The organism is Haloarcula nitratireducens, from assembly GCF_019599505.1.
The window spans coordinates 1-221,766 of the sequence record NZ_RKLT01000001.1 but is presented as its reverse complement, the minus strand read 5'-3'; the positions used below and the strand labels follow the sequence as shown (position 1 = coordinate 221,766).

The window sequence follows — 221,766 nt, the reverse complement described above, 5'->3', positions numbered from 1 at the left end:
TCTCGTCCTGGGTGTCGTTCAGTTCGCTCTCCAGCCCGTTCAGGCGCTCGTGGAGGTCGCGGTCCTCTTTCGTCTGGATCTGTTCGTCCAGTTGCGAGAGACGGCTCTGCTTGTCCTCGCGGACGCGCTTGACGCCGACGCGGGCGTCGCTGGCCCGTTCGCGGTAGGTCTCCAGTTTGCCCAGTTGCAGGAGGTCGTCGAGCATGTCCTGTCGCTCGCCCGGCGAGGCGTTGATGAGCTTGTTGACCTCGCCCTGCCGGACGTACGCGCAGTTGACGAACGACTCGCTGTCCATCCGCAGGAGTTCGGTGACTCGCCGTCGGACGGCGCGAGCGCCCTCGAACGTCTCCTCGGGCGTTTCGAGGACGCACTTGGCGGTCGTCGCCCGCTCGCCGGTGTTGCGCACGCGGCGCGTGAGGTGGTAGTCGCCGCCGGCGTGGGAGAACCACAGGTCGACGGTGCAGTCGTCCGCGCCGATGGTGACCACCTCGTCTAAGTTCTCGTCGATGGCCTTCGACCCGTAGAGGGCGAAGAAACAGGCCTCGAGCAGCGACGACTTCCCGCTGCCGTTCAGGCCGTGGATGACGGTGACGCCGGGAGAGAGCGTGAGGTCGGCGTCGTCGTAGCACTTGAAGTTCTCCAGTGCGACGCGCTGGAACCGCATCAGCGGCCCCCCCTCACAGGAACTCCCCCATGCTGGATTGGTCCTCGGCGTCGCGCTCGTCGGCGCTCGTCGTCTCTGCGCTCGCGTCGCTCGCGGGTCGCCCGTCGGCCGTCGTCTGTCCCCCGTCGGCCTCCGCCGCCTTCGGTTCGCCGTCCGTCGATTCGTCGCCCGTCGACTCGTCGTCGATAGATTCGTCGTCCGTCGACTCTACGGCGGTCAGCGCGTCGGGGTCGTCTTCGACGAGCTCCTGCACCCGATTTTCGACCGTGTCCGCGACGTTGGCGTCCGCGACTTTCGAGGCGCGGACCGTCTCGTCGATGTCCCGTGCGGCCCCGCTGAGACCGAGTTCGCGGACGCGCTCGGCGACGGCGTCGTCCGGGTCGGCGAAACTGACGCTCGTCTCTCGCTCGTCGGCGGCGAGTTCGCGGTGGTCGGTGACGCGGGCGACGAGCGCCCCCGCGTCCAGCGCGTACTCCTCGACGCTCGCGGGAGCGATCGGGTCGCCGTCGCCGTCGATGCTGACGATGACGACGGCGTCTTCCACGTCGTGTTCGCCGACGCGGCTCCGAACCCGTTCGACCCCCTCCTCGGGACCGAGTTCCACGTCGACGAAGACGAACTCGCGGGTGTCGATGCCGCGGCGGGTGATGCGCGTCTCGCCGTCGAACGTGACGATGTTGTAGCCGCGGTCCTCGCGCTCGCTGGCGCTCGCCCGCTCGGTCGACCCGCAGTAGGTGACCCACGATCCCTCGATCTGTTGCTTACCGGGGTCGTGATTGTCGCCCAGCAGCATGGCGTCGAACTCCACGGAGGACTCATCGAGGATCTCCGCGGCGTCCCAGTCGCCGTAGTCGAACGGCTGAAAGAGGCCGTGCGTGACGAGGGCGGCGTGGTCGGCGTCGTGGGCGGCGAAGTCGTATTCTAAGTCCTCACGCTGGGAGCGGGGGACGAAGTCGAGCCCGTAGAAGGCCGTATTGCCCACGACGGTCGGCTCCGCGTCGAGGCGCGTCGCCAGCCCAAGCGACTCGTAGAGGTCGAGCCACTGCGCGTCGCGCTTCGCCTCGTGGTTGCCCACGACGGCGAGAAACGGAACGTCGGCCTCAGCGAGTTCCTCCAAGACGGAGAGCGTCCCCATGATGTCGGAGAGCGTCGGTCGGCGGTCGTGGAACAGGTCCCCCGCGTGGACGACGGCGGCGACGTCGCCCTCGATCGCGTCACGGACGACCCGACGGAAGGCGTCGAGGAAGTCCTGCCGGCGCTCGGGTACGTGGTACTGCTGGTACCCGACGTGCGTGTCGCCGGTGTGTATCACCCGTGTCATCTGTCGGATCGTATGCCAGCGGTTCCTAAAGAGGTGTCGTGACCGCGGTGAAAGTAGTTCGGCGACCGCGAGACCGCGAGGTCGCCGCCGCGCCTATAACGCCCTCCATCGAAGGCGAGGGCATGGCGACGCAGCTCCCGGCGTCCGAGTACCGCGGCCGCATCGAGATCGTCCGTCAGTACCTGGCCGAGACGGCCGCCGACGCCGCCGTCTGGTTCGACGCGACGGCCATCGAGTACGTCACCGGGTTCGCGCACATCCAGACCGAACGGCCCGTGGCGCTCGCGCTCACGCGGGACCGCATCGAGATCACGGTGCCGCGACTGGAGGTCGAACGCGTCGAATCCAACGAGCGCATCGACGCCGTCCACCACTACTTCGACTATCCGGGGGGTCGACCCATCGAGACGGCCGCCGAGATGCTCGATACCCTCGGCGTCGAAGGCGTCGTCGCCGATTCGGACGGCGCGCCGGGCGTGATGGGCTACGACGGTCCCGCCCTCTCGGAGTTCGTCGACGTCGAGACCCAGTCGTGGGTCGACCGGATGCTCTGGGAGAAGACCGACGCCGAGATCGACTGCATCCGCGAGTCCGCGCGCTGGGCCAACCTCGGCCACCGCTACCTCGCGGACTACACCGAGGTCGGCGCGCATCCGGCGACGGTCTCCCAGCGGGCCTCGACGGACGCCTCGCGGGCGATGCTGGACACGCTGGGCGAGAGCTACGTCGAGCGAGTCCGCGGGAGCGGCCCGGTCCACGCCGGCTACATCTCCGGCGAGGAGACGGCGCTCCCCCACGGCCACACGCCCAACGAATGGCTCTCGGAGGGCGACGTGCTCGTCACCGGCGCGTCGGCCAACGTCGACGGCTACCACTCCGAACTGGAGCGGACGATGTTCGTCGGCGAGCCGAGCGACGAACAGGCCCACTACTTCGAGCTGATGAAGGAAGCACAGGACACCGCCATCGACGCGCTCGGCCCCGGCGTCGAGATCGCGTACGTGGACGAGCAGGTGCAGGATTTCTTCCGGGAACAGGGCATCGTCGATCTGGCGCGCCACCACGTCGGCCACAACATCGGTTTGGACGGACACGAGCCGCCGTACGTCGACCGCGGCTGGGCCGACGCCGACCACGTCACCGACGACGACGCCGAGATGCAACCGGGGCAGGTCTACACCATCGAACCGGGCGTCTACACGGAGGACGCCGGCTATCGCCACTCGGACACGATCGCCATCACCGAGGACGGCATCGAATGGCTGACGTTCTTTCCCCGCGACATCGAGGCGAACACCATCCGAACGTAGGCCGAGACATCGGCCTCCGGCGGTTCCGTTCAGCGCTCCTCGGACCGGCCGTCGGCGACCGACCGGAACCGCTCGAACGCCGCCAGCGCCGCGCGGCCCTCGGTCGCCAGTTCGCTCACCTCGCGCTCGGCCCGTTCGACGGCCGATTCGAGCGCGGCGAGGCCGACGTCCTCGACGAACTGTGCGGCCGCCTCGACGTCTTTCGTCGCCGTCGCTGCCCGCTCGATGACCGCGCGATAGTCTTCGGACTCATCCCCGTCGTTCGCACCCGCCTCTCGCTCGGAAGTCGCCCGGACGAGCGAGCGTCGGTCTCCCGCGTCCGACTCGGCCGCCGTCTCACCCTCGCCGCCGGCGAGCGCCGCGAGCGCCGCTCTCACCTGTTCGTCGTCGGTCACGGGCCGTCTGGGCCCGTCATCACGTAAGAAGGCTCGCACTGTGACCCGAGGCGAGAGTTCAAATACCAACGTGAGACCACGCACGGCTATGACCGACACAGAGACCCTCGAAGAGCGCGTTCGAACCGTCGAGCGCGCCGTCACCGACGGTGACCGCGAGTTCCCCGAAGCGACCGACCTCGCCGACCTGCAGGCGCGCGTCGAAGCTGTCGAACAGCGACTCGGAGAGTTAGATGACCGAGCGAGCGAACTCGAAGCCGCGACGCAGGCCCTCCGCGGATACGTCGGGAACGTCCGCTCGGTCAACCAGGACGTCGAACGGCGTGCCGACGCCGCGCTCGCTGCTGTCGAAGAACTGGAGCGGCGATTCGACGGCCGACAGCCGCCCGCCACCGAAGCCGCGACCGCCGAACGGGGCTCGGCCGAGAAACCCGCCCGAGCCGAGACGGCCGCGTCAGCCGACGCGACGACGCCGGCGGAGACTCCCGCAGGGGCGACCTATGGCACGGGTGACGCTTCGGCAGCCGAGACCGACGCGCTGCGACGCCGCTCGTCCGGCACCGACGCGGCCGACCTCGCCGCCTCGACTCGCGCCGACGATCGCGCCGACTCCCGGCAGGACCCCGGCGTCATCGAACGGATTCGGTCGGTACTGTGATACTCCGGCTCGCTCTCGGCGTCGCGCTCACCGCGGCGCTGCTGTCGGTCAGCGCGCCGGCTCTCTCGACGGCGCGGGCCGACGCGGCCGACGCCACCGTCGAGCGGCAACTGTCGGCGCTCGCGGAACGCCTCGGGACGATGGTCGCTATCGACTCCCCGACGCGGGGACCCGGCGCGCGCCGCGTCGTAACCGTGAACCTCCCCGCGGACGGTCCGGCGAGCGCCGCCGTCGCCGAGCTTCGCTTTCACACTCGCCGGGGCGTCGGGTTCGCTAGTTGGCGAGTGCGCGACGCATCGCACACGCGACGCCTCGTCGACGTTCCGATTCGACCGGTCGACGGACCGTTCTCGATCAGCGACTCGGGCGGCCACCGCCTCGTATTCGCGCTGGAACTGCGGGACGGACGGCGGGTCGTGACGGTCCGCCGACTGAATGCTCTGGAAGGCGAAGGCAGTATGGAAGGTAGTGCCGGAGGGAGCGTCGATGCGTAGCTGGTTCACGACCGACAGCGGCGACGGGGACGCCGACTGTCGCTGTTCGGCGGCCTTCGAAGGGGACCGACTCGTCGTCTCGGCCGAGGACTGTCCGGAAAGTGGGCATCTCGGCGAATCGCCGGCCTGTCGAGCGACGGTGATCGCGGCGCTCGGCGACGCCGACGTGGACGCCGTCGTCGCGACCAGCGACGGCGTGGAGCGCGCGTATCTCGACGATTCGCCCGCGCTCCTCGTCGCGGCCGGTCGGTTCGCGACTCGCGTCGAACCGATCGACGAGCGATTGGCGATGCGGGCTCGCCGCGAACCGCTGTCCGCGGCGACGGAAGCCGCCGGTCGTGCCGGACCGGTCGCGGACCTCGTGGCAGAGACCGGTCTCTCGCTACTCGCCGAGCGAGCGACGGCCGAGAGCGGGCTCGACCCGTACGTCGGACCGACGGTGAGCGACGCCCGCGTCGCCACCGCGCCGCCGGCGAACGCCTCGCTCCGCGACCGGCGAACGGTCGAGACCGGCGCGGTCGTTCGTCGATACGAATCGCCCGACGCGCTCGACACCTACCACGTCCGACCGACGGAACACGAGTTCGATCCCGAGACGACGCGACTGCTCGCCGAAGCCGTGGACCGACTCGCGTCCGCTGCCGGCGAGCGCGTGACGGCGCACGAAGCGGCCGACGCCGTCACTGAGGACGGGACGACGGCGGCGGCGGTTGCGGCCGTGCTCCGGAAACACACTCGGGGACTCGGTATCCTCGAAGACCTGTTCGCGGATACCCGCGTCTCGGACGCGTTCGCCACCGCTCCCGTCGCCGACACGCGACTGCGCGTCGAAGTCGAGGGCGAGACGATGCGGACGAACGTGCGGCTGACGAGCGAGGGGGCGCGGGCGCTCGCGTCGACCTTCCGACGGACGAGCGGCCGAGCGTTCTCGCGGGCGAGTCCGACGCTGGACGCGACGGCCACCGTCGCCGGGAGACGGGTTCGCGTCGCCGGCGTCGGCGAACCGGTCAGTGACGGGCTGGCGTTCGCCTTCCGCGCACACGACGGGACTCGCTGGCGGCTGTCGGAGTTCGTCGGGAACGGCACCCTCTCGCCGGCGGTCGCCGGGTTACTCTCGGTGGCCGTCGAGCGCGGTGCGGCCTGTCTGGTCGCCGGCCCGCGCGGGGCGGGGAAGACGACGACGCTCGGCGCGCTCCTCTGGGAACTCCCGCCGGCGGTCAGAGCTATCGTCCTCGAGGACACGCCGGAGCTCCCGGTCTCGGACCTCCAGAGCGAGGGCCGAGACGTTCAACCGCTGCGGACGGCGAGCGGAGATGGCCCGTCTATCGACGCCGCCGAGGCGCTTCGAACCGCGCTCCGACTCGGCGACGGCGCGCTCGTCGTCGGCGAAGTGCGCGGTGAAGAGGCGAGCGTTCTCTACGAGGCGATGCGGGTCGGCAGCGGCGACAGCGCGGTCCTGGGGACGATTCACGGTTCCGGCGGCGCGGCCGTCCGCGAACGCCTCGTCGCCGACCTCGGCGTCCCCGAAAGCGCGTTCGCCGCGACCGACCTCGTCGTGACGCTCGCGCCGCCGACGGACGAGGCCGGGCGAGGCGTCGCGGCCGTCGAGGAGGTGATCGACCGCGGCGACGGCGTCGGCTTCGAGCCGCTGTTCGAGCGGGACGGGTCGGGGCGGGCGACGGCGACCGGCCGACTCGCCCGGGGGACGAGTCACCTCGTCGAATCGCTCGCTCACGCCGGCGAGTCCTACGAGCGCGTCCTGGAGGTGATTCGAACGCGGATGGAATCGTTCGCGGACGGTGCGCCGACACCGGTCGGGTCGGTGACTACGGTCGCCGCGACCGACGCGGCCGAGGACGGACGATGACGGAGCGAGCCGCGTCCGAGGGACTGCGACCGGCGTGGGACGACTTCCTCACCGTCCCGACAGAATACGAGCGAGCGTGCCGATTCTTGGGCGTCGACCGCGACCCGGCACGGCTCCTCGGCGCGAGCTACGCGCTCGCGGTCGGGTTCTGGCTGGCTGGACTCGCCGTCCTGTCGGTCGGGACCGGCGGCCTCGCAGTGCTAGGGGGTGGTACCTGTCTCCTCGCGGCGGTCGGCGTCGCGCTCGCGGGGCGCTACGGGGTTCCGCTGGCCGCACGGGCGCGACGCGTCCGAGCGCTCGGGGCCGCCCCCTCGCTGGTCGTCACGCTCGTCCTCGGCGTGACGCTGTGGCCCAGCGCGGAGCGAGCGACGGTCTTCGCTACGGCGGCCAGCGACGGACTGCTGGCCGACCGACTACGGCGACACCGGCTTCGGGCGCGCGGGACGGCGCGGAGCGGGGTACGCGCGTTCGCGGCGGCGTGGGACGATCAGTTTCCGGCGCTCGGGCGAGCGGTGAGGTGCGTCGAACGAGCGGCCGTCGTCCCCGCAGCCGAGCGCGCGGCAGTGCGCTCGACGGCTCGACGGTACGTCCTCGACGGGACGCGCGAGGAGATGGCGCGCTTCGCCGCCGACCTCCGCGCGCCGGCGACCGGGCTGTACGCTTTCGGCGTCCTCCTCCCGCTGGCGTTCGTTTCGCTCCTCCCGGCGGCCGCCGCGGCGGGCGTCGCCGTCACGCCGACGTTGCTCGCCCTGACGTACGGTGTCGGCCTCCCGAGCGGGCTGGTCGTCGCCAGCGGGTGGCTACTGGCCCGGCGCCCGGTCGCCTTCCCGCCGGCGACCGTGCCGCGGAGTCACCCGGACGTCCCGTCGACGCCGACGCCAGCGCTCCTCGGTGGCGGCCTCGCGGCCGTTTTCGGCTGGCTAGTCGGACATAGCGTCGTTCCGGGATGGGGGACACCTATCACCGCGCTCGGCGCGGGCGCGGGGACGGCACTGGTCGTCCACTACCGACCGGTGAGGCAGGTACGCGAGCGCGTTACGGCCGTCGAGGAGACCCTGCCGGACGCGCTGTCGGCCATCGGACGGCGCGTCGACCGTGGCCTATCGGTGGAGGCAGCGATCGCCGAGACGGCCGAGGTGACGGCCGACCCGCTCGCTGCTCTGCTCGACGCGACGCTCGCCCGCCAGCAGCGGCTCGGTTGCAGCGTCGAGTCGGCGTTCCGCGGGGATCACGGCGCTCTCGACGAGTTGCCGAGTCCGCGACTCCGACAGGCTGCGACGCTGCTGGACGCGGCCGCATCCATCGGGCCACCGGCGGGCGACAGCGTCGCCACGATGGGCGACCACCTCGACGAACTCGCGGCGGTCGAACGGGAGACGCGCCGGGACCTCGCACAGATCACCGGGACGCTCTCGAACACCGGCGCGCTGTTCGGGCCGCTGGTCGGCGGCGCGACGGTGGCGCTGGCGGAGTCCATGCGGAGCGGCGGCCCGATCGAAGCCGTCTCGGCCGGTCACCTCGGCCCGGTCGTCGGCTGGTACTGCCTCGTCCTCGCAGCGGTCCTGACCGCGCTCTCGACGGGGCTCCACCGGGGGCTGGACCGCGCGCTCGTCGGCTACCGCGTCGGACTGGCGCTCTGTTCGGCGACGGCGGTGTACCTCGTCGCCGTCGTCGCCACCCGTCTGCTCGTCTGACCACGAGTTTAAATCGGAGAACGGGGCCACCCAGTCGCATGCTCGAGACACACGCGGAGACGCCGTTCGTCTGGGTGGCGCTGGCCGCTGTCAGCGTCGCCGTTCTCGGCGTCGTTGTTGAATCGCCTTCGACAGCACCACCAGACGCCGCCGCGACCGCGGCGACAGTCGACGAGATCGCTACCAGTCCGCCGGGGTCGGTCGCCACCCGCGACCTGACTGCTACCGAGTGGACGCTGACGAGTCGGCAGGTCGGGTTACGGGCTGACGGCGGCACCGCTCACGCGACGTTTCTCAGGTCCGTCGTCCCGGCCGTCGAGGGACGACTCGCGGCCGCGCTGGACGGTCGCCGTCCGTCGGAGCTGTTCGGGTCACCGGCGGGGTTTCGTCGAGCGGTCGAGCGCGCCGAGACCGGAACTGCCGCCGGCGAGTGGCGACCGGCACCCGAGCGAGTGACCGTCAGGCGAGTCGCCTGGGGAGGCGTCGATGTCACGCTCGTCGGCTAGGGGCGCGACCGAACCGCTCGCGGCGCTGGTGGCAGTCTTCGCCGTCTCAGCGGGACTGGCGCTGTACGCGGGCGTCCTCGACGACGCGCTGGCGGCGACGAGCGGCGAGCGGAACGTCGCGGCCCCGACCGCCGACGCCGTCGAGCGACACCTGACCACCGCCGGCGTCGTGGACCCGGAACGACTCGATGGGGCGCTCTCGGCGGTTCCGACCGGTTACGAAGCGAACGTCACGCTTCGGGCCGAACGTCGCTGGAGCGTCGGTCCCACGCCGCAGACCGACGCGTCCCGCGACCACCGGACGGTGAGCGTCGCGCTCGGCCCGGCGACCGTTCGCCGCGGCACGCTCAGGGTGTGTGTCTGGCGATGAGTCGCGCGACGAGCACCGTCCTCGACGTGACGCTGTTTCTGCTGTTGCTCGGTGCCGCGGCGGCGGCCGTCCTCGGCGGCGTCGCGGACGACCCGACGGCGAGGAGCAACCCGGCCGCCGATCAGGCGGAACTGCTCGGTACCAGCACCGCTCACGTCAGCTACGCGCTGGAACCGCCGGGGTCGCCGCCCGACTGGACCGCGAACGCGACGGCGCGCCACCGGCGCACCGCTCACGGCACCGTCGCCCAACTGCTCGCCGACGCCGCGATGAGCAACGTCGCGGTCGAGAAGCGACGGCTATCGACGGCCGGGACCGACTTCGAGCGGGCGGTCGCCGAGACGACGCGCTCACGCCTCACCGAACGACGCGAGCCGGGCCGAGTCAGCGCGGTTCGCGTCCGCTGGGAACCGTACCGCGGCGCACCGATGGCGGCGACGACGCGCGTCGGCGAGCGACCCCCGCCCACCGCGGACGCGCGGGCCGCGACGCTGACGGTACCGAGCCCGATGGCCGACATGCGCGAGCGTGCGACCCGCACCGCCCGGACGAGTGGGTTTCGCGGGGTCGCCGCCGTCGTCGCCCGCGCCGTCGTCGACGGCCTGTTCCCGCCCTCGCAGGTCCAACTGGCCCTGCGCGGCGACTACCCCGCCGATACGCTGATGGCGACTCGATACCGGCGGATGGCAGCGCTTACCGACGCCGGGCGGCTGCCTGTTCGGACGGAGAACGCGACGCGACTCAACGACCGGCTGACGGCGTCGCTCACCGATACCTTCGAACGGGACATGCGCGCCCGGTTCGGCTCGCCGCGGGCCGCGGCCGGTACCGTCGAGACCGGCACCGTCCGAATCACGGTCAGGACGTGGTCGCCGTGAGAGACGACACGCGGGGCCGCGTTCCCTTTGCTCTGCTGGGCGTCCTCCTGCTCGTGAGCAGCCTCACGCTCGCGCCGACGCTCACCCCCGACCCGGTACCTAGCGACACTGCTGTCGAGCGCACGCTCGACCGGGCATCGGCGGCGACGCAGACCGCAATTCGAGACGGGGTGGCGACCGCCGGTCGCCGAGCCGCCGCGAGTCCGGTACTCGAACCGGCCGATACGCCCGCCGGACGGGCGCTGAACGACAGTCAACCCTTCCGGGATGCGTTGCGGTTGCGGGTGTATCTGCAGGTCCGCGACCGCCTCCGGCGCGTCGAAGCGACGAGCGAGGGCGTCGAGGCCACGGCGAGTCTCCCGGCTATCGAGACGACCGAGGGCTATCGAAACGCTATCGACCGAATCACTGTCGAGCGCGCGGGGGAGAACGACACAGCCCTGCGAGCGACCGTCGAGAACGTCACGCTGACCGCTCGGCGCGGCGACCGGGTGCTGACTCGCCGGGATATCTCCCCGACGGTGACGGTCACGACGCCGGTGCTCATGCTCCACGACCAGATGGAGACCTACGAGACGCGACTGTATGCACCGATAGATCACCCTGGGCTGAGTCAGCGCCTGACCGCGCGGCTGTATCCGATGGTGTGGGCGCGCGGCTACGCCCAGTTCGGCGGCGTGCCGATCGAGAACGTCCTCGCTAACCGGCACGTCAGCCTCGCGGCCAACGGCGCGCTACTGGGCGTCCAGCGGTCGACGTTCGGCCGGAGCGATCCGAACGGCCGCCAGGCGCTCACCGAGGCGACGGCGATGACCGGCCTCGAGGACCTTGTCACTGGCTCCGGGTTCGGCTGTCGGGGACGGTAAACGACGCGCTGAAACGTCCTATCGCACGGCCCCGAGAGCCGGTCGTGAATCGAACCGCCTCGGCGACGCGAACAGTGGCGCGCGAGGCGCTCCACGTTACCGTCGCTAACGCGACAGAACACCGGGCGAAGCAACTGGCGAAGAAGCGGTTCGGCGAGGAGGTCCTGCCCGCGGGACTGCCGATCGCACCGTGGCTCGGCCCCGTCTCGTGGTACGCGACGACGAACCTCTGGTGGGTCTCCGTCGAGGGCGAGTACGCCCGCTTCGCGGTCGCCGCGAACCACGGGACACCGACGACGCCGGGCGCGACCACGACCTACGTCCGCGACGGCGCGACCGTTCGACTAGACGTGGACGACGACGACGAGCGCGAGGTACTCGGGCGGAACGAACGACTCCGGTTCCGCGCGGAGACGGGCGTCGTGGTCGTCGTCGGTCCCAAACCGCGCGGCGTCGGCGACAAGGACGGACAGGCCGTCGAGACGTCGGCTGGGTGGCCAAACGCCGGGAAGTGAGGTCACCGGTCGGACGCCGAGAGTGACACCGACAAGTACCCCCCGGCCGTACCGACGCCCATGCTCAGAGCGGAGTTTCCCGAGGCGGGCGAGCGGTCGCCCGACGAGTTACTCGCGGCCTACGAGTCGATGCTCGCGGCCGCGGTCGAATCGGTCGGCGTCGAGAGAGTCGTCGAAGAGACTGATCTGGACGAGACGACGGTGCGACGCGTCGCGGACGGCGACGCCGCCGACCTCCCCTTAGAAGAGGCCGCCGCGATCCTCGGGACCGGCCCCGAGTATCCCGACGCCGACGCCGTGCAGGCGGAGGCACAGGACATCCTCCTCATGGGGATGACGACGGCCGTGATGGACGTCGAGTCGCTGGCCTCGGGTATCGACGACGAGATGGAACCCAAAGAGATCCAACAGAAGATAGAGGGTCGTTACCCGATGACGCTCGCAGAGTACGCCGTGCTTCACAGTTACATCGAGGGCGAACAGCGGTAACCATGCGGATCGCCATCCTCGGCTGTGGCTACGTCGGAATAGAACTGGGTCGACAGTTGCGAGCCGACCACGACGTCGTCGGCGTCCGGCGCTCGGACGACGGCGTCGCGGCTATCGAAGAGGCCGGCTTCGACGCGGTACGGGCCGACGTGACCGACGCCGACGCGCTGTCGGCCGTCCCGGACGCCGACTGGGTGGTCTTCGCGGCCAGCTCCGGCGGCCGCGGGGCCGAGGCCGCCCGCGAGGTGTACGTCGAGGGCCTGCGAACGGCTATCGACCATTTCTGGTCGCGCGACGACCCGCCGGAGCGACTCGTCTATACCTCCAGTACGGGCGTCTACGGCGACCACGACGGCGACTGGGTGGACGAGGAGACGCCGCTCGACCCGCAGACCGAGAAGACCGAGGTGCTGGCCGAAGCCGAGCGCATCGCCCGCGAACGCCCGGTCGAACGCGGCGGCCACGGATCGGTCGCTCGCTTCGCGGGGCTGTACGGTCCCGACCGGTATCGGCTGGACCGGTATCTGGAGGGGCCGGTCACCGCGGGCTATCTCAACATGGTCCACCGGGACGACGCCGCCGGAGCGGTGCGGTTCCTGCTGGAAGGAGGCCACCGCGAGGAGGTCGTGCTGGTCGTGGACGACGAACCCGTCGAGAAGTGGGCCTTCGCCGACTGGCTCGCAGAGCAGTGTGACGTGCCGTTCCCCGAGAAACAGACCAAAGACGAGCGGCTGGCCGAAGATGACCTCTCGGAGACGGCGAGTCGACGCGTCCGGACGAGCAAGCGCTGTTCCAACGAACTCCTCCGATCGCTCGGCTACGACTTTCACTATCCGACGTTTCGAGAGGGCTACTGGCCCGCAATCGAGGCGTATCTGGCAGCCTAAACCCGGGGGAACCTTCTTATCGCATCCGGAACCATCTACCTACATGTTACTGGTGGCCGCCGGAGAGCTGGCCGCGCTGGCGGAGGGGGCAGCCGCGTACGCCAGCGACAACCCGTTCCAGGTCGCCGGGATCGTCGTCGCGCTCCTCGTCGTCGTCGGTGCGGTGGCGTTCGGATACCGGTATCTCACGCGGACACCGGCCGAACGGCTCCAGTCGGTCCTATCGGGGTACGAGGAGATCGCGGTTCTGATGCATCCGAATCCGGACCCGGACGCGATGTCGTCTGCGCTGGCGGTCCGACAGCTCGCGTCGGCCGTCGACACGAACGCGGCGCTCTACTACCCCGGCGAGATCCGGCGACCGGAGAACCGCGCGTTCGAGACGGTACTCGACCTCGATTTCGACCGGGTCGAGACGGTCGAGGACATCGCCCCGTCCAACGTCGTGCTGGTCGATCACAACGAGCCGCGGGGGTTCCCGGGGGCCGGCGACCTCGACCCCGTCGCCGTCGTCGACCACCATCCCGGTGACGGGACAGGTGAGCGGTTCACCGACGTCCGAACCGACACCGGGGCCTGTGCGACCATTTTCGCGGAGTACTTCGAATCGCTGAACTGGAACTTCTACGACGTCGACACGGCGCTCACCGACGGCGGCGTCGATACGGCCGGCGTTCCGGACCACGCCGTTCCGAGCCACGTCGCGACCGGGATGGTGTACGGCATCCAGTCGGACACCCGGTCGCTGACGAACGGCTGTTCCTCCTCGGACTTCGCCGCCGCGGCGTACCTCTACGAGGGGATGGACGGCGACCTGTTGAACCGCATCGCCAACCCGCAGATAGACGCCGAAGTGTTGGACGTGAAGGCGCGAGCGATCACCTCCCGCGTGGTCCGAGCGCCGTTCGCGTACAGCGACGTCGGCAAGGTGTCGAACACCGACGCGATCCCCCAAGCCGCCGACGAACTGGAGCGGTTAGAGGGCGTCTCGGCCGTCGTCGTCGTCGGCGAGAGCAACGGAACGCTCCGCATCGCCGGCCGCTCGCGCGACGACCGGGTCCACATCGGACGGGCCATCGAGGCCGCCGTCGAGAACATCCCGATGGCCGAGGGCGGCGGCCACGCGCGGATGGGCGGCGGACAGATCCCCGTCGAGTATCTGGAGGGGCTCGGCCCGAGCGACGGCGTCTCCCGGAGCGACCTACAGAAGCGCGTCTTCGATTCGATGTCCGGCGAGCGCTGAGCCCGGCGGTCGTCGCCCCGTCGGAATCTCGCCCCTTTTGCCTCGTCGTCTCGAAGCGGTGGTATGGCAACACGCGAGGGGACCTGGGCGTACCGGGACGACCACGACGAGTTCGCACGCACCTTCTATCGCCGCTTCGGAGACGGTATCGTCTCCAGCATCGGCGTCGGCACGTATCTGGGCGACCCGACCGACGAGCGAGACGACGCCTATCACGACGCCATCGTGACCGCGCTGGAGTCGGGGGTCAACGTCGTCGACACCGCGATCAACTACCGCCATCAGCGCTCCGAGCGCGTCGTCGGTCGAGCGCTCTCCGACGCCGACGTGGACCGAGAGAGCGTCGTCGTCGCCACCAAGGGCGGGTTCGTCCCGTTCGACGGCGAACGGCCCGACGACCCGGGCGAGTTCATTAGGTCGGAGTATCTCGATACCGGCATCGTCGACCGCGATGACCTCGTCAGCGGCCAGCACTGCATCGCTCCGGACTTTCTCGACGACCAGTTGGACCGCTCGCTCGACAACCTCGGCGTGGACGCGGTCGACCTCTACTACGTCCACAACCCCGAGACGCAACTGGCCGAGAACAGCCGCGAGGACGTGTACGATCAGTTAGAAGCGGCGTTCGAGCGACTGGAGGAGCGGGCGGCCGACGGCGACCTGAACCACTACGGCGTAGCGACGTGGGAGGCCTTCCGCGTCCCGCAGTCCCACGACAGCTACCTCTCGCTGCCCGAGGTCGCCGAGCGGGCCAGAGCGGCGGCGAAGACGGTCGGCAACACGGCGACGCACTTCCGGGCCATCCAGTGCCCGTTCAACGTGTTCATGGCCGACGCGTTCAGCGTCGAGGCGCACGAGGGGGCCGACGGTGCCCAATCGGCGCTGTGGTTCGCGCAGGACGCCGGCCTGAACGTGTTCACGAGCGCCTCCATCATGCAGGGCCGACTCGCGGAGGAGATGCCGGAGAGCGTCGAGGCGAAACTCGACGGCGAGACCCGCGCCCAGCGCGCGCTCAACTTCTCGCGGAGCGCCCCCGGCGTGACCTGCTCGCTGGTCGGAATGGGGAGCGTCGAACACGCGCGAGAGAACGTCGACGCCGGCCGGTACGAACCGCTCGGTGCGGACGCCTTCGACGCCGTCTTCGAGTGAGGAGACGACCGCTCGTAGAGCCGACTCTCAACCCAGCTCCTTCCACTCGCTCCCGCAGTCGGGACAGACGCGCACCTTACCGACCTCCGCGGGGTCGTTGTTCGTCGCCAGCGACTCCTCGCAGGTGGTACAGGAGAGTCGCCCGTAGTTGTCTTTCTCGATGTCGCCGGCCCGCAGTCCCTTCCTGACCGAGTCCATGTGCCTCCCTGTGACACCCGCGGGTAAAAAGACCGCGGCGTTCCGGAACCTTGTTCGGGGCTTAGCGACGAACCGCGTACGTGTCCCGGCGAACAGTGTTCGGCTCGCTACTCGGGTTCGTCTTCCTCATGAACCTCTCCCGGGTAGTGTTCGCGCCGCTCATCGAACCCATCCGAGCGGCGACCGGTGCCAGCGACGCCACGCTGGGGCTGCTGGCGACGCTCGTCTGGGTCGGCAGCGCGGTCCCGCGTCTCCCGACGGGGTACCTGCTGACGCGGCTGACGCGAGCGCAGGTCATCTTCGGGTCCGGCGTCCTGCTGACCGGGGGGACGGCGTTCGTCGCGCTGAACACCGACCCGACGCTGTTGCTCGTCGGCGGGTTCGTGATGGGGACCGCCAGCGGCGTCTACCTCATCGCGGCCAACACGCTCGTCAGTGAACTCTTCCCCTCCGCGCCGGGGCGGGCGCTCGGCGGCCACGGCGTCGCCAGCCAGGTCGCCGCCGTCGCCGCCCCCACGCTGGTCTCGGCGGCGCTCGTCGTCGGCGACTGGCAGACCACGCTACGGGCGATCGCCGTCGCCGCCGCGGTGACGACCGTCGCCTTCACTCTCGTCGCCAGGCGGACCGACTTCCCGGAGGCCGGAACGGCCGACCGCGACCTCCTCGCGGCGGTGCGCTCACAGTGGCGCATCGTTCTCACCGCCGTCGTCACCATCGGCCTGACCTCGATGGTGTGGAACGGCCTGTTCAACTTCTACGTCACCTACCTCACGACGATCGGCTTCACCGAGGCGACGGGCCGCACCCTGTTACAGGTCACCTTCGGCGCGGGCGTCCCGGCCTTCTACGTCAGCGGCCGCCTCTCGGACCGCCTGCCCGCGGTCCCGTACATGCTCGTCATCCTCGCGATCTTCGCCGGCTGCGTCCTCCTCCTGCCGACGCTCGGCGGCTTCTGGCCGCTCGCAGCGCTCGGCGCGGTGATGGGGTACGCCATCCACAGCATCTTCCCCGCGGTCGACACCTACCTGCTGGGGTCGCTTCCCGACCGCCATCGCGCCAGCGCCTACGCCGCCTACGGGGCCGGGATGATGCTGCTGCAGGCCCCCGGGAGCGTCGTCGTCGGCGGCCTGCGCGGCATGCGGGTTCCCTTCCCGATTATCTTCGAAGGGCTCGGTGCCGGGCTGGTCGCCCTCTTGTTCGTCTTGCTGGCGCTCCACCTCGACGGCCGGCTGCCCGAGACCGCCGAGGCTTGAATCGGTATGCGGTCAGAGAGGGTCCCAACGAACAGCCAGAAATCCTCCGGTCGGTCCTGCCCCGTTGAGACACCGACCGGGTGGGGCTTTCTGGCTGTTCTGAACCGCTATCCTATCTCTGGGAACAGACGGCTCGACTGCCTCTAGCAGGGCTTTCTAACTCTTCAGAGTCCACCCTGCGACGGTGAAGCGTGCCAGTGCTAGTCCGGAAACGCTGAAGCCCCTTCGGACCGGCCACTCGGTATGAACCCGACAGGAGACGACTTCGCCGGCGTCGTCGACGTCTTCGGCGCGCTCACCCGGGCGGAGCTCGGGGAGGCCTGCGTCGAGCTCGCGTTCAAGCGCGGCGAGGACGCAGCGGCGGAGGCGTTCGACGACGGAATCGACGACGCGCTGGCGGACTATCACCTCGTCCGCGTCGCCGACCACGACGCGGACGCCGACGGCCCCCTCCTCGTGGTCGGGCCGGCGGCGTTCCCGCGGTTACCCGAGGGCGCGGAGGACCTCCCACACATCATGGACGTCCCCGACCGGAGCCTCTCGGACGAGGCGGTCGCGAGGGCCGCCGAGGAGCGCTTCCGCGAGGACGCGGTCGTCGCGGTCGAAGCCGGCGACGACGAGCGCATCGCCGACCTGCTAGACGTGAGCTACGACCTCGAAGCGTGGGGACCGGTCGAACTGGGCGAGGCTCGCGCCCGTCTGGACGACGCCGGATAGGGGGCAGACAGCGCCGCGACGGCCGACCGGCCAGCCGGCTGACCGCCCGAGGGCGGCGAACCCACCCGAGTTAAGGACGTCGGTCCCGTGGCTCCCGTATGGACTTCGACCGGCTGGCCGCCCACGACCCCGTCGAGGTTACTGACGAGGAGCGCGAGGCGGCCGTCGTCGTCCCGGTCGTCAGCCGGTCGGACGGCGAGGGGATCCTCTTCACCAAGCGCGCCGATCACCTGCCGGACCACCCCGGGCAGATGTCGTTTCCGGGCGGCGGGCGCGAACCCGAGGACGACGACCTGCTGGGGACCGCGCTGCGAGAGGCCAACGAGGAGATCGGCTTAGATCCGCAGGCGGCCCACGTCGTCGGCCGCTTAGACGACATCCGGACGATAACGCACTACTCGGTTCGGCCCTTCGTCGCGCGCATCCCCGACCGGGAGTACCTCCCCGGCGACGGGGAGGTCGCGGAGATCGTCGTGCTCCCGCTCTCGGAGCTGACGGATCTGGACAACTACGAGTCCGAGCATCGCGACCACCCCCACTACGGCGAGATCCGACTCCACTTCTTCTACGTGAACGGCTACACGGTCTGGGGGGCGACGGCGCGGATGTTCGTCCAGTTGCTCGAACTGGCGACCGACTGGGAGATGCCGCCGGAGCCCGACCGCTACGCCGGTCCCGACGACGACCTCCCGGAGAGCGTCCGCGACGAAGTGAGTTAAACGCGGACCGAGAACGGCTGAGGGGCGAGCGAGAACGACAGGGCTTTGCGCTCCGAGACGAAGGCACACAACCGATGACAGCGCTCTCGACAGTGACGCTCGCCGACGTGGGTATCGACGCGGTCGCGCTCAAACCCGCCGAGGTCGACCCGCGAGCGGCCGCCGACCTCGCCGTCGAGACGCTGGCGATAGACTACGAGGGGCACACGCACGTCCCCGGCCGCGAGACGCTCTCCGCGCTCTCCGAGGACGCGACCGTTCGCGTGACGACGCCGGTCCGCGCCGACGGCTACGACCCGCTCGGCGACGACGGCGCGCTCGCCGCGCTTCCGGACGCCGTCGAGCGGGTTCTGGTGGCCGGCCACAGCGCCTATCTCACCGACGCGGAGGCCGACCGAGCGGTCGCGCCGCGCCTCCGAGCGGCCGCGGCCGACGCCGCCGATCCGTGGGTCGGCACCGAGGGCATCGAACGCCTCGCGCTGGCCGTCGGCGGGACGCAGTACGAACTGCTCTCGCGTTCGACCGCGCGCGACGTCCGGGCGCTCCGCGCCGCCGGGTTCGACGGCGGCGTCGCGGTGTACGCGCCGTTCGTCCTCACCCCCGACACCGACGTTATCCTCGACGCCGTGGGAGCCTACGCCGCCCGCCGTCGCCCCGTCCGTCGAGCGCTGCCGGACGGCGCACCGACCGACAGCGCCGCGAGCGGCCGAGCGCGCGAGGTGCTCGAATCGGGGGTTCGGGACTACGCGCTCGTCGGCGCGCCCGACGCCATCGCCGACCGGACCGACCGACTCCGCGAGGCCGGGGTCGACACCGTCGTCGGCTACCCGGCCCGCGGGCTGGGACCGCTGCTCGGGTAGATGCGCGTCGCAGTCGTCGGCGGTGGCGCGGTCGGACTCGTCGCGGCCGCCGACCTCGCAGAACGCGACGTCGACGTGACGCTCTACGAACGCGACGAGTTGGGCAGCGGCGCGACCGGCCGGGCCGCGGGCATCTGCTACGACGCCTTCGCCGGGGAACTGGACGCCGCCGTCGCCGACCGCGCGCTCGCCCGGTACCGCGAGTGGGACCTGCTGGAGCCGTGCCCGTACGTCTGGGCCGCCCGCGAGCGCGGCGACGAGACGGCCGTCCGCGGACAGGTGGCGGAGATGCAGTCGCACGGCAGAGCCGTCGAGCGGATCTCCCCCGACGAACTCGGCGAGCGGTATCCGTCGTTGCGTACCGGGGGTATCGAAGCGGCCGGCATCGCCACCGCCGCCGGGTTACTCGACCCGGACGCAGTCGTTGCCCGACTCGCTGACCGTGCCCGACAGCGCGGCGTCACCGTCGAGACGAACGCGCCCGTCTCGCTGGTCGGACCGACCGCCGTCGAGACACCGTCCGGTAGGCGGGACTTCGATGCCGTCGTCGCGGCCGCCGGGCCGGCGACGAAGCCGCTGGTCGCCGACGCGGGCGTCTCGCTCGCACTCAAGGCCTTCCGGACGCAGGCGCTCGTGACCGACCCCTTCGAGGAGACGCTGCCTTCGTTTTACGACGCGACCGAGGAGTTCTACTGGCGTCCCCGCGGCGACGCCCTGCTCGTCGGCGGCGGCGCGCACGCGGCCGACCCGACCGACTGGGACGCCGAGGCGGACCCGGCGTTCGTCGAGACGGCCCTCGGAAACGTCCGGTCGGCGACGACGCTCGATCCGACTCCCGACCGCGCGTGGGCGGGCCTGTGCACGGCGACGCCGGACCGCGATCCGCTGGTCGGCCGCGTCGCCGACGGCCTCTGGGTAGCGACCGGGTGGCAGGGTCACGGGCTCATGCGGGCACCGGCGATGGGGGAGTTCGTCGCCGAGCGGATCTGCGGAACGTCACCGCGAATCGACGCGCCGCTCTCCGACCGCTTCGACCCGACGCGGTTCGACGGCGAGGAGTCGTTCGACCCGCTCGGCGACCCGACCGCCGACTGGTGACGTGTGCGTCGTAGAACAGCGTAAACGAATCGGGAGGCCGCGCTACTCGTCGGCGTCGTCGGTATCCGGGTCCCGTTCCTCGAAGTCGTCGGTCTCGGCGTCGTACTCGGAGACGCCGTACTCGTCGGTCTCCGCGTCGGGTTCGCTCGCGTCGTCGTCGCCGACGGTGGATTCCACGTCGATCTCCTCGCTCGCATCGGTTCCCGCGACCTTGGGGATACGGACCTGTAGCGTGCCGTTATCCTTGAGCGTCGCCGAGGCTTCGGCGGCGTCTACGTCGGCGTCCTCCGGCAGCGTCACCGAGCCGTCGAGCGCCAGACCGCGGCCGGGATAGCGCATCTCGAACCCGTCGTGGAAGTCCCGGAAGCGGTCCACGCGGACCTCGACGCGGTCCTCGACGTAGCGGACCTGCAGGTCGCTGGCGGTCGCCCCGGGGGCGTCGAAGACGACGAGGTAGGCGTCGTCGGACTCCAGCAGGTCCGCCGGTAGCGGTTTCTTCTCCTGGACGCGACCCGCCGCCCGACCGAGGTTCTCGAATATCTTGTTGCTGACCGACTCGCCGACGTCCCGGATCATAGCTCGACGGCCTCCAGGCAGTCGGTGCCGCCGCAGTACGGACAGGAGAAGTCGGCGACGCCGACGTCCTCGGGCATGTCGTACGTGTAGTGTAGCTCGAACATATCGAGCGTACAGTCGTCGTCGGTACAGACGACCTCCAGGGTGGCTGGCATACCGTCACGTTGGCCCGTGAGAGACAAACCGCTTTCGGAGACGGCACCGTTCCGCGGGACGGTCGCAGCCGTGCGTAGTCCAAGCCCGGCATACTTCAGTGCGGACCCGATAGACGGTCTATGACCGACGAGCACGGCGGGTTCGAGGGGGTCCGTGAGAACGTCGACGGCCACCCGATGGTGAACCTCGTCTCCTATGCGACGCCGTACTGGGTCCGCCTCCTCGTCGGCATCCTCGCGGCCTTCCTGACTCGCTTCGCGCGGCTCGTCCCGCCCATCGTCGTCGCTGCCGCCATCGACCGCGTCGTCCTCAACAGCGGCGAGCCGGGGCTGCTCTCGGCCGCTGGGCTGCTCCCGACGACCGCTATCGCCGGCGAAGCCGCGAAGCTCGCCTTCCTCCGTCGGCTGGTCGTCATCGCCGCTCTCGCGTACCTGCTCCGCTCGGTGACCCGGTTCGTCTCCCGCTACCTGCTCCAGTCGAGCGCACAGAAGATACAGCGCGACCTCCGGAACGACACCTACGACCACCTGCAACACCTCTCGATGGACTTCTTCACGGGCCACCAGACCGGCGGGATGATGTCCATTCTCAACAGCGACATCAACCGGCTGGAGTCGTTTCTCAACACCGAGTTCCGACAGCTGATCCGCGTGGTCGCTACCGTCGGCGGCATCGCCGCCGTCCTCTACTGGCACTCGCCGACGCTGGCGCTCATCGCGCTCGCGCCGGTCCCGATAATCGGTATCGCCAGCGGCTACTTCCTCTCGTGGATAGAACCCCGTTACCGCTCGATCCGGCGCACCGTCTCGCGGCTCAACACCCGACTGGAGAACAACCTGAGCGGCGCGCCGGTCATCAAGGCCTTCGACCGCTACGAGTTCGAGAACGAGCGCGTGACGGCCCAGAGCCAGACCTATCACGACGAGAAGGTGGCGGCGCTCCGCATCCGTCGGGCCTTCTTCGCCGGGTTGCGGCTCCTGACCGGCGTCGTCTTCGTCGCGATTCTCTACGTCGCCGGGCGGGACTTCGTCACCAGTCCCGACGGCGCGGCGGCGCTGCAGACGGGGACGTTCGCGCTCTTCTTCCTCTACCTGCGTCGCCTCTACTCCCCGATGCGCCGGGTCGGGAAGTCCGCGAACAAGTACCAGCTCGCCAAGTCCAGCGCCGAGCGCGTCTTCGGCCTGCTGGGACGGGAGCCGACGATCACCGACCCGGCGGACCCGTACGCGCCCGACGACGTCGACGGAGAGGTCTCCTTCGATGACGTGACCTTCGGCTACGAGGCGGACCGCCCGGTCCTGCGGAACGTCTCGCTGGACGTGCCCGCCGGCGCGACGGTGGGACTCGCCGGGCCGACCGGCGCGGGGAAGTCGACCCTGCTGAAACTCGTCCCCAGATTCCACGACGTGGACTCGGGCGCAGTTCGCGTGGACGGCGTCGACGTCCGCGAGTACGGATTACAGGCGCTCCGAGGGGAAGTCGCCGTCGTCGAGCAACAGCCCTACCTCTTCTCGGGTACCGTCGCCGAGAACGTGGCCTACGGCGACCGGGAGGTGCTCGACGGGGAACGCGGGGGGAGCGAGGAGGCCCGCGAGCGGGTCCGTGAGGCGGCTCGGGCCGCACAGGCCGACGAGTTCATCGCGGCGCTGCCCGAGGGCTACGACACGCAGATCGGCGAGCGCGGCGTCAAGCTCTCCGGCGGCCAGCGCCAGCGCGTCGCCATCGCCCGGGCGCTGTTGAACGACCCCGAGATCATCATCTTCGACGAGGCGACCAGCGACGTGGACACGGAGACCGAAGAGCGCATCCAGGCGAGCATCGAGCGCCTCGTCGAGGACCGGACCGCCTTCGTCATCGCCCACCGCCTCTCGACGATCCAAGACGCCGACCGAATCATCGTCATGGACGACGGCGAGATCGTCGAGCGCGGGAGCCACGACGACCTGCTCGCGTCGGAGGGGGACTACGCCGACCTCTGGCGGGCCCAGGCCGACGAAGGGCCGCTCGAAGCGGACGACTGAGCGGGGCGGAGAAGCGGACCGGGTCCGACCAGACACCGTTTTACGCGTCGGCCGACAACTCGCGACCATGACCGCAGACCCCGAGACGCTCGACGTGACCATCGTGGACGGCTACGTCGACGAACCGGCGCACTTCGGGGTCCCGCCCTACATCTCGACGTACCCGCGCTACGCCGCCGGCGCGATGGTCGAGGCGGGCGTGCCCCGAGAGCAGATTACGTACCACACGATCGACGAACTCCGCGAGGAGCGCCGCCTGTGGCGCGACGTCGAGGAGGCCGACCTGCTGCTGTACGTCGGCGGGATGACCGTTCCCGGGAAGTACGTCGGCGGGACGCCGGCCGAACCCGACGAGGTGCGCGAACTGGCGTGGACCGCCGACGGCACGTCCGTGATGGGCGGCCCCGTCCGCTTCGGCGTCGGCGAGTCCAACGAGGGGGCCAGCGAGACGGCCCGCGACGACCTCGACTTCGACTTCCTGGCGATGGCCGACGTGGAGGCGGCCGTCCACGACCTCGTCGAGTCCGGCCTCGAGGGGTTCGAGGACCGCTATCGCTCCGTCGAAGAGGAGACCCGGTGGGCGCGAGCGGGCGCGTTCGTCGTCGAACAGCACCCCAACCACCCGGAGTACCTCATCTGCGAGATGGAGACCTCCCGGGGCTGTCCATACCGCTGTTCGTTCTGCACGGAGCCGATGTACGGCGATCCGGACTTCCGGCCGCCCGAGAGCGTCGTGGACGAGGTCGACGCCCTCTCCGACCGCGGCGTCGCTCACTTCCGCCTGGGCCGACAGGCCGACATCCTCGCCTACGGCGGCGACGGCGAAGCCCCGAACCCGGACGCGCTCCGCCGTCTCTACGGCGGCATCCGCGAGGTGGCCCCCGACCTGGAGACGCTCCACCTCGACAACATGAACCCCATTACCGTCGTCGAGTGGCCCGAGAAGGCCCGCGAGGGGATCCGCGTCATCGCCGAGCACAACACGCCCGGCGACACCGCCGCGTTCGGCCTGGAATCGGCGGACCCGCTGGTTCAGGAGGAGAACGACCTCAACGTCACCGCCGAGGAGTGTTTCGAGGCCGTGAAGATCGTGAACGAGGAGGCCGGGTGGCGGCCTAGCGAGGCGCGGAGCGCCTCGGAAAGCCGAGCGGCGAAGCCGCGAGGCCCGGAGGTCGGCGAGGACGCGCCGCGTCGCCTCCCGAAGCTCCTGCCCGGCATCAACCTCCTGCACGGGCTGAAAGGCGAGCGCCGCGAGACGTTCGAGCACAACAAGGAGTTCCTCCGGCGGGTCTACGACGAGGGGTACATGCTCCGCCGAGTGAACATCCGGCAGGTGATGGCCTTCGAGGGGACCGACATGGCCGACACCGGCGCGCAGATCGCCAAGGACCACAAGCAACTGTTCAAGCGGTACAAGCAGGAGGTCCGCGAAGAGATCGATAATCCGATGCTCAAGCGGGTCGCCCCGCCGGGTACGGTGCTTCCCGACGTGCATCTGGAGTACCACCAGGACGGCAAGACGTTCGGCCGCCAGCTGGGGACCTACCCGCTGCTGGTCGGGCTTCCGGGCGAGCGGGAGCTCGGACGAACCATCGACGTGGCCGTCACCGGCCACGGCTACCGCTCGGTGACGGGCGTGCCACACCCGCTCGACGTGAACAGCGCCTCGATGGACGAACTGACGACAATTCCCGGTATCGGGAAGAGCCGCGCCGGCGACATCGTCGTCGGCCGTCCCTACGAGTCGGCCGCCGAGGTCGGCGAGGACCTGATGGAGTTCGTCACCGCGCGGTCGCCCGAGCGAGCTGACTGACGGGCTACCGGGCATGGGCCAGAAGGTACTTCTGATTCGCCATCCCACTCCGAACCAATGACTGCTGTAGAGGTGAGCGTCGTCCTTCCGGCGTACAACGAGGCGGACACCATCGAGGAGACCGTCTCGGTGACGCTGGAGACCCTCGCCTCCTTCCTTCCCGAAGGGTCGTTCGAAGTTATCGTCGCCGAAGACGGCTGCGCCGACCGGACGCCGGAGATAGCTACCCGCCTCGCGAACGAGGACGACCGCGTCCGCCACATCCACTCGGAGACGCGCCTCGGTCGCGGCGGCGCACTGGAGTACGCCTTCGAGCGGGCCGAGGGCGAGACGCTGGTGTACTTCGACACCGACCTCGCCACTGACATGCGCCACTTGGAGGAACTCGTCGAGAGCGTCCGATCGGACGAGTACGACGTGGCGACCGGCTCGCGCTGGATGGCCGAGAACCGCGCCGACCGACCGGTCAAGCGCGGCGTCCCGAGTTACGGCTACAACACGCTGGTCCGAGGGGTCTTGCGCTCCGACCTCAAGGACCACCAGTGCGGCTTCAAGGCGTTCGACCGGCAGGCGTTCGAAGCGCTCGCGCCGACCGTCCAGGACGAACACTGGTTCTGGGACACCGAGATGCTCGTCAAAGCCCAGCGCCGGGGCTTCCGCGTCAAGGAGTTCCCCGTCGACTGGACGCCGAAGGGCGACTCGAAGGTCGACATCGTCCGGGACGTCTTCGGCATGGGGAGCCAGATCCTCCGGACCGGCTGGGAGCTCTCGGTCAGCCCCCGAATCACCCCTCGCGTCTCGTTGGGCGCGGGGACGATGCTCGTCGTCGTCGCGCTCCTGTTGATGACGCAGTACCTCAACCCGCAGACGGTGCTCGACGAGATGGCTGGCGCGGACCCCGCGCTGATCGCCGTCAGCGCCGCCATCTACGCCGTCTCGTGGCCGCTTCGCGGCGCGCGCTACCGCGACATCCTCGATACGATGGGGTACCACGAGCGCTGGGACTTCCTCACCGGCGCGGTGTTCATCAGCCAGACGGGGAACCTCGTGTTCCCGGCGCGGCTCGGCGACGGCGTGCGCGCCTACGTCGTGAAGGCGCGCCGCGCCATCCCGTACCCCACCGGGTTCGCGTCGCTGGCCGTCGAGCGCGTCTTCGACCTGCTGACGATCACGGCGCTGGCCGGCACCGTCATGCTGGGGCTGGCCGCCACCGGGTCGGCCGGCGAGCTACTGGCCGCGCTGACCGGCGGGGCCAGCGGCGACACCGCACGGAGCGGCCAGACCGCCGTCATCGTCGCCGCCGCCGTGGGCGTCGCGGCCATCGGGGCCGTCGGCGTCATCGTCGCCAGCGCCCGCACCGACCGCAACTTCGTGCGGTCGGCCGTCGGCCGGCTGAGCGACGACTCCTACGCCGACTACGTCGCCGGCGTCGTCGAGACGTTCGTCGCCGACATCCAGACGGTGACCGCCGACGGGTCGGCCTTCGCTCGCGTGGGCCTCAGCAGCCTCCTCATCTGGACGCTGGACGTGGTGACCGCGCTGGCCGTCTTCGCGGCCTTCGGCTACCAGCTCGACCCCTCGCTCGTCGCCGTCAGCTTCTTCGCGGTCAGCGTCGGGAACCTCGCGAAGGTGCTCCCGCTCACGCCCGGCGGCGTGGGGCTGTACGAGGGCGCGTTCACCATCATCGTCGCGCCGCTGACCCCCGCCGCTATCGGCGTGACGGTCGCTCTCAGCGTCGCGATCGTGGATCACGCGGTGAAAAACGCCGTCACTATCCTCGGCGGCGTCAGCTCGATGGCGTGGCTCAACGTCTCGCTGACGACCGCCGTCGAGGAGTCCCGGAGCGCGGGCGACATCGAACCCGAGACGACCGACTGAACGCACCGATTCGGACGATTCTCTTCGGTTGGTCGCCGATTACGGCGCCAATCGGACGTGAGATCCACCGATAGTTTATGTATATTGTCAACGTATCGCAAGGTAGTGTCTCGACAATGTACCGAAACGTCGGCGGGTACGACCGCATCGGCCGGGCCGTCTTCGGACCGCTCCTCGTCGTCATCGGCGCGGCGATACTGCTGGGGAGTGTGAGCCTCGACCCGGGACCGCCCGGCACCGCCGTCGGCGTCCTCGCGCTCGCCGTCGGCGTCGTGTTCCTGCTGACCGCAGCGACGCAGTGGTGCCCGCTCAACGCGCTCACCGACATCGACACGACCGAGGGCAAGCGGACGATCGGCCGCCCGAGAGACGAGGTCGAACCCGGGAACCGAACCGAGTGACGGCCCGACACCGCGACGCACCGGGACAGACAGTCTCGAACGGTATCGCTCGCGCGTAGCGCACTCGTCTCATCGCTGTCGGTCGGGAGCGGTCCGAACGCGCTCGACGGCGACCTCCGCGGGATTCTGGCTCCCGACGGCGACGCACGTAGTGGCCGGAACTCCCGGATGAATCATTACGGTTGTTATTTGAATGGTTGTGCGTTGCTCACACAGACGAGCGTCTCGTGGCGTGAGCCGCCCATCCGCGGATCGATACCACAAACACTAAATGACTTTCGGACGGATTCGTTCTTACCGATTGCCGCCGGGTTCTACGGTTGGCCCCATCACCCGGTGAGCCTCGCTTTCGCAACCAATGAGCGAACACACACGAACGCGACGACGAACCGACGAAGAGGAACAGACTACGGAATCGACGGCGACCGCCTGCCCGGAGTGTTCCGGGTCGCTCGTCATGGACGACGAACACGGCGAGACGGTCTGTGAAGACTGCGGGCTGGTCGTCGAGTCCGACGAGATCGACCGCGGCCCGGAGTGGCGCGCGTTCGACTCCAGCGAGAAGGACGAGAAGTCCCGCGTCGGCGCGCCGACGACGAACATGATGCACGACAAGGGCCTCTCGACCAACATCGACTGGCGAGACAAGGACGCCTACGGCAACTCCCTCTCGGGCAAGCAGCGCCAGAAGATGCAGCGCCTGCGCAAGTGGAACGAGCGGTTCCGCACCCGCGACTCCAAGGAGCGCAACCTCAAGCAGGCCCTCGGCGAGATCGACCGCATGGCCTCCGCACTGGGCCTTCCGGAGAACGTCCGCGAGACGGCCAGCGTCATCTACCGCCGGGCGCTCGACGAGAACCTGCTCCCCGGTCGCTCCATCGAGGGCGTCTCGACGGCGTCGGTGTACGCCGCCGCCCGGCAGGCCGGCGTCCCCCGCTCGCTCGACGAGATCACCGAGGTGTCCCGCGTCGAGAAGAGCGAGATCGCCCGCACGTACCGCTACGTCGTCCGCGAGCTCGGACTGGAAGTGAAACCCGCGGACCCCGAGAGCTACGTCCCCCGATTCGCCTCCTCGCTCGAACTCTCCGACGAGGCCGAACACCGCGCCCGCCAACTCCTCCAGAACGCCAAGGAGCAGGGCGTTCACTCCGGGAAGTCGCCGGTCGGCCTCGCCGCCGCCGCGGTGTACGCCGCCGCGCTCCTGACCAACGAGAAGACGACGCAGGCGGCCGTCAGCGAAGTCGCCGACATCTCCGAGGTCACCATCCGCAACCGCTACCACGAACTGCTCGAGGCCGAGCAGGGATTGACCGTCGCGTAGTCGCTCTCAGTCACAGAGGCGAAGCCGCCCGCTACCCGTCAGCGCGTCTTTTTACACGCTCGAACGACCGTCGAAGAATCACACCTGATAACCACGGAGGTACGTTTAATCTACTGGGCTGTCGGATTGCGGACATGGCTTCAGAAATCGGTCAGACCGACCAACGCTCGGTCGGTTCGGGTGGGACGGGAGACGAACTCGGCAGTGCTATCGACGAGCTGCTCCGCGCGTCCGAGAACGTCTCCGGGAGTTCTCAGGAGATCAGCGACCTCGCGAACGAACAGTCCGACAACATGCGGGAGGTCGCCGGCGAGGTGTCGAACCTCTCCGCGACCGTCGAGGAGGTCGCCTCCAGCGCCAGCCAAGTACGACAGGTCAGCGAACGCGCCCGCGGGCTCGCCGACGAGGGCCGAGACGTGGCCGACGACGCCATCGACGCGATGGAGTCCGTCGACGAGGCCAACGAGAACGTCTCCGAGGACGTCGAGCAGCTGCGCGACCGCATCGACGAGATCGACGCCATCGTCGACGTCATCAACGACATCGCCGATCAGACGAACATGCTCGCGCTGAACGCCTCCATCGAGGCCGCTCGCGCCGGGGAAGCCGGCGAGGGCTTCGCCGTCGTCGCCGACGAGGTGAAGTCCCTGGCCGAGGAGTCCCAGCAGAACGCCACCGAGATCGAACAGCTCGTCTCGAACATCAAGGCCGACACCGAGGACACCGTCGGCAGCATCGACGACGCCAACGCACAGGTCGAGGAGGGCATCGAGCAGGTGAGCCGGACCGTCGAGATCCTGCGCGACATCGACGAGGCCGTCGAGGAGGCCGCCCGCGGTGCCGAGGAGGTCGCCTCCGCGACCGACGAGCAGGCCGCCTCGACCGAGGAGGTCGCCAGCATGGTCGACATGACCGCCGAGAACGCCGAGGAGGTCGCGACCGAGATCGAGCAGATCGCCGCCGCCAACGAACAGCAGACCGCGAAGATAAACGAGATTCAGAGCCTCGTCGAGCGGAACTGAGGGCGGTCCTCGCTCGCGGGCGTGAGTATCGTTTCGGTCGGCGGCGCGACGGAACCAAAACACACCTAACCGGGTCACTTCTACTGCCGGCACATGGAGACGAGACACCGGGTCGTCACCGGCGACGCCCGCGAGTTGCCCCTCGAAGCCGACAGCGTCGAACTCGTCGTCACCTCGCCGCCGTACCCGATGATAGAGATGTGGGACGACATCTTCGCCGCCCTCGACCCCGCCATCGGCGACGCGCTGGACGACGGCGACGGCGACGAGGCCTTCCGGTTGATGCACGACGCCCTCGATACCGTCTGGGCCGAACTCGAACGCGTCCTCGTCCCGGGCGGCATCGCCTGCATCAACGTCGGCGACGCCACCCGGTCGCTGTCCGACGGCTTTCGCTCGTATCCGAACCACGCCGAGGTGACCGACCGACTGACCGACCGCGGCCTCCGGGCGCTCCCGGACATCCTCTGGCGGAAACCGACCAACAGCGGCGCGAAGTTCATGGGATCGGGGATGGTCCCGCCCAACGCCTACCCGACGCTCGAACACGAGCACATCCTCGTCTTCCGCAACGGCGAGCGCCGCCGGCTCGAACCCGGCGCGGACCGCCGCTATCGGAGCGCGTACTTCTGGGAGGAGCGCAACGAGTGGTTCTCGGACCTCTGGGAGCTCCCCGGCGAGAGCCAGACGCTCGACGACGGCCTGCGAGATCGCTCGGGCGCGTTCCCGCTGACCGTCCCGCACCGGCTCGTCTCGATGTTCTCGGTGTACGGCGACACCGTCCTCGACCCCTTCCTCGGTACCGGCACGACGACGCTCGCCGCGATGGTCGACGCCCGCAACTCCGTCGGCGTCGAGCGCGACCCGGACCTCGTGGCGGCGCTCGACGACCGCGTGGCAAGTGTCGCGGATCGTTCCGAGCGGCTGGCCCGCGAGCGACTCGCCGCCCACCGCGAGTGGGCCGCCGAGAACGACCCGAACTACGACGCCGAACACTACGACTTCGCGGTCAACACCAAACAGGAGCGCCGCGTCCGCCTCTACGCCGTCGACTCGGTCGAGCGGACCGACGACGGCTACCGCGTCTCGCACGCGCCCGTCGAGTAAAGGGACGTTTTTGTGCGGTTCGAGCGAAACGCCGGCATGGACTTCACCTCCTTCACGCTGCTCGCGGCCGGATCGGACCTCGCTATCGAACCGTCGGCCCGCGAGGCCGCCGACGGCGTCGAACTGCGGATGGACCTCGCCGACGCGCCGCTCTCGCAGCTCGATGCCTACGACGGCGATCTCCCGATACTCGTGACCAACCGCGCCGAGTGGGAGGGCGGCGAGGCCGCCGACACCGCAGAGCGCCTCGACGCGCTGGAACGGGCCGTCGAGTACGACGCCGTGACGGCCGTCGACCTCGAACTCGCCGCGCTCTCCGGAGCGGGCGACCACGACGCCGGCCGGGTCGCCGACCGCGCCCGGGACCACGGCGCGTCGGTGGTCGTCTCGACGCACGACTTCGAGGCGACGCCCGACCGGGACGCCATCGTCGACCGACTGGAAGAAGCGTGTGCCCACGGCGACGTGGGCAAGATGGCGTCGACCGCACACTCGCCCGACGACGTGCTGGCGATGCTCGGGGCGACCCGCGAGCTATCGGCCGCCGGCGAGCGGGTGGCGACGATGTGCATGGGCGAGGCCGGGCGACACTCCCGGGCGGTCGCGCCGCTGTACGGCTCCCGAATCGGTTACGCGCCGGTCGACCCCGCTGAGGCGACCGCGCCGGGCCAGTACGACCTCGCGACGCTCCGGTCGCTGGTCGAGCGGCTGTCGAGCGACGCCTGACCGGCCCTACTGTGCGAGGTTTCGGAGTTCTTCGCCCGATTCCAGTCGCTCGACGTTCTCGGCGACGATGTCGGCCATCCGCTCCCAGTACTCCGGCGTGTGGCCGGCGTTGTGCGGCGTGACCAGACAGTTATCGAGGTTCCACAGCGGGTGGCCGTCCGGGAGCGGTTCGGGATCAGTCACGTCCAGCGCCGCTCCCCGGAGTTCGTTGGTCTTCAGCGCCGAGACCAGCGCGTCCGTCTCGACGACCTCGCCGCGGGCGATGTTGACGAGGACGCTGTCCGGATCGAGTAAGTCGAAGGCCGACGCGTCGACCAGTCTCTCGGTCTTCTCCGTGAGCGGACAGGCCAAGACGAGGTAGTCCGTCTCCGGCAGTCGCTCCTCGAACTCGTCGAAGCCGATGATCTCGTCGGCGGGGCCGCCCTTCGAGGGGCTGTTTCGGACGCCGATGGTCTCGACGCCGAAGGGGTCCAGTCGATCGAGGATGGCACTGCCGATGGCACCGGTCCCGACGACGGTGACCGTCGAGCCCTGCAACTCGTCGGCTCGATAGTGACTCCACGTCCCGTCGCGGCTCCGGTCCCATCCCGTATCGAGGTGGCGGGCGAAGGAGAGGACGTACGCCATCACCTGCTCGGCGGCGGGCGGGCCGTGGACGCCCGAGGCGTTGGTGACGCGGACGTCGTTGGCCGCGAACGCGTCGGTCGGAAGGTGGTCCGTGCCGGCGAAGGTGCAGGCGAACAGTTCGAGGTCGTCGGCCGACTCGACGGCGTCCGCGTCGATCTCGAATCCCGTGACGATGCGCGACTCGGCGACGAGTTCGTCGTACTCGCTGGGTTTCGAGGCGAGTTCGACCCGTTGCTCGGGGAGCCGATTCGCGAGGACCGATTGGTACTCTCGAGGCGACATCCCGTGGATGGGCTGATTCAACACGAGAACGTCTATCTCTGCCATTGCACGGAAGTCACCCAGACGGGACAAAAAGGTAGCGTCCGCCCTATCGGCCGTAGGTCAACCGCGTCGCCGCGTCGTCGAGGCGGTCCTTGAGGCCCGCGAGCCACGCGGCCGGCGAGACGGCCCGCGCCTCGCCGTCGTCGACCTCGATACGCGCGGTCCCGAACGGGTCCGATCCCTGCCCGTCCGTCGTGTCCACGACGGTGCTCATGCTACACCGACCGCAGGACTCGGTCTCTTTGCTCATACTCTACCGTGATAGTTCGGTCCCGCGTCGAATAAAAGTTCCCTCGCCGAGTCGCGACCGGTAGCGTGAGCGGTCGCGGCCGAAATCGCCCGCTACGCGACCGGGTAGCGGAGGAGGGCTCCGACGCCCTCGAACCCATCGTCGAACCGTTCGCCGCGGTCGTAGCCGGTCGGAACGGTGACGGTGTCGGCTCCCGTCTCCGAGGCCCGCTTCGAGAGCTCCTGTGCCTCGGCCGGGTCGAGGGAGTCAGAGACCAGCAGCGTCTCGACGGCTCCCTCTTCGAGCGCTTCCTCGGTGTCGTCCGGGCCGTAGACGGCCTCGTCGCCGTCGTCCAGCTCGCCGAAGAACCGCTCGACCGTATCGCGGGCGTCGGTCACGTCGAGCGCCTCCGCGTTCTCCGCGGCGTCGACCAGCTCTCGGAGGCCCTGCTCGGAGGCGTAGGACACCTCGAACGGGCCGACGACGCGCTCTTCGAGCCGCTCGTGGAGGTGATCGCCGTCGTGGAACTGCTCGGCCATGACCTCGCTCCCGCCGACGACGAGTCGGTCGATGTCGGGGTCGGGCGTCTCGCCGGCGACGTCGGCCTCGGGCAGGAACACCCGCTGGGCGGCGTCGCCGACCGCGTCGAAGAATTCGCCGGCGCGCTCCTCGCTGCGGTCCTGGAAGCTCTCCTCCGACCGGCCGGTGGCGGACTGCTTGCTCGGGACGTCGCTCTCGATCTCGTCGACGAGTTCGACCGACTCGGCGTCGTACCGGCCGAAGACGGCCGACTCTCGCGCGACGACGAGCAGTCCGTGCGTGCCGGCGTCGGCCGCTTCGGCGACCGTCGCGTCGAGCGGCGACGCGTCGAACTCGTTCGAGCGCTCGTACACCGACTCGGTCACCGACTCCGGCGGGTCGTCGAAGACGTACGTCCGTAAGTCGCCGTCGACGACGCCGGCGTAGACGACGAGACCGTTCGTCGGCGTCTCGTCGTAGTCGTTGAGGATGCGCTTGATCTCGTCCAGCGCCTCGCGGACGTGCGTCTGCGTGGTCTCGTCGGTGTCGAGATACGACGCCTCCGCGTGGTCTTCCTCGATATCTTCCAGGGTCTCGCCGAGCGGCTCCGTCGCGGGAACGGCGACCGACAGGAGCCGGTCCGTATCCGCCGACGCTGTCTCGACTGCCTCGATGCGGTTCCGCAGGTCGTCTGCATGGGTGCTCTCAGTCATCGAATGTAATATGAAGTCACGGTCAGTTCAGTGGCCCTGTACGCCGCTACGACGCGGTGGGCTGTCGCGGTCGTACTCGATCCGTAGCCGTCGCTCTCCGGTAAGGAGCGTGCTTGCAAACGCAACCCGACTCGTCGATTCGGGCCGAAGTTTTAGATGGACGACCGCCAGTGTACTGATATGGGATATCATCACATCTCGGTCGGCGACGTCTCACCGACCCCCGACCGGCCGAGCACACAGCGGTCTATCGACGCCGCCGCCTCGCTCGAACAGTTGGGAGCGAACGTCTACGAGGCCGACCCCGGTGAGCCGCTCCCGCTGGCCTATCACGTCCACGACGAGCAAGAAGAGGTGTTCTACGTGCTCTCGGGGACGCTCCACGTCGAGACGCCCGAGCGGACCTACGAGGTGGGGGCCGACGAGGTGTTCGTCGTCGAACCGGGCAGTCCGCAGCGAGCCTACAACCCCGAATCGGCGACGGAGCCGGTCCGCGTGTTCGCCGTCGGCGCACCTGCCACCGACGACGTTCACGCCTACGACCCGGACGCATGAGCGAGCGAGACGACACCGAGAGCGCGGTCGAGCCGACTGAACCGCCCGAGCAGGACCTGCCCGCGTGGGACGACGACTACCTCCAGTGGGTCGCTGGCCGCCTCCGGTACAACTACGACCTCGAACGGGACTACGCCGCCGACGGCGAGCGCTTCGACCTGTACGGCCGCCTGTTCGTCGAGAGTCAGAAGCAGTTCCTCCACCGCTCCATCAACTGGGCGAACTACGAGACCAGCGAACACCTCTTCGCCCGGCGCGCCGACGGCGTCTCCACTGCCGACCTCGACGCGCTGGTGACGCTCGGCCACGACCTCGCCGACGAGTGGATAGACGCGAGCGAGGAACACCACGGGACGGAGTTCACGTTCGTCCTCGTCGTCCCCTCGGTCCCGGACGAGGTGCGCTCGTACGTCTCGGGGTTCCGCGACCGGACGCTGCTGAAGTACGGCTACTACGGGAGCTACGAGGTGAACCTCGCCGTCGTCGCGCCCGCCCGGGAGGAGGCCGTCGCCAGCAGCGAGGCGGACGTGACGGCCGCGTTCGAACTGTGGCGGGACTTAGACGCGGAGCCGTCGGGACTGCTGGGACGGCTGCGAGCGCTGCTCGGGTGAGCGCTCGGCGTCGCCATCGCGGGGCACTCGAACGCGGAAAACGACGAAAAGAAGGGAGGGCTCGTCGCGTCGTCGTTCAGTCGTCGGCCGGGGCCGCACCGGGGCGTTCGCGCACCGACCGGATGTTCTTGTAGCCGATCCAGACCAGCGAGAGCGCCAGTCCAACGAGCACCAGCGCGAGGACGATCTGCGCCGCGACGGAGATGCGGGCGACGATGCCCGCCTCCGGCGCGAACCCGCCCAGCACGAACTGCTGATAGAGGTTCTGATAGAGCGCGAGGTACAGCAGCGCGATAATCGTGATGAGCGTCATCAGCGCCATCGGGACGCCGGTGCTGATGAGCTGTTTGTCCTCGTCCCAGTTCGCCAGCCACACCGTCGCGGTCAACAGCGCGAGCGCGGCCAGCAGCTGGTTCGCGCCGCCGAACAGCGGCCAGAGGCTCGCCCACGACCCGCTGGCGACCAGCGCGTACGCGATGAGGCATTGGATGGCGGCGTTCGAGTAGCGGTTGGTCCCGACCTCCTGCATCTGTCGCATGTAGACGGTGTCGGCGTCGGGCGTGCCGACGATCTCCTCGGCCATGTAGCGACCGAGGCGAACCGCCGTGTCGGTCGAGGTCAACAGGAAGCTCACGAGCACGAGCGCCATGAACACCGCGCCGACTTCGAGCGGGATGCCGAAGCTCGACAGCATGACGGACCCGCCGCTGGCGAAGTTCGGCAGGGCGCGGCCGATACCGCCGCCGGCCGTGACGCCCGCGATGGCGACCGTGCCGAGCGCGACCGTCGCCAGCAGGCCTTCCCCGAGCATCCCGCCGTAGCCGATGGGGCGGGCGTCGGACTCCTTGTTGAGTTGCTTCGCGGTCGTGCCCGAGGAGACCAGCGAGTGGAACCCGCTGATGGTCCCGCAGGCGATGGTCACGAACAGCAGCGGGAACAGCGGCAGCCCCGCGGTCCCCATGAAGCCGTAGTACGGTTCGAGTTCGATGACCAGCGGTTGCGAGGACGTTCCCAGCAGCGTGCCCACGACGACGGCCACCAGCGCCCCGCCGACCCCCGCGTACAGCAGGAACGACGAGAGGAAGTCACGCGGCTGGAGCAGCATCCAGACCGGGAGCACCGACGCGATGGCGGCGTACAGCAGGATGACCGGAATCCAGGCGGCGGTGTTCGCGCCCAGCGTGCCCGCAGCGGGCACCAGCGAGGCCAGTCCGGAGCCGAACAGGACGATGGTTTCGGGCGCGTAGGGCGACCCCTCGGGGGCCGGGAACAGCGCGATGGGGAAGTTGAGGCCGACCCAGACGCCGCCGAACACCGCGGTGACGAAGACGGCCGTCCCCGGGATGAACGGGAGGTCCAACTGATAGAGGTACACGCCGAATATCAGCGCCAGTGCGATGTAGACGAAACTCGCCGTCGCCGCCTGCGGATAGGCGTTGAACACGATAGCGACGACGAGCGCGAACACCGCCACGACGAGGATGATCGTCAGGAACGCGAACCACAGCAGCATCTTCTTCCCCCGTTCGCCGACGTACTCGCCGATGATGTAGCCGATGGACTTCCCCTCGTGGCGGAGACTGCCCGACAGCGAGACGAAGTCGTGGACGCTCCCCATCAGCGGGTTCCCGATGGCGATCCACAGCAGGGCCGGCACCCACCCCCAGACCACGCCGGCGGTGATGGGTCCGACGATGGGCGCGCCCCCGGCGATGCTGGAGTAGTGATGCCCCAGCAACACCGGTTTCTTCGAGGGGACGTACTCCTGTCCGTCCTCGTATTTGTGCGCCGGTGTCTCGTTCGAATCGTCCAGTTCCACGAACTGCGCGAGATACCTCGAATAGCCGAGGTATCCGATGCTGAACGTGAGCAGCGTGGCGACGACGAGCCAGATAACTTGTACCATAATATCTACCCTCATCCATATCTGTGCCCAAAAAGTATTTAATAATTGTGGAGATATCGGACAGCTTAGTCACACTTCGAGCCCAGCAGCGGCTACGCCGCCTTCCGATTTCCGCCCCCTCGGCCGCTGCTTAGAGTCCCGCCGGGGACGCCTCGACGTCGATGTCGAGCTCGTCGGTGACCTCGTCCAAGAGGCTCCCCTTTATCTCCGAGACGCGCTGTTCGACGACCGCGAGGACCGGCTGGTCGAACTCTTCGCGGATGCGGTCGAGCCGCGCCCGCTCGGTGCGGTGGCGCTCCCGCAGATACGTCGCTCCCTTCCCCCTCTCGTCGTCGTCCGGGGCCGGCGCGACCTTGTTGACGACCAGTCCGCCGATGGTCAGGCCCGCGTCGGTCAGGTCGGTGACGGCGCGATGTGACTCCTCGATGGAGAGTTCGTCGGGGTTGAGGACGAGGTAGAACACGGCTTCCTCGCGGAGCGTCCGCCCGGCGAACTCGAAGTTCTCCTTGCGCTCGGTGAGCCGGCGGATGATCGGGTCGTCCGCGATCTTCTCCCGCGCCTCCGAGTCACCGATCGCCGCCTTCTCGAAGAGGTCTACGCTCTCCTGTCGCTTGGCCGTGAGCCGCTCTATCCACGATTCGAGGAACTCCGGGAGCGCGAGCAGGCGCAGCGTCCCGCCGGTCGGCGACGTATCGAAGACGACGCGATCGTAGTCGTCGCTCTCGCGCATCACGTCGATGAACCGGTCGAACAGCGCCGCCTCGTAGGCTCCCGGCGTCCGGTGGGCGAGCTCTATCTGCCGGTCGATCTCGTTGACGATGGCCGGACTCACCTGGTCGGTCATCGAGCCCTTGATCTCCTGCATGTGCCGCTCGACCTCCTCCTCCGGGTCCAGTTCCATCGCCCAGAGGTTCTCGTGGCCCTCGACGGCCGTCGGGTCGTCGTCGAACTGCTGGTCGAACACGTCCGAGGTGCTGTGTGCCGGGTCCGTCGAGACGAGCAGCGTCCGCAGGCCGTCGCGGGCGCACTTCAGGCCGTAGGCGCTCGATACCGTGGTCTTGCCGACCCCGCCTTTCCCCCCGAAGAAGACGAACTTGTTCATCTCAGAAGTGATACTGCTGGCCCTTGCGCTCGATGAGCGACTGTCGGTCCCACATCCGGCGCTCCCACTGGACGAACTCCTCGGAGAGGTACGGGAGCAGTTCCGCCGTGTAGTACGAGATTGGACTCGGGATGCCGAAGGCGTCGGCGAAACAGGCGAACATGAACACGTCTGCGGTGTCCTCCGCCTCCTTCTCTATCTTCTCGAAGGACGGGTGTTCGATCATCCCGTGGTAGAGACCGTGTAACCACTCTTCGAGCGTGTCGAGATACGCGTCGATTCGGTCGGCCGCTGTCATGTGTGTTAATAGCAGTTGTCGATGATATACGTGTTCTGGCGAGTCAGCACGCGCACCCGGTGGCGGCGGCCGAGCGTTCGAACCGCATCTCCTCGCCGCAGTCCGGGCAGTTCGGTGGCGTCTCGCCGGTCGCGTCGACGTCCCTGATTCGCTCGGCGCAGTCGTCACACCAGTACGCCCCCGTCGACGTCTCCCCGGCGCGGTCCCCCCGATTGGCCGACTGCGTCGAGGCCCGGAGTATCTCGCCGACCGCGTTCAAAATACCCATGTATCACCGTTCCATCCAAAATAACATAAACGTTCGTAGGAATCTGCGCGGCCCGCACACATCCGGCGGAGTGCCCCGGGCAGCGTCGATACGGCGACAGCGCGCTATCGATGTTCGTCGGCCAGCCCGTCGAGCAGCCGGTCCAGCTCCCCACCTCGTTTCCACGCGGCGATGCGGTCGGTCACCGACGAGAGCGGGAGCCCGAGACTGACCACCGAATGCGCCGTCACCTCGCTCCCGTGGTCACTCGACTGATACGTGAGCGTCGTCTCCATCGATTCGAAAGGGCCCTGCTCGCCGATCTGCCGATAGGAGAGCCCGTTCTCGCGTTCCTGAAAGGAGAAGACGGCCTCGACGCCGCCGCCGCGGGCCGTGACCCGCTGCCCGGCGTCGGTCTCCTCGTTCATCACGACGCCGAACGTCCCCTCGTGTTCGATGACGGCGACCGGCGACAGCGAGCGATCGAGTTCGGCGGGCGTCGCCGCCACGAACCGCGTGCGTTCCACCTCGCGCATGGACCCGCAGTCGCACCCCTCGGTCATAGTTCCACAGGCTTGCGGTATCAGAGAGCGGCGTCCGGCGACGGAGCGCGGAGTTCGAGGGCGATCACAGGCCGCCGGCGACGAGCGGGAGCGCGAGCGCGACGACGACGAAGAATCCGACGATCATGCCGTACAGCAGTCGCCCGAGCCGGACGTCGGCCGGTACCTCGCCGCGCAGTTCGGGCCGCGCCGTCCAGACGTAGCGGTGGTAGGCCGCGGCTGCCGTCCCCAGCGCGACGAGACCGGCGACCGACAGCGAGAACGGCAGCGACGCACCGAACTCCATGACGTAGATCGGGCCGAAGGAGAAGCTTAGCGCGACTCCCAGCCCGCTGACGACCAGGAAGGGGACCGGGTCGACGGGCGTTCCGTTGCGGTTCTCTATCATCGTCTGTCAATCTATCTGAATGATAATCAACGCTCTCATTCGGGTCGATATCGCGTCCCCTCCCCGTACGTATATGGACGTGGCCGCGGCAGTAGCGCCATGGCCGCAGACGGCGACGGGGACATCCGGGTCCTGCTGGTGCTCGACTTGCTGCTATCGCTCGCGTTCAGTACCGTCCTCGTCTGGGGGTTGAGCTTCTTCGAGTTGGCCGCGTTCACGCTCCGGACCGTGCTTCTCACGGCGCTGTTTCTCGCCGCCCTGACCTATCTCCTCGTGCTGCGGTGACGGGTCCGGTCGGCCGTGTCGCTACTCCTGCCAGTCGGGGTTCGGCCGCGGCGGACTGAACACGTCGATCGCCAGCAGCACCTCGTCGCCGCGGTTCTCGGCGGCGTGGACTTCGTGACTCTCCAAGCGGTAGGACTCGCCGGGTTCGACGGTCACCGCCTCGCCGCCGTCGAGGACGAAGGTCTGTTCCCCCTGATAGACGAATCCCACCTGCTCGTGATGGTGGCTGTGTTCGGGTACGCGCCCGCCTGGTTCGATGCGGAGATGCTGGATGCTCATCTCAGCGCCCGCCGCCAGCTGCGTGAGGAAGACGCCCGGTTCGACTTCGACGGCGTTCGAGCCGTCATCTGATACGACGTCCATGGGCGGAACTAGTGGCGAGCGGTGAAAACGGTACCTTCTGTCGACGGTAGTTCGGTCGAGGCGAACCTCTACGGTTCGGAAGATATAGGAGCGTGGGTCCCTGATTCGGGGAATATGGCTGAGACCGGGCGAAAACGGCCGTGGCTCGCCGCCGTACTCGCCTTTCTCTACCCCGGGCTGGGGCACGTCTACCTCCGGGAGTGGTTACGCGCGGTTCTCTGGTTCGGCCTCGTCTACAGCACGACGGCGCTGCTCATCGACGGGAACGCGATGGCACCGCTCCGGAACGGCTTTACGCTCGACAACCTGCTGGCCGCCGCCCAGAACGTTCCGCTCGAAGCCTCGGTCGCCGTGCTGGCGATCACCGCCCTGAACATGGTCGACGCTTACTGGATGGCGACCCGCGGGAACGTGACCACCGAAGTGCTCGAAGGGACGAAGTGTCCCAACTGCGGGAAAGAACTCGACGACGACATCGAGTTCTGTCACTGGTGTACGACCGAGCTCGACCAGTACCGGACCGAGGCGGACGTCGAAGCCGAACAGTAGGGGAAGAATCCCGCCCTGTGCCGTCTACTTCTCGATGATGCTCTCTTCGATCTTCTCGCCGAAGTGCGTCGCCGTGTCCTCGTGGTAGACGAGGATCTCGTCGCCCGGTTCGAGGTCGGTGACCGCGACGCGACCGTCGCGCGCGTGGACCTTGATGGTCTCTGCATTCTGTAACAGCGTCTCGATTCGGTCGCCCCCCTCGGTCTCGGCCTGCACGCGGAACATCGGCCGTTTCTCGATCTTCGCGCGGCCGACGATGGCCTCGCGGGTGCGACCGTTCGAATCGACGATCTGAACCTCGTCGCCCGATTGGAGCTCCGAGAGGTACTTCGTCCCGCCGTCGGGCGTGCGGACGTAGGCGTGGACCGCACCGGCGTTGACCCGGAACGGCCGCGAGGCGACGTACGGCGACTCGGCCGTCTCGGCGTGGACGAAGAAGAGGCCGCGGGCCATCGACCCGACGAGCATCCCCTCGTCGTGGTCCATCAGGTTGCCCGTGTCGATGCAGACTCGGTCGGCCGACCCCGTCTGCTCGACGGCGGTCACCTCGGCGTACTCCAGGTCGAGTTGCTCGCGGCCCATCTCGTCGCGCACGTCGACGGTCTTTCTGATCTCGTCGATGTCGTCCGTATCGAGCAAGACGCCGTCGACGCCGTGCTCCAGCGTCTCGTAGGCCGTTCGGGCGTCCTCGGCGGAGGTGACGCCGGTGATGAGGTCCGTCTCGTCGCCGACGCGGGCGATGAGATTCTCCAGGGGGATGATCTGCCAGTCCTCGCCGATGACGATGGTGAAGTCGGCCTCGGTCGCCACCTCCTCGGCGAAGGCCTCGTAGTCCTCGTCGAAGATGCGGACGTAGCCCCCCTCCGGGGCCGCGCCGTTCTGCCGGAGCGAGGAGAGGTCCGCAGAGCCGGAGAAATCGGAGGGAAGATCGACGGTGCCGTCGCCCTCGCCGTCCTTGCCCACGACGGTCGCGTCGGCGTCGGAGTCGTCGGCCTCGGCCTCCATGACGTGGACGTCGCCGTTCGTGAACGCGGCGACGTTGACCGAACCGAGGTCACGGACGCGCTCTACGTCCGCTTCGTCGACCAGTACCCAGTCTACGCCCGCTTCGAGTCCGGCGGTGATGCGCCGCTTCCGCGCCTCCCAGTCGCCGACCTCGTCGTCGGCTTTGAGCCACACGCTTCGTGTCATAGAGCCACGTCCGCGACGGCGGGGCTTGAACGTGGCGGACTCAGCGCCGCCGCCCCGCCCGGTTTTCAACGCTGAAAACGTGAGCGGTAGCGTTATCAGTTTCTCTGATAAATTAGCGTCGTAACAGGATCCGAGGGAGTTCGGTAGTAGTCACGAATGGTCACGAATCACGTTTACACGGTCGCTGGTGCAAAGGGCGGCGTCGGGAAGACGACGACGAGTATCAACCTCGGGGCGTCGCTGGCGGAGGCCGGCCGTTCTACGGTCACGGTGGAACTGGACCTGGCGATGGCGAACCTCGTCGACTTCCTCGAGATGGACGTCGACGTCCGGACGGCGACGACGCTCCACGACGTGCTCGCCGGCGAAGCCGAAGTGAAGTCCGCTATCTACGAGACCGAGAGCGGTCTCTCCGTCGTCCCGAGCGGGACGGACCTCGACGGGTACGCGGAGACGGACCTCGACAGGCTACCCGACGTGGTCGAGACGCTCCGGTGGCACTACGACGTCGTGATACTCGATACGCCCGCGGGCCTGAGCGAGGAGACCGTTCGGCCGATGCAGTTGGCCGACGAGACGCTGCTCGTCTCGACGCCCCGAGTGGCCTCGATCCGGAACGTCCGGAACACGAAGGAGCTGGCGGAGCGCGTCGACACCGACGTCCGCGGCCTCGTCCTGACGAAGTCCGGAACCGGTGCCTCGCCCGGCGCGGACCGCATCTCCGAGTTCCTCGACGTCGAGTTGCTCGGCCACGTCCCCGAGGACGACGCCGTCCCGCACTCACAGGACGCGGGCAGTCCCGTGGTGTCGAACGCGCCCAAGAGCGGTGCCGCTATCGCCTACCGGAAGGTAGCCCGGCAACTCGTCGAGGAGCCGACGGTGGCCGACCCGGAGGCGACGGCCGCAGCGGCGGGTCCCGCGACCGGCTCCGAGAAACGACCGGACGCCGTCAGCGTGACCGACGTACCGACCGCGGACGGACAGCACCGCGGGGAATCGGTGCCCCCCGAGGACTACGGGCGAGCGATGGCCGTCGAACCCGCCACGGGGGACAGCGGCGACGGAGCGACCGGCGACGGCGCGGTAACGGCAGCGGAATCCGAGGACCAGCCACCGGACGTGGACTTGCTCGGCGACGAGTCTTCGGCGCACTCGCCGTCGGACGCGGACCGACGCGTCGATATGGATTCCGGAGGGAACGACGGAACTGCCGACGGGGAGGACGCGCCGGCCGACGATGGCCGCCCCACCGGCACCACCGACTCAGACGAACGGTCCGGTTCACGGACGGAGAGCGACGGCGGTTCGACGGCGACGTCCGAGACTACACCGACGACCTGGTCCGAGAGCGGCGTCGAGAACCCGAGCAGCGGTGACGCCGAATCGGCGGAGGATACCTCGAAAACGGCAGAGAGCGACACCGCGTCGCTCGGGTCGCAGATACGGTCGCTGTTCGGGTTCTAGGCTTCGACGGCCAGCCCGGCGTCCCGGAGCGCGTCGGCCGCCTCGCTGTCGTCGTGGACGACGCTGGCGACCGCCCGCGTGATCTTCTCGGGGTCCCCGTGCTGGAAGATAGACCGACCCATCGAGACGCCCGCGGCCCCGGCGTCCATCGCGCCGCGGACCATCTCCAGGGTCTCCTGGTCCGTGCCGCGCGACCCACCGGCGATGACCACCGGCAGCGACGTGGACTCGACGACGTGCTGGAACGTCTCCGCGTCGCCGGTGTAGGCGGTCTTGACGACGTCCGCACCGAGTTCCTCGCCGAGACGGACGGCGTGACCGACCGCCTGGTTGAACTCCTCGGCCTCGGGGTCGATCTCCGGGCCGCGGGCGTAGGTCATCGCCAGCACCGGCAGGCCGTAGCGTTCGGCCTCGCCGGTCAGTTCGGCGAGCCCGGCGATCTGTTCGCGCTCGTACTCGCTGCCGACGTTGATGTGGAAGGAGACGGCGTCGGCCCCCGCGCGGATGGCGTCCTCGACGGTGCCGGTCCGGCGCTTGTCGTCCTCGTCGGGACCGATGGTGGTCGAGCCGTTGAGGTGGGCGATGTAACCCGCGTCGTTCTTGTTCGGATGGACGCGGCCGGCGATGCCCCGTTGGGTGAGGACGGCGTCGGCTCCGCCGCGCGTGACCGCGTCGATCGTCGATTCGATGTCTTTGAGCCCCGTTACGGCACCCATCGTGATACCGTGATCCATCGGAACGACGACGTAGCGGCCGTCTGTCCCGATTCGGTCGAGTCGTGTTCGTTTCCCTGCGTTCATGTTATGCGAGACTGTGGCAAGAGCGATTATGTGCGTTCCGGTTGCGGCCGTTCCTGTGCCCCTCGGAGGGCCCCCTGCTTGAGTTCCCGGGCGAGCGATTCGAGGTCCGCGGCGACATCCTCGGTCGGCCTGTCGTTCTCGTGGCCGTCGGCGACGATGTCGACGAGGGCCGAGCCGACGATGACGCCGTCGGCCCCCGCGGCGACGATTTCCTCGGCGTGGTCGCCGGTCTTGATGCCGAAGCCGACGGCCTTCGGGACGTCCCAGTCGGACAGTCGGGCGAGCGACGCGCCGGTCGCGTCGTCCACGTCGTCGCGCGCGCCGGTGACGCCCATCCGCGCCTGGACGTAGACGTACCCCGAGACCTGCTCACGCATCCGGTCGAGTCGGTCGCCCTCGGTCGTCGGCGCGACGATGAATATCAGGTCGAGGCCGAACTCGTCACAGGCGTCTCGGAGCGGACCCGCTTCCTCGGCGGGGAGGTCGGGGACGACGAACCCCTCGATGCCCGCGTCGGCCGCCTTCTCGACGAAGGGACGCGGGCCCTCGTCGCTCGCGGTTTCACCGCTCGCGCTCTCCGAGGCGCGTTTCGCCTCGCTGTTCCCGTACTGATAGATCAGATTGTAGTAGGTCATACAGACCAGCGGCACGTCCACGTCGAGGTCGGCGACGAACTCGAAGAACCGCCCGGGCGTCATCCCGGCGTCGAGCGAGCGGACGATGGCGTTCTGGATGGTCTTGCCCTCCGCGATGGGTTCCGAGAACGGCAGGCCGAGTTCGATGACGTCCGCCCCGCCCTCGGCGAGCGCTTCGACGTAGGAGAGCGACTCCTCGTAGCTCGGATCGCCCGCGGCGAGGTAGGGGACGAACGCGGGTTCGTCCGCGAAGGCGCGTTCGAGACCCATCAGAGACCACCCCCGCCCACTCGATTCAAGACGGACATATCCGGTGCGACGTCCAGGTCGCGCTTGCTCGTCTCCTCGACGACCGTCTCCAGGTCCTTGTCGCCCCGCCCGGAGACGTTGACGACGACGGTGTCGCCCAGTTCGTCGTGGTACTCCTCCAAGTAGCCGAACGCGTGTGCCGTCTCCAGCGCCGGGATGACGCCCTCGTCCTGCGACAGTCGATGGAACGCCTCCAGCGCGGCGTCGTCGTCGACGTTGGCCGGAATCACGCGCCCCTCGTCGACGAGGTGGGCGAGTTCCGGACCGACGCCGGCGTAGTCCAGCCCGGCCGAGACGGAGTGCGACTCCATTATCTGCCCGTCCGAGTCCTGCAGGAGTTTCGTCCGCGCGCCGTGGAGGACGCCCTCGCCGCCGGTCGAGAGCGTCGCCGAGTTGGGCGCGACGCCCTCCTCCTCGTCGACTTCCAGCGAGGAACCGCCGGCCTCGACGGCGTGCAGTTCGACCGACGCGTCCGAGACGAACTCCGCGAACGCGCCCATCGTGTTCGACCCGCCGCCGGCGCAGGCGACGACGGCGTCGGGCAGACCGCCGGTCTTCTCGATGGCCTGCTCGCGGGCCTCCTCGGAGATGACCGCCTGGAAGTCCCGGACCATCTTCGGGAACGGGTGCGGACCGACGACGCTCCCGATGACGTAGTGGGTCTCCTCGACGGTGGTCGCCCAGTCCCGCATCGTCTCCGAGATCGCCTCTTTCAGCGTGCCCCGGCCGACCGTGACGGGGTTGACCTCCGCGCCGTTGATGCGCATCCGGAAGACGTTGGGCCGCTGGCGGCCGATGTCCGTCTCGCCCATGTAGATCTCACAGGGCATGTCGAGATGGGCGGCGGCCATCGCCGTCGCGGTGCCGTGCTGGCCCGCGCCCGTCTCGGCGATGATGCGCTCCTTGCCCATGTACTTCGCCAGCAGGACCTGTCCGAGCGCGTTGTTGAGTTTGTGCGCGCCGCCGTGGAGCAGGTCCTCGCGCTTGAGATAGACCTCCGTGTCGTAGCGGGCCGAGAGCTGCTCGGCGTGCTGGAGCGGCGTCGGCCGGCCGCCGAAGTCGGCCAGTCGCCGCCGGAACTCGTCCATGAAGCCGTCTTCGTTCTCCAGCACGTACCGCTCGTAGGCGTCGGCCAACTCCTCGATGGCCGGCATCAGCGCCTCGGGCACGTACTGTCCGCCGTACTCGCCGAACTTTGGGTCGTGTGCGTCGTCCGTACTCATGTGTCAGTCTCCGCCTGCGTCAGTCGCCGCGCGTTCTCGGCCACGTCGGAGTCACCGCCGTGGTCCATGATGGCCGACCCGACGAGCAACGCGTCGGCTCCGGCCCCGCGCATTCGCGCGACGTCGTCCGGTGTCCCTATGCCGCTTTCCGCAATGAGCGTGACGTTCTCGGGGGCCGCGTCCGCCGCCGCCGGGAACGTATCGAGGTCGACTTCGAGCTTCGCCAAATCGCGGTTGTTGACGCCGACGACGTCCGCGCCGGCCGCGACGGCCCGCTCGACCTCCTCGGCGGTGTGGGCCTCGACGAGCACCTGAAAGCCCCGGTCGCGCGCCGCCGCGAGCAGGTCGTCGAGGTCGTCGGTTCCCGCCTCGTCCAGGAACCGAACGATGAGGAGGACGACGTCGGCCTCGACGGCGTCCAGTTGCTCTTCGTGGAGGACGAAGTCCTTCCGGAGGACCGGCACGTCCACCGCCGCACGAACGCGCTCTAGCGTCTCCGCAGAACCGCCGAAGTGCTCGGGTTCGGTCAGCACCGACAGCGCTGCCGCACCGCCCCCGACCATCCGTTCGGCGAGTTCGACCGGGTCGTCGGTTCGCTCGCCGTCCGTGGTCGGACTGGTCGGCTTCACCTCCGCGATTATCGGGACGCGTCCGTCGGCCTCGGCCGCCTCGAACGCGTCGGTGAGCGACCGGGCGTCGACGGCCACTCGCTCGCCCCCGCCGCCCCGGTCGCGCGCCGCCGCGAGTATCGACTCGACTTCCGGTGCCAATCCCGCATCGGATTCCATTACTGAACACTAACGTACAGAAGTGTACATAAGTGTTGCCGTCCGCGGCGTGGGAATCTTGAAGGCCCGACCGGCCCTGCACCTAGCGTATGGACGCACCCACGACGGACGCAGGCATCTACGCCCGCGAGTCGGCGTATCTCGACTGTTTCGTCCAGTTCGGCGAGGCCGGCGACCGGGTCATCTCGCTTTCGTTCCCGGAGCAGCCGGACGAGGACAGCGGTGAGGACCACCCCCTGCTGGACCGCATCGAGGACTACCTCAACGGGACCGAGGACGACTTCGCGGACGTGACCGTCGGCCTGACGGTGCCGACGGCTCAGCGAAAGGTTCTGGAGGCCGTCCGCGAGATCCCCTACGGCGAGGACGCCACCGTCGAGCAGGTCGCCCGGATGACGCCCGACCTGAGCGCCGGCGAGCAGGAGGACCTGACGCAGGTCCGGGAGGCGCTGGCGGCGAACCCCGTCCCGCTACTGATCCCGGACCATCGCGTGCGCGACGGTCCCAGCGCCGCGCCGCCGCCCGTCGAACAGAAGTTACGGGCCGTCGAGGGACTGTAGTTCTGCGGGTCAGACGAGCGAGTCGAGCCGGTCGACGCCCAGCCCCTCGTGGACGACGAGTTCCAGCGCGTTCACGAGGTAGTGCGCGACGACGACGGCGAGCAGGCTGTTCGTGAGCACGAACAGCACCGCGAGCCCCGCGCCGAGGACGCCGGTGACGACGACCCCGACCCGGCCCTGCGCGCCGTGACCCAGCGCGAACGCCGCCGAGGAGACGACGACCGCGAGCGCCGGCGGCGCGCCCAGCCCCGCGACCGGGACGCCGATGGCCGCCGCCCGGAAGAGCAGTTCCTCGACGAACGCGATCGTGGGCAAGACGCCGCCGAGCAGGACCGCCCACCCGGCCGGCGAGTCCGGCGCGAGCAGCTCTCGGAGCGACTCGTCGAAGGCGACGCCGAACCCGTCGGCGAGCGCGGCCGCGAGTTCGTTGCCGACCCAGAAGCCGACACCGGCAGCGACGCCCAGCGCGAGCGCCGGAAGACCCGTCGAGAGCGGGTCGCCGGTGACGCCGAACGCCGAGAGCGGGATCTGGAAGTAAAAGCCCCCGGCGACCGCCAGAACGCCGAACAGCCCCTGCGTGAGCGCGACGTTGACGAGCAACGCGCCGGTCGAGAGCTCGTCGTATGCGAGGGTACGTTCGAGACGCCGGCGCTGGCGGGCGGTCTCCGCAGTCTCGAAACGCGGAAACGTCGGGTCGGCGGCGTCGAACGCGCCCGTCTGCCGCTGTCTACTCGGCCCGGCAGAGACACCGCTCCCGTCGGTCGAGAGAGCGTCCTGGGAGAGCCGAGCGAGCGCGAGTAGCGCGAGTAGAAGAAGTGCCGTCAGGCCGACGAAGCCGGCCCACTCGGACATCTACTGCGGACTGGGACTGCTGCTTCCCTGTCGGCCGACCTCGTGGTCGAGCGCCTTGCCCGTGATGGACTTCAGGCGGTCGACCAGCGAGTCCTTCTCGGGTTCGCCCGACAGCGCGACTTCCAGCACTTCGGAGATGTGCGAGACGGGGACGATCTCGATCATGTCCTCGTACTCCTCTTCGATCATCACGTCCTGCGTGTTGGCTTCCGGGATGATGACCGTGTCGAGACCGGACTTCGCGGCGGCCTCTATCTTGTGGGTGACGCCGCCGACCGGGAGCACGTCTCCGCGCACGGAGAGCGAGCCGGTCATGGCGATGTTCTGCTCGACCGGGACGTTCTCCAGCGCCGAGATGACGGCGGTGGCGACGGTGATGGAGGCGGAGTCGCCGTCGACGCCGCCCTCGCCGGCCTGGACGAACTGGATGTGGACGTCCTTCTCGGAGATGTCCTCGTCGCTGAACTTCTTGATGATGGCCGAGACGTTCTGGACCGCCTCTTCGGCCATCTCCTGGAGCTGCCCGGTGGCGATGACCTGTCCGGGCCCCTGCGAGGGCGCGACTTCCGCCATCACCGGGAGGACGATACCGCTGTCCTCGCCCATGACCGCCAGGCCGTTGACGCGGCCGATCACGTCGCCGGCGTTGACGGTGAGTTCGTAGTCCTTGCGCCGTTCGATGTAGTTGTCAGCGAGCTGTTGCTCGATGGAGCGCGAGCGCCGCTTGGCCTGCAACACGTCGGAGCGTTCGGTGAACTCGCTGTCCTCGGCGCGGGCGATGTCCCCCGCGACGCGGACGAGCCCGCCGAGGTCGCGGAGCTTCAGGGTGAGGTGGCCCTTCCGGCCCGCGCGGCGACGGGCTTCGAGGATGATCTCCTCGATGGCCCCCTCGGTGAAGTGGGGCAGTCGGCCGTCGTTCTCGACCTCCTGTGCGATGAACCGGGTGTACTTCCGGCGCATCTCGGGGTCGTCCTCGATGGTGTCGTCCATGTACACCTCGTAGCCGTACCCCTTGATACGGGAGCGCAGCGCGGGGTGCATGTTCTCCATCGCGTCTAAGTTCCCCGCCGCGATCATGATGAAGTCCGTCGGGACGGGCTCGGTCTGGACCATCGCGCCCGAGGAGCGCTCGGACTGGCCCGTGATGGAGAACTCGCCCTCCTGGATGGCCGTCATCAGCTTCTGCTGGCTGCGGATGTCGAGCGTGTTGATCTCGTCGACGAAGAGGACGCCCTTGTTGGCCTTGTGGATCGCGCCGGGTTCGACCCGGTCGTGGCTGGGCGTCTCCATCCCGCCGGACTGGAATGGGTCGTGGCGGACGTCGCCCAGCAGCGCACCGGCATGGGCACCGGTCGCGTCCTCGAAGGGGGCGGTCTTCTGGCTGGCGTTGTTGACCAGCAGGTTCGGGATCATCGCGTCGCTGCCGCGAGAGCCGTAGCGGAAGGCGAGATAGATGACGCCGGCCGCGAGGATACCGAGCAGGACCGAACCCTGGATGATCAGCGCGTAGCCGATGACGATGGCGATGATGATCCACATCAGGAAGGTCCGCATCTGGTTTCGCTTCCGGGCCTCCTCCTTGTGGGCGTCGACGATCTGCTCGCCCTTCCCGCCGGGGACGGTGCGAACCTTCGGTTCGTTGCCGTCGTCGGGGTTGTGATAGACGAGGACGTCCTGCAGTTCCTCGCGCGGGAGCAGCTGACTCATCGCCTTCGCCAGCATCGACTTCCCCGTCCCGGGGGAGCCGATCATCATCACGTGGCGGCGCTGTTTGGCCGCCTTCTTGATGACGTCGCGGGCGTGGTCCTGCCCGATGACCTGATCGACGAGTCGGTCGGGGACCTCTATTTCCGCGGTAGAGTCGATACTGAGCCCGCCGAGTAGGTTCTCCTCTTCCTCCTCGACGAACTCGCCCTCAACCTCGACGTCGCTGCCGAGTGTCGTATCCGACGAAGCTTCGTCACCGGTCGTCGGCGCGTCGCCGTTCGTTGGCTCGTCGACCGTCGGGTCCGATGCCTGTTCCTGCTCGTCGGCGTCGGCACCCCCGCGGTCGGGGTCTGAAGCCGCGTCTGTGTCGGTGTTGTCGCTCATACAAACGTTGCTAACACTCGTTTGGAAGGACTCTCGACTGATATACTTTCTCCCCGCGTCCGCCCTTGCCACACCGGTAAAACCGCAGTACGGCGCCGGGATGATCGGCGGCGAACTCGGGGCGACATCGCCGCCGTCGGGTTTATGAAAGCACCCGACGCACACTCGTGCATGCGCGGGTTCTACATCGGCCGGTTCCAGCCCTATCACGACGGACACCACGCGATGGTCGAACGCATCGCCGAGGAAGTCGACGAGCTGGTGCTCGGGATCGGCAGCGCCGACGACTCACACACGACTCACGACCCCTTCACCGCGGGCGAACGCATCATGATGCTGACCAAAGCCGTCGACGAGTTCGACTTGCGAACCTACGTCGTTCCGCTGGAAGACATCAACCGCAACGCCGTCTGGGTGAGCCACGTAGAGAGCATGTGCCCGGACTTCGACGTGGCGTACTCGAACAATCCGCTGGTCGTCCGTCTCTTCGAGGAGAGCGGCATCGAGGTCCGGCAGTCGCCGATGTTCGAACGGGACCGACTGGAGGGCAGCGAGATACGCGAGCGGATGATACGCGACGAGTCCTGGCGCGACCGCGTCCCCGACCCGGTCGTGGAGACGATAGAGGAGATAAACGGCGTCAAGCGGCTGCAACACGTCTCCGACTCGGACTCGCTGGAACGGTACACGGCCGAGGACGAGTCGGTGGACGACCCCTCTATCGGCGACGAGCGATGATAACGCTCAGCTCCGATTTCGGGTCGCCCTACCCCGCGGCGATGAAGGGCGTCATCTGTCGGGAGAGCGGGGCGCGGATCGAGGACGTCGCCCACGACTTCCCCCGACAGGACGTCCGCGCGGCGGCGTTCTGGCTGCCCCAGACGCTCCCGTACTTCCCCCCGGCGGTCCACTGCGTGGTCGTGGACCCGGGCGTCGGCACCGACCGCGCCGCGCTGGTCGTCCGGGCGGGCGGTCACGCGCTCGTCGGCCCGGACAACGGCGTGCTCGTGCCGGTCGCCCGCGAACTGGCCGGCGGCGACGGCTTCGAGGTGTTCGAGTGGACCTACGACGACCCGGCGAGCACGACGTTCCACGGCCGGGACGTGTTCGCGCCCGCCGCGGCGACCGTCCACGAGACCGGCGTCGGTTCGGTCGAGAACCTCTCTCAGACCGCACCTACAGACGATTGGATGGACCTCCGATTCCCAGATCCGACCCTCCGGGCGGACGGCGCGACGGGCGAAGTGCTCGTCGTCGACGGGTTCGGGAACGTCATCACGAACGTTCCGGGCGAGACGCTCGACGGGACGTTCGGTGAGACGGTCGCCGTCGGCGGCGAATCGGTACCCGTTCGGCGGGCCTACGCCGCCGTGGACCCGGGCGACAGACTCGTCACCGTCGGCAGTCACGGCAACGTCGAACTCGCGGTGAACCGGGGCCGGGGCGACGAGGCGTTTGGTCTCGAAACGGGCGCTGCGGTCGAACTGACGCGGTAAGCGCACCCGCCTGCGGACCGGTATTTAGGCCAACCAAAACCGATACGCTTTTGTATTTTAGGTCCACCTAAATGACTGTATGCCGGAACGACAGGTGCCGTGGCCGAACCGTGGCCGCCGACGCGACGAGACGGATGTCAGCAGCCCTGCCGTCCGGACCACCGCCGATCGACGGGTCACCGGAGGTGAGCGCAGGTAACGCCGGCCGCCTCGATTGCTCGACCATGCGCGGCGACGACTACCGTGGGCACGGTCGTCGGGTGAAGGCTCGACGCTGTCGCCGCACCACGAGTCCCAGCTCGTGTCTGTCCCATTTTCCGCCGACAGCCGTTCCAGGTTCGGCTGTCACCGCTTTTCTACCGTCTTATCGCTCATCCCGCCAGTTCCTTCAGCGGTAGTAACAAGTCTCCCAGATAGCGAGCGGTACCCGTACGCCGCCGACCTGCCGCGCTGTGTGAGCGGCCGCCATCGGACTACCGAGGTGCGGTTCGAAAGAAGTGCGGGTTCGGACGAGTCAGTTCGCGGACGGCTTCGCTTACGACGAGGAGATGACGTCGTCGATGCGGACGATCATCGTCGCCGCCTCCGTCGCCGAGTCGATGGCCTCGCGCTTGACCGCGGCGGGGTCTAAGATGCCGTACTCGACGGGGTCTCCGACGACGCCCGTCTGGCCCTCGCTGATGACGCCGGCGATGCCCTCGCTCTCGTGTTCCGCGCGGAGGTCGACCAGCGCGTCGATGGCGTCCAGTCCCGTGTTCTCCGCGAGCGTGCGGGGCAGGACGTCGACGGCGTCTGCGAACGCTTCGACGGCGAGCTGCTTGCGGCCCTCGATGGACGCCGCCTTCGAGCGGATGTGGTCCGCGATGGCGATCTCGGTCGCGCCGGCACCGGGGACGACGCCGCCGTTATCGAGCGCGGCGACGACGACGTCGAGCGCGTCGTTGAGCGCGCGCTCGATCTCGTCGACGACGTGGTCGGTCGAGCCGCGGGCGAAGACGGTGACGGCCTCGGCGGCCTCGCCGCCCTGGATGAAGGTGACCTCGTCGTCACCGTGCTTCTCCACGCCGATGCTGTCGGCGTGACCGAGCGCGTCCTCCGAGAGGGCCTCGACGGAGCCGAGGCGCTTCGCGCCGGTCGTCTCCACGATGTCCTTCGCGGTCGAGGAGCTGACGCTCTCGACGGCGAGGACGCCCGCCTTGGCGAGCTGGGAGGCGACGCGGTCCGCGACGTCCTCGGTCACGAAGACCACGTCGGCTCCGGAGTCGACGATCGCCTGCGCGTAGCCCTGGAGCTCCTCCTCCTCGGCGTCGAGCGCGGCGTTGAGCTGGTCGACGTTGGTGACGTTGTACTCGGCGTCGACGTTGCTCTCGCGGACGTCGAGTTCGGCGTCGAGGACGGCGATGGACGCGTCCTCGACCGAGCGGGGCATGTTGTCGTGGACGGGCGTGTCGTCGATGATGACGCCCTCGACCAGTTCCGTCGCGGAGGTCGCCGCGCCGGTCTGGGTGTGGACCTCGATGTTGTCACGGATCACGCCCTCGTCGTCGGTCCGGGCGTGGCGGACGGCCTCGACGACGACCTCGGCGAGTCGCTCGGCGTCCACGTCGCCGGTTCCCTTCCCGGTCATCGCGGACTCCGCGACCTCGACGAGCGTGTCGTCGGAGAGGTCTACGTCCAGGCCGGAGTCCTCGATGGACTCCTGGGCGAGCTGGGAAGCCGTGTGGTACCCCTCGACGATGGTCGTCGGGTGAACGTCGTCGTCGAGCAGGTCCTCGGCCTTCGCGAGCAGTTCGCCGGCCAGGACGGACGCGGTCGTGGTCCCGTCGCCGACCTCGTCCTCCTGCGTCTGCGCGACTTCGACGATCATCTGCGCTGCCGGGTGCTCGATGTCCATCTCCGAGAGGATCGTCGCGCCGTCGTTCGTGATGACGACGTCGCCGTCGTCGGAGACGAGCATCTTGTCCATGCCGCGCGGACCGAGCGTGGTACGTACGGACTCGCTGACGGCCTTCCCGGCGGAGATGTTCGACGACTGTGCGTCCTTTCCTTGTGTGCGCTGGGCGTCCTCGTCGAGAATGAAGAGGGGCTGGCCGCCCATGCGTCGCTGGCCAGATGACATAGTTCTGTAACCTCACCTTATCCATCGTAAGCGGTTCTATATAAAACTTGCTAACGGAACGGCCGACCGAGTCGGGGCCGACCGACGGACGCGGCTCCGATAGGGGCCGCGACTCACGTATCGGCGCGCTCGGGACGGCCCGATAATTTAATACCGGGTTCCGCTCACTGTGGCGTAGATGCTGGAGTTGGAACACGGGTTCCGGATCGTCGACGTCCACGCCCGGATCGAACCGGACGAACAGCGCCGGGCACGCCCGGGACTCGGCGATCCGGAGCAACTCGAACGGGAGATGCACCAGGCCGGGGTCGTCCGCGCCGTCGCCTACCCCGGTTCGCGCGAGGGGTCGTACCTGAAGGCCAACAACGCCGTCGCCCGGATGTCCGTCGGTCGACCGCTGGTCGCCTTCGCCCGGGTCAACGGCGCGCGCGACGCCGGGAGCGGAGCCGGGTCGAGACTCCGGAACCTCAGGAGCCGGCGCGGCGACGACCACGCCTCGCCCGACGACGTCGAGCAGTACGCCTACGACGACCGCTTCTTCGGCTTCAAGCTCCACCCGCCGAAAGACGGCATCCCCGACGAGGAGGTGCTCTCCCGACTGGCCGACGTCGGCTTACCCGTCCTCGTCCACGGCGGCGAGTCGTTCGCGCCCGAGGCGGTCGCGAGGGAACTGCTCGGCTACGAGTTCCCCGTCGTCCTCGCTCACTTCGGCGCACACCCCCTCCGCGTGGACCTGATGAACGAGGCCATCGACCTCCTCGGGAGCCACGACGATCTCTATCTCGACACGAGCGCCGTCCGCTACCGCGAACCGCTCGAACGGGCCATCATGGAACACCCCGACCGCGTCCTCTTCGGCAGCGGCGCGCCCCACGCCCATCCGAACGTCGCGGTGATGGAGGTTCTCACCCTCGACGTCCCCGAGGACGCGATGAAGAAAGTGTTCTCGAACAACCCCGTCCGAGTCGTCGAGGGACTCGCGCCCTGACCCGCCGAATCGAGGTCAGCGCCGATCGTAGACCCTCACCGCGCGGTCCGCCCGCATCGACCGACCGTTGGGGTTGCGCCGCTCGCTCCGGTCGCGGTGGCGAGCGAGCAGTCCGTCTCTAGTCCCGAGACTCAGTCCGCCGAGAACGTCCCGGCCCGTCCCGAGCCACTGCGAGGGGGCCGTCTCGCCGCGGACGACGTCTTTCAGCGCGTCGACGGAGTCCCGACTCGCGTGACTGGAGAGGCGGCGCAGGACGGTCGGTCGCGCGCCGTAGTTCTTCACCAACCGGTAGGACAGCGAGCGGTACTTCCAGGCCCAGTCGGTCTCGCGGATCCCGCCGTCGGCCTCGAACTTCCGGCTGACGCACATCCCCGTGTTCCAGTCGACGGCGAAGTCCTGCGCCGCGAGGCGGTGCGCCACGTCGCGGGAGCCGCCGATGTCCAGATACTCGTCGAAGCCGTCCAACGCGTCGAGCACGGACTTCCGGAAGGCGACGTTGCCGGGGTTGAAGTACGTCACGTCGCGCCCGGCAATGGTCCGCGACTCCTCGGGTTCGGTCGTCATTCCCGCGGTCAACTGCTCGTGAGTCGGGCCGGAGACGACGTCGCCGGCCGCCAGTCCCTCCCGGACCGCCGTCGCCCAGCCGTCTTCGACCGAGAGCCCCTGGCTCACCAGCGCCACCAGTTCGCTGGTCGCCCGGTCCAGCCCGGCGTTGCGGGCGACGTTGACCGAGCGGTCGGCGATCTCGACCAGTACGTCGACGTCTTCGCGGTCCCGGACCATCCCGGTCGTCCCGTCGGCCGACGGGCCATTGACGACGATGGTCTCCGCGTCGGGGACTTCCTCGGCGAGTGCGTCCAGACAGGCCGATAGCTCCTCGCGGCCGTTCAGCGTCGGGACCACCACCGATAGCTCCATACCTCTCGGTTGCTCTCCGGAACCGCTTAAAAGTCGCGGGCCGAGCGCTCCGAGAGTGTGAACGTCTCGCAGGAACTAGACCGGTGATGAAGTGACTGATGCAGTGAAACGGCTCAGACGTGCGTGTTCCAGTAGGAGACGGAGGCCAGTTTATCGCCGAGCGGCGTCCCGCCGATGGCCGTGTCGATCGAGCGGATCGAGGCGGCCAGTTCGTTGGGCATCTTCCGGTAGAAGCCGTAGGGAAGCACCCAGTCGTGGTCCTCCTCGGCGAGTTCGAGTCCCGCGCCGTCCAGCAGGCGGTCGATCTCCCACCGGGAGTAGAGCCGAGAGCCCATCGGGAGCGCCCAGTTGTACAGCGAGCGCGTCGAGAACCGGTTGAACGTGTCGAAGAAGACCTGTTCCTTCGCGACCCGACGCATCTCCGCTAAGAAGGCGGCGGGCGTGTCGGCGAGGTGGAAGAACCGCATCGCCAACACGGTGTCGAAGTGATTGTCGGGGAACGGGAGCCGCGCGGCGTCGCCGCGCATGAACTCGACGCGGTCGTCGACGTCGGCGGCCTTCGCCTTCTCGCGTCCCTGCTGGAGCATCGGTCCGGAGATGTCCAGACCGGTGATGTCGGCCCCGCGCTCGGCGAGCATCACGGTGAACCGGCCGGTCCCGCAGGCGACTTCGAGGACCTTCTTCTCGTCGACCGGTCCGATGGCATCGAGCACCGCCTGCTTCTCTCGGCGGTCGATGAGCCGCCCGCCGCGGGAGAAGCGTTTGGACTCGTACTCTTCGGCCACCGTGTCGGCCTGGTACCACTCCTGCCCTTTCACGCTCAATCGTCGCCACCCAGGGGATAAAACGATACTGGAATCCGGGCTCGGAACTCCCCGTCAGACGGTGCCTCGGTGACCGGGTCCCAAGTTTATTTCAAGGAGGAACGCGCGCTTTCGGACGCGATGACAGTCCTCTCCACGAATGACGAAGGGAAGTACCTCCTGGACGTCGAAGGCGAACAGATCGGTATCGTCACCGAAGTCGACGCCGACGCGCAGGTCGCGTTCGTCGAACCGGAACCCGGTCTCGCCGAGGCGTGGGTCCAGAGCTTCGGCTACGGCGACGCCGACGAGGACGACATCAAGGTCCCCGCGGACGCCGTCGAGACGGTGACGGACTCGGAGATCCGCGTCGCGAAGGACCTCTGACGGGTCGAATCGCCACCTCGCCTCGACCGCCGCCGCGGTCGGAACCTACCGCGGCGACGAAGACCGGTCGAACGAATATAAGGTGTATTTATACACACTAGAGTATCGATGTTGTTTGGTCACACATATAGCCAAGTTTTACCAAGAGGGTTGGACCATCGTCCAGTATGAGCACGACGACGACCGAAGATGTGACCCTGACGCCATTCTCGGAGAACGAAGAGTTCCGCGAGCGCCTGCGCGAACTCCCGCCGAGCGCGAAGCTCGTGGCGAAGGTGCTGGAGGACGACGCGCCCCTCTCGCAGGGCCAGCTCGCGGAGTCCTCGCTCCTGCCCGACCGCACGGTGCGCTACGCGCTGAACAGGCTAGAGGAGTCGGAACTCGTCGAGTCCCGGTACAGTTTCACCGACGCGCGAAAGCAGGTCTACTTCCTCAGCGCGTAAACTACCCCGCCCTACTCGCTCACGGCTTCACCGTTCGCTTCGTTGAGGGTGGGGTTTTCGCGTGGACTCCCGTTCTGGCCGCTGGCGGCGGCAGGCGAATACTCACCATTTACGTTCAGCGTCCCGCGATTCAAGCGCACGTTTACAGGTACGCCTCCGTCCGACGACTTTTGCGCCGAGCGGAGATGCTTCAGACCGATATTCTTCGCCGCGTTGTAGTCTGCGTGGGGGGTGTAGTCACATTTGAGGCACTCGAATACGTCCTGTCCGCTCGAAGTCGGGCGGTTGTTCTCATGGGTGAACCCACACTTGGAACACCGTTGGGAGGTGTACGCAGGATTCACCTGTTCAACCGAGATACCGAACATCTCGGCTTTGTACTCGACGTACTCGAACAGCCGTCGGAACGCCCATGCGTGGAATTTCTTGGCGTTCGGCATTCGCTCACAAATCCCTGTTAGGTTCTCGAACGCGATTACGGTACAGTCGTATTCGACGGCTTCCGTGACGAGTTCTTTCGAGACGGTGTGTAAGAAGTGGTTGTAGCGGCCCGTCTCGGTTCGTCCGACCGATTGGATGGTTTCGTGAGCGGCCCGCGTTCCACGCTGTTGGAGCGACCCGCGCCGTTTCTCGAACTCGCGGTGCCAGTGGTTCAACTCCAATCCGTTCCAGAACGCGCCCGTGGACGTGACGGCGACGTTTTCGATGCCGAGGTCAACGCCGAGGACTGTGCTGTGCCCGTCGTTGCCATCGCCGGCAGTCTCGATCTCCACGTTCGCTTTTGTTCGAACGTGAAGGTAGAACTCGCCGTCTCGGTAGTGGAGTTCCCCGCCCGTCACCTCGTAGTCGTCATTGAACAGGTATTCCGAGTGGGGCGTCTCGTGTCTCTCGTCGGGGAGGACGTACTCGGCGGTGATGCCGTCCTTCAACGGTCGAGAGCGTCGCGTGGTCGTCGTTGAACGTCGCACACCGCTTGTCGTAGACGAGCGTCGAAGTGGTGAAGTGCGGCTTCCCCGCGTAGTCACCTTGCTTCCACCGAGCGACGACGCTCTGTACGGCGTCGGCGGCCTTGTTGCGGGCGTTCTGGACGAGGTTCGCCTGGAGTCTCGTTTCGGATCGCACGTCGTCGTAGGTTTCGCGTTGGAGTTCGGCTTTGCTCGTGGTCTTGTACTCGCCTTGCCACGCGTGGTCTACGACGTAGTTAGCGGCCCACAGAAACTCGGAGATGGTATCGTGGAGGAGGACCGCGTCGCTGTCGGCCACGTCAAGTTTGACGGGGACGGTGCGACGTACCTCCATCCGTATTTCAGATGCAGCCCCTTTTCTTTATACCAATAACGGTCTGATAGGGAGTCGACCAGCCATCGAGCGTGGTTGGTGTAGTACCGTGTCGGTTTCCTCTCCGGCCTACTCGCTCCTTGAAGTCGGAGGCTCCACCTTGAATTACGCTGAACGCGGCGACCGCTCGCCGGAGTTTTCACCGTTCGTCTCGACGTGCCCGACGATGCCGTTGACACGGGTAGACCTCGAAGTGGCGACGCGCGCCCCGACCGGTCGGACGGCCGCGTATCTGAGCGACGGCCCGGAGGCGCTCCTGATAGACCCCGCGGCCCGAGCCGACGCGTTGGACGCCGCCGTCGCCGACACCCAGGTCAATCACGTCGCCGTGACGCACCATCACCCCGACCACGTCGGAGCGGTAGCTCACTACGCCCGCGAGACGGACGCGACGACCTGGGCGCGGCGCGGTCGTGCGGCCGACTTCGAGGCGGCCGCCGGCGTCGCGCCCGACCGTACCTTCGCCGAGGGAACGGCGATTCCGGCGGGCGACGGCGTCACCGTCCTCGACCTGCCCGGTCACGCGCCCGAACACGTCGGCTTCGAGACGGCCGCGGGCGTCGTCAGCGGCGACACGGCCGTCGCCCAGGGGAGCGTCGTCGTCGGCGCGCCGGAAGGCGACGTGCGAGCGTACCTGACCTCGCTCCGCCGCCTCCACGCGCGGGACCCGCCCCGGCTCCACCCCGGCCACGGGCCGACCATCACGGACCCGCGTGCGACGTGCGCGCGACTCCTCGCCCATCGCCTCGACCGCGAGCGACGGGTCCGCGCGGCCGTCGCCGGCGGGGCGTCGACGCTCGACGAAATCCTCGACGCCGCCTACGAGAAAGATCTGACCGGCGTCCGCGACCTCGCGCGGGCGACGGTCGCGGCGCATGTAGAGAAGTTGGCCGCCGAGGGCGCGCTCCGCTGGGACGGCGAGCGAGCGGTCCCGACGGGCGACGGCGACTGACGACTTTTTCAGCGTCGACGCCGAGGGGTCGATATGGACTCGCTCGAATCCGAACTCGAACGCGCCCGCGACCTCGACGCGTCGGCGCTCGCCGACGCCATCGAGACCATCGGGTTCGAGTGCACCCGCTGTGGAGCCTGCTGTAAGGCCGGCGAGACGGCTTGTGGAGGCGGTGACGACGATTCCGACGACGCTACTGACGAGTCCGACGCCGCCGACCCCGAACCACACACCGCGACGGTGTTTCCCGACGAGATACGCGAACTGCAGGCAGCGGGCGACTACGACTTCCGCGACGTCGCGCGGCCGATGCCCTACGGTATCGAACAGACGCCGGACGGTCCGCGGGGCGAGACGTTCGAGTGGGCGCTCCAGACCGACGAGTGCGGCGACTGTACGTTCTACGCCGAGGACGACGGGGGCGTCGGCGCGTGTACGGTCCACGAGGACCGCCCGCTCATCTGTCGGACCTACCCGTTCAGCGTCGGGTTGGGCGGGACCAGCCAGCCGATGGGCGAGGCGGTGGACGAGGAGGGGATGGTCCGCGCCCACGAGTGCGAGGGTCTCGGACGAGACATCTCGCGGGCGGACGCCGAGGAACTCGCCGCGGCGCTCAAGGAACGGGCGGTGCGCGAACTCGAAGAGGCCATCGGCGTCCGCGAGAACTACCGGCCGACGGAGCGCGACGGCGTCGTCGTCCACGACTCGGAGGGGCAGAAACGCCCCGACGGGACGCCGATAGACCGAGAGTGACTCAGACCTCTTCGTCGATGATCTCGCCGACGGCGAAGTTCGACTTGACTTCCGTGACCTCTATCTTGACGCGCTCGCCGATGTCCGCGTCCGGGACGATGATGACGTAGCCGCGTTCGACGCGGGCGATGCCGTCGCCCTGCTTCCCGATGTCTTCGATCTCGACGTACCGCGTCTCGCCGGGTTCGACCGGCGGTTGGGGCTGGTCCGGCGGCGTCTCCGCCTCACCGCGGTCCCCGTGGTCTTCGCTTTCGGCGTCCGCAGAGATGAGTGCGACCCGATACGTCCCCCCCTCCTCGATGGCTCCGGTGTCGACTTCGCGGCGCGGTATTTCGACGGTGTATCGCTCCCCGTCGTCGCTCACGGTAGCACTGAACAGACACAGCAGTTCGTCCGAGATTTCCAATGTGGTAGACCTCCGTTCGCCGTAATGTCCGCCAACTACTAAAGAACTGCTGGAGGCTGAGACGGTCCTCGTAGCGACCGCGCGCTCTGTTTCCTCCCCGTACCAATCGGCGTCACAGACGGTCGGTAGCCGCCGCCCAAATCGGGTAGGACGAGGAAAACCGCACGACGGCGAGCCGTTAACCGATCGTACCAAACCCGATAAGGGGATCTCCGTACAAGAGAGTAGTACAGCAATGAGCGCGACAGCACAGGCGACCGACAGCCCACTCTCGGAGAAACAGCGCCGCATCCTGGACTACCTCGAAGCCAACGCCGGAGAGCAGACGTACTTCAAGTCGCGGCTCATCGGCGAGGAGCTCGGCCTCTCCGCGAAGGAAGTGGGAACGAACATGACCGCGATCGCCGACGGCGACCACGCCCTCGACGTCGAGAAGTGGGGGTACTCCTCCTCGACGACGTGGATGGTCGAAGCCTGAATCGGCGGCCACGCCGCGGCTGCCGGCGTTTCACTCACCGCGTCTCTTCTTTCGGTCCGACTCCGAGCGGCGGCTACGGGTCGTAGCGGAACAGCGAGTCCGCCTCGCTCGCCAGCGCGGCGGCGTCGTCGCCGAAGGAGTCGGCGTAGCGCACGATGAGCGTCAGAATCGTCTCCGGTTCGGTGATGGCGTAGCTCCCCTCTCTCGTAAGCAGTCCCGCCGCTTCGAGGTCGGCGGCGTAGTTGCTGATGGTCGGCCGCGAGACGTCGAGCGCACTCGCCAGTTCCGAGGCGGTGATCGAGGGGTCACGCAGCAGCGCGACGAGCATCCCGCGGGCCGTCGCCCGGCGGAGATACCCCAGCGTCACCTGTTCGAACTCGGAGAACTGGCCGGCCGGGAAGTACCGGCGGTAGTCGCCGTCCTTGCGCGAGGCGACGATGTTCTCCTTCTCTAACTTGTGGAGGTGGTGCTGGGCCTCGCCGGTACCCAGTTGCAGGTCGTCGCGGAGCTTCGAGAAGTGCGCGCCCGGGTGGGCGGAGACGTAGCCCGCGATGGCGTCGGGGGCGTCGCTGTCGCTCCCGTCGTCGGTGAAGCGGGCGAGGGGACTGGCAGCGCCGAGGGCGGCGAAGCGACGCAGCGTCGCGCGCTTGTCCTCGTCGACGCCGCCGTCCCGAGTCATGTCTCAGTTGAAGTGATAACGCTACAAAACGTCTTCGGCTACGCTTGCTGGTCCGTGTCGTCGATGCCGTCGGTGTCGTCCGGACCGCCGGCGACGTCGGTTTTCGTCGTGTCACCCTCGAGGTCGGCGTCCATCTGTTCGATGACCTCGTCGGCGTTGTCGACGCCCGAGTCCTGGCCGCGCTTTATCTTCTGGGCCTCCTCCTCCATCGCTTCGACGTCGACCTCGGCCTCCTCGTCGATCTGGCCGAGGATTTCCTCGATGTCGTCCAAGCCGAGCATCTCGCGGGTCTCGGCGTCGAAGTCCAGGGCGTCGAGAACGTGGCCGTTCTCCTTGACGTCGCTGCCGGAGAGGTGCTTGCCGTAGCGGCCCACGAGCGACGTGAGTTCCTGCGGGAGGACGAACGTCGTCGATTCGGACTTGCCCATCTCGCCCAGCGTCTCCATCCCCTTGTCGATGACGGCGCGCTCGCCCATCGACTCGGCGGACTTCGCTCGCAGGACCGTCGAGATGGCGTCACCCTGCGCTTCGAGAATCTGGCTCTGCTTCTCACCCTGTGCGCGGATGATGTTGGACTGCTTGTCACCTTCGGCCGTCTCGATGGCGGAGCGCCGTTCACCCTGCGCTTCGAGAATCATGGCGCGGCGTTTGCGCTCCGCGGAGGTCTGTTGCTCCATGGCCTGCTGGACGTCCTTCGAGGGGTTGACCTCGCGGACCTCCACCGATTCGACGCGGACGCCCCACTCGTCGGTGGGCTCGTCCAGTTCCTTCCGGATGCGGGCGTTGATCTCCTGGCGCTTGTTCAGCGTGTCGTCGAGTTCCATGTCGCCCAGGACGGCGCGGAGGGTGGTCTGGGCGAGGTTGGAGACGGCGCGCTCGTAGTTGTCGACTTCGAGGAAGGCCTTCTTCGGGTCCATCACCTTGATGTAGACGACGGCGTCGGCGGTGACCGGCGAGTTGTCGCGGGTGATGGCTTCCTGCCGCGGCACGTCGAGCGTCTGCGTTCGCATGTCGAAACGGGTCACGTCCGAGACGAAGGGATAGATGAAGTGGATCCCCTGATCGAGGATGCCGCGGTACGTCCCGAGGACGGTGTACGCGCCCTTCTGGTACGGGCGGATGATCACGACGCTGGAGTACACCAGCGCGATGGCTAACAGGAGGAAGATCACCGTGACGAAGCCGATGATTCCTCCGATCTGCAGCGGTACTAGCGCGGGGAACATAACGATTGGAACTCAGGAGCGGCGAAAGAAAAGCCTTTGGCGTGTCTGTCACAAACTGACGTATCGCACGCCGCTCGTTCAGGCGCGCTCGGACTCGGTGTCCGGTTCGCGCGCGTCGGATTCGCGTTCGTCGGTCGTCGCCCGGTCGCGCTCGAGCGCCCGGTCGATGTCGTCGCCCGCGCTCCCGACGGGTTCGACTTTCAGGACGTTGCCGCCGCCGGGGTCGACCACCAGCACTTCGGTCCCCTCCTCGATGTCGCCGTCGATGGCGCGGGCCTGATAGTAGGGGTTGAAGCCGCCGTCTTCCAGTTTCACTTCGCCGGAGCTACGGGTAACTCGTTCCGTGACGGTGCCGAATTGCCCCTGCAGCGAACTCGAACTCAGCGTCTGGCCGCGGCTGCCGCCGGCGAAATCGAGCTGACGGTACCCCCACAGCGTCGCCGCCGTCGTCAGCAGGACGACCACCGTGAGGATGATCGGCGCGAGAAGGCCCAGACTCGCCGGGATGAACAACCCGACGAGACCCGCCGTCAACAGGGCGACGCCGAGGACGAAGAAGTGCGTACCCGGCGCGAACGCCTCGGCGGCGACGAGCCCGGCACCGGCCAGAAACAACAGCAGGGAGAGGGACATACTGAACAGTGGGTCGACCTGTGCGGGCGCGAGAGCGAGGGCGACCGGGGGGAACGCCATGTCTCGGTGTAGGGCGGCCGCGGGATTAAGTGTCGGGGTCCGTCCGGGTGAAGAGGCCGTAACAGAGCACCGTTCCGATGGCTACCGTCGCCGTGATCGCGGCGAGGGTCGTCGGCGCGTAGACGACGCTCCCGACGAACATCTGTCCGAGGGCGAGGGTGGCGATGTACACGCCCAGCGCGACGAACGCCGTGTTCTCCGCGCCCGGCGTCCCCGGTTCCACGTCGCCCGCCGGAGAGAACGACCCCGCGACCGCCCCCTCCTCGTCGTCGGGTTCGTCCTCCTCGACGCGGATGACGTCGGCTTCCGTGGCGTACTCGTACGTCTCGACGAAGTCGTCGCTCTCCTCGGCGGCCGGATCGTCGTCTCGCCCGTCGGCTGGCATAGTCTCCGCTACGCGGGCGGGCTACAAAAGTGACCGGCGACTCGCCTGTGGTTCGTTGACAATCGCCTCGATTGCCGACTGTGCTCTCGTTCACCTCCTCTTTTCGCCTCGAAAGGACGAAAAACCAACACAAGAGGGATAATCTTGGTGTGAGTTGAGTGAATCGATGGCCCTCTCCGACGTATTTCTCGCCCCCCTCGGCCTCGCCGCCCTCCTCGCGGCGGTCCCCATCGTCGTCCTGTATCTCATTCGCCCCGACCCGGAACGACTGGAGTTGCCGACGTTTCGGTTCCTGGCGAGCGAACAGCGCCAGCAGGCCACGAGTCCGCTGCTAGAGCGTCTCTCGCGGAGCGTCCTCCTCCTCGTGCAACTGGTCGTCGTCCTCCTCCTCGCGGTCGGGCTGGCGTCGCCGTACGTCCCCGTCTCAGAGCGCGCGACCGTCGAAGAGACGGTGCTCGTCGTGGATACGAGCGCCAGCATGACGACGGCCGACGGGTCGGGGACTCGGTTCGACCGAGCGATCGCGGCCGCTCGCGAGGAGGTGACCGGGACCACGTCCGTCGTCACCACGGCCGGCGGCGGGCAGGTCGTCCTCCAGCGCGGCCCGCCCAGCGAGGTCGAGTCGACGTTGGACGGGTTGACGGCGACGGACGGCCCCGGCGACCTCCGGTCGGCCGTCTCGCAGGCGACCGCGCTCGCCGGTGAGAACGCCCGCATCGTCGTGCTGAGCGACTTCGCCGGCGACGCGTGGGCCGACACCGTCACGACCGCCCGCGGGCGCGGCCTCAGCGTCGACCTCCGGCAGTTCGACGGCGGCGGGAGCGCGAACGTCGGCATCGTCGAACGCCGGTTCTCCGGGTCGGAGGTGACCGTCTCGGTGAAGAACTACGGCGACGAACCCGTGACGCGGACGGTCTCGCTCGGCGAGGGGAGCGCGCAGGTCGACCTCGGAGCGGGCGACGTCGCGACCGTCACGCTGCCGGTCCCCGCCGGCCGGAGCCGGGTCCGACTCTCGCCCGGCGACGACTTCCCCGTCGACGACAGCGTCGCCGTCGCCGCCCCCGAGGACCCGACTGTGGACGTACTGGTGCTGACCAACGACCGCAACCGCTACCTGACGACGGCGCTCTCGGTGGTCGACCAGGTCGATCTCACGGTCGACAGCCCGCCGACGACGGTCGACGACGGCTACGACGTCATCATCTACAGCAACGTCGACCCCGGTTCGCTACTGGCCGGGAACGTCGAGGCGGGCCGCGACGTCGTCGCCGACGGCGGCGGCGTCGCCATCCAGGCACAGCCCGAGATGCCCCAGAAGTACGGCGACCTGCTGTTGCTCGCCCCGGAAGACGTGCGGGCCGGGTCGACGATCGGTCAGACGAGACAGACGACGCTCACGCGCGGTATCGACTTCCAACCGCCCGACGAGTACGTCGGCGGCTCGCTCAAGGACGGTCAGGCGCTGGTCGAACTCGCCGACGGGACGCCGCTCATCGCGACCGCCGACCGCAACGGCGGCCGACTCATGTACTACGGCTACATCGAAGACCGGTCGAGTTTCAAGTACAACTACCAGTACCCCGTGTTCTGGAAACGCACAGTCTTCTCGCTGGCCGACCGAGCGCCGCTGTCGGCGCTGAACTACGGGACCGGCGAGCGAGCGCAGTTCGACGGCGACAGCGTCGACGGTCCCGACGGGGCCGTCGCCGGGCCGACCGTGACCCTCCAGCGGGCCGGCTTCTACACGAGCGGCGAGCGCACGGTGAGCGCCGCGCTGCTCGACGAACGGGAGTCCGACGTCGCCGTCGAGACGCTCGACGCCCGAGAGGGCGTCGACGGGAACCTGACGCGAGAGGAGCGCCGGACCGTGCCGAGACCGCTCACCGAGTACGCCGCGGTCGGCGCGCTGGCGGCGGCGCTCGCCGAGATCGGCTACCTCGGCCGGCGGGGTGACCTCTGATGGTGTCGTACACCCTCGCCGACGGCCTGCGGGTCGGCGTCGAGCACCTCTGGCCGCTGGCGGTGCTGCCCGTCGCCGTCGCCCTCCTGGCGTACGTCGTCGTCTGGGGCGAGTACGGCCCGCGGTCGGCCTCGGCGCGGAGCCGCCGGCTGCTGTTCGGGAGCCGCGTCCTCGTGGTCGCTCTCCTCGTCGTCGCCGCGATGGGGCCGTACACCGTCCAGACCCGGGAGACGGCGGGCGAGCCGAGCGTGACGCTGCTGGCCGACGAGTCGGCGAGCATGGCCGTCTACCCCAACACGACCGACTCGCTCGTCGGCGATATCGAGGCCGAGGGCGTGCCGGTGACGAGGGCGACCGTCGGCAGCGGGAACGACTCCCGCCTCGGCGACGGCATCGCCGCGAACCTCCGGGAGAACGGCACCGTGGTCGTGCTCTCGGACGGGCAGGTGACCGACGGCCGGTCGCTCTCGGCGGCGGCCGAGGAGGCCAATGCGCTGAACGCGACGGTCAGTAACGTGGGCATCTCGCCGACGGAGACGGAACGCGCCGTCAGCATCGCCGGTCCGCAGACGGTCAGCGCCGGCCTGCCGACCGAGTTCACCGTCTCGCTCGGGGCGGTCGAACAGCCCGGGCCCGCGACGGTGACGGTCAGCGTCGACGGCGAGACGGTAACGACCGAGTCGGTCGAGGCGGGCGAGTCCTTCACCGTCAGCCGGTCGTTCAACGACACCGGCACCCACCGGATGACCGCGCGCGTCGAGGGCGAGGACGTCTACGACGTCAACGACGTCTACTACCGGAGCGTCCGCGTCGTGGAGCAACCCGACCTGCTGTACGTCTCGGGCGGCGACTACCCGCTCGGTGAGTACCTCTCCGACCTCTACGACGTGACCGAGGCCGAGACGGTCCCCGGCGACCTCGACAACTACTCGGCGGTCGTCGTCCAGGACCGGCCGGCGAACCGACTCGGGAACGTCAGCGCGCTGCAAGAGCACGTCATCGACGGCGGCGGCCTGGTGATGGTCGGCGGCGACAACGCCTACGACAACGGCGGCTACGAGGAGTCGCCCGTCGCCTCCATGCTGCCGGTCAGAGTCGGCAACGCCACCGGCGGGACGGCGAACATCGTCCTCGCCATCGACGTCTCCGGCAGTTCGAAGGAGGGGCTGGGCGTCCAGAAGGCGGTCGCGCTGGACGTCTTAGAGCAGCTGGGCGACGAGAACGAGGTCGGCGTCGTCGCGTTCAACTACCGAGCGTTCCGCGTCGCGGAACTGCAGCAACTCGGGGGTAACCGCGAGGCCATCGCCGACCGCATCCGCCGACTGCAGAGCGGCGGCGCGACGGACATCGCCGTCGGCCTGCAGGGGGCCGACGAGCTCATGGGCGACGAGGAGGGGACGATCATCCTGCTGAGCGACGGGAACGACTACCTCGGGCCGCCCTCGGCCGTCGCCAACCAGCTCGGCCGCGAGGGCACCCGCATCATCGGCGTCGGGGCCGCCAAGCGGGTCAACGAGCAGAAGATGAAGCGAATCGCCAGCGAGTCCGGCGGGTCGTACTTCTCGGCGAGCGAGACCGACCGCCTCCGGCTGCTGTTCGGCGGGGGTTCCCGGCGCTACGAGGGGCAGAACCTCACGATCGTCACGCCGGACACGTTCATCACCTCCGGCGTCACGCTGACCGCCAACCCCGGGCAGGCCAACCGCGTGGCGGTCAAGTCCGGCGCGGACTTCCAGGTCGCCACCGCGGACGGCGAACCGGCCATCGCCTCGTGGCGCTTCGGTCTCGGCCGCGTGGTCTCCGTCACCGCCTACGACGACGACGGGACGCTCGGGGGCCTGCTCCGACGGCCCGACTCGCTGGTCGTGACGAAGTCGGTCAACTACGCCGTCGGCGACCCCGCCCGGACCTCGACGGGCGTCACGGCCGTCAGCGACGCCCGCGTCGGCCGCGAGGCGACGCTCACCTACCGCGGCGAGAACCGCCCGTCGGCCGAGGACGTCAGCGTCCGGCAGGTGGGCGAGAACCTGTACGAGGGGACGTTCACGCCCCGGGAAGTCGGCTACCACGACGTCCTCGGCACCGAGTACGCCGCGAACTACCCCGCCGAGTACGGCGCGTTCGGCCGCTCACAGCAGCTCGGATCGGTCGTCGAGGCGACCGGCGGCCAGACGTTCGCCCCCGACGACGGAGCGGCCATCGCCCGCCTCGCCCGACAGCAGTCGACGCGGGTCCGAACCGTCCGCGACTCGTGGGGGTGGCTCGCGCTGCTCGCCGCGCTGCTGGTCTTCCTCGCGGAGGTCGTCGGCCGGCGCGTCCAGGTGTACCGCGGCCGCACTACGCTGGAGAGTGGTCTGCCATGAGCGCCATCGGTCGACGACTCAATCTGGGACTGCTCGCGCTCATCGTCCTCTCCGTCGCCGGGACGGCCGGCGCGACGGTGTTCTACCAGGACGCGACCAGCGACCTGCGGGCCCAGAACGACCGGTTGCAGGAGAAAAACGGCGAACTCCGGTCGGACCTGGAGACGGCCCGAACCCACCTCCAGGAGAACCGGACGCAGCTCCGGGAACTGCGCAACACGCTCGACACGCGAACGCAGGACGTCGACCAGGTGGCGAAGGAGCTCGACCGGACGAGCAGGCAGTTGAACGCGACCGAGAACCAGCTCGCAGAGACGCGCGCGGAACTGCGCGAGCGAGAGGCGCAAGTGGACGAACTCCAGTCGACGAACCGCGAACTGGACGGGGAGATCAGCGATCTCCGCGAGGAGCGGGACCGGCTCGAAGCGGAGGTCGCCGACCTCGAGAGCGACGTCGAGACGCTCCGCGGTGAACGGGACCAGTTACAGGAGGACGTCGAGGACCTCGAAGCCCAGATCGAGACGCTCGAAGCGGACGTCGCCGAGTTAGAAGAACGAGTCGAGACACTGGAATCGGAGAATTCCGAGATGGAGAGCGACCTCGAAACGCTCTGCAGCCAGGAGGAGAACGCCGGGAAACCGGCCTGCGAGGGGTACTGACCGTGGCCGAAGACACTGACTCCGAGACGCAGTCCGAAACCGGCGCGTCGCGCGAGCGGATGAAGCGCGCGCTGCGCGAGGTCCGCCGGGAGGGCTGGAAAGCCGCTATCGTCTACGCCGTCGTGGACGCCGCGCTGCTGTTCCTCGTCGCCAACCTGACGCTCTCGGTGCTCTCCCCGCCCGGAATCCCGAATCAGGTCGCGGTTCCGTCAGCGATTCTCGACCCGGTCGGCGACGCGCTGGGTCGGTCGCTGACCGGCGCGATGCTCCCGGTCGCGGCGCTAGTCGGCGTCGCCGTCGGATTGGTCGCGTTCGTCGCCGAGGTGTGGCTCCGGGTTCGCCGGCCGCTGATCGAGCGGTTCGAGGCGGCCAACCCGCCGGTCGCCGAGGCGCTGCGGACCGCCCGCGACGCCGTCGCCGCCGACGCCGACTCGCGGATGGCCGCCCGGCTCTACGAGGACGTCCTCGACCGCCTCCGGGAGAGTTCCGGGGTCGCGCTCGTGGACCTCCGTCGGGTGGCCGGCACCCTCGTCGTCGTCGTGCTGTTGAGCATCGCGACGCTGCAGGTGGCGGCCGTCGACTTAGCGCTCTTGGGTGGCGGCCCCGCGGACCCGGCGGCCGACGGTCCCGCCAACCAGTCGCGGAACTACACCGGGCTGGAGGACGCCGACGCCGTCCTCGGCGAGCGCGAGAACGTCTCGGCCGGCGACGACAACCTGACCGCGCAGGTCGAGTCGACGGGCGGCGACCAACCAGTCGAACAGCGCGAGCAGTTCCCGTCGTCGGGGCCGAGCGGCGGCGGCGACGGCAGCGGTATCGACAGCCAGCAGGCCGGATTCGCCGGTTCAGAGGAGATCGAGGACGCGGCACTCATCCGGGAGTACAACCTCCGCATCCGCGAGGAGGAAGCAGACGACCAATGACAGCACACGACATCGACGACCTTCAGGAGAAGCTCAGTATCGCCCGCGACCAGATAGGGAAACGCATCGTCGGCCAGTCCGACGTGCTCGAACAGCTGCTCGTCTGCATCCTCGCGGACGGCAACGCCTTACTGGAGTCGAACCCCGGTCTCGGCAAGACCACGATGGTCCGCACCGTCGCCGAGGTGACGGACCTCCAGTTCTCGCGCATCCAGAACACGCCGGACCTGATGCCGTCGGACATCACCGGCACCGAGATCATCCGCGAGAGCGAGACCGGCCGGGACTTCGTCTTCGAGAAGGGACCGGTGTTCGCCAACGTCGTGCTGGCCGACGAGATCAACCGCGCGACGCCGAAGACGCAGGCGGCGCTGCTCGAAGCCATGCAGGAGAAGCAGGTGACCGCCGCCGGCGAGACCTACCAGTTGCCGAGCCCCTTCTTCATCCTCGCCACGCAGAACCCCATCGACCAGTCGGGGACCTACACGCTGCCGGAGGCCCAGACCGACCGCTTCATGATGAAGCTGCTCGTCGAGTATCCCGACTTCGAGGAGGAGAGTCGCATCGTCGACATGTTCACCACCGGCGCGAAGCAGATTCCCGTCGAACGGGTCCTCTCGCGCGAGGAGATACGGGCGGCACAGGAGTTCGTCCGCGAGGTGCCCATCGCCGACGACATCCGCGACCGCGTCGTCCGGCTGGTCCAGCGGACCCGCGACGCCGACGAGATCGACTACGGCGCGAGCCCGCGGGCGAGCATGGCGCTCGTCCTCGCCTCGAAGGCCCGCGCCTTCCTGCGGGGCCGCTCGCACGTCGCGAGCGAAGATATCGAGGCGCTGGCCGCGCCCGTCCTCCGGCACCGCATCGTGCTCGACTTCCGGGCCGAACGGGAAGGGCGTACCACGGACGACGCCGTCGCGGACCTCCTCGCGGAATGACCATCGAGCCGGACTTCCTCGACGAGCTCGCCCGCTTCGACGCGGCGCTGAACCGCGAGTCGACCGCGCTCCGGCAGGGCGACCAGCGCTCGCCCCGCATCGGCGAGGGGCTGACCTTCAGCGACTACCGCCGGTACTCGCCGGGCGACGACACGCGGCTCATCGACTGGAAGCTGTTCGCCCGCACCGAGGAGTACTTCATCAAGCAGTTCGAGGCCGAGCGGAGCCTCACCGTCCACGTCCTCGTCGACGCCAGCGCGTCGATGGATTTCGGCGACGGCGAGGCCCACAAGTTCGAGGCCGCCGCCAGGCTCGGGTTGGGCGTGGCCTACCTCACCGCCGAGGAGAACAACCAGTTCCGGTTCGGGACGTTCCGCGAGCGGGCGGACCGACTGGACGCCGCCCGGTCGAACCGCGGCGAGCTGTTCGCGCTCATCGACCAGCTCAACGAGCTGTCGCCCGACGGCGAGGCCGACTTCGAGAGCGCGCTGGCCGACTACGCCGGGCAGATCGGCTCGCGGTCGCTGGTGGTGCTGTTGAGCGACTGTTTGACCGACCCCGAGGAGATATCGACCGGCGTCGCCGCCCTCGCCCGCAAGGACGTCGACGTGTTGCTGGTGCAGGTAGTCGCTCCCGACGAACTCGACCCGCCGGCGGTCGGCGACGCGCTCTTCGCCGACTCCGAGTCCGAGGAAACCCGCCGGTCGTACTTCAGCGGGTCGCTCGCCGAGCGCTATCGGGAGCGCCTCGACGCGCACGTCGACACCGTCTCGAACCGCGTGACGGAGTTGGGCGCGGACCACGTCGTCGTCGACACCGGGACGGAGTTCTTCGACGCCTTCGCCAGCGTCTGGTTGCAGTGAGACGTGGCGGAGACGGGCCGCTCGGCGAGACACCGCCGTAAATACCCCCGTCTATCGCCGTCACCGAACTTATCCGCCGCCGTCGTCCAGACGACGTATGAGCGTCGTTGGTGAGTTCACCATCCCCGCCGCCGCCTTCGCGCTGGAAGACGCGCTGGCGGCGGTCCCGGAGATGACCGTCGAGTCCGACCGTCTGGCATCCCACAGTCCGCGCGAGGTCTTTCCGTTCCTCTGGGCGAGGGGCGGGAGTTTCGACCGGTTCTCGCGGGCGCTCGAAGGCGATCCGACGGTCACGTCGGCCGACCTGGTAGACGAGGCGGACGACGTGGCGCTGTACCGCCTCGAATGGAGCGAGGACTTCCGGGACCTCGTCCACGAGATGATAGACCACCACGCGGCCATCGTGGAGGCGACGGCGCGCGACGGCCGGTGGCACCTCCGATTGCGGTTCGCCGACGAGGGCACGGTCTCGTCGTTCCAGCGTCACTTTCGGGATACCGGCCACGAGTTCGAGGTGAAGCACCTCACCTCGCCGTCCGAACCGCGCCACCGCAAGTTCGGTCTGACGCCGGAACAGTACGAGGCGCTCGTGACGGCGGCCCGGGAGGGGTACTTCACGATCCCGCGCACGGCCTCCGTCGAGGAGGTCGGTGAGGCGTTGGGTATCTCGGCCAACGCGGCCTCACAGCGGATCCGACGCGGCTGTGAGACGATGATTCAGTCCGGATTGATCGTCCCCGATGCCGAATAGTTCTCCTCCGACCAGTTGGAACTTAAGCGACGGTACGTGTGAGAGTCGAAATTGATGCGGTTCTGGTCCGTCTGTCCGCGAGAGACCAGTGATATATGGAGATGGATCACCCGAACGACGTCGACTGCTTACGATGAACGAGCGCAACGCGCCGATTGAGGCGCGCTTCGACTGTCGCGACCGTACCGCCACCGTACCCCGTCACGGCCGGGCAGTCGTCGAGCGGGCGTGGGGATTCAGCGGCGAGGTCAGCGGTGATCGCGCGTGAGTACCCCTAACGGACACGAAGTGGCGATCGACCGGTTGGAGGCGGCGCTGAACGCCGACGACGAGACCGCGAAGGACTACGAGATTCGGGAGGCGCTCCAGTACCTGCACATCGAGAGCGATTCGGTCTCAGTAAGCAGTGAGAGCGATGCGGTCTCGGCGAGCAGCGAGAGCGAGGCCGAACCGTCGAGGTGACCGGTCGCGTCCGTTCGGCCGAAAAGGAGCGCAGCCTCGATTTTCGCACACGAGGGGCCAGCGACTAGTTGCCGGTGGTGTTCGTCTCGGTCTCGTTGAGCCCCTCGATCGAGGTGGCGTTACCGCTCGTCATGTTGCCGCCGGGTCCGGTGCCGAGTTCGCCCTCCTCGGCGAGGTCGCCGTCGGCCTTGATGGTGTAGCGGGTCGCCTTGTCGACGTCGGCGCCCTCGAAGATGATGGTGAACTGCCACTTGTTGCCCGCGTAGAGGGCGTCCTTGTTCCGGGCCTCCGTGCTGTCGATGAACTGACCGATGGGATCGTTCTGGTCGTAGAGGGTCGCAGTCACCTGGACGTCCTCGTACGGCCGAGCGGCCGTGTTCTGCAACACGCCGTTGACGGCCGCCACCGGATTACCGGTGCCGAACACGCTGCTGTTGCCGGACTGACTGCCCTCGTCACCGCCGGCGATCTGCGCGAGGTCGACGCGCGTGAACTTCAGTTGCTCGGCGGTGTCGTTGCTTACCTCGCCCTTGAGGTTGAACCAGGAGTCCTGGTCCTGTCCGCCCTCGGCGACCTCGTCGTCGCCGTCGTTGGTGGGTTCACCGCCGCCACCGTCGCCGCCGTCGCCCTGATCTTGGCCGAGGCAGCCGGTGACTGCGGCACCGAGTGCCGTAGCGCCTGTCGCCTTCAGCAGTTTACGTCGATTCATTCCAGAGGATAGTGGGCCCGTAGACGGCTACGTGACAGGCCTGCGATAGAAAGGGTGGATTTCGGGTTCGAGAGGTCCCGTAGTCCCGTTCCGGGAACGGTTCGGTCGGAAGAGACGATCTGAAGCGAATCGCGAGGGCGATGGCGTCGTCTCATCTCGCTTGCATTTTTCATCCCGTCCGCGGCGGAGCGGCCCTGTCGGTGGGTTCCGTAGGCGATCGAGACTGTGGGCCGCTGTGTCCTACTGCACCCGCGTTCCGAGCGGCGCGTCCTCGTGGGTGGTCAGCAGGTCCGCCTCGTCGCCGGCGGCCAGCACCATCCCGTTCGACTCGATGCCGAATAGGTCGGCCTTCTCCATGTTCGCGAGCAGGATGACTCGCGTGCCGGGCAGGTCGTCCACCTCGTGGAGCTGGGCGAGGCCGGCCACGACCTGTCGCACCTCGTGGCCGATGTCGACTTCGAGGCGGAGGAGCTTATCGGCGTCCGGGACCGGTTCCGCCGAGACGATCTCGCCGACGCGCATGTCGACGCCCTCGAAGTCCTCGAAGCCGATGCGCTCCTGGACGAGCGGTTCGAGGTCGGCCGTCGCGGCCTCCCCGTCGGTTTGGTTCGCTGCATCGTCCGCTTCGACGGCTTCGCCGTCTTCGTTCGAGGCTTCTGACGAAGCCTCGCTCTCGCTGGCTTCCTCGATCCGTTCCCGCAGTTCCTCGTTGAGTTCCTCGATGTGGTCGTCCTCGACCTGCGCGAACAGCTCCTCGGGTTCCTCGAACGAGGCCGGCGGCGATTCCAGCGCGGTGTCGAGCGACACGTCGGCGACGGATCCCTCCTCGTTCAGTTGGCCCCACAGGCGCTCGGCCTTGCCGGGCAGGACGGGTTGCATGACGACGGCGACGGCCTTCGCCAGTTGCACGCAGTCGCAGATGACCTGTTCCGCCCGGTCGGGGTCGTCGTCCACGAGGTTCCACGGCTCGTTGCGCTGGATGTACTCGTTACCGTAGTTCGAGAGATCCGTGGCGACCTCCGCCAGCGTGCGGACGTCGTAGTCCCGGACCGCCGCTTCGAACTCGTCGAGCGATTCCTCGATGCGCTCGCGAACGTCGTCGCTGACGTCAGTCTCGGGCGTCCCGCCGTAGTTGCGCTCGGCGAACAGCAGCGAGCGGTAGATGAAGTTGCCGACGTTGCCGACGAGCTCGCCGTTGACCCGCTCCTGGAAGCGGTCCCACGAGAAGTCCACGTCGGTCTCCAGGCCCGCGCCGGTGGCGATGTAGTAGCGGAACAGGTCGGGATGGAATCCCGCGTCGAGGTACTCGTCGGCCCACACCGCGCGGTTGCGCGAGGTCGAGAGGGCGTTCCCGTCGATGCCGACGAACCCGGTCGCCAGGATCGAGCGGGGTTCGTTGTAGCCCGCGCCGCGCAGCATCGACGGCCAGAAGACGGCGTGGTGCTGGATGATGTCCCGGCCGATGACGTGGATTATCTCTCCGCCGTCGTCGGTCCACTCCTCGTCCCAGTCGGTGCCGTGGCGCTCCTCGCCGTCGAGCTTCCAGACGTCTTCCCAGTCGTAGGTGTCCGCGCCGACCCGCTCAGAGTACTGCTTCGTGGAGGCGACGTACTCGATGGGGGCGTCCACCCAGACGTACAGCACGAGGTCTTCGGGGTCATCGGCGTCCTTCGACGGATAGTCGATCCCCCAGTCCATGTCCCGCGTGATACAGAGGTCCTGTAACTCGCCCTCGATCCACTCGCGGGGCTGGTTCTGTGCGTTGTCCGTCCCTTCGACGCGGTCGAGGAAGCCCTGCAGGTACTCCTGGAAGTCGGCGAGGCGGAGGAACTTGTGCTCGCGGGTGCGGTACTCCGCCGGATTGCCGGTGATGGTGCTGACGGGGTCCTCGATCTCGCCGGGTTCGAGGTGGCGCTGGCAGCCCTCGTCGCACTCGTCGCCGCGGGCGTGTTCGCCGCAGTACGGGCAGGTCCCCTCGACGAAGCGGTCGGGCAGCGGCTGGTCCTGTTCGGTGTCCCACGCGACCTCGATCTCCTTCTCGAAGACGTGGTCGTTCTCGACCCACGAGCGGACGAACTCCCGTGTGAGTTCGGTGTTCGTCTCGTCGTCGGTGTGGCCGTAGTTGTCGAACTCGACGTTGAACTGCGGGAACGTCTCGGCGTACGTCTCGTGATACCGCAGGGCGAACTCCCGGGGCTCGACTCCCTCCTCGGCGGCGTTGACGGCGACGGGCGTCCCGTGCATGTCGGACCCACAGACGAAGGCGGTCTGTTGGCCGATGCGTCGCAGCGCCCGCGAGAGGGCGTCGCCGTCCACGTAGGTCCGCAGGTGGCCGACGTGCAGGTCGCCGTTCGCGTAGGGCAGCCCGCAGGTCACCACCGCCGGACGGTCCGTGGGAAACTCGTCGTGGCTCATACCTCTCTGTGAGCAACCGACGGGTCAAAAGGAGGGCGGTTTGCTACAGCAACGCCAGCGTGCCGCCCGCGAGCCCGAGCGTCACGAGGAGGCGACCGGCGCTCCCGACGAACGTCGCCGCCCCGAAGCGGAGGTAGTCCTCTTCGAGGACGGTGAAAGCGTAGATAGAGAGCGTATCGGGGAAAAACGGCACGCAGAGCGCCAACGCCAGGCCGACGTAGCCGTACTCCTGAGCGATCTTGATCGTCTTCTTCTCGGACCACTCGATGAGGTCGAACCGCGAGTCCTTGATCCGCTGGACCAGCGGGCCGTACTCCTTCGCCTCCTGTCCGATGTGGAACGCGAAGAGGCTGCCGACGGCCTTACCGAACGCGCTGGCGAGGATGATGGCCGCGAGGTTCCCGGTCGTCGAGAGCCCCAATCGGAGCGTCTCGGCCGGGACGAGGACGACCTCGCTCGGGAGCGGGAGGATGAACGCGATGAGGAAGGAGTAGACGGCGATGATGCCCAGTCCCGTCGGTCCCGTGGCGGTACAGACGGCCTCCTCCAGGGGGCCGAGGGCCCCGCCTGCCGTACCGCACTCACCGAGGAACGCGACCATCGACGGAAGCGAAGCGACCGGGTCCACACTCCCCGGTATCGCGTAGTGCGACCTAAGTCTTGGTATGTTCGCTCGGGAGGTCGCTATATTCGGGGTCGTCTCGCCGGGCTCAGTACCAGTCTAAGTCCGCGACGAAGGAGCGGAGCATCGACCGCGTGACGTGGGGCATGCAGACGACGCGCATCTCGCCGGCACCGGTCTTCGAGACGCGCCAGCCGCAGTCCCGCAACTCGTCGGTCATCGGCACGGAGAGGTCCGCCGCCACGAGGGGCAGTTCCGGGGGAACCACGTCGTGGCCGCGGGCGCGCAACTGGTCGGCCAGCCAGCGGGCGTTGTCCATCGAGCGCTCGTACTGCTCGCGGTAGCCAGCGGGCCACAGCGCCTCCATCGCGGCGACGGCCGAGGCGACGCCCGCCCCCGAGCGCGTGCCGGTCAGCGTCAGCTGGCTCGTCGATTCGAGGTAGGGCGTCTCGACGGCCAGCTCGTCCAGGAGCGTCTCGTCGCGGGCGAGCAGGCCGCCCGCGGGCACCGCCGCCTGCCCGACCTTGTGCGGGTCGATGGTCATCGTGTCCACGTCGGCGTGGTCGAAGTGCCACGCGTGGTCCGTGAAGGGGAGGTAGAAACCGCCCCACGCCGCGTCGACGTGACAGAGCGCGTCGGCCCCGTGCGCCAGCTCGGCGATAGCGGGAATCGGGTCGACGTAGCCGTACTCGGTCGACCCGGCGACGCCGACCACGCAGACGGTGTCGTCGTCGATCAGTTCCGCCATCGCCTCGAGGTTCACCCGGTAGTCCTCGGCGGGCGCCGTGCGCAACTCGACGCCCAGCACGTCCGCGGCCTTGGTGAAGGAGAAGTGGGCGTGGACCGGCGCGACGACGTTCGGGTCGTCGGTGTCGGCGCGGTTGCGGGCGATGCGAATCGCCTGGAGGTTCGCCTCCGTGCCGCCGGAGGCGACGTAGCCGGCGGGGTCGTCGAGGCCGGTTATCTCGCCGAGGGACTCGACGGCCTCGACTTCGAGTTCGGAGACCGTCTCGTAGGTCCCGGGGTCGCCGGGGTTCGTCGCGAGGAACCGTTCGGCCGCCTCGCGGGCCGCGGGGTGTGGAACGGTACACATCGAGGAGAGGACGCGGTCGAAATCCTGTGGCTCGGCCCGCTGGAGCATTCTATTGGCGTCCACGACGGCGAGCGGTTTAGCCGTTTTGTTCGGTATAGTGTCACACTGGCCGCGAACCGACGACGATTCGGCCTCACCAGTTCGAGGGACCGATCTTCTTCGTCGCCTTCGCCCGGAACCCGGTCGGCCCGACGATGGATTCGAAGACCGTCTGGCGCTCCGTATCGAGCGCGCCGCCGAAGGAACCGACTCGCATCGTCCGATAGGTCTCGAACCCCTTGTCGTTCGAGTAAAAGTAGACGCTGCCGTGGAGCAGTCCGTGAACGAGGTCGTCGCTGCGGCCCTCTGCCGCGGGCCGGTGAAGCTTGACGAAGGCGACGTTCTCCCAGTTGACGACCGCCTCGCGCAGGCCCAGCAGGAACGCGACGATGCGTCCCTGCGAGAGCCCGAACTCCCGAGCGCGTTCGAGGTCCGTGAGCGAGTCGAGGACGATGAGGTCGTCGTCGGCCGCGGCGAGCCGGTCGCCGATATCGTCGAGCAGTCGCCCGAACGTCTCGTCGTCGGGGTCACCTGTCTCGGGTTCGTCGCTCGACGGTTCGATGTCGACGGATGTTCGGCGGGCGTCGAACAGGCTTCCCGGCACGGGAAGCAGTTCCATGAATCGCTGGGAGAAATCGGCGACGGTGAGGTTGTCGGTCAGCGTCTCGAACTGGTAGCCGTCGAGGACGGCGTCGAGTTCGCTGTAGACGTGCGCGCGGTCGTGCGTGAACGTGAGGTACGTAACCGATTCGGGGATGGCGTCGTCCCGGCGAGCGAGACCGCTCGGGACGAGGTCCGGTTCGTGTTTCGCCAGCATCAGCGTCGCTAAACTGGTGTAGGTGAAGGCGTCGCCGCCGGCGTCGGAGGCGCCCGCCAGTAGGACCGTGCTCCCGGTCGGGATCCCGCGGACGTTCCCGTCGAGTGCGAGGTCGGTTACACCGACCTCGTTTAACGTAGCGGCTTCGCCGCCACGCGCCCGGGAATGCCGAAGGGGATGTACGACACTCCCTCGCTGATGCTCTTTGCCTCCGGAGCGGAGGGTCGTTCCATACGAACGGCTAGCAACCGGCAATTAAAAGCGTAGCGCACCGACGGCTCTCGGCTACCGGATCGATCCCCTCTCGTGATACTACTACCACAATAGACTATTATGGTACTGCGCCGATGCCGTAGACGATGCAAGCAGTCCAGTTCGATACCCACGGCGACAGAGACGTGCTCGAATACGGCGAGTTCCCGGATCCGGAGTGCGGTCGAGGGGACGTGCTGGTCGACATCAAGGCGGCCTCGCTGAACCACCTCGACATCCACACCCGGCGCGGCCTGCCGGGCGTCGACCTCGACATGCCGCACATCCCGGGGAGCGACGCGGCCGGAGTCGTCACGGAAGTCGGCGAGGACGTCACGCGGTTCGAATCCGGTGACCGAGTGGCACTTCTGGCCGGCAAGAGCGGCGGCGGCGACGAGTTCAGCCGCAAGGGCGACCAGACGCTGGCCCCGGATTTCCACATCATCGGCGAACACGTCCGCGGCGTCCACAGCGAGGTCGCCGCGATCCCCGAGGCGAATCTCGCGCCGGTTCCGGAAGGAGTCGACTGGGAGACGGCCGCCGCCGCGCCGCTCGTGTTCCAGACCGCCTGGCGGATGCTCCGCGACCGCGGAGAGTTGCAGGTCGGCGAGTCCGCGCTCGTCCTCGGGGCGTCGGGCGGGGTCGGGCACGCGGCGGTGCAGGTTGCCGCCGAGGCCGGCGCGGAGGTGTTCGCGACCGCGAGCACCGACGAGAAGCTCGCCTACGCCGAGGAACTCGGGGCCGACCACACGATAAACTACGAGGAAGACGACTTCGCGAGCGAGATCCGGTCGCTGACCGGCGGCCGCGGCGTCGACATGGTCGTCGACCACATCGGCGCGCAGACGTGGCGGGACTCCCTCAAGAGCCTCGTGAAGGGCGGCCGGGTCGTCACCTGCGGGGCGACGACCGGCGGCAGGCCGGAGACGGACCTCAACCGCATCTTCTGGAACCAACTGCACGTCATCGGGTCGACGATGGCGACCCCCGGACAGGCGGAGGAGGCGCTCGAACTGGTGTGGGACGGGACCTTCGAGCCGCGCATCCGTGAGACGCTGCCGATGAGCGACGTCGCCGAGGCGCACCGACTCATCGAAGAGCGCGAGGGCTTCGGAAAAGTCGTCGTCGTCCCGGACAGCGAGCTGTAGCGGCCTCGACAGAGAAGAGAGGGTCGGTCCTCAGCGAACCGATTCCAGCAGGAGGCGCTGTTCGACGCGCTTGACCTCGTGTTGCACGTCGCGCACGGCGTCGATGTTCGCGGAGATGGAGGTGACGCCCTCGTCGACGAGGAACTGGACCATCTCCGGTTTCGAGGCGGCCTGTCCGCAGATGCTCGTCGCCACGTCGTACTCGCGGCAGGTCCCGATGACCTTCCCCATCAGGTCCAGCACCGCGGGGTGGAGTTCGTCGAACCGGCCGGCGACGTTGCCGTTGTTGCGGTCGACGGCGAGCGTGTACTGCGTGAGGTCGTTCGTCCCGAAGGAGACGAAGTCCAGTCCGGCCTCACAGAGCTCCTCGATGCAGAGCGCGCTCGCGGGCGTCTCGACCATCACGCCCCAGTCGCGCTTCTCGGGGTCGATGCCGACCTCCTGCATCAGCGCCTTCGCCCGCAGGACGTCTTCTGCGTCGGTCACCAGCGGCAGCATCAACTCGACGTTGTCGTAGCCGAGCTCGTAGAGGCGCTCGAACGCCCGGAGTTCGAGTTTGAACTCGCCGGGGCGGTCGAGCGACCGCCGGATGCCGCGGTAGCCGAGCATCGGGTTGTGCTCGCTGGGCTCGTCCTCGCCGCCCTGTAGCTGCCGGAACTCGTCGGAGGGGGCGTCGAGCGTGCGTACCCGCACCGGCCGGGGGTAGAACGCCTCGGCGACGCTGCGGACGCCCTCGACGATCTCGTCGACGTAGGCGCGTTCGCCGTGGTCCTCGACGTAGCGGGCCGGCGTCTTGTTCGTCGAGAGGATCATGTGCTCGATGCGGAGCAGGCCGACGCCGTCCGCGCCCGTCGCCGCGGCGCGTTCGGCGGCCTCCGGGATGGAGACGTTGACCTTCACCTCGGTGCCGGTCATCGGCTTGACCGGCGAGTGCTGCTGGGACGCCTCCGCGGTCGCCGGCTGTTCCGCACCCGCGTCCGTCGACTCCTCCGTCTCGGCGATCTCGGTCCCCTGCTCGACGGTCCCCATGTCGCCGTCGATGGTGACGATCTGGCCGTCGCGGAGGCGCTCGCTCGCGTCGTCCGCTCCCACGACCGCCGGGACGCCCAGTTCGCGCGAGACGATCGCCGCGTGGCTGGTCATCCCGCCCTGGTCGGTGACGATGCCGGCCGCGCGCTTCATCGCCGGCACCATGTCGGGCGTCGTCATCTCCGTGACGATGATGTCGCCCTCCTCGACCTTGTCGAGGTTGTCGAGCTTCGAGACGATGCGGACCTCGCCGGTGACCTTCCCGGGACTGGACCCGATACCGGTGAGACGGACGTCGTCGGTCTGGCTCTGCATCGCCCCGCCGTCGGCGACGCCCGAGGTCTCGCCGCCGTCGTCGGCGCTGGCCGCCCCCTCTCCCTCGCCCTCGACGGCCTCGTCGATGGTCGTGATGGGCCGGGACTGCAGGAGGTACACCTCGTCTTCGAAGATGGCCCACTCCACGTCCTGCGGCGTGTCGTAGTGGTCCTCGACGAGTTCCCCGACCTCGATGAGGCGGTGGATCTCCTCGGGCGAGAGCACGCGCTCGTTGCGCTTCTCCTCCGGCACCGAGCGCTCGACGGTCTCGCCGTCCTCGCCCCGGACGCACATCACCTTCTTGTCGGCGACGGTGACCTCGTCGATCTCCCCGCTCTCGCGGTCGACCACGTAGTTGTCCGGGGAGACGGCCCCGGAGACGACGGCCTCGCCCAGCCCCCACGCGGCTTCGAGGATGGCCGTCGGCGCGCCGGTCGAGGGGTGGCTCGTGAACATGACGCCGGACTTCTCGGCGTCGACCATCTGCTGGACGACGACCGCGATGTCGACGGCGGCGTCGTCGAACCCCTGCTCGTTGCGGTAGTAGATGGCCCGCTGGGTGAACAGCGACGCCCAGCACTCCTTGACTCGCCGCAGGAGGTCGGCCCGCGAGACGTTGAGGTAGGTGTCCTGCTGGCCGGCGAAGGAGGCGTCCGGGAGGTCCTCGGCCGTCGCAGAGGACCGGACCGCCACGTCGGCGTCGCCCATCTCGTCGTAGGCCGCGAGCAGGTCCTCCTTGACCGAGGGCGGGGCCTCGGTCTCCAAGATGAGTTCCTGTGCGCGCTCGGCGGCCTCCGCGAGCGCCGCCGAGTCGTCGCTGTCGACGTCGACGGCCTCGAACAGTTCCTCGTCGATCTCGGTCTCCTCGATGAACGACCGATACGTGTCGGCGGTGACGACGAACGCCGAGGGGACCGGGAGGCCCGCCGCGGTAAGTTCGCCGAGAGACGCTGCCTTGCCGCCGACCCGCGATAGGTCGTCGGCACCGATCTCGTCGAGCCACAGTGTTGGCATTGACTCGTTGTTTTGTTCCCCAAGAACCATTAAGTTGCTTCTGGTGGCGGCACGAACGGGGGGTCGTTCACTCGGAAGCGAGCGAACTATATCTCGATAATTCCGTCGTCCTCGTCGGCGGCAGGAATCGTCAGCGACCCGTCGAGCGTCGTTACGGCCCGCCCGCCGACCCACGTCTCGGTGCCGTCGGTGTCGACGCGGACGGTGCCGGGCCGGTCGAGGAAGTGGCCCTGTCCGACGACCACCTGCTCGATGGTGTCGTCGAGCGCGCCGTATCGCCGGACGTACGCGCCGCAGGCCCCGGCGGCGGTGCCGGTCACCGGGTCCTCGGCGATGCCCGCGAGCGGCGCGAACGCCCGACCGTGCAGCGTCGACTCACCGCTGATGGTGTCGAACGTGAACGCGTACAGCCCCATCGCGTCGGCCGCCTCGCAGCACGCCTCGATGGCAGCCATATTCGGGTCGAGGCCGCTGAGGTGCTCGAAGTAGTTGATCGGGACCAACAGCCACGGGAAGCCGGTGTCGCCCACCGCCAGGGGCAGGTCCGCGCCCACGTCCCGTAGCGTCGCCACGTCCGCGCCGAGGGCGTCGGCCACGTCCTCCAGCGGGAGGTCCACCTCGCGGATGTCGGCGTCGCCCTGCTCCATCCACACCGTCCCGTCGGACTTGACCTCCGCGTCGAGGACGCCGCAGGCAGTCTCGAACGTGCACTGCTCGGCGTCGAGCGCGCCGCGTTCGAACAGCGCGGCGTGGGCCGCGATAGTCGCGTGCCCGCAGAGGTCCACTTCCCGTTCGGGTGTGAAGTAGCGTAGCCGCCGGTCGGCCTCCTCGCTCGGCAGGACGAACGCCGTCTCGCTGGCCCCCAGCTCGTTCGCGATGGCCCGCAGCTGGTCGTCGGTCAGTCCCTCGGCCTCGGGCACCACCCCGGCCGGGTTGCCCGTCATCGGTTCCGCGGCGAACGCGTCGACGAGCAGCACCTGTCGCGTCTCCATGCCACCGTGTTGTGGGACCCCCCGGATAACAGTTGCTGGTAGCGTGCCAGACCGCAGTTTACACGTCGTCTTCTTCGGGCGGTGTAGCGTGAAGCAACTGCGCGGTAAGCACACGTATCGACGGGCGCGGGCGGCCCGCGTCGAGGCCACCCCCGGTACGGCGTCTGAAGTCCACTTTCGCCCGCTGGGGCGAGTAAGCGACGTATAGTGATGTATCGCCGTCCGGTCGTTCCGGTATGCGCTCGTACATCACCACGGTCGGTAAATGGGTGCTCGCCAAGACAGACGCGCTCGGAATCGCCACGCCCGACGTCATCTACGGGTTCGGCGACCGCTGGCTCGACCTGGTCTCCAACACGCCGACGGAGGAAGCCCACGCCGTCGCCGACGTTCTCTACCGGGAATACGAGCCCGACTCCGTGATAGACTTCGGGTGTGGACTCGGCCGATACCTCACCGGGTTCCGGGCGCACGGTGCCGCGATCCACGGCGTGGAAGGCTTTTCGGAGGCCCGAGACCACGCCGAGATACCGGCCGACGCGCTCACCATCCACGACCTCCGCGAGCCGCTGGAACTCGACGACCGGTACGAGTTAGCGCTGTGTATCGAGACCGCCGAACACATCCCGTCGCGATTCGCCGACACCCTCGTCGAGACCCTCACCGCGGCTGCGCCGCGTGTGGTCTTCACCGCCGCTCCGCCCGGTCACAGGGGGACCCACCACGTGAACGAAGCCCCGCGGGAGTACTGGATCGAGAAGTTCCGGTCGAACGGGTTCTCGTACGCCGCCGAGGAGACGGACCGACTCCAGGAATCGATCCGCTCCGAGATCGACGCCGCCGAGTGGGTCGCCGACCGTCCCTTCATCTTCGTCCAACAGTAGCGCGAAGCTCGCAGTCGTACTGTGCTCAGGCGATGATCGTGACTATCCCCGACTGGGTCAGGTCGTCAGTCGCTCGGTCGCCGGCGTAGCGTCTCCGCTCGGCCCGCTCGGTTCGAGGAGCGCGAGAGTGCCGTTCCCGGCTATCGACACCGTCGCGTTCTCACTCCCGGCGGTCGCCCCCTCGACCCGCGTCCACGTCTCGCCGTCGTGATACCACAGTTCGGCGCGCTCCCCGTCGCTGCGGGCCGGGGCGGAGAACGTGGCACTGAGGTCGTCCGACGGGAGCGCGCTCACCGCTCGGAGCGCCTCGCCGGTTCGCCGGTAGCCGTCGGGGAGCGTCGGGACCGAGGTCGCCGCCGCGAGCGTCGGTTCGCCGGTGAACGAGACGGTCACGCCGGAGAGGGAGAGTCGGTCGGCGTCGAATCCGTCACCGTCCCGCGCCGTGTCGTTGTAGGCCGCCCCGGCGTTGTTCCGGAGCGTGACGTTGCCGAGCGTGCCGGTGCTCCGCGTCGTTCTGATGCCGTCGCCGGCGTTGTCTCGCACGACGGTGTCTTGAATCCGCACGTCGCTGGCGTCGACGAGCCTGACGCCGTCCCCGCCGTTGCCCGCGACCACCGTCTCCGAGACGGTGTGGTCGAACACGTCGAACCGGAAGTCGAGGCCGACGCCGCCGTTGTTCCGCACGTCGGCGTCGCGGATAGTCACGCGGCTGACGCCCGTCGTCCCGACGACGACGCCGCGGCCGCCGTTGCTCGCCGCCCGCAGGTCGGAGAGCGTGACGTTACTGGACGCCTGCCCGACGCGGACGCCCACGTCGGCGTTGGCCGAGGCGTTCAGCGACCGCACCGTGAGGTTGGTCGTCTCCCACGTCCGCAGTCCGTCGCCGTTCTCGGCGAGCGTGACGTTCTCGACCGTCGAATCCTCGACGTCGTAGAGGAGCAGGCCGCCCGCGTTGTCCCGGGCGTCGAGGTCCGAGACGCGCAGCGTCGGTCCCCCCCGGAATATCTCGCCGGCGACGACGCCGCGCTCCCAGTCGCGCACCCGCACGTCGGTGACGGTGACGTTGGCGAGTTCCGGGCCGACGCGCTCGCCGTCGGTCCCGTTGAACACGCGGACGCCGACCGTGCCGTTACGGCCGACGCCGTCGACGACGTGGCCGTCGCCGTCGATGACCACGTCGTCGGACCGGACGTGGATGCACGTCTCGACGCCGCTGTCCTGGAGGTCCGTCGTCAGTTCGTAGCGACCGGGTTCGGTGATGGTCGTACAGGCGTCGATCGGCTCGGCGCTCTCGGCGGTGTCGCCGCGCCGCCCCGTCAGGAGCCCGGTCACGTCCTCGCCGTCGAGTTCGAGGCGGAACGTCGAGGTCCCGCTCGTCTTCTCGAAGGCGACGATGCGCCCCTCGACCTCGTAGGCGTCGCCCCACTGGTCGCCGGCGGTCCCGGTGACGGTGACGGTGCCGTCGTCGTTCCGGACGATCCGGTCGCTCGCTTCGGCCGCGTAGCCGTCGGCCTGCGTCTTCGAGACAGACCCTTCGACGGTGAACGCGTAGTCGAAGGACTTCGCTTCCGACGTCGACTCGACGACGAAGGTGCCGTCGCCGACGGTCTGTGCCGCTCCGATGGGTAACAGTCCGAGCGCCGCGGTTCCCGTCACGATGAGCGCCGAGAGGAGGAACAGACTCGCGTGGGTCCGTACCGCGTTCATACCACCCGGTGGACGTAGCGGGGAGTTAGTTAGACGGCCCATGCGAACGATAAGCACCGGTAACTCCGTTTCGGGGACAGTTGGGAACTGTTCCGCGGGAGGAGGGCGCTCGGTTGTCTATCGACCGACGCCGCCGCGACGGGGACCGAAACTCCGAGAAGCCCGTTCTGAAACGGTTAAGTCCGCCCGTCCACGCGAGAGTGTATGGGCGAGTTACCGGAGGAGTTCCCGTGTACCATCACCAACTGGGAGTACATCTACGGCCTCTGTCGAGACGTGGCCGACGACGTGAAGGCCGCCGACTTCGAACCGGACGTGGTCGTCGCCTTGGCCCGCGGCGGGTGGTTCGCCGGTCGATGCCTCTGTGACTTCCTCGGACTCGACGACTTGGCGAGTCTGAAGGTCGAACACTACGTCGGGACCGCACAGAAGGGCGACGAGGCCGAGGTCCGCTATCCGCTGGCCGACGGCGCGGTCGAGGGCAAGGACGTCCTCGTCGTCGACGACATCGCCGACACCGGCCAGTCGCTCGAGACGGCCGCCGAAGCCGTACAGGAACAGAGCCCCGGGAGCGTCCGGACGGCGACGCTACAACTGCTCCAGACCAGCAAGCACGAACCCGAGTTCGTCGGCGAGCGACTCGACGAGTGGACGTGGGTCGTCTACCCCTGGAACTTCGTCGAGGACATGATCGAACTCGTCGGCAGCGTCATGGAGAAGAGCGACCGGACGGTGCATACCGCGGACGACGTCCGCTCGCTCCTCCGGTCGTACCACGGCGTCGAGCGCATCGAGATGGAGATCGCCCAGCCCGACCGCCTCGACGAAGTGATGGACGAGATGGTCAGGCGGGACGCGGCGGCGAGAGAGGGCGACGGCTGGCGGCTCACCGACGGCTCCGAATAGACCGTTCCGGCCGGCGCACGGAACCGACTCGTCAGCGGCGGCGACGGCGGCCGTCGTCCCGGACGTACTCCAGCGCGGCGACGAACTCCTCGGTGTCGACCCTGTCTTCCGCCTCCTCGAGTCGCTCGCGTATCTTCGTGGGAGTCATGTTCATTGTTATCATGGAACTCGAGCGGCATAGTTCTTTCCGTCTCTCTAACAGTACAGAGCGGCGCGAAACGGCGGTTCGGTCAGTCGTCGGACTCGACGATCCGGTCCTCGTGGAGTTCGATCCACTCCCGCAGCGGTCCGCGGACCCCCTCGACGGTGACGGTCACGTCGCCGTCGAACCCCCAGCGCGCCCGCGGCGCGTCCTCGCCGAAGCGGATCGGCACGTCGACGCGTAAGTCCTCCGCGGAGAGTTCCAGCGCCTCCTCTCGGTCGACCGTCTCGTCCAGCAGCCGTTCGACCGCCTCGTGGAGCTGTTCGAAGTCGGGTTCGGGGACGCCCGCTGACTCGCTCATGGGACTCCGTTCACGCTCCACCTATCTCTGTGTTTCCCCGGCGAGGTCAGGACACTCGGAAAGCAGGGCCGAGACAGAATCGTGTCGCCGTCGACGCTCTCACAACGAGATGACGATCGGCACCGGCGCGAAACACAGCACGCCGAGGACGAACGTCAGGACGCCGACGGCGGCCCGCTTGGTCCCGAGCGGCGTCTCGTCCAGCGGCGTCGCCGACCCGACGCGTCCGAAGACGAGCGTCAGCACGCCCCAGAACGCCCACAGCGCCGCCGCCTGGCCGTTCTCGAAGGCGACGAGGTAGCCCGCGAGGCCGAACAGGAGCAACGGGACCACCAACTGGATCGACCGCATCCGGTCGCCCAACAGCGACCGCGTGACGTGCGCGCCGTCGAGCTGCCCCACCGGCAGCAGATTCAGGAAGGTGACGAACGCGCCGACCCACCCGGCGATGACGACGGGATTGGGGATCAGGGTCGGGTCGGCGTAGACGACCTGTTCGCCGAGCAACGCCGCGATGCCGCGAATCAACAGCGGATAGCCGATGTCGACGTGCGCGATGAGGCCGCCGGGGACCCGAATCGGGTCCATCGTGACGCCGACGGCGGTGACCAGCACCGTCGCCACCAGCCCCGCGAGCGGCCCCGCGACGCCGATGTCGAACAGCGCCTTCCGGTCGGGGATGTTGTCGTTCATCTGGATGACCGCCCCCAGCGTGCCGATGACGTTGAACGGGAGCGGGATGAAGTAGGGCAGGCTCGCCTGCACCTCGTGGTACCGACTCAGCGCGTAGTGGCCGAACTCGTGGACCGCGAGGATACCGAGCACCGCCGCCGCGAAGGGCCACGCTCCCACCAGCGAGACCGGGTCCGAGATGACCGGCAGCCCGTACCACCGACTCCCCGCGTACAGCGTCGAGAGCAGCGTCGCCAGCGCCAGGGCGACGTTCGTCCACGGGACGCCGTCGACGCCCAGCGACCGCTTCTCGGCGACGAGGACGTACTCGCCGGTCTCCTCCGTGAGACGGACCCGATAACCGCGACTTCGGAAGGTCGGCCCGACCGCCTGCACGACGCTCTCGCGTTCCGTCATCGGTTCGCCGTAGTACCGGATCCCGTCCTCGGGCGTCGCGTCCACCTCGTAGACGTAGAAGGCGTCGGCGAGTCGCTCGGGGTCGGGGAGGTCCGTCGGCGACGACGTGTGGGCCATCACCCCTCTCTACGGGTTCGTCCCGTTTGAACCTGTTTCCGCCCTCAGTCCGCGACGGCTTCCTCCGACCCGCTCACCGCGCTCGGGTCCTGGATCCAGAGGTCGCCGAAGAGGTCGTCCTGCTGGAGACAGACCTGCCCGCGGTGGGCCAGAAACAGCAGGCCGAGGAACGTCTCGACCCGGGAACCGCCGGCGCGGTGAATCTCTCGGTAGAGGACTTCCTCGCGCCCCTTCTCGTAGTGCTCTCGCACCGCGGCGTAGACGTCGTCGATGATGTCGTCGATGTTCTCGGCGTGGGCGGTGCCGGTCACGTCCGCCGCCGACGGCTCGTCGTCCAGTCGCATGTCGTCGGCCCCGCGGTAGTCGAGTTCCTGCGTCCCGCGCTGGAACCCCTTCGGCGAGTCGCTGGTGTCGTACTCCCGGGACTCCTTCCACCACGAGTCCCGCTCGGCGTCCCGCAGGTCCCGGACCAGTTCGTCGAGCGTCCGCGGCATCCCGCGGGCGCGTCGGCGCTCCAGCCGGCGGTCCATCTCCGACTCCAGCGAGGCGAAGGGGTCCGGTTCGTCGATCGGGGCGTCCTCGGTCATCGCCTGCTCCCACGGCTCGGCCATCGGTTCCTCGGGTTCGTCCTCGCCCAGCATCGCGTCGCTCTTCATCCGGACGAGGACCGAGGCGTAGAACAGCGCCCGGCCGGAGGTCCGCAGGTCGCTCTCGTCGATGCGCGCGAGGAACTTGTCGGTGACCCGCACCACGTCGATGTCCCACGGGTCGATCTCGCCGTCGTCGGCGAGTTGCACCAGCACCTCGACCGGTTCGGCCTTCTCCTCGCCGCCGTCGTCCGCGTCGCTCTCCCCGTCCCTCGCCTCGTCGTTCGGGAGGTCGACGTCCTCGGCGGCGTCGGTGTCTCCCTCGCTCCCGTCCGGTTCGCTCCCGAACGGCGACGACTCCGCGCCGCTCGGTGGTTCTCTATCCTCGTGGCCCGTGATATCGAGCGGGATGTCGTCGTCAGTCATCGCGGCTCACTCCGTTCGCCGCTCGATTTTGGCCGAGGGCCGTGCTCCCTTCGGTCGCGCGCCCCTCGCTAGTCATCGGCCAGTGCCTCCTCCTCGTCGTCCGGCCCCTCGCCCGAGAGGTCGATGCCGGTGACGGTGCTGACGTTGTCGCCCTGCATCATCACGCCGATGGCGCGCTCGGAGCGTTCCAGCAGGGCCGAGCGGTGCGAGACGACGACGAACTGGGCCTCGCCCGCCAACTCGTCGACCAGTTCGCCAACGAGGTCGGCGTTGGCGGCGTCGAGGAAGGCGTCGACCTCGTCCAGCGCGTAGAACGGCGCGGGGTTGTGCCGCTGGATGGCGAAGATGAACGCGAGGGCGGTCAGCGACTTCTCGCCGCCGGACATCGCGTTCAGCCGCTGGATCGGCTTGTCGCCGGGCTGGGCCTTCATCGTCAGGCCGCCCTCGAAGGGGTCGTCCTCGTCTTCGAGGTGGAGGTGGCCCGTCCCGTTCGAGAGGCGCTCGAAGATGTCCTCGAACTGCTCGTTGATCTCGTCGAAGGAGTCCATGAACGTCTCCTTCTTCCGGGCCTCGTAGGTGTCGATGCGGTCTCTGATACCCTCGGCCTCCTCCACGAGCGTGTCCTTCTGGTCCTCCAAATCCGCGAGGTCGTCGGCCACGCTGTCGTACTCGTCGATGGCGCGCATGTTGACCGGCTCTAGGGCCTCCATCTCGCCGGTCAGGCGCTCGATCTCGGCCTCGACGGTGTCGTGGTCGGGGACGTTCTCCGGGTCGTAGTCGCCGACCTGCGCCTCGAGTTCGTCGATCTCCCAGTCGAGTCGCTCCTCGTCCTCCCGCTCGTCTTCTAAGTCGCGCTCGACTTCAGAGACCTCCGACTGCTGTTCGTCGCGGGCCTCCTTGGCCGCCTGTAACTCGTCGCGTAGCTCCTCTCGCTCTTCTTTGAGGTCTGCGAGTTCGTCTTCGAGGTCGGCGACCTCCCGCTCCTTCTCGGCTTTCAGCGCCTCCTTCTCCTCGACCTGCTCCTCCAACTGGGCGATGGTCTCCTCCTTCTCGGCCTTGCGGTTCTGGGCGGCCTCGATGTCGTCGTGGAGGTCCTCGATGGCGTCCTCGGCGTACTGCTTCTCGAGTTCCAGTTCGTTCAACTGGGCGTCCAGGTCGTCCATCCGGTCTTCGAGGGCGTCGACGTTCTCGCGGATGGCCTCTCGCTCGTCGGTGAGGTCGGGGAGCTCCGAGTCCTGCACCTCGGCCTCTAACTCCTCGATGTCGCCCTCGACGGCCGCGATCTCCTCGTTCTTCGCCTCGATCTCGGCCTCTAACTCGTCCATCTCGTCGGCGACGGACTCGCGGTCGTCGGCTATCTCTTCGAGGTCGCTCTCCAGTTTCTCGATTCGCTGGCGGGCCTCCGAGAGCGCGCTCTGCTTGCGCTCGATGCCCGTCTCGATGTCGCGGACCTGCTCGGTCGCGTCGGACTCGCGGTCGCGGGCGTCGTCGAGTCGCTCCTCGACGTCTCGGAGGTCCTCGCGCACGTCCGCGCGCTGGTCTTCGAGGTCGTTGATTCGCTTGGCGACCCGTTCGAGTTGCCCGGCCCCGCCCGAGAAGGAGTAGCGCGTGCCCGAGGAGGAGCCGCCGGTCATCGCGCCGCTCTTCTCGACGAGGTCGCCCTCGAGCGTCACCATTCGGTAGTCGCCCATCAGGTCGCGGGCGGTGTCCATGTCGTCGACGACGACCGTATCGCCGAGCACGTACGAGAAGACGCCCGCGTAGTCGGGGTCGAAGTCCACGAGGTTGTACGCGAAGTCGACCACGCCGTCGGCGCTCGGAAGCGAGGGCAGCGAGCGCCGCTGCATCTGCGTGATGGGCAGGAACGTCGCGCGCCCGGCGTTGCGGGATTTGAGGTACTCGATACAGGACTGGCCGACGCCGTCGTCGTCCACGACGACGTGGGCGAGTCGCCCGCCCGCCGCCGTCTCGCAGGCGGTGGCGTACTCGGGGTTCACGCCGCCCAACTGCCCGACGGTGCCGTGGACGCCCTCGCGGTCGGCGTTCAGGATGGCCGTCACGGCCCGGCCGTACGAGGAGTCGCCGTCCTGGCCGGCTTTCGCTTCGAGTTCGGCGTACTCCTGCTGTTTCGCGCTTATCTCGTCTTCGAGGTCGTCTAAGTCCGACTGGAGTTCGCGCTTCTCCGCTCGGAGGTCGTCGACGACTTCTCCGATGGTCGCCTTGTTCTTCTCCGCTTTCTCCAGTTCGGTCTCCAAGTCCTCGATGTCGGCTTCGAGGTCCGGAATCTCCGCTTTCGCCTCCTCGATGGCGTCTCGCTTCTCGTCTTCCTCGTTCGAGCGGCGGCGCGCCTCGTCGAGCAGTCGGTCCTGCTCCCGCTGGAGGTCGTTTCGCTTGCTCTTGAGCGATTCGAGGCGGTCGCGCTTGTCTTCGAGCTCGTCCTTTATCTCCTCGAACTCCTCGCCGATGTCGTCGATGCGCTGTTTCACGTCCGCGAGGTCGCTCTCCTCGCTCGCGATGTCCGCCTTGACGTTGGACTTCTCGACTTTCGTCTCGCGGATGTCGCTCTCCAGCTCGTCGATGGTCTCCTGCTTGCGGTCGATCTGGACGAACGCCTGCCGGCGCTCGTTCTCGGCGTCCTCGACGGCCTCCTCGGCGTTGTCGATCTTGTCTCCGAGCCGCGAGATGTCGCCCTTTATCTCCTCGATGTCGCGCTTGATGGCGAGTTGCTCGTCCTCGCCCTTCCGCTCTATCTCCTGGTTGAGCGCGTGGAGTTCGTCTTCGAGGCGGACGACCTTCCCCTGTCGCTCGTCGAGCTCTCGCTGGAGGTCCGCGAGTTCGTCCTCCAACTCCTCGATCCGGCTCTCGACCGCGTCGAGTTCCGCGCGCTTGTCTTCGAGCTCGGCGGCCTTGCGGTAGCCCTCGTACTCCTCTCGCTCCTCGCGGAGCGACTGGTACTCCAGCGCCGTCTCGCGTTCGTCTTCGAGCTGGTCGAGGCGGTCCCGCTTCTCCTCGATGCGCAGTTCCGCCTCGCCGATGCGCTCCTCGACGACCTCCAGTTCCTCGAACGCGTCGGCCTTCTTCGCGTCGAACTGGGCGACGCCGGCGATCTCGTCGATGATCTCCCGACGGGAGCCGGCGGTCATGTTGATTATCTCGGTGACGTCGCCCTGCATCACGACGTTGTACCCCTCGGGGGTGACCCCCGCCTGCGCGAGGAGGTCCTGGATGTCCGAGAGGTTGACCGAGCGACCGTTGATGTAGTAGTAGGAGTAGTAGTTGTCCTCGGTCTCCTTGACCCGGCGCTTGATGGCGATCTCGTCGACGTCGCCGACGTCCTCGGTGCCCGCGGCGTTGACGACCTGCGCGCGTTCGAGCGTGCGGTCGTCGTTGGCGAGGATGACCTCCACGCTGGCCTGCCGTTCCCCGTCGTACTCGGCGTCCTCGTCGGCGTGGCCGGGGTTGTAGATGAGATCGGTCAGTTTCTCGGCGCGGATGCCCGACGTGCGGGCGAGGCCGAGCGCGAACAGGACGGCGTCGATGATGTTCGACTTCCCGGAGCCGTTCGGGCCGCTAATAGTAGTGAAATCTTCGTAGAACGGGATGCGAGTCTTTCGCCCGAAGCTCTTGAAGTTGTCGAGGACCAGCTCTTTGATGTGCATGCGGTGGTGGGCCGGCTTCCTACGCGACGATGATGTCGGAGCCGGAGTCGTCTTCGGATTCCGACTCGGACGCGGCCTCGTCCTCCTTGTCTGCCCCCTCGGTATCCTCGGTGTTAGGGTTGTCGGACTCCGCGGTCAGGATCTCCTCGTCGTCGCCCGACGCCTCGGTTTCGGCCGCTGCGCTCTCGCTCTCGGCACCGGCGTGTTCGGCGTCCACGCCCAGTCCGCTGTCGTCGTCGACGGCGTTTTCCAGTTCGCGGATACGGACCTTACACTCGACGAGTTCGTCGGTCAGCCCCTCGACGGAGGCCTCCAGTTCTTGGACGCGCGTTTCCAGTTCCTCGACGCGGTTGCCACACATACCAACAACCCATCAGTTGAGCCTACTTATACCTACGTCAGACATTGACAGCGGAACTGATACTTGTACGGCGATCGGACATCTGTGTCGAGCGGCGCGCGTCGGCTCGCTACCCCTTCCCGACCATCTCGTCTTCGTCGTCCCACTCGCGCTTGCGCAGTTCGTACTTCTGGATCTTCCCGGTCGCGGTCTTCGGGATCGTGTCCACGAACGAGATCTCGTGGACGGCCTTGTAGTCGGCCAGGCGCTCGCGGGTGAACGCGGTCAGCTCGTCGGCGGTCACGCCGGGGCTCTCGGGGTCCCCGCTCGTCGGGACGACGAACGCCTTCGGCGTCTCGCCCCACTTCTCGGACGGCGCGGGGATGACCGCCACGTCGTCGACGGCCTCGTGGTCGAACAGCGCGTCCTCCAGTTCGATAGAGGAGATGTTCTCGCCGCCGGAGATGATGATGTCCTTCTTGCGGTCCTGGATGGCGATCATCCCGTCCTCGTTGACGACGGCGAGGTCGCCGGTGTGGTACCACCCCTCTATGCGCTCGTTGAACGCCTCGCGCGTCTCGTCGGGTTTCTCCCAGTACTTCTCCATGACCTGATTGCCGCGGACGACCACCTCGCCGATGGTGCCGTCGTCGCGGGGGACTTCCTCCCCCTCGTCGTCGACGACGCGGAGTTCGGTCCCGAGCGGGGCGATACCCTGGCGCTGCTTCAGCGAGAATCGGAGTCCGCCCTCGTCGGGGATCAGTCGGGCGGCGTCGGAGGTGGCGATCAGCGGCCCGGTCTCGGTGGCACCGTAGAGCTGCGTGAACTCCCAGCCGAACTCGTCTTCGACGATCCGAATGGTCGCGCTCGGCGGGGCGCTCCCGGCGGCGGTCACGCGGACCGGATTGTCGCCGCTGAACGCCGGGTCGTGTTCGTCGGCGTACTCGTCGAGGATAGTCAGCACGGTCGGCGCACAACAGAGGAAGGAGACGTCCTCCGTCTCGATAGCGTCGAACACCTCCGCGGCGTCTACGCCGCGCGTACAGACGTGTTTCGCGCCGCGGCCGGTGACGGCGTAGATGTGGCCCCAGCCGTTGACGTGGAACATCGGGAGCGTCCACAGGTAGACGTCGTCGTCGGTGAGGTGGTGGTGGATCGTCACGAGTTGCGCGTGCAGCGACTCCGTCCGGTGCGTGCGGCAGACGCCCTTCGGATCGCCGGTCGTCCCCGAGGTGTAGTTGATGGTGATTATCTCGTCCTCGGTCATCTCCGGGCGGGCGTAGCCGTCCGGTTCGGCCGCCAGGAACGACTCGAAGCCGAGCCAGTCGCCCTCCACCGGAACCGGGTCGTTCGTCACGAAGACGTCGGCGGGGATCTCGTCGCGTATCGCCTCGATCTTGCCGGCGTACTCGTAGTCCGCGTAGACGACGCTCGCCCCCGAGTCCGAGAGGAGGTACTCGTAGTCCGACGACGTGAGTCGGTAGTTGAGCGGCACGTGGATCGCGCCGCACTGCATCGCCCCGAACGCCGCTTCGAGGTGGTAGTGCGTGTTCGGGTCGAGCACCGCGACGCGGTCGCCCTTCTCGACACCGCGCTCCTGAAGCGCCGCCGAGAACCGGTCGACGCGGTCGCCGAATTCGGCGTAGGTGAAGCGCTCGCCGTCCGCCCCGACGACGGCTTCGTAATCGCCGTAGTACGTTCTGGCCCGGTCGAGAAAGTCGGTCACGAGTAATTGTTTTTTCATTCGTGATGGATTCCGCCCCCGATCGCACTAAACGTGCGACTCTCGGCAATATTTTCGCCCTGTCGCGGTCAGAGGCAGACTCAGCATCGCTGAGTGCCCCGTACTGTGACACCAGGGCGAGCGCCGGTCGCCGTTCGGAGAGAGCGCGACGGCTCCCGGCCGGGGGTCGTTAGCCTTTAGCCGGCGGCCACCGAACGGCGTGTAATGACTGCGCAAGCCGCCGAGTCCCGCGAACTCGCGGCCGTCATCGGGCTGGAGGTCCACGTCCAGCTAGAGACGGAGACGAAGATATTCTGTGGCTGTTCGACCGAGCCGACCGGGGAACCCAACACGCACACCTGTCCGGTCTGTCTGGGCCTGCCGGGGGCACTCCCGGTCGTCAACGAGGGGGCCGTCGAGGCCGCCGTGAAGGTGGGGAAGGCCATCGACGCCGACGTGCCGGAAGAGACGACGTTCCACCGGAAGAACTACTACTACCCCGACCTGCCGAAGAACTTCCAGGTAACGCAGTACGACGCGCCGATCTGTCAAGATGGGGAGCTGGAGTTCGCCGTCGAGAGCCGGCGCCGCGCCGTCTCCATCCGCCGCGCCCACTTAGAGGAGGACCCCGGCGCTATCAAACACGTCCGCGAGGGGACCGGACCGCTGGAGTCCCGCACGTGCTCGATCGACCGCGCGGACTACACGCTCATCGATTACAACCGCGCGGGGACGCCGCTGATGGAGATCGTCACGGAACCGGACTTCCGCGACCCCGGCGAGGTCCGGGCGTTCCTCGAAAAGCTCGAAGAGGTCCTCGAGTATCTGGGCGTCTTCGACGCCACCCGCGACGGCAGCCTGCGCATCGACGCGAACCTCTCGATGGTCGACGCCGACGAGGTGGGCGAGGACGGCCACATCGGGGAGTCGGTGCTGGAAGACGCCAACCGCACGGAGGTCAAGAACATCTCCAGTCACAAGGGCGCGGAGCAGGCCCTGGCGTTCGAGGCGTCGCGCCAGCGGAAACTCATCCAATCGGGCCGCGCCGTCGAACAGGAGACGCGGCACTTCAACGAGACCCACGGCAACACCGTCTCGATGCGCTCGAAGGAGGAGGAGAAGGACTACCGCTACTTCCGCGAGGCCGACATCCCGCCGCTGGAAGTCGCCGACTGGAAGGAGACGATCGACATCCCGGAACTCCCCGACGCCCGCCGCGAGCGCTTCGTCGCGGAGTACGGCCTGAGCGAGGAGGCCGCCTCGAAGCTCACCAGCACGAAACAGGTCGCGGACTTCTTCGAAAGCGTCGCCGAGCGGTTCGACGCCGACCTCGCGGCGACGTGGGTCGCCGACAACCTGCTGGGCGAACTCAACTACCGCGACATGGAGATCACGGACATCGAGGGCCGCTTCGACGAGGTGATGCGGCTGGTGGAACTGGTCGCAGACGACGAGATCACCGCGAAGAACGCCCACGAGACGGTCCTCCGGGAGATGCTCGACGAGGGCGAGGGCCCCGATACCGTCGTCGATCGCGAGGGACTGGGCAAGACCAGCGGCGACGAGGTCCAGCGGGCCGTTGAGGAGGCCATCGAGGAGAACCCCGACGCCGTCGAGGACTACCACAGCGGCGAGGGCGGCGCGCTGAACTTCCTCGTCGGACAGGTGATGGGGAAGACCGGCGGGAGCGCGGACCCCGGCGACGTCAACGGGCTGTTGCGAGAGGAGTTAGAGGGGGAATAACACACCGCGGCTCCGAACTCGCGGCGTCGCCGCGAGTTCGGCCTTTTTAGCCCAGATTTGTGCCGGGAGCGGTTCGCCAGCGGCGAACCCGATCGGGAAAAAGGTGGAGTGGACTCAGTCCGCGGACCGGACGGCCGTCGACGCCCGCTGTTCTCGTCGAGTCGATCGAATCGCCATCGCCACGAACGCCACCGCGGCGGCGCCGGCACAGCCCGCGGCCACCCAGAACGCGGCCAGCGCCGACGTGGCCTCCCAGATCGCCCCGACCGCCACCGGTCCGATCAGCTGCCCGACCTTCCAGGAGAGCGAGCGCAGCGAGAAACTGCCCGCGACGGCGTCCAGTCGTTCCCCCTCTTCGACGAACAGCGTCATGCTGGCGGGCAGCCGGATGCTGTCGCCGATACCGAGGACGCCGTAGGCGGCGAAGAGGCCGAAGAAGGCCGGCGGGAGCACCATCGTCGTCCCGGCCGCCGACAGGGAGACCGGAGACAGGAACTGCGTCGCGGACCCGGCCAACGGGATGAAGACGATGCCGACCGCGTAGACGGCCGCCCCGGCGAACACGAACTTGTAGCGGTGCTCCGCGCTGTCGATGAGGGTCCCCATGCGGCCCTGCAGGAGGGACTTCGTGAGCTTTCCGCCGGCGAGGATGCCGCCGATAGCGAGCGGGTTGATGCCGAACTGCGTCTTCGCGTAGATGGGCAGGAAGATGATGACCGCCATCTTCGCGACGCTGAACCCGAAGCGGAACGAGACGAGCGCGCGGATGGCCGGGCGCTGCAGGAGCGTCCTGAGCGTGTCGAGACCGGAGGCGTCGGCGGTGTCCGCCTGCTGTCCGGGGTTGTCGCGGAGGAACCGATAGACCGAGAGCGTGGCGAGCGCGGTCACGGCGACGAGGACGGCGTAGGTGGTCTGGAAGCCGTAGGTGTAGAGGAGAAGCCCGCCGAAGATCGTACCCGCGAGGCTGCTGAAGGCGGCCACCTGATTGTAGCTGCCGAGCCACAGCCCGCGTTTGCCGTCGGGGCTGATCTCGCCGACGACGGTGCTGCCGGTGATCCAGAGCAGGCTGGCACCGATACCCTGGAGGGCGCGGAGGACGATGACGTGTTCGACGGCGCTGACGAAGGTGAATCCGGTGAAGATGGCGACGTTGAGGAGGAGACCGGCGAGGAGATAGCGTTTGGAGTCGCCGGTGTCGACGACCCGTCCGAGCGGGAGGACGATGAGGAACTGCGTCAGCGCGAAGACGGTCCCGAAGAGGCCCTCGACGGTGCCGGAGGTCCCGAAGAGGTCGGCGTACATGGCGAGGGCGATGAGGATAGTGGAGTAAGCTTGGCTGCGGGCGAAGGCGGTGCTCGCGAGGGCGAGGAACTCTTCGTTCCTGATGAGATCGGTGAGCGAGGTCGCGTCGGCTGCGTCGGTCACGGTGGCTCCCGTAATGGATGCCCTCATTTAACTCTGATTACAGAACGAGTCACACACGTGAGTGAGTTCCACCCGCTGAACGGCTGAGGGCATGCGCTCCGTATCAGTCGGTTCGAATAGAGAATCTGTCAGTATTAATAATCGACAGAGCCGAGTCGGTAGACCGGCGGGCGAAAAAGTAGGCGAGCACCGGACTGCGATGGCGGCTAGTTCTTGCTCACGTCGCCCGCCTCCGCACCTGTGTCGCGGTCCTTCGGGACGATAGCGGGGTCCTTCCACAGCAGCGTCACGAAGATGGCGACGCCGGCGAGCTCGATGGTCTTGATGGCCGATTCGACCGGTTCGGTGACGTAGTGGCTCAGCACGAGAATCACCGTGTTCGTATCGCCGCCGTGGTGGCCGCCCCCGCCCGCAGCGGGAGCCGAGAACCCGTCGACGAGGAACGCGCCGTGGCCGGTGGTGTGCCAGAACACCCACGCCGCGATGGAGCCACACAGCAGCACCGTTCCGACGACGTAGGCGTTGCGCAGGCTGACCAACCCGCGAGTCACGAAGTACGGCCCCGCGAGCAAGATAGCGGCGAACGCGACGAAGAAGAAGGGCCGCGGGTCCGGCGGCATCCCCGACGCGAGCCACTGGTCGGTCGCCATGAGATAGATGACGCTCCGGCGGAAGCCCCACCAGAGGTGAAACGCTGCCGTGGCGAAGACGAGCGCGGCGGCGATACCCCGGAGGATTCTGGCGGTTCGTCGCTCCATGACACCGAGTTGGGAACTCCCCGATAAGAGGGCATCGGAGTACCGTCCCGAGCGAGGGTCGGCGAGTTTAGTCCTCCGCGCGTGCGTCTGCGAGCGTCCGCGGCGCGTCCGCGAACGCCCGCAAGCGCACGCACACCCGCGCTGTCGCCCGATTTCGGCGAAAGCCTTTAGAACTATCCCGAGCGTAGCGACCGGTAATGAAACAAGCAGGTGGTGTCCGATGGAGCTGATCATCACTGAGAAGGACAACGCCGCGCGCCGCATCGCCGAGATCCTCTCGGAGGGGAGCGCCTCGGCCGAGCGGCGCAACGGCGTCAACGTCTACCGGTGGGGCGGCAAGCGCGTCGTCGGCCTCTCGGGTCACGTCGTCGGCGTCGACTTCCCGCCGGAGTACAACGACTGGCGCGACGTGGAACCGGTCGAGCTCATCGACGCCGACGTGACCAAGGAGGCGACACAGGAGAACATCGTGGCGACGCTCAAGCACCTGGCACGCAAGGCCGAGAGCGCCGTCATCGCCACCGACTACGACCGCGAGGGCGAACTCATCGGTAAGGAGGCCTACGAGCTCATCCGCGACGTGACGGACGCGCCCGTCTCCCGCGTGCGCTTTTCTTCTATCACGGAGCGGGAAGTGCGGGCGGCCTTCGACGACCCCGACGAGATCGACTTCGATCTCGCGGCCGCGGGCGAGGCCCGACAGATCATCGACCTCGTCTGGGGCGCGGCGCTGACGCGCTTCCTCTCGCTCTCGGCCCGACAGTTGGGCGACGACTTCATCTCGGTCGGCCGGGTGCAGTCGCCGACGCTGAAGCTCATCGTCGACCGCGAGCGCGAGATCGAGGCGTTCGACCCCGAGAACTACTGGGAGATATTCGCCGACCTCCAGAAGGACGGGTCGGGCTTCGAAGCGCAGTACTTCTACGACGACGACGGCAGCGAGGCCGAACGCGTCTGGGACGAGGCCGAGGCCGATGCGGCCTACGCCGACCTGACGAGCGTCGACAGCGCGACGGTGACGAGCGTCCGCCGCCGCACCCGCACTGACAGCCCGCCGACGCCGTTCAACACCACCGCCTTCATCTCCGCGGCCAGTTCGCTGGGCTACTCCGCCCAGCGCGCGATGTCCATCGCCGAGGAACTGTACACGACGGGCTACATGACCTACCCGCGGACCGACAACACGGTCTATCCCGACGACTTGGAGGAGGACGCCCTGCTGGACGAGTTCGTCGGCTCGCCGGACTTCGGCGAGGACGCCGAGTCCCTGCTCGAACAGGACGAGATCGTCGCCACCGAGGGCGACGAGGAGACCACCGACCACCCGCCCATCCACCCGACGGGCGAGATCCCCTCGAAGTCGGAGCTCTCCGAGGACGAGTGGGAGATCTACGAGCTCGTCGTCCGGCGCTTCTTCGCGACGGTCGCCGAGGCGGCGACGTGGGAGCGCCTGCGCGTCGTCAGCGAGGCCGGCGGCCGCTCGCTGAAGGCCAACGGCAAGCGGCTGGTCGAACCGGGCTACCACGCCGTCTACCCGTACTCCAGCGCCAGCGAGAACCACGTCCCCGACGTGGAGGAAGGCGAGGAGCTGTCGATCTCGGAGGTCCGACTGGAGGACAAGCAGACCCAGCCGCCCCGGCGCTACGGCCAGTCCCGCCTCATCGAGACGATGGAGGACCTCGGGCTCGGGACGAAGGCGACCCGGCACAACACCTTAGAGAAGCTCTACGACCGCGGCTACATCGAGGGCGACCCGCCGCGGCCGACGGCGCTCGCCAACGCCGTCGTCGAGGCCGCCGAGGACTTCGCCGACCGCGTCGTCAGCGACGAGATGACCGCCCAACTCGAACGGGACATGACTCGCATCGCCAACGGCGAGGCGACCTTAGACGAGGTGGCCGACGAGTCCCGCGAGATGCTCTCGCAGGTGTTCGAGGAGTTGCGCGACTCCAGCGAGGAGATCGGCGAGCACCTCCAGGAGTCGCTGAAGGCCGACAAGACCCTCGGCCCGTGTCCGCAGTGCGGCGAGAGCATGCTCGTCCGGCGTTCCCGACAGGGATCGTACTTCGTCGGCTGCGACGGCTTCCCGGAGTGTCGCAACACGCTCCCGCTCCCGTCGAGCGGCGAACCGCTCGTCTTAGACGAGGAGTGCGAGGAACACGAGATGCACCACGTCAAGATGCTCGCCGGCCGTGACACCTTCGTCCACGGCTGTCCCCGCTGCGAGGCCGAGAAAGCCGACGAGAGCGAGGACGAGGTCATCGGACCGTGTCCCGCCTGCCACGAGGAGGAGGGCGGCGAACTCGCTATCAAACACCTCCGTTCCGGCTCCCGACTGGTCGGCTGTACGCGCTACCCCGACTGCGACTACTCGCTGCCGCTGCCCCGCAACGGCGACATCGAGGTGACCGACGAGTTCTGCGAGGACCACGACCTGCCCGAACTCGTCATCGACCCCGACAGCGACGACCCGTGGGAACTGGGCTGTCCCATCTGTAACTTCGAGGAGTATCAGGAGCGCAACGCCGTGCAGGGCTTAGAAGATCTGAACGGCGTCGGCAGCGCCACGGCGGAGAAACTCGAAGACGCCGGCGTCGACTCGCTCGACGCGCTCCGCGAGGCCGACGCCGACAGCGTCGCCGGCGAAGTGCAGGGCGTCAGCGCCGGACAGGTGCGGGACTGGCAGACCGAACTCGACGCCTAACCGCGGCTATTCGGATTTTCCGCGTGTCGCCGGTCGAGGCGCTACAACTGCAGGTGCGAACTCGACCCCGGCGCGTCGTCGTCATCGTCGACGCCGCCCTCGTGCATGAACTCGAAGTCGTCGTCGGTCAGGTACACCGTGCCGTGGCGCTCGGCGAGGTCCACGTCCGGGAGCGTCGTCCCGGCGGCCTCGCCGTTGTCGCAGTCGCCCTCGCAGGCGTCGAACATCGACCCGTGACGGGGACAGATTATCTGTCCGTCGCGCATCGGGACCCCGCGGCCCGTATCGAAGCGCTGGTCCTCGTGCGTACACTGATTCACCCACGCCTCGACGCCGTCGCCGCAGGGGACGACGACGACCTCCTCGGGTTCGCCGTAGGGGTCTTCGGCCGTGAATCGGAACGACCCGCTCTCGTGGACCTCCTCGACGGTGGTGAGTTGCTGCATGGTCGGGCATCGTGAGCGAGCGGCTAAGATGTGGCGGGCGGTTCACGTCGTTGCAGCCGCGTCGCGTATTCCGGTTTCGCGCCCGCCCCGCTATGGGAACACATACTCGTCCGACCTATTCGAAGCCGTTATGCCGCCGGGCGAACGTCTCTGCCGTATGGCTAACTGGGCGGACTGGGACCACATCGTCAAGATAGACCCCGACAAGACGCTGGTCGAGGGGGAGACCTACGAGGACGTGGCCGCGACCGGGACCGACGCCATCGAGGTCGGCGGCACCACCGGCATGACCGAGGAGAAGATGAAGCGGGTCGTCGACGCTTGCGGGAAGTACGACATCCCCGTCTACATCGAGCCGTCGAACCCCGCCTCCGTCGTCCACAGCGACCGCCACGACGGCTACCTCATCCCCGTCGTGATGAACGCCGGCGACGTGACGTGGATCACCGGCGCGCACAAGGAGTGGATCCGCATCGACGACGCCATCGACTGGTCCCGGACCTTCACCGAGGCCTACATCGTGATGAACCCCGACGCCTCCGTCGCCGCCTACACGCAGGCCGACTGCGACCTGGACGCCGACGAGGTCGCCGCCTACGCAGAAGCCGCAGAACACCTGCTGGGCCAAGAGATCGTCTACGTCGAGTACTCCGGCATGCTCGGCGACACCGAGAAGGTCGCCGCGGCCGCCGACATCCTCGACGACGCCACGCTGTTCTACGGCGGCGGCATCCACGACTACGACTCCGCCCGGACGATGGCCGAACACGCGGACACCATCGTCGTCGGCGACCTGGTCCACGACGAGGGCGTCGACGCCGTCCGCGAGACCGTCGAGGGCGCACAGGACGCTCACGCCGCGACCGCTGACCGCTGAATCTGCGTCGGTTCGCCCAGAGTCGTCTTTTTCGACATCGCTGCTCACGGGTCGTTCCTCCCCGTTCGCATTAACGAGGGTTCTCGCTTTGCTCGAACCCTCGCTGCTCGCGTATCGCTATCGCTCCCGCTCGCTTTCGAGGGCCGCTCCCTCCAGTCGCGCCCCTCGCTCTGAAAGACTGGCCTTAAGTCAGGCGCACCAGAACGCCACTCCATGGACGACCGCACATACACAGCGGACGCCGAACCGGGCGACAGCGTCACCGTCGCCGGGTGGGTCCACGAGATTCGGGACCTCGGCGGCATCGCCTTCCTCATCCTGCGAGACACCACCGGGAAGATTCAGGTCAAGTTCGAGAAAGACGAGATGGACGACGACCTCGTGGAGACGGGGCTGAACGTCCACCGCGAGTCCGTCATCAGCGTCACCGGCGACGTCGAGGAGGAGCCCCGCGCGCCCACCGGCGTCGAGGTCACGCCCCGGAGCGTCGACGTCATCTCCGAGGCCGACCCGGAACTGCCGCTGGACCCCTCCGGGAAGGTCGACGCCGAACTCCCGACGCGACTGGACAACCGGACGCTGGACCTCCGGAAAGACGAAGTCAAGGCCATCTTCGAGATCCGCGCCGAAGTCCTGCGCTCCGTTCGCGAGGCCTTCCGCGACATCGACTGCACGGAGATCAACACGCCGAAGATCGTCGCCACGGGGACCGAGGGCGGCACCGAGCTGTTCCCGATCACGTACTTCGGCCGCGAGGCGTTCATGAACCAGAGCCCGCAGCTGTTCAAGCAGCTGATGGTCGGCTCCGGCCTCGAACGCGTCTTCGAGATCGGCCCGATATTCCGCGCCGAGGAGCACAACACGCCGCGACACCTCAACGAGGCGACCTCCATCGACTTCGAGTCGGCCTTCTACGATCACACCGAGGCGATGGACGCCTGCGAACACGTCGTGAAAGCCGCCTACGAAGGCGTCGCCGAGAACTGCGCCGAGGAGCTCGAAGCGCTCGGCCTCGAAGACGAGTTCGCCGCGCCCGAGGGCGAGTTCCCGCGGCTCTCCTATCAGGACGCCATCGATAAGATCAACGCCACCGGCGAACTCGACGAGCCGCTGGTCTGGGGCGACGACCTCTCGACGGAGGCCGAACACGTCCTCGGACAGGAGGTCGGCGAGCACTACTTCATCACCGACTGGCCAAGCGAGATCAAGCCGTTCTACATCAAGGACCACGACGACGACGAGGAGGTCTCGACCGGCTTCGACATGATGCACCCGTCGATGGAACTGGTCTCCGGCGGCCAGCGTGAGCACCGCTACGACCGGCTCGTCGCCGGCTTCGAACAGCAGGGCCTCGACCCCGAGGCCTTCGAGTACTACACCAAGATGTTCAAGTACGGCATGCCGCCCCACGCCGGCTGGGGTCTCGGTGGCGAGCGCCTCGTCATGACGATGCTCGGGCTGGAGAACATCCGAGAGGCCGTTCTCTTCCCGCGCGACCGACAGCGGCTCTCTCCGTAGTGCCGTCCGGTCGCGCGGCGGCTCGTCGGATGAGTGCCACGAATCCGACGGTGTCCCGCGCGATCGCCAACGATTGGGTCCCTGACGCGATCGCTGGGAGCCCGCGAGACGAGCGAAGCGAAGTCTCGCAGGGCCGACAGCGGTTGAGCCCCTAACGGTCGAATCGACGTAGCGCTTCGGCGTTACTCCGGGAACAGCTCTTCTTCGCGCTCGATCGAACTGATTCGCTCGATGGCCTCGGCGTCGAGTTCCAGGTCGGCGGCCGCGAGGTTCGCTTCGAGGTGCGGGCGCGAGGACGCTTTCGGGATAGTGACGACGTTCTCGTGGGACGTGACCCACGCGATGGCGACCGCGGCGGGCGTCGTCTCGTACCGCTCGGCGACGTCCTGCAAGGTCGGGTCGTCGAACACCTGTCCGCCGGCCAGCGGCGAGTACGCCACTAAGGGGTAGCCGTGCCGCTGTGCGTCCTCGAGCAGCGACGCTTGCCAGAAGAAGGGGTGGAACTCGACCTGGTGGGCGGCGATCGGCGCGTCGAGGTGGTCGCGGGCGGTCGCCAACTGCTCGGGCGAGAAGTTCGAGAGGCCGACGTGGTCGGTCAGACCCGCGTCCCGCGCGTCGTCGAGAGCCGGCAGGGTCGTCTCGGGGTCGTAGTCGCCGCGCGGGCGGTGAACGTACAGGAGGTCCACGGAGTCGAGACCCAAGCGTTCGAGGCTGGATTCGGTCCCGGAGCGCACGTCGTCGGCGGCCAGCGAGTCTATCCAGAGCTTCGTGGCGACGGCCAGTTCGTCGCGCTCGGCGTCGGCGGCGGCGATGCCGTCGCCGACGACGCGCTCGTTCTCGTAGATCTGTGCCGTATCGAGGTGCCGGTAGCCGGTGTCGACGGCCGTCGCGACGACGGCGGGGTCGTCGACCCCCATCGTGCCGAGACCGACGGACGGGAGGTTCATGTTCGGCGGTCGGGCGGGACCGAGAAGGGCGTGTCGGTCAGAAGCCGCTTTGCTCTGTGACGGCGGCGGCGTGGTCCGTCCACTTCTCCAGCGTCGGGCAGCCCCAGTATCTGACCGCACCGCTGCGTTCGTCGAAGTCGAGGACGCCGAGCCGATGAAGTACCGGGAGATGCGTCTCGATCAGCGCCGCCTCGACGGCGTCGACGTCGCTCTCGGCCTCCGAGAGACCGCTGGCACGACCCTGCCGGGCGACGGCGTCGGCGAGGTCGCCGACCGCCGTCTGGGTCTCCGCGGCAGTCTGAAAGTGGAGGCAGACCGCGCGCCGCCGCCAGTCGGCGAGCGCTTCGAAGACGTCGTCGACGATCGGCGTGGTCAGCCCTCGATCCTCGGGTGTCATGCCGGACCAGTCGTCGCTTCGTGGCCCACTCCGTGGCGTATTGCTCATGAACTAGTGAGTTCGCAATTAGCGGTCAGGGGTATCAACCCCGTACCTAGTCGGCTAGGTATCCGACCGGGGTAACGGGTCGGGGGCGTCTCGATGGGCTCAGACGTCGAGGAATCCCTCGAAGAGGTTCCGCTCGGCCCGTCGGAGGTGCTGGTGCAGCGTCGGCGACGCGATGTTCAGCGTCTCGGCGAGCTGCTCGGCGGTCGTATCGCGGGGCCACTCGTAGTAACCCGCGAGGTACGCCGCGCGGAGCACTTCGAGCTGTCTGTCGGTCACTCGCTCGCGAAGCGCCGCCCCGCTTCGCTCCGTCGTCGGGCGGCGTTCGCGCTCCCGCTTGGCGAGGAGTTCGATCCCCGGTAGCCGATCGGCGAGCGTCTCCCGTATCGTGCGCGGTTCGGCGTCGGTCGGGGCCTCGACGGTGAGCGAGAGGCGCTCCGAGTCGGCGGCGAACCCGACGAGTCGAGCGCCCACGTCGAGCAACAGCGACTGGTAGGTCTCGCTCATCCGGAGTTCGACGACGCCGCCGTCGTCCTCTCCGCGGACGACGCGACCGTCGTCGATAGCCGGGCTATTCAGCAGACTGTCGAGCACCGCCGTCGGCGATGCGCCCTCGACGGTGAGGTACTGGAGGACGGCATCGCCGATGTCGACACACCCCGCCGATTCGAACCGGCAGTCGTGTTCGCGCGCGACGTCGACGAAGGGGGAGCCGGTGCCCTCGGCCTGAAACTCCAGTTCGACGACCCGGTCGTGCGCCAAGAGCTGTCGGTTCTGGACGGCCGTCAGCGCGAATCCGATCATCTCGCCCAGAACGGTCAGCGCGTCGACGGCCAGAGAGCTGAACGCCTCGGCGCGGTTCGCGTAGACGACGAGCGCGGCGTGGACGACCTCGTCGTGTCGGAGCGGGATGACCGCGGCCGACCGGAAGTCCCTGTCGAGGGCCTCGTCCCGCCACGTCTCCATTCGCTCGTCCGTCGCCACGTCGTGGATGATCTGGGGCTCGCCGGTCCGGATAGCGACGGTTCCCGGGTCGTTCTCCCGGTCGACCGTTCTCGCCATCTCGCGGATCCGGTCGAGATACCCCTCGTCGTCGCCGGCGGTCGTGCTCTGAGAGAGGTGCGTACTCCTCCCCTCGCGGTCGCCGATCCACGCGAGTTCGAAGAGATCCGATTCGACGAGGCGCTCGCAGACTGTCCGCTCGATCTCCGCGCGGGTGGCGGCGGACCCGAGCGTGCGGAGGACGTCCTGAATGAGGATGTGGACCTGCGTGAGCGTCGCCAGTTCGTCTCGCTGGGCTTCGAGTTCCTGCTGGCGCTCCTTCCGCTCGGTGATGTCCTGATGGATGCCGACGAAACGGACCGCCTCGCCGTCGTCGTCGCGTTCGAAAACCCGACCGATGTCGCGTATCCACCTGTAATCACCCGATTTGGTGCGCAAGCGGTGATCACACTGATAGATATCCGTCTCGCCATCGATATGGGTTCGAATAGCGTTCCACGCCCTGTCGAGGTCGTCGGGATGGACCAGTTCCTCCCACGCGTCCACGTGCGGGTCGAGTTCGTCGCGCGAGTAGCCGAGCATCCCCGCCCAGCGTTCGTCGAACGTGAGGTCGCCGGTCTTGGCGTTCCAATCCCAGACGCCGAGTTCCGCCCCTTCGATGGCGAGTTCGAGTCGCTCGCTCGTCTCTCTCAGCTCGCGCTCTCGGTTCGTCCGTTCGGTGACGTCCCGGTAGAGCCAGAGGTTCGCCGGGCCGTCGGGTAGTTCGATGGGGAGGTAACTCCGCTGGAACGTCCGGCCGTCCGCGAGTTCGACCTCCTCACGGAGGCGGGTTTCACGGGCCGAGACGAGCGACTCCGAGTCGTCGGTCGCCGCTTCGGGGTCTGCGTACTGCTCGTGCACTCGCTCGGCGACGGTCGCACAGTCGGTCCCGACGAGCTCTTCGGGCGTGTTCGACAGCTCGAACAGTTCGACGAAGTGCTCGTTGGCCCTCAGCACCTCTCGGTTCCGGCCGTCGAGGAGAACCCCGACCGGGAGCGCGTCGAACAGCGTCGAGAGGAGCGTGTGCGACTGTTCGAGTTCCCGCTTCCGTTCGACGCGGGCGGTGACGTTCTGTGCGACGGCCAACCCAGTGGTGACCGCACCGTCCTCGTCGCGTATCGGCATCGCCTGGACGTGGTAGTGGGTGCCCTTGAACTCGTCTTCGAAGCCGGCGGTTTCGCCGTCGAGCGCCGCCGCATAGGCGTCTTCGAGCAGTGCCGCGTTGTCGGGCGGGAAGATGTCCCTGGGGGTGTTTCCGATGAAGTCCTCCGGTTCGAGCCCGAGGCGGTCCAGTTCCGTTCCGCCCGCCATCTGGTACTCGAAGTCCTCGTCGAAGAGGAACACGCCGCCGTTCGGGAAGTGAGAGACGAGGCTGTCGAACAGCTCGCGGCGTCGCCGGAGTTCGCGTTCGTGCTCCCGGCGCTCCGTCACGTCGCGGACGACTCCCATCAGTCCGCGATAGGCCCCCCCGTCGTCGCGGAGGAGCGTGTAGTGAATCGACGCCTGCAGTTCCGTCCCGTCCTTCCGGCGGAGCGTGAGTTCGACCGTCGCGTCCTCGCCGTCCGACGCCAGTAACTGCTCGATGGTCTGCTGTCCCGTCTCCAGTTCTCCCGGCGCGAGCGTCAGCGACGCGTGCTCGCCGCACAGCTCCCCGGGTTCGTATCCGAGCATCTCGGCGAACGACTCGTTGCAGAAGTCGACGACGCCGCGCTCGTCGAGCGTGTACAGCCCGTCCTGTGCGTGGTCGGTGAGCAGTTCGAGAAGCGACTGGCGGGCACCTCGTCGCGCGCGCTCGGTCACGTCCGCGAGCCGAAGCAGGCGGAGCGACCCCGCGTCCTCGGGGAGGCGGTGGCCGCGACAGAGCACGTATCGCTCCCCGTCGTCGCCGTCGAGGCGGAGCGTCGCCGTCTCGGTCGGGTCTTCCCGGAGTCGGGCGACTCTCGACCGGTCGACGGCCTCCACGCACCGGGCCGCCAGCCGGTCGTAGATCGACGTCGCGTCGGCTTCGCCGAGGACGGCATCGACCGGGTCGCTCGCCCAGACGACCGCGCCGTCCTCCGCGACGAGCGCCGTGGTCTCGCTATCGGTCGCCCACGACTCGATGTCGTCGAGCGCCCGGTTCAGCGCGTACTCGGTCCGTTCGGTCGTCTCCGCCGTGACCCCGATCACCTTCTCGGTGAGGAGCGCGCCGCAGCCGTCCTCGCCCTTCTCGACCACCGTCGCCGCGGCGTCGAGCAGCGACTCGTCGAGCGCCGACGGGTCTCGGTCGGTGTAGAGAACGAGAGGGCAGTCCACCGCCGTCAGGAGCCGGTCGACGTCGTCGAGGCCGCAGGGGTCGATCACGAGACAGGACGGCGGCGTCGCCGTCGCGAGGTCGACCGCGGCATCGACGCTACCGACGCCCGAGACGGTGGCGTCCGCGGCGCGTTCGGTCAGCGTCCGTCGTATCCGCTCTCGCGTCGCCGCGTCGCCATCGACGTACAGTACCTCGACCGACCGGCGAGCGGACGCGGTGTCGGCGCGCTCCGCTCTCGACGTGGAGTCATGTCTCTCGGTCATGTCCTGACTCCAACCATTCGATATCGTCGGTACAGAGTAGCGCCGTCGCCTATATACTATCGGTCGGCGAACCCGGGGTGGGCGTCATTCCCGATCGCTAACAGTCACCGGCGGTCTCGGCCACGTCAGTCAACGTGAGCCACGTGTTACACCCCGCTCGTAACGCGACGAGGTCCGACGCCTCGACGACGCATTCGAGGGTCGCACCGTCTCGGGCGAGACGGGCGGTCGTCCGGTCGCCGTCGATGGCGCCGATCTCCGGACGGAGGCTTCGCGCCACTCGGCGCGCCCGCTCGGCGGTTGGATACTCGAAAGTGAGAACGGTCCGGTGGGGCGGCGTCACTAGTTGACGTCGATTTCCTTGACGTCGGGCGAGCGCTCCTTCAGCAGGACGCGGTGCCCGCAGTACGGACAGCGGACGCCACCGTACTCGTCGAGCGTTACGTCGCGCTTACAGCGTGAACACTTGTAGCTCATGACAGATAGGTGGGGAGAGAGTTCCTTTACTCTTCGTCTTCGGCGAGCGCGGCGCGGATCGAGCGGCGGACCGTCTTCCCGCCGGGCGTCTCGGGTCGGTAGCTCCCGCCGGTGTACTTGTAGTCGCAGTAACTGCACTGCCAGATGCCCGTTCCCTGCCGGTCGACGCGGTCCTCGCCGCAGTTCGGGCAGGTGTGGTCCTCGTTCATCTCGTCTTCGATCTCGGCGACGCGGCGACGGGCGACGCGCCCGTAGCGAGCGCCGAACCGGCCGGCGCTCCCGGTGCGTCCTCTGTTGCTGGCCATAGTACCTTTTGGTCGGCCCAGCGGCCACATAAGCCCTTCGAGACGAGAGCACTCGATCCGCAGTGCGGACCGCACCGGGCGCGAACATCGGAAGATGTCCACCCGCAGTTACTAAGCCGTTCCATCAGCAATCGACCAGTCACCATGGACGAAGCGCTCGAAGTCGTCGACGTCCTGGCAGACTCCGGATTCGAGGGGATCGTCGCGTGGCTACTGCGCCTCGTCGGGTTACTCGCGCTGCTCGCGGGGCTCGGGCTGTGGCTGTTCACCGAGGCGGGACTGCTCGTCCTCCCGGCGGCGCTGATACTCGTCGGCCTCGTGTTACTGGTCGCGCCGAGCGTCCTCCTGCTGGCCGCGGAACTCGCGTGAGAACGACGCGCCGCGAACGATTACGAGTCACGACTCGCCTTGCAACCCCGCCTCTCGCAGCGCCTCGTTGAGGTCCGCGCGGACGTGTTCACCCAGTTCCCGGTCGCCGGCCGTCGTGACGACGCGGTTCTCCTGCACGCTCGACCCGTCGCGGATGAGCACGCGGACGTTGCCGTTAGCGTCGGCCCGGGTCGCCTTCGCCCGGACGCCGGTCGGCGAACTCGACCCGCCGGCGTCGATGGGACCCGGGATGACCTTCTTGACGTGGGGATGACCCGCGACCGTCTGGATGACGCGCTGGCCCTCGCGGTCGCCGATGAGCGTCGAGTGGCTGCCGCCCAGTTTCTCGGAGGGAGCGGCGTCGACGACCTCCAGCGCGGGTTCGCCCTGCCGCTCGACGACGCGCTGGACCGGGTCCTCGCCCTCGACGCGGAAGAACTCGTGGTGTAACTGCTCTCGCACCGCCGCGATGACCGCGCGGTCGCCGGTGACGTACACCTCCTCCGGGCGCTTGCGCCGCACCTCGTCGGCGACCAGCCCGGCGAAGTTGCGCAACTGGACGACCGCCTTCTCGTCGCTCTCGCCGTCTTCCGGCGTGGTGGTGACGGCCCGCTCGCCGCACACCTCGCCGTCGGAGAGGCAGGTGACCGTCGCCCGCTTCTCGCCGAGTTCGAGGACGACGGCGTCGGCGTTGGCAGTGTGACACACCAGGCAGTAATCGCCCGGCCTGTCGAGCGGCGTCGCGCACTGCCGGCAGTCCATACCCGGCAGTAGGTGGATTCTCGGGGATAAGCGGGACGGTTCGGGCGGCGTGTGGGTGGGCGTCTCGCAGCGGCGTCAGATCGCGTCGCCGGGGTCGTGGTCCTCCGCCACGCGCGCCGCCTCCTCGGCGTACCGCTCGCGCGTCTCCGCGTCGTCGACGGCTTCGAGGTTGTCGGGCGAGACGTCCTTCGCGGCCGTCGCCGTGTCCGCGTCGACGGCCGACGCCGCCAGCTCCTTCCGGAACAGTCGGTCCCCCTCGGGAGTCGCGTACTTGAGCGTGATGAGGTCGCGGTTGTTGTACCCGCGCTCGACGAGCCACACGCGAACGTCGTCTGTCTCCGCCATAGCGGGACGACGAACGGCGGAGGGTTAGGCGTTCGGGCCGCGAGCGACGCGACGCGCTCACTCGTCGGGGTCGCCCTTCCGGAACTCCCGCAGGACGACCGTCGCGTAGCTCCCCTTCGGGAGCGAGAAGGAGAACGTCAGGTCGTCGCCGTCGCGGTCGACGCCGAGGTCGGTCCTGAGCAGCATCGCCCGCCGCGTGCCCTCGCTGTGGAAGTTCCCGGGCAGGTCGAAGTCGGCGGGTTCGAGTCCCACGTCCGCCAGCACGTCGCGTTCTATCTCGCCCGGTTCGCCGTCCGCGAGTTCGGTTTCGGTCCCCACCAGCGGTGCGGTGACGAACGCCCGGCCGCGCTCGCAGTGGCGCTCGACGGTCCGCAGGCGCTTCTCGGTGACGCGCTGGATCCGGTCGGGGTCGGGGAGGGCGAGGTCGTCCGGGGCGTCGCTGTCTCGCGGACTTCGTCCGCTCGACCGGTCCGAGGTGCGTAGCACCTCGCTGTCCGAAAAGCACACCACGTCACCTTCGACGGGACGGTCGAACGGCAGGCCCCGCTCCAGTCGCGCCGAGAGGATGCGGTTGAAGACGTAGGACTGGGCGGCGTTGACGAACAGCGTCTGGAGGTTCGTCGGGAGCGTCTCGACGGCCTCGCGGAAGTCCTCGGGACCGTCCGCACCGTTGTCGACGAGCGCGTGACACATCGACCGCTCGTAGCCGAGCGCGCGCGGCAGGCGGTCCAGCGCGCCCGCCCAGTCGCGCGTCTCCTCGACGTACTCGCGGGCTTCCTGGGTCGCCTCGGGTTCCCGGTCGTGCGGATTCCCGACGTAGGCCAGAACCGCGCCTTCCCAGTCGCCGCGGACGATTTCGAGGCCGACCGCGTGGGTGACCGGTCGGCGCGACCCGAACCGCTGTTGGCCGAAGTAGTTGGGGACGCCGGCCGTCGCCTCCTCGGGGAACGAGTCCGGCGTCCCGATCTCGCCTCCGCCGTCTCCGCTTCCGCCCGCGAACGCCCGCAGATCCGCGAAGACCGACCCGGCGTTCTCGGGGAACTCGGCGTCTCGAACGGCGATCTCGAAGGCGTTGCCGGCGAGGTCGCCGAAGAGGATGGGACGGCCCGCCCGCCCGACAACCTCGATATCGGCCCCGTCGAGTTCGGGCACGTCTTCGGGGTCGATGCCGTCGACGGAGAACAGCTGTCGGGTGACCGCTCGTTTGTCCTTCGTCCCGGCCCAGGAGACGCGCTCGCGGGAGATACCGAGCCGGTCCGAGAGCGCGCCGGCGAAGTCGTTGGTGTCCCAGTTTCGCAGTTCGACGCGGCAGACGACGTGGGGGTACCCGCTAGGGTCGGCGTCGACCGGCGCGACGTCGAACGCCTCCAGTTCCGTGACTCGGAAGTCCTCGGGGGCGACGCGGAGGCGGCCACCCACGCCGTCGGCGTCGCTGACGTAGTAGTCCATACCGACCGCCCGCTCGATTGGGTGGGCCTCGCGCATTGCTACGGTGTTCGTGGCTCACCGCTTATGGCTGGCGTTCGCCGGCCGAGAAAACGAAGAAAGGCGATGAACCGATTCAGGTCCCGCTCGACTGCGCGGCGGTGAGGTCCCCGCGCGTGTCGATGTCCCGCACCGCGCGGACGGGCGCGGGGCCGGGGACGGTGACGACCGAGAGCCGGTCCAGCAGGTCCGTCAGGGCGCTGGAGCCGAGTCCGAGGGTCGTATCGGCCGCCTCGACGGCGGCATCCGCGCGATAGACGCCGGCCAGCGGGCGCAGTCGGTCGCCGATGTGCGGGACCGCCCCGTCCTCTTCCGCCGCCGCGAACAGTCGCGACACGACTGCCGAGCGCATCTCAGTCGCTCCCGCTCGGGACCTGTTCGGGTTCGCCGCCGCCGACGAAGCCGGCCGTGTTGGCGACCTTCGCGACCTCCGGGCGGAACACCCACGCCGCCAGCAGCACGATAGGGACCATCGACGCGCCGACGATGGAGTAGCCGAGGTGGAGGTTCGCCAGCCACGGGGCAGAGTAGACGAGCGGGTAGAGGATGCCGCCGACCGTGCCGACGCCGCCGACGACGCCCGCGACCGCGCCGGAGCTGTTGGGGAACATCGAGGGGACCATCGCGAAGATGGAGCCCTCGGCGAAGGCACAGGCCGTGCCGACGAGGAAGCCGACGACGACGGCGTTCAGCAGGACGCCGGAGAGACCGGCGAGGGTCATCGCGACCATCGTCACGACGATGAAACACAGCGTGACGAACGTCCACTGCTCGCGGTGGCGACCGCGGAAGAACGGCAGGATATTCATCTCCTTACGGGCGAGCACGTCGCTGACGTAGCCGCCGACGGGACGGAGCAGGCCGGCCGCGACGGAGAACGTCGCGGCGAACGTGCTCGCGAGGACGAGGTTGTCCTGGTCGAACGCCTCGCGATAGTAGGTGGCGAGCCACCCGTTCATCGACAGTTCGAGGCCGAACGACATGACGTACGCCAGCGCGAGGACGACGGTCCCGTAGCGCGTGGCCGTGTGGAGCCAGTCCCTGAAGCTCGCGTTGTCCTTGGTCGCCTGGCGCTTCTCCTCGCTCTTCGCGGCCTCGCCGAGCGTGTAGTACGCGACGGCGAGGAAGATGGAGACGACGCCGGTGTAGAAGAAGGCGGCTCGCCAGTTCGTCGAGAACAGCGGCCCGTTCCATCCGGAGCCGAACACGCGCGGGAGGACGAGCGCCCCCGCCGCAGCCCCGGCGTTGCCGACGCCGGCGTAGATGCCCTCGGCCAGACCGAGGTTCTCCTCTTCCCACCACTCGGCGACGTGCTGGATGCCGATGACGAACGTGATGCCCGCCGTGGCGACGATGATGCGCGTCGCGAAGAACAGCGAGTACGTCTCGATGAACGCGCTCGCCATCGAGAACACGCCGACGTACGCCAGCACGATGGCGAAGATGGCGGGCGCGCCGAACTTATCGGAGAGCCAGCCGGTGAGCATCCGACCGAACGGGGCCATCCAGATGGCTGAGCTCGCGAGGATGCCGATCTCGGCCGTCGTCAGCCCGAACTCCTCGGCCATCGGTCCGGTAAACGGCGCGAAGGAGAACCAGATGAGAAAGGAGAAGTTGAACCCGATAGTGGCGAGCACCAGCGTCCGGTACTTCGTCATCTCGATCAGTCCCATGCTATCGCCCCCGCGAACGTGACCGAACGACCACCGGCGACCCAAGGTAGTTGTATTTCACGAACTTTGCTGCCCTTTTCTACTACGTTCGAACACATTAGTACGAGATACCCTAACGAACAGGAGACAATAACGGTGACTATTTACAAAATCACAACTTTCTCTTCGTGGACGCACATCCGAACAATCCCGCCGTCTTCCTCCGCGCGCTGAGCGCGTTTTTTCCCAACGTCAAGAAACGCGGCGTGACAAGTGTGCAATCGTCAATCGAGCGCCGCGACGACGTCGTCGAGGCGAGGAGATCCCCGTAATCGAGGGATTGCGACGGTATCCGGCACGGTCGCGGGACGTAATTTCCGAAATCTATGGCACTCTGTCGTATATTTTCGTTCAACGAAAGAGTTATTCGGCCACTCACGAAATAATGACCGAATTATTGGCCCAGATTATGTACGGACGCGAGAAAGAGTGCTACACTCGCCACCTCGTCAGATCCCCGCCCACCTGCGAGGACCTCCGTCGAGTCGTCGGAGACCCGATCACTGACTCAGCACCAGCGAGCCCACGAGAGAGATGAGCCACTGGAAGCCAACGACCTGTATGCGGTGTGCGGTCGGCTGCGGCCAGCACCAGCGCGGCGTGGATCAGGGGTACGGCGTCGACAAGGTCCGGGGCGACTACGACCACCCCGCGACGGAGGGACTGTCCTGTGAGCGCGGCATCAGAGAGACCGAGAACCCCGACGGCGAGTGGCTCACGGAGCCGCTCATCCGCCGGGGCGACACGCTCAGGCCCACCTCCTGGGAGCAGGCGCTCGGCGTCGTCGCGGCCGAGTTCATCCAGGCGATCGCCGCCGACCCCGATAGCGTGGCGGTCCTCGGGAGCGGCCAGCAGACCAACGAGGCCGCCTACGCGCTGGGGAAACTGGCCCGCGGCGGCATCGGCACCAGACACTTCGACGCCAACACGACGCTGTGCATGGCGAGCGCGGTCAGGGCGTACTACGACGCCTTCGGCAGCGACGCGCCGCCGCCGACGTACGACGACATCCCCGAGGCGGAGACGCACGTCGTCTGGGGGGCGAATCCCGCCGTCGCCCACCCGGTGTTGTACCGCTGGATCCTCGACAGCGCCGCCGATCCGGACGGTCGGCTGGTCGTCGTCGACCCCGTCGAGAGCGAGACGGCCGCCGACGCCGACCGGTACGTCGCGCCCGACCCCGGCACCGACCTCGAACTCGCCCGCGCCGTCCTCGCGCGACTGGTCGGCACCGACCGCATCGACCGGGGGTTCGTCGACGCCTACACCGAGGGGTACGACGAACTGGTCGACTCGCTTCCGGACGCCGAGCGCACTGCCGAGACGGCCGGCGTCCCGATGGAGACGGTCGACGCGCTGGCCGACGCCTTCGCGGCCCCGACGCTGCTGTACTGGGGGATGGGCGTCAACCAGAGCGCGAACGGCACCGACGCCGCGCGGATGCTCGTCAACCTCTGTCTGGCGACGGGGAACCTGGGTCCGGGGACCGGTCCGTTCTCGCTGACCGGGCAGGCCAACTCGATGGGTGCCCGGGTCGTCTCCTCGAAGGAGACGTGGCCCGGCCAGCGGCCGTTCGCCGACCAGGACCACCGGGCGGCGGTCGCCTCGGCCTGGGGCGTTCCGCTGAGCCGGTTGCCCGACGACGCCGGGCCGGGACCGGTCGGCATCGTCGACCAGATCAACCGCGGCAACGTCGACGTCTGCTGGACCGTCGCCACCAACCCCGTCGCGGGGATGCCCGACGCCACCAACGTCGAGCGCTCGCTCGACGACGTCTTCCTCGTCGCGCAGGACGCCTTCCGGTCGGAGACGGTCGAACACGCCGACGTGGTGCTGCCCGCGGCGACGTGGGGCGAGAGCGAGGGGACGACCACGAACATGGAACGGCGCGTCTCCAGAGTCACCGCCGTGAGCGACACCGTCGATAGCGTTCGACAGGACATCGACATCATCGCGGCGCTCGGCAACCGCATCGACGAGAACCTCTTCGACGAGCCGCCCATCGGCCCCGAGGCCGTCTTCGACGAGATCCGGGCTCTCACTGAGGGCACCGTCGCCGACTGCTCGGGCATCACCTACGACCGCCTCGAGAGGGAGCTGGCCGTCCGCTGGCCCGCCCCGGACGAGGAGACACAGGGCGGGTACCGCTACTACGAGGGTGGCGGCGAGAACGGCGATGCCGACGACGGTGCCGAGAGCGAATCGTGGTCGTTCCCGACCGACTCCGGGCGGGCGCGCTTCTCGGCGGCGACCTACCGGGGACTCCCGGAGCCGACCGACGCGACCTACCCGCTCCTCCTGACGACCGGGCGGCGGGCCGGGGCGTACAACACCGGCGTTCGGACTCGCGAGACGACCAGCGAGTTCCCCACTGCACGCATCCATCCGGAGACCGCTGGACAGTACATCGACCTGCTGGACCGCGGCCGGACCGTCGTCGAATCGCGTCGCGCGCGAATCACCGTCGACCTCGCGCCGGACGACAGCGTCCCGACCGGTGCCATCTGGATGGACGTCCACAACCCGGCGGTGAACGACCTGACGGTACCTGCGGTCGACCCCGACTCGAACGAGCCCAACTACAAGCAGTGCGCCGTCCGGCTGGCGTCCCCGGACGCCGGCCCGACGGTGACCCAGAACGGCCTGCCGCGAACCGGCACGCTCGACGGCGACTGAGAAAGGGCGGACGTTCGAGCCGCTTTCGCCGACCGTTCAGTCCGCGGTCGCCGGCGACAGTTCCGCCTCGGGCGCGGTGAGCCTGACCGCACACTGTTTGAAGTGTGGCTCCCTCGACTGGGGGTCCAGTTCCGAGAGCGTGAGCCGGTTGGTCGCCGGGTGGTGAATCGGGAGCCACACCATCCCCCGGGGGACCCCCTCGTCGGGGTCGAGGCGAACCGTCTCGGACCCGCGTCGGGAGACCACCGTGAGGCGGTCCTCGGTGACGGAGTCGGCGTGCTCGTCGATAGTGTCGGGATGAATCCGCGCCACGAGGTCGCCGGCGGTCCCGCCGCGCGACCGGACGCCCGTGTTGTACCCGTCGGCCTCCCGCGCGGTCGTCAGGGTCAGCGGGTAGTCGTCGTCGGTCGGCTCCGGCAGGGCACCCTGCCGGCCGGTGGAGAACTGCGCGTTGCCCGACGCCGTCGGGAACGACCACGACTCGTCCTCGCCCGCGTCGGTATCTCCGGTATCCGCGTCGTCGGTATCGTCGGCTTCGGCGTCACCGCTCTCGCTGCCCTCGTAGTAGCGGTAGCCGCCGGCGCTCTCGACGCCGGGGGCGGGCCAGCGGATCGCGTGGGCGTCCTCCAGTCGGTCGTAGGTGATGCCCGAGCAGTCGGCGACGGTGCCCTCGGTGAGCGCGGTGAACTCCTCGAATATCGATTCGGGGTCCGGCGACGTGCTCTCGAAGAGGCCGCGGAACAGGCGCGAGCCGATGGTGGCGATGATGTCGAGGTCGGGTCGGACGCCGCTCGGCACTTCGGTCGCCGCCCGGACCCGCGAGACGGTCCGCTCCATGTTCGTGGTCGTCCCCTCGCTCTCGCCCCACGTCGCCGCGGGCAGCACCACGTCGGCGATAGCGATCGTCTCCGTGTGGAAAGCGTCCTGTGCGACGACGAAGGCGTCTTCGAGCGCCTCGCGGGCGGTATCGGCCTCCGGCATCCCCGCGACGGGGTTGGTGGCGACGGTCCAGACCGCGTCGGGACCGGCTTCGAGGATACCGACCGGTCCCGGCCCGGCGTCGTCCGGCAGGCGGTCGACCGGTACGTCCCAGCGGTCCGCGACGGTCCGCCGGTGGTCCGGATTCTCGAAGGTCCGCTGGCCGGGCCAGGACCCTTTCGAGGAACAGACGCGGGTCCCCATCGAGTTGGCCTGCCCGGTCAGCGAGAACGGGCCGCCGCCGGGCCGGAGGTTGCCGGTGGCGAGCGTCAGGTCGACGAGCGCCCGCGCCGTCTCGGTCCCCTGGACGTGCTGGTTGATGCCCATGCCCCAGTAGACGAGGGCCTGCCGGTCCAGCGCGTCGGCCAACAGGTCCACCTTCGCCATCGAGACGCCCGCGGTCTCGGCGGCGCGCTCGGCGTCGGGCAACACGTCGAGCAGCGCGTCGAAGCCGTCGGTGGCCGCCTCGACGAACGCCTCGTCCACGCGGTCGGTCTCGACGATTCGAGCCAGCACCGCCCGCGCCAGCGCGAGGTCCTTCCCCGGGTCGGGCGCGACGTGGTGTTCCGAGTTCTCGGCCGTCTCGGAGCGCACCGGGTCCACGACGAGTATCTCGACGCCCTCCTCGTCCGCGGCCTGCCGTATCCAGCGGAACATCACGGGGTGAGCGACCGCCGGGTTCGCCCCCCAGACGACGTGGCGGTCGGCGTCCTCGATATCGGCGTAGGTACACGGCGGGGCGTCGCTCCCGAACGCCTGGTAGTACGCCGTGACCGCGCTCGCCATGCACAGCGTCGTGTTCGCGTCGTAGTTTCGCGTCCCGAACCCGCCGCGGGCGACCTTGCCCAGCGCGTAGGCGGCCTCGTTGGTCTGCTGACCGCTGCCGAGGACGGCGACGCTATCGGGGTCCCGTTCGTGGGCCTCGCGCAGTCCCTCGACGGCGCGGGCCAGCGCCACGTCCCACGTCGTCTGCCGGAGTTCGCCGTCGCTGCGGACGAGCGGCCGCGTCAACCACTGGCCGTCGGGGTCGCGGCTCTCCTGAATGCCGCGGGCGCACGCCAGCCCCTGATTCACCGGATGGGCGGCGTCGCCGCGGACGGTGTCGATCCCGTAGCCGATATCGGCCGCCTGATGTACGTGGCCGCAGCCGACCGCACACCGCATACACGTCGTCGGTACCCGGTCGCTCACGGGCGATCACGCGCCGGTCCGGCGCACGACCGTCCACGCTGGAAGATGTTTCCAATACGCTCGTTCACCATTCTACTACTGGGGTAGAAGAAACAGCGATACAAAACAGTATTCCTTGACGAAAGTATCTATCTGAGGGCGTCAGTGGACGTTCGTCGATTCGAGTTCGGAAGCGTCGTGGTTCCCCGGCCGGATTACCGAAACGTTGTGTTCGCGGCCGGCACGTCCGGACTCTTTTACACGCCGAACGCATCGCTGTCGTGCGGTCGTCTCTACGTCGATCTACGAGACCCGTATCAGTCGTCGGCCGTCGGCGGGTCGTCGAGGTACTTCTCGTTGACGACCCACTCCCCGTCCTCTTCGACCATGTACTCGCCGTAGTAGGGAACGCGGTTCGCGACGGTCTCGCGGAACGTCTCTCGAATTTCCGCGCGCGTCATCTCGCCCATCGGGCGCAGATCGTCGTTGCGGTTCAGACAGCCCTTGAGATAGCCGTCGTGAGTGACCCGAACCCGGTGGCAGTTAGCACAGAACTCCTCGTTGCCGACCGGGTCGACGACTTCGACCATCCCGCCGTCGATGAAGTACCGCGAGCGACCGTGCATCTCCCGCTGCTCGATCCGGTCGGCCCGCCCCGCCAGCCACTCGTGCATCGCCGCGGTGTCGACCGCCCAGTCGGCGTTGCCGACCAGTTCCGGCATGTACTCGATGAGCTGGAGGCGCAGCCCGTCGTTCTCGGCGACGTGGTCGACCATCTCGGGGAGGTACGGTTTGGTGCCCTTGAAGACGACCATGTTGAGCTTCACCGGCGCGAGCCCCGCGTTGAGGGCCGCTTCGACGCCCTCCAGTACCTGCTCGTAGGCCCCCGTCTGCGTCACCTTCGCGAAGTCGTCGGGGTCTAAGGCGTCCTGCGAGACGTTCACTCGTTCTAAGCCCGCGTCGACGAGTTCGTCGGCCCGACCCGGGAGGAAGGTGCCGTTGGTCGTCATCGACACCTCCAGTTCGTCGGGCGTCCGGCGGACGATCTCCGTGAGGTCCCCCCGGAGCATCGGTTCGCCGCCGGTGAACTTCACCGCGTCCACGTCGAACTCCGCGGCGACCTCCAGGAAGCGGACCACGTCGTCGGCCGACATCTCGTCGTCCTGCGGGTCCATCGGGCCGCGCGTGTCGCCGAGCCCCTCGTTGTGACAGTAGACGCAGTCGAAGTTACACCGGTCGGTCAGCGAGACGCGAACGCCGGTGACCTCCCGTCCGAACTCGTCGACGAGCATCCGATTCCTAGTCCGGCGGCCGCGGGGAAAAGTATCCGGGTCGGTGCCATTATTATCTCGCCCGGCCCAGCCTCCGCCATGACCGACCGCCAGGACGCCGGGTTCCGCGAGCACACGCCGCTCTCCGAGGCCCTGATCCGCTTCGGCGAGCAGGTCTCTCCGCATGGACGCGCCGAAGCGGTTCCGGTGACCGAGGCCGACGAGCGCTGGCTGGCGGCCGCGCTCACCGCCCGTCGGGACGTGCCCGGCGAGGCGCGCGCGGCGATGGACGGCTACGCGGTCCTCGCCGAGGACACGCTCGGGGCCAGCGAGCGCGCGCCGGTCGTCTTAGATCGGAACGACCGCGCGGGCCAGGGCCGGGCCACGCCGGTCCACACGGGGAGCGAACTCCCCTCGGGGGCCGACGCCGTCGTGAAAGTCGAGCGGACCGACGACCGGGACGGCGACGTCGCGGTGCGGGCGACGGTCGCGCCGGGCGAGAACGTCGCGCCCGCGGGCGAGGACGTGGCCGCGGGGACCGACCTGTTTTCGGCGGGCCACCGACTGACCCCCGCGGACCTCGCGGTCGCGAAGAGCACGGGCCACCGGCAACTCACCGTCGCCGAGCGGCCCCGCGTGAGCGTCGTGCCGACGGGCGAGGAACTGGTCGAGGACGACCCCGGTCCGGGCCAAACCGTCGAGACGAACGCGCTGATGGTCTCCCGACTGGCCGAGCGCTGGGGCGGGACGGCGACGTACCGCGACGTCGTCACCGACGACGTGGACGCGCTCGGCGACGCCATCGAACGCGACACCGACCACGACGTCGTGGTGACGACCGGCGGCTCCTCGGTCGGCGAACGCGACCTGTTGCCCGAAGTCGTCGACGACCGCGGTGAGATGCGCGTCCACGGCGTCGCCATCAAGCCCGGCCACCCCCTCGGCTTCGGCGTCGTCGACGAGACGCCGATACTGGTCCTCCCGGGTTACCCCGTCTCCTGTCTCGTCGGTGCCGTCTCCTTCCTCCGGCCCGCGATAGCGTGGCTCGCGGGCGCGGAACCGGACCCGCTCGCCGAGACGGCGGCGACGCTGACCGAGCGCATCCACAGCGACCTCGGGACGACGCAGTTCGTTCGCGTCAGTCTCGACGACGGCGACGCGACGCCGGTTCGGGCGTCCGGCGCGGGCGTCCTCTCCAGCGCCGTCGAGGCCGACGGCTGGGTCGTCGTCGGCCCGGAGACCGAAGTGCTCGACGTCGACGCGACGGTGACCGTCGAGCGCTGGCCCTAATCGTCGCCCCTCGACTCGTCAGTCGTGGCCGTGTTCCTCGTGCTGGTGCGCCCAGAACTCCCCGTCGACCGTGACCTCCTTCTTGAATAGCGGCACTTCCGCCTTGAGCCGATCGATGCCGTCCTCGACGGTCTCGAAGGCCGCCGCGCGGTGGCCCGCGAGGACGACGACGAAGACGATGTCCTCGCCCGCCTCGACGACGCCGGTGCGGTGGTGTAACAGCACGTCGTAGACGCCCTCGCGGGCTTCGAGTTCCTCGCTGATGGTCGCCATCTTCTCCTCGGCGACGCCGTCGTACTTCTCGAACTCCAGGAACTCCGTCGCCGCGTCCTCGGGACCGTCGCGAGCACGGACTCGGCCGGTGAACGTGGCGATGGCCCCCGAAAATTCGGCGTCGGGCGAGCGCTTGGCCCGCCGGACGAGCGATTCGAGCGTCTCGTAGGGTTCCGCGTCCCCGAGCGCGTCCAGGACCGCTTCGACGTCCGCGGAATCGGCGTCGGGCGCGCGCTGGAGAATCTCGCCCGCGTACTCCCGTTCGTCGTCGTGGTCGGCTTCGTCGCCTCCCTCGCCGCCGAGCACGACGGTCGGCAGGGCGGCGTCGCCGTACCCCTCGACGAGCGCGTAGTCGTACTCGGGCGCGAAGCCGTCGAGCAGGTCCGGGAGCGACCGCTCGCCTCCCGTCGCGAACCACGACCCGTCGCTCGTGACGCCGTAGGTCTCCTCGGCACCGGCCGCTCGGTGGCGGGCCGTGTCCTTCCCCTCGGTGTCCACGTCCGGGTCGCAGTCGATGTGTTTCACGGTCGCCACGCGGCCCTCCTCGGCCAGTCGCTCGGTGAGCCGTTCGACGAGCGTCGTCTTGCCGGCGTCGGACGGGCCGACGACGCGAAGTACGTGCATACGACCGGCAACGCCCTCGGGGAACATCAGCCCTCGGCTCCGGGTTTTTACTGCGCCGCCGCGAAGGGCGACCATGACCGAACGCGGGAACCGGCGGGAACTCGCCGATCTGGAGACGGCCCGGGCGACTATCGCCGAGTTGGGACTAGGTAGCGAGCCGGCAGACGTTCCGCTCGACGACGCGCAGGGCCGGACGCTGGCAGCGGCCGTCTCGGCCGACATCGACGTACCGGGGTTCGATCGGGCCGCGATGGACGGCTACGCGGTCCGGGCGAGCGACACCGTCGGGGCCGGAGAAGCGTCGCCCGTCGAACTCGCCGTCGCGAGCGAACTGCACGCGGGCGAACCGCCCGAGACCGCCGTCGACGAGGGCGACGCCGTCGAGATCGCGACCGGAGCCGTGATGCCAGAGAGCGCGGACAGCGTCGTCGTCGTCGAGCGGACGACCCGCGACGGCGACCGGGTCGAAGTTCGGGACGCCGTCACGCCGGGCGAGAACGTCCTGCCAGCGGGGGCCGACGTGGCCGTCGGCGACTTCGCGCTGAGCGCGGGCACGCGGCTGACGCCCCGAACCATCGGCCTGCTGTCGGCGCTCGGCGAGAGTTCCGTCCCCGTCCGCGGTCGGCCCGAGGTGGCCGTCGTCTCCACCGGCGACGAACTCGTCCCCGCCGACGAGCCCCTCGACCACGACGCCGGACAGATACACGACGTGAACACGCCCGCCATCATGGCCGCCGTCGCCGCCGCGGGCGGCGAGGCGGTCCGCTTCGACAGCGTCGGCGACGACCGCGGGGCGCTGGCCGACGCGCTCTCTGCGGCCGCCGAGACGGCCGACTTAGTGCTCACCTCCGGCTCGACCAGCGCCGGCAGTACCGACGTGCTGGCCACGCTGGTCGAGGAGCGCGAGGACACCGAGCTACTCCTGCACGGCGTCGATATCCAGCCCGGCAAGCCGACCGTCGTCGGCCGCGTCGCCGGGACGCCGTACGTCGGTCTGCCGGGGTATCCCGTCTCGGCGCTGTCGGTGTTCCGCGTGCTCGTCGCGCCGGCGATCCGCGCGGCGACGGGCGTCCCCGCGCCGGCGATGGAGACCGAGGCCGAACTGGCCGCCCGCGTCCGTCACGACGGCGGGCGCTACCGACTGGTCCCGGTGGGGCTCGTCGCGGACGGCGACGGCCAGACGCTCGCCTACCCCGTCGACAAGGGCAGCGGTGCGACGACGAGCCTGGCCTACGCCGACGGCGTCGTCACCGTCGCCGCCACCACGAACTACGTCCCGAGCGGCGAGCGAGTGACGGTCGAACTGTTCGACGACGAGGCGCGCCCGCCCGCCCTGCTCTGCGTCGGCGACCGCGACCCCGTCGTCTCGTCGGCGCTCTCGGCCGTCGAGCGCGTCCGCTACCTGGCTCGCGGAACGCAAGCGGGCGAGCAGTGGCTCGCCGATGGCATCCCGGACGTAGCTGTCGTTACCGGCGACCCCTCGGGCGGGGAGACGTTGGCCGCGTGGAACCGCGAGTGGGGCCTCGCGCTCGGCCCGAACGCCGACCTCTCGGGACTGGAAGCGCTGGTCGACGGAGAAACGACCGTCGTCAACGCGGCCGCCGGAACGGGCCTCAGGAACGCCTTCGACGACGCGCTGGCGGAACTGGACTCGGAACGCGGGTCCGCGAGGCCACGGGACGCCGTCGAGGGCTACGGCGTCACCGCCCACGGCCTCGACGGGCCGGCCCGCCGCGTCGAATCCGGCGACGCCGACGCCGCGCCCGCGCTCCGGCCCAGCGCCGCGTCGCTCGGCCTCTCGTTTCTCCCGCTCGGCACACAGCGACTCTCCGTGGTCGCCCTGTCCGACCGCCGCGAGAAGGACGGCGTCGAATCGCTGGTCGCGGCGCTGGACGGGATCGTGGAACTGCCGGGCTACGAGCGAGTGGCGTAGTGAGCCCGTAGTTCGCTCACTCGTACGCCTCGAACTCCTCGCCGAAGACGAGGAAGTACAGAACTCCGACCACGCCGATGGCGGTTGCCACGCCGAAGGCCAGTTCCGGGCCGGCGCGGACGGTGACGCCCGCGAGTCCGAGGGCCCACTCGCTCCCGTAGAGCCAGCCGCCGAGCGCGGCGCTGGGGATGACGATCGCGTTGCGAATCAGGTAGTAGGTGCCGGTGACGCGGCCGCCGGCGTCGCGCTCGGCGGGGCCGACGATCAGCGCCTTGTGGGCGGGCAGGCCCGCGAACCGGAGGCCGGAGTACGCGAAGAGGGCGACCAACACCCACTGGTCGGGCGGGGCGTAGACGAGCGCGAGGGGAAAGAGCGCGTACACCGAGAAACCCAGCGCGACGGCGGGCTTGAGGCCGAACGCCTCCGTGAGCTTCGAGACGGGGAGCATCGAGACGATGGCGACGACCATCTCGACGCCCAGCAGGACGCCGAAGAAGGCGTCCGGGCGGAGCGTGACTCCGAAGCCCGAGAAGCCGACCGAGAGGAACTCCGTGACGACGATGACGAAGAAGACGTACACCATGCCGTTGGCGAAGCGGACGAGCGTGTCGGCGACGAGCAGCGGTCGCAGCGTCTCCGGCATCGCTCTTAGGTCGTCGATAACCTGCTTCACGCCCTCGAAGGACTTCCCTAAGGAGTCCTCACTAGCGTCGTAGAGGACGTGCTGGGCCACCGTGGCGACGGCCCCGCAGCCGACCGCGGCGAGCAGAACCAACTGGAAGCCGCCGACGAACGTCGCCGTCGCCGCGAGCAGTCCCGCGGCGGCCAGCGGCCCGAGGAGGAATCCGAGTCGTCGGAACACCTCGGTGCTGGCGAAGCCCATCGCTAACCGGTCGTCCGGGACGCTCTGTTTGACGATCGCGAAGGTCGCCCCGAGGCCGAACGACTTCCACGCCTGCGCGAGGAAGAGACCGACGAAGACGAGGCCCCACGCGGGCATCGTGACCGGGCCGATCGCGACGTCGCCGACGACCGAAGCGAGGTACCAGACGCCGAAGCCGACCGTCGCCAATACCGCGAAGGCCGTCAGCGCGAGGCGGGAACCGACGCGGTCGGAGACGGCCCCGCCGGGGTAGGGGTAGACGGCGCTGATGAGGTTGCCGACGCTGCCGTAGAGGCCGATGACGCTCGCGCTCGCCCCGAGGATTCTCATGTACTCGGGAACGTAGCGGCTGGTCATCTGGAAGGCCAAGGAGAACGCCAGCATCGACAGCGAGAGCACCAGTACGTCCCGCTCTAAGGCGAAGAACTGCCGGAACGCCGAGAGCAGGTCGACGTCGGCGTCGCCGTCCCCGTCGCTACCGCGGTCCGTAACCATCGGTCGAAGCCAGACCCGGAACCCACGTATAGCCACGGATTCCGGAGGATAGAGGGCTATAGTGAGCTACGTCGCGCTACAGCGATATCCGGAGACCGGGCTCGCCGACGGGTTAGCGCGCGCATAACCAGAAGGGTACGGGACGGGCGTGGAAACGAGAGTGCCAGTGAGCGAACACGAATCCGAATCCGGGAACAGGGAGCGGCACGAACCGAGCCGGCAGGGGCGACCAGACGAGGTCGAGATACGGGAGTTCGGCGGTCGAACCGTCGCCTACCTCCCGGACGCCGACGACGCCTGGATCTGCGGCTGGGTCGACGTGCCGCGGTAGGTCCACGCCCGCACTGAGTCGTCACTCGTACGGCGTCGAATAGCGTCGAACAGCGGCGAAACGCGCGGAAAAGCGACGAAAAGCGAGCGGTTCGCGGCCGAGTCAGGCCGCCGAGTCGTAGTCGTCGAAGCGGTCGATGTCGACGCCGTCGGCGGTGACCTCGGCGATGACGACGCCGTTACCGGAACCGGTGTCGCGCTCGGCGGCGGCTTCGACGGCGCGGATAGCGAGGTTCCGGGCGTCTTCGAGGCTCATCTCGGGGTCGTACTCGCCCTCGATGGTCCCCGTGGCGACCATCGTCCCGGAGCCGGTGACGGTGTAGTCGTCCTGTAGGACGCCGCCGGCCGGGTCGATGCTGTAGACGTGACTGCCCTCCGCGTCGACCCCGCCGAGGATGGGGTTGATGGCGAAGAAGGGGCCGCCGCGGGCGAAGTTGCCCGCGAGCGTCGCCAGCGCGTGAATCGAGAGCGGCTCGTCCCGACGGACCTCGTAGAGGTTCGCCTCCGAGCGCAGCGAGCGGATGAACGACTGCGCGCCGCCGACGCTGCCGACCAGCGTGAGCGCGGCCGTCGGGTGGATCTGCTCGACCTTCTGGACGTTCTTGTTCGAGACGAACCGGCCGCCCAGCGAGGCGCGCCGGTCCGTGGCGATGATGACGCCGTCGTCGGTGCTGATGCCGACGGTGGTCGTCCCCGTCTTCGTGACGTTCTCCTCGTCGCGGCCCTCGTCGTCGTTCGGGAGGGTGCCGACCTCGGGTTCGTAGGCGTCGGTCAGGCGGTTCTCGGGGTCGTACATCAGTTCTCACCTCCGAGTTCGAACTCGTCGAGACGCGCGGAGACCTCGTCCTCGTCGAGTTTGCTGAACTGCTTGCTCTCGACGTCGATGGTGGCGATGTCCACGCCCGACGGGTCCAGTCCGTCCTCGTTGACCGACTCGAGCGCGCGAAGCGCGAGTTCGACGCCGCCCTCGAGGTCCATCTCCTCGGCGTACTCGTCCTCGAGGAAGCTCTGGATCTCCTCTCGGGACCCGCCGATGGCGACGGCCTGCCACTCATAGGGCGTCCCCGAGGGGTCCGTCTCGAACAGGCGGGGCTCCCCGTCCTTGATGCCACCGACCAGCAGCGCGACGCCGAACGGCCGTGCGCCGCCGGTCTGGGTGTACTGCTGGATGTAGTCGGTGACTTCCTTGGTCAGCGACTCGACGCTGGCCGGTTCGTCGTAGCGCAGGCGGTTGACCTGCGCCTGCCGGCGGGCCACGTCGATGAGCTGGCGTGCGTCGGCGACGTGACCGGCGCTCGCGACGCCGACGTGGTCGTCGATCTCGTGAATCTTCTCGATGCTGTCGCGCTCGATGAGCGGCGAGCGGGCGTGGCGGTCGGCCGCCAGCACGACGCCGTCTGCCGTGCGGACGCCGACGCTTGCGGTGCCGCGCTTGACTGCCTCACGAGCGTACTCCACCTGGTACAGGCGACCGTCCGGCGAGAAGATGGTGATCCCGCGGTCGTACGCCTGCTGATCGTTTCCTTGCATTGTGTGTTACTCTCTGTTATTCACCTGAGGTTAGGTCTTTTGGTATATAACCGTATCGGCGCGTTCGCCGCCCTCAGTACAGCGAACAGTCACCGGTGACGCGGTCCACCAGGTCGTCGTCGGCGGGTCCGACCGCAAGTGCAGTGACCGTTCCCGGTTCCAACTGCGTGTGGCCGGCGTCCCTGATGATGGCATGCGGCAGGCCCTCGCGCTCCGCGGCGTCGGCGAGTTCGAACAGCTCGGACTCGCCGGTCGCCTTGAGGACGACTTTCTTCTGACCCTCGCCTTTCCAGGCTTTGCGGGCCTTCCGGCCGGCGTCCTCGTACGCCGACAGCGACGCGTGGGCGACCTGAGCGGCGAGTTTCCCCTCGCTCATCCCGATGTCGGCCCGCGCGACGATGGCCTGCTTCATACCTACATATGACGACCCCGACTTAAACCCCCGTCGGAGTACCCGCCCGGTTGCACGTACCACAGGGCACTTACCGCATGGGTGAGCATTCGTCGGGGATGCCCTCCACAGTTCGAACCTTCCTGGCCCGGCCGGGCGCGTTCTTCGAGTCGCGCGTAGACCGACTGAACGGCTTCAGAGGGGGCGCGCTCGCCCTCCTGTTCAGCGTCGTCGCGACGGTGATACTCGGCGGCGTCCTCAGACGGTTCACCACGTTGTTCACCGGCACGACGACCGTCGACAACCCGTCGTATCCGGGTGACATGATCTGCGAGGACGGCGGTCTCGAAGGACTAAATATGACGGTGACGATGAGCGGCTGTGACCAGCCGAAGCAGAAGTCGGTCGAGATCAGTTCGCTCCTCTGGGACGAGATGGCCGGCATCGTTCCCTGGATCGCCGTCGGCCTGCTTCTCGTCTGGTTCGGCCTCGCCGTCGCCCTCCACGTCGGCGCGTTGCTCGGCGGCGGCAGCGGCCGGTTCGGACAGACGCTGGAAGTGGCGGCGTGGGGATTCCTGCCGATCCTCGTCACGTCAGTGGTCGGCGGCGCGGCGCTGCTGTTCTTCGCCGGTCGCGCCGATCTCTCTGCGAGTTCGCCCGAGGCGCTCCTCCCGGCCATCCGGTCGTTACAGTCGGGCGTCTCCGGGCTCACGCTCCTCCTGATTCAACTGCTCGGGGCGACGTGGCAGGCGTACGTCTGGGCCGCCGGCCTCCGGGTCACTCACGAGATAAGTCGTCGGGCGGCCGTCGCCGTCGCCGTGCTGGTCGCGCTGGTCCCGGTGTTGCTGTCGTAGGCGGGATCCGTCTGCCGCGAGGACGCCGTGTCCGCCGTTCGGCCCGAGACGGGACGCTTTAGGCACCCGGCGTCACTACCTCGGGTAATGATACTCTCGGACGCCGACATCGAGCGCCGCCTCCGCGAGGGCGACCTCGTGGTCGAACCGCTCGACGACCCCGACATCCAGATCCAACCGGCCAGCGTCGACCTCCGACTGGGCCGGGAGTTCTTAGAGTTCCAGCACGCCAACATCCCCTGTATCCACCCCAACGCCGAGGGCGAGGTCGCCGACTACGTCGAGGAGACCGAAATCGAGGAGGGCGGTGAGTACATCCTCCACCCCGGCGATTTCGTACTTGGGACGACCCACGAGCGCGTCGAGATCCCCGACGACCTCATCGCCCACGTCGAGGGCCGGTCGTCGCTGGGCCGCCTCGCGATCGTGGTCCACGCGACGGCGGGCCTCTGTGATCCCGGTTACGAGGGCCAGATAACCCTCGAGCTCTCCAATCTCGGCACCGCCCCCGTCGCGCTCACGCCCGGGATGCGAATCTCCCAGCTCACCTTCACCGAACTGAAGAACCCGGCCGAGCGTCCCTACGGGTCCGAGCGCGGGTCGAAGTATCAGGGCCAGCGCGGGCCGCAGGCATCGAAGATACAGGGAGACAGAGAGTTTGGGGGCGACCAGTAGCATGCGCTTCGTCGAGGAGATCGTCGTCGAGGAGTTCCTGCCGACGTTCCGCTCGATGCTGGCCGAGTCGCTCCGCGAGCGGGGGCTGACCCAGTCGGAGGTGGCGAGTTTGCTGGGTATCAGCCAGAGCGCCGTCTCGAAGTACGTCCACGGCGACGTCGAGCGCAACGAGCGACTGCTCGACCACCGCGGGATGACCGAACTCGTCGAGCGACTGGCCGAGGGACTGGCCGACGGCGAGATGAGCCCGGTGCAGGCGCTCGTCGAGGCGGAGGTGTTCGTCCGCGAACTCGAACACGGCGGCCTGCTCGCGGCGCTCCACGAGGAGGCGGTGCCGGAACTCGCCGAGTACGGCGGCGAGTTCGCCGTCCACGACCCCGACTCGACGCTCCGGGCGGCCGAGCGGACCCTCTCGTCGGTCCGGCAGGGCCTGCGCGTCCTCGAGAACACCAGCGGGTTCGCCACGCTCATCCCCGCCGTCGGGTCGAACCTCGTGCAGGCACTGCCCGACGGGACCGCCATCGAAGACGTGGCGGCGGTGCCGGGCCGACTGCTGGACGTGAAGGGGCGGACGACGATTCCCGCCGAGCCGGAGTACGGCGTCAGCGAACACGTCGCCGGCGTGTTGCTGGCCGCGCGGGCCGCCGGGAGCGACGCGCTCGCGGCGCTGAACGTCGGCTACGACCCCGAACTCGTCGAGGCGCTCGAAGCCGCGGGCTACACGGCCGTCGAGTTCGACGCGGAGACCGACGTCGAGACGGCCATCGCCGAGGCGCTGGCCGATTCGCCCGACGCCGACGTCATCTATCAGACCGGCGGCGTGGGCGTCGAGCCCGTCGTCTATCTGCTGGGCGAGGACGCCGTGGCCGTCGCCGAGCGGGCGCGGGACCTGCTGTGAGCGATACGCGCGAGTTCTACGGGCGGTGGGCCGACCTCTACGACCGGCTGGCGAGCCTCCCGTTCGCCGAGTCGTGGCGGGAGCGGGCCGCCGACTCGCTCGCCCTCTCGCCGGGCGACACCGTCGTCGAGATGGGGTGTGGCACCGGCGCGAACGTCCCCGTCCTCCGCCGGCGGGTCGGTCCCGAGGGCCGCGTCGTCGGCCTCGACCTGACGCGGGAGATGATCGAGCGCGCGCGCGGCCGGCCAGACAGAGCGGGCGACGGCGTCCACTACCTGCTCGGCGACGCGACGCGCCCGCCGGTTCGGGGGGCCGACGCCGTGCTGGCGACGTTCGTCGCGGGCATCTTCGCGGACCCCGCGGCGGCCGTCGACGCGTGGTGCGACAGCGTCCGACCCGGTGGCCGGGTCGCCTTACTGAACTTCCAGCGGAGCGAGAACCCGCTCGCCGCGCCGCTCGACGTCGCTTTCGAGGGGTTCGTCAGATTGTCTGCGCCCGGCGCTCGGCTCTCCCGGCAGTCCCACGCCGGCGCGTTCGAGCGCCGGGTCGCGGCCGCCCGCGACCGCCTCACGGAGCGCACCGTCGACCGGCGCTACGAGACGTTCGGCGGCGGCTTCCTGGGCCTCGTCTCCGGACGCGTCGAGTAGTCGGCGGTCGGCCGCGCCAGTCAGCGGCCGAGCGAATCGGGTCGTCAGCGGTCGGCGGCGTCGCTGCTGCGGAGGGTATCCGGTGCCGCCAGTCCACCCGTCTCCATTCGGTAGGCGACACAGCCCAGAAGCGTCAGGAGACAGCCGTACAGCACGGGCGTCCCAACGGCGAAGGTCGGGCGGAGCGCCGCCGCGACGGCGTCCGCCGTCGCCGGAGAGAGCGGCGCGAGCCCGAGCACCTGCGGGACCGTTCGAAACGAGAGCGAGACGTTGGCGAGGACGGTGCCGGAGACGAACAGCCGTCGGCCCCACCCGCGCGGGAGGTGATACAGCAGGACGACGAGCGGGAACGTCAGGTAGACGTAGTACAGCAACAGCGACGGGAAGAAGAGGAGTATCGCCGTGACGGTCGCGTAGAGCGCGACGAGGCGGTCGGTGACGCCGCGAACCCGCCAGTAGCAGAGGGCGACGACGGGCGCGAGCAGAATTGCCGCGCCGACGGCGTACCACGTCGGATCGACGGCGGGGAACGCCACCGACAGCGGCCGTCGGAGCGTGACGTAGCTGACGCCGGGGTCTAATCCGCCGACGAAGGCGTCGGTGTCCCGACGGGCCAGCAGGACGTCGAAGGCGTAGGTCCGGTAGGTGTCGAGACCGAACGCCGCCAGTCCCGCGGCGGTGAGCGCGCTCACGGTGGCGACGGCAGCGACGATAGCCCGCCACGCGCGCTCGCGGAGGAGCCAGAGACCGATGGCCGCCGGGAACACCTTGACGAAGGCGGGAAGCGCCAGCGCCGTGCCCGCGAGCCACTCCCGGTCGCGCTCGAGCCAGACGAGGCCGGCGGCGAAGGCGGCGACTAGCAGGTGGTTCACCTGCCCGTAGGCCAGCGACGGGACCGAGTGGACGGAGACGAGGAGGTACGCCCCGAGCAGGATGCGGTCGGCGGTCGGGACGCCGTGGCCCAACGACTCGATGTACCCGACGAGCAGATGCGTCAGCGCGGCGGTGACGGCCAGCGAGGCGACCGTCACGACGGCGTAACCGACCGACCACGGTCCCAGCCACGCCAGCGGTACGAACGCGAGCACCGTCACCGGCGGGTAGAGGTAGTGGAAGTTCTCGGGAGAGGCCGCGGCGTAGAAGTCGCCGCCGGCCAGCGCCGTCCGCGCGGCCACGTCGTAGACGCGGTAGTTCAGTCCGACTTTGACCGGGCGGGCGAGGACGTAGTACGCCCCGAGCGCGACGCCGAGGAGGAGAGCGGTACCGAGCGCGAGCCAGACGTCGCGGCGGGCGCGCGAGAGCGAATCAGACATGGGCGGGGATGAGACGGGGAGTCACCGAGATATCCGCCACTGCGCCCACCAGCCGCTTCAACGCGTCGGTCGTTCGCCGCGATCCGTTACTCGCTCGTTTTCGCGTCGAGGAACTCGCTCGCCGTCGCTCGGCCCTCCTCCATGAGGTCCTCGACGAACGACGGCGAGCGGTCGAACCGCGAGGAGAGGGGGAGTTCCGCGTCGAGTCTGAGCTGTTCGACCGCGACGCGCTTGTAGCGCTCGCCGTCGAGCCGGCCCTCGGCGACCCACTCGTTGATCCGGTCGATAAAGGCCAGTTCCTTCTCCAGCGCGAGGTTACCCGAGAGTTCGTTCTGTCGGTCCGCGATGGCCCGCAACGAGGTCGGCACCTCTTCGCGGCGTTCGGGCGCGACCCGGAGGACCCAGACCTCGTCGGGTTTGTGGTCTGCGTCCTCGACGCCGGAGAGGAAGTTCGCGACCGGCGGGTTCTGGGCGAACATGCCGTCCCAGTACGGACTCCCATCGACCTCGACCGCCTCGAACAGCAGCGGGACCGCGGCGGAGGCCAGCAGCGCGTCGGCGGTCACGTCCCCGTCGGCGAAGATTCGGGCGTCGCCGCCGGTCACGTCGACGGCGCTGACGAGCAGTCGCGGGCTCGGGCCGGCCGCCAGTTCCGGGACCCGGTCGAAGTCGACCACCGACGCTATCGACCGGCGGAGGTCGCGTCGGGCGATCTCGGACGCCGGCGAGAGGTACGGGCTCACGTCGGGCACCGGGACGCCGCCGTTGTCGAGCGCGATGGTCCATCTGGCCGTCTCGTTGACGGCCCGGTCGAACGGGGTCTGCGCCGCCACGTCGGACCACAGCGTTTCGAGGCGGTCGGCGGCCTCTTCCGGCCCGCCTTCGAGCAGGCCGTACCACGCCGTCGCCGCACAGAGCGCGCCGCCGGAGGTGCCGCTGAAGCCGACTATCTCGTACTCCTCGGGGAGGTCGACGAGCAGGGTCTGGAGCGCCCCGGCGCAGAACGCGCTGTGTGACCCGCCGCCCTGACAGGCCAACGCCACCGTCGTCGCCTCGCTGCGATCGAGAACCATCTCTGTCGGTGAGTGAACCGCTCGGTACGTAAACGGCGACCATGATTGCTCAACGAACGCGCCGGTCACGCCGGCGGTCGGTACCGCTCGGCGTGACGCGGACAGAACTCGGTCTCCCGTAGCTGCGCGTCGACGACGGCGGGTTGGCGGTGGGCGTCGTGGAGGCGACAGCCCTCCTCGTCGCAGAACGCCTCGCCCGTCGAGAGGTAGTGATACGCCTGTAAGACGTATCCTTTCACCGCGTCGGTCGTCCGCGGGTCGTCGGCGACGAGGAACTCCCCGTCGACCTGTTCTTCGAGGACCTCGCGGGGCGGGGCGTCGCCGGACAGCATCGCGTGTCTCTGCTGTTCCCTGTAGTAGCTCTCGGGTTTCGCCGGCGCTTCGTACAGCCCCGGCACCGACACCAGCGCCGGTTGCCCGAGGACGTTCACGCGCTTGTGCCACCGGCCGTCGTGGTCGCCCCACGTCCCCACGACGCGGTCCAACAGCGGGACGTGGAGGTGCGAGAGCGACCGCTCTTCGGCGGGGATCCGCCGGTGAAGCGACCGCTGGAGCGCCCGTCCGTCGTAGATGACGCCGCCGGCCCGTTCGGGGCGTTCGATGGCGCGTTCCTCGTAGCGGACGATGCCCAACATGGTGTTGCCGGTCTCGGGATCGTACGGGTCCAGTACCCGCACACCGGCCAGTTCCTCGGGCAGGTCACTGTCCGCATGGCGGGAGAGAAATCTATCGCGGACCTGCACCTCGGCGTCGGTTCGCTCCGCCAGCCACGCCGCGACGGCGTCGGCGTCCGCCTCGGTCGTCGGGGCGCGATAGAGCGTGACCTGCTCGACCATATCGAATGGTGGTACCACCGAGGTATACCAGTTGCGGAGCGGCGGAACCGCTGTCGTCGGCCCGCCCCGGCGGCTCGACGCGGCGGGCGAGAGGTCCGGCGTCCCGAGACGCATCGCGAGCCCGGACGCTCGGCGTCAGGGCGTTCCGTGCTCGGAGACGGCGGCCACGAGATCCCCGTCGGGTTCGTCCAGCGATGCTTCGTCGTCTCCGAGCGCGTCTAAGAACTCCCCGATGGTCCGCGTTCGCTCGCCGTCGGTACAGGGGTAGACGCCGACGAGGTCGTCGCCGTCGTAGGCGGCGGCCAGCATCATCGGCGTCGTCAGCACCTCCTCGCTCTCGCCGACCAGTAGTGACGCCGTCCGCGTCTCGAAGGGCGGGCGAAGCGTCAGCCCGTTCTCCGAGGCCCACTCCTCGAACTCTTCGACGATGTCGAGCAGTTCGCTGTGGTTGGTCCGTCCGGAGACGACGATCTCCTCGGGCCACGTCGTCACCGAGAAGTCGTCGATCACCTCCGCGGTTCGGAGACTACCGAGGCGGTCGATGACCGTCGTCCGCGGGCCACAGACCGGGCGTCGGGTCCATAGGTCGACCGTCAGTCCGTCTGCCGCCGACCGTTCTACGATGTGTTTTTCGTCCGTTTGTCTCACTTCGTTCGACATAGCGTGCCAATCACAAACACATTTCGAATGAAGACACATAATCGTTTGTGTGAATACTGTTTTAGTGGACATATATGTATTATCACGATTAAACGTAAGAGTTGCCCGTCGCTGGCGGCCGCGTTCGCGGACTCGACCTCACCGCTCGTCGGCGAGATCGATCCGGAGGGAGCGGAGGGCCGCCTTCGTGTTCACGTTCAGCGCCGACCGCGCGGCGTCGAGGCCCGGCGGAGCGTCCGCAGCGGCTACCGAGCGGCAGTTCGGGAGCGCCGACAGCAGCGCGCGGAGCCCGGCGGTTTCGGGGAAGTCGGGGAGTTCGGCCGTCACCGCGTCCGTCCGATAGAAAGCGTGCAACGGCTCGGGCCCGTCGTCGGTCGCGAGACAGACCGCGTCGTCGCCCTCGGTCCGTTCGCCGCCGAGCCACCGAACGACCTCGGCCGAGACGAGCGGCATGTCACAGCCGCAGGCGAACAGCCATTCTTCGGTAGCGGCCCCCGCCGCGGCCGCGAGCCCCGCGACCGGCCCCTCGAACTCCGGCACATCGTAGACGTACGTCACGTCGCGGGCCTCGAGTACCGCCTCGAACTGCGCCCGCTGTGCCTCGTCGCGGACGGCGACGAGCGGCGGCGCGCCGGTGGCGGCTTCGAGGGCGATCGCTACGCGTTCGAGCAGCGCCGTCCCGTCGAGCGTCGCCAGCGCCTTGTTCTCGCTGCCGAACCGTCTGCTCCGCCCGCCCGCGAGGACGACGCCTCGGACGCCGACGAGCGTCGCGGACTCACCGCTCCCGGTCGCTGACCCGGCGTTCGAATCGGCGCGGTCGGTCACACGCGGTCCGAGGGGCGGCCGGCCCAAAACTCACTCGCTCACGGCCGGGCCGTACGCACGAGCCACGTCTCGGGGTTCTGCTGTCTCACCTCGAAGCGCTCCAGCGACTCGACCCCGTCGCCGGCGATGTCGAGCAGGTACTCGCGGACGGCCGCCGGGTTGCGGTCGCTCACGACGTGGAACTCCGCGCCCGAATCGAGCGCCTCGAACCCCTCTCGGACCCGGTCGTGACGGTCCGCCGGCGCGACGCCTCTGAGGTCCACCGCGCGGTCGGGCACGTCCACGTCCCAGATGTCGTCGAGTCGCTCCCGCACCGCGTCGCCGAGTTCCCGAGCGTGAGACGGAACGCCGTCGGCGGTGGGCCGCGGCGTCCCCTGCATCTCGCCGTTGAACGGGATGTCGACCAGCAAAGGGATATCGAGGGCGTCGATCGGGTCCCGGCCGTCGAAGAGGTCGTGGGCCTCTCCGCAACTGTCACAGACGAACTCGCCCATGTTCGAGACGACGCCGAGCACCGGCACGTCGTTCTCGCGGAACAACTGGATGGAGCGGTGCGTGTCCGAGACCGCGGCGTGGAACGGCGTGGTCACGAAGACGACGCCGTCGACGGGTACCTCTTGTAGCGTCGTCAGCGCGATGTCGCCGGTCCCGGGCGGCAGGTCCAGCACGACGGTGTCCGGGTCGTCCCAGGCCGTCTCCTCGAACAGCTCCGAGAGCGCGTCGTGGGCCATCGCCCCGCGCCACGCCAGCGGCGCGCTGGAGGACATGAGACCGACGCTCATCACGTCCAGCCCGTCGGCGTCGACCGGGACCGGGTTGCCGTCCCCGTCGGAGTGGACCGGCCCGCTGACCGACAGCAGCTCCGGCACGTTCGGCCCGTGGATGTCGGCGTCGAAGAGACCCACGTCGTCGCCGTCGGCCGCCAGCGCGCAGGCCAGCATCGCGGCGACGGTCGTCTTCCCGACGCCGCCTTTCGCGCTCGCCACCGCGACGACGCGGTCGGCGGTGGTGATCCCCGCCTCCCGGCCCTCGACGTCCGGCGTGGGATCGACGTGTTCGACGTGGGCGCGCTGGACGCCCTCCACGTCCGAGAGGGCGCGTACCATCGTCGCCGTGACCGCCTCCGCCTCCTGCGGCGGGAAGTCGCCGAGGTCCGCCTCGACGGTGACGTCGCCCTCGGCGACGCGGACGTCCTCGATCAGCCCCGCCTCGAAGACGGTGACGTCGGCCTCCGGGTCCCGGACCTGCCTGAGCGCCGCCTCGACGGCGTCCGAGAGGTCGCCGTCCGGGTCCGATTCCTCGGCGTCGGGTCGGCCGGCAGTCTCGTCGTTCGTCGGTCGGTCGGCGGTCGGTTCCTCAGCGGTCGGTCCGTCTTCGCGTTCGTTCGTTGATGGGTCCTGTGACATGGTCAGAGGTCCGGACGGCGATTCAGTCGGCTCTCGCCGGGGAGCTGCGCGCTGTCCTTCTCGGTGCCGCCGGTGAACTGCCGCCGGAACTTTCCGGGGTCGGCCTCCAGCGACCGGGCGGCCGTGCTCCGGACGACCGCCGGCTCGGCGTCGTCGCTCGCCAGTTCGGTGAGCCGGGCCTCGGCGCGGTCGTCGTCGACGCCGGCCAGCAGGTGGGCGGCCCACTCCCGGACGCGCTCGCTCTTGTCGCGAGACTGTTCGAGCAGTATACCGAGCGTGTCCTCGCCGCGGAGCTTGAACAGCGAGACGGCGGCGTTCCGGCGGACGGCGTGGTGGTCGTCTCCCAGGGCCGCCTCGATGTGGGGCTCGAAGGCCGCCCGGTCGATGCGGTCCAGCGCGACGAGCGCCTCCGCGCGCACCCACGGGTTCTCGTCTTCGAGCGTCTCGACGGCGGCGACGCCGGCCCGCTCGCCGCCGAGGTTCCCGAGCGACTCGACGGCGAACTGCCGCACGTCGGCGTCGTCGTCGGTCAGCCCGACGCCGATGAGCGCGTCCAGCAGCCCCTCGCTCGCGGACTCCTCGCCGAGCGCGAGCGCGACGCGGCGGCGCTCGACGACGTCGCCCTCCGCGAGGGCCGCGATCTTCTCCTCGACCGAGTCGTCCGCGACCGGCCTGATGTCGGTCGCCTGTAGCTCTCGGGGCGTCGCCTCGCCGATGGTGACGTCGCGGTCCACCTCGATGTCCTCGAGGCCGTCGGGGTCGACGCCGAAGCCCGGGCTCTCTTCGGGGTGGACGCGCGGGTCGGTCGGGCCGTCGGTCGCCTCCTCTTCGTCCCTCATGTCGACCCCTCCGCGGCCGCGGCGGCCGAGCCCGGACGCTCGAAGACCCCGCGGTCGAGCACCGCCAGCGTCGCGCCGACCAGCACCGCCATCGCTCGCGGGAGCGTGGCCGGGACGCCCGCCAGCAAGAGCAGCGACGCGCCGACCGCGAGCGAGGGCGAGAGCGCGTCCCGTCGAACGCCCGTGACGGCGGCCGCGGCCGCGCCGGCGACGGCGAGCGCGACCAGGAGGTGCGGGACGCCGACGACGGCGAAGCCGGTCACGAGCGCGCTGCCGACGACGTAGGGCTTCGCACCGCTCGCGAGGGCGACGGCGGCGAAGCCGACGCCGCCGGCCACCGCGCCGGCGCGGTCGACCGCCGTCCCCAGCGGAAGGGCGGCGAGGCTCCCCAGCGCGAGCGCCGCGCCGAGCGCGCGGAGTCCGCCGTCGACGACGCCGACGCTGCTCCCGAGGGAGACGCCGACGGCGGCGACGAGGCCGGCGGCGACGACCCATCGTGGCCAGTCGTTCCGGGACGCGGGGACGCCGAGCGTCCCGAGCAGCGCCAGACCGCCGCCGACGGTGACGGCGGCGACGGCCGGCAGCGTCGCGGCGTCGCTCAGAGCGGCCATCGGCCCGAAGACGCCCGCGAACAGCAACCCGACGCGGGCGGGTGCCTCGGTAGTCGCGAGCGCGCACGTCACCAGCGCGAGCGCCAGGACGAGCGGCGTCCCGAGCGCGACGCCCGCTCGGAGCGTCGGCCCGAAGGTCACCGGGTCGAACGGGACGTTGTGGAGGACGCGAACGGCGGTCCGAAGCGCGACCGCCGCCAGCGCGACGGTGCCCGCCGTGCGGACGGCACGGTAGCGTTCGCCGGCGAGCGCCGAACCGAGGCGGGAGAGCGAGGAGAGCGGGTCGCCGTCAGCGTTCGCTCGCGTGGTCTCGCCGCTCACGCGCCCTCACCTCCCTCGCGTCGGGCGGCTAAGTCTTCGACGTCGGCCGCGGTGAATCGGTCGAGGAAGTCTGCGAGGCGGCCGAACAGCCCGGTCCCGGGCTCGGCACCCATCGCGTCGGCGATGCCCTCTGAGACGACCCGGAGGTGCCGGTCGTGGAAGTCGAGGCGGGCGGCGGCCACGTCCGGGTCGACGGCCGCCTCGCGCCGGCAGAGGTAGCCCGCGAACTCCAGTTGCAGGCGGAGGTGGTCGTGGTTGCGCCGGACCTCCTGGTCGACCTGACAGCCGAAGTGCTCGTAGGCGCGCGCCAGGTCGAGGTTGACGTCGTTCCAGGAGACCTCCGGGCGGTAATCTGACTCGTACAGCGAGACCGGCGGCCCCTCGTTGGCGACGGTCCCGTCGGTCTTGTCGACGACCTCCGAGTAGCCGACGACGAACAGGTCGTTGAACCGCGCCGACAGCGTGTCGTGGTCGTCTTCGACCGCGCAGTCCGGCGGGGCCACGTCGAGGCCCGAGCGGTCGACGAGGCGCTCGAACTCGTCCGTCACCGCGCCGCTCTCCAGATCGCGATACAGCTCCTCGTCCGGCTGGGCGAAGAGGGCCGCGAGAAGGGCGTAGACGTCGCCGCGAGCGGCCGGTTCGACGGCGACGTCGTCGGGCAGTCGCCGCTCGTCCGTCTCCGCTGGCGTGCCGTCGGGGTCGGGGGTCGCCACGTCACCCACCCCCCGTTCGGCGGACGCCCTGAATCGTCACGAGCGTCGTGACGACGATGCCGATGCCCGCGACCGCCCAGAGGATGGCCTCGTAGGGCGGTCCCTCGGGACCGGGGCCGAGCGCGAGGTAGTACCACTGGCTCGTGGACTTCTGGCCCGACCGCTCCATGTTCGACCCGTTCCACGCCGCGAAGGCCACGTCCATGTCCCGGTCGCTCGGGACGGTCGTCCGGTTCTCGCCCGGCGGCGACAGCGGGCGCGAGAAGACGACCTCCCAGCGGCCGTCGGTGTGGGTGTAGTTCGTCGCCACGGTGCCGTTGCGGAACTGCGTGGTCGACCCGGGTCCGCCGGCCAGCAGCTCCTGGGTCTGTCCGGAGCCGCTCCAGTACCAGACGTTGACCGTGTTGTCCGTCCCGCCCATGGCGATCGGCGGTCGCTCCGCCGGGTCCGTCGGGAGCTGGACGGCCACGGCGTCGGCGAATTCGCGGACGGTCGCCGCGGACGTGTCGTTCGTCGGGTCCGCCCACTCGAGTTGGAGGTAGAGGCGGTCGTCGGTCCGGGCGGCCGAGACCTGAATCCGCTCGACGGTCGTGTTGTCGGCCGAGGGGACGGCCGCGCCGGCGCTGCTCATCGGAATCGTCACCGGCGGTGCCCGCCCCCACTCCTCGCCGTCCACGCTGTCGAGGGAGTCGCCGTCGGTCGCGTAGTGCACCGGGATCTCGAAGGCCGGCCGGGCGTCGACGGTCATCGGGGCCACGACCGTCGCGGCGAGCAACCCGACGGCGAGCAGCCCCGCCAGCCGGAGTTCCCTACCCGTCATCGAAGACCTCCAGCCGGTACTGGTCGGCGGTGTCGGTCGTGGTCAGCATCTCCATCAGTTCGCTCTCCTCGCCGCGCTCGACCCGGTTCCGCTCGCGCTCGATGGTGTTCAGCGCCTCGTTGACCTCCGGCCCGAACAGCTCTTCGAGGTAGTTCCGCGGGATGCGCTCGGCGTCCAGCGACTCGCCGGCGTCGGAGTGCTGGGGCGGGGCGAACGGCGGGATGTAGTAGACGTTCGGCTCGGTGCGGTACTCGGGGTGCAATCGGACCGCCGCCCCGTACTCGTTGACGAGCTTGTGGATCGGCCCCTCCTCGTCGTCCAGGTAGCCGACCATCCGGAGCTGCGGCGGGCAGTCGGCCGCACAGGAGGGCGGCTTCACCTCGCCGTCCGGCCCCTCGCCCTCGATGCGGGGGTAACAGAAGATGCACTTCTCGGAGGTCTTCTTCATCGCGTTGTAGTACACCTTCTTGTACGGACAGCCCTCGACGCAGTAGCGGTAGCCCCGACAGCGGTCCTGGTCGACGAGGACGATGCCGTCCTCCTCGCGCTTGTACAGCGCCGACCGGGGGCAGGCCTCGACGCAGGAGGGGTGCGTACAGTGGTTGCAGATGCGCGGGAGGTAGAAGTAGTAGGAGTTGGGGTACTCGCCGGCCCCCTCGTCCTCCTCCCAGTTCGGTCCCCACTCGGCGTTCTCCATCGGCCGGAGCGGCTCGTCGCTCCCCTCGAACATCACCTGTTGGTGGTTGAACTCCCACGGCCGGCCGTAGTCCTCCTCGCTGGGGAGGTCGCCGGGGCTCCGCTCGGCGTGTTCGTCGGACTCCCACCCGCCGCCCATCTCCTCCCAGTCGCGGGGGTAGCCGGAGCCGGGCTTGGTCTCGACGTTGTTCCAGTACATGTACTCCCGGCCGCCGCCGTCGGTCCAGTTGGTCTTGCAGGCGATGGTGCAGGTCTGACAGCCGATGCACTTGTTCAGGTCCATCACCATCGCGACCTGATGGTCGATGCCCTCCGCGAGGTCGACGGCGTCGCCCTCCTCGGTCTGGCTCATCAGTTTTCACCCCCGTCGGCCTCGCCGTCGCCGACCTTCTCCACGTCGACGCGGACGTCGCTGTTGACGCCGGTCGGCCCCCAGTAGTTGGGGAAGAAGTGCAGGTGTTCGCCGGTGTCCTCTGGGTACTGAACGAGCTGTGTGGGTTTCATGTAGAGCGGAACGAGCGAGTTGAAGTTGTTGCGGTCCGGGAACTGGAAGCGTTCCCAGGCGAAGTACATCCTCGCCGTGCCGGGTTCGCTCGAGGGGTAGCGCTTGGCCATCACCTCGACCTCGCCGAGGTCGTTGTAGATGCGGACGGTGTCACCGTCCTCGATGCCCCGTTCGTCCATGTCGTCGGGGTTGAGGTAGACCGTCGGTTCGCCCCGTTGGAGGCGGAGCATCTTCTCGCTGTCGCGCCACGTCGAGTGGATGGACCACCGGCCGTGGGGCGTGTTGTACCGCAGCGGGTAGTCGGCCTTGTCCTGGAGCGTCGGCGAGTCCTTGTGCGTCGGCAGCGCCTCGCCGAGGTCGAGGAACCAGTCGTGGTCGATGTAGTACTGCTGGCGGCCGGTGAAGGTCGGCCACGGGTTCTTCTCCTGGACGTAGCGCTTCCAGGGCGTGTAGGCCTCGCCGTCCTCGATGTCGGAGGTCCAGTGGTCGCCGGCCTCCAGCAGCCGCTGGGGTTGCTCGACGGTGTCGTCGAAGGTGATCTGCTCGTCGGTGCCGTCGGGGTTCGACTCCTCGGAGTGTTCGAGGATGAACTCGGCGGCCGCCCTGTCCTCGGCCAGCGCGCCCTCCTCGTCGGTCTCCCAGTCCCGGACGTAGTCGTCGTGGACCGACTGGAGGTCTATCTCGCGGTCGAACTGGCGGTCGGGAATCGGTTCGACGCCCCGCTCGGTGGCGACCTCCTGTATCTTCGCGGCCAGTTCGCGGAATATCTGCCAGTCGGTCTTCGACTCGCCGAGCGGTTCGACCGCGGGCGTGAACGGGTGCACGTAGGTGTGCATGTCCGTCATCGAGAGGTCGTGTTTCTCGTAGTGGCTGGCCGTCGGGAGGACGATGTCGCTGTACAGCGCCGAGGAGTCCATTCGGAAGTTGATGTCGACCACGAGGTCGAGTTTCGGCCAGAGCTGCTCCTCGATGGCGACGTTGCCCTTGGCTTGGTTGAAGTAGTTGCCCCGCCACATGAACAGCACGCTGGGGTCCGGCCTCGACCCGTCGTCGCGCTCCGCCGGGTAGACCGGCATCCAGTCCCGCTCGACGGCCTCTTCGACGCGCGCGGTGGTCTCGGGGTCGGCGTTGTCGAGGACGTCACAGTGGTAGTACGTCCACAGCGTCGTCGGGACCGCGCGGACGTTTCCCGTCGGGAACGAGAGCACCTTCCAGCCGTGGAACGTCCATATCTTCTCCTGGCCGACGTAGTGGTCGAGCCCGGTTCCCTGCCGACCGAGGTTGCCGGTGAGCGTGAGAAGCAACTGGATGGCCCGGTTGCCGAGGTCGTTGTGGTACCAGTCGTTGACGCCCTTGCCGTGGATTATCTTCGCGCGCTCGGCCTCGCCGAACTCGCGGGCGATCTCCTGGTGGGTCTCGCGGCCGACGCCGGTCGTCTCCTGAACGTACTCCGGCGTGTAGTTGGATAGCTCCTCGTTGAGGTTGACCCAGACAGACCGGACGGGCGCGTCGCCGTCGGCCGTCGGGACGGTTCGGTCGACGGCCAGCTGCGGGTCGAAGTCGAGTTCGATGCTCAGCGAGTCGTCGTGTTGCCCGTCCCGTTCCCCGAGCGACCCCGGAGCGACTCTGAGGTCGCCGTTTCCGTCGACCATGACGAACATCTGGTCGGGCCGGTCGGCGTCGACGCTCAGCCCCTCGACCTCGCTCGCGCGGAGGAACTTCCCGGTGTCCTCGCGCACGAGGAGGGGCATGTCCGACTGCTCCTTGAGGTGAGCCTCGTCGTACAGCCCCTCGTCGACGATGGTGCGGGCCATGCCCAGCGCCAGGGCGGTGTCGCTGCCCGGCTCCGGTCCGAGCCACTCGTCGCAGTGGATGGCCGTCTGGGAGTAGTCCGTGAAGATGCCGACGCGTTTCGTGCCGTTGTAGGCGGCCTCGAGGAAGTACTTCGCGTCCGGGATGCGCGTGACGTTGACGTTCGATCCCCAGGCGATGAGGTAGTCGGCGTTGTACCAGTCGGCGCTCTCGGCGTTGTCCGTCTGGGTTCCCCAGGTGATCGGCTGGCCCGGCGGGAGGTCCGAGTACCAGTCGTAGAAGCTGTGGGAGACGCCGCCGAGGAGGTTGACGAGCCGAGACCCCGACGCGAAGCTCACGGGGCTCATCGCGGGGATCGGCGTGAACCCGCTGATGGCGTCGTACCGTTCCTCCTGTACGGTGTCGACGACCTCTTCGGCGATCTCGGTCAGCGCCTCGTCCCACGAGATGCGCTTCCACTTCCCCTCGCCGCGTTGGCCGGTCCGCCTGAGCGGGTGGAGCACGCGGTGGTCCGCGTTGACGTAGTCGGAGTAACACGCGCCCTTCTGACAGCCCCGCGGGTTCGGGTCCGGGAGGCTCTCGTCGAACTGCGGGTAGTCGGCGGCCTGCGACTCGCGCCAGACCTGACCGTTGCGGACGTACACCTCCCACGAGCAGCTGCCGGTGCAGTTGACGCTGTGGGTGGAGCGGGCCGTCGAGTCCCAGTCCCACTGCTCGCGGTAGAGGTCCTCCCAGTCGCGGTAGGGGTACGAGCCGATGGGGTCGTCGACGACCTCCAGGCCGTCCATCGCGAAGAGGTCGTCCGCGAGGCCGGTGCCGGTCGCGCCGACCGCCGCGGCCGCGCCGAGGCCCTTCAGGAAGTTCCGTCGTCCGGTGCTGAAGTCGTCGGGTGTCGTGTCGTCCGTCTCCTGTTGGTTGCTCATTGTGAGATGAATACGGTGGCGAGTCCGCACGCGACGCCGAGCGTCGCGAAGAGGAGGCCGGTCGTCGTGCCACCGCCGGCCTCCAGTCCGGCGGCTATCAGCGCGACGCCGGTGAGTTTGGTCGCTCGATCCAGCCAGCGATACTGCCGCGCGGAGAGCGCGAATCCGCCCGGCGCGTGCCCGTCAGTCATCGTCGCCCTCCCCGCTCGCCGCCGAGTCGGGCCGGTCCGTCGTCCCCGACTCCGCCGGTCTTTCGGGGTCGTCGCCGTGGGTATCGCGCCGGAGCGCCGCGTAGGTGATCAGCCCCGCGGCGAGCGGCCCCAAGACGAGCGCCGCGATGAGATACGGCTTGATGGCGTTGGTCGTCGTCCCCGCGATGTCCGCGACGATGACGTCCATCCCGGCGATAGAGGCGACCATGATGAACACCACGCCCGCGACGCCGCAGGCGGTCTGCCAGGGGCGAGCGAGCGGGTTCGCCGAGAAGTGGCGCTGCTCGCTCTCGTAGTCGATGAACGGCCAGAGGGCCACTACGGCGAAGACGAGACCCGGGAGGACGAGGCCGCCGATGAACTCCGAACTGACGTGGACGCCCAGCAGGTCGAAGCTCAGCCACGACGGAGTGAGCTTCAGGAAGCCGTACCCCCACATCAGGAACCAGTCGGGCATGATGAGCGACGGCGTCGTCGCCGGGTCGTTGGGGCCGTACTCGGCGATGTTGTGGACGGGCAGGAACCCCGCCAACAGCGACAGCGTCGCCAGCGTGAGGAAGAAGACGACGGCGCTGACCGCCGTCTGGTTCGGCACGGCCGGTAAGCCGACGACGACGCTCCCGTCGTCCTTCTCGACTCGCTCCCGGCCGGGAACCGCCTCGTCGCGCTCGGCCTCGGTGTGTTTCTGCCGTATCAGTATCGCCATGTGGACGCCGATCAGCCCCGCGATGGCCAGCGGCAGGACGAAGACGTGCAGGAAGAACAGCCGCGGAATCGTCGCGCTGGAGGGGAACGACCCGCCGAAGACCAAGTACGCGAGCGTCTCGCCGACCAGCGGGACCGACAGCGCGACGTTGTAGCCGATGCCGACGGCGGTGCTGGCGAACTCGTCGAACGGCAGCGCGTAGCCGGTGTACGCCGCGAACATCGAGAGCCCCGCGAGACCGGTGCCGACGAGCCAGTTGGGCTCGCGCGGGTTCCGGTAGGCCCCGGTGAAGAACACCCGGAGCATGTGCAGCGCCATCGAGGCGACGAAGAGGTGGGCCGCCCAGTGGTGCATCCGCCGGAGCAACATCCCGAAGGGCACGTCGTAGGTGATGTTCAGGACGCTGGCGAAGGCCGCCGGGAGCTCCTCGCCCTGGAACTGGGCGACGCTGCCCTCGTACTCGACGGCGGTCGTGCTCGGCTCGAAGAAGAAGCCGAGGAACGTCCCCGTCAGCACCAGGACGGCGAAGGAGAACAGCGCGACCTCCCCCAGCAGGAACGAGTCCTCGGCTGGGAAGGCCTTCCCGAGGAACGACTGGGCGTCCTCGGCGTCGAGCCGGTCGTCGACCCAGTCGTAGAGGCGCTGTCTGCGGCTCATCACCCGCCTCCGGGGCCGACTGGCCCCTCGAAGTCGCCCGTAGCGACCAGATATCCGTCGCTCGACAGCGTTATCGGGAGCTGCGGGAGCGCCCGCGGCGGCGGCCCGCCGACGACCGTCGCCCCCGAGAGCGCGTCGAACCGGCCCGAGTGACAGGGACAGACCAGCGTCGTGCCGTCCCGGTCCGCCACCATACAGCCCGCGTGGGTACACACCTTCGAGAAGGCGGCGTACCCGCCGACGGTGAACTCCGCCCGCGTCTCGCCGCCGTACTCGCCCTCCTCGAAGCGGACCAGCAGCGTCGGCGCGCGCTCGATACCCGGATGGCTCGCCGGGAACACGGTCAACTGCTCGCCGGGCGCGAGGCGGTCCTCGGCGATCTGCTCGCCCTCGGCGTCGACGAGCGCCACGCCGTCCGAGTACACCGGGCCGGTGTACTCCCGTTCGAAGACCCGCGTCAGGCTGACGAGCGGTGCGGCGAGGCTTCCGAGCGCCGTCAGGCCGCCGATGGTCGCGAGCGCCTTGGCATAGTCCCGCCGCTCCATCTCGCCGCGGGCGTCCCGCCAGAACTCCTGATAGATGCTCGGACCGTCGGCGTCGCCGGCGCGCTCCGCACAGCACTCGGTCGCCCCGCGCTCCTCTCCGCCGGGGTACTCTCTGCCCAGCGGGTCGTCGCCGGGCATCAGTGCTCCCTCCGCTCGGCGACCTCGACGTGAGGCATGAACCAGGCGTAGTACGAGACGGTCAGCCCGGTCAGCGACATGAACATGCCGAAGGCGTAGACGCCGAAGTACTGCGTCCGGGCCAGCGTGAGGTACTCCCCGGTGAACAGCGCCGCGAAGGTGATGGAGAGCACCGTCAGGCCGCCCATCGCGACCAGCCCTTCGATGGCGTCGCTCGACGGGTGATACGTGGTTATCCAGCGGTCGTCGGTCTCCAACCACGGGAACGTCGAGACGCCGCCGGACCGAGTTTCGGCCGCCGTATCGCTCCCGCCACTGACGGTCCCGCCGTCGGCGACCGTCGCGTCGACGTCGGCGTCCGGTCGCGCCGCCTCGTTCATGAACCGGTGGAAGAAGGCGAGCGCGCCGACGAGGGCGAACAGCGCCGCCCAGACGACGACGCCCACCTGACTGGGCGAGAGTTTGTTCGGCGTCTCCACGAACCCTTCGAGGGGTCGTATCTCGTTGACGCTCTGGTCGATCTCGATCTCCTCGGAGGGCGGTTCGCCGTGTAGCGCGACGAACCACATCGGGAGCAGGACCGCCAGGAGCACCAGGACGATGAGTATCGTTCTCAGTTGCATGGATACAGGTCGAATCAGTTCGCTATCGGTACCGCCACCGCTCAGACGCGGAAGTCCGACCCGACGCTGCTCGCGTGGCCGTCGTGGCACCGCTCGACCGCCGGCCCGGACCGGAGCCCTTGCCCGAATTCAGTTCGATTTCGACGGCGAATCATGTTAAAGAGAGACACACTATATTTGGGGGATTTAAATAGGTGCTCGGGACGTGCGAACGCTTAACAACGGTGCCGGGGAAACCCCACTATGTCGACAGGAATCCTCGCCACGGTGACGGTGCGAGAGCCCGCCGCCTGTCCAGTCGTCGAGTTCGGCCGAAGCCGCCGCGTTCGATCCGTCACTACCGGTCAGCCCTCCCGGGGTCGAATTCCACTCGAGGTGACCACCGACGGGCCCGTAGAGCGAGACGACCACCCCGGTGAGGAGGTCTTCAGTTACGACGCCGAGACCGTCTACCGACTCGATCGGCCCGCGGACCAGGGCTGTGCGTGTGACTACGTCGAGCGCCACGACTGCCCGGTTCGGGACATCAGCGCCGAAGACGGCGAACTCCTCGTCACGTTCATCGCGTCCGACCTCGCAGAGCTCCGCGACGTCGTCGCCGACCTCCGGGCCCACGAACAGTCGGTGACCGTCCGCAGTCTGCGGCAGTCCGGCACCGACGAGGGCGACTCGGAACCCGTCTTCGTCGACAAGCAGGCGTTCACCGACCGTCAGCGGGAGGTGTTGCGAACGGCCCACGAACTGGGCTACTTCGAGCGACCGAAACAGGCCAACGCCGGCGAGGTCGCCGCTGCGCTGGACGTCTGTCCCTCGACGTTCGCCGGACACCTCGCCGCCGCGCAGACGAAACTCATGGACGCGCTCTTCGAGGAAGGCGCGGCCGAACTGGACTGAGAGCCGCCCATTCGGCCGCTACCAAACCGGTCGAATCGCCGGGATCATCTAGAGGCCGTCGCTGCGAGTGCCGGCGAGGAGCGACGCTGCGGCCGGATCGGGAATGCTGGAGGCCGACTGGGGTCAGCGGGGCGGCCGACGGGGAAAACGCCGTCAGTCGTCGGCGGGGGCGGCGTCGCGGCTGGTGATGTCGACTTCCTCGGCGTCGACCTCCAGTTCGTCGAGCGCGACCTGCGCGGCGCGCTTACCCGAGACGAGCATCGCGCCGAAGGTCGGTCCCATCCGCGGGAGACCGTAGGTGGTCGCGGTGGCCATGCCGGTGACGACGAGGCCGTCGTGGGCGAGGCCGGTGTGCTCGACGACGGCGTCCTCGCTCTCGCCGACCCACATCGAGTCGTGGCCGGGCGAGTCGTGGCCGGGCGCGCCGTAGGTGTCGTCGCCCGTCTGGTCCATCCCCGAGTTCGACTTCGCGTCCTCGATGCCCGGGGCGTTCAACACGCCGCGCTCGTCGAGCTTCTTCACCGCCATCGCGTCGTGACCCGTCGCGTCGATGACGAGGTCCGCCTCGACGGCGATGGGGTCGACGCAGGTGATCTCGCGGGGCAGCGCGTGGACCGGCGTCCAGTTCATCACGATGCCGCCGACGCGGTGGTCCTCGCGGATGACGATGTCGGTGAACTCAGTCATGTTCTGCATCTTCGCGCCCGCGTCGCAGGCGGCCTTGATGAGACCGGAGCAGGCCTCCGGCCCGTTGGCGATGTAGAGCCCCTCGCTGTCCTGTGACTGCTTGTACTCGACGTCGAGTTCCTCTAAGACGTTCTGGGCCGGGTCGCGGACCGTGACCTTGTTCATCAGGAACCCGCCGAGCCAGAACCCGCCGCCGAGGTAGTTGTTCTTCTCGACGACCATCGTCTGGACGCCGCGTTCGGAGAGTTCCTTCGCGGCCATCAGCCCCGAGGGACCGCCCCCGACGATGATGACGTCCGAGTCCGAGAAGTCCATGAACTCCTCGGTCCACTCCTGGCCGATCGCGCGCGTGACTTCCGCCTCGCCGACGTCGCTGAACTGATCGAAGTCGCTCATACCACCTAGTGATATTATAGTGTGGTAAATAGGTGTTGCGGTGCGAGTACTCCGCGGCCCCTCGGTCCGGTTTATAAATTACCCGCCACAGGGTGGTTCCGGAACTAACACTTCGATCCCGGTAGTGTGTGGTAATGTCTACCGAAACAGGCAACACCTACACCGTCGACACCGAACCGGCGGTCGAGGGCATCGACGACGTAGAACTGAACGAGTACGATATGTGGCCCGTGCTGAAGTTCGTCGTCGCCTTCCTCATCGGCGGCGTGTTCTTCCTCCTGCCGGTCCCCTATCAGGGGGAGGTGACGGTGCCGTTCGACATCGTCGTGAGCAACATAACGGGGACTTTCCCGAACGCCGTCGGGGTGTACTCGCTGGCCATCATCGCCGCCGGCGGCGTCCTGACGACGCTGGCGATGGTCGGCGGCGGCGAGGTCGGCGGCTACGACCTCTCGTACTTCGAGACGTCGACCGTCTTCTGGGCGCTCCGGGTCGCCGGCTTGCTGTTGGCCCCGGTGATGTTCTTCAAGCTCGGGCCGGGGTGGCTACACACGCCCGGCACCGGCGGCCTGATGTGGAACACGCTGGTGTACAGCGTCGGCGTCATCATCCCCATCGGCGCGATCTTCATCACTATCTTCGTCGAACTCGGGGGGTTGGAGTTCGTCGGGACGCTCGCCCGGCCGATCATGCGACCGCTGTTCAAGGTGCCCGGCCGCGCGGCGCTGGATAGTCTCGCCTCGTGGGTCGGCTCCTACAGCGTCGGCCTCTACGTCACCCGCAACGTCTTCGAGGCCGGCGGCTACCACAAGCGCGACGTGTTCACCATCGCCACCTGTTTCTCGACGGTCTCCATCGGCTTCGTCGGCGTCGTCGCCGCCACCTTAGAGATCCTGCCGCTGTTCCCGCTCGTCTTCGGCGCGTACTTCCTCTGTGTCGTCGTCACCGGCGCGATCCTCGTCCGCCTGCCGCCCATCTCGACGACGCCCGAGGAGTACATCGCCGAACCGGACCCCGAAGTCGCCTTCTCCGGGTCGCCGACCGACTACGTCCGACTCGCCATCAGCGAGGCCGTCGGCAAGGCCGAGGAGGGCGAAACGTTCGCCCAAGCCGCGAAGCGCGGCTTCGTCGACGGCCTGAAACTGACGAGCCTCATCCTCGGGACGATCCTCGCCGTCGGCCTCGCGGCGACGCTGCTGTCGGCGCACACGCCGCTGTTCGACGTCCTCGGGCGGCCGCTGACGCCGGTCATCGCGGCGCTCGGCATCCCGAACGCCGAGGTCGTCGCCCCCGCGACCATCGTCGGCATCACGGAGATGTACGTCCCCGTCCTGCTGGTGACCGAGACGGCGACGAAGGCGAAGTTCTTCGTCGCGGTGCTCGCCGTCTCGCAGCTCATCTTCTTCTCCAGCGTCGGCCCGATGATCATGGACATGTTCAGCGACGTGCCGATCCGCTTCCGCGAGCTCGTCGCGCTGTTCGTGATGCGGACGATCATCCTCCTGCCGCTCATCGCGGGCATCACCCACGCGCTGGCGGCGCTGGGATTCTTCTGAGAGCGCCGTAGAGCGACTGTCACGGTCGTCTTTTTCCGGCACTCTCGGTGGACCGAGGGAGCACAGGCCCGCCGCCGCGCCGCTCGGTTATATATGAGACACAGTGTTCTTCCGTCCTCGGAGGCAAACGCTTCCGTGACTGAATCACGCGCTCACGTCTTCGTCGAGGGGGACGTACAGCACGTCCACTTCCGCGACAACGCCCACGAGACCGCCCGCGCACACGACGTCGAGGGGTGGGTCAGGAACCTCGAAGACGGGCGGGTCGAGGCGCTGTTCGAGGGGCGCGAAGAGGACGTGAACACGATGATCGACTGGTGTGAGCGAGGGCCGATAAAGGCCGACGTGAGCGGTATCGAGGTCGAGGAGGGGGACCCGCAAGGGGACCTCGACGGGTTCGAGAAGCACTGACCGTCGGCGGGCGGACCCTCCGAGAGCGTCGAGAGCGAAACGCTACTCCTGGTTACTGTAGGTCTGCTGATAGTCGTGGGTGTAGATCTCGACGATGTTGTCCCACGGGTCCTTGCAGTACGTCATCCGATACTCCTGATCGGGGAAGAGTCGCCAGACGTCCGTGTGATGGCTGCCGCCGGCCGCTTCGATATCCGCGGCGAGTTCCTCGATGTCGGGGTCGACGACGCAGATGTGGAAGAACCCGGCGTCGTGCGGATCCGGGTCGCTGGGGGTGACGTCGTCGAATTCGAAGAATTCGACGCCAGTGCCGTTTCCGCTCGTCGTGTGCGCTATCCTGACCGTCTCGAACTCGCCGAGCACGTCCCGACAGAGCCGTGCCATCTGCGAGTCGTCGTCGCCGTCGACTTCCATCGGACCCAGGAGGCGTCGGAAATCCAGGACGTCCTCGTACCACTCGAGTGCCGCGTCGATATCCGGTACCGTCACTCCGACGTGCGCCATCGGTCGTGGTTGGGGCATGGGGACGCTCGTTCGCCGAGAGAGCGGGTAAGTCTGGTGGCGGCGGAACCGTCTCGCTCCGCCCCGGCGGCGGCGGACGACCCGTGCTCTGGCCGCCGCTCTCTACAGAAACTCCACTAACGCGTCGGTCAGCTTCTTCTCCGCGCGGCGCAGGTGCTCCTCCGCGGTCCGTCGCGTCACGCCGACCGCCTCGGCGATCGCCGCCGTCGAGGTCTCCCGCGGGAGTTCGTAGTACCCCATCTCGTAGGCCGTCAGGAACACCTCGCGCTGGCGCGTCGAGAGGTCCGGCAGTACCGCGTCCACCGTCAACAGCGGCGCGTCGGGGGTCACCGACCGGATCTCGCGCTTCGACTCGACGGTCACCGCGTAGTCGTCGGCCATCGCCGCGTACACGGCCGACAGCGACTCGGCGTCGAGCGCGAGGACGCGGGCGAGTTTCGCGCCCTCGGTGTATTTGAGCGGCGGCACGAGCAGACAGCCGTGGTCGGCGAGGTACCCCTCGACGTTGTGCTCGAGGTGGGCCGTGAGACACTCGGCGGTGACGACCACCAGTTCGTCGCCCTGCCGAAGCCGCTCGCTGACGCCGACGGTGTCCCGCACCTCGTCCAGCACGGCGTCGGCACCGCGCCCGCTGACGTGCAACAGGTCGCGGTGGTCGTTACACCACAGTTCGATGGTCGTGTCGGTGTCGTCGGTGGCCACCGCGTACGCCCCGTCACCGACGACGCGGAAGACGGCCTCGTACATAGCTATCAATACGCACGTGCCATATAAAATAACCACCGTGAGGAGGGATTTCGCTATCCCGTTCGCGGCCATACGTCGAGATATGTCACAACAACCCACGACCGACGCCGACCACGGGGTCGGCGAACCGTCCGAGCAGTGGCGCGAGTACCAGGGCGCACCGACCGGAACGGACATCGAGTGCGAGGGGTGGCGACAGGAGGCCGCCCTCCGGATGCTGAACAACAACCTCGACCCGGAGGTCGGCGAGAGGCCCGAGGACCTCGTCGTCTACGGCGGCACCGGACGGGCCGCGCGCTCGTGGGACGCCTACGACGCGATCATGGACGAACTACGCGCGCTGGGCGACACCGAGACGCTGCTCGTCCAGAGCGGCAAGCCGGTGGGCCGCTTCGAGACCCACGAGAAGGCCCCACGCGTGCTCATCGCCAACTCGAACCTCGTCGGGAAGTGGGATAACTGGGAGCACTTCCACGAACTCGAGGCGAAGGGACTCATCATGTACGGCCAGATGACCGCCGGGTCGTGGGCCTATATCGGTACGCAGGGTATCATTCAGGGCACCTACGAGACGCTAGCGGCCCTCTCGCGCGAACACTATCCCGAGAACGACGGCCTGCGAGAGAAGATAGTCGTCACCGGCGGTTTGGGAGGTATGGGCGGCGCGCAACCGCTCGCGGTGACGATGAACCACGGCGTCTGCATCGCCGCCGAGGTCGACGAGAAGCGCATCGACCGCCGCATCGAGACGGACTACTGCCAGGAGAAGACCGACGACTTGGACGAGGCTATCGAGCGCGCGAGAGAAGCCGCCGAGAGCGGCGAAGCCTACAGCGTCGGCGTTCACATGAACGCCGCCGATATGCTCGAAGCGATGCTCGAACGCGGGTTCGTCCCCGACGTGATAACCGACCAGACCAGCGCTCACGACGAGTTGGAGGGCTACTACCCCTCGGGCTACACCGTCTCAGAAGCCGACGAACTGCGAGAGCGCGACCCGGAGAAGTACGTCGCCGAGAGCCTCGACACGATGGAACGCCACGTCGAGGGCATTCTGGAGATGCAGAACCGGGGAGCCATCGCCTTCGAGTACGGCAACAACATCCGCGGGCAGGTCGAAGAGCACCGCGAGATGGAGAACGCGTTCGACTTCCCCGGATTCGTCCCCGCGTACGTCCGCCCGCTGTTCTGTCAGGGGAAGGGGCCGTTCCGCTGGGCCGCCCTGTCGGGGGACCCCGACGACATCCACCGCACCGACGAAGCCGTCAAGGAGTTGTTCCCCGGAAAGGAGTCGCTCCACCGCTGGATAGAGTTGGCACAGGATCGGGTCTCCTTCCAGGGGCTCCCCTCGCGGGTGTGCTGGCTCGGCTACGCCACCGAGGACGGCCTGACCGAGCGCGCGCGGTTCGCGCTTCGCATCAACGAACTCGTCGCCGAGGGCGAGATATCGGCTCCCATCGTCGTGACGCGAGACCATCTCGATGCCGGCAGCGTCGCCTCGCCGAACCGCGAGACAGAAGCGATGAGAGACGGTTCCGACGCCGTCGCCGACTGGCCCATCCTGAACGCCCTGCTGAACTGCGCGGCCGGCGCGGACATCGTCAGCGTCCACGACGGCGGTGGCGTCGGCATCGGGAACGCCTTGCACACGAACAACCACGTCGTCCTCGATGGCTCCGACCTCGCCGCCGAGAAGGCCCGCCGCGTCTTCACCACTGACCCCGGGATGGGCGTGATTCGCCACGCCGACGCGGGCTACGACGAGGCTATCGAGCAGGCCGACGCGGACGACGTGGCCGTGCCGATGCGGGACCGCGAGCGATGAGCGAACTCACTACGCCCCCGGAGTGGGGCGGCCCCTCCGACGACCCGAACGACGAGCAGTTCGGCGACGTTATCGAGGGCGCGACGCTCGACTCGGCGGGTGACTACGACGCCGTCCTCGTCGGCGAACCGTACGACGGCGCGGTCATCGGCCGGAAGGGTGCACGCGAGGGACCCGAGGCCATCCGCCGGGAACTCGCCGGGACGAAGACCCACCACGTCGACCGCGGTCCGGTGGATTCCGTCGGCGACCTCGGCGACGTAGCGATTCCCGACGACTGCGTCGAGGGCGTCCAGTTCGCCGTACAGGAGACCGCGGCCGCCATCTACGACGCGGGCGCGTTCCCGGTCTTCCTCGGCGGCGACAACTCGCTCACCTTCCCGAACGCCGCCCCCCTGCTGACCGACGGGACGCTCGGGGCGCTCAGTTTCGACGCCCACCTGGACTGCCGCGAAGTTCGAGGCGACCCCACCAGCGGCACCCCCTATCGCCAGCTCCACGAGGCCGGGTTAGACGCCTTCGCCGTCGTCGGGGCGCGTCACTTCGAGACCTCGACCGCGTACCACGAGTACGTCGCCGAACAGGGCGGGCACGTGACCACGCCCGAGGCCGTCGAGGCGGATCCGAAGGCGGCGGTAGACGAGGCCCTCGGTTCGATGGACGGCGTGGATTCGATATACGTCAGCCTCGACCTCGACGTCCTCGACTCGGCGGTCGCTCCCGGCGTGAGCGCGCCGACGCCGGGCGGTCTCACGGCGCGCGAACTGTTCGCGATGCTCGGCCGCGTCGCGGCCCACGACCGGGTCGTCGGGTTCGAGGTGGTCGAGTGCGCGCCGCCGCTGGACGACGGGTTCCGCACCGCTCGCGTCGCCGCCCGCGCCGTCGCGCACTTCCTCAGCGGGCTGGGGGTGGCGCGATGACCGACCTCGACGCGGTCGTCCACGGCGCGAACGAACTCGTCGTCGGTCCCGACGAGAGCGGCCGGGACCTCGAAACGGTCGAGGACGGCGCGGTCGCGGTCGTCGACGGCGACGTCGCGGCCGTCGGCCCGACCGGCGAAGTCGCGAGGGAGTACCCGCCGGGGAACGCTGCCCGAGCCGTCGACGCCGACGGCCGGGCCGTCCTCCCGGGCTTCGTCGATCCGCACACGCACGGCCTGTTCGCCGGCGACCGCTCCGACGAGTTCGCCGCGAAGCTCCGCGGGAAGTCCTATCAGGACATCCTCGCCGAGGGTGGGGGTATCCTCCGCACCGTGCGGGCAGTTCGGGAGGCCGACGACGAGACGCTCCTCTCGAACCTGCTCGGCCACCTCGATACGATGCTCGCGAGCGGGACGACCACCGTCGAGGTGAAGTCGGGGTACGGCCTCGATACGGAGACGGAACTGCGGATGCTGGACGTCATCGACCGCGCCGACGACCGCCACCCGGTCGACGTGGTGCCGACGTTCATGGGCGCACACGCCGTTCCCGAGGACCGCGACGCCGACGACTACGTCCAGGAGGTGGTCGAAGAGCAGATTCCGGCCGTCGAATCGCAGGGCGTCGCCGAGTTCTGCGACGTCTTCTGCGAGGAGGGCGTCTTCTCCGTTCCCCAGTCTCGGCGCGTCCTCGAAGCGGGCGAGGCGGCGGGGCTGACGCCGAAGGTCCACGCCGAGGAACTCGCTCACATCGGCGGGACGCAACTCGCCGCCGAGTTGGGCGCGGCCAGCGCCGACCACCTCCTGCACGCCACGGACGACGACATCGACGCCTTGGTCGAGTCGGGCGTGACGCCCGTCTTGCTTCCCGGTACGGCGTTCGGTCTCGGTGCCGACTACGCCGACGCGGGAGCCTTCCTCGACGCGGGCGCACCGGTGGCCGTGGCGACGGACTTCAACCCGAACTGCCACAGTCACAGCATGGGGTTCGCGATGGCGCTGTCCTGCGTCGAGATGCGAATGACGCCCGCCGAGGCGCTGATCGCGGGGACGCGAAACGCCGCGCTGGCGCTGGACCGCGAGGACGACCGCGGGACGCTCCACGAGGGTGCACCGGGCGACCTGCTCGTCTTAGACGCGCCGACGCACGTTCACGTCCCCTACCAGTACGGCACGAACGTCGTGGAGACGGTGCTCGCCGACGGGACCGTGGTCTGCGAGGGCGGTAGCATGACGTATGAGTGAGTGGCACGTACCGTGACGCATGACCGGAGTTGGCACGGATAGCGTCGTCCTCGACGGCGCGTCGCTTTCCCCCGAAGACGTGGTCGCCGTCGCCCGCGAGGGCGCGACCGTCTCTATCGCCGACGACGCGCGGGAAGCCGTCCGCGAGTCGCGCGAACGCGTCGAAGCCGTCCTGGAGAGCGGTGAGGCCGTCTACGGGGTCAACACGGGCTTCGGCGAACTGGTCGACGAACGGATTCCGCGCTCGGACCTCGAACCGCTCCAGGAGAACCTCCTGCGGAGCCACGCCGCGGGCGTCGGCCGCGAACTGGCCCGCGAGGAAGTCAGGGCGATGATGGTCGCGCGGGCGAACGCGCTCGTGAAGGGGTACTCGGGTATTCGCGAGGACGTGATCGACCTGCTGGTGGCGACGCTGAACGAGCGAGTTCACCCGATCGTCCCCTCCCGAGGCAGCCTCGGCGCGAGCGGCGACCTCGCCCCGCTCGCGCACATGTCGCTCGTACTCATCGGCGAGGGGGAAGCGGAGGTCACTACCGACGGTGAGACGAAACGGCTCTCGGGCGACGAGGCCCTCTCCGCGGTCGGACTCGAGCCAGTTACCCTCGAAGCGAAAGAGGGGTTAGCGCTCGTCAACGGGACGCAGTTGAGCGTCGGCCTCGGCGCGCTGGCCGTCCGCGACGCGACGGCGGCCCTCCGGAGCGCGGACGTGGCCGGCGCGCTCACGACGGAGGTGACGATGGGGTCGACGGTGCCGAGTCACGAGGCCATCTCGGCGGTTCGTCCGCATCCCGGACAGGCGGCGAGCGCGCGGAACGTCCGCCGTCTCACGGCCGAGTCGGGCGTCGTCGAATCGCACCGCAACTGCGACCGGGTGCAGGACGCCTACTCGATTCGGTGTCTCCCGCAGGTCCACGGCGCGGTGCGGGACGCCCTCGACCACCTCCGCGAGGCCGTCGAGACGGAACTCAACAGCGCCACGGACAACCCGCTGCTGTTCGCCCGCGCGGACGCTCCGGACCGGGCGAGCGGCACCGGCGACGCCGCGGTGCTGTCGGCCGGGAACTTCCACGGCGAACCGCTGGCGCTCCGACTGGACTACGCGGCGGGCGCGCTGACCGAACTCGCGGCCGTCTGCGAGCGCCGCGTCGACCGCATGCTCAATCCCAATCTGCAGGAGGATCATCTGCCGCCGTTTCTCACCGAGCGCGGCGGCGTGATGTCCGGCTACATGATCGCCCAGTACACCGCCGCGGCGCTGCTGAACGAGTGCCGAGCGACCGGCCGACCGTCGATCGACTCGACGCCCGTCAGCGGCAATCAGGAGGATCACGTCAGCATGAGCGGCCAGTCCGCGCTCTCGTTCCGGAGCGTCGTCGAGAACGTCCAGACCGTCGTGGGAATCGAACTCCTCTGTGCGGCACAGGCCGCGGAGTTCTTGGACGACTCGCTCTCGCACGGCGTCGGGACCGGTATCGCCTACGGGACGGTCAGAGAGGTAATTCCGAAACTCGACGCCGACCGCGAAGTCCACGAGGACATCGACCGGGCGCGGACGCTCGTCGCCGAGGGACTGCTTGTCGACCGCGTCGGCGAGGCGGTCGGCCTCGAATAGCCGCGGCGAGTCCCTACAGGTTCAGCGCCGACGTGTCCTCGGCGTCAGCGTACCGGTCGCGGCCGCCCCAGTCGGCGATGCTCGATTTCGTCTCTCGGACGGCGGTTTCGAGGTGAGCCTGCGTGATGTGCGAGTCTTCGCGAAGGGCGTGGCGAGCGGCGTCCTCCGCGAGCAGTTCGAGGTCGCTGGCCGCGTAGCCCGCGGTCGGGTCGACGATTCGGTCCCAGTCGATGTCCTCGGCCACCGGTCGGTTCCGGAGGTGGACACCGAGAATCTCTCTTCGTGCCGTCGCGTCCGGCGGCGGCACCTCCACCCGCTCGTCGAAGCGGCCCGAGCGGCGCAGCGCCCCATCCACGTCCTCGACGAAGTTCGTCGCGCCGACGACCACCACGTCTGCCGCCGCTGCCCCCTCGATCTCGGTCAGCAGTTGGTTGACGAGTTGCTGTTCGCTCGTGTTCATCGACCCGCGGCGAGAGCCGGCGATGCCGTCGATCTCGTCGATAAACAGCACACAGGGGGCGTTCGCCCGCGCGATGGCGAAGAGGTCGGCGACGTTGCGTGCCGGTTCGCCCATCCACTTGCTCGTCACGTCGGCCGGCGACACTTCGACGAACGAGTGGTCGAGTTCGCCCGCGAGCGCGCCGGCGAGGTGGGTCTTCCCACAACCCGGCGGCCCGTAGAGCAACAGCCCCGAGAGCACGTCGATGCCGTACTCGGCGTAGGCGTCGCTGTTCTCGATGGGCTCTAAGACGGTGTCTTCGAGCCGCGATTTCAGGTCAGCCATGCCGCCGACGGCCGAGAAGTCCCGGCCCGGATTCGGGTCGACCAGATTCGTCGCCTGTAAGTCCACGTCGTCAGGTTGGACGACGCCCCCCTCGGCCGCGTCCGCCGGGTCGATCCAGTCGGGGATGCTCGTCGCGGAGTCGTCGGCGGCCGACTGGAGGTGAACCGTGCCGATCGGTTCGTCCGACCGGAGCGCCGCCCGGGCGGCGTTCTCCGCGAGCAGTTCGAGGTCGCTGGCCGCGTAGCCCGCCGTTGCCTCGACCACCGAATCGAGCGCGAGGTCGTCGGCGACCGGACGGCCCGCGAGGTGGAGGTGGATGATCTCGCGGCGCGCCGTCGCGTCCGGCGGCGGTACCTCTACGCGCTCGTCGAACCGGCCCGAGCGTCGGATCGCGCCGTCGACGTCTTCAACGAGGTTCGTCGCACCGACGACCACCACGTCTTCCTCGGCGATACCTTCGAGTTCGGTCAGCAGTTGGTTGACGAGTTGCTGTTCACTGGCGTTCATGTCGCTGTCGCCGTCGCGCGAGCCGGCGATGCCGTCGATCTCGTCGATGAAGAGGATACAGGGGGCGTTCGCTCTGGCGATGGCGAACAGTTCTTCGACCTTCTTCGCGGGTTCGCCCATGTACTTGCTCGTCACGTCAGCCGGCGTCACCTCGACGAACGAGTGGCCGACTTCGCCTGCGAGTGCGCCCGCGACGTAGGTTTTCCCGCACCCCGGCGGGCCGTGCAGCAGGACGCCGTTGACGACGCCGATGCCGTACTCCTCGAACGTCTCGGGGTCTTCGAGCGGCCGGACGACCTTGTGGTTGAGCGTCGAGAGCAGGTCGCTCATCCCGCCCACGTCCGCGAAGCTCCGGTCGGGGTTCGGGTCGACCAGTCCCTCGGCGCTCATCTCGACGCCGTCCGGCTGGACGACGCCGCCCTCGCTCGGCCGTTCTCGATTCACCGTCGGCGTGCCGTCGTTCGGCGACTGTGACGGTGTGGCCGTCCCGTCCCGTTTCGCCCGCTCGTCCTCCCCGTTCAGTTCGATGCGCTCTCGGATGTTTCGTTCGAGGCGGTCGGGGTCGACCTCGTAGCCGTAGGTCGCCAGCCGGCGGGGTCGCTCGCTGACGAACTTCGCCAGCCACGCGTGCGCTCGCATCTCTTCGGGCGGAGCGTCGGGGTCCCGAAAGGTGACCATCGCGGCGTCCTCGGAGTGCGGGGAGTGGAACTCCGCCAGCCAGAACGGGAAATACCACCGCTCGACGTCGACCACGCCCTCGAAGCCGTCAGGGTCGAAATCACCCGGTAGGCCGTACGAGTCGCGGAGTTTCCGCAGGAAGACGTTCGCGGTGCCGCCGCGCTGTTCGCGGTACTCCTCGACGCGGCGCGGGAGCAGCGACTCGGCGTCGCCGGTCGGCACCTGAAACCGGAGGAGGACCGACTCGCCCAGTCCCGGGTCGTCAAGCCCGAAATCGTAGTCGTTCGTGGCTCGCCGCACCGGGCTCTCGGTCCCGTCGGCGTACCGAACCAGTTCGGTGTCGTTGTCCGCCCAGAGGCCGTCGAGCAGCGCCGTCGCCTCCTTTCGCTCGGTGCCGAACAGTTTGCCCGTCCCGCTCTCGTAGGCGTAGATGACCCGGAAGACTGGGTAGAACACGCGGTGGAGACGAGCCAGTTCCTCGTCGTCGCCGAACTTCGTCAGCGTCCGGTCGGCGAGCGTCTCCCGGACAGACTCGGCGTCCGGGAGTCGCCGGTCGGCGTAAATATACGGCCGCAATCCCATCTCACTCGCCCTCCCGAATCGCGCGCTCGGCGGCCGACAGCGCCTCGTCGGCGTCGAACTCTTCGATGGCTTCGGCCTGCGCATCGGGGTCGTCGCGGAGTTCCCGCGCGTGGTCGGTCACGTTCGGGATCGCCCGGACGATGTTGTCGATCATCGGGACCGTCGCCACCCGCGCCGACCGGCTGAGCGGGTTCAGGTCGACGACGAGTTCCGTCTTGCCCATCTCGCCCAGCGCCTCGGCTCGGTCGCCGTCTTCCAGCGGGACCAACACCACGTCGGCGCTCTCGATGCCGTCGGCGTCGACCTTCCCGCGCTCGTGGTCGAGGCCAGGAATGTGACCGTCCGCTTCCAGCCCCAGCACCTCCGTCGCGCCGTGTTCGCGGAGGTACCCGGCGATGGCTTCCATCCGCTCCTCGGTCCGATTGAACAGGTTCACTTCCAGCGCCGCGCCGGTCGCCTCGGCCAACTCGACGAGTTCGCCGGGGACGAGCGCCGCCGCGTTGCCGTTGACGGAAATTACGGCTCGCTCGGCTCGGAGGAGGTAGGCCGCCGCGGCGCGTTCGGCTCGGTCGGCGCTCTCGACGGTTCGCTCGCCCAGGAGGTAGTCGTAGGCCTCACCGCGACCCTGCGCGATGAGTCCCTGTCTGGAGGTGATACCGCGGTCGACGCCGCGTTCGATGCGATGGCGAGTCAGCAGCGACTCGTAGCGGGGGTGGCTCTCGGGGACCTCGACCTCGTCGCTCATAGCGTGCGTTCTATGGCGGACCGTAGAAAAGTCGTCGGTCAGCGGCGAACGCGGGCACTCGGTCGCGTCGGTATTCGTCTGCCGACGCCTGTCCTCACCGACGCTCGACGCCGGCGACTCACTCCTCGACGGTCGCGCCGGGCGGATACACTTCACAGACGTTGGCGTCGTAGCCGGCGTCGGTCAGGCCGGTTCCGACGGCGAACACCGTCTCGCCGAGCATCGCCATCCCCGCGTCGCCGCCGGCCGCGGTTACGTCCTCGACGACGCTTCGCACGTCTTCGGTCAGCAGGTCCGCCTCGCGGGAGAACTGGCGGGCCGCGCGGGTGAAGGTTTCGAGCGTCGGCTCCTCGACCACCGTCGAGAGGGCGCGCTCGCCGGCCCGCGTCAGCGCCTCGGTGTCGCCGCCGACCACGTCGGCCGTCGAGAGTTCGCCGAGCGTGTGGTATTCTACGCGAGCGCGTGCGGGGATCGCGTCGACGTAGTTGTGCCGCGGCCCGCCGGGTTCGAGGCGGAGCGGGATCCCGCCGCGGGCCTGCCCGACCACGTCGCCCAGTCCCGTCCCGGCCTGCACCTCCGCGCCGTGGGCGACCGTCACGAGTTCGTTGTACGAGAGGTGGCGGTCGAAGGCGGCGTTGGCCGCGAGCGCCGTTCCCAGCGCCGTCGCGCCGGAGACGCCGAATCCCGCTCCCAGCGGCAGCGGCGTCTCGGCGGTGACGGTCGCCGACGCTCGCAACGCGTCCAGCACCCGGTCGACGGCGTCCATCTCGACTCGCTCGCCGTCGAGTTCGACCGTCGTCTCCGCGGCGGGTTCGACCCGCACAGAGACGCCGTCGGAGAGCGCCAGTCCGCCGCCGCGAGAGCCCGCCTTCGTCGGGTCGTCGGCCCGGTCGACCGTGAAGAAACCGGTCACGTGCCCCGGGACGAACGCCCGTGCGTCGTCGCTCATGCCCGTGGTGTCGGCGACGGCCCGCTTAACCGTTGGCGGTTCTCCGTTCCGGGCCGAGTCCGAGGAACGCGAGCAGGCCACCGACGCCGAACAGGACCGCGACCGCGATCCATCCCAGCCGTCGAAGCCATGACAGGCCGACCGCCTCGCCGTAAACGTACCAGCCACACACCGTTCCGACGAGGACGTACAGCCCGTAGCGGAGCGAGAGCAGCCCGACGGGGACCGTATCACGGTTTGGATGGGACGAGCTAAATTCTCCTCGGTATTTCACGTTCGTTGACAGTCGTTTCTTCGACCCCTACATTGATGTACGTTTACGTTACACTACTGCGCAAACGATGCCAACGATCAGCGCACGGCTCCCCGACGGGGAGAAGGCCGAACTGGACGAGGTGGCCGAACTGCTCTCGGAGGACCGCTCGACGACGATTCGGAAGGCGCTCCGGGAGGGACTGGAGACGCTTCGCATCCGCGTCGCCGTCGAGCAGTATCAGTCCGGCGACGCCTCCGCGGCCGAGGCCGCCCAGATCGCCGACCTCTCGATGGCCGAGTGGTTAGACGTGGCGCGCGAGCGGAACCTGACGACGCAGCTCGAACTCTCGGACCTCGAACTCGACGCCGACGCCGCCGCGGAGCTATGACCCGCATCTACGTCGGGCCGACGTCGCTATACAGCCTCGGGCAGATCGGCGAACTCTCGCTCCTCGATGCCTTCGACGGCGACGTAGTCATCCCGGAGCCGGCCATCGAAGAGGTGCGCGTCGAACCGACCGCGACGAACCTCGAGGAGTACCTCGAAGGCGACGTCGAGACGGCCGTCGATGGAGACCGGGTCGAACAGGCCCGGTCGCTGCTCGGCGAGAAGGACATCGGTGCCGCCGTCACCGTCCTCGCCGGCGTCCTCGCCCACCGCGACCGCGACGACCGCTCGGCCGTCGCCGTCGTCTCGGAGGACCGAACCGTCCGTCGGATGGCCCAGGGACTCGGCGCTGAGATCACCAGCAGTTTCGGCGTCGTCGTCCGCGCGGCCATCGAAGACAAGTATCTCAGTTCGCGGCAGGCCAAACGCATCGTCCGCCGCATCGACCAGCACGGGATGCACCTGACCGGCGAGTTGCGCGAGCGGGCGGTCGGTGAGGTGGCGGAGTAGCGCTCCGAGCAGTTCCGAGAGAGTCGGGTGTAGAGTGTGTTCAGGTCCTAAGTCGGTCGAATGCGCACGGTCCCGTCGCCGTCGACGGTGACCTCGTACCCGTAGAGTTCGAGGGTCACCTCTATCGATTCGGTCGCTTCGAGGAGCGCGTTCAGCGCCGCCGGGTCGGTGTACTCCGAGAGAGTCGGCAACGCAGTTGGCTCGACGCCCTCTCTGGCCGCGATACGGTCGACTATCTCGTGCACGACCGACCCGACGGCGTCGGGACGAGGCTCCTCTCCCGTGGTCATTATATCGATGTTTCGGACAGGGTTATCAAAACACTATGGGATATTAAGAAATTGTACCACGGGCGAATCGAGCGAATACATACTCAGATAGCGCGCTAATTCTGTGAGGTCTTAATTGTATTGTTGGCGAATCCAAGCAAAGCGATTATATGTATATACGATGACAGAGCCGTATCAAAGATGCATTTGGACCTCATCTATCGGGCGCTGGCCGACGAGGTTCGTCGCACGGTTCTTACCTGCTTGCAAGTCGGTGAGGGTGTTTCACTGTCGTCTCTCGCCGAGACGATAGCGAAATCGGAGACCACCGCCGAAGTCGCCAGTTCGGTCGAAACGCTGCGAGTCGAACTGTACCACGTGCATATCCCGATTCTGTGCGACGCCGGACTTCTCGAATACGACGACCGACGATCGGTGGTCGCACTCACTGAACTCGGCAGTGAAGTCGAGTCGAAACTGATTCAACCGTCGCTCGAAGCGACACAGAGTTAGTTTGCCCTCATCAGTGTAGTGCCTTCCACCGGCGAGCGACGCCGCTCGTAGCGCACCAGCGAGTACAGATGCGTGGGTTTAACACGCCGGACCCCAACCGTCGGAGTATGCAGGGCAATCTTCCGCCGGAAGCACAGGAGAAGCTCGAGGAACTGCAGGACCTGCAGGAGACCGCACAGCAGGTCGCCGCGCAGAAACAGCAGGCCGAGACGAACCTGCAGGAGTCCCGCACCGCGCTGGACGAACTCGACGACGTCGACAAAGATACGACGATGTACCGCGAGGTCGGCGAGCTGCTCGTCAAGACCGACTTCGACGAGGCACAGGACGACCTCGAAGAGAAGGTCAGCAGCCTCGAAGTCCGCGTCGAGACCCTCGAAAAGCAGGAGGAGCGCGTCCAAGAGCAGTTCGAGGACCTGCAGGGTGACCTCCAGCAGATGCTCGGCGGCGGCGGCGGTGCGGGCGGTCCCGGCGGTCCGGCAGGCGGTCCCGGCGCGGGCGGCGCGTAAGGATGCCGACCGACGACGAGGTCGTTGAGACGGCCGCCGAGGCGGCCGAGAACGTCGTTTTCTCGCGGTTCGATAAAAGTGACGTCGAAGACATCGACGTGACGGTCGCGTTCGAGGACGGCGTGCTGGAGGTCGACGTCTACGTCAACGCGCCGGAGAGCCGTCTCGACGAGGAACGAGTCGCAGAGGACGCCGCGCTGGCCGCCCGGTCGACCGTCGACGACCTCTTCGAGGAGTAGCGTCGCGGTCGGACAGGTCCGGTCCGGTCAGGTCCGGTCGCTGGCGAACCCGGTCCGGAACGCGATCCAGCCCAGCGCGCTGACGAACAGGATCGGCGGCAGAATCATGAACCCCCACAGCGGGTCGAGCCCCCAGCCGAGCAACAGCACGAGGTCCAGCAACCCGATGGCGACGAACGGCGAGATGTACTTCGTCGCCTGCCAGCGGTCGACGCCCTCGGTCTCCAGTACGTCGTCCGAATCAGCCGACAGCAGGTCCTCCGTGGTCCGCTCGCCGCCGTCGTTCCGGACGCCGGGGTCGGCCGTGTCGTCCATAGCGGGTCTCGGTTCCGGACGAGGAAAAAGACCGCGCTTGGTCGTCGAGCGGTCGCCGGACGACGTTCGGTCACTCACCGAGCGTCCGCTGTCGACCCGGCGGATCGGGTCGCGAGACGTCGTGAGAGCGGCCCACGAGGTAGCCGTCGGCGTCGTCCTCGGCCCACGGCGGGGCGTCCTGAATCCAGACCGGCGCGGTCGGCCCGCCGCAGGTGCGCGCCCACTCGCGGGCCAGCGCCTTCGAGTCGAAGGTGCGACGCGGTCCCGCCCGGTTGACCCACCGGCCGACGCGAGCGCTCACCCGTCGTGCGGACGGTTTCACCACGACGCGATAGCAGTCCTCGGCCACGGTCGAACTACGGGGCGGCGCGGGTAAAGCGCCCCGGCCTAGCTTTTCATACCCGCGTTCCCAACTAGCGGGCATGGAACACGAGGCAACGGTCGAAGGGGTCGGTGTCGGCGTCAGCGAAGAGGGGTCGGGAACGCCCGTCGTCCTCCTGCACGTCCGCGGCGAGATACTGCCGATCTTCGTCAGTTCGGATCAGGCCCAGTCGATGCAACTGGCCATCGACGGCGACCCCTTCGAGCGGCCGCTGACCCACGACCTGCTGGTCGAGATGGTCGCGGAGTTCGGCAGCGCCATCGACCGCGTGCGCATCGACGACCTCGCCGACGGCACCTTCTACGCGAAGATCGACACGGAGCAGTACGTCGGCGACCGCCGGAAGGACATGGTGTTCGACGCCCGCCCCTCCGACGGCATCGCCATCTCCCTGCGGGTGGACTGCCCGCTCGTCGTCTCCGACGAGGTCATCGACGAGGCCGGTCGCCCGCCGGAGGAGTTCGACATCAGCGACGAACTCGGTCGGTAATAGAAACGCTCTCGGGGGACGAGCGCCGTTACTTTCTCATGGGCTACGACGCGGTCATCTTCGACAACGACGGGGTCTTGCTGACGCTGACCAGCATGGAGGCCCACCGGGAAGGGTCGCGCGACGCGTTCGCCCGCGCCGGCGTCCCCGACCCCCACCCCGACCACGTCGAGGCGATGAGCATCGGCGTGAGCGTCGCTGAACTCGAATCGATCTGTGAGCGCTACGACTTAGAGCCGGAGACGTTCTGGTCGACCCGCGACGCCGCCATCTCGGCGGCCCAGCAGGCCGAGATGACCGCCGGGAAGAAGCGACCCTACGACGACATCGACGCGCTCGATAGGTTCGAGACGCCGCTCGGCGTCGTCTCCTCGAACCAGCAGGAGACGGTCGAGTTCGCCTTCGACCACTTCGGGCTCGCCGCGCACTTCGAGACGGTGTACGGCCGGGAGCCGACGGTGAAGAGCCTCGAACGGAAGAAGCCACACCCCCACTACGTCGAACGAGCGCTCGCCGATCTCGACGTCGATGACGCGCTGTTCGTCGGCGACAACGAGTCGGACGTGCGGGCGGCGCACGGCGCCGGCATCGACTCGGCGTTCATCCGCCGGCCGCATCGGGTCGACGCGTCGCTGTCGGTACGCCCCGACTACGAGATCTGGGGGCTGGACGACGTGGTCGACATCGCCGAGTGAGACTCTTTCGCGCGGTCACCGCGCACAGCGAGTGGTAACCAACGTCGGACTACAGTGACGTAGTTGACGTGGACGCCGAAATCACGCTTTCGTACCCCAAGCGTCGACCGGGGTGCATGGAGAAGTCGGTCAGCGATTCCGCTGATGAAGCCGGGGGAGAGAGCGACGAGACGGGAAGAGAGACGCCGGCGGCCCTACTGACTACGCTGGTCGCGCGGATTCCCGAACCCGCGTTCGTCCTCGACGGGGGAGCGACTGTCGTCGCCGCCAACGACCCGTTCGGGGAACTTTTCGGACGCGGGGGCGACGCGCTCGTCGGCGAGTCGCTGCCGTCGCTGTTGCCCTCGGTGACCCGCGAGGCCGTCGCGTCGGCCGCCGACGGCGACGAACACCTCACCGCTCGCTGCGCGGGCGAGACCGACCGCTGGGTCGAGCTGACCGTCGAACGGCACCGCTCGAACGGACGGACGCGCTTTCTCGCCGTCGGCCGCGAGGTCGCTGCCCATCGGGAGCGCGAACGGAACCGTCCGTCCGTCGGAATCAGCGACGACCCGGTGGATCGACAGCAGTTCGCGCACACGCTCGAGGCCCTCCAGGAGTCGACGAGGCGACTGCTCCACGCGGAGACCACCGACGAGGTGGCGACGATCATCACCGAGACCGCGAGCGACGTCCTCGACGCGCCCGGCGCGACCGTCTATCTGTTCGACCGGGGTGAAAACGTTCTCCACCCGGCAGCCGTCACAGACGCGTCGCCGACCGACGATCCGCCGACGACCGTCGGTCCCGACGGGGGGCTCGTCTGGGACGTCTTCGTCGACGACGAGGGCGTCACGCTCGGGACCGGCGAGACGTATCGACCGCTCGACGACCACGGCGTGCTCTGTCTCCGGGCACCGACCGCCGATCAGGGCGGTCGGCCCCGAGAGCTCGTGGACCTGCTCGCGGACACCGCCACGGCCGCGCTCGCGCGAGTCGACCGGGAGACGGTCCGCAGAGAGCGCGAAGCCGAGCGCCGCCACCAGAACGAGGAACTCAGGCAGTTGAAGCAGGTCAACGCCATCATCCGCCGGGTCGACCGCGCGCTCGTCGAGGCCGAGACCCGCGAGGAGATCGAGCAGGCCGTCTGCGACGAACTGACGGAGTCACAGTGGGTCACCTTCGCGTGGCTCGGACGATGTGAGGACGCGAGCGTCGAGCCCCGGACGTGGGGCGGGCGACCCCAGGGCTTTCTCGAAACCGTCTCCACGTCGGCGGTCGGCGACGGCGGGACCCCCGCCGTCCAGACGGCGCGGTCCGGCGAACCGACCGTCGTTCCCGCGGTCGCGGACGATCTCAGGGGGGAACGCTGGCGGACCGAAGCCATCTCCAGGAACTTCCAGTCGGCCATCAGCGTCCCGCTGAAGCACGACGACTTCCTCTACGGCGTGTTGACGGTCTACGCCGATCAGGCGGACCGCTTCGGCGAGACGCTCCGGTCGGTGTTCGTCGAACTCGCCGAGAGCATCGCCAACGCGATTCGGGAGGTGGAATCGCGCGAGCGCCGGTTGGCCGACAGCGTGGTCGAACTCGACCTCTCGCTGTCCGCGCCGGACTGCCTGCCGGTCCAGTTGGCGCGGCGCTTCGACCGCTCCGTGACCTGTTCGGGCGTGGTCCCGAGCGGCGACCGGACGCGGCTGTTTCTCCGGATACCCGACCGGGACCCGACGACCGTGCGCGAGTACGTCGAGGGGGTCCCGAACGTGAAGTCGGTCTCCTCGGTCGCGGACGACGGAGATTACGAAGTGGTCGTCGACGGACCGACGGTGCCGCGAACCGTCGTCGAACAGGGGGCTCGACTCGGGAGGCTGGAAGCGACCGCCACCGGCGTCGGCCTCGTCGTCCACCTCTCGGCAGAGACGAACGTCCGGACCTTCGTCGAGCAACTATCGAGTCGCTACGCCGACGTCGAGTTGGACGCGCGGCGAGAGAAGGCCACGCGGTACCGAACGGAGCACGGGACGCGCGCCGCCCTCGAAGAGCGCCTCACCGACCGGCAGCTCGAAGTGCTCCGGACGGCGTACCTGAGCGGCTTCTTCGAGTGGCCCCGGGAGACGACCGGCGAGGAGGTGGCGTCGATGCTCGACATCACGCAGCCGACGGTGAACCGCCACCTCCGCGTCAGCGAGCGAAAGCTACTCGATCTCGTCTTCGGCGAGTGACGGACGTCGCGCAGGGTGGAACTCGGTCGGCCGGTCGGTCAGACCAACAGTTGAATGTCGCTGTCGGCCATGTCCTGAATGGCCGTCGCCGCGCCGACGCCGGTCGTGACGCCGTCGTAGAAGTCGTCCTCGTCGTAGTCCATCAGGTCGATGGTCATCTGACAGGCCTGGAACTCCACGCCCATATCCAGCGAGGTCTCGATGAGCTCCTCGATGGTGGCCGTGTCGTTGTCGTCTATCTTCTTCGCCATCATCCGCGTCGTCATCCGGTCCATCCCGGGGAGCGCGCCGAGGACGTTCGGGACGGGCATGTTCGGGTTGCCGACCGAACTCAGTTTGAGGTCCTTCGAGCGCTCCTCGTGGAGGATGTCCAGCCCCCAGAACGTGTGGAAGACCGTCACGTCGTAGCCGAAGGCGGCGGCGGTGCTGGCGAGGATGAGCGGCGGGTACGCCATGTCCAGCGTCCCCTTCGTGGCGATGATGGACATCTTCTGCTGGCCGTCGTCCTCGGTCGCTTCGGCGAGCGACTCCTCTAACTCCTCGATGCGCGCGGCGAGTTCGGCGCGGGTCGGAACATCCTCGTCGGATGCCGTAGGCGTGTCTGTGCTCATGGCTGGTCTCACTCCGTCTTGCGCACGTAGTGTTTGAAGACGTCCTCGCCCTCCGCTTGATCGAGGAGTTCGACGCCGTCGGTCGTGTCGGCCCATCCGCCGAGGTCGCTCATGCTCCCCGGGTCCGTCGCGAGCACTTCGAGGACGTCGCCCTCGGCGAGCTGGTCGACGTTCTGCTTGGTCTTGACGACCGGCATCGGGCAGTTCTCTCCTTTCACGTCGAGCGTCTGGGTGACTTCGTGTTCGGTCATGGTATTGTCTTCACCACCCAATACCGGGTGCAGTATAAAAAATGTGTCGGTAGTAATCATAGAATTGTACACTACTCTGCCCCCGCTCTGTCGATATAGTCTGTATTTGGTCCTAATACGCCGCTTTTTTCGCCATTAGTATTGTGTGGGAGTTGAATTACTATGCAAAGCCTTATTTCCGAGCAACCGATAGAGAGGAGTGACGATGACTCAAGGGGCCAACCCCGACACCAGCGAAACGGTCGCATCGACCACGCCCGCCGAACTGAAAGCCCGCATCGACGCCGGCGAGGACGTGTTCGTCCTCGACGCGCGCTCGGAGGGCGACTTCGAGGAGTGGCGCATCGACGGCGAGTCCGTCGAGATCGTGAACTACCCGTACTTCCAGTTGCTCGACGGCATCCCCGAGGACCTGCACGCGGACCTCCCGGACGACCGGCGTATCACGGTCCTCTGTGCGAAGGGCGGTTCCAGCGAGATGGTCGCCGAGCACCTCGAAGCCGAGGGGTACGAGGTCGACCACCTCGAACGCGGGATGAAGGGCTGGGCGCGCATCTACGAGTACCAGGAACTGGACGCGGCCGGCGACGTGACCGTCGCGCAGTATCAGCGTCCGTCGAGCGGCTGTCTCGCCTACCTCGTCGTCTCCGACGGGGAGGCGGCGGTCGTCGACCCGCTTCGGGCCTTCGCCGACGAGTACGTTCGGGACGCGAAGGCGCTCGGAGCCGACCTGACGTACGCGCTCGATACCCACGTCCACGCGGACCACATCTCGGGCATCCGCGACCTCTCCGCCGGGACCGACACGACGGCGATTCTGCCCGAGGCGGCCGCCGGCCGCGGCGTCGACTACGACGCGGACTTCGAGACGGTCGAAGACGGGGAGACGCTCTCGCTCGGTGACACCGAAATCGAGGTCGTTCACACCCCCGGCCACACGACCGGGATGACCGCCTACAAGGTCGGTAACGTCCTGTTCACCGGCGACGGCCTCTTCACCGAGAGCGTCGCCCGGCCGGACCTCGAAGACCCCGAAGCCGCGAAGGACGCCGCCCGAACGCTCTACGAGAGCCTCACCGAACGCGTCCTGACGCTGCCCGACGAGACGGTCGTCGCGCCGGCTCACTTCAGCGACTCGGCGACGCCCGCCGACGACGGCACGTACACGGCCGAACTCGGCGACCTCGAAGCGCGGATGGACGCGCTCTCGATGGACGAAGACGAGTTCGTCGAGTTCATCGTCGCCGACATGCCGCCCCAGCCCGCGAACTACGAGGACATCATCGCGACCAACCTCGGGCGGCAGTCCCCCGACGACGAGACGGCGTTCGAGCTCGAACTCGGGCCGAACAACTGCGCCGCCAGCGAGGACGCGCTGACTAACTGACGATGGAACCCCTCACACCGCTGTTCGCGCTCGGAGACCCCTTCCCCCGGGGAGTGCTGCCGTACCTGCTCGGCGGCCTCCTCGTCGGGCTCGGAGCGTCGGTCGTCTACCTCTCGACGGGTATCATCGCGGGCGCGAGCACGTTCCTCGAATCGACGCTCTCGTACGTCTCGAACGTCGACCGGTTCAACCGCTTCAAGTACCGCCAGTCGCGGGGGTGGCGACTCGTCTTCACCGCGGGTATCGTCAGCGGCGCGGCGCTCTGGGCGTTCGTCCTCGCGCCCGACCCGGGAATCTGGACGACGAGAGTCGAGTGGTGGCGGCTGCTCGGCGGCGGCTTCCTCGTCGGCGTCGGCACGCGCCTCGGGAAGGGCTGTACCTCGGGACACGGCGTCTGCGGGGTCGGGTCCCTCTCGAACACCTCGCTGGTGAACGTCGCCACGTTCATGACGTTCGCCATCGGGACCGCGCAGATAGTCCAGGCCCTGGGGGTGAGCCCGTGAGCGACGCCGACCGGAGCCCGCTGTTCCTCCCGATAATCTACGTCGGGGGGCTGATATTCGGCCTCGGCCTCGCCGTCAGCGGGATGGCCAAGCCCGAGATCGTGCTGGACTTCCTCCAGTTCGAGGACTTCGGCCTCCTGTTCGTGATGGGCGGCGCGGCCGTCGTCAGCGGGATCACGTTCACCGTCGCGACGCGGTATCTCGACCGAGCGCCGCTGACCGCTCGCGAGTACGCGCGCCGCGTGAAAGAGTTCGACCGGAACGTCGTCCTCGGCGGTGCCGTCTTCGGCGTCGGCTGGGGGCTCTCGGGCATCTGCCCGGGTGCCGCCTACGCCAGTTTCGGGGTCGGTAACTACCCGATCCTGTGGGCGATAGCCGGCATGTTCCTCGGAGCCTACGCGCAGGGATACGTGCGCTCGACCAGCACAGACGACGCGACCACGACCGACGCGACCACGCGCTAACAGTACCACAGATGTCTCGACTCGATACGCCAACCGTTCGGAAGCAGTATTGTGTAGTAATGGATATACTAACCAAACCAATAGAGGGAGCGTGAGATGTTCGGGCTCGAATCGCTGAGCGGCTCTGCGCAGGCCGTCGCCACCGTCGGGGTCGTCTTCGCGGAGGCCCTCGTCCTGTACGTCGGCTACGGCGCGCTCAGCGGCGCGCTCGGCTCGACCGTCCTCGACGCGCTCGGAGGTGACTGACGATGGCGATATTCGGACTGAGTATCGGAATGATCGCGCTCTTCGTGGGCTTCGGACTGCTCATCGGGACCCTCTTCGGGTTCTTCGGGATGGGCGGGTCGTTCCTCGTGACCCCCGCGTTGCTCGTGATGGGCTACCCCTCGACGGTCGCCGTCGGGAGCGGCCTCGCGTTCGTCTTCGGGACGAGCGTCATCGGCGCGCTCCGGCACCGCGACCACGGGCAGGTCGATTACACGCTCGCCGTCATCATGACCGTCGCCATGACGCTGGGCATCGAGGCCGGGAAGAACGTCGTGTTCTTCCTCGACGCCACCGGGATGGCCGACCTCATCATCAACGTCGCCTACGTCGGCCTCCTCGCGATAGTCGGCCTGTTCACGCTGCGCGACGCGTGGTCGGACGACGAGGAGAGCGAGACCAGCAGCGACCTCGCCGGCCGCGTTCAGTCACTCCACATCCCCCCGATGGTAACGTTACGCGGCGGCGTCCGCGTCTCTGGGACCATCATCTTCGCGGTCGGCCTCGTCATCGGCGTCCTCTCGGGGTTCCTCGGCGTCGGCGGCGGCTTCCTGCTGATGCCGGCGATGATGTACGGCCTCGGCGTGCCCGCGGCTATCGCCGTGGGGACTGACATCCTCCAGATAACGATCTCGGGCGCGTTCGGCGCGTTCACCTACGCGCAGTCCGGGTCGGTCGCACTCCCCGTCGTCGGCGCGCTTCTGGTGGGAAGCGCCCTCGGCGCGCGCGTAGGAGCCGGGGCGACTAACCTCGTCGACGAGGGCGAGATAAAGGGCTACTTCGCCGCGATGCTGCTCGCCGGCAGCGTCGCCGTCGCCTCGAACAAACTCGGAACCGTCTACGGAATCGAGGCCCTGAACACGCTGAGCACCGTCCTCATCTTCGGGTCGGCCCTGCTGGTGAGCGGGGCGGTGGTCCTCGCCGCGGTCTGTCGGCTCCGGGGAGACTCGGACGGTACGTGGTGTCGCCTCACCACGTCGTAGACCTCGCGGCGTCAGAGATAGGCACAGTATTGTGCCATCTATGCAAATACTTTTGCTCGTCCGGTTCGTACTGTCTGCCAACGATGCCTAACTCGATGAACGAGATGCTCCGCAAGGACATGCAGTGCGAGGGGTTACTGGAGTGTTTCCACGACCTCAAGGAGATAGACAAGGAGATATTCCAGTTACTCCACGACCGCGCGGATCCCCTCACGGTCGACGAGATCGCGGATCAGGTCGACCGCGAGCGCTCGACCGCCTACCGCGGCGTCCAGCGACTGATGCAAGCGGGGTTCATCCAGAAAGAGCAGGTGAACTACGACCAGGGCGGCTACTACCACGTCTATCGGCCCCGCGACGGCGAGGAGATCGCTCAGGAGATGCAGCGGACGCTCAACGATTGGTACGCGCAGATGGGACAGCTCATCGGGGAGTTCGGCGAGAAGTACGACAGCGAGTCGCGCCCCGCCACCGCCGAGAACTGAGGTCTGGTTTCCCTTCGCGCTACACGCGCGCGTTCGCTCAATATCACTGCCGGAGAGACCGCGGGCTCGCCTCGGTAGCGGTACGCTCGTGCACTCACGGGACGAGCCGTCGGAGGAGCGAGGCCACGCGGTAGAGTACCGTCCGGTCGCGGTAGTGTCGCCAGCCTCTGAAGCCGCCGGTGAGCGTGGTCGCCTCGTAGCCGCGATCGTTCAGGTGAGCGGTCGCCTTCCGCGCGACGATCCCGGCCTTACAGACCGTCACGACCCTCTGGCCGTCGGGAATCTCCGCCAAGTGCGCGTCGAGCGACTCGGTGTCGCCCTGCCGGAGGTCCTCGTAGACCGGGACGTTGTAACTGCCCGCGACGTGGTCCCGTCGATAGTCGACCGCCGGGCGGACGTCGAGGACGAACGCGTCGTCGCTCGAGAGCCGATCGTCGAGTTCGGACGGTCCGATTCGGTTCATTCGCCGATAGTTGTGTGAGAACGGTGAAATAGTTGGTGATCCGTCGATCGGTCGGACCCCTCTCGATCGTGAGTAGACGCCGCCGATTCACCACACATGTCGCTAATTCGGCGTCTACTGGCGTTTTGAATCAGCGCGTCGTACCGCCGCCAACGGATTTATGGGTCCAGAATCCCTCAGTATTGGATGCGATGAGCAATACCGGATACGAACCGAGCGAGCTCGCGCGTCGCGTTCGAGACGACGAAGACCTCTTCGTCCTCGACGTCCGGAACGAAGAGGACTACGAGGAGTGGCAGATACCGGGCAGTACGAACCTCCCGATATACGACGACCTCCTCGAATACGACTACTCCTCGCTGGAGGAGCGACTCGACGACGTCCCGAAGGAGAAGGAGATCGCCGTCGTCTGCGTCGCGGGCGTCACGTCCGCTCGCGCCGCGGAGTTCCTGCGCGAACGCGGCTACGACGCCGAGTCCATCGACGACGGGATGAACGGGTGGGGGAAGGCACATCGTCAGTACGACGTCGAGGGAGCCGACGGCGTCGTCCAGGTCGTCCGGCCCGGCACCGGCTGTGTCTCCTATCTCGCCCACGACGACGGCGAGGCCGTCGTCGTCGACCCGACGCAGTACATCGAGGAGTACCTCGACGCCGCGGACGAGCGCGACCTCGAGATCGTCGGTGTCGCCGACACGCACGCCCACGCCGACCACGTCTCCGGCGCGCGCCGCCTCGCGGGCGAACTCGACGTTCCCTACTACCTCCACGGCGAGGACGCCGGCGAGCTCGACGGAGTGAGCGAGCTCGAGGACGGCGACGCGATCGACGTCGGCGGCCGCGAACTCGACGTCCATCACACGCCCGGGCACACGCCAGGGAGCGCGTCCTTCGACTTCGGCGACGCGCTCCTCTCCGGCGATACGCTGTTCCTCCGCAGCGTCGGCCGACCGGACCTCGAAGACGGTTCCGAGGACGCCGTCCGAGAGGCCGCGAGCCGACTGTTCGACAGCCTCGACGAGCTGACCGACTTCGACGACGACGCGGTCGTCCTCCCCGGCCACTTCAGCGACGAGGAGGTGCGCCCGCTCGCGACCGAACTCGGCGACCTCGTGGCGGAGTCGAACAACGAACTCCTGAGCCACGTCGAAGGCGGCGACGAGGAGGCGTTCGTCGAGACCATCGTCGAGAGCCTCGCCGACGAGCCCGCGAACTACAACGAGATCAAACAGATCAACTGGGGCAAGGAGCAACCGGGCGGCGACGTCGAATCGCTCGAACTCGGCCCGAACAACTGCGCCGCCAACTGAGTCTCCCCCTCTGAATCTCTCGCCGGTTCGTCTCGCCCGCGCCGGAGAGCCGCCGGTAGTTCGTCTCGAGTCCCGGACCGACGGACCGGCGTGCACCACCTATCCCGCACAGAGACACGCGATCACACGCTGACCACCGTGAAACAATAGTATTGTCCAATACACCCAAAACTCTTAATTACTGATGGCACGTACTAGCGAGTGATGACTGTAGAACCCTCGACCGATTCGAACAGCCAGTCGCCCGCGGAGCCGGTCGCCATCGACGGACAGGCGGCCCTCGACGAGTTCGTCGCCGAGAACGACGTGGTCCTCGCCGACTTCTACGCCGACTGGTGTGGTCCCTGTAAGATGTTAGAGCCGACCGTCGAAGGGCTCGCGGCCGACACCGACGCCGCCGTCGCGAAAGTCGACGTCGACGCCAACCAACCGCTCGCGCAGGCCTACGGCGTCCGCGGCGTGCCGACGCTCGTCCTCTTCGCGGGCGGTGAGAAAGTAGAGGAAGTCGTCGGCGTCCAGTCGGAAGACCAGCTCCGCTCGCTGATAGAGCGGTACGCCTGAGACGCTCCCTGTCGGTTCCCGCTGGCGTCACTACGTGAGTAGTGACCGGATCTGATTGACGCAATCTGTGTAGCCAGAACTCGTTTTTACCGAGGCAGATATTGACCGCTACGGAGTCAAGGATGACCGGAACGAAGCACGTGCACTCGACAACGTCGGCAGAACCGCTGAGCGAAACCGTCGTCTACGCCGTCGCGGCGGCGAAGGGGGTCGATCCGCTCGATCTCGACGAACGCCTCTACGATCACGTCAATCCCGAAGCGTTAGACGAACTGTTTCGAGAGCCCGACGCCGAGCGCCACGCCACGCTCACGTTCTCGATGGCCGGGTGTCGCGTCGAGATAGAGAACGGCGAGGTCGTCGTCGTGACCGAATCCGAGGAACCATCAGCGCCCGAGGTACCCGCGTAGGCAGATTCTGCGAGACGAACCGACACCGATCCGTCGCCGAGACGGGCCCGCTCACGTCGTCGGGATCGATACCGCGCTCTTCTCGTCGTCCGCTTCGCCGAGCGTCGCTCAGTCGTCCGCGACCAGCGTCTCGCCCTCGTCCGAGATGAGGCGGTCCATCGCGTCCACCATCGCCTGCACGGACGCGCGGGTGATGTCCGAATCGCTCGCCGACACCGCGACGGAGTCGTCGCCGCGCGCCATCTCGATCTCGACGGTGACCATCGCGTCGGTCCCGCCGGTGATCGCGTCGACGTGGTAGTGTTCGAGCGACGCGTCGGCGGTGTGAGAGAGCGCCGTCTGGGCGGCGTTCATCGCGGCGTCGACGGGTCCGGACCCGACGGCGGCCTCCTTGCGTTCCTCGCCGTCGACCGAGAGGCGCACGCTCGCCGTCGGCGTATCGGACCCGGAGACGGCGGTCAGGCCGAGCAGGTCGACCCGACGGTCCTTCTCCTTGCCCGTGACCTCGTCGGCGATGGTCAGCAGGTCGGCGTCGGTGACGCGCTTGCCCCGGTCGCCGATCTCCTTCACGCGCGCGACGATATCCGATAGCTGCTCGTCGGTGACGGAGACGTTGTGCTCGTCGAGCGCGGCCTGCACGCCGGCCCGACCGGCGTGTTTCCCCAGCGCGAGGCGGCGCTCGCGGCCCACCTTCTCGGGCGGGTACGGCTCGTACATCGCGTCGTCCTTCAGGGTGCCGTCGGTGTGGATGCCCGACTCGTGGGTGAAGGCGTTCTGCCCGACGACGGCCTTGTTCGGTGCCAGCGGGATACCCGTCCGGCTGGCGATGAGCTCCGCGAGGTCGTACACCTCGGTGAGTTCCATCGTCTCGACGCCGTAGCCGTGCGAGAGCGCGATGGCGACCTCCTCTAAGGCGACGTTGCCGGCGCGCTCGCCGATGCCGTTGATGGTGCCGTGGACGAGGTCCGCGCCCGCGGCGACGGCGACCAGCGCGTTCGTCACCGCCATCCCGAGGTCGTCGTGGGTGTGGGCGCTGACCGGGCCGAGTTCCGAGAGCCGCGAGACGCATTCGAGCGCGCGGTCCGGCGTCGCGTGGCCGACGGTGTCGGCCCAGCAGATGCGGTCGGCTCCGGCGTCGAGCGCCGCTCCGAGCAGTTCTTCGAGGTACGCTACGTCCGCGCGGGAGCCGTCCTCGCCGATGACCTCGACCCAGAGGTCGTGGTCTTTCGCGTACTCGACGAGTTCGACCGTGTTCTGTACGTTCTCCGTCTTCGAGGTACCGACCTTCCCCTCGACGTGGCGGTCGCTCGCGGGCACGACGAGGTTGACGCCGTCGACGCCGCACTCCACCGCGAGGTCGATGTCCCGCTGGATTCCCCGGCAGAAACTCGTCACCGTCGCGTCGAGGTCGAGCCCGGCGACCCGCGAGATGGTCTCGCGCTCGCCCGGACCGGTGCAGGCGCTGCCCGCCTCGATCACGTCGATACGCGCGTCGTCGAGCTTGCGGGCGATGTCGGCCTTGTCGTCGGGCGTCAACGAGACCCCCGGGGCCTGCTCGCCGTCGCGCAGCGTCGTATCCAAGAACTGTACCTCGCCGACTTCCTCGAGGGGACGCGTCGCTGGATGGTCCCCGAACAGTGTGTGCTGACTCACAGAAGATTCACGTCCTTCACGCTGTGGGGCGAATTTCACACCCAGCCGCCTCGCGGCGACTTCCTCTATCCTCCGTCGGGTATTCCGACATAGTGGTACCCACTCGAACGGTCACGGTCTAAAGTCTGTTGGATGTGGTCTCGGATCTCACCCGAATACTGATTCGTCCCGTCGGCCGACGAGCCCCGACAGTTCGGTTCGAACAACGATTACAGAGATTACTGTACAAACATTGTCCGCGGCAGTCTGAGCGAACCCGCAGTGTCGACCTCCGCCGCTCGTCGAGGGGTTCTCGGACGGTCGGTATATGCCGTCCGCATACTGAACGGCTATCAGTATACGGGCAGGTATTATTGAAGTGGTACCTAATTGGATAGCTATGACGCAGCGTTACGCGACTCGTTTCACTCGCGGGTCCTCCGCGGAAACTCCCCTTCTCGAAACGACCGACGACAGTCCCGCAGATACCCCGCGGAGATTCGCGCTACGATGACTATGACCGTCAACGAGAATCCGGAGTCTACCGCTTCGCAGCCGTCGAACGAGGACGTATCGCCGAATCTCGTCTTCGAGACGACCTACGAGTACGGGACCGAGACCGACGAGCTGACGGTACTCATCGTCGACGCCATCGCCGACGAGATGGACGTCTCTCCCGTGAAATTCGTCTCGAAGATCAACGAGGCCGTCAACCCAGACGCGATGGAGCGGATACTCCGCCCGCTGCCGGACGGGACGAAGCGGAACGGCCAACTCATCTTCTTCCTCCACGGGTTCCGAATCAGCATTCACGGCGACGGCACGGTCAGGATCCACGAGACCGCGACCTGAGTCACTCGACGACGACCGTATCGCCCGTCTCGACGCCGTCTGCCGCCCCAGCCGGGAGTTCGAGGACGGTATCGGCTTTCGCGTACCCCATCGACCGCCACGGGCGTAACGTACTCGCGCGCCGGACCGTCTCGTCGGCCAGCCAGATCACGTCTAAGGGAAAGCGGACGAACAACATGTGGATGAACCGCCGACCGACGCGATCGAAGGGAAAGACCAGCGCGTAGTCCTCGGGGACGGACCGCCGGAACATCAGCCCCCGAGACTGTTCGAGCATCGTCTCGGCTCGGTCGACCGTCGTGGCGATGGTCCGGGACCGCCCCTCCGGGTCGTGGACGACAGGCATACGCCGGGCGATGAGAGGCGACGGCAAAAGCGTTCTGTCGGAAACGCGAGGGGAGTGAACGACCGTCGGAGACAGATTCAGGTAGCGCCGGTTCCCACGCGAGAACATGGAGAAGGCACCGGGCGGCACGAGCGTCGGCGTCGACGACCCCTACGACCACGTCGACCGCTGCGACTTCGTCACCGACGAGGGGAAGTGTCGCTGGGCGCGCGAACACGGCCGGCACGACCCCGAGTTCGCCGACGCCCGGAGCGCCGAGGAGTTCCGCTGTCCGGCAGCGGTGGGTCCGGACGGCGACCCCGAAGGCGCCGAATGGGATTGGTCGGACTGCCCGCACTTCCGCTGTCGGAACCGCGACCGCGAGTGCATCCGCTGTGGCCTCGAAGAACGGCGGATGGCCCACTCCGACGAGCGGCCGCTGCTGGAGGAACACCACCTCTCCTATGCGGATTCCGCGAGCGAGGACAACCCGGCCCACGAGATCACGGTCTACCTCTGCCGCTGGTGTCACTCGAAGGTTCACGGGTCGTGGGCGCGCATCGACGACGACGTGAACCCCGACCCCGAGGCCATCGCCGAGAAGGAAGGACGGCGGACGAAGGAGCAATCGGAGATGGGCTTTCAGTCGGCGGCCGAGCGGTACGACGAGGAGTAACGGCCGGCCGATCAAACAGTGGGATAGGAACGAAAGGGGCCAGTCGCTGGACGCGCGAGACGGAGCAAGCACTGTCCCGAGCGAACGCAGTGAGCGAGGACAGCGCGTAGTTCGAAAGACGGCAAAGCCGTCTTTCGTCATCACGAAAGTCGCATAGCGCCTTTCGGACGACAGCGAGTCGCAGGAGTTCAGCGATCGGGGGCTTTCTAACTGTTCGCGGTCGTCTCTGTTACGTGGCCTCCGCAGTTAGCTGTCACTGCTAGCGCCGTTTCAGGGGATATATACGCACCGGTAGCGTGACACTATCCAATGACTCAGATCGTCGTCATCGACAACCACGGCCAGTTCACCCACCTGGAGCAGCGCGCGCTCCGGGACATGGGAGTCGACGTCGAGCTCGTCGACAACACCACGCCGCCCGAGGAGATCGACGCCGACGGAATCGTCCTCTCGGGCGGCCCGGACATGAGCGACATCGGCAACTGCCCCGAGTATCTCGACCTCGACGTGCCCGTCCTGGGCATCTGTCTGGGGATGCAACTCATCGCCGACCAGTTGGGCGGCCGCGTCGGCGGCGGCGAGTACGGCGGCTACGCCGACGTGACCGTCGAGATTCTCGACGAGGACGACCCGCTCGTGGGGTCGCTCGCGCCCGAGACGCGCGTCTGGGCCAGTCACGCCGACGAGGTCAAGGAGGTCCCCGAGGGTTTCGAGTGCACGGCGACCTCTGACGTCTGCGGCATCGAAGCGATGAGCGACACCGACCGGGACCTCTACGGCGTCCAGTGGCACCCCGAGGTCGCCCACACCGAGGAGGGCGAGGAAGTGTTCGAGAACTTCCTCGCGGTCTGTACCCAGCAGTCGGCCCCGAAGCAGTAGTCGGGTAGGAGAGCGACCAGTTTATGTGCGGCCGCGGGGTTCTACACGATACATGACCGCGACACAGGGGAACCTCGCCGGTCTCTCCCGGTTCATCTTCCGGGCCCCGAACTGGTACTCCAGTCTCGCGTTCGCCCTGTTCATCGCCGCCGTCACCGGCGTCGCCGCCTTCGATTCGCGGTTCGTCCTCGACGACGCGTGGCAGGGCGTGTTCTTCATCGGCTTCCCGACGGCCATCGCCAGCGCGGTGACGCCGTGGGTCGACCGCCGGCTCGACGGCCAGTTGACGCCCAACCGCGCGTCGCTGCTCGCGCTCATCTGCGAACTCATCACGATCGCTTTCCTGACGGTCGCGGGAGCCATCGCCGTGCTCACGCCGCGGCTCGGCCAGAACTTCGTCTTCGACGTGTTGCTGGTCGCGTTAGCCTCTATCTTCGCGTTTCGCCTGCTAATCCTGATGGCCGTCTCCCGGCACTCCCTGCTGAAGGCGGCGATTCCCGCGAGCGTCCAGACCGTCGCCGCGGCGGGCTTACTGGCCGTCTACAGCGGCGCGACGGCGCTGCTCCTCGACAACCCCACGCTTCGGGAGACGCTCGCCCGCGCGGAGGTCGCCCCGCCGGAGATCCAGGGGTTCATCCCCGAGGACTTCCTGCTTCTGGGCGTCATCTGCGCCCTCTACGCGCTGGCGGTGTGGCTCTTCCTCGTCACCATCGACCGCCCGTGGCGCTCCTCGCTCGGCGTCTCCGCGCTGGATTTCCTGCGGGGGTTCATCGGCCACATCGCCGAGGGCTCCGACGAACTGGAGACGTTCTTCGAGGAGATCGGCGAGGAAGCCATCGTCCCCGTGACCGTCCTCTCGGTCCGCCGGCCAGACGGCGGGGAGAAGGCCCGCTTCGTCCTGCCGATGATACATCCCGGCCCGATGGGGGAGATCGGCGGCGGGAACCTCCCCAAGCGAGTCGCGGCGGCGTCCGACGGACTCGCGTTCCCGCCCCACGCCACCGCCGGCCACGACTTCAACCTCGTCACCGAGGGCGAAGTCGATACCATACTCGAGACCGCCGACGCCGCGTTCGGGGACATCGAGTACAGCGCCGAAGCGACGACGAGTCACCGCATCACCGAGGGCGAGGCCACGCTGACCGGCCAGGCCTTCGGCGGGGACGCCTTCGTCGTGACGACGTACGCGCCCGGCTGTGCCGACGACGTGGACTACTCCGTCGGCCTCTCGGCGATGTCCGAGGCGCGCTCCGACGACGTCGAGGAGGTGCTGCTCGTGGACGCCCACAACTGCAACGACGGCCTCGACGGCGAGGACCTGGGCCACGTCGTCCCCGGCAGTCAGCGCTCGTTCGACATGATATACGGCACGGGTCGACTCGGCGAGACGCTGACCGAGAGCGAGACCGGCCCGCTGCGCTGTGGCGTGGCGTGGGACGAGACCCAGTGGGAACCCGAGGAGGGCATCGGCCCGTTGGGGATCCGCGTCTGCGTCTTCGAGGTGAACGACGAGCGGACGGCCTACGTCCTCGTCGACGGCAACAACATGGAACCGGGCCTCCGGGACCGCATCCTCGCCGCCGTCGAGGGCGTCGACCGCCTCGAAGTGATGACGAGCGACACTCACATCGTCAACACCGTCGAGGCCGAGAACCAGGTCGGCCAGGCCATCCCCCAGGAGGACGTGGTTGCGCTCGTCGACGACCTCGTCGAACGCGCCGTCGCCGACCTCGAGCCCGTCGAGGCGGGGATGGCCAGCGAGCCGGCCGAAGTGACGGTGTTCGGCAACGACCGCACCGAGACGCTGGCCTCGACGGCCAACGCGATGGTGTCGCTGGGCGGCGCGCTCGCGGCCGCGTTCATCATCGTCGTGATGACCATCAGCGTCCTCATCTTCGTTCTGGCCGGGCTCTGAAGCGGCCGCCGATCGGGGTTGGGGAGAAGCCCGTATCGCGTTCGAGCCGGGTTACGGCGGTTCGATACGCTTCGTCGCTGGGCACCGCAGAGTCTGGCCCCGTCTTGGTATTTAAAATTGAACGCCGAGGAGGAGATTTGAACTCCTGAGTCCGTGAGGACAGTTGCTCTCGAAGCAACCGCCTTGGCCAGGCTAGGCTACCTCGGCTCACCCAACAGTTTCGCCGTTTGGTCTTTAGGCGTTTCGATTCGTCGGGGGTCGTGTTCTCGATACGCATTTACCGGACGCGTGACATGGGCGCGCATGGACGTCACTGAGGCAAGTGACCTGTCGAATCAGGTCTTAGACGAGGTGGGGAGCGCAGTCATCGCGGACCGCGACTTCTTCGAGACCGTCCTGCTGGGCGTGGTGGGGAGAGGGCACGTCCTGTTGGAGGACGTCCCCGGCACGGGGAAGACGCTGACCGCCCAGAGCGTGGCGACGGCGCTCGGGCTCTCCTTCTCGCGCGTGCAGTTCACGCCGGACCTGCTTCCGGCTGACATCACCGGCACGCACGTCTTCAACGAGCAGACCCGCGAGTTCGAGTTCACGAGGGGACCGATATTCGCCAACGTCGTGCTGGCCGACGAGATCAACCGCGCGCCGCCGAAGACCCAGTCGGCGCTGCTCGAAGCGATGGAGGAGGGACAGGTCACCGTCGACGGCGACACCTACGAACTGCCCCAGCCGTTCTTCGTGCTCGCGACGCAGAACCCCGTCGACATGAAGGGGACCTTCGAACTGCCGGAGGCGCAGGTCGACCGCTTCCTCGCGAAGAGCTCCATCGGCTACCCCGACAGCGACGGGGAGGTCGAACTGCTGCGCCGCCGGGCCGGCCGCACCGAGCAGAGTCCGAGCGTCGAGGCCGTCCTCAACGACGAGAAGGTGACGAACCTGCGCGCCGTCCCCGAGACGGTCGCCGTCGACGACGACCTGCTGTCGTACATGGCCGACGTCGCGCGGGCCACCCGCGAGGACTACCGCGTCGAGGTGGGCGTCTCCCCGCGCGGGACCCAGCGGCTGTTCGAGGCCGCCCGGGCGATGGCGACCATCGAGGGGCGGGAGTTCGTCGCGCCGGACGACGTCAAGCGCGTCGCCCGGCCGGTGTTGGCCCACCGCCTCGTCCTGACGCCGGACGCCCGCGTCGAGCAGGTGGACAAGCGCGACGTGCTGGCGGACGTGCTCGGACAGGTGCCGGTCCCGACGGTCTAGCGGACCGCGTAGATCGTCAGTATCGTCCCCGCGAACAGCAGCGTCGCGGTCAGCGTGTCCGCGGCGGGAACGGCGACCACCAGCCCCGAGAGAGAGACGACGCCGACGGTGAGCGCGGCGACGAGCGTCCCGCCGGCGACCCGAACGACCTCTGCGTTCCGCGTCACCGCGCCGTCGGTCAGGCTCTCGTCGAGCGAGATCGCGTAGTGGCCGAAGTCCCACGCGAGCACCGCCGCCGCGACGCCGAAGAGGAGGGAAACGGCGGCGCTCCCGAGGACGCCGGCGACGAGGACGCCGAGTGCGACGGTCGCCGCGCCGACCGTCACCGCACCGCGGTGTGAGCGGACGACGCCGCCGGACACCGCGACGACGCCCACCAGTGCGACGGGGCCGCCGCGAGTCGTCGCCACGGCGAGCGCGCCGAACAGCGCGGCCGCGACCGCGGCGACACCCACCAGTCGAACGCGTCTCACGCCAACCACTCCCCTCCCTGTCGCTCGATGGCGGCCGCGAGCGACTCCCCGTGTCGCCAGTCGATCGCCGGGATCCCCCGCCGTCGGAGGTCGGAGAGCCTGAACAGGCGCTTCGCGGCCGCGACGGTCCCCGCCGCCGTCGGCCGGGTCCCCGGGTCGGGGCTGAGGACCGTCACCGGGTGGCCGTAGACGGCCAGATACCGCAGCGTCCGGACGACCGTGTCGTCAGTGAGCGACGAACAGCAGACCACCTGCGCCGCGTTCGGGAGTTCGCGCCGAAGCCAGCGGAACGTCGGCCCGACGTGGAACTCGCCGTCGGCGGGCGTCGGCCCGAAGGCGTCCGCGCTCGACAGCGCCGTCTCCAGCCGACTCCGGTGCGCGTGGCCGCCGCCCGGCGGGACGAACAGCCGCCTCGTCGAGAGCGCCGCCAGTCCGACCTGATCTTCCGCGTCGATGCGAGCCTCGACGACCCCCCGAGCGGCGACGACGGCGCGGTCGACGGTCGTGTCCAGCGACGGGTCGGTCGGCGCGCGGTAGGCCGCCGGGCGAGCGTCGACGAGGACGACGACGGTGGCGGCCTGTTCCTCCCGGAACTGGAGCGTCGAGAGCTCGCGCGTGCTCGCGTAGCGGTTCCAGTCGATGCGGGAGAGCGGGTCGCCCGGGCGGTACTCGCGGGTGGCGTAGAAGGCGATGCCGTCGCCGCCCGAGTCGGCCTCGATGCGACCCCGGTGCTGCGTCGTCCGCGACCGGACCGGCACCGAGAGGTCCGCGGGCGGCAGCGAGACGGAGAGCGAGTCGTCGCCGGTGACGGTCGGTTCGGTCACCGTCGCCGCGGTTCCGGCCGCGTCGCCGACGACCGCCCGCGGCGGGTCGAAGGCGTGGTCGCCGCGGGTCGCCCGGACGGTGTACTCGATAGTCGCCGTCGCGTCCGGGCGCAGCGCCGTCGCTAGCTGCGCCGACCCCCCGGTGATGGCGAGCGTATCCGGCACGCCGTCGGCGAGGCGACAGTCGAGCAGCGTCCGGTCGCCGTCGTTGCGCACCCGCGCCGTCACGGTCACCTCCTCGCCGTGGGTCGGGTCGTCGGCGTCGACGGCGCGGTTCACGGTCAGATCGGGGTCGGGGACCCGCGAGGCGGCGCTGACCGTCAGCGCGACGACGGCGACGGCCCCCGCCAGCACGAGCCCCGACCGGCGGGCGACGATCCCGACGCCGACGAAGACGAGCGGTACCAGCCGAAAGCCCGCCCACCGTCCGGTCCGGACCGTTCCCAGCCCGCTGGCCCGCCGCGGTTCGGGCGGCGCGTCGTCGTCGGCCGCGAGTCCCAGCACCGACCGGAGACCGGTCGCCGCGCGGTCGAGTCGGTAGGCCAGTCGCGTCGTCCCGCCGAGCCGCGCCGCCAGTCGGTCGCGGTACTGTCGGTGACGCCCCACGTCGCCCGCGAACGCCGCGCTCGCCGACGGGTCGTCGGTCCACTCGCCCGACGCGAGCGCGGCGTCCGCGGCGTCGGTGTCGCCGTCACGGGCGAGCGCCCGTCGGAGCAGCGATCGGACGTCCTCGGTCAGTCGGTGCCGCTCGACCCGTCGCGTCGCCCCTGAGCCGAACCCGTCGGTCGCCGGCTCCGGCGGCGAGACGTCGCGGATCGAGGGGTCCCGCAGAACCGGGCTTCGCGGTTCCGTCCGGTATCGTCGGTACGCGCCGTACAGCCCCAACCCGACGGCGAAGAGCCCGACGAAGACGACCGTCCCCGGTCGGAGCGACAGCGAGAACGCCCCGGTCACCGCGCCCCAGAGACCGGCGAGTACGACGGGGACGCCGGCGACGAGCGCCGCTCGACGGCGATAGCTCACGACGCCCCTCCGTAGGCTCGTTCGACGTTTCGCAGAGCTTGCTCGGCCCGCCGTTCGCGCTCCTCGGTCGCGGGTCGGTCACCGTAGCGGACCGTCCGGAAGAGGTCCGTCAGCACTGCTACGTCCTCGGGGTCCATCCCGGCGTCCACGGCCGCCGTCTGGAACTCGCCCGGCGTGCTGGTCTCGGGGTCCGGGACGGCCAGCGCGTCGGTCATCTCGCGCCACGCCCGGTAGACGGCGTTGTCGAGCGGGGCGTCGTCGGCGATGCGGTCGGCGGCTCGCCCGGCGGCCTCGCCGAGCGCCGTCGGATCTTCGGTCGCCGTACCGTCTTCCGTCTCGGTGTCGGCGTCCGTCACCGTCCACGTCTCGGCGTCCGCCGCTCGAAAGAGCACGATGCCCGCCAGGACGACGAGCGCGAACGAACCGACCGCGCCGACGAGCCACGCCGACCGCGAACCCGGTCGGGTCGCGGCGACCGCGCCGGCGGTGGCGTTCTCGACCACTGGACCGGCGAATCCGCCCGCCGCGCTCGGGTTCCAGCCGACGACGACGAAGACGACCGTGAGGACGACTGCGGTCAGGCCCATCGTCACGTAGTCGCTCGACCGGTACTGTCGCAGTCCGTAGGCGAGCGCCGCGACGCCGACCAGCAGGAAGACGAGCAGGGAGACGTCGCGGAGCGCCGAGGGCGTCTCGGCGTCGGCGGAGTCGAACCCGCGGCGCTCGCCGCTGACCACGCTTCCGTCGCCGGACTCGACCGGTCGGTCGAGCGTCGGTGCGCCGACGACGAGCGCCAGGACGGCGAGGAGGGCGACCGCGGCGTAGAGCGGACGACTGTCCATACCTACCGTTGCGGCGCGGGTGAATAAAAATTACATCGGCTTTTCAGTCTCGTCTTCGTCCGCTCGACCGTACCCGCCGCCGCCCGGCGTCTCGACTCTGAGCGTCGTCCCCGCGTCGACCTCGCGGGTCACCTTCGCGGGCACCGCCTCGCCGTCGAGGAAGTTCCGGCCCGGTTCGCCGTCGCCGCCGCCCGCCAGCCCCCACGGGGCGTGACGGCGGCGCTCGGTCAGCAGCGAGACGGCGGCGGCCGCCTCGACGGTGAGTTCCCGAACCAGGCCGTCGCCGCCACGGTGTTTCCCACTTCCGCCGCTCCCGGTACGGAGGCTGTACTCCTCGACGCGGAGCGGATAGGCGGCCTCCAGCGCCTCGACGGGCGTGTTCAGCGTGTTCGTCATCCCGACCTGCACGCCGGAGGGGCCGTCCGCGTCCGCGCTCGCGCCCATCCCGCCGCCGACCGTCTCGTAGTAGCTGAACTCGGGGCCGCCGACGACGACGTTGTTCATCGTCCCCTGCCCGGCCGCCGGGACGCGGTCGGGCACCGCCTCGGCGAGCGCCCGGAACACCACGTCGGTCACGCGCTGGCTGGTCTCGACGTTCCCCCCGACGACGGCCGCCGGCGGCTCCGGGTTGAGCAGCGACCCCGGCGGCGCGCGCACGGTCACGGGGTCGTAGCAGCCGGCGTTGGGCGGCACGTCGGGGTCGGTGACCGACCGGACGACGAAGTACACCGCGCTCTTCGCGACCGACAGCGGCGCGTTGACGTTGCCCGCGACCTGCGGCGCGGTCCCCGAGAAGTCCACGTCGAGGGTCGCGCCGTCGACGGTCACCGTCACCTCGATGGGGATGTCCGCGTCGGTGACGCCGTCGCCATCCAAGACGTCGCTCGCGGCGTAGACGCCGTCGGGGAACTCCCGGAGTTCCGCCTCGACGCGCTCTCGGGAGTACGCCCGCACCGCGTCGAACGCCGCCAGCAAGCGGTCGCCGTGGTCGGCGAGCAACTCCCGGACTCGCTCGGCCCCGCGGTCGTTGGCCGCCAGTTGCGCGCTGAGGTCGGCCCGCCGTTCCTCGGGGTTGCGGACGTTCGCAGCGAGCAGGTTCCAGACGCTCTCGCGTCGCTCGCCGTCGGCGACGAGCCGCGTCGGCGGGATGCGAAGCCCCTCCTGTTGGATGTCGCGCGCGCCCGCGGGCATGCTCCCGGGAGCCATCCCGCCCACGTCGGCGTGGTGGGCGCGCGAGACGGCGTACCCGACGATCTCGCTCTCGTGTACGATCGGCGAGACGAGCGTCACGTCCGGGAGGTGGGTCCCGCCCTCGAAGGGGTCGTTCAGGACGAACACGTCGCCGGGTTCGGGGTTTCGGTCGAGGACGGCGTCGACGGCCTCCGGCATCGCGCCTAAGTGGACCGGGATGTGCTCGGCCTGTGCGACGAGCTCGCCCGCCCCGTCGAACAGCGCCGTCGAGCAGTCCCGCCGCTCGGTGATGTTCGGCGAGAACGCGCCCCGAATCAGCACCTGTCCCATCTCCTCGGCGACGCTCTCCAGTTGGTTGCGGAGGATCTCCAGTTCTATCGCGTCGAGTTCAACGTTCGTCATTGAGTAGTAACCTCCATAGAACCGCGGCTTTTTCACCCATGTTTCTCGAGGAGTGGTGCCGGAGCGAAGGGACGGCACCCGACGATGAAAAAGATGGGTCGACCGCGTCGAGTTCGGGGTCGGAACCGATGTCGTCCGTCGTCATGCGCGGCCCTCCAGTCGGAGCGTCCCGCGGTCGTCGACGGCCAGCGACCACTCGGGTGGAACGACGACGGTGCTCTCGCCGCCCTCGACGATGGCCGGGCCGTCGCGGTCGGTATCGGGAGCGAGCGCGTTCCAGTCGAGTACCGGCGTCTCGTGCCACGCCTCGCCGAAGGAGGCGTCGCGCGTCCCCGTCTGGGGGTCCGCGTCGGCGGTCGAGGTGCGAGTGAGGTCGGGCATCGCGTGGCCGACGGTCGCCGTCGCCCGGAGCGTCACGAGTTCGACGTCGCTGTCGGGGAGCCGGTAACCGTGGGTCCGTTCGTGGGCCGCCTGAAAGCGGGCGGCGAGCGTCGCGCGGTCGAAGTCCTCGATACCGACGCCCAGTTCATGGCTCTGGCCGGCGTAGCGACAGTCGGCCTCGAACGCGACCGTCGCCGCCTCGGGCGTCGTCGTGTCGTCGAGGACCGCGCGTTCGAGATCGGCGAGGACGGACTCGACGGACTCGGGCTCCGCGTCGCCGAGACGCGCGCGGAAGGTCCGGACGGCGTCGTGGCGCTCGTCTGCCGCCAGCAGGCCGAGCGCCGAGAGGACGCCGCTGGCTCGCGGGACGACGACGGTGGAGACGCCGAGTCGGTCGGCCAGCGCCGCGGCGTGCATCGGCCCCGCGCCGCCGAAGGCCGCGATGGCGAACTCGCGGGGGTCGTCGCCGCGCTCGGCGGTGACGCTCCGAATCGTCCGGGTCATCGTCGCGTTCGCGACGCGGTAGACACCGCGGGCGGCCGCTATCGGCCCGTCGAGATCCGCGTCGTCGGCGAGGGCCGCGAGCGCGTCTCGGGCTGCGTCGGCGTCGAGCGAGAGCGCGGACCCGAGCGTCGTGTCCGGTCCGAGATACCCCAGCAGGAGCGCCGCGTCCGTCACCGTCGGGTCGGTGCCGCCCCGTCCGTAGCAGGCCGGGCCGGGGTCCGCGCCGGCGGAGCGCGGCCCGACTCTGAGTGCGCCGCCGGCGTCGACCCAGGCGATCGAGCCGCCGCCGGCACCGACCGTCTCCACGTCGACCATCGGGACCCGGACCGGCCGGCCGCCGATGTCGGCGTCGGTCGTGCGCTCGATAGCGCCGTCGCGGACCAGCGACACGTCGCTTGAGGTCCCGCCCATATCGAAGGTGACGACGCCGTCCGCGTCGTCGGGTTCGAACGCGCTCGCGCCGACGACGCCCGCGGCCGGCCCGGAGAGGGCCGTCGTCACGGCGCGTTCGCGGACGGCGTCGGCGTCGGCGATGCCGCCGTTGGACTGCATCACGCGCGGTTCGGGCAGGCCGCGATCGGTCGCGCCCTCGACCAGTCGGCCGAGGTACGCGTCGACGACCGGCGCGACGTAGGCGTCGGCCGCCGCCGTCGCGGTGCGCTCGTACTCTCTGAACGCCGAGAGCACCTCGTGGCTCGCCGAGACGGGGGCGTCGAGTTCCTCGCGCAGAATCTCGACGGCCCGTCGCTCGTTCTCGGGATGCGCGTAGGCGTGGAGCAGCGACACCGCGACCGCGTCGGCCTCGATATCGCTCGCGAGGTCGCGGACCGCGTCGGGATCGACCGGGCGCTCGATGCCGCCTGTCACGGCGCGCTCGTCCAGTTCGTAGCGGCGCTCCGCTGGCACCAGCGGGTCGGGTCGCGCGACCGACTGGTCGTACAGTTCCGGGCGGTCCTGCCGCCCGATGGCCAGCACGTCGCCGAACCCGTCGGTGGTCACGAGCGCCGTCTCGGCCCCCTCTCCCTCCAGAAGGGCGTTCGTGACGACGGTCGTCGCGTGGCGGAATCGAGAGACGGAGTCGGGGTCGACGCCGGCCCGCTCGCAGGCCGTCGCGACGCCCGCTAAGACCCCCTCGTGCTGGGGGTCCGTCGTCGGCACCTTCGCCGTCGTCACCCCGTCTCCCGCGACGAGGACGACGTCGGTGAACGTGCCCCCGACGTCGACGCCAAGTCGAACCGAATCGTCCATGCGACTACTCGGGTCGGGGGCGGCAAAAACGGTGGGCGTCGTCGCAAATACCGTCTCGTCCTCAGTTCCACGTCCACGTGGCGTCGAGCGCGTACCGATAGAGGCCCGTCAGGGCGATGGCCACGCCGTTGGCGATGAGATACTCGACCGCGGTCGCCGAGACCAGGGCGTAGAGGATTCCCAATTGCAGGGGGATGGCGGTGCCCCGGACGAGGTTCGTCTTCCCCATCCCGACGATGTACTCCCGGCGCGAGGTGTGTTTCGAGCGGTGGAACGTCCACGCGTTGTTGAGGACGTACTGGAACAGGATGGTGATCTCGATGGCGACGAACGCCCCGAACAGGTAGTTCAGCCCGCCGATGTCGACGAACGCCCACAGCAGCACCGTCTGGACGGCCGCCGCGCTCAGACCGACGAGGAAGAACCGAAGGAGTCGCTGTCGTCGCGGCGAAGTTGCGACGGCGTACGACATGTCGGCCTACTTGTAACCGAGTGCTTTTAAGCGTGCCGCAATTTCGTCTGACGCTTCTTCCGCGTCTCCGCCCCCTGAATCGGCGTCAGACGCCGTTTCGAGTCGGGCGACGTGGTCGGCGACGGCCGAGGAGAGTCGGTCGACGACCGGCGGCGGGGCGACCCCCTCGGCACAGAGATCTCGCCGCTCGGTCGGGTCCTCGCGGCGGTCGTACAGTTCGCGATGGCCAGACTCGGTGTGCTCGATGTAGGTCCAGTCGGCGTCGCGGGCGCTGACGAGCAACTCGCCGTCGTCGAGGCGGCGCGGGATCGGTTGGCTCGTCACGCTCTCGCCGCGGACGGCGACGGAAACGATCGGGCTGCGGTCCTCGATCGCCTCGCCGTCCACGGCCGCTGCGACGGATTCGCCCTCCCACGCCTCGGCCGAGTCGACGCCGAGCAACTCACAGACGGTCGGCGGGATCGCGTTCAGTCCGACCGGTTGCTCGACCGTCCCGCTCTCGCCGTCGGGGTGGGTCACGAAGAACGGCACCTCGACGAGTTCGCGGTAGAGTTTCGGGTAGTGCGCGAGGTGGCCGTGGTCTAAGAACTCCTCGCCGTGGTCGCCGGCGACGACGACGGCCGTCTCGTCGGCCAGTCCCTCGTCGGAGAGCGAATCGAGCAGCCGGCCGACGCTCGCGTCCACCTGTCGGATGGTCCCGTCGTACAGCGTCCGGAGCGTGCCGAGTCGCTTCTCGTCGACGTCCCAGCCCAGTCCCGTCCGGGCGTGTGACCCGAGCATCCTGAACAGGCCGAAGTGCGTGTCCGAGACCTCCCGGAGGTGTCGCGGAGCCGGGACGTACGGCGTGTGCGTGTCCATGTAGTGGACCCAGAGGAAGAAGCCCTCCTCCGTCGATTGGAGGAACTCGGTCGCGCGGTCTTCGAGGTCGCCCATCCGCGAGACGTCGGCGAAGGGGCGTTCGTCCGACCCGCCCCGAAGGATCGTGGCGGCGCGGCGAAACGGCGACGACAGCAGTTGGACCCAGGCCTGTACGGTCGGGTGGGCGGCCAGGTACTTGCTGTAGACGCTGCTCTCGACGAACGGCTCGAACTCGTCGAAACCGCGGTCGTACCCCCAGTGTTCGGTCAGGAAACCGTTGGCGGCGTTGAACCCGGCGGTGGCGAGCCCGGCCTCCGAGAGCCGTTCGGCCAGCGTCGGCGTCGAGGCGACGCCGATGTCTCCCCCCTCGTCGAACACCGGCCGCGAACCGTGGATGCTGGGAAACGAAAAGGGGGTCCAGTTGCCGTGGGCGATGGCGTTCTCGAAGACGACGCCCTCCTCGGCGAGTCGGTCGAACACCGGCGAGACGCTATCTGGGCCGCCGAGCGCGTCGGCCCGGAGCGAGTCGACGGTGACGAGAACGACGTTGTTCACGTCACCCGGCATCGGTGCCACCTCCCTGTCCCGGGGAGGGGTGGCGCGGCGACGACGGCGGACGGAACGTCGCCGTCGCGGCTGCGCCACGCGAGTCGTACATACGCCCCCCAACGCGACCGGCAGTACTGAATGTTCTGGTGTCGCTCGGCTGCGAGCGCGGCGGACGGCGCGACGTCGAACCGCGTCGCCCTCCCGCGGTCGCTCGAGAGATCGGCGGCGGTCGTGTTCCTCAATCGATAGCTTTAGGCGATCACTCGCGAACACCTCACTCGATGCCCTCCGCTAACCGCCGAACCTTCATCAGTGCGACCTCTGCCGGTCTCGCCTCGCTGGCCGGCTGTGACTCGCTCCGGTCGAGTCCCGGCGTCGAGTACGCGCTCTACGTCGAACCGCCGGACCGCCCGCTCGCGGAGATCGTCCGGTGGCAACCCGGGCCGAACGAGGACGGCCCGTACGCCGCCACTCGCCGCGACGCGTGGGCGGCCGCGGTCACCGGCGGGCGCTACACAGTCTCCGGGCACAGCGCCGTCCCCGACGGCGAGTACACCGAACACGACGGCGCGTACTATCAACTCCACGACGTCGTCACCGGGAGCCGGCGCATCGAACGCCCCGTGTTGCGACTGCACTGGGTCGGCCGTGCGGACGACGGGGACGCACCGGACGCGACCCCGCGCGAGTCGCTGCCGGCCCTCGACCGCCACGCCGTGCTGCCGGCGTACTTCGCCGCTCGCGCCCGGGAGTACGACGGTGGCGCTCCGTGGGACTTCGTCGAGGAGGGCGGCTACGTCTACCGGTACGCCGCCCGAGCCGAGAGCGAACTGGCACCGACGCCGGACCACGAGTACGTCTCGGTCCACGACACCGTCCTCCGGGTGGACGTGAGCCGCGAGACGCTCGTCGAAGCCGAGCACACGGCGACGGCGACGCAGGTGGCGACGAGTCCGAAGGCGTTCGCCGACGTCGCGGACGCCGCCGCCGTCGAAGTCCGCCTCTCCCCGGACGAGTTGAGTGCGGACGCACGCGACCTCTTCGAGCGAGCGCGCGGGCGGGAGACGTACACCGAGACGACGCCGCTCTCGGCCGAGTTCGAATCGCTGCTGTCGGCGCTCCGCCTTCGGGAAGCGCTCGGTTGCTCGCGGTCGAACTGCGAGCGCGAGACCGACGAGACGCAGTATCTCGCCTACGACGGTGCGTACTACGACTGCCAGTTGTACGTCGACGACAGCGAGTAGCGCGCCCGAGTCGGTCGTCCGCGACCCGGCTTTCGCCCCCGCGCCATTTCTCGACGTCTTGTGATTATCTCACTACATATCGACAGATACTATAAACGTATTTATAAGAGCATTCCTATCCGAGAGATTTTATCCCCGTATTTTGATACTATAACTATTTCTGACCCTAATAGTACACACTAAGTCCGATTCGGTCTCTATTTTCTCGTATTCGATTCTATTATCCGAAAATTCAATGGTCCGAGTGCTATCGAGTGCCTTTCTGGTATCGTTTCGCGGCACTTTAGTAAACATAGCGACCGGCGACCTGCCGTTCGATATCGTCGAACCGCCGTATCGAGTCGCGAGAGCGCTCAGAGTCCGCGAGACTGCCGTACTATCGCGCTCTGTGACTTCGGTGACGACTATTACATTTCTGCTAACATAAGTACATCCGTTATATTACGACGAAGAGTTCCGTGGTACTCGGTCACACGAGACAATGATCGATCACGTTAGTTTCCCGCGAGACCAGCGATGAACCGTTCGTGTTCGATGGCTTCGAACGTAGATGGGAGACGACGACTGCCGCCACTGGCCGACAGATACGCAGTGAGACCTGTGACCCGGCATACCGGCCATAGAGGGGGTGAGAGCTACGAGTGGGCGATGTTGAGTTCGAGTTCGTTCGCGGCCCCGAGCAACAGGTCGGGCAGTTCCGTCTCGAACCGCTCGCCCTTCAGTCGGTGAGAGGGGCCCGTGACGCTGAGTCCACCGATGACGTCACCGCTCGAATCACAGATGGCGACGCCGACGGCGTGTGTCCCCTGCAGGGACTCGTTGCGGTTGAAGGCGTACCCGCGGTCGCGGATCTCGTCGAGTTCCCGCAACAGCTCGTCCGGGTCCGTTATCGTGTGCTCGGTCATCGGCTCGAAGTCCATCAGTTCGATCATTTCGAACAGCTCCGATTCGGGGAGTTCCGCGAGGATCGCTTTCCCCGCAGACGCGGCGTAGAGGGGGATACGGCTCCCGATCCCCGGGTCGGTGTGTACCGCGTGGGTACCGACCGACCGGGCGAGATACACCGCTTCGCCGTGTTCTTCGACGAAGAACTGCGCGCGCTCGCCCGTCTCGTTGGCGATCTCCTCGACCTTGTCGCGGACGAGTTTGTACCCGGTGTAGCTGTTCCGCGCGGTCACGCCGATGTCCAGAAATCGGAGCCCAACCCGATAGCCGTCGTCTCGCTCGACGACGTATCCGAGGTGTTCGAGCGTCCGCAGATGGCGGTGAATCGTGCTCTTCGCGTAGTCGAGTTCGGCCGCCATCTCCGGGAGCGTCGTTCCCTCCTCCTCCTTGACGAACTGCACGACGTCGAACAGCGTCTGGGCCGTCTTGACCGAGTCGGGCAGTTCGTCGCCGGCTTGCATTCCCATACGTGGTCACTGTATCCTCGACAATAAAAAGTGTTCGACGACTTCGAACGGGGACGGGCGGTCGGGGACTCGCCCCGGGCGGCGGCCGTCGACGCTACCGGACGGCCGTCTGATAGTCAGATTTAATTCGCCCAGTCGAGTGGTCGGACCCGTGGCATCGCTCTCATCGATCGCCGGGACCGACGCGGGCGTCATCCGTGAGCGCCCCTTCCAGTTGCTGTTCCTCACGAACATGCTCCCGCCGCTCGGGACCGCGCTCCTCTCCCCGGTGTTGAACTCGCTCGTCGAGCCGCTCGGCGCGACGCCGGCGAACATCGGGTTGATGATGTCGGCGTTCACCGCCCCCGCCGTCGCCGTCATCCCGATCACCGGCGTCCTCGCCGACCGCTACGGGCGGCGGCCGGTCATCCTCTTCGGCCTGCTCTGGTTCGGTCTCACCGGGACGGCGATCTCGCTCGTCTCGACGTTCGAGGCCGCGCTACTGTTGCGGTTCTGTCAGGGATTCGGCTTCGCCGCGCTCACGCCGGTCATCATCACCAGCATCGGCGACCTCTACTCGGGAACGAAGGAGGCGACCGCACAGGGCTTTCGGTTCACCGGGTCGGGTATCACCCAGACGGTCTTCCCGCTCACCGCCGGACTGTTGGTCGGTTTCGCGTGGCAGTATCCGTTCCTCCTGTACGCCATCGCGTTCCCCATCGCCGCCGTCGTCTACGTCTGGTTCGAGGAGCCGATCGACCCAGACGCCGACGCGGACGACGGGCGGCCGCTCAAGGCGCAACTCGCCGACCTCTGGACGCTCGTCTCGCACAGGCGAGCGTGGACGATGGTCGTCGCCCGCGGCTCGGCCAACCTCGTGTGGTTCGGCTTTCTCACCTACAACTCCATCGTCGTCGTCGACGGCCTCGGCGGAACGCCGGCGCAGGCGGGCGTGCTCGCGGCCCTCGCCAGCACCAGTTACGCGGTCGCCGCGACGCAGGCCGGTCGCATCACCGCGCACTTCGAGCGCCGACTGTATCCGCTCGTCGCGATGAACGTCTCGCTGGGCGCCGGCCTCGCGGTCGTCTTCCTCGCCGACGCGCTCTGGCTGGCGGTCGCCGGCGTCGTGTTCATGGGCCTCGGCTTCGGCGTCGTCCTCTCGATATACCGGACCGTCATCACGTCGCTCGCGCCGCCGACGCTCCGCGGCGGGCTGGTGAGCCTCAGCGAGGGGAGCGGCCGGGCGGCGGCGACGGTGACGCCAATCCTCATGGGCGTGGCCATCGCCGTCCTGAACCCGCAGCTCGGGTTCGTCCCGTCGGTCCGACTGGTCGGTATCGCGACGGCGGCGGTCGGGGCGGGCGTCGGCGTCGCCTGCCTGCTCCTCATGAGCGTCTCGCCGCCGATTCGGATAGAGGTCTGAGGGCGACCGCGGGTACTTTGTCGGTCGGCTTCGACTGCCTTCGACAGAGCACATGCCCACCGACACACCCGACATCGCGGTTCTCGACCACGACGCGCACGGGATCCCCGCCTCCGAGTACGCCGACGTCCTCCGCCGGCGACTCCCGGACCACGCCGTCGCTCTCGCCGAGACCCCCTCGGACCGGCGGCGACTGCTCGAAACGGCGACCGTCGTCGCCGGGGGCGGTCTGGACGAAGACGACCTCGCCGCCGCCGAGAACCTCCGGCTGTTCGCCTGTAACTCGGCCGGCGTCGAGCACCTGCCGCTCGACGCGCTCGCCGAACGGGGGGTCGCCGTGACGAACGCCTCTGGCGTCCACGGGCCGAACATCGCCGAACACGTCCTCGGCTGGGTGCTGATGTTCGCCCGCCGGCTGGACGAGGGCCGCCGCCGGCAGGAGCGGCGGGAGTGGCGGCGGTTCCAGTCGTTCACCGAACTCGCCGGGAGCACCGTCACCGTCGTCGGCCTCGGGTCCATCGGCGAGGCCATCGTCCGGCGCTTCTCGGGGTTCGACGTGACGACGGTCGGCGTGCGCCACACTCCCTCGAAGGGCGGGCCGACCGACGAGGTGCTGGGCTACGACGACCTCGACGACGCGCTGGCCCGGACGGACGTCCTCGTCCTCTCCTGCCCGCTGACCGAGACGACGGAGGGGCTGATCGGCGAGACCGAACTGGGTATCCTGTCGACGGACGCCGTCCTCGTCAACGTCGCCCGCGGCGGCGTCGTCGACACGGAAGCGCTGGTCGGTGCGCTCCAGACGAACAAGATTCACGGCGCGGCGCTTGACGTGACCGACCCGGAACCGCTCCCGACCGACCACGACCTCTGGGGCTTCGAGAACGTCTTCCTCACGCCGCACGTCTCGGGACACACGCCGAAGTACTGGGAGCGCCGAGCGGACATCCTCGCGGAGAACTTAGAGCGCGTCGCCGAGTCGGGAGCGTACGAGAACCTCCGCAATCAGGTCGCCTGAGAGCGGCGACCGCAGAACGCGGCGGTACTCAGAAGCCGCTCGTCCCTTCGAGACGGTGTTCCTCGACGACGTCCTCGTCCAGTTCGATGCCCAGTCCGGGCTCCTCGGGGACCTCGATGTAGCCGTCCTGGATCAGCGGCTCGTCGCGGGCGAGCATGTCGTCCCACCAGTCGACCTCCAGCGCGTGGTACTCGAGCAGATCGAAGTTCGGCGTCGCCGCGCCCAGGTGGACGCAGGCCATCGTCCCGACCGGGCTACAGACGTTGTGCGGGGACATCGGCATGTAGTTCTCCTCGGCCCGGTCGGCGACCCGCATCGTCTCGGCGAGGCCGCCGACCGTCGTCGGGTCCGGCGTGATGACGTCGACGCCGTGGTCGTAGACGAGTTCCGAGAGCTCGAACACCCGGAAGCGGTTCTCGCCGGTGGCGACGGGCGTTCTGGTGTTCTTCGTCACCTCCTTCTGGGCGTCCATGTTCTCCGGGGGCACGAGGTCTTCGAGCCACATCAGCTTGTACTCCTCCAGTTCGTGGGCGAGGCGTTTCGCGCTCTCGACGGAGTAGTCCCAGTGGCAGTCGAAGGCGAGGTCGACGTCGTAGCCGATCTCGTCGCGCACCGCCTCGACTATCTCGCGTTTCTCCTCGATGGCCGCGTTGGTCAGGCGGCCGTTGTACGGGTCGGGGTCGTTGTCGGCCGGCAGGTCGAGGTCGAACTTCAGCGCGGTGAAGCCCATGTCGGTGACGCGGGCGGCCTCGGCGGCGTACGCCTCCGGCGAGTACGCCTCCGCCCCGGCGTAGGCCGTCGCGCCGTCCTCGACGGCGTAGGCCTCGCCGGCGTGACAGTCGCAGTAGAGGCGCACCTCGTCGCGGTACTTCGACCCGAGCAACTGGTAGACGGGGAGGCCAAGAATCTTCCCGGCGGCGTCCCACAGCGCCACCTCGATGCCCGAGGCCGCAGTCACGACCTTGCCGGTGGTCCCGCCGTGACCGGACATCTCCTGGAAGATGTAGCGGCTGAGTCGCTCCACGTCCAGCGGGTTCTCCCCGAGGAGGAACCGTTTCGTGTACTCGACGAGTTCCGGGACGCCGCCGCCCCGGTAGGACTCGCCGATGCCGGTGACGCCGGCGTCGGTCTCGACCTTGATGAGGTTCCACTCGAAGTTGCCTTCGACCACGCAGGTCTCGATGTCGGTTATCTCTACGTCGCGGTCCGGGTCGCGGTTCGCAATCTGGTCCGAGTAATCTCTCATTGGGTTCTGAATTCGTCGAGCGCGTCGTTATCGAGCGGTACACCGTGGCCGGGCGTCTCGGGTAGCGGAATCGTTCCGTCGTCGTCGGGAGCGAGCGGTTCGGCCACCACGTCGTCGAACACCTTCACGTCCATGTCCCGATAGAAGTACTCTATCCAGAGGCCGTTCTCGATGGCCCCCAAGAGCGAGGCGTGGATGTTCCAGTTGTAGTGGGGCGCGATTGGTATGTCGTAGGCGGCCGCGTAGTTGGCGATGCGGAGCCACTCCGTGACGCCGCCGCAGACGGTCACGTCCGGTTGGAGGACGGTCGCCGCGCCCGCGTCGTTGAGGCGGGCGAAGTTGTGCCGGGTCCCCTCTAACTCGCCGGTCGCGACCGGGTAGTCGATGGCGTCGTTGACCTCGGCCATCGTCTCGACCTTGTCTATCAGCACCGGTTCCTCCATGAAGTACGGGTCGTACGGTTCGAAGGCGCGACAGGCCCGGATGGCCTCCGTCGCGGAGGACCAGACGCCGTTCGCGTCGAGCAGGAGCGTCCGGTCGGGACCGATCTCCTCGCGGACGGCGGCGACGCGCTCCTCTTCCTCGCCGACCGAGCGGCGGCCGACCTTCATCTTGACGACGTCGTGACCTTCGTCGAGATACCGGCGCATCTCCCCGCGTAAGCCCTCGTGACCCTTGTCGTCGCGGTAGTAGCCGCCGCTGGCGTAGGAGGGGACCGAGTCGGCGTAGCCGCCCAGCAGTTTGTATAGGGGTTCGTCGGCGGCCTTCGCCTTCAGGTCCCAGAGCGCGATGTCGACCGTCGAGATGGCCCGCAGGAAGAGCCCCGTCCGCCCGATCTGCACGTTGCCCTCGTACATCTCCTGCCAGAGCCGCTCGGTGTCTCGCGGGTCCTCGCCGAGCAGTATCGGTTCGAGGAGGGACTCGACCGCGTCGGCGATGAGGCCGGCCCCCTCGTAGCCGAGCGAGTACCCGACGCCCTCTCGGCCGTCCGCGGTCCGAACGTGCGTTATCGCGTGGTCGCGGAAGGTGAGCGTCCGGTTAGAGAAGGAGACCGGGGACTCCAGCGGGATCTCTATCGGATACGATTCTACATCTACGATTTCCATAGACACAGCGCCGCGGCACACGGAGTAATAGTCGGCCGTCACGGCAATACTTACCACCAGCATATTTGTACGTCTCCGCCGACACACGCCGGTATGGACGTACCCGACCGCAGTGACGTCGATCACCTCATCGACCCGCAGCCGCTCCCGTCGTTCGCACGGGTCCGGTACGAACCGTCGGTCGAGACGGTCGCCGACCCCGACGAAACGGCCCGCGAGCAGCTCGACGACCTCCCGCTCGACGGCCTCTCCGAGGGGGACACCGTCGCCGTCGGCGTCGGGAGCCGCGGCATCCACGCCATCGACGACATCACGCGCGCCGTGGTCGAGCGACTCGCAGAGCGCGGCTTCGACCCCGTCATCGTCCCGGCGATGGGGAGCCACGGCGGAGCGACCCCCGACGGACAGCGGGAGGTCTTGGAAGCGCTCGGCATCACCGAGGCGGAGCTGGACGCGTCGATAGACGCCCGGATGGACACCGAGCGCGTGGCGACCGTGACCGTGGGCGAGACGGAGATGCCGGTCTACCTCTCCGTCGCCGCGCTGGAGGCCGACGCCGTCCTCGTGGTCAACCGCGTCAAAGCCCACACCAACTTCACCGGCCCGGTCGAGAGCGGCCTGACGAAGATGACCGTCGTCGGCCTGGGCAAACAGCGCGGGGCGAAGTCCTTCCACTCGACGGCCATCGCCGAGGGATATCTGGAGACGCTGAAACCCGCGCTCTCGGCCATCGAGGACGCCGCCCCGCTGGTGGGCGGCATCGCCCTCGTGGAGAACTTCCACGAGGAGATCGCCCACGTCGAGGCCGTCCCGGCCGGGTCGTTCATCGAGCGCGAACCCGCGCTGCTGGAGCGGGCCTACGAGGAGATGCCGACCCTGCCCATCGACGACGTGGACCTGCTGGTCGTCGACGAACTGGGTAAGGAGATATCCGGGGCGGGGATGGACACGAACGTCATCGGTCGCTACCGCGTCCTCAACGCGCCGGACCCCGAGACCCCCTCGATAGACATCATCTACGCCCGCGGTCTCACCGAGGCGACGAAGGGCAACGGCATCGGTATCGGGCTGGCCGACCTCACCCGCAAAGCGGCGCTGGACCAACTGGACTTCCGGAAGACCTACGCCAACACGTTCACCAGCGGGTCGCTCGCGAAGGGGCAGCTCCCCGTCGTCGCGCCGGACGACGAGTTCGCCCTGCGGGCGGCGCTGTCGGCCCTCGGCGGGTACGACCCGGAGACGGTCCGCATCCTCTGGATAGAGAACACGCAGGACCTGGGGGAGTTACACGTCTCCGAGCCGGTGCTCGCGGACCTCCCCGAGGCCGCGACGGTGCTCGAAGAAGCGGCGCTGACCTTCGCCGACGGGACCGCCGCCTTCACGGACCCCTGAGATTGCGCCGCCGGTTGCCTCTAGGGAAACGTTTTCAGGCCCGACCCTGATTGAGTCTCACATGGACCTGCAACTAGACGGCAACGCAGCGCTCGTGACAGCGTCGTCCAGTGGACTCGGCAAGGCGTCGGCGAAGGCGCTCGCCCGCGAGGGCGTGAACGTGGTCATCAACGGCCGCGACGAGGACCGACTGGCCGAGGCGAAAGAGGAAGTCGAGGAGGTCGCGACCGGCGAGGTGCTCGCCCAGTCCGGCGACCTCACCGACCCGGACGAGACGGTCGCGCTCGTCGAGGCGACCGTCGAGGAGTTCGGTGGCCTCGACCACCTCGTGACGAGCGCCGGCGGCCCGCCGTCGGGCGCGTTCATGGACACCGACGACGAGGACTGGGAGCACGCCTACCAGCTGCTCGTGATGAGCGTCGTCCGACTGGCGCGCGAGGCCGCGCCGCACCTCCAGGAGAGCGACCACGGCACCATCGTCAACATCACCTCCCGGAGCGTCAAAGAGGCCCTCGACAGCCTCGTGCTGTCGAACTCCGTCCGGATGAGCGTCATCGGCCTGGAGAAGACGCTCTCGAAGGAACTGGCACCCGAGGTGCGAGCCAACGCCGTCCTCCCCGGTCCCCACGAGACCTCGCGGATCCAGGACCTCGTGAACGACGCCGTCGACCGCGGCGAGTACGACTCCTACGAGGAGGGCCTGCAGGGCTGGGCCGGCAACCCCTTAGAGCGCATCGGCGACCCGATGGAACTGGGTAACACCGTCGCGTTCCTCTCCTCGCCGAAGTCCGGGTTCATCAACGGGACCGCGCTGCCCATCGACGGCGGCTCGACGGGGGCGAACCTATGAAGCCCGTCCCGTTCGACGAGGCCGAGACCTACGAACCCGAAGACGGGTGGCGGCGCGTCTCGATGGCCGGCAGCGACCAGTTCTCCTTCGAGTGGTTCGAGAAGCCGCCGGGCCACAGCTCGCCGATGCACGACCACGAGAACGAGCAGGTCTGTCTCTGCCTGGAGGGCGAACTCACCGTCGCCACCGAGGACAGCGAGGTCACGCTCCAGCCGAACGACTCGGTCCTGCTCGAATCGAACGAGGCCCACCGCGTCGAGAACACGGGCGACGAACTGGCGGTCGGGCTGGACGTCTTCGCGCCGGGTCGGTCGTTCGACTTCTGGACGGACCGAGAGGAATGAACTACCTCGCACGCACCGCGAGCGGGCGGCCGCTGCTCGGGGACGAGGAGGGGTTCGTCCCGCTGAGCGCGGTCGAGTCGGACCTCGATAGCGTCCGCGAGGCGCTCCCGCGGGCCGCCGCGGGGACGCTCGGCGACGTCGCGGACGCGCCCGCAGAACGGGTACCGGCCGACGACTTCACCTTCGGGCCACCGCTCGAACAGTTCGGGAAGCTCTGGGGTATCGGACTGAACTACGCCGAACACGCCGGCGACTTGGACGAACAGCGCCCGGACGAGCCGGCGAGCTTCATGAAGCCCTCGACGGTGCTGACCGGTCCCGGCGGGCCGATCCGCCTGCCGCCGGAGTCCCAGAGCGAGCGCGTGACCGCCGAGGCCGAACTGGCCGTCGTGATGGGGAAGACCTGTCGCGGCGTCTCGGAGGCCGAGTTCGACGACGTCGTCGCCGGCTACCTCCCGGTCATCGACATGACCGCCGAGGACGTGCTCCAGCGCAACCCGCGGTTCCTCACGCGCGCGAAGAGCTACGACACCTTCCTCGTCGTCGGCCCGGCCATCGCCGTCCCCGAGGAGCCGCTGGACCTCACTGAGTTGACCGTCAGCACGGCGGTCAACGGCGAGGTGCGATCGGAGAACCGGATCCGGAACATGCTGTTCCCGCCCGAGGAGATTGTCTCCTTCCACTCGGACGTGATGACGCTGGAACCGGGAGACCTGTTCAGCACGGGGACCCCCGGCGCGGCGCCCATCGAACCCGGCGACGACGTGCGCGCGACCGTCGAGGGAATCGGCTCCGTCGGCGCGCCCGTGACGCGGTAGCGCCGTCGCACTCGCGATCTCAGCCACCACAGAGCCATTCTCCGTCGCTTTCATCGCTTTTCGGCCGTTTTCGGCGGCGATACCGCTTGCACGGCAGACAATATTGCCAACGAATGTTCATGCACCAAATGGATAGATTGTTAAGGATGCCGGTAGTGCCCACTAATGACGATGTCCGACGAAAGTATGCAGCGACGCAAATTCCTGTACGGAGCGGCAACCGCTGGCGTCATCGGCCTGGCCGGCTGCGGCGGCGATGGCGGTGACGGCGGCGACGGCGGATCGGGCGGCGACGGCGGCGACGGCGGGTCGACCGGCACCGGCACCGGCGACGGCGGCGACGGCGGCGACGGCGGCAGCGGCAACCTCTCGCTGCGCGTCGGGACCTCCGCCGGCGGGACCCGCGACGTGGGCCTGGCCGTCGAACGCGCGGTGAGCCAGACGAGCGACAAACTGGACTACTCGACCATCGAGAGCCCCGGATACATCGGGACCATCTACCGGATGGCCCAGGGCCAGTTCAACGCGGGCATCACCGACAACAACTCCCTGCTCAAGGCACAGGAGGAGCGCGGCCGGTTCTCCGAGCAGGCCGTCGAGCGCATCCCCCACTACGGGTTCTACGCGTTCCCGTACAGCATCTACGTCATCGCCCGCGACGGCACGGGCATCGAGACGTTCTCCGACCTCGCGGGCGCGAACGTCTACCCCGCCGAACCGGGCTACTCGACGCGAGCGACGACGCTGGACGTCTGGTCCCAGGACCCGACGGCCGACGTCTACGACCAGATGAAGATACAGAACATGGGCGTCGACTCCGCGCCCGGTGCGATGGAGGAGGGCAACATCGACGCCTGTATCGCCTACGGGACCCCCGGCGTGCGCTACACCGGCTGGGTGACCGAAATCGCGTCCCGCCTCGACGTCCACTACGTCGAACCGACCGACGCGCTCAAGGAGTCCGCCCAGTCCTACGGCGGGGCCGGGGCGAGCACGACGCCGTACAGCGACTGGCAGCTCGGCAACCTGGAGTTCGACACGGACGAACTGTTCCACTGGGACCTCGAGGTCAACTACACGTTCAACCCCGAGGCCAGCAACGACGCCGTCTACGAGCTCTGTAAGGTCGTCTACGAGAACAACGACGTCGTCAACGAGGGCGAGGCGCAGTTCAACGACTTCGCCAACGTCGAGGAGATGTACGGCTCCGCCCGCGAGAGCATCCCGGTCCACCCCGGCGCGGCCAAGTACTACAAGGACAACGACGCGTGGGACGACAGCCTCACGGTCGGTGAGTGAGCGATGCCGAGCGCGGTGTCCCCCGGTGACGGACGCTGGGCGATATACGGATTCAATCAATAATGAGCACACAGACTGAACACACGGACCACTCCTCGGGGCTCGTCCAGGGGCTGGAGATCACGGTGACGATAGCCGCGGTCCTCTTCTGGGGTATCGTCATCTGGTGGTCCACGACGCAGACGTGGTCGACGGTGCGATACGCGACGGTGTTCGTCGGCGGGATCATGACGGTGTACGCCCTCAACGAGACCCGCCAGGCCATGACGGACGGTGACTGGGTCGACGGCGCGGTGTTGCTACCGTCGTCCATCGTCCTCATCACCGCCTCCGCGTACTTCGCGGCGAACTTCGAGCAGGTGTACCTCCTCAGACAGGGGTTCGCGCTCGAACACGAGTACATGCTGGCGCGGCTCATCATCATCTCCCTGCTGTACCTGACCTGGCGGGAGTTCGGGAACCTGTTCCTCGGGCTGGTCATCGGCGTGATGATCTACGCCCTCTTCGGGGACGCGGTCCCGGGCGTCCTCGGCCACGCGGGGATGAGCGAGCTGACCCTGCTGCAGGCGACGGTGACGGACCTGTACGGGTTCTACGGCTCGCTGACCCAGCTGACGGCGTCGTGGATCGCGCCGTTCCTGCTGTACGCGGGCCTGCTGTTCGCCTACGGCGCGTTCGACCTCATCCTCCGCATCGCCATCGTGGCGGCGCGGTACGTCAAGTCGGGCGTCGCACAGACCGCCGTGTTGGCTTCGGCCGTCATCGGCTCCATCAACGGCTCCTACACCGCGAACGCCGCGATGACGGGGTCGTTCACCATCCCGACGATGAAGGAGAGCGGGATGGCCGGTCACCGCGCGGCCGGCATCGAGGCCGTCGCCTCGACCTCCGGACAGGTGCTCCCGCCGGTCATGGGCGCGTCGGCGTTCGTGATGGCGTCGTACCTCGGCGTCCCCTATCTCACCATCGTCGTCGCGGGGCTCATGCCGGCGGCGATCCTGGTGGCCTCCATCGGTATCGCGGTCCACTACACCGCGATCAGCGACTCCAGCAGTCAGGAGATGGAGTTCTCGGAGTTCTTCGACGACCCGCTGTCGAACCAGGAGAAACTGTTCGAGGCGGTCCGGTTCGGGATTCCGTTCGGTCTGCTCATCTACCTGCTCGGGTTCGCGCAGTTCACCGTGATGACCTCCGCGCTGTACACGGTCATCGCCATGGTCGCGACCGGGATCACGATTCCCGTGCTCCAGAGCTTCGCGACCAGTTCCGAGGAGGGCCCCGGTAGCACGCTCGTCTCGCAGCTCCGGAAGACCGTCTTCGGCTTCCGCCGCGGGGCCATCATCCTCGCGCCCATCGCCATCATCCTCGTGGTCATCAGCGGCGTCGTCAACATCTTCGGGACGACCGGCGTCCCGGCGAAGATCGCGTTGCTGATGATCAACATCTCGGGCGGCGTCCTGCTGTTCGCCGTCCTGCTGGGGATGGGCGTCGCCATCCTGATGGGCGTCGGGATGCCGACGGTGGCGGCCTACGTCATCGTCGCCATCCTCATCGTGCCGACGTTCGTCTCGGACTTCGGCGTCGCCGAGATCACGGCCCACTACACCGTCTTCTACGCGGCCATCCTGGCGGGGATCACGCCCCCGGTGGCCACGGCGGCGGTGGTCGCGGCCGGCATCGCCGAGGCGAACTTCTGGAAGACCTGCGGGGCGGCCATCAAGATCGCCGCGCCGCTGTTCATCCTGCCGATCGCGTTCGTCTACAACCCCGGCCTCATCGCCATGGAGGTCGGCCTCACCACGCTCGTCGTCGGGACGCTCGTGATGCTGGGCGCGATCACCATCATCTACGGGCTGAACTACCCGTTCCAGATGAGCCTCGGTAAACGATCCCTCCTCCGAGCCGGGCTGGCCGTGCTGGGCGTCCTCATCATGACGTACCCCGGCAGGCTTGTGAAGATCGCCGGCATCCTGGTGTTCGCCGGCGTCTTCGTCGGCGAGAAGGTGATGACTCGCGGTCTCGAACTGCCGTTCAACAGAGGTGCGAGCCAATGAGTTCGAACGAGGAATCCCCGGAAGCGATGGCAGAGGAATCGATGGAGAAGGCAGGCGGCCTCGGAGAGGTCATCCCCGAGCCGCTCATGCCGGCGTGGCGGCGGTTCGAGCGGGTCCAGTCGTTCCGCGAGCGCCACGGTGAGACGTACGTCACCGTCCTCGAAGTGCTGACCGCCATCGTGCTCACCGGCGGCTACGCCTGGTGGGTGTACCTCTACTTGCTCGGCGGTTCGGGCGCGCCTATCTGACGCGCTCGCTTCGGTTCGCTATCTTCTCCTCCCCCGGAAAATCAGCGGCTGATCACTGCCACGTCGCCGCGCGCTCGATATCGTGTGGAATGTGGCTGTCCTGTTCTCGAACGTCGTCTAAGTACGACCGCAAGTCGTCGGCGAACGACGGGTGGGCGCAGTTCTCGATTATCACCTCTGCCCGCTCGACGGGCGAGAGGCCGCGGACGTCGGCCACGCCCTGTTCGGTGACGAAGATATCGACGTCGTGTTCGGTGTGGTCGACGTGGAACGTCATCGGCACGACCCGGGAGATGTCGCCGCCCTTCAGGGAGGAGGGGAGCGCGCAGACGGTGACCAGCGAGTTGCGGTTGAAGTCCGCCGACCCGCCGACGCCGTTTATCATCCGCGTCCCGCCGACGTGGGTCGAGTTGACGTTGCCGTAGATGTCGAACTCGATGGCGCTGTTGACGCCGACGACTCCGAACTGGTCGATGAGCCCCGGGTGGTTGGCGATGTCGGCCGGTCGGAGGACGATGTCCTCGGCATAGCGCTCGACGTCGGCGAAGAGGCGCTCCTGGCCCTCCTCGGTGAGCGCCATCGACGTGGCGCTCGCACATTCGAGGCGGCCGGCGTCGAGCATGTCGAACAGGCCGTCCTGGATGAGTTCACCGAAGTAGACCACTTCGCGGTCGCCGAAGTCGAGTTCCTTCAGTTCGCCCATCAGGGCGTTCCCGAGCGAGCCGACGCCGAACTGGAGGTGAATCGCGTCGTCGAACACCGGCGACCGCTCCATCTCTCGAGCGAGGAACGACCCGAGGTTCGTCGCGATGGCGAGGTCGTCGTCGGTCGGCTCCCGGAACGTGTACGTCGAGTCGGGGACGTCCGTCTCGACGACCCCGACCAGTTTCTCGGGGTCGAAACTGACGTGGTTCGTCCCGATCCGCTCGCCCGGCCCGGTGAGCGGGATGGGCTCTCGGTCCGGCGGCTTCCCGGGCCGATAGATATCGTGGAGCGCCTGCAGTTCGAGCGGTTGCGTGCGGTTCAGTTCGACCACGAGCTCGTCGGCCGCGTCGACGAACGCCGGGACCTGCCCGATAGAGGTCGAGGGAACGAACCAGTCCTCGCCGACCGCGATGGCTTCGACCACCGCGACGTCGGGGTCGACTAACCCGCCGTACTGCACCTCGTCGCCGATGGACGAGGCGTTGCGGTCGCCGAACGCGATCTCGCGGCGGTTGGTCGCCGTTCGGGCGGCGCTCGAGAACTGATAGGAGAAGCGCCGCGCGATGGCTCCCGACTCGACGAGGTCGACGTCTATCTCCTCGCCCACGTTGCCGCTGTGGACGACGGTGAGCGCGAGATCGCGGTCGTCCTCGGCGAGCGCGAGCGGGACCGCCTTCGGATAGCCGACGCTCCCGAACCCGCTCGTGAGCACCGTCGCGTCGGCCGCGATGCCCGCCGCCGCCTCGGTCGCGTCGACGAGCGGCAAGTCGCCGTGCAGTCGGCGTTCGACCGGGCCGTTCCCCGGTGGCGCGCGAGTCACGAGGACGCACCCCCGGCGGGTCGTCGAGGCGAGTCGTCCGTGCGAGCGATGCGACTGTCGCTGGTAGCGGTCCTGCCGCCACCGTCCGTGAGAGTGGACATTGTCTGATGGTGGACGACGCAGTGTCGAGCGACGGACGAAGCTCTCGCTGTCGCTCGGGACTGGCCGCCGATGGTTAGTCGCTACTCGAATAACTACATCTGAGATAATAAATCGTAGGGTACGTGTCACCGATCGAACGGTCCGCGGCCGCGCCCAACGACCACCTATATGTGGGAACGGGCCGACGACGGGAACATGGAGCACTACGAAGACGTCAGCTACGGCGTCACCGACGGGATCGCGACCATCACCATCGAGCGGCCGGACGTCTACAACGCCTTCACGCGGAACACGGTCCTCGAACTCAACGACGCGGCGCGGACGGCCGAGGCCGACGAGGACGTCTACGCGGTCGTGCTGACCGGGGCCGGCAAGGGCTTCTGCTCGGGCGCGGACACGACGGAGATGCCCGACTGGGACGAACAGTCGCCCGAGGAGTACGGCGCGTTCCTCTGGCTCATCCAGCAGTTCGTCTGGAACATGCGGACGATGGCGACGCCCTCTATCGCCGCCGTCAACGGCCCGGCCATCGGTGCCGGCTGCGACTTCGCGCTGGCGTGTGACCTGCGCGTCGTCGGCGAGGAGGGCGTCATGCGCGAGGGGTTCGTCAACGTCGGGCTGGTCCCCGGCGACGGCGGCGCGTGGCTCCTGCCCCGCCTCGTCGGCGAGTCGAAGGCCCGCGAGTACCTGCTCACCGGCCGGGACATCGCTCCGGAGGACGCCGTCGACATCGGTCTCGCCGTCGAGCGGGCCGACGACGCGCTCTCGGCCGCGGGCGACCTCGCGGCGGAGATCCGGGACAAGCCCGCGACGGCCGTCCAGCACACGAACCGACTCGTCGACCCCCAGCAGAGCTTCGACGAGTACTGTCGGAAAGCCGCCGAGTACCAGTGGGACTGCGTCGTCGACGACGAACACAAGGAAGCGGTCGCGGCGTTCAACGAGGGCCGCGAGCCGGCGTTCGACCGGTCCTACGAGTAGCGGCGACGCGGTCGGCTACCGGTCGGAGACAGCGGGAAGCCCGTCGTCTTTCAGCGCGCCGGCGATGGTGTTGAGCTGCATCTCGTCGGTGCCCGCGGCGATGCGCCTGCTGCGCGCGAACCGGTAGAGGTGCTCCAGCGGATGCCCCTGCTGGTAGGCCCGCGCGCCGACGATCTGGACGGCCTCGCTGACGACCTCTTCGACGATCTGCGAGCAGTGGAGTTTCGCCGTCGAGGTCTGCAGCCGCGGCGGAGCCCGTTCGTGTCCCTGCGCGCCCGCGGCGGACATGTAGACCAGCGAGGCGGCCGTCTCGACCTGTCGGTACATCTCGGCGAGCTTCCACTCGATGCCCTGGAACTCGTCGATGGTCTGGCCGAACTGCTCGCGCTCGCTCGCGTACTCCAAGGCCTGTTCGAGCGCCGCCTCGGCCCACGCGACGGTGAGAATCGAACTGCCGAGGCGCTCCCAGTTGAGCGACACCAACTGTTCTTTGAACGCTTCCTTCCCGCGAGTGAGGACGTGCGTCTCCGGGATCACCACGTCGTCGATGGTGAAGTGCGTCTGCGCGTAGCCGGCCATGTTCGTGTACACCTCCTCTATCTCGACGCCGGGGTCGTCGTAAGGGATGACGACCGAGCCCAGACCTTCCGGGAACCGCACCCACGTCACCGCGGCGTCGCCGAAGGGGACGCCGCCGACCCACGTCTTCTCGCCGTTACAGACCAACTGGCCGTCCTCCTCTGTCACTTCCGTCGTCATCGACCCCACGTCGGAACCGGCCTCGGGTTCGGAGATGGCGATGGAGACGAAGCTCTCGCCGGCGGTCACGGCGGGGAGGAACTCCTCTTTGACCGCCTCGGACCCGAAGAGGTCGATGGCCCGCGGCGCGACGATATTCTGCATGTAGGTGAACCAACCGGTGTCCGGACACTCCCGACCGACCGCCTCGGTCAGGAGCAGCGCGGTCACGTCGGAGAGGCCCTGTCCGCCGTACTCCTCGGAGATAGAGGGGCAGTACAGGTCCGCCTCCGCGAGTCGCTGGAGGTTCTCCCACGGGACGTCGCCGCCCCAGGTGTAGGCGTCCTCGGCGAACTCCGCGGCGACCGATTCCGCGCGCTCGGCGTAGTCGCGTTGCTCCGCTGTCAGGGTTTGCATACTACAGGCTTCCGGATAAACCGTGATAAATTGTCGGATTCGCGTCGTCACGAGACCGGATGGCGTCACGGGCGCGGTGGCGGCGGTGACGCACATCGACCGATCAGTTAGGTGAGTGGCCACCGTGGTGTCGGTCGTGTTCCGACCCGTCGCCGTCGCCGCGCTGGTCGTGCTGGCCGGTTGTACCGGCCTCGTGAGCGACGGAGAGAGCGACGGAACGGTGACGCCCGTCGGGATACCCGGCGAGGTCACGCCCGTCGAGGTGCCCCGAACCGACGGGCGAGTCGACATTGACCGGGTCATCACCAGGCACGACGCCGCGCTGTCGACCCGGTCGTTCTATCGGCGAGTCGACCGCGGGAACGCCGTCGGGTCGCGAGAGGTCTGGGTCGACAGACGCTCGACCGGCGACGTCGTTCGCGTCCGACAGTCCTCGGAGCGGTCGGTACAGGAAGCGGTTCTCGTCGGCAACGCGACCTACCGGCCCGCGAGTCGGGGAGACGGGTACGCGAGGGCGGATAGCGACGGGAGCGCGCCGTACGTCGTGTCGCTTTCGGGCGCGTTCACGCTCAGACAGTTCCTCGCCCCGTACGACTATCGAGTCCTCGGGACGGTTCGACGGGACGGACGCTCGCTCGCGGTGCTCGGAGCGAACGCGACGCTCGTCTACCGCCCCGATCCGGACCCCGACGAGACAGTCGACGTCGCTTCGCGGGTCTACGTCGGGCGAGACGGCGTCATCCGCGCCGTCGACCACAGTAGACGGCACTCCTCTGGTGACGAGCACCATTTCCGGATGCGCGTACGGACGGGTATCGAACGGGTTCCGGTCCCGCCGTGGCTCGACGAGGCCGTCGTCTACCCACGGGATTCGCCGGTATCCCGACACGCGAACGGTCAGTCAGTGTACGCTTCGATGCGCGGCGTGAACGTATCCAGCAGTTCGGTCCGGTCGGCCACGCCGCGGACGCCGTGACGGACCCCCGGACCGACGATGAACGAATCGCCCGCCTCCAGGCGCTTCTCGTGGTCGCCGAACAGGTCGATCGCGCCGTCGACGACGTACACCGTCTGTCTCGTCTCCTCGTGCTCGTGTTCGGGAAAGACCGCGCCCGCCTCGACGGTGTAGTGGACCTGCATCGTCTCCTCGTCGAAACAGAGCACGCGCCGCTCGATGCCCTCGTAGGCCGCTTCGGTCTTGAACGGGTCGTCCCACGTCCCGATAGTGAGGTTCGCTGTCGACTCCATGCGTGCGAGTGGACGGCCAGTCACATAAGTACGGAGCTACCCGTGCGTGTCCGTTTCCGGGGATCAGACCTTCGCGGCGAGCGTCTCGGCGATGTGTTCGCCGAAGGGCAGCGAGGACGTCAGGCCCGGCGAGACGGCGTTGAGGATGTGGACCGCGTTCTCGCGCTCGACGAACAGCGGGTCCTTGACCAACTCGCCGTCCTCGCTGACGAGCTGGGCGCGGATGCCGGCGTAGCTCTTCTCTAGGTCCTCGGCGCGGACCTCCGGGACCAGCCGCTGTGAGGCCTCGGTGAACCGCCGCTTGCGGTAGGACTTGTTCAGTTCCGCCCACGCGACCGACAGCATCGTCTTCGAGGCGAGGAGCTTCCGGAACCCCTCGTAGGTGAGCGTCTCCGCGAGGTCGGCGGGGTTCACGTCCGTGTTGTCGTAGGCCTCGCGGCCGAACGCCAGCACTGCGTTCGGTCCGACGATGACCTTCCCGTCGGTCCGGCGCGTGTAGTGGACGCCGAGGAACGGGAGCTGCGGGTCCGGCGTCGGGTAGATCATCGTCTGACAGAGGTCCGCTCGGTCGGGCGTTATCTCGTAGTACTCCCCGCGGAACGGGACGACCTGATACTCCTCGCCGACGCCGAGTTGATGCGCCAGCGTGTCGGCGTGAAGCCCCGCGGCGTTGACCAGGTACGACGCCTCGACGTCGCTGTTGCTCGTCGTGATGTGATAGCCCGCCGCCGTGTGTTCTATCTCCGAGACGGCGTGGCCGGTGTACAGCGAGGCGTTCTCCCGCTGTTGAATCTCGCGCGCGAGCGCGTAGACGTACTGCTGTGAGTCGACCGACGCGGCCTCGGGCGCGTAGAGGGCCGCCTGGCCGACGGCGTGAGGTTCGTGTTCGCGAATCGCCTCCTGGGAGCGCAGGATCTCGTACTCGACGCCGTTGGCCTCGGCCTGCTCCGCGAGGGTCTCTAAGTGGGCCTCCTCACGGTCGGTCTTCGCCACGACGAGGACGCCCAGTTCCTTGCAGGGGACGCCGTGTTCGGCGCAGTACTCCTTCATCCGCCGGGTCCCCTCGGTGGCGAAGTCGGCTTTCTTCGACTCCGGTGGATAGTTGAAACCGGGATGGAGGACGCCGGAGTTCCGGCCGCTCTGGTGTTGGGCCAGGTGGTGTTCCTTTTCGAGGATCGCTACGTCAAGGTCCGTCCGCTCGGTGAGGTGCTTTGCGACGGAGAGTCCGACACAGCCGCCGCCGACGACGGCGACATCGTGGCTCATCATTGCTGACTAGTGCCACGGTTCGGCAGGGCATCGGTTATACATATCGCTTCAACGGGAGCGACACGTCTTCTCCTGCGACTGGCGGTAGAAACGTCCACGGGAAATATTTGAGGAGCAGGCATCGCGGCGCTGCCAGTTTATAAAATTATTCTGCTTATTTGCACCCCGACCTCTCGAATACACTCGTATTTGTATCTTTTTCGTCCTTCTGTACCCATATTTCGAGCTTATAGTTAAATAACACTCGAATACGAATGTGGATTTAAGAGGTATGTTCTCTATTGGGCCTCTATCGGTATTTTTAGGAATATATATTCAGTTCTGTACTCATCCATCCAGAGTTGTGGACAGATATCAGTCATGACTCCGCACTCCGGATATGCTTTCGCCCCAGTGTCGATAAGCGACTTCGGCCGAGTCAGGTATCGGTCGCGGTCGACTCGTCCGTCTCGCCCGCCAGTTCTCGGAGCCGGTCGAGTCGCGCCGTCGTCGGCGGATGGGTGGCGAACGCGCGCCCGATCAGCCGACGGAGCGGCGCGAGGACGCCGTCGTCGGCGTCCGCAGCCGACGGTTCGACGATGGCGAAGGCGGCTACCGAACTGGTCCGGAAGTCCCGGCTCGGGCGCTCGGCGATCGCCCCGTCGATGCGTTCGAGCGCGCTCGAAAGCGCCGCCGGATCGCCCGTGATGGCGACCGCCCCCGCGTCGGCGCTGAACTCCCGCGTCCGGGAGAGCGACGCCGCGAGCAACTGCGCGGCGAGCCACGCCGGCGCGACCAGTCCGAGCCCGACCGTCAGGAGGCCGTCGGCGTAGTCGGCCTCGCTCGGTTCGCCGTGCTCGACGCCGGCGGTCGGTCCCGACAGCAGATCGAGGACTCGCTCGGCCGCGCCGACGGGCAGGGACACCGCCGTCAGCACCGCGGCGTCCCGGTTGGCGACGTGGGCGAGTTCGTGCGCGAGGACCGCCTCGCGCTCCGCGTCAGAGAGCAGGTCGAGCAGTCCCTCGCTGATCACGAGGTTCGCGTTCGCGGGGCGAAAGCCGGTCGTCAGCGACAGCGGCGTCTCCGTCGGCGCGACGTACACCGCCGGCACCGGCACGTCTGCCTGCCGGGCGGCCGCGCGTACCTCCGTCAGCAGGTCGGGGTGCGAGTGATCGTCGATCCGCCGGGCACCGACCGCCCTGACCGCGTGTTTCGGCGTGTCGAGCTCGCCCCGGACGACGGCGGCGAGGACGGCGAGCGTCGCCGCTGCGCCGATCAGCAGTACCAGTTCGAGCGTGAGCAGTTCGGCGTTCGGTGCCGCGATCGCTATCGCGCCGCCGAGCAGCAGCGTCAGGATAGCGCCGGTCGCCAGCGTCGCCGCGACGACTGCGACGAGAAGGAGACACAGCGCCGCGACCATCCGTAGCCGGAGGCCGCGAGCAGGGGACCAATCCATGTCCCGGTGTTCGGCCGAATACGGGATAAATTTCGGCCTCGGTCGGCGGTTCGGAGCACCGGTCGCCGGTTCGTACGGGTCGTTGTAGTCTCTTCCCGGTATCGTCGACCCCGGTGCGACGATTACCGGTAAACAGCTACAACGACCCGTATCAGGCCATACTCCGCACCGGGTCGTCGTCGGCGTAAAACTGGCCGTGAAAGCCGTAGGGGAGCCGATGGGGGAGCGGCGCGCGCGCCAGTTCCTCGAACGTCGCCGCGTCGAGCACCAACAGGAACGAGCGGTCGGCCTCGGCGTCGAGCACCAGCGAGAGGACGACGCCCTCGTCGTCCGCCGTGGCGTCGGGCGCGCGGACGAACATCGGTTCGCCCGGGAACGTCCCGTCTTCCGCCCACGTCGCCGCTCCGCCGTCGGGGACCGACACCTTCGCCAGTCGCGTCGGCAGACTCGACGCCGCGTCCGTCTCGGCGACGTAGACGTGGTCGTACGGCTCGCCGAGGCGGCGCGGATAGTCGACGACTGGGAACTCTAGATGACCCTCCCGTAGCGTCTCGCCCGTCGCGCGGTCTCCGTCGAGCGGCAGGCGATACCGACGCAAGTCGCCCCGTGGAACCGACGGCGAAGCGCTCCGGAGGTTCGATAGCGTGAGGTCCGTCACCGCGCGCTCGTCGGGGTAGGCGACGAGGTCGACGACGAGTTCGTCGCCGTCGGGGAACGCGTTGGCGTGGTGGTAGACGAAGAAGGGATCCACCGGGGGACGGGCGACGACTGACTCCGTCTCGCGGTCGACGACCACGAACTCGCCGTCGCGGTCGAACCGCTCGAAGGCGTCGAGGAAGGTGCGGCCGGTGACCGCCCCGGCGAGCAGCGAGGCGAGGTCGAGCCCGAACGGCATCGCCGGGACGACGGCGTACCGGTCGGTCAGGGCGAACGAGTGGACGTACGGGGCGTCGTCGAACGGCAGTCGAATCGTCGTCTCGACGCCGTTCCCGTCGCGGCGAAACAGCGTGAACGTCGTCTTCCGGCCGTAGCTCACGCCGAGGTTGACGAGCGTCTCCTGCCGCGGGTCGTAGTGTGGGTGGCCGAGCGTCAGGTCGGCGTCGACGCCCGCGGTCAGGTCGATGCGCCCGGTCGTCTCCAGGGTCTCGGGATCGACGGTCAGCGCCACGGGCGACTCGGTGATCGCGGCGAGTTCGTCGCCGATGCGGGCGACGCCGATGATCGGGTTGTCCGGAAACTCGCCCGTGAGCGCCTGCCAGAGCCGCCGCCAGACGGGCCGCTGTGCGGGCGTCCCGGGAAACGGCGTCCGGACTCGCCCGTGTTCGCGGGCGAATTCGAAGTCCCGACTGCTGACGAATCGGTTGGTGTAGGTGACGTCACCGTCACGGATTCGAAACCCCCGGAGCATCGCGAGCGGGTCGAACCAGTGGCGCAGCGCCGTCTCGCCGACCTCGAACTGTCCCGGGCCGTTCTGGACGTACCGCCCCGAGAGCCACTCGGGAATCGTCCCGTCGACCGGTAGCGAGCGACCGGCGAGCGTCTCCCGCTGTGTCTCGAATCCGCGTCGGTGCTGCGTGGGCACGTTCCCCCTTGGGTGGCCGCCCGTATGAGGGTTCGCCACGCCGAAAACCGCCAGCCACCGGTGGGATGTATTAGGGGTTGTAACACCTACCGGTGGGTAAGTATAGGGTGATCACCTTCGGAGTATCTGCCGGGGAGACCCCCTCCACATCCGGTGGGCGCTGTCAGTGGTGTCCGCGGCGTGCCCACCTCGCTTCGGCCTTCCCTCCCACCGTCAGCCAAGGGTTGCACTCCTCCGGCTGACGTTTTCACGAGTAAAGCGCAGAGAGCGGTCGCGCTCGCTCCCGCCGCCGTTCGTAGACCCCGCTCGCCCAGTCGCACATCTCGTCGTTCTCGGACGACAGTATCGCTCTGACGTTGTTGTGCTCGTCGTAGGCCGCCAGACAACACCGCTCCTCGTCGACGACGATTCCGAACGACAAGGGGTCCTCGTGGACGTAGATGTCTATCTGGTCGTTCTGTAACCCGGCTTCGAGTTCCGCGGGATACTCCGCCTCCGAGCGTTCGAGGACCGCCTGGTCGATGACGAACTCGATGTTCGTTCCCGAAGCGAGCAACTCCGCGCCCGCCTCGTTGAACGGTTCGGCCACGATGGGCGATATCGCTCGGACGTCCCCCTCGGCGTTGCGGAACCATCCGGTGAACTCCATGACCGCCGCCAGCGGGCTCCCCTCGGCGCTGACGGTCAGTTCGCCCTCAGTTAAGGCCACCGGGGGTAAGTCGTCCGCGAGCGGCCCGAGATGCGTCGCCAGCGGGCCGAACTCCCGCGCCTGTTCGGTCGTCGACAACAGGGCTCGGTACTGCTCGCAGACGCGGCGGCCGGTCACCGTGGCTCGATACTTCCCGTCGTGCTTTCTGACCCACTGTCGTTCGCGGAACCCCGCGAGGATGCGCTGGATCGTCGTCCGCGAGGCGTCGACCGCTTCGCAGAGCTCGCAGGGCCGCGCCGGCGACTCGCACAGCGTCGCGAGTACGCTACACCGCTGGGGAGACCCCGTGAGGAACTTGACGTCTTCGTACGCTACCTGATCGGGTTGCATCGCTCTTGGCGGGTCTTTCTCGGCCACCATTGTTAGTAAATCGCCTCGGGGTCAAGCCCCGGAGACTTTCGCGTGGACTCCCGTTCTATGCATCAACAGAGGCAGGGGGTACATACTCCCCACTCACGTTCAGCGTCCCGCGATTCAAGCGCACATCTACGGGTGCGCCTCCATCATCTGCATTTTGCTGATGACGGATATACTGCAAACCAATGTTCTTCGAGGCGTTGTAGTCGGCGTGGTTCTCATACCCACACTGACAACACTCGAACGTCTCCCCCGACCGATTGTCGTCGTGAGTAAACCCACACGTTGAGCAGCGCTTCGAGGTGTTCCGTGGGTCTACCTGCACGGCTTCGACACCGTGTTCTTCGGCTTTGTATTCGACGTACTCGTAGAGGCGTCGGAACGCCCAAACGTGTTGCCACGTCGCCTCAGGAATGTTCTCTCGAATGTGGGTCAAATCCTCGAATACGATGTGCGAACAATCGTTTTCGACGGCCTCCTCGATAAGTTCGTTCGCCACCGTGTGCAGGTATATCTCGAACCGACCGTATTCCTTCTGCCCAACGGACTCAATGTTTTCGTGGGCGCGGCGAGAGCCACACTGTTGGAGCGAGGCACGACGCTTCTCGTACTCTCGACGCCAGTGGTTGTACTCGTCTGCTGACCAGAAACGCCCTGTCGAAGCGACTGCGAGGTTGTTTACGCCCAAATCCACTCCAAGGACTGTTCTGTGCTTGGACTCGGATTCGGGCGTCTGCTCGTCTACAGGCGGAGCAGGGCGAGTGCCTCGGGGCTTGACCCCGAGGGTGAAGCCCGTCAAAGGTTTAACTTACCACGCCTCGTACTGTGGATTAACGGCCGTGACGGACAGTAAAGACCTTACTGTGAAACGGTCGTTCGGAGGTTTGGAAATGCGACTCCTCTCAAAACCGCCCATTGGGCGTGAGACGGGAGTTGTCGGGGGCTGGTGGAGGCCCCGACCCTCACGGACACCACCAGGGTGTTCGGGTGTTAATTCCAGCCGACTTTGAGAGGAGAAGGGCGAGGGGAATTAAATTCGCCTGCGTCCATTCGTCCGTTTCTGGACGACATGGACAAAACGGTGACGCCTCGGGGCTTGCCCCCGAGGTACTTCACTTCGACTTTCCGCATCGAGGCGTGGAGATACCAGTCACCATCCCGGTACTGTAAGTGTGCCATCCGAAACTCGAAGTCCTCGTCGGAGACGTACTTGGTCGGCGGCGTCTCCGAGTCGTTGGGGAGAATATAGTCGCACTCAACGCGCCCATCTACGGTTGAGAGGGAAACGTGGTCGCGGTGGAACGTTGCGCTCCGCTTGTCGTAGACCGCGCTGTCTGCTGAGAAGTGCGGTTGTGACGTGCTTTCACCACGTTTAAGGCGTTCAACTCCGCTTTTGATGGCTTCGACGGCCCGCCGAACCCCTTTCTGGACGAGATTCGCGGTTAGGTCGGTTTCGTCGCGGAGCCGGTCGTAGAGGGCGCGTTCGGCTTTGGCTTTCGAGGTGACGTGATATCCGTCGTCGCCGTGCCAACACCACCCACTGGCGGTGTTGGCGCAGTATTTGAACTGCTCGACTGTCTCTCGGAGCGAAGCGTCGACTTCGTCGGGAGTGTCGAGTTTAATGACGGCGGTACGACGGTATTCCACAGTATTTGACATATGTGGCGTATGTCAATTATATATGTGGAAGTCAGCCTGCCACTGGGATGTGGTTTGTGGCATCAAGTGTCGGCTTCCTCTCCCAATCTCAAGGGTCGGGCATCCGTCTCGTACCGCTTGTGAAGCAGTACGCGGACAACGAGCAGCGCACCCACTGCGAGAGTCAGTACAATGCCCGACAGGAACAGAGTGAACAGCATGATGGCGCCAAGAACTGTCGTTTGCGAGGCCACTCTCGGAGAGTGTAGTTGCATCACAGATCGGGATTCCACTAATCGCTGATTCTGGTCTGTGCATTATAGCGAATTGGTCCCGTTTTCCGATTTAAACCCTTGGCTGAACAGAGGATATTCGACTGGAAAATGACTGTCATCGGTCGACTTCTCTGTTGTCTCCTCGTCATCGTTCGATGAATCTGGTTCACTTGTGTTGATAGTCAAATGGACCACCCCGAATGGCCGCAGACAAACTTACGGAAGTTCGAGGAGAAAGCCTCGCCGTTCACGGCGGGGATGAATCCGACAACTCCGCCACAACCGCCGGAATTAAGCTCCCTGACAGCGTATCTGGGGGCAAGCACAACGGGCAAAAACTGGCGGTTGGATTGGGGTCCGCCCGGACGACGAAGGCCATCACACCGTTCCCGAGGGGGCGTCTCCGAGGCCGTGGCGACACGGCAGGCAAAAAGCGACCCTCG

Annotated in this window: 223 protein-coding genes, 1 tRNA gene and 3 pseudogenes (1 of these 227 only partly in view); 108 read left to right on the top strand and 119 right to left on the bottom strand. The window is 68.1% G+C overall.

Annotated elements, in window-relative coordinates; genetic code table 11:
* On the bottom strand, window positions 1-664 hold the 5' portion of the coding sequence (rad50, locus tag EGH23_RS01130) for a DNA double-strand break repair ATPase Rad50 (RefSeq protein ID WP_220578195.1). The gene continues 2,015 nt to the left of window position 1, outside the view; only the first 664 of its 2,679 coding nucleotides appear in the window; it begins with the start codon at window positions 662-664; its stop codon lies off the left edge, out of view.
* A 13-nt stretch (window positions 665-677) separates the two neighbouring features.
* Window positions 678-1,985 carry a DNA double-strand break repair protein Mre11 gene (gene mre11, locus EGH23_RS01125; protein WP_220578194.1) on the bottom strand — a complete coding sequence of 436 codons (1,308 nt, stop codon included), beginning with the start codon at window positions 1,983-1,985 and terminating at the stop codon, window positions 678-680.
* Between the two features lie 122 nt (window positions 1,986-2,107).
* Between mre11 and EGH23_RS01120 the strand changes: the two genes are divergently transcribed.
* On the top strand, window positions 2,108-3,295 hold the full coding sequence (locus EGH23_RS01120) for a M24 family metallopeptidase (protein ID WP_220579199.1): 1,188 nt from the start codon (window positions 2,108-2,110) through the stop codon (window positions 3,293-3,295).
* A gap of 29 nt (window positions 3,296-3,324) precedes the next feature.
* On the opposite strand, the gene EGH23_RS01115 is transcribed toward EGH23_RS01120, so the two are convergent.
* Window positions 3,325-3,690, bottom strand: a complete 366-nt coding sequence (locus tag EGH23_RS01115; protein ID WP_220578193.1) for a DUF7966 family protein — start codon at window positions 3,688-3,690, stop codon at window positions 3,325-3,327.
* 88 nt (window positions 3,691-3,778) lie between these two features.
* On the opposite strand from EGH23_RS01115, the gene EGH23_RS26230 reads away from it, so the two are divergent.
* The 13 genes from EGH23_RS26230 (at window position 3,779) to EGH23_RS01050 (ending at window position 15,306) form a co-directional block, all read left to right on the top strand.
* Window positions 3,779-4,348 (top strand): DUF7310 family coiled-coil domain-containing protein, encoded by a 570-nt coding sequence (locus EGH23_RS26230; protein ID WP_236044586.1) that lies wholly within the window; start codon window positions 3,779-3,781, stop codon window positions 4,346-4,348.
* The gene (locus EGH23_RS01105; RefSeq protein WP_220578192.1) at window positions 4,345-4,842 is read left to right on the top strand and encodes a DUF7311 family protein; all 498 of its coding nucleotides are present in this window, start codon (window positions 4,345-4,347) and stop codon (window positions 4,840-4,842) included. The genes EGH23_RS26230 and EGH23_RS01105 overlap by 4 nt, the downstream gene beginning before the upstream one ends.
* Window positions 4,835-6,709 carry an ATPase, T2SS/T4P/T4SS family gene (locus EGH23_RS01100; protein WP_220578191.1) on the top strand — a complete coding sequence of 625 codons (1,875 nt, stop codon included), beginning with the start codon at window positions 4,835-4,837 and terminating at the stop codon, window positions 6,707-6,709. Before EGH23_RS01105 ends, EGH23_RS01100 begins: the two co-directional genes overlap by 8 nt.
* Complete coding sequence (locus EGH23_RS01095; RefSeq protein ID WP_220578190.1) at window positions 6,706-8,403, top strand: type II secretion system F family protein; 1,698 nt, start codon at window positions 6,706-6,708, stop codon at window positions 8,401-8,403. Before EGH23_RS01100 ends, EGH23_RS01095 begins: the two co-directional genes overlap by 4 nt.
* Window positions 8,404-8,441: 38 nt before the next feature.
* Window positions 8,442-8,909, top strand: a complete 468-nt coding sequence (locus EGH23_RS01090; protein ID WP_220578189.1) for a DUF7283 family protein — start codon at window positions 8,442-8,444, stop codon at window positions 8,907-8,909.
* On the top strand, window positions 8,890-9,279 hold the full coding sequence (locus EGH23_RS01085) for a DUF7285 family protein (protein WP_220578188.1): 390 nt from the start codon (window positions 8,890-8,892) through the stop codon (window positions 9,277-9,279). The genes EGH23_RS01090 and EGH23_RS01085 overlap by 20 nt, the downstream gene beginning before the upstream one ends.
* Window positions 9,276-10,157: a DUF7284 family protein gene (locus EGH23_RS01080; RefSeq protein ID WP_220578187.1), complete on the top strand. Its 882-nt coding sequence runs from the start codon at window positions 9,276-9,278 to the stop codon at window positions 10,155-10,157. The genes EGH23_RS01085 and EGH23_RS01080 overlap by 4 nt, the downstream gene beginning before the upstream one ends.
* The gene (locus tag EGH23_RS01075) at window positions 10,154-11,023 is read left to right on the top strand and encodes a DUF7286 family protein (RefSeq protein ID WP_220578186.1); all 870 of its coding nucleotides are present in this window, start codon (window positions 10,154-10,156) and stop codon (window positions 11,021-11,023) included. Before EGH23_RS01080 ends, EGH23_RS01075 begins: the two co-directional genes overlap by 4 nt.
* A complete protein-coding gene (locus EGH23_RS01070) occupies window positions 11,008-11,538 on the top strand; it encodes a DUF7286 family protein (protein ID WP_425433198.1) in 531 nt (176 codons plus the stop codon). The genes EGH23_RS01075 and EGH23_RS01070 overlap by 16 nt, the downstream gene beginning before the upstream one ends.
* A gap of 60 nt (window positions 11,539-11,598) precedes the next feature.
* Window positions 11,599-12,027 carry a DUF5791 family protein gene (locus EGH23_RS01065; RefSeq protein WP_220578184.1) on the top strand — a complete coding sequence of 143 codons (429 nt, stop codon included), beginning with the start codon at window positions 11,599-11,601 and terminating at the stop codon, window positions 12,025-12,027.
* Window positions 12,028-12,029: 2 nt separating this feature from the next.
* Window positions 12,030-12,914 carry an SDR family oxidoreductase gene (locus EGH23_RS01060; RefSeq protein ID WP_220578183.1) on the top strand — a complete coding sequence of 295 codons (885 nt, stop codon included), beginning with the start codon at window positions 12,030-12,032 and terminating at the stop codon, window positions 12,912-12,914.
* A gap of 43 nt (window positions 12,915-12,957) precedes the next feature.
* Window positions 12,958-14,157, top strand: coding sequence for a DHH family phosphoesterase (locus tag EGH23_RS01055; RefSeq protein ID WP_220578182.1), 1,200 nt, complete (start codon window positions 12,958-12,960; stop codon window positions 14,155-14,157).
* 63 nt (window positions 14,158-14,220) lie between these two features.
* Window positions 14,221-15,306, top strand: coding sequence for an aldo/keto reductase (locus EGH23_RS01050; RefSeq protein ID WP_220578181.1), 1,086 nt, complete (start codon window positions 14,221-14,223; stop codon window positions 15,304-15,306).
* 27 nt (window positions 15,307-15,333) lie between these two features.
* Here the strand turns inward: EGH23_RS01050 and EGH23_RS01045 are convergent, their stop codons facing one another.
* The gene (locus EGH23_RS01045; protein WP_220578180.1) at window positions 15,334-15,504 is read right to left on the bottom strand and encodes an HVO_0758 family zinc finger protein; all 171 of its coding nucleotides are present in this window, start codon (window positions 15,502-15,504) and stop codon (window positions 15,334-15,336) included.
* Window positions 15,505-15,632: 128 nt separating this feature from the next.
* Between EGH23_RS01045 and EGH23_RS01040 the strand changes: the two genes are divergently transcribed.
* The 5 genes from EGH23_RS01040 to EGH23_RS01020 all read left to right on the top strand — a co-directional run bounded on the left by EGH23_RS01040 (window position 15,633) and on the right by EGH23_RS01020 (window position 20,151).
* On the top strand, window positions 15,633-16,757 hold the full coding sequence (locus EGH23_RS01040) for an MFS transporter (protein WP_220579198.1): 1,125 nt from the start codon (window positions 15,633-15,635) through the stop codon (window positions 16,755-16,757).
* A 243-nt stretch (window positions 16,758-17,000) separates the two neighbouring features.
* Window positions 17,001-17,474, top strand: coding sequence for a DUF7109 family protein (locus EGH23_RS01035; protein WP_220578179.1), 474 nt, complete (start codon window positions 17,001-17,003; stop codon window positions 17,472-17,474).
* A gap of 98 nt (window positions 17,475-17,572) precedes the next feature.
* Window positions 17,573-18,193, top strand: coding sequence for an NUDIX hydrolase (locus tag EGH23_RS01030; protein ID WP_220578178.1), 621 nt, complete (start codon window positions 17,573-17,575; stop codon window positions 18,191-18,193).
* Between the two features lie 74 nt (window positions 18,194-18,267).
* Window positions 18,268-19,053 (top strand): DUF7388 family protein, encoded by a 786-nt coding sequence (locus EGH23_RS01025; RefSeq protein WP_220578177.1) that lies wholly within the window; start codon window positions 18,268-18,270, stop codon window positions 19,051-19,053.
* Window positions 19,054-20,151, top strand: a complete 1,098-nt coding sequence (locus EGH23_RS01020; RefSeq protein WP_220578176.1) for an NAD(P)/FAD-dependent oxidoreductase — start codon at window positions 19,054-19,056, stop codon at window positions 20,149-20,151. It begins immediately after the preceding gene.
* A 42-nt stretch (window positions 20,152-20,193) separates the two neighbouring features.
* Here EGH23_RS01020 and EGH23_RS01015 read toward each other — a convergent pair whose 3' ends face one another.
* The gene (locus EGH23_RS01015) at window positions 20,194-20,727 is read right to left on the bottom strand and encodes an Hsp20/alpha crystallin family protein (protein WP_220578175.1); all 534 of its coding nucleotides are present in this window, start codon (window positions 20,725-20,727) and stop codon (window positions 20,194-20,196) included.
* Window positions 20,724-20,882 carry a DUF7559 family protein gene (locus tag EGH23_RS01010; protein ID WP_164509621.1) on the bottom strand — a complete coding sequence of 53 codons (159 nt, stop codon included), beginning with the start codon at window positions 20,880-20,882 and terminating at the stop codon, window positions 20,724-20,726. Before EGH23_RS01010 ends, EGH23_RS01015 begins: the two co-directional genes overlap by 4 nt.
* A gap of 120 nt (window positions 20,883-21,002) precedes the next feature.
* Here EGH23_RS01010 and EGH23_RS01005 point away from each other — a divergent pair, with 120 nt between their 5' ends.
* The 8 genes from EGH23_RS01005 to EGH23_RS00970 all read left to right on the top strand — a co-directional run bounded on the left by EGH23_RS01005 (window position 21,003) and on the right by EGH23_RS00970 (window position 31,172).
* Complete coding sequence (locus EGH23_RS01005) at window positions 21,003-22,904, top strand: ABC transporter ATP-binding protein (RefSeq protein ID WP_220578174.1); 1,902 nt, start codon at window positions 21,003-21,005, stop codon at window positions 22,902-22,904.
* A 67-nt stretch (window positions 22,905-22,971) separates the two neighbouring features.
* Entirely contained in the window at window positions 22,972-24,717 is a 1,746-nt protein-coding gene (locus EGH23_RS01000; RefSeq protein ID WP_220578173.1) for a radical SAM protein, read from the top strand.
* A 57-nt stretch (window positions 24,718-24,774) separates the two neighbouring features.
* Window positions 24,775-26,595, top strand: coding sequence for a flippase-like domain-containing protein (locus EGH23_RS00995; RefSeq protein WP_220578172.1), 1,821 nt, complete (start codon window positions 24,775-24,777; stop codon window positions 26,593-26,595).
* 116 nt (window positions 26,596-26,711) lie between these two features.
* A complete protein-coding gene (locus EGH23_RS00990) occupies window positions 26,712-26,996 on the top strand; it encodes a YgaP family membrane protein (protein ID WP_220578171.1) in 285 nt (94 codons plus the stop codon).
* Window positions 26,997-27,354: 358 nt separating this feature from the next.
* Window positions 27,355-28,317 carry a transcription initiation factor IIB gene (locus EGH23_RS00985; protein ID WP_220578170.1) on the top strand — a complete coding sequence of 321 codons (963 nt, stop codon included), beginning with the start codon at window positions 27,355-27,357 and terminating at the stop codon, window positions 28,315-28,317.
* Window positions 28,318-28,451: 134 nt separating this feature from the next.
* On the top strand, window positions 28,452-29,339 hold the full coding sequence (locus tag EGH23_RS00980; protein ID WP_220578169.1) for a methyl-accepting chemotaxis protein: 888 nt from the start codon (window positions 28,452-28,454) through the stop codon (window positions 29,337-29,339).
* 93 nt (window positions 29,340-29,432) lie between these two features.
* On the top strand, window positions 29,433-30,446 hold the full coding sequence (locus tag EGH23_RS00975; RefSeq protein ID WP_220578168.1) for a DNA-methyltransferase: 1,014 nt from the start codon (window positions 29,433-29,435) through the stop codon (window positions 30,444-30,446).
* A 36-nt stretch (window positions 30,447-30,482) separates the two neighbouring features.
* Window positions 30,483-31,172 carry a type I 3-dehydroquinate dehydratase gene (locus EGH23_RS00970; RefSeq protein ID WP_220578167.1) on the top strand — a complete coding sequence of 230 codons (690 nt, stop codon included), beginning with the start codon at window positions 30,483-30,485 and terminating at the stop codon, window positions 31,170-31,172.
* Between the two features lie 6 nt (window positions 31,173-31,178).
* On the opposite strand, the gene EGH23_RS00965 is transcribed toward EGH23_RS00970, so the two are convergent.
* The 3 genes from EGH23_RS00965 to EGH23_RS00955 form a co-directional block, all read right to left on the bottom strand.
* Window positions 31,179-32,126: a D-2-hydroxyacid dehydrogenase gene (locus tag EGH23_RS00965; protein WP_220578166.1), complete on the bottom strand. Its 948-nt coding sequence runs from the start codon at window positions 32,124-32,126 to the stop codon at window positions 31,179-31,181.
* Between the two features lie 43 nt (window positions 32,127-32,169).
* Window positions 32,170-32,373 (bottom strand): DUF8007 family protein, encoded by a 204-nt coding sequence (locus EGH23_RS00960; RefSeq protein WP_220578165.1) that lies wholly within the window; start codon window positions 32,371-32,373, stop codon window positions 32,170-32,172.
* A 92-nt stretch (window positions 32,374-32,465) separates the two neighbouring features.
* On the bottom strand, window positions 32,466-33,584 hold the full coding sequence (locus EGH23_RS00955) for a baeRF10 domain-containing protein (protein ID WP_220578164.1): 1,119 nt from the start codon (window positions 33,582-33,584) through the stop codon (window positions 32,466-32,468).
* Between the two features lie 180 nt (window positions 33,585-33,764).
* On the opposite strand from EGH23_RS00955, the gene EGH23_RS00950 reads away from it, so the two are divergent.
* Window positions 33,765-34,139 (top strand): cupin domain-containing protein, encoded by a 375-nt coding sequence (locus EGH23_RS00950; protein ID WP_220579197.1) that lies wholly within the window; start codon window positions 33,765-33,767, stop codon window positions 34,137-34,139.
* Complete coding sequence (locus tag EGH23_RS00945) at window positions 34,136-34,750, top strand: DUF8052 family protein (protein ID WP_220578163.1); 615 nt, start codon at window positions 34,136-34,138, stop codon at window positions 34,748-34,750. The genes EGH23_RS00950 and EGH23_RS00945 overlap by 4 nt, the downstream gene beginning before the upstream one ends.
* A 76-nt stretch (window positions 34,751-34,826) precedes the next feature.
* Here EGH23_RS00945 and EGH23_RS00940 read toward each other — a convergent pair whose 3' ends face one another.
* The 6 genes from EGH23_RS00940 to EGH23_RS00915 all read right to left on the bottom strand — a co-directional run bounded on the left by EGH23_RS00940 (window position 34,827) and on the right by EGH23_RS00915 (window position 39,254).
* Window positions 34,827-36,656: a carbon starvation CstA family protein gene (locus EGH23_RS00940; RefSeq protein ID WP_220578162.1), complete on the bottom strand. Its 1,830-nt coding sequence runs from the start codon at window positions 36,654-36,656 to the stop codon at window positions 34,827-34,829.
* Window positions 36,657-36,786: 130 nt separating this feature from the next.
* Window positions 36,787-37,758, bottom strand: coding sequence for an ArsA family ATPase (locus EGH23_RS00935; RefSeq protein ID WP_220578161.1), 972 nt, complete (start codon window positions 37,756-37,758; stop codon window positions 36,787-36,789).
* Window position 37,759: 1 nt separating this feature from the next.
* Complete coding sequence (locus EGH23_RS00930) at window positions 37,760-38,056, bottom strand: DUF7990 family protein (protein WP_220578160.1); 297 nt, start codon at window positions 38,054-38,056, stop codon at window positions 37,760-37,762.
* Window positions 38,057-38,099: 43 nt separating this feature from the next.
* Window positions 38,100-38,324 (bottom strand): hypothetical protein, encoded by a 225-nt coding sequence (locus tag EGH23_RS00925; protein ID WP_220578159.1) that lies wholly within the window; start codon window positions 38,322-38,324, stop codon window positions 38,100-38,102.
* A gap of 104 nt (window positions 38,325-38,428) precedes the next feature.
* The gene (locus EGH23_RS00920; RefSeq protein WP_220578158.1) at window positions 38,429-38,839 is read right to left on the bottom strand and encodes an SRPBCC family protein; all 411 of its coding nucleotides are present in this window, start codon (window positions 38,837-38,839) and stop codon (window positions 38,429-38,431) included.
* A gap of 91 nt (window positions 38,840-38,930) precedes the next feature.
* Window positions 38,931-39,254 (bottom strand): hypothetical protein, encoded by a 324-nt coding sequence (locus EGH23_RS00915; RefSeq protein ID WP_220578157.1) that lies wholly within the window; start codon window positions 39,252-39,254, stop codon window positions 38,931-38,933.
* Window positions 39,255-39,353: 99 nt separating this feature from the next.
* Between EGH23_RS00915 and EGH23_RS00910 the strand changes: the two genes are divergently transcribed.
* Window positions 39,354-39,539, top strand: coding sequence for a DUF8107 family protein (locus EGH23_RS00910; RefSeq protein WP_220578156.1), 186 nt, complete (start codon window positions 39,354-39,356; stop codon window positions 39,537-39,539).
* 21 nt (window positions 39,540-39,560) lie between these two features.
* On the opposite strand, the gene EGH23_RS00905 is transcribed toward EGH23_RS00910, so the two are convergent.
* A complete protein-coding gene (locus tag EGH23_RS00905; protein ID WP_220578155.1) occupies window positions 39,561-39,902 on the bottom strand; it encodes a cupin domain-containing protein in 342 nt (113 codons plus the stop codon).
* A 114-nt stretch (window positions 39,903-40,016) separates the two neighbouring features.
* Here EGH23_RS00905 and EGH23_RS00900 point away from each other — a divergent pair, with 114 nt between their 5' ends.
* Window positions 40,017-40,451: a zinc ribbon domain-containing protein gene (locus tag EGH23_RS00900; RefSeq protein WP_220578154.1), complete on the top strand. Its 435-nt coding sequence runs from the start codon at window positions 40,017-40,019 to the stop codon at window positions 40,449-40,451.
* Window positions 40,452-40,475: 24 nt separating this feature from the next.
* On the opposite strand, the gene EGH23_RS00895 is transcribed toward EGH23_RS00900, so the two are convergent.
* On the bottom strand, window positions 40,476-41,642 hold the full coding sequence (locus EGH23_RS00895) for a 3-dehydroquinate synthase II (RefSeq protein WP_220578153.1): 1,167 nt from the start codon (window positions 41,640-41,642) through the stop codon (window positions 40,476-40,478).
* A 156-nt stretch (window positions 41,643-41,798) separates the two neighbouring features.
* Between EGH23_RS00895 and minD the strand changes: the two genes are divergently transcribed.
* Complete coding sequence (gene minD / locus EGH23_RS00890; RefSeq protein ID WP_220578152.1) at window positions 41,799-43,106, top strand: cell division ATPase MinD; 1,308 nt, start codon at window positions 41,799-41,801, stop codon at window positions 43,104-43,106.
* Here minD and EGH23_RS00885 read toward each other — a convergent pair.
* From EGH23_RS00885 to trpC, 4 genes are read right to left on the bottom strand one after another with little or no spacing between them, the layout of a single operon-like run.
* The gene (locus EGH23_RS00885; protein ID WP_220578151.1) at window positions 43,103-43,906 is read right to left on the bottom strand and encodes a 2-amino-3,7-dideoxy-D-threo-hept-6-ulosonate synthase; all 804 of its coding nucleotides are present in this window, start codon (window positions 43,904-43,906) and stop codon (window positions 43,103-43,105) included. The genes minD and EGH23_RS00885 overlap by 4 nt on opposite strands.
* A gap of 26 nt (window positions 43,907-43,932) precedes the next feature.
* Complete coding sequence (trpA, locus tag EGH23_RS00880) at window positions 43,933-44,811, bottom strand: tryptophan synthase subunit alpha (protein ID WP_220578150.1); 879 nt, start codon at window positions 44,809-44,811, stop codon at window positions 43,933-43,935.
* On the bottom strand, window positions 44,811-46,073 hold the full coding sequence (gene trpB, locus EGH23_RS00875) for a tryptophan synthase subunit beta (protein ID WP_220578149.1): 1,263 nt from the start codon (window positions 46,071-46,073) through the stop codon (window positions 44,811-44,813). The genes trpA and trpB overlap by 1 nt, the downstream gene beginning before the upstream one ends.
* Entirely contained in the window at window positions 46,070-46,861 is a 792-nt protein-coding gene (gene trpC / locus EGH23_RS00870; protein ID WP_220578148.1) for an indole-3-glycerol phosphate synthase, read from the bottom strand. The genes trpB and trpC overlap by 4 nt, the downstream gene beginning before the upstream one ends.
* Window positions 46,862-46,950: 89 nt before the next feature.
* Here trpC and EGH23_RS00865 point away from each other — a divergent pair, with 89 nt between their 5' ends.
* Window positions 46,951-47,421 carry a methylated-DNA--[protein]-cysteine S-methyltransferase gene (locus EGH23_RS00865; protein ID WP_220578147.1) on the top strand — a complete coding sequence of 157 codons (471 nt, stop codon included), beginning with the start codon at window positions 46,951-46,953 and terminating at the stop codon, window positions 47,419-47,421.
* Window positions 47,422-47,430: 9 nt separating this feature from the next.
* Here the strand turns inward: EGH23_RS00865 and EGH23_RS00860 are convergent, their stop codons facing one another.
* Together EGH23_RS00860 and lonB are read right to left on the bottom strand one after the other, a co-directional pair.
* Window positions 47,431-48,273 carry a CPBP family intramembrane glutamic endopeptidase gene (locus EGH23_RS00860; RefSeq protein ID WP_220578146.1) on the bottom strand — a complete coding sequence of 281 codons (843 nt, stop codon included), beginning with the start codon at window positions 48,271-48,273 and terminating at the stop codon, window positions 47,431-47,433.
* Window positions 48,274-50,364, bottom strand: a complete 2,091-nt coding sequence (gene lonB / locus EGH23_RS00855) for an ATP-dependent protease LonB (protein ID WP_220578145.1) — start codon at window positions 50,362-50,364, stop codon at window positions 48,274-48,276.
* A gap of 171 nt (window positions 50,365-50,535) precedes the next feature.
* Between lonB and EGH23_RS00850 the strand changes: the two genes are divergently transcribed.
* Window positions 50,536-51,102: a nicotinamide-nucleotide adenylyltransferase gene (locus tag EGH23_RS00850; RefSeq protein ID WP_220578144.1), complete on the top strand. Its 567-nt coding sequence runs from the start codon at window positions 50,536-50,538 to the stop codon at window positions 51,100-51,102.
* A complete protein-coding gene (locus EGH23_RS00845) occupies window positions 51,099-51,860 on the top strand; it encodes an SAM hydrolase/SAM-dependent halogenase family protein (RefSeq protein ID WP_220578143.1) in 762 nt (253 codons plus the stop codon). Before EGH23_RS00850 ends, EGH23_RS00845 begins: the two co-directional genes overlap by 4 nt.
* 535 nt (window positions 51,861-52,395) lie before the next feature.
* On the opposite strand, the gene thsA is transcribed toward EGH23_RS00845, so the two are convergent.
* Complete coding sequence (thsA, locus tag EGH23_RS00840) at window positions 52,396-53,958, bottom strand: thermosome subunit alpha (protein ID WP_220579196.1); 1,563 nt, start codon at window positions 53,956-53,958, stop codon at window positions 52,396-52,398.
* Between the two features lie 199 nt (window positions 53,959-54,157).
* On the opposite strand from thsA, the gene EGH23_RS00835 reads away from it, so the two are divergent.
* On the top strand, window positions 54,158-54,967 hold the full coding sequence (locus tag EGH23_RS00835) for an amidohydrolase family protein (protein WP_220578142.1): 810 nt from the start codon (window positions 54,158-54,160) through the stop codon (window positions 54,965-54,967).
* A gap of 15 nt (window positions 54,968-54,982) precedes the next feature.
* Here the strand turns inward: EGH23_RS00835 and EGH23_RS00830 are convergent, their stop codons facing one another.
* Both EGH23_RS00830 and EGH23_RS00825 read right to left on the bottom strand, forming a co-directional pair.
* A complete protein-coding gene (locus EGH23_RS00830; protein WP_220578141.1) occupies window positions 54,983-55,885 on the bottom strand; it encodes a glycosyltransferase family 2 protein in 903 nt (300 codons plus the stop codon).
* Window positions 55,886-55,998: 113 nt separating this feature from the next.
* Window positions 55,999-56,703, bottom strand: a complete 705-nt coding sequence (locus EGH23_RS00825) for a class I SAM-dependent methyltransferase (protein ID WP_220578140.1) — start codon at window positions 56,701-56,703, stop codon at window positions 55,999-56,001.
* A 126-nt stretch (window positions 56,704-56,829) separates the two neighbouring features.
* Here EGH23_RS00825 and EGH23_RS00820 point away from each other — a divergent pair, with 126 nt between their 5' ends.
* Entirely contained in the window at window positions 56,830-57,075 is a 246-nt protein-coding gene (locus EGH23_RS00820) for a hypothetical protein (protein ID WP_220578139.1), read from the top strand.
* Window positions 57,076-57,242: 167 nt separating this feature from the next.
* Window positions 57,243-57,518: a MarR family transcriptional regulator gene (locus EGH23_RS00815; RefSeq protein WP_135302106.1), complete on the top strand. Its 276-nt coding sequence runs from the start codon at window positions 57,243-57,245 to the stop codon at window positions 57,516-57,518.
* An 11-nt stretch (window positions 57,519-57,529) separates the two neighbouring features.
* Here the strand turns inward: EGH23_RS00815 and EGH23_RS00810 are convergent.
* Window positions 57,530-58,817: pseudogene (locus EGH23_RS00810) on the bottom strand (RNA-guided endonuclease InsQ/TnpB family protein).
* Between the two features lie 205 nt (window positions 58,818-59,022).
* Here EGH23_RS00810 and EGH23_RS00805 point away from each other — a divergent pair.
* Window positions 59,023-59,808 (top strand): MBL fold metallo-hydrolase, encoded by a 786-nt coding sequence (locus EGH23_RS00805; protein WP_220579195.1) that lies wholly within the window; start codon window positions 59,023-59,025, stop codon window positions 59,806-59,808.
* Window positions 59,809-59,841: 33 nt separating this feature from the next.
* On the top strand, window positions 59,842-60,561 hold the full coding sequence (locus EGH23_RS00800; RefSeq protein ID WP_220578138.1) for a YkgJ family cysteine cluster protein: 720 nt from the start codon (window positions 59,842-59,844) through the stop codon (window positions 60,559-60,561).
* 1 nt (window position 60,562) lies between these two features.
* Here EGH23_RS00800 and EGH23_RS00795 read toward each other — a convergent pair whose 3' ends face one another.
* On the bottom strand, window positions 60,563-60,967 hold the full coding sequence (locus EGH23_RS00795; RefSeq protein ID WP_220578137.1) for a TRAM domain-containing protein: 405 nt from the start codon (window positions 60,965-60,967) through the stop codon (window positions 60,563-60,565).
* Between the two features lie 235 nt (window positions 60,968-61,202).
* On the opposite strand from EGH23_RS00795, the gene EGH23_RS00790 reads away from it, so the two are divergent.
* A complete protein-coding gene (locus EGH23_RS00790; protein WP_220578136.1) occupies window positions 61,203-61,445 on the top strand; it encodes a DUF7123 family protein in 243 nt (80 codons plus the stop codon).
* A 73-nt stretch (window positions 61,446-61,518) separates the two neighbouring features.
* Here EGH23_RS00790 and EGH23_RS00785 read toward each other — a convergent pair whose 3' ends face one another.
* The 4 genes from EGH23_RS00785 to EGH23_RS00770 all read right to left on the bottom strand — a co-directional run bounded on the left by EGH23_RS00785 (window position 61,519) and on the right by EGH23_RS00770 (window position 64,428).
* Window positions 61,519-62,124: a winged helix-turn-helix transcriptional regulator gene (locus EGH23_RS00785; RefSeq protein WP_220578135.1), complete on the bottom strand. Its 606-nt coding sequence runs from the start codon at window positions 62,122-62,124 to the stop codon at window positions 61,519-61,521.
* A gap of 38 nt (window positions 62,125-62,162) precedes the next feature.
* Window positions 62,163-63,350, bottom strand: coding sequence for an SPFH domain-containing protein (locus EGH23_RS00780; RefSeq protein ID WP_220578134.1), 1,188 nt, complete (start codon window positions 63,348-63,350; stop codon window positions 62,163-62,165).
* Window positions 63,351-63,428: 78 nt separating this feature from the next.
* Window positions 63,429-64,043, bottom strand: coding sequence for an NfeD family protein (locus EGH23_RS00775; protein ID WP_220578133.1), 615 nt, complete (start codon window positions 64,041-64,043; stop codon window positions 63,429-63,431).
* 25 nt (window positions 64,044-64,068) lie between these two features.
* Window positions 64,069-64,428: a DUF7312 domain-containing protein gene (locus tag EGH23_RS00770; RefSeq protein ID WP_220578132.1), complete on the bottom strand. Its 360-nt coding sequence runs from the start codon at window positions 64,426-64,428 to the stop codon at window positions 64,069-64,071.
* A 166-nt stretch (window positions 64,429-64,594) separates the two neighbouring features.
* Here EGH23_RS00770 and EGH23_RS00765 point away from each other — a divergent pair, with 166 nt between their 5' ends.
* The 9 genes from EGH23_RS00765 (at window position 64,595) to EGH23_RS00730 (ending at window position 73,347) form a co-directional block, all read left to right on the top strand.
* Window positions 64,595-66,388 carry a vWA domain-containing protein gene (locus EGH23_RS00765; protein ID WP_220578131.1) on the top strand — a complete coding sequence of 598 codons (1,794 nt, stop codon included), beginning with the start codon at window positions 64,595-64,597 and terminating at the stop codon, window positions 66,386-66,388.
* Entirely contained in the window at window positions 66,385-68,751 is a 2,367-nt protein-coding gene (locus tag EGH23_RS00760; protein WP_220579194.1) for a VWA domain-containing protein, read from the top strand. Before EGH23_RS00765 ends, EGH23_RS00760 begins: the two co-directional genes overlap by 4 nt.
* On the top strand, window positions 68,748-69,410 hold the full coding sequence (locus EGH23_RS00755) for a DUF4201 domain-containing protein (protein WP_220578130.1): 663 nt from the start codon (window positions 68,748-68,750) through the stop codon (window positions 69,408-69,410). Before EGH23_RS00760 ends, EGH23_RS00755 begins: the two co-directional genes overlap by 4 nt.
* 2 nt (window positions 69,411-69,412) lie before the next feature.
* Window positions 69,413-70,333, top strand: coding sequence for a DUF7502 family protein (locus EGH23_RS00750; RefSeq protein WP_328765765.1), 921 nt, complete (start codon window positions 69,413-69,415; stop codon window positions 70,331-70,333).
* On the top strand, window positions 70,330-71,271 hold the full coding sequence (locus EGH23_RS00745; RefSeq protein ID WP_220578129.1) for an AAA family ATPase: 942 nt from the start codon (window positions 70,330-70,332) through the stop codon (window positions 71,269-71,271). Before EGH23_RS00750 ends, EGH23_RS00745 begins: the two co-directional genes overlap by 4 nt.
* Complete coding sequence (locus tag EGH23_RS00740) at window positions 71,268-72,134, top strand: DUF58 domain-containing protein (RefSeq protein WP_220578128.1); 867 nt, start codon at window positions 71,268-71,270, stop codon at window positions 72,132-72,134. The genes EGH23_RS00745 and EGH23_RS00740 overlap by 4 nt, the downstream gene beginning before the upstream one ends.
* A gap of 97 nt (window positions 72,135-72,231) precedes the next feature.
* The gene (locus EGH23_RS00735) at window positions 72,232-72,885 is read left to right on the top strand and encodes a helix-turn-helix domain-containing protein (protein WP_220578127.1); all 654 of its coding nucleotides are present in this window, start codon (window positions 72,232-72,234) and stop codon (window positions 72,883-72,885) included.
* A gap of 133 nt (window positions 72,886-73,018) precedes the next feature.
* On the top strand, window positions 73,019-73,153 hold the full coding sequence (locus EGH23_RS26760; protein WP_268899405.1) for a hypothetical protein: 135 nt from the start codon (window positions 73,019-73,021) through the stop codon (window positions 73,151-73,153).
* Entirely contained in the window at window positions 73,150-73,347 is a 198-nt protein-coding gene (locus tag EGH23_RS00730) for a hypothetical protein (RefSeq protein WP_220578126.1), read from the top strand. The genes EGH23_RS26760 and EGH23_RS00730 overlap by 4 nt, the downstream gene beginning before the upstream one ends.
* A gap of 64 nt (window positions 73,348-73,411) precedes the next feature.
* Here the strand turns inward: EGH23_RS00730 and EGH23_RS00725 are convergent, their stop codons facing one another.
* The 5 genes from EGH23_RS00725 to EGH23_RS00705 all read right to left on the bottom strand — a co-directional run bounded on the left by EGH23_RS00725 (window position 73,412) and on the right by EGH23_RS00705 (window position 79,297).
* A complete protein-coding gene (locus EGH23_RS00725) occupies window positions 73,412-74,056 on the bottom strand; it encodes an FxLYD domain-containing protein (protein WP_220578125.1) in 645 nt (214 codons plus the stop codon).
* A gap of 240 nt (window positions 74,057-74,296) precedes the next feature.
* Window positions 74,297-76,471, bottom strand: a complete 2,175-nt coding sequence (gene metG / locus EGH23_RS00720; RefSeq protein WP_220578124.1) for a methionine--tRNA ligase — start codon at window positions 76,469-76,471, stop codon at window positions 74,297-74,299.
* 43 nt (window positions 76,472-76,514) lie between these two features.
* A complete protein-coding gene (locus tag EGH23_RS00715) occupies window positions 76,515-77,072 on the bottom strand; it encodes a YqaA family protein (protein WP_220579192.1) in 558 nt (185 codons plus the stop codon).
* Between the two features lie 109 nt (window positions 77,073-77,181).
* Window positions 77,182-78,234, bottom strand: coding sequence for a tyrosine decarboxylase MfnA (gene mfnA / locus EGH23_RS00710; protein ID WP_220578123.1), 1,053 nt, complete (start codon window positions 78,232-78,234; stop codon window positions 77,182-77,184).
* A gap of 85 nt (window positions 78,235-78,319) precedes the next feature.
* On the bottom strand, window positions 78,320-79,297 hold the full coding sequence (locus tag EGH23_RS00705; protein WP_236044583.1) for an RAD55 family ATPase: 978 nt from the start codon (window positions 79,295-79,297) through the stop codon (window positions 78,320-78,322).
* 104 nt (window positions 79,298-79,401) lie between these two features.
* Here EGH23_RS00705 and EGH23_RS00700 point away from each other — a divergent pair, with 104 nt between their 5' ends.
* Window positions 79,402-80,442: a zinc-binding dehydrogenase gene (locus EGH23_RS00700; RefSeq protein WP_220578122.1), complete on the top strand. Its 1,041-nt coding sequence runs from the start codon at window positions 79,402-79,404 to the stop codon at window positions 80,440-80,442.
* A gap of 30 nt (window positions 80,443-80,472) precedes the next feature.
* Here EGH23_RS00700 and ppsA read toward each other — a convergent pair whose 3' ends face one another.
* Both ppsA and EGH23_RS00690 read right to left on the bottom strand, forming a co-directional pair.
* Complete coding sequence (ppsA, locus tag EGH23_RS00695) at window positions 80,473-82,800, bottom strand: phosphoenolpyruvate synthase (RefSeq protein ID WP_220578121.1); 2,328 nt, start codon at window positions 82,798-82,800, stop codon at window positions 80,473-80,475.
* Between the two features lie 86 nt (window positions 82,801-82,886).
* Entirely contained in the window at window positions 82,887-83,792 is a 906-nt protein-coding gene (locus tag EGH23_RS00690; protein WP_220578120.1) for a PhzF family phenazine biosynthesis protein, read from the bottom strand.
* Between the two features lie 236 nt (window positions 83,793-84,028).
* Between EGH23_RS00690 and EGH23_RS00685 the strand changes: the two genes are divergently transcribed.
* Entirely contained in the window at window positions 84,029-84,676 is a 648-nt protein-coding gene (locus EGH23_RS00685) for a methyltransferase domain-containing protein (protein ID WP_220578119.1), read from the top strand.
* 57 nt (window positions 84,677-84,733) lie between these two features.
* On the opposite strand, the gene EGH23_RS00680 is transcribed toward EGH23_RS00685, so the two are convergent.
* Window positions 84,734-86,383 (bottom strand): right-handed parallel beta-helix repeat-containing protein, encoded by a 1,650-nt coding sequence (locus EGH23_RS00680; protein WP_220578118.1) that lies wholly within the window; start codon window positions 86,381-86,383, stop codon window positions 84,734-84,736.
* Window positions 86,384-86,587: 204 nt separating this feature from the next.
* Here EGH23_RS00680 and EGH23_RS00675 point away from each other — a divergent pair, with 204 nt between their 5' ends.
* Window positions 86,588-87,289 carry a phosphoribosyltransferase gene (locus tag EGH23_RS00675; protein ID WP_220578117.1) on the top strand — a complete coding sequence of 234 codons (702 nt, stop codon included), beginning with the start codon at window positions 86,588-86,590 and terminating at the stop codon, window positions 87,287-87,289.
* Between the two features lie 230 nt (window positions 87,290-87,519).
* Here the strand turns inward: EGH23_RS00675 and EGH23_RS00670 are convergent, their stop codons facing one another.
* The 6 genes from EGH23_RS00670 to EGH23_RS00645 all read right to left on the bottom strand — a co-directional run bounded on the left by EGH23_RS00670 (window position 87,520) and on the right by EGH23_RS00645 (window position 95,754).
* Complete coding sequence (locus EGH23_RS00670) at window positions 87,520-87,792, bottom strand: hypothetical protein (protein WP_220578116.1); 273 nt, start codon at window positions 87,790-87,792, stop codon at window positions 87,520-87,522.
* Between the two features lie 99 nt (window positions 87,793-87,891).
* Window positions 87,892-88,998: a site-2 protease family protein gene (locus tag EGH23_RS00665; protein WP_220578115.1), complete on the bottom strand. Its 1,107-nt coding sequence runs from the start codon at window positions 88,996-88,998 to the stop codon at window positions 87,892-87,894.
* A gap of 44 nt (window positions 88,999-89,042) precedes the next feature.
* A complete protein-coding gene (locus tag EGH23_RS00660; RefSeq protein WP_220578114.1) occupies window positions 89,043-90,011 on the bottom strand; it encodes a segregation/condensation protein A in 969 nt (322 codons plus the stop codon).
* A gap of 68 nt (window positions 90,012-90,079) precedes the next feature.
* Complete coding sequence (smc, locus tag EGH23_RS00655; RefSeq protein ID WP_220578113.1) at window positions 90,080-93,670, bottom strand: chromosome segregation protein SMC; 3,591 nt, start codon at window positions 93,668-93,670, stop codon at window positions 90,080-90,082.
* Between the two features lie 19 nt (window positions 93,671-93,689).
* Window positions 93,690-94,031 (bottom strand): DUF7518 family protein, encoded by a 342-nt coding sequence (locus EGH23_RS00650; RefSeq protein WP_220578112.1) that lies wholly within the window; start codon window positions 94,029-94,031, stop codon window positions 93,690-93,692.
* A gap of 109 nt (window positions 94,032-94,140) precedes the next feature.
* Window positions 94,141-95,754 carry a long-chain-fatty-acid--CoA ligase gene (locus EGH23_RS00645; protein WP_220578111.1) on the bottom strand — a complete coding sequence of 538 codons (1,614 nt, stop codon included), beginning with the start codon at window positions 95,752-95,754 and terminating at the stop codon, window positions 94,141-94,143.
* Between the two features lie 204 nt (window positions 95,755-95,958).
* Between EGH23_RS00645 and gatB the strand changes: the two genes are divergently transcribed.
* Window positions 95,959-97,476: an Asp-tRNA(Asn)/Glu-tRNA(Gln) amidotransferase subunit GatB gene (gene gatB, locus EGH23_RS00640; RefSeq protein ID WP_220578110.1), complete on the top strand. Its 1,518-nt coding sequence runs from the start codon at window positions 95,959-95,961 to the stop codon at window positions 97,474-97,476.
* A 114-nt stretch (window positions 97,477-97,590) separates the two neighbouring features.
* On the opposite strand, the gene EGH23_RS00635 is transcribed toward gatB, so the two are convergent.
* Both EGH23_RS00635 and EGH23_RS00630 read right to left on the bottom strand, forming a co-directional pair.
* Entirely contained in the window at window positions 97,591-98,901 is a 1,311-nt protein-coding gene (locus EGH23_RS00635) for an MFS transporter (protein ID WP_328765764.1), read from the bottom strand.
* 206 nt (window positions 98,902-99,107) lie between these two features.
* Window positions 99,108-99,659, bottom strand: coding sequence for a hypothetical protein (locus EGH23_RS00630; RefSeq protein ID WP_220578108.1), 552 nt, complete (start codon window positions 99,657-99,659; stop codon window positions 99,108-99,110).
* A 220-nt stretch (window positions 99,660-99,879) separates the two neighbouring features.
* Here EGH23_RS00630 and EGH23_RS00625 point away from each other — a divergent pair, with 220 nt between their 5' ends.
* Window positions 99,880-102,363: a DNA topoisomerase I gene (locus EGH23_RS00625; RefSeq protein ID WP_220578107.1), complete on the top strand. Its 2,484-nt coding sequence runs from the start codon at window positions 99,880-99,882 to the stop codon at window positions 102,361-102,363.
* Between the two features lie 41 nt (window positions 102,364-102,404).
* On the opposite strand, the gene EGH23_RS00620 is transcribed toward EGH23_RS00625, so the two are convergent.
* A complete protein-coding gene (locus EGH23_RS00620) occupies window positions 102,405-102,809 on the bottom strand; it encodes a Rieske (2Fe-2S) protein (protein WP_220578106.1) in 405 nt (134 codons plus the stop codon).
* Between the two features lie 157 nt (window positions 102,810-102,966).
* On the opposite strand from EGH23_RS00620, the gene EGH23_RS00615 reads away from it, so the two are divergent.
* Both EGH23_RS00615 and aspS read left to right on the top strand, forming a co-directional pair.
* Complete coding sequence (locus EGH23_RS00615; RefSeq protein WP_220578105.1) at window positions 102,967-103,686, top strand: phosphoglycerol geranylgeranyltransferase; 720 nt, start codon at window positions 102,967-102,969, stop codon at window positions 103,684-103,686.
* 213 nt (window positions 103,687-103,899) lie between these two features.
* Window positions 103,900-105,204 carry an aspartate--tRNA(Asn) ligase gene (gene aspS / locus EGH23_RS00610; protein WP_220578104.1) on the top strand — a complete coding sequence of 435 codons (1,305 nt, stop codon included), beginning with the start codon at window positions 103,900-103,902 and terminating at the stop codon, window positions 105,202-105,204.
* A gap of 182 nt (window positions 105,205-105,386) precedes the next feature.
* Here the strand turns inward: aspS and EGH23_RS00605 are convergent, their stop codons facing one another.
* From EGH23_RS00605 to EGH23_RS00580, 6 genes are all read right to left on the bottom strand, one after another.
* On the bottom strand, window positions 105,387-106,151 hold the full coding sequence (locus EGH23_RS00605) for an aldo/keto reductase (protein WP_220578103.1): 765 nt from the start codon (window positions 106,149-106,151) through the stop codon (window positions 105,387-105,389).
* A 37-nt stretch (window positions 106,152-106,188) separates the two neighbouring features.
* Window positions 106,189-106,548, bottom strand: a complete 360-nt coding sequence (locus tag EGH23_RS00600) for a DUF7344 domain-containing protein (RefSeq protein WP_220578102.1) — start codon at window positions 106,546-106,548, stop codon at window positions 106,189-106,191.
* A gap of 147 nt (window positions 106,549-106,695) precedes the next feature.
* Window positions 106,696-110,193 carry a PAS domain S-box protein gene (locus EGH23_RS00595; RefSeq protein ID WP_220578101.1) on the bottom strand — a complete coding sequence of 1,166 codons (3,498 nt, stop codon included), beginning with the start codon at window positions 110,191-110,193 and terminating at the stop codon, window positions 106,696-106,698.
* A 97-nt stretch (window positions 110,194-110,290) separates the two neighbouring features.
* Window positions 110,291-110,536 (bottom strand): KEOPS complex subunit Pcc1, encoded by a 246-nt coding sequence (locus tag EGH23_RS00590; protein ID WP_220578100.1) that lies wholly within the window; start codon window positions 110,534-110,536, stop codon window positions 110,291-110,293.
* A complete protein-coding gene (locus EGH23_RS00585; RefSeq protein ID WP_162316872.1) occupies window positions 110,536-110,670 on the bottom strand; it encodes a DNA-directed RNA polymerase subunit P in 135 nt (44 codons plus the stop codon). Before EGH23_RS00585 ends, EGH23_RS00590 begins: the two co-directional genes overlap by 1 nt.
* Before the next feature lie 26 nt (window positions 110,671-110,696).
* On the bottom strand, window positions 110,697-111,005 hold the full coding sequence (locus EGH23_RS00580) for a 50S ribosomal protein L37ae (RefSeq protein ID WP_220578099.1): 309 nt from the start codon (window positions 111,003-111,005) through the stop codon (window positions 110,697-110,699).
* 114 nt (window positions 111,006-111,119) lie between these two features.
* On the opposite strand from EGH23_RS00580, the gene EGH23_RS00575 reads away from it, so the two are divergent.
* Window positions 111,120-111,344: a hypothetical protein gene (locus tag EGH23_RS00575; protein ID WP_220578098.1), complete on the top strand. Its 225-nt coding sequence runs from the start codon at window positions 111,120-111,122 to the stop codon at window positions 111,342-111,344.
* A gap of 27 nt (window positions 111,345-111,371) precedes the next feature.
* On the opposite strand, the gene EGH23_RS00570 is transcribed toward EGH23_RS00575, so the two are convergent.
* From EGH23_RS00570 to EGH23_RS00550, 5 genes are all read right to left on the bottom strand, one after another.
* Complete coding sequence (locus EGH23_RS00570) at window positions 111,372-112,106, bottom strand: DUF2103 domain-containing protein (protein ID WP_220578097.1); 735 nt, start codon at window positions 112,104-112,106, stop codon at window positions 111,372-111,374.
* Window positions 112,107-112,181: 75 nt separating this feature from the next.
* Window positions 112,182-112,451 carry a DUF7967 family protein gene (locus EGH23_RS00565; protein ID WP_220578096.1) on the bottom strand — a complete coding sequence of 90 codons (270 nt, stop codon included), beginning with the start codon at window positions 112,449-112,451 and terminating at the stop codon, window positions 112,182-112,184.
* A 57-nt stretch (window positions 112,452-112,508) separates the two neighbouring features.
* A complete protein-coding gene (truD, locus tag EGH23_RS00560) occupies window positions 112,509-113,936 on the bottom strand; it encodes a tRNA pseudouridine(13) synthase TruD (RefSeq protein WP_220578095.1) in 1,428 nt (475 codons plus the stop codon).
* A 76-nt stretch (window positions 113,937-114,012) separates the two neighbouring features.
* Entirely contained in the window at window positions 114,013-114,288 is a 276-nt protein-coding gene (gene mobA / locus EGH23_RS00555; protein ID WP_220578094.1) for a molybdenum cofactor guanylyltransferase, read from the bottom strand.
* A gap of 1 nt (window position 114,289) precedes the next feature.
* Window positions 114,290-115,609 (bottom strand): MFS transporter, encoded by a 1,320-nt coding sequence (locus EGH23_RS00550; RefSeq protein ID WP_220578093.1) that lies wholly within the window; start codon window positions 115,607-115,609, stop codon window positions 114,290-114,292.
* A gap of 573 nt (window positions 115,610-116,182) precedes the next feature.
* On the opposite strand from EGH23_RS00550, the gene nasA (EGH23_RS00545) reads away from it, so the two are divergent.
* Window positions 116,183-118,324 (top strand): assimilatory nitrate reductase NasA, encoded by a 2,142-nt coding sequence (gene nasA, locus EGH23_RS00545; RefSeq protein WP_220578092.1) that lies wholly within the window; start codon window positions 116,183-116,185, stop codon window positions 118,322-118,324.
* A 36-nt stretch (window positions 118,325-118,360) separates the two neighbouring features.
* On the opposite strand, the gene nasA (EGH23_RS00540) is transcribed toward nasA (EGH23_RS00545), so the two are convergent.
* Together nasA (EGH23_RS00540) and moaA are read right to left on the bottom strand one after the other, a co-directional pair.
* A complete protein-coding gene (gene nasA, locus EGH23_RS00540; RefSeq protein WP_220578091.1) occupies window positions 118,361-120,493 on the bottom strand; it encodes an assimilatory nitrate reductase NasA in 2,133 nt (710 codons plus the stop codon).
* A 296-nt stretch (window positions 120,494-120,789) separates the two neighbouring features.
* Entirely contained in the window at window positions 120,790-121,764 is a 975-nt protein-coding gene (gene moaA / locus EGH23_RS00535; protein WP_220578090.1) for a GTP 3',8-cyclase MoaA, read from the bottom strand.
* A 78-nt stretch (window positions 121,765-121,842) separates the two neighbouring features.
* Between moaA and EGH23_RS00530 the strand changes: the two genes are divergently transcribed.
* Window positions 121,843-123,033: a molybdopterin molybdotransferase MoeA gene (locus tag EGH23_RS00530; RefSeq protein ID WP_220578089.1), complete on the top strand. Its 1,191-nt coding sequence runs from the start codon at window positions 121,843-121,845 to the stop codon at window positions 123,031-123,033.
* A gap of 18 nt (window positions 123,034-123,051) precedes the next feature.
* Here EGH23_RS00530 and EGH23_RS00525 read toward each other — a convergent pair whose 3' ends face one another.
* The gene (locus EGH23_RS00525; RefSeq protein WP_220578088.1) at window positions 123,052-123,930 is read right to left on the bottom strand and encodes a molybdopterin synthase; all 879 of its coding nucleotides are present in this window, start codon (window positions 123,928-123,930) and stop codon (window positions 123,052-123,054) included.
* Between the two features lie 73 nt (window positions 123,931-124,003).
* Between EGH23_RS00525 and EGH23_RS00520 the strand changes: the two genes are divergently transcribed.
* On the top strand, window positions 124,004-125,863 hold the full coding sequence (locus tag EGH23_RS00520; protein ID WP_220578087.1) for a molybdopterin biosynthesis protein: 1,860 nt from the start codon (window positions 124,004-124,006) through the stop codon (window positions 125,861-125,863).
* Window positions 125,864-125,879: 16 nt separating this feature from the next.
* Here EGH23_RS00520 and EGH23_RS00515 read toward each other — a convergent pair whose 3' ends face one another.
* Window positions 125,880-127,241 carry an MFS transporter gene (locus EGH23_RS00515; RefSeq protein ID WP_220578086.1) on the bottom strand — a complete coding sequence of 454 codons (1,362 nt, stop codon included), beginning with the start codon at window positions 127,239-127,241 and terminating at the stop codon, window positions 125,880-125,882.
* 166 nt (window positions 127,242-127,407) lie between these two features.
* Here EGH23_RS00515 and EGH23_RS00510 point away from each other — a divergent pair, with 166 nt between their 5' ends.
* A complete protein-coding gene (locus tag EGH23_RS00510; RefSeq protein WP_220578085.1) occupies window positions 127,408-127,572 on the top strand; it encodes a hypothetical protein in 165 nt (54 codons plus the stop codon).
* Window positions 127,573-127,674: 102 nt separating this feature from the next.
* Here EGH23_RS00510 and psmB read toward each other — a convergent pair whose 3' ends face one another.
* The 3 genes from psmB to pth2 form a co-directional block, all read right to left on the bottom strand.
* Window positions 127,675-128,367: an archaeal proteasome endopeptidase complex subunit beta gene (gene psmB, locus EGH23_RS00505; protein ID WP_220578084.1), complete on the bottom strand. Its 693-nt coding sequence runs from the start codon at window positions 128,365-128,367 to the stop codon at window positions 127,675-127,677.
* A complete protein-coding gene (gene psmA, locus EGH23_RS00500; RefSeq protein ID WP_220578083.1) occupies window positions 128,367-129,101 on the bottom strand; it encodes an archaeal proteasome endopeptidase complex subunit alpha in 735 nt (244 codons plus the stop codon). Before psmA ends, psmB begins: the two co-directional genes overlap by 1 nt.
* A 73-nt stretch (window positions 129,102-129,174) precedes the next feature.
* Entirely contained in the window at window positions 129,175-129,513 is a 339-nt protein-coding gene (pth2, locus tag EGH23_RS00495) for a peptidyl-tRNA hydrolase Pth2 (protein WP_220578082.1), read from the bottom strand.
* A 77-nt stretch (window positions 129,514-129,590) separates the two neighbouring features.
* On the opposite strand from pth2, the gene EGH23_RS00490 reads away from it, so the two are divergent.
* The 4 genes from EGH23_RS00490 to EGH23_RS00475 all read left to right on the top strand — a co-directional run bounded on the left by EGH23_RS00490 (window position 129,591) and on the right by EGH23_RS00475 (window position 132,566).
* Complete coding sequence (locus EGH23_RS00490) at window positions 129,591-130,346, top strand: Yip1 family protein (protein ID WP_220578081.1); 756 nt, start codon at window positions 129,591-129,593, stop codon at window positions 130,344-130,346.
* 87 nt (window positions 130,347-130,433) lie between these two features.
* Complete coding sequence (gene dcd, locus EGH23_RS00485; RefSeq protein ID WP_220578080.1) at window positions 130,434-131,021, top strand: dCTP deaminase; 588 nt, start codon at window positions 130,434-130,436, stop codon at window positions 131,019-131,021.
* 1 nt (window position 131,022) lies between these two features.
* Window positions 131,023-131,919, top strand: a complete 897-nt coding sequence (locus tag EGH23_RS00480; protein WP_220578079.1) for a thiamine-phosphate synthase family protein — start codon at window positions 131,023-131,025, stop codon at window positions 131,917-131,919.
* Window positions 131,916-132,566 (top strand): class I SAM-dependent methyltransferase, encoded by a 651-nt coding sequence (locus EGH23_RS00475; protein WP_220578078.1) that lies wholly within the window; start codon window positions 131,916-131,918, stop codon window positions 132,564-132,566. Before EGH23_RS00480 ends, EGH23_RS00475 begins: the two co-directional genes overlap by 4 nt.
* Window positions 132,567-132,610: 44 nt before the next feature.
* On the opposite strand, the gene EGH23_RS00470 is transcribed toward EGH23_RS00475, so the two are convergent.
* From EGH23_RS00470 to EGH23_RS00395, 16 genes are all read right to left on the bottom strand, one after another.
* On the bottom strand, window positions 132,611-133,879 hold the full coding sequence (locus tag EGH23_RS00470) for a glycosyltransferase family 87 protein (protein ID WP_220578077.1): 1,269 nt from the start codon (window positions 133,877-133,879) through the stop codon (window positions 132,611-132,613).
* Window positions 133,880-133,965: 86 nt separating this feature from the next.
* The gene (locus EGH23_RS00465; RefSeq protein ID WP_220578076.1) at window positions 133,966-134,952 is read right to left on the bottom strand and encodes a patatin-like phospholipase family protein; all 987 of its coding nucleotides are present in this window, start codon (window positions 134,950-134,952) and stop codon (window positions 133,966-133,968) included.
* 65 nt (window positions 134,953-135,017) lie between these two features.
* On the bottom strand, window positions 135,018-135,788 hold the full coding sequence (locus tag EGH23_RS00460) for a DUF7001 family protein (RefSeq protein ID WP_220578075.1): 771 nt from the start codon (window positions 135,786-135,788) through the stop codon (window positions 135,018-135,020).
* Between the two features lie 135 nt (window positions 135,789-135,923).
* Window positions 135,924-136,436, bottom strand: coding sequence for an HTH domain-containing protein (locus EGH23_RS00455; protein ID WP_328765762.1), 513 nt, complete (start codon window positions 136,434-136,436; stop codon window positions 135,924-135,926).
* Between the two features lie 150 nt (window positions 136,437-136,586).
* Window positions 136,587-137,273 carry a molybdenum cofactor guanylyltransferase gene (locus EGH23_RS00450; RefSeq protein WP_220578073.1) on the bottom strand — a complete coding sequence of 229 codons (687 nt, stop codon included), beginning with the start codon at window positions 137,271-137,273 and terminating at the stop codon, window positions 136,587-136,589.
* A gap of 38 nt (window positions 137,274-137,311) precedes the next feature.
* Window positions 137,312-138,679: a P-loop NTPase gene (locus tag EGH23_RS00445; RefSeq protein ID WP_220578072.1), complete on the bottom strand. Its 1,368-nt coding sequence runs from the start codon at window positions 138,677-138,679 to the stop codon at window positions 137,312-137,314.
* A gap of 2 nt (window positions 138,680-138,681) precedes the next feature.
* Window positions 138,682-139,518: a HEAT repeat domain-containing protein gene (locus EGH23_RS00440; protein ID WP_220578071.1), complete on the bottom strand. Its 837-nt coding sequence runs from the start codon at window positions 139,516-139,518 to the stop codon at window positions 138,682-138,684.
* Entirely contained in the window at window positions 139,515-140,450 is a 936-nt protein-coding gene (locus EGH23_RS00435; RefSeq protein ID WP_220578070.1) for a DUF8068 family protein, read from the bottom strand. The genes EGH23_RS00440 and EGH23_RS00435 overlap by 4 nt, the downstream gene beginning before the upstream one ends.
* On the bottom strand, window positions 140,447-141,163 hold the full coding sequence (locus EGH23_RS00430; protein WP_328765761.1) for a molecular chaperone TorD family protein: 717 nt from the start codon (window positions 141,161-141,163) through the stop codon (window positions 140,447-140,449). The genes EGH23_RS00435 and EGH23_RS00430 overlap by 4 nt, the downstream gene beginning before the upstream one ends.
* A 1-nt stretch (window position 141,164) precedes the next feature.
* Window positions 141,165-141,983, bottom strand: a complete 819-nt coding sequence (locus tag EGH23_RS00425; RefSeq protein ID WP_220578069.1) for an ethylbenzene dehydrogenase-related protein — start codon at window positions 141,981-141,983, stop codon at window positions 141,165-141,167.
* Window positions 141,973-143,031, bottom strand: coding sequence for a nitrate reductase subunit beta (gene narH / locus EGH23_RS00420; protein ID WP_220578068.1), 1,059 nt, complete (start codon window positions 143,029-143,031; stop codon window positions 141,973-141,975). Before narH ends, EGH23_RS00425 begins: the two co-directional genes overlap by 11 nt.
* Window positions 143,031-145,919, bottom strand: coding sequence for a nitrate reductase subunit alpha (narG, locus tag EGH23_RS00415; protein WP_220578067.1), 2,889 nt, complete (start codon window positions 145,917-145,919; stop codon window positions 143,031-143,033). Before narG ends, narH begins: the two co-directional genes overlap by 1 nt.
* Window positions 145,916-146,110, bottom strand: a complete 195-nt coding sequence (locus EGH23_RS00410; RefSeq protein ID WP_220578066.1) for a DUF8120 family protein — start codon at window positions 146,108-146,110, stop codon at window positions 145,916-145,918. The genes narG and EGH23_RS00410 overlap by 4 nt, the downstream gene beginning before the upstream one ends.
* Window positions 146,103-147,494: a cytochrome b gene (locus EGH23_RS00405; RefSeq protein ID WP_220578065.1), complete on the bottom strand. Its 1,392-nt coding sequence runs from the start codon at window positions 147,492-147,494 to the stop codon at window positions 146,103-146,105. Before EGH23_RS00405 ends, EGH23_RS00410 begins: the two co-directional genes overlap by 8 nt.
* The gene (locus tag EGH23_RS00400; RefSeq protein WP_220578064.1) at window positions 147,494-148,177 is read right to left on the bottom strand and encodes a QcrA and Rieske domain-containing protein; all 684 of its coding nucleotides are present in this window, start codon (window positions 148,175-148,177) and stop codon (window positions 147,494-147,496) included. The genes EGH23_RS00405 and EGH23_RS00400 overlap by 1 nt, the downstream gene beginning before the upstream one ends.
* Entirely contained in the window at window positions 148,177-148,800 is a 624-nt protein-coding gene (locus EGH23_RS00395; protein WP_220578063.1) for a hypothetical protein, read from the bottom strand. Before EGH23_RS00395 ends, EGH23_RS00400 begins: the two co-directional genes overlap by 1 nt.
* Window positions 148,801-149,043: 243 nt before the next feature.
* On the opposite strand from EGH23_RS00395, the gene EGH23_RS00390 reads away from it, so the two are divergent.
* The gene (locus tag EGH23_RS00390; protein WP_220578062.1) at window positions 149,044-149,694 is read left to right on the top strand and encodes a helix-turn-helix domain-containing protein; all 651 of its coding nucleotides are present in this window, start codon (window positions 149,044-149,046) and stop codon (window positions 149,692-149,694) included.
* A 153-nt stretch (window positions 149,695-149,847) separates the two neighbouring features.
* Here the strand turns inward: EGH23_RS00390 and EGH23_RS00385 are convergent, their stop codons facing one another.
* Complete coding sequence (locus tag EGH23_RS00385) at window positions 149,848-150,777, bottom strand: sulfide-dependent adenosine diphosphate thiazole synthase (RefSeq protein ID WP_220578061.1); 930 nt, start codon at window positions 150,775-150,777, stop codon at window positions 149,848-149,850.
* Window positions 150,778-150,911: 134 nt separating this feature from the next.
* Here EGH23_RS00385 and EGH23_RS00380 point away from each other — a divergent pair, with 134 nt between their 5' ends.
* Both EGH23_RS00380 and EGH23_RS00375 read left to right on the top strand, forming a co-directional pair.
* Window positions 150,912-152,333 (top strand): YjiH family protein, encoded by a 1,422-nt coding sequence (locus tag EGH23_RS00380; protein WP_220578060.1) that lies wholly within the window; start codon window positions 150,912-150,914, stop codon window positions 152,331-152,333.
* Between the two features lie 93 nt (window positions 152,334-152,426).
* Entirely contained in the window at window positions 152,427-152,744 is a 318-nt protein-coding gene (locus EGH23_RS00375; RefSeq protein WP_220578059.1) for an acylphosphatase, read from the top strand.
* 42 nt (window positions 152,745-152,786) lie between these two features.
* On the opposite strand, the gene EGH23_RS00370 is transcribed toward EGH23_RS00375, so the two are convergent.
* Both EGH23_RS00370 and EGH23_RS00365 read right to left on the bottom strand, forming a co-directional pair.
* A complete protein-coding gene (locus EGH23_RS00370) occupies window positions 152,787-153,266 on the bottom strand; it encodes a VOC family protein (protein WP_220578058.1) in 480 nt (159 codons plus the stop codon).
* A gap of 102 nt (window positions 153,267-153,368) precedes the next feature.
* Window positions 153,369-154,013, bottom strand: coding sequence for a helix-turn-helix domain-containing protein (locus tag EGH23_RS00365; protein ID WP_220578057.1), 645 nt, complete (start codon window positions 154,011-154,013; stop codon window positions 153,369-153,371).
* A gap of 82 nt (window positions 154,014-154,095) precedes the next feature.
* Between EGH23_RS00365 and hutU the strand changes: the two genes are divergently transcribed.
* From hutU to hutH, 4 genes are read left to right on the top strand one after another with little or no spacing between them, the layout of a single operon-like run.
* Entirely contained in the window at window positions 154,096-155,838 is a 1,743-nt protein-coding gene (gene hutU, locus EGH23_RS00360) for a urocanate hydratase (RefSeq protein ID WP_220578056.1), read from the top strand.
* On the top strand, window positions 155,835-156,758 hold the full coding sequence (hutG, locus tag EGH23_RS00355; protein ID WP_220578055.1) for a formimidoylglutamase: 924 nt from the start codon (window positions 155,835-155,837) through the stop codon (window positions 156,756-156,758). The genes hutU and hutG overlap by 4 nt, the downstream gene beginning before the upstream one ends.
* A complete protein-coding gene (gene hutI, locus EGH23_RS00350) occupies window positions 156,755-158,002 on the top strand; it encodes an imidazolonepropionase (protein WP_220578054.1) in 1,248 nt (415 codons plus the stop codon). The genes hutG and hutI overlap by 4 nt, the downstream gene beginning before the upstream one ends.
* 19 nt (window positions 158,003-158,021) lie before the next feature.
* A complete protein-coding gene (hutH, locus tag EGH23_RS00345; protein WP_220578053.1) occupies window positions 158,022-159,614 on the top strand; it encodes a histidine ammonia-lyase in 1,593 nt (530 codons plus the stop codon).
* A 13-nt stretch (window positions 159,615-159,627) separates the two neighbouring features.
* Here the strand turns inward: hutH and EGH23_RS00340 are convergent, their stop codons facing one another.
* The 4 genes from EGH23_RS00340 to EGH23_RS00325 form a co-directional block, all read right to left on the bottom strand.
* Window positions 159,628-162,165 (bottom strand): AAA family ATPase, encoded by a 2,538-nt coding sequence (locus tag EGH23_RS00340; RefSeq protein ID WP_220578052.1) that lies wholly within the window; start codon window positions 162,163-162,165, stop codon window positions 159,628-159,630.
* 1 nt (window position 162,166) lies between these two features.
* Window positions 162,167-162,910 carry a 4-phosphopantoate--beta-alanine ligase gene (locus tag EGH23_RS00335; protein WP_220578051.1) on the bottom strand — a complete coding sequence of 248 codons (744 nt, stop codon included), beginning with the start codon at window positions 162,908-162,910 and terminating at the stop codon, window positions 162,167-162,169.
* A 118-nt stretch (window positions 162,911-163,028) separates the two neighbouring features.
* Complete coding sequence (locus EGH23_RS00330; RefSeq protein WP_220578050.1) at window positions 163,029-163,859, bottom strand: pantoate kinase; 831 nt, start codon at window positions 163,857-163,859, stop codon at window positions 163,029-163,031.
* 25 nt (window positions 163,860-163,884) lie between these two features.
* The gene (locus EGH23_RS00325; RefSeq protein WP_220578049.1) at window positions 163,885-164,133 is read right to left on the bottom strand and encodes a hypothetical protein; all 249 of its coding nucleotides are present in this window, start codon (window positions 164,131-164,133) and stop codon (window positions 163,885-163,887) included.
* Window positions 164,134-164,200: 67 nt separating this feature from the next.
* Between EGH23_RS00325 and EGH23_RS00320 the strand changes: the two genes are divergently transcribed.
* Window positions 164,201-164,503 carry a UPF0175 family protein gene (locus EGH23_RS00320; RefSeq protein ID WP_220578048.1) on the top strand — a complete coding sequence of 101 codons (303 nt, stop codon included), beginning with the start codon at window positions 164,201-164,203 and terminating at the stop codon, window positions 164,501-164,503.
* Entirely contained in the window at window positions 164,500-165,012 is a 513-nt protein-coding gene (locus EGH23_RS00315) for a PIN domain-containing protein (RefSeq protein ID WP_220578047.1), read from the top strand. The genes EGH23_RS00320 and EGH23_RS00315 overlap by 4 nt, the downstream gene beginning before the upstream one ends.
* A 47-nt stretch (window positions 165,013-165,059) precedes the next feature.
* Here EGH23_RS00315 and EGH23_RS00310 read toward each other — a convergent pair whose 3' ends face one another.
* Window positions 165,060-165,302: a HalOD1 output domain-containing protein gene (locus EGH23_RS00310; protein ID WP_220578046.1), complete on the bottom strand. Its 243-nt coding sequence runs from the start codon at window positions 165,300-165,302 to the stop codon at window positions 165,060-165,062.
* A gap of 180 nt (window positions 165,303-165,482) precedes the next feature.
* On the opposite strand from EGH23_RS00310, the gene EGH23_RS00305 reads away from it, so the two are divergent.
* From EGH23_RS00305 to EGH23_RS00295, 3 genes are all read left to right on the top strand, one after another.
* On the top strand, window positions 165,483-165,794 hold the full coding sequence (locus EGH23_RS00305) for a helix-turn-helix domain-containing protein (protein ID WP_220578045.1): 312 nt from the start codon (window positions 165,483-165,485) through the stop codon (window positions 165,792-165,794).
* A gap of 107 nt (window positions 165,795-165,901) precedes the next feature.
* On the top strand, window positions 165,902-166,303 hold the full coding sequence (locus tag EGH23_RS00300) for a prefoldin subunit beta (RefSeq protein ID WP_162316926.1): 402 nt from the start codon (window positions 165,902-165,904) through the stop codon (window positions 166,301-166,303).
* Between the two features lie 2 nt (window positions 166,304-166,305).
* Window positions 166,306-166,542: a DUF3194 domain-containing protein gene (locus EGH23_RS00295; protein WP_220578044.1), complete on the top strand. Its 237-nt coding sequence runs from the start codon at window positions 166,306-166,308 to the stop codon at window positions 166,540-166,542.
* Window positions 166,543-166,569: 27 nt separating this feature from the next.
* On the opposite strand, the gene EGH23_RS00290 is transcribed toward EGH23_RS00295, so the two are convergent.
* Window positions 166,570-166,857: a DUF8142 family protein gene (locus EGH23_RS00290; protein WP_220578043.1), complete on the bottom strand. Its 288-nt coding sequence runs from the start codon at window positions 166,855-166,857 to the stop codon at window positions 166,570-166,572.
* 70 nt (window positions 166,858-166,927) lie between these two features.
* The gene (locus tag EGH23_RS00285) at window positions 166,928-167,206 is read right to left on the bottom strand and encodes a DUF8081 domain-containing protein (protein ID WP_220578042.1); all 279 of its coding nucleotides are present in this window, start codon (window positions 167,204-167,206) and stop codon (window positions 166,928-166,930) included.
* A gap of 73 nt (window positions 167,207-167,279) precedes the next feature.
* Between EGH23_RS00285 and EGH23_RS00280 the strand changes: the two genes are divergently transcribed.
* From EGH23_RS00280 to EGH23_RS00270, 3 genes are all read left to right on the top strand, one after another.
* Window positions 167,280-167,729 carry a bifunctional nuclease family protein gene (locus EGH23_RS00280; protein WP_220578041.1) on the top strand — a complete coding sequence of 150 codons (450 nt, stop codon included), beginning with the start codon at window positions 167,280-167,282 and terminating at the stop codon, window positions 167,727-167,729.
* A 38-nt stretch (window positions 167,730-167,767) separates the two neighbouring features.
* Window positions 167,768-168,424, top strand: coding sequence for an HAD family hydrolase (locus tag EGH23_RS00275; protein WP_220578040.1), 657 nt, complete (start codon window positions 167,768-167,770; stop codon window positions 168,422-168,424).
* Between the two features lie 116 nt (window positions 168,425-168,540).
* Window positions 168,541-170,625, top strand: a complete 2,085-nt coding sequence (locus EGH23_RS00270; RefSeq protein ID WP_220578039.1) for a bacterio-opsin activator domain-containing protein — start codon at window positions 168,541-168,543, stop codon at window positions 170,623-170,625.
* A 38-nt stretch (window positions 170,626-170,663) separates the two neighbouring features.
* Here EGH23_RS00270 and EGH23_RS00265 read toward each other — a convergent pair whose 3' ends face one another.
* Window positions 170,664-171,236, bottom strand: coding sequence for a DsrE/DsrF/DrsH-like family protein (locus EGH23_RS00265; RefSeq protein WP_220578038.1), 573 nt, complete (start codon window positions 171,234-171,236; stop codon window positions 170,664-170,666).
* A gap of 8 nt (window positions 171,237-171,244) precedes the next feature.
* Window positions 171,245-171,487, bottom strand: coding sequence for a sulfurtransferase TusA family protein (locus EGH23_RS00260; RefSeq protein WP_220578037.1), 243 nt, complete (start codon window positions 171,485-171,487; stop codon window positions 171,245-171,247).
* 205 nt (window positions 171,488-171,692) lie between these two features.
* On the opposite strand from EGH23_RS00260, the gene EGH23_RS00255 reads away from it, so the two are divergent.
* The 6 genes from EGH23_RS00255 (at window position 171,693) to EGH23_RS00230 (ending at window position 175,573) form a co-directional block, all read left to right on the top strand.
* Window positions 171,693-172,874, top strand: coding sequence for an MBL fold metallo-hydrolase (locus EGH23_RS00255; protein WP_220578036.1), 1,182 nt, complete (start codon window positions 171,693-171,695; stop codon window positions 172,872-172,874).
* A gap of 2 nt (window positions 172,875-172,876) precedes the next feature.
* A complete protein-coding gene (locus EGH23_RS00250; RefSeq protein ID WP_220578035.1) occupies window positions 172,877-173,377 on the top strand; it encodes a YeeE/YedE family protein in 501 nt (166 codons plus the stop codon).
* A complete protein-coding gene (locus EGH23_RS00245; RefSeq protein ID WP_220578034.1) occupies window positions 173,374-173,841 on the top strand; it encodes a YeeE/YedE family protein in 468 nt (155 codons plus the stop codon). The genes EGH23_RS00250 and EGH23_RS00245 overlap by 4 nt, the downstream gene beginning before the upstream one ends.
* Before the next feature lie 96 nt (window positions 173,842-173,937).
* Window positions 173,938-174,087: a DUF7512 family protein gene (locus EGH23_RS00240; RefSeq protein ID WP_220578033.1), complete on the top strand. Its 150-nt coding sequence runs from the start codon at window positions 173,938-173,940 to the stop codon at window positions 174,085-174,087.
* 2 nt (window positions 174,088-174,089) lie between these two features.
* On the top strand, window positions 174,090-175,088 hold the full coding sequence (locus EGH23_RS00235) for a sulfite exporter TauE/SafE family protein (protein WP_220578032.1): 999 nt from the start codon (window positions 174,090-174,092) through the stop codon (window positions 175,086-175,088).
* An 83-nt stretch (window positions 175,089-175,171) separates the two neighbouring features.
* Entirely contained in the window at window positions 175,172-175,573 is a 402-nt protein-coding gene (locus tag EGH23_RS00230) for a helix-turn-helix domain-containing protein (RefSeq protein ID WP_220578031.1), read from the top strand.
* Between the two features lie 94 nt (window positions 175,574-175,667).
* On the opposite strand, the gene EGH23_RS00225 is transcribed toward EGH23_RS00230, so the two are convergent.
* Window positions 175,668-176,036, bottom strand: coding sequence for a rhodanese-like domain-containing protein (locus EGH23_RS00225; protein WP_220578030.1), 369 nt, complete (start codon window positions 176,034-176,036; stop codon window positions 175,668-175,670).
* Window positions 176,037-176,227: 191 nt separating this feature from the next.
* On the opposite strand from EGH23_RS00225, the gene EGH23_RS00220 reads away from it, so the two are divergent.
* The 3 genes from EGH23_RS00220 (at window position 176,228) to EGH23_RS00210 (ending at window position 178,317) form a co-directional block, all read left to right on the top strand.
* Window positions 176,228-177,346 (top strand): MBL fold metallo-hydrolase, encoded by a 1,119-nt coding sequence (locus EGH23_RS00220; protein ID WP_220578029.1) that lies wholly within the window; start codon window positions 176,228-176,230, stop codon window positions 177,344-177,346.
* 204 nt (window positions 177,347-177,550) lie between these two features.
* Window positions 177,551-177,907 (top strand): thioredoxin, encoded by a 357-nt coding sequence (gene trxA, locus EGH23_RS00215; RefSeq protein WP_220578028.1) that lies wholly within the window; start codon window positions 177,551-177,553, stop codon window positions 177,905-177,907.
* A 140-nt stretch (window positions 177,908-178,047) separates the two neighbouring features.
* Window positions 178,048-178,317 (top strand): HalOD1 output domain-containing protein, encoded by a 270-nt coding sequence (locus tag EGH23_RS00210; protein ID WP_328765760.1) that lies wholly within the window; start codon window positions 178,048-178,050, stop codon window positions 178,315-178,317.
* Between the two features lie 108 nt (window positions 178,318-178,425).
* Here the strand turns inward: EGH23_RS00210 and EGH23_RS00205 are convergent, their stop codons facing one another.
* Window positions 178,426-179,970: a (R)-citramalate synthase gene (locus EGH23_RS00205; RefSeq protein ID WP_328765759.1), complete on the bottom strand. Its 1,545-nt coding sequence runs from the start codon at window positions 179,968-179,970 to the stop codon at window positions 178,426-178,428.
* Between the two features lie 495 nt (window positions 179,971-180,465).
* Here EGH23_RS00205 and EGH23_RS00200 point away from each other — a divergent pair, with 495 nt between their 5' ends.
* A complete protein-coding gene (locus EGH23_RS00200; protein WP_220578026.1) occupies window positions 180,466-180,801 on the top strand; it encodes a HalOD1 output domain-containing protein in 336 nt (111 codons plus the stop codon).
* Between the two features lies 1 nt (window position 180,802).
* On the opposite strand, the gene EGH23_RS00195 is transcribed toward EGH23_RS00200, so the two are convergent.
* Window positions 180,803-181,147 carry a DUF192 domain-containing protein gene (locus tag EGH23_RS00195; protein WP_220578025.1) on the bottom strand — a complete coding sequence of 115 codons (345 nt, stop codon included), beginning with the start codon at window positions 181,145-181,147 and terminating at the stop codon, window positions 180,803-180,805.
* Window positions 181,148-181,253: 106 nt separating this feature from the next.
* Here EGH23_RS00195 and EGH23_RS00190 point away from each other — a divergent pair, with 106 nt between their 5' ends.
* The 3 genes from EGH23_RS00190 (at window position 181,254) to EGH23_RS00180 (ending at window position 184,596) form a co-directional block, all read left to right on the top strand.
* Window positions 181,254-181,802 carry a DUF7097 family protein gene (locus EGH23_RS00190; protein WP_220578024.1) on the top strand — a complete coding sequence of 183 codons (549 nt, stop codon included), beginning with the start codon at window positions 181,254-181,256 and terminating at the stop codon, window positions 181,800-181,802.
* A 309-nt stretch (window positions 181,803-182,111) separates the two neighbouring features.
* Complete coding sequence (locus EGH23_RS00185; RefSeq protein ID WP_220578023.1) at window positions 182,112-182,681, top strand: GMP synthase subunit A; 570 nt, start codon at window positions 182,112-182,114, stop codon at window positions 182,679-182,681.
* Between the two features lie 52 nt (window positions 182,682-182,733).
* Complete coding sequence (locus tag EGH23_RS00180; RefSeq protein WP_220578022.1) at window positions 182,734-184,596, top strand: DUF2070 family protein; 1,863 nt, start codon at window positions 182,734-182,736, stop codon at window positions 184,594-184,596.
* 122 nt (window positions 184,597-184,718) lie between these two features.
* Here EGH23_RS00180 and EGH23_RS00175 read toward each other — a convergent pair.
* Window positions 184,719-184,803, bottom strand: a tRNA-Ser gene (locus tag EGH23_RS00175).
* Between the two features lie 96 nt (window positions 184,804-184,899).
* Between EGH23_RS00175 and EGH23_RS00170 the strand changes: the two genes are divergently transcribed.
* Window positions 184,900-185,847, top strand: coding sequence for an AAA family ATPase (locus tag EGH23_RS00170; RefSeq protein WP_220578021.1), 948 nt, complete (start codon window positions 184,900-184,902; stop codon window positions 185,845-185,847).
* On the opposite strand, the gene EGH23_RS00165 is transcribed toward EGH23_RS00170, so the two are convergent.
* The 8 genes from EGH23_RS00165 to EGH23_RS00130 all read right to left on the bottom strand — a co-directional run bounded on the left by EGH23_RS00165 (window position 185,844) and on the right by EGH23_RS00130 (window position 194,632).
* Window positions 185,844-186,320 (bottom strand): DUF7519 family protein, encoded by a 477-nt coding sequence (locus tag EGH23_RS00165; RefSeq protein WP_220578020.1) that lies wholly within the window; start codon window positions 186,318-186,320, stop codon window positions 185,844-185,846. The genes EGH23_RS00170 and EGH23_RS00165 overlap by 4 nt on opposite strands.
* Complete coding sequence (locus tag EGH23_RS00160) at window positions 186,317-188,167, bottom strand: DUF58 domain-containing protein (RefSeq protein WP_220578019.1); 1,851 nt, start codon at window positions 188,165-188,167, stop codon at window positions 186,317-186,319. The genes EGH23_RS00165 and EGH23_RS00160 overlap by 4 nt, the downstream gene beginning before the upstream one ends.
* A complete protein-coding gene (locus EGH23_RS00155; protein WP_220578018.1) occupies window positions 188,164-189,009 on the bottom strand; it encodes a DUF4129 domain-containing protein in 846 nt (281 codons plus the stop codon). Before EGH23_RS00155 ends, EGH23_RS00160 begins: the two co-directional genes overlap by 4 nt.
* Before the next feature lie 30 nt (window positions 189,010-189,039).
* A complete protein-coding gene (locus EGH23_RS00150) occupies window positions 189,040-190,602 on the bottom strand; it encodes a hydantoinase B/oxoprolinase family protein (protein ID WP_220578017.1) in 1,563 nt (520 codons plus the stop codon).
* Window positions 190,589-190,747, bottom strand: a complete 159-nt coding sequence (locus EGH23_RS00145) for a hypothetical protein (RefSeq protein ID WP_220578016.1) — start codon at window positions 190,745-190,747, stop codon at window positions 190,589-190,591. Before EGH23_RS00145 ends, EGH23_RS00150 begins: the two co-directional genes overlap by 14 nt.
* Window positions 190,744-192,735, bottom strand: a complete 1,992-nt coding sequence (locus tag EGH23_RS00140; protein WP_220578015.1) for a hydantoinase/oxoprolinase family protein — start codon at window positions 192,733-192,735, stop codon at window positions 190,744-190,746. Before EGH23_RS00140 ends, EGH23_RS00145 begins: the two co-directional genes overlap by 4 nt.
* Before the next feature lie 61 nt (window positions 192,736-192,796).
* Complete coding sequence (locus EGH23_RS00135; RefSeq protein WP_220578014.1) at window positions 192,797-193,207, bottom strand: GtrA family protein; 411 nt, start codon at window positions 193,205-193,207, stop codon at window positions 192,797-192,799.
* Between the two features lie 6 nt (window positions 193,208-193,213).
* Window positions 193,214-194,632: a sulfatase gene (locus EGH23_RS00130; RefSeq protein WP_220578013.1), complete on the bottom strand. Its 1,419-nt coding sequence runs from the start codon at window positions 194,630-194,632 to the stop codon at window positions 193,214-193,216.
* A 263-nt stretch (window positions 194,633-194,895) separates the two neighbouring features.
* Here EGH23_RS00130 and EGH23_RS00125 point away from each other — a divergent pair, with 263 nt between their 5' ends.
* Window positions 194,896-195,858 carry a hypothetical protein gene (locus tag EGH23_RS00125; RefSeq protein ID WP_220578012.1) on the top strand — a complete coding sequence of 321 codons (963 nt, stop codon included), beginning with the start codon at window positions 194,896-194,898 and terminating at the stop codon, window positions 195,856-195,858.
* A gap of 635 nt (window positions 195,859-196,493) precedes the next feature.
* Here EGH23_RS00125 and EGH23_RS00120 read toward each other — a convergent pair.
* Complete coding sequence (locus EGH23_RS00120) at window positions 196,494-197,270, bottom strand: IclR family transcriptional regulator (protein ID WP_220578011.1); 777 nt, start codon at window positions 197,268-197,270, stop codon at window positions 196,494-196,496.
* 151 nt (window positions 197,271-197,421) lie between these two features.
* On the opposite strand from EGH23_RS00120, the gene EGH23_RS00115 reads away from it, so the two are divergent.
* Both EGH23_RS00115 and EGH23_RS00110 read left to right on the top strand, forming a co-directional pair.
* Window positions 197,422-198,672 (top strand): MFS transporter, encoded by a 1,251-nt coding sequence (locus EGH23_RS00115; protein WP_220578010.1) that lies wholly within the window; start codon window positions 197,422-197,424, stop codon window positions 198,670-198,672.
* Between the two features lie 52 nt (window positions 198,673-198,724).
* On the top strand, window positions 198,725-199,690 hold the full coding sequence (locus EGH23_RS00110) for a D-2-hydroxyacid dehydrogenase (protein WP_220578009.1): 966 nt from the start codon (window positions 198,725-198,727) through the stop codon (window positions 199,688-199,690).
* A 28-nt stretch (window positions 199,691-199,718) separates the two neighbouring features.
* On the opposite strand, the gene EGH23_RS00105 is transcribed toward EGH23_RS00110, so the two are convergent.
* Together EGH23_RS00105 and EGH23_RS00100 are read right to left on the bottom strand one after the other, a co-directional pair.
* Entirely contained in the window at window positions 199,719-200,936 is a 1,218-nt protein-coding gene (locus tag EGH23_RS00105) for a mandelate racemase/muconate lactonizing enzyme family protein (protein ID WP_220578008.1), read from the bottom strand.
* On the bottom strand, window positions 200,933-202,042 hold the full coding sequence (locus tag EGH23_RS00100; protein ID WP_220578007.1) for a mandelate racemase/muconate lactonizing enzyme family protein: 1,110 nt from the start codon (window positions 202,040-202,042) through the stop codon (window positions 200,933-200,935). The genes EGH23_RS00105 and EGH23_RS00100 overlap by 4 nt, the downstream gene beginning before the upstream one ends.
* A 93-nt stretch (window positions 202,043-202,135) precedes the next feature.
* Between EGH23_RS00100 and EGH23_RS00095 the strand changes: the two genes are divergently transcribed.
* From EGH23_RS00095 to EGH23_RS00065, 7 genes are all read left to right on the top strand, one after another.
* On the top strand, window positions 202,136-203,434 hold the full coding sequence (locus tag EGH23_RS00095) for a nickel pincer cofactor-dependent isomerase, group 22 (protein ID WP_220578006.1): 1,299 nt from the start codon (window positions 202,136-202,138) through the stop codon (window positions 203,432-203,434).
* Between the two features lie 61 nt (window positions 203,435-203,495).
* Entirely contained in the window at window positions 203,496-204,284 is a 789-nt protein-coding gene (locus EGH23_RS00090) for an SDR family oxidoreductase (protein WP_220578005.1), read from the top strand.
* Window positions 204,281-204,628 (top strand): cupin domain-containing protein, encoded by a 348-nt coding sequence (locus EGH23_RS00085; RefSeq protein WP_220578004.1) that lies wholly within the window; start codon window positions 204,281-204,283, stop codon window positions 204,626-204,628. The genes EGH23_RS00090 and EGH23_RS00085 overlap by 4 nt, the downstream gene beginning before the upstream one ends.
* Window positions 204,625-205,446, top strand: coding sequence for a fumarylacetoacetate hydrolase family protein (locus EGH23_RS00080; RefSeq protein ID WP_220578003.1), 822 nt, complete (start codon window positions 204,625-204,627; stop codon window positions 205,444-205,446). Before EGH23_RS00085 ends, EGH23_RS00080 begins: the two co-directional genes overlap by 4 nt.
* A gap of 171 nt (window positions 205,447-205,617) precedes the next feature.
* Entirely contained in the window at window positions 205,618-206,745 is a 1,128-nt protein-coding gene (locus EGH23_RS00075) for a TAXI family TRAP transporter solute-binding subunit (protein WP_425433192.1), read from the top strand.
* Window positions 206,746-206,807: 62 nt separating this feature from the next.
* The gene (locus EGH23_RS00070; protein WP_220578001.1) at window positions 206,808-208,799 is read left to right on the top strand and encodes a TRAP transporter permease; all 1,992 of its coding nucleotides are present in this window, start codon (window positions 206,808-206,810) and stop codon (window positions 208,797-208,799) included.
* The gene (locus EGH23_RS00065) at window positions 208,796-209,047 is read left to right on the top strand and encodes a hypothetical protein (protein WP_220578000.1); all 252 of its coding nucleotides are present in this window, start codon (window positions 208,796-208,798) and stop codon (window positions 209,045-209,047) included. The genes EGH23_RS00070 and EGH23_RS00065 overlap by 4 nt, the downstream gene beginning before the upstream one ends.
* A gap of 52 nt (window positions 209,048-209,099) precedes the next feature.
* Here EGH23_RS00065 and scpC read toward each other — a convergent pair whose 3' ends face one another.
* Complete coding sequence (gene scpC, locus EGH23_RS00060) at window positions 209,100-210,572, bottom strand: succinyl-CoA:acetate CoA-transferase ScpC (protein ID WP_220577999.1); 1,473 nt, start codon at window positions 210,570-210,572, stop codon at window positions 209,100-209,102.
* Between the two features lie 297 nt (window positions 210,573-210,869).
* On the opposite strand from scpC, the gene EGH23_RS00055 reads away from it, so the two are divergent.
* Window positions 210,870-211,655, top strand: a complete 786-nt coding sequence (locus tag EGH23_RS00055) for an enoyl-CoA hydratase/isomerase family protein (protein ID WP_220577998.1) — start codon at window positions 210,870-210,872, stop codon at window positions 211,653-211,655.
* A 15-nt stretch (window positions 211,656-211,670) separates the two neighbouring features.
* Here the strand turns inward: EGH23_RS00055 and EGH23_RS00050 are convergent, their stop codons facing one another.
* The gene (locus tag EGH23_RS00050) at window positions 211,671-212,810 is read right to left on the bottom strand and encodes an acyl-CoA dehydrogenase family protein (protein WP_220577997.1); all 1,140 of its coding nucleotides are present in this window, start codon (window positions 212,808-212,810) and stop codon (window positions 211,671-211,673) included.
* Window positions 212,811-212,946: 136 nt separating this feature from the next.
* Here EGH23_RS00050 and EGH23_RS00045 point away from each other — a divergent pair, with 136 nt between their 5' ends.
* Complete coding sequence (locus tag EGH23_RS00045) at window positions 212,947-213,786, top strand: hypothetical protein (RefSeq protein ID WP_220577996.1); 840 nt, start codon at window positions 212,947-212,949, stop codon at window positions 213,784-213,786.
* Here the strand turns inward: EGH23_RS00045 and EGH23_RS00040 are convergent.
* The 7 genes and pseudogenes from EGH23_RS00040 to EGH23_RS00010 all read right to left on the bottom strand — a co-directional run.
* The gene (locus EGH23_RS00040) at window positions 213,708-214,058 is read right to left on the bottom strand and encodes a cupin domain-containing protein (protein ID WP_220577995.1); all 351 of its coding nucleotides are present in this window, start codon (window positions 214,056-214,058) and stop codon (window positions 213,708-213,710) included. The two genes, EGH23_RS00045 and EGH23_RS00040, sit on opposite strands and share 79 nt — an antisense overlap.
* 63 nt (window positions 214,059-214,121) lie before the next feature.
* Window positions 214,122-215,327 (bottom strand): L-2-hydroxyglutarate oxidase, encoded by a 1,206-nt coding sequence (gene lhgO, locus EGH23_RS00035; RefSeq protein ID WP_236044580.1) that lies wholly within the window; start codon window positions 215,325-215,327, stop codon window positions 214,122-214,124.
* 418 nt (window positions 215,328-215,745) lie between these two features.
* Window positions 215,746-216,762, bottom strand: a complete 1,017-nt coding sequence (locus tag EGH23_RS00030) for a M48 family metallopeptidase (protein ID WP_220577994.1) — start codon at window positions 216,760-216,762, stop codon at window positions 215,746-215,748.
* 151 nt (window positions 216,763-216,913) lie between these two features.
* The gene (locus tag EGH23_RS00025; RefSeq protein ID WP_220577993.1) at window positions 216,914-218,344 is read right to left on the bottom strand and encodes a carotenoid oxygenase family protein; all 1,431 of its coding nucleotides are present in this window, start codon (window positions 218,342-218,344) and stop codon (window positions 216,914-216,916) included.
* A gap of 247 nt (window positions 218,345-218,591) precedes the next feature.
* Window positions 218,592-219,413: a helix-turn-helix transcriptional regulator gene (locus EGH23_RS00020; RefSeq protein ID WP_236044579.1), complete on the bottom strand. Its 822-nt coding sequence runs from the start codon at window positions 219,411-219,413 to the stop codon at window positions 218,592-218,594.
* A 55-nt stretch (window positions 219,414-219,468) separates the two neighbouring features.
* Window positions 219,469-220,152: pseudogene (locus tag EGH23_RS00015) on the bottom strand (RNA-guided endonuclease InsQ/TnpB family protein); the annotation flags it as partial.
* A gap of 287 nt (window positions 220,153-220,439) precedes the next feature.
* Window positions 220,440-221,057 (bottom strand): annotated as a pseudogene (locus tag EGH23_RS00010) (nuclease/transposase family protein); the annotation flags it as partial.
* 466 nt (window positions 221,058-221,523) lie between these two features.
* On the opposite strand from EGH23_RS00010, the gene EGH23_RS00005 reads away from it, so the two are divergent.
* Window positions 221,524-221,766: hypothetical protein (locus EGH23_RS00005; protein ID WP_220577992.1), on the top strand; the 243-nt coding region annotated here is incomplete at its 3' end.

Excerpts from the sequence above, each read along its gene's own strand:
- mre11 (WP_220578194.1), bottom strand. The coding sequence starts at position 1,985 with ATGACACGGGTGATACACACCGGCGACACGCACGTCGGGTACCAGCAG.
- EGH23_RS01120 (WP_220579199.1), top strand. The coding sequence starts at position 2,108 with ATGGCGACGCAGCTCCCGGCGTCCGAGTACCGCGGCCGCATCGAGATC.
- EGH23_RS26230 (WP_236044586.1), top strand. The coding sequence starts at position 3,779 with ATGACCGACACAGAGACCCTCGAAGAGCGCGTTCGAACCGTCGAGCGC.
- EGH23_RS01100 (WP_220578191.1), top strand. The coding sequence starts at position 4,835 with ATGCGTAGCTGGTTCACGACCGACAGCGGCGACGGGGACGCCGACTGT.
- EGH23_RS01095 (WP_220578190.1), top strand. The coding sequence starts at position 6,706 with ATGACGGAGCGAGCCGCGTCCGAGGGACTGCGACCGGCGTGGGACGAC.
- EGH23_RS01090 (WP_220578189.1), top strand. The coding sequence starts at position 8,442 with ATGCTCGAGACACACGCGGAGACGCCGTTCGTCTGGGTGGCGCTGGCC.
- EGH23_RS01085 (WP_220578188.1), top strand. The coding sequence starts at position 8,890 with ATGTCACGCTCGTCGGCTAGGGGCGCGACCGAACCGCTCGCGGCGCTG.
- EGH23_RS01080 (WP_220578187.1), top strand. The coding sequence starts at position 9,276 with ATGAGTCGCGCGACGAGCACCGTCCTCGACGTGACGCTGTTTCTGCTG.
- EGH23_RS01065 (WP_220578184.1), top strand. The coding sequence starts at position 11,599 with ATGCTCAGAGCGGAGTTTCCCGAGGCGGGCGAGCGGTCGCCCGACGAG.
- EGH23_RS01060 (WP_220578183.1), top strand. The coding sequence starts at position 12,030 with ATGCGGATCGCCATCCTCGGCTGTGGCTACGTCGGAATAGAACTGGGT.
- EGH23_RS01055 (WP_220578182.1), top strand. The coding sequence starts at position 12,958 with ATGTTACTGGTGGCCGCCGGAGAGCTGGCCGCGCTGGCGGAGGGGGCA.
- EGH23_RS01050 (WP_220578181.1), top strand. The coding sequence starts at position 14,221 with ATGGCAACACGCGAGGGGACCTGGGCGTACCGGGACGACCACGACGAG.
- EGH23_RS01045 (WP_220578180.1), bottom strand. The coding sequence starts at position 15,504 with ATGGACTCGGTCAGGAAGGGACTGCGGGCCGGCGACATCGAGAAAGAC.
- EGH23_RS01040 (WP_220579198.1), top strand. The coding sequence starts at position 15,633 with ATGAACCTCTCCCGGGTAGTGTTCGCGCCGCTCATCGAACCCATCCGA.
- EGH23_RS01035 (WP_220578179.1), top strand. The coding sequence starts at position 17,001 with ATGAACCCGACAGGAGACGACTTCGCCGGCGTCGTCGACGTCTTCGGC.
- EGH23_RS01030 (WP_220578178.1), top strand. The coding sequence starts at position 17,573 with ATGGACTTCGACCGGCTGGCCGCCCACGACCCCGTCGAGGTTACTGAC.
- EGH23_RS01025 (WP_220578177.1), top strand. The coding sequence starts at position 18,268 with ATGACAGCGCTCTCGACAGTGACGCTCGCCGACGTGGGTATCGACGCG.
- EGH23_RS01020 (WP_220578176.1), top strand. The coding sequence starts at position 19,054 with ATGCGCGTCGCAGTCGTCGGCGGTGGCGCGGTCGGACTCGTCGCGGCC.
- EGH23_RS01015 (WP_220578175.1), bottom strand. The coding sequence starts at position 20,727 with ATGATCCGGGACGTCGGCGAGTCGGTCAGCAACAAGATATTCGAGAAC.
- EGH23_RS01010 (WP_164509621.1), bottom strand. The coding sequence starts at position 20,882 with ATGCCAGCCACCCTGGAGGTCGTCTGTACCGACGACGACTGTACGCTC.
- EGH23_RS01005 (WP_220578174.1), top strand. The coding sequence starts at position 21,003 with ATGACCGACGAGCACGGCGGGTTCGAGGGGGTCCGTGAGAACGTCGAC.
- EGH23_RS01000 (WP_220578173.1), top strand. The coding sequence starts at position 22,972 with ATGACCGCAGACCCCGAGACGCTCGACGTGACCATCGTGGACGGCTAC.
- EGH23_RS00995 (WP_220578172.1), top strand. The coding sequence starts at position 24,775 with ATGACTGCTGTAGAGGTGAGCGTCGTCCTTCCGGCGTACAACGAGGCG.
- EGH23_RS00990 (WP_220578171.1), top strand. The coding sequence starts at position 26,712 with ATGTACCGAAACGTCGGCGGGTACGACCGCATCGGCCGGGCCGTCTTC.
- EGH23_RS00985 (WP_220578170.1), top strand. The coding sequence starts at position 27,355 with ATGAGCGAACACACACGAACGCGACGACGAACCGACGAAGAGGAACAG.
- EGH23_RS00980 (WP_220578169.1), top strand. The coding sequence starts at position 28,452 with ATGGCTTCAGAAATCGGTCAGACCGACCAACGCTCGGTCGGTTCGGGT.
- EGH23_RS00975 (WP_220578168.1), top strand. The coding sequence starts at position 29,433 with ATGGAGACGAGACACCGGGTCGTCACCGGCGACGCCCGCGAGTTGCCC.
- EGH23_RS00970 (WP_220578167.1), top strand. The coding sequence starts at position 30,483 with ATGGACTTCACCTCCTTCACGCTGCTCGCGGCCGGATCGGACCTCGCT.
- EGH23_RS00965 (WP_220578166.1), bottom strand. The coding sequence starts at position 32,126 with ATGGCAGAGATAGACGTTCTCGTGTTGAATCAGCCCATCCACGGGATG.
- EGH23_RS00960 (WP_220578165.1), bottom strand. The coding sequence starts at position 32,373 with ATGAGCAAAGAGACCGAGTCCTGCGGTCGGTGTAGCATGAGCACCGTC.
- EGH23_RS00955 (WP_220578164.1), bottom strand. The coding sequence starts at position 33,584 with ATGACTGAGAGCACCCATGCAGACGACCTGCGGAACCGCATCGAGGCA.
- EGH23_RS00950 (WP_220579197.1), top strand. The coding sequence starts at position 33,765 with ATGGGATATCATCACATCTCGGTCGGCGACGTCTCACCGACCCCCGAC.
- EGH23_RS00945 (WP_220578163.1), top strand. The coding sequence starts at position 34,136 with ATGAGCGAGCGAGACGACACCGAGAGCGCGGTCGAGCCGACTGAACCG.
- EGH23_RS00940 (WP_220578162.1), bottom strand. The coding sequence starts at position 36,656 with ATGGTACAAGTTATCTGGCTCGTCGTCGCCACGCTGCTCACGTTCAGC.
- EGH23_RS00935 (WP_220578161.1), bottom strand. The coding sequence starts at position 37,758 with ATGAACAAGTTCGTCTTCTTCGGGGGGAAAGGCGGGGTCGGCAAGACC.
- EGH23_RS00930 (WP_220578160.1), bottom strand. The coding sequence starts at position 38,056 with ATGACAGCGGCCGACCGAATCGACGCGTATCTCGACACGCTCGAAGAG.
- EGH23_RS00925 (WP_220578159.1), bottom strand. The coding sequence starts at position 38,324 with ATGGGTATTTTGAACGCGGTCGGCGAGATACTCCGGGCCTCGACGCAG.
- EGH23_RS00920 (WP_220578158.1), bottom strand. The coding sequence starts at position 38,839 with ATGCGCGAGGTGGAACGCACGCGGTTCGTGGCGGCGACGCCCGCCGAA.
- EGH23_RS00915 (WP_220578157.1), bottom strand. The coding sequence starts at position 39,254 with ATGATAGAGAACCGCAACGGAACGCCCGTCGACCCGGTCCCCTTCCTG.
- EGH23_RS00910 (WP_220578156.1), top strand. The coding sequence starts at position 39,354 with ATGGCCGCAGACGGCGACGGGGACATCCGGGTCCTGCTGGTGCTCGAC.
- EGH23_RS00905 (WP_220578155.1), bottom strand. The coding sequence starts at position 39,902 with ATGGACGTCGTATCAGATGACGGCTCGAACGCCGTCGAAGTCGAACCG.
- EGH23_RS00900 (WP_220578154.1), top strand. The coding sequence starts at position 40,017 with ATGGCTGAGACCGGGCGAAAACGGCCGTGGCTCGCCGCCGTACTCGCC.
- EGH23_RS00895 (WP_220578153.1), bottom strand. The coding sequence starts at position 41,642 with ATGACACGAAGCGTGTGGCTCAAAGCCGACGACGAGGTCGGCGACTGG.
- minD (WP_220578152.1), top strand. The coding sequence starts at position 41,799 with ATGGTCACGAATCACGTTTACACGGTCGCTGGTGCAAAGGGCGGCGTC.
- EGH23_RS00885 (WP_220578151.1), bottom strand. The coding sequence starts at position 43,906 with ATGAACGCAGGGAAACGAACACGACTCGACCGAATCGGGACAGACGGC.
- trpA (WP_220578150.1), bottom strand. The coding sequence starts at position 44,811 with ATGGGTCTCGAACGCGCCTTCGCGGACGAACCCGCGTTCGTCCCCTAC.
- trpB (WP_220578149.1), bottom strand. The coding sequence starts at position 46,073 with ATGAGTACGGACGACGCACACGACCCAAAGTTCGGCGAGTACGGCGGA.
- trpC (WP_220578148.1), bottom strand. The coding sequence starts at position 46,861 with ATGGAATCCGATGCGGGATTGGCACCGGAAGTCGAGTCGATACTCGCG.
- EGH23_RS00865 (WP_220578147.1), top strand. The coding sequence starts at position 46,951 with ATGGACGCACCCACGACGGACGCAGGCATCTACGCCCGCGAGTCGGCG.
- EGH23_RS00860 (WP_220578146.1), bottom strand. The coding sequence starts at position 48,273 with ATGTCCGAGTGGGCCGGCTTCGTCGGCCTGACGGCACTTCTTCTACTC.
- lonB (WP_220578145.1), bottom strand. The coding sequence starts at position 50,364 with ATGAGCGACAACACCGACACAGACGCGGCTTCAGACCCCGACCGCGGG.
- EGH23_RS00850 (WP_220578144.1), top strand. The coding sequence starts at position 50,536 with ATGCGCGGGTTCTACATCGGCCGGTTCCAGCCCTATCACGACGGACAC.
- EGH23_RS00845 (WP_220578143.1), top strand. The coding sequence starts at position 51,099 with ATGATAACGCTCAGCTCCGATTTCGGGTCGCCCTACCCCGCGGCGATG.
- thsA (WP_220579196.1), bottom strand. The coding sequence starts at position 53,958 with ATGGGCGGCCAGCCCCTCTTCATTCTCGACGAGGACGCCCAGCGCACA.
- EGH23_RS00835 (WP_220578142.1), top strand. The coding sequence starts at position 54,158 with ATGCTGGAGTTGGAACACGGGTTCCGGATCGTCGACGTCCACGCCCGG.
- EGH23_RS00830 (WP_220578141.1), bottom strand. The coding sequence starts at position 55,885 with ATGGAGCTATCGGTGGTGGTCCCGACGCTGAACGGCCGCGAGGAGCTA.
- EGH23_RS00820 (WP_220578139.1), top strand. The coding sequence starts at position 56,830 with ATGACAGTCCTCTCCACGAATGACGAAGGGAAGTACCTCCTGGACGTC.
- EGH23_RS00815 (WP_135302106.1), top strand. The coding sequence starts at position 57,243 with ATGAGCACGACGACGACCGAAGATGTGACCCTGACGCCATTCTCGGAG.
- EGH23_RS00805 (WP_220579195.1), top strand. The coding sequence starts at position 59,023 with ATGCCGTTGACACGGGTAGACCTCGAAGTGGCGACGCGCGCCCCGACC.
- EGH23_RS00800 (WP_220578138.1), top strand. The coding sequence starts at position 59,842 with ATGGACTCGCTCGAATCCGAACTCGAACGCGCCCGCGACCTCGACGCG.
- EGH23_RS00790 (WP_220578136.1), top strand. The coding sequence starts at position 61,203 with ATGAGCGCGACAGCACAGGCGACCGACAGCCCACTCTCGGAGAAACAG.
- EGH23_RS00785 (WP_220578135.1), bottom strand. The coding sequence starts at position 62,124 with ATGACTCGGGACGGCGGCGTCGACGAGGACAAGCGCGCGACGCTGCGT.
- EGH23_RS00780 (WP_220578134.1), bottom strand. The coding sequence starts at position 63,350 with ATGTTCCCCGCGCTAGTACCGCTGCAGATCGGAGGAATCATCGGCTTC.
- EGH23_RS00775 (WP_220578133.1), bottom strand. The coding sequence starts at position 64,043 with ATGGCGTTCCCCCCGGTCGCCCTCGCTCTCGCGCCCGCACAGGTCGAC.
- EGH23_RS00770 (WP_220578132.1), bottom strand. The coding sequence starts at position 64,428 with ATGCCAGCCGACGGGCGAGACGACGATCCGGCCGCCGAGGAGAGCGAC.
- EGH23_RS00765 (WP_220578131.1), top strand. The coding sequence starts at position 64,595 with ATGGCCCTCTCCGACGTATTTCTCGCCCCCCTCGGCCTCGCCGCCCTC.
- EGH23_RS00755 (WP_220578130.1), top strand. The coding sequence starts at position 68,748 with ATGAGCGCCATCGGTCGACGACTCAATCTGGGACTGCTCGCGCTCATC.
- EGH23_RS00745 (WP_220578129.1), top strand. The coding sequence starts at position 70,330 with ATGACAGCACACGACATCGACGACCTTCAGGAGAAGCTCAGTATCGCC.
- EGH23_RS00740 (WP_220578128.1), top strand. The coding sequence starts at position 71,268 with ATGACCATCGAGCCGGACTTCCTCGACGAGCTCGCCCGCTTCGACGCG.
- EGH23_RS00735 (WP_220578127.1), top strand. The coding sequence starts at position 72,232 with ATGAGCGTCGTTGGTGAGTTCACCATCCCCGCCGCCGCCTTCGCGCTG.
- EGH23_RS26760 (WP_268899405.1), top strand. The coding sequence starts at position 73,019 with ATGAACGAGCGCAACGCGCCGATTGAGGCGCGCTTCGACTGTCGCGAC.
- EGH23_RS00725 (WP_220578125.1), bottom strand. The coding sequence starts at position 74,056 with ATGAATCGACGTAAACTGCTGAAGGCGACAGGCGCTACGGCACTCGGT.
- metG (WP_220578124.1), bottom strand. The coding sequence starts at position 76,471 with ATGAGCCACGACGAGTTTCCCACGGACCGTCCGGCGGTGGTGACCTGC.
- EGH23_RS00715 (WP_220579192.1), bottom strand. The coding sequence starts at position 77,072 with ATGGTCGCGTTCCTCGGTGAGTGCGGTACGGCAGGCGGGGCCCTCGGC.
- mfnA (WP_220578123.1), bottom strand. The coding sequence starts at position 78,234 with ATGCTCCAGCGGGCCGAGCCACAGGATTTCGACCGCGTCCTCTCCTCG.
- EGH23_RS00700 (WP_220578122.1), top strand. The coding sequence starts at position 79,402 with ATGCAAGCAGTCCAGTTCGATACCCACGGCGACAGAGACGTGCTCGAA.
- ppsA (WP_220578121.1), bottom strand. The coding sequence starts at position 82,800 with ATGCCAACACTGTGGCTCGACGAGATCGGTGCCGACGACCTATCGCGG.
- EGH23_RS00690 (WP_220578120.1), bottom strand. The coding sequence starts at position 83,792 with ATGGAGACGCGACAGGTGCTGCTCGTCGACGCGTTCGCCGCGGAACCG.
- EGH23_RS00685 (WP_220578119.1), top strand. The coding sequence starts at position 84,029 with ATGCGCTCGTACATCACCACGGTCGGTAAATGGGTGCTCGCCAAGACA.
- EGH23_RS00680 (WP_220578118.1), bottom strand. The coding sequence starts at position 86,383 with ATGAACGCGGTACGGACCCACGCGAGTCTGTTCCTCCTCTCGGCGCTC.
- EGH23_RS00675 (WP_220578117.1), top strand. The coding sequence starts at position 86,588 with ATGGGCGAGTTACCGGAGGAGTTCCCGTGTACCATCACCAACTGGGAG.
- EGH23_RS00670 (WP_220578116.1), bottom strand. The coding sequence starts at position 87,792 with ATGAGCGAGTCAGCGGGCGTCCCCGAACCCGACTTCGAACAGCTCCAC.
- EGH23_RS00665 (WP_220578115.1), bottom strand. The coding sequence starts at position 88,998 with ATGGCCCACACGTCGTCGCCGACGGACCTCCCCGACCCCGAGCGACTC.
- EGH23_RS00660 (WP_220578114.1), bottom strand. The coding sequence starts at position 90,011 with ATGACTGACGACGACATCCCGCTCGATATCACGGGCCACGAGGATAGA.
- smc (WP_220578113.1), bottom strand. The coding sequence starts at position 93,670 with ATGCACATCAAAGAGCTGGTCCTCGACAACTTCAAGAGCTTCGGGCGA.
- EGH23_RS00650 (WP_220578112.1), bottom strand. The coding sequence starts at position 94,031 with ATGTGTGGCAACCGCGTCGAGGAACTGGAAACGCGCGTCCAAGAACTG.
- EGH23_RS00645 (WP_220578111.1), bottom strand. The coding sequence starts at position 95,754 with ATGAAAAAACAATTACTCGTGACCGACTTTCTCGACCGGGCCAGAACG.
- gatB (WP_220578110.1), top strand. The coding sequence starts at position 95,959 with ATGACTGCGCAAGCCGCCGAGTCCCGCGAACTCGCGGCCGTCATCGGG.
- EGH23_RS00630 (WP_220578108.1), bottom strand. The coding sequence starts at position 99,659 with ATGGAGCGACGAACCGCCAGAATCCTCCGGGGTATCGCCGCCGCGCTC.
- EGH23_RS00625 (WP_220578107.1), top strand. The coding sequence starts at position 99,880 with ATGGAGCTGATCATCACTGAGAAGGACAACGCCGCGCGCCGCATCGCC.
- EGH23_RS00620 (WP_220578106.1), bottom strand. The coding sequence starts at position 102,809 with ATGCAGCAACTCACCACCGTCGAGGAGGTCCACGAGAGCGGGTCGTTC.
- EGH23_RS00615 (WP_220578105.1), top strand. The coding sequence starts at position 102,967 with ATGGCTAACTGGGCGGACTGGGACCACATCGTCAAGATAGACCCCGAC.
- aspS (WP_220578104.1), top strand. The coding sequence starts at position 103,900 with ATGGACGACCGCACATACACAGCGGACGCCGAACCGGGCGACAGCGTC.
- EGH23_RS00605 (WP_220578103.1), bottom strand. The coding sequence starts at position 106,151 with ATGAACCTCCCGTCCGTCGGTCTCGGCACGATGGGGGTCGACGACCCC.
- EGH23_RS00600 (WP_220578102.1), bottom strand. The coding sequence starts at position 106,548 with ATGACACCCGAGGATCGAGGGCTGACCACGCCGATCGTCGACGACGTC.
- EGH23_RS00595 (WP_220578101.1), bottom strand. The coding sequence starts at position 110,193 with ATGACCGAGAGACATGACTCCACGTCGAGAGCGGAGCGCGCCGACACC.
- EGH23_RS00585 (WP_162316872.1), bottom strand. The coding sequence starts at position 110,670 with ATGAGCTACAAGTGTTCACGCTGTAAGCGCGACGTAACGCTCGACGAG.
- EGH23_RS00580 (WP_220578099.1), bottom strand. The coding sequence starts at position 111,005 with ATGTGGCCGCTGGGCCGACCAAAAGGTACTATGGCCAGCAACAGAGGA.
- EGH23_RS00575 (WP_220578098.1), top strand. The coding sequence starts at position 111,120 with ATGGACGAAGCGCTCGAAGTCGTCGACGTCCTGGCAGACTCCGGATTC.
- EGH23_RS00570 (WP_220578097.1), bottom strand. The coding sequence starts at position 112,106 with ATGGACTGCCGGCAGTGCGCGACGCCGCTCGACAGGCCGGGCGATTAC.
- EGH23_RS00565 (WP_220578096.1), bottom strand. The coding sequence starts at position 112,451 with ATGGCGGAGACAGACGACGTTCGCGTGTGGCTCGTCGAGCGCGGGTAC.
- truD (WP_220578095.1), bottom strand. The coding sequence starts at position 113,936 with ATGCGCGAGGCCCACCCAATCGAGCGGGCGGTCGGTATGGACTACTAC.
- mobA (WP_220578094.1), bottom strand. The coding sequence starts at position 114,288 with ATGCGCTCGGCAGTCGTGTCGCGACTGTTCGCGGCGGCGGAAGAGGAC.
- EGH23_RS00550 (WP_220578093.1), bottom strand. The coding sequence starts at position 115,609 with ATGGGACTGATCGAGATGACGAAGTACCGGACGCTGGTGCTCGCCACT.
- nasA (WP_220578092.1), top strand. The coding sequence starts at position 116,183 with ATGAGCCACTGGAAGCCAACGACCTGTATGCGGTGTGCGGTCGGCTGC.
- moaA (WP_220578090.1), bottom strand. The coding sequence starts at position 121,764 with ATGCTCGTCGACGAGTTCGGACGGGAGGTCACCGGCGTTCGCGTCTCG.
- EGH23_RS00530 (WP_220578089.1), top strand. The coding sequence starts at position 121,843 with ATGACCGACCGCCAGGACGCCGGGTTCCGCGAGCACACGCCGCTCTCC.
- EGH23_RS00525 (WP_220578088.1), bottom strand. The coding sequence starts at position 123,930 with ATGCACGTACTTCGCGTCGTCGGCCCGTCCGACGCCGGCAAGACGACG.
- EGH23_RS00520 (WP_220578087.1), top strand. The coding sequence starts at position 124,004 with ATGACCGAACGCGGGAACCGGCGGGAACTCGCCGATCTGGAGACGGCC.
- EGH23_RS00515 (WP_220578086.1), bottom strand. The coding sequence starts at position 127,241 with ATGGTTACGGACCGCGGTAGCGACGGGGACGGCGACGCCGACGTCGAC.
- psmB (WP_220578084.1), bottom strand. The coding sequence starts at position 128,367 with ATGTACGACCCCGAGAACCGCCTGACCGACGCCTACGAACCCGAGGTC.
- psmA (WP_220578083.1), bottom strand. The coding sequence starts at position 129,101 with ATGCAAGGAAACGATCAGCAGGCGTACGACCGCGGGATCACCATCTTC.
- pth2 (WP_220578082.1), bottom strand. The coding sequence starts at position 129,513 with ATGAAGCAGGCCATCGTCGCGCGGGCCGACATCGGGATGAGCGAGGGG.
- EGH23_RS00490 (WP_220578081.1), top strand. The coding sequence starts at position 129,591 with ATGGGTGAGCATTCGTCGGGGATGCCCTCCACAGTTCGAACCTTCCTG.
- dcd (WP_220578080.1), top strand. The coding sequence starts at position 130,434 with ATGATACTCTCGGACGCCGACATCGAGCGCCGCCTCCGCGAGGGCGAC.
- EGH23_RS00480 (WP_220578079.1), top strand. The coding sequence starts at position 131,023 with ATGCGCTTCGTCGAGGAGATCGTCGTCGAGGAGTTCCTGCCGACGTTC.
- EGH23_RS00470 (WP_220578077.1), bottom strand. The coding sequence starts at position 133,879 with ATGTCTGATTCGCTCTCGCGCGCCCGCCGCGACGTCTGGCTCGCGCTC.
- EGH23_RS00465 (WP_220578076.1), bottom strand. The coding sequence starts at position 134,952 with ATGGTTCTCGATCGCAGCGAGGCGACGACGGTGGCGTTGGCCTGTCAG.
- EGH23_RS00460 (WP_220578075.1), bottom strand. The coding sequence starts at position 135,788 with ATGGTCGAGCAGGTCACGCTCTATCGCGCCCCGACGACCGAGGCGGAC.
- EGH23_RS00445 (WP_220578072.1), bottom strand. The coding sequence starts at position 138,679 with ATGTCACAGGACCCATCAACGAACGAACGCGAAGACGGACCGACCGCT.
- EGH23_RS00440 (WP_220578071.1), bottom strand. The coding sequence starts at position 139,518 with ATGAGGGACGAAGAGGAGGCGACCGACGGCCCGACCGACCCGCGCGTC.
- EGH23_RS00425 (WP_220578069.1), bottom strand. The coding sequence starts at position 141,983 with ATGACGGGTAGGGAACTCCGGCTGGCGGGGCTGCTCGCCGTCGGGTTG.
- narH (WP_220578068.1), bottom strand. The coding sequence starts at position 143,031 with ATGAGCCAGACCGAGGAGGGCGACGCCGTCGACCTCGCGGAGGGCATC.
- narG (WP_220578067.1), bottom strand. The coding sequence starts at position 145,919 with ATGAGCAACCAACAGGAGACGGACGACACGACACCCGACGACTTCAGC.
- EGH23_RS00410 (WP_220578066.1), bottom strand. The coding sequence starts at position 146,110 with ATGACTGACGGGCACGCGCCGGGCGGATTCGCGCTCTCCGCGCGGCAG.
- EGH23_RS00405 (WP_220578065.1), bottom strand. The coding sequence starts at position 147,494 with ATGAGCCGCAGACAGCGCCTCTACGACTGGGTCGACGACCGGCTCGAC.
- EGH23_RS00400 (WP_220578064.1), bottom strand. The coding sequence starts at position 148,177 with ATGCCCGGCGACGACCCGCTGGGCAGAGAGTACCCCGGCGGAGAGGAG.
- EGH23_RS00395 (WP_220578063.1), bottom strand. The coding sequence starts at position 148,800 with ATGCAACTGAGAACGATACTCATCGTCCTGGTGCTCCTGGCGGTCCTG.
- EGH23_RS00390 (WP_220578062.1), top strand. The coding sequence starts at position 149,044 with ATGTCGACAGGAATCCTCGCCACGGTGACGGTGCGAGAGCCCGCCGCC.
- EGH23_RS00385 (WP_220578061.1), bottom strand. The coding sequence starts at position 150,777 with ATGAGCGACTTCGATCAGTTCAGCGACGTCGGCGAGGCGGAAGTCACG.
- EGH23_RS00380 (WP_220578060.1), top strand. The coding sequence starts at position 150,912 with ATGTCTACCGAAACAGGCAACACCTACACCGTCGACACCGAACCGGCG.
- EGH23_RS00375 (WP_220578059.1), top strand. The coding sequence starts at position 152,427 with ATGAGACACAGTGTTCTTCCGTCCTCGGAGGCAAACGCTTCCGTGACT.
- EGH23_RS00370 (WP_220578058.1), bottom strand. The coding sequence starts at position 153,266 with ATGCCCCAACCACGACCGATGGCGCACGTCGGAGTGACGGTACCGGAT.
- EGH23_RS00365 (WP_220578057.1), bottom strand. The coding sequence starts at position 154,013 with ATGTACGAGGCCGTCTTCCGCGTCGTCGGTGACGGGGCGTACGCGGTG.
- hutU (WP_220578056.1), top strand. The coding sequence starts at position 154,096 with ATGTCACAACAACCCACGACCGACGCCGACCACGGGGTCGGCGAACCG.
- hutG (WP_220578055.1), top strand. The coding sequence starts at position 155,835 with ATGAGCGAACTCACTACGCCCCCGGAGTGGGGCGGCCCCTCCGACGAC.
- hutI (WP_220578054.1), top strand. The coding sequence starts at position 156,755 with ATGACCGACCTCGACGCGGTCGTCCACGGCGCGAACGAACTCGTCGTC.
- hutH (WP_220578053.1), top strand. The coding sequence starts at position 158,022 with ATGACCGGAGTTGGCACGGATAGCGTCGTCCTCGACGGCGCGTCGCTT.
- EGH23_RS00340 (WP_220578052.1), bottom strand. The coding sequence starts at position 162,165 with ATGGGATTGCGGCCGTATATTTACGCCGACCGGCGACTCCCGGACGCC.
- EGH23_RS00335 (WP_220578051.1), bottom strand. The coding sequence starts at position 162,910 with ATGAGCGACGAGGTCGAGGTCCCCGAGAGCCACCCCCGCTACGAGTCG.
- EGH23_RS00330 (WP_220578050.1), bottom strand. The coding sequence starts at position 163,859 with ATGAGCGACGACGCACGGGCGTTCGTCCCGGGGCACGTGACCGGTTTC.
- EGH23_RS00320 (WP_220578048.1), top strand. The coding sequence starts at position 164,201 with ATGCCAACGATCAGCGCACGGCTCCCCGACGGGGAGAAGGCCGAACTG.
- EGH23_RS00315 (WP_220578047.1), top strand. The coding sequence starts at position 164,500 with ATGACCCGCATCTACGTCGGGCCGACGTCGCTATACAGCCTCGGGCAG.
- EGH23_RS00310 (WP_220578046.1), bottom strand. The coding sequence starts at position 165,302 with ATGACCACGGGAGAGGAGCCTCGTCCCGACGCCGTCGGGTCGGTCGTG.
- EGH23_RS00305 (WP_220578045.1), top strand. The coding sequence starts at position 165,483 with ATGCATTTGGACCTCATCTATCGGGCGCTGGCCGACGAGGTTCGTCGC.
- EGH23_RS00300 (WP_162316926.1), top strand. The coding sequence starts at position 165,902 with ATGCAGGGCAATCTTCCGCCGGAAGCACAGGAGAAGCTCGAGGAACTG.
- EGH23_RS00295 (WP_220578044.1), top strand. The coding sequence starts at position 166,306 with ATGCCGACCGACGACGAGGTCGTTGAGACGGCCGCCGAGGCGGCCGAG.
- EGH23_RS00290 (WP_220578043.1), bottom strand. The coding sequence starts at position 166,857 with ATGGACGACACGGCCGACCCCGGCGTCCGGAACGACGGCGGCGAGCGG.
- EGH23_RS00280 (WP_220578041.1), top strand. The coding sequence starts at position 167,280 with ATGGAACACGAGGCAACGGTCGAAGGGGTCGGTGTCGGCGTCAGCGAA.
- EGH23_RS00275 (WP_220578040.1), top strand. The coding sequence starts at position 167,768 with ATGGGCTACGACGCGGTCATCTTCGACAACGACGGGGTCTTGCTGACG.
- EGH23_RS00270 (WP_220578039.1), top strand. The coding sequence starts at position 168,541 with ATGGAGAAGTCGGTCAGCGATTCCGCTGATGAAGCCGGGGGAGAGAGC.
- EGH23_RS00265 (WP_220578038.1), bottom strand. The coding sequence starts at position 171,236 with ATGAGCACAGACACGCCTACGGCATCCGACGAGGATGTTCCGACCCGC.
- EGH23_RS00260 (WP_220578037.1), bottom strand. The coding sequence starts at position 171,487 with ATGACCGAACACGAAGTCACCCAGACGCTCGACGTGAAAGGAGAGAAC.
- EGH23_RS00255 (WP_220578036.1), top strand. The coding sequence starts at position 171,693 with ATGACTCAAGGGGCCAACCCCGACACCAGCGAAACGGTCGCATCGACC.
- EGH23_RS00250 (WP_220578035.1), top strand. The coding sequence starts at position 172,877 with ATGGAACCCCTCACACCGCTGTTCGCGCTCGGAGACCCCTTCCCCCGG.
- EGH23_RS00240 (WP_220578033.1), top strand. The coding sequence starts at position 173,938 with ATGTTCGGGCTCGAATCGCTGAGCGGCTCTGCGCAGGCCGTCGCCACC.
- EGH23_RS00235 (WP_220578032.1), top strand. The coding sequence starts at position 174,090 with ATGGCGATATTCGGACTGAGTATCGGAATGATCGCGCTCTTCGTGGGC.
- EGH23_RS00230 (WP_220578031.1), top strand. The coding sequence starts at position 175,172 with ATGCCTAACTCGATGAACGAGATGCTCCGCAAGGACATGCAGTGCGAG.
- EGH23_RS00225 (WP_220578030.1), bottom strand. The coding sequence starts at position 176,036 with ATGAACCGAATCGGACCGTCCGAACTCGACGATCGGCTCTCGAGCGAC.
- EGH23_RS00220 (WP_220578029.1), top strand. The coding sequence starts at position 176,228 with ATGAGCAATACCGGATACGAACCGAGCGAGCTCGCGCGTCGCGTTCGA.
- trxA (WP_220578028.1), top strand. The coding sequence starts at position 177,551 with ATGACTGTAGAACCCTCGACCGATTCGAACAGCCAGTCGCCCGCGGAG.
- EGH23_RS00200 (WP_220578026.1), top strand. The coding sequence starts at position 180,466 with ATGACCGTCAACGAGAATCCGGAGTCTACCGCTTCGCAGCCGTCGAAC.
- EGH23_RS00195 (WP_220578025.1), bottom strand. The coding sequence starts at position 181,147 with ATGCCTGTCGTCCACGACCCGGAGGGGCGGTCCCGGACCATCGCCACG.
- EGH23_RS00190 (WP_220578024.1), top strand. The coding sequence starts at position 181,254 with ATGGAGAAGGCACCGGGCGGCACGAGCGTCGGCGTCGACGACCCCTAC.
- EGH23_RS00185 (WP_220578023.1), top strand. The coding sequence starts at position 182,112 with ATGACTCAGATCGTCGTCATCGACAACCACGGCCAGTTCACCCACCTG.
- EGH23_RS00180 (WP_220578022.1), top strand. The coding sequence starts at position 182,734 with ATGACCGCGACACAGGGGAACCTCGCCGGTCTCTCCCGGTTCATCTTC.
- EGH23_RS00170 (WP_220578021.1), top strand. The coding sequence starts at position 184,900 with ATGGACGTCACTGAGGCAAGTGACCTGTCGAATCAGGTCTTAGACGAG.
- EGH23_RS00155 (WP_220578018.1), bottom strand. The coding sequence starts at position 189,009 with ATGGACAGTCGTCCGCTCTACGCCGCGGTCGCCCTCCTCGCCGTCCTG.
- EGH23_RS00150 (WP_220578017.1), bottom strand. The coding sequence starts at position 190,602 with ATGACGAACGTTGAACTCGACGCGATAGAACTGGAGATCCTCCGCAAC.
- EGH23_RS00145 (WP_220578016.1), bottom strand. The coding sequence starts at position 190,747 with ATGACGACGGACGACATCGGTTCCGACCCCGAACTCGACGCGGTCGAC.
- EGH23_RS00140 (WP_220578015.1), bottom strand. The coding sequence starts at position 192,735 with ATGGACGATTCGGTTCGACTTGGCGTCGACGTCGGGGGCACGTTCACC.
- EGH23_RS00135 (WP_220578014.1), bottom strand. The coding sequence starts at position 193,207 with ATGTCGTACGCCGTCGCAACTTCGCCGCGACGACAGCGACTCCTTCGG.
- EGH23_RS00130 (WP_220578013.1), bottom strand. The coding sequence starts at position 194,632 with ATGCCGGGTGACGTGAACAACGTCGTTCTCGTCACCGTCGACTCGCTC.
- EGH23_RS00125 (WP_220578012.1), top strand. The coding sequence starts at position 194,896 with ATGCCCTCCGCTAACCGCCGAACCTTCATCAGTGCGACCTCTGCCGGT.
- EGH23_RS00120 (WP_220578011.1), bottom strand. The coding sequence starts at position 197,270 with ATGGGAATGCAAGCCGGCGACGAACTGCCCGACTCGGTCAAGACGGCC.
- EGH23_RS00110 (WP_220578009.1), top strand. The coding sequence starts at position 198,725 with ATGCCCACCGACACACCCGACATCGCGGTTCTCGACCACGACGCGCAC.
- EGH23_RS00105 (WP_220578008.1), bottom strand. The coding sequence starts at position 200,936 with ATGAGAGATTACTCGGACCAGATTGCGAACCGCGACCCGGACCGCGAC.
- EGH23_RS00100 (WP_220578007.1), bottom strand. The coding sequence starts at position 202,042 with ATGGAAATCGTAGATGTAGAATCGTATCCGATAGAGATCCCGCTGGAG.
- EGH23_RS00095 (WP_220578006.1), top strand. The coding sequence starts at position 202,136 with ATGGACGTACCCGACCGCAGTGACGTCGATCACCTCATCGACCCGCAG.
- EGH23_RS00090 (WP_220578005.1), top strand. The coding sequence starts at position 203,496 with ATGGACCTGCAACTAGACGGCAACGCAGCGCTCGTGACAGCGTCGTCC.
- EGH23_RS00085 (WP_220578004.1), top strand. The coding sequence starts at position 204,281 with ATGAAGCCCGTCCCGTTCGACGAGGCCGAGACCTACGAACCCGAAGAC.
- EGH23_RS00080 (WP_220578003.1), top strand. The coding sequence starts at position 204,625 with ATGAACTACCTCGCACGCACCGCGAGCGGGCGGCCGCTGCTCGGGGAC.
- EGH23_RS00075 (WP_425433192.1), top strand. The coding sequence starts at position 205,618 with ATGTCCGACGAAAGTATGCAGCGACGCAAATTCCTGTACGGAGCGGCA.
- EGH23_RS00070 (WP_220578001.1), top strand. The coding sequence starts at position 206,808 with ATGAGCACACAGACTGAACACACGGACCACTCCTCGGGGCTCGTCCAG.
- EGH23_RS00065 (WP_220578000.1), top strand. The coding sequence starts at position 208,796 with ATGAGTTCGAACGAGGAATCCCCGGAAGCGATGGCAGAGGAATCGATG.
- EGH23_RS00055 (WP_220577998.1), top strand. The coding sequence starts at position 210,870 with ATGGAGCACTACGAAGACGTCAGCTACGGCGTCACCGACGGGATCGCG.
- EGH23_RS00050 (WP_220577997.1), bottom strand. The coding sequence starts at position 212,810 with ATGCAAACCCTGACAGCGGAGCAACGCGACTACGCCGAGCGCGCGGAA.
- EGH23_RS00040 (WP_220577995.1), bottom strand. The coding sequence starts at position 214,058 with ATGGAGTCGACAGCGAACCTCACTATCGGGACGTGGGACGACCCGTTC.
- lhgO (WP_236044580.1), bottom strand. The coding sequence starts at position 215,327 with ATGATGAGCCACGATGTCGCCGTCGTCGGCGGCGGCTGTGTCGGACTC.
- EGH23_RS00030 (WP_220577994.1), bottom strand. The coding sequence starts at position 216,762 with ATGGATTGGTCCCCTGCTCGCGGCCTCCGGCTACGGATGGTCGCGGCG.
- EGH23_RS00020 (WP_236044579.1), bottom strand. The coding sequence starts at position 219,413 with ATGGTGGCCGAGAAAGACCCGCCAAGAGCGATGCAACCCGATCAGGTA.